Here is a 228498-nt window from a genome sequence, read left to right as displayed (position 1 = left end):
GCTGAAAGCCATCTACCAGGCCGTGACCCGCAAGGGCGAGGAAGGCGTACTCAACGCCGCCGAGCGCGTGGACCGCCAGACCATGTTCTACGCCTACACCCGCAATGCCGCGCAGACGATCGGCCTGAGCGACAAGATCGGCACCCTGGCGGCCGGCAAGCAGGCCGACATGGTGGTGCTCGACCGTGACGTGTTCACCGTTCCGGACCAGCAACTGGACGAAGCCCGCGTGCTGCACACCCTGTTCGAAGGCCGCGAAGTCTACCGCGCCGACGATCAACCGGCTCTCTGAGCCGGGCTCCTGCGCCGGGGTCTGAACAGCCCCGGCGCCTTGCCCGCCAGCCCTGCCCTCCCTTCACGCTACCCGGCATAGCCGGGAAGGCGGGTGCTGCGCGGGATTTTTCATCTGCCCACAGACAATCACAACAAAGGGACTTCCCGCATGAATCGCCCCCATTGGCTGGCCGGCGCGCTGCTCGCCTGCGCGCCGCTCACCTCCGCCCTGGCCGTCGAGCTGGGCCACGACTTCAACCTGCAGATCGACACCGCGCTGGTCAGCGACTACCGCACCCGTGGCATCTCGCAGACCCAGGGCGACCCGGCCCTGCAGGTCGGCGCCACCCTGCAGCATGCCTCCGGCGCCTACCTGGGCGTATGGAGTTCCAACGTCGATTTCGGCGGTGGCCTGAAGACCCGTCAGGAAATCGACTACTACGGTGGCTGGTACTGGCAGGCCGACGAAAACATCGCCCTGGACCTGGGCTATATCAAATACGCCTACCCCAAGGAAAGCCAGTTCAACCAGAGCGATACCTACGCCATCCTCCACGCCTACGGCATCGAGCTCGGCGCCTACTACGGCAACGATTACCCGACCTACTTCGGCGAGGACCAGGCCAACCTCTACACCTACCTGGCCTACAACGCCGAGCTGCCGGAGGAGTTCAAGCTGCGCGTGCGCTACGGCCGCAACGACGCCAAGGACCCGCTCTATCTTTCCGGCGACGGCAGTACCCGCGACACCTACCACGAGTGGGAAGCCAAGTTGAGCCATGAATGGGTGGGCTTCGACTGGGCGGTGAGCTACATCGACACCGACCTGTCGCAGAACGAATGCCGGACCCAGTTCGGCTTCGGCGACGCCTGCACCGCAACGGTAGTGGCCAGCGTTTCCCGAAGCTTCTAACGCAGCGGTGGCGGACGGGGCGGCGTGGCGTCCCGTTCGCCCAGCAGGGCGATGGCGCACAAGGCCAGCGCGGCGACGTTGGTAGAGACCGGATTGAAGGCGCCCAGCAGCAGTTCCGGGGCGAACAGCGCCACATCCACCAGCAGGCCCAGCAGCGCAGCAGCCGCCAGCCATAGCGGCCAGCGGCTGCGGCGCAGCAGCAGGATGGCCAGGGCCAGGACGATCTCGGCGGCGCCCGCGACCTCGGCAATACGCTGGGTGGAGAGCGGCCAGCCGTGGGCCTCGATCATCCGCACTTCGTCCGGGCTGAGGAACAGCAGCTTGGGCACCAGGCCGTGGTAGAGGAACACCAGGCCCAGCGCCAGGCGCGCGATGGCCGCGCTAGTCATTGCCGAGGAAGCGCCCGCGGTACTGCGGCGAGGGCACCAGGCACTGCTCTTCGCGGCCAAACAGGCGATAGCGGTTGAGGGCGATACGGTCGTAGCACCAGTCGCGCAGTGGCCGTGGAATCAGCCAGAGCACCCGCAGCCAGTTCCACGGCGCCGGCAGTTGGCCGATCACCCGCAGGAAGGCGTCGCTGCGCTCGAAGCCTTCGCGTCCCTCGACGTAGAGCATGGTGTCGAAGTACTCGGTGGGCAGGCCGAACCAGTCGAGGATCGCCTGCCCCTCGGCGGACTGCACGCTGCACAGCTTTACCCGGCGCTCGCGGTCGTGCTGCAGGAGGAAGCGGCTCCAGCCGTTGCACAGGCGGCAGGTACCGTCGAACAGCACCACTTTATCGTCGGGCTGCATGTTGGGAGGCAGAGCCATGGGGTCGTCTCCAGATCCCTGATGCCTCAACTGTGCCCTCCGCGTGTGACAAGTCCTGCTCTTCATCGCTCATCCATTGGCGAGGGAGTACAAACGGTATTCGACCCAGCCCGGCCCCAGCCGGCCCTCACCCACCGCCAACTGGTGGTTGAGCCAGCGGTAGCGGTCGTCGCCGACCTCGAAACGCGGCTGGATCATGAAATAGGTGTCGCCGAACTCGGTACTGTCGCCCCGCGAGACTGCGTGGATGATCTTCGGGTTGGCCACCAGCAGTCCGTTGTGCTGCATCAGGATACGCGCGCCGTCGTCGGTGCGCAGCACCAGGCGCACTTCCAGGTGCCAGCCGCCATCGCCATCCACCAGGATCCAGTCGCCGCCACCGGGCAGCACTTCGCCGCTCAGGCGCTGGCCCTTGAAAGTGCCGCCGCCGGCCGCCGAGATCAGCCGCTGGCCCTGGGGCACGCGGCCGATTTCCAGCGGCACGCTGGCCTTCACGTTCATCTCCATCAACGGCTCAAGCTTCATCGCAGCGCTCCTGCGCAAGGTCGTCGTAGACGCATCAGTAAAGCAGCCGCAAGCCCGCGCGGCCATCCGCCTAGGACGGCGTGGCGAAGCGATAGCGCAGCAGCCGGCCCATGCGACGCATCGCCGGAATGGCCAGGGTGATCTCGTAGAGCAGGCGCATGCCCAGGGGCAGCCGGGCAATCTGCTCGCGGTCGTAGGCGGCGATGGCATCGGCGAACTGCAGGGCCGGGACCTGCTGCTCCAGCTCCCGGGGCTCGTCGATCCCCCAGTGCAGCACGGCGCCGGTACGGCGGATCATCGGGTTCCACTGCAGCAGGCGAATGCCCAGGCGGCTGTAGCCATCGAGTACCAGTTCGCCCTGATGGAAGTGCGCTACCAGGGCGCGCAGCAGCCAGGGAACCTTGTCCGCCTCCACGTAGGGCAGCGCGCCTTCGGAAAGCATCAGCACCGGCCGCCCTGTCGGAATCAGGCGCCACCAGTCCGGTGTGGTCAGCGCGCTGGCCAGCAGGTGGCAGTTCTCCCGCGCGGGGTACAGGCGCTCGCGCAGCGCGATCACTTCAGGGAAGTCCAGCTCGAACCATTGCACGGTGGACGACGGGTCGATGCGGAAGATCCGACTGTCCAGCCCGCACCCCAGCTGCAGCACCACGCAGGCCGGATGCCGCGCCAGGAAGTCGCGTACCCAGTCGTCGAACAGCTTGGCCCGCAGGGCAATCCCCACCTGCTCCGCGCGGCCGATGCGCAGGCGGGCGAAGTCATAGTCGATCTGCTCCACGGCGCGGCACGAGAAGTGGTCCCGCAGCAGGCTGTCGGGCAGCTCGCTCTCCTTCGCCTTGGCGTAGAGGGTGATCAGCAAAGTTTCCGGCGTACCGCGCAGGCCGATGCGTTCCACGTCACTCGTGCAGGTAGTAAAGCTTGTTGACGATCTGCCAGCCGTTGCCGACCTGCAGCAGCGACAGGTAGTCGGTGAAGTGCATGCCCATGAACTCGTCGGTGACCTTGGCCACTGCGCTATCACCGGTGATGTCCAGGGACTTCAGCTCCCACGCCGGCGGCGCACCTTCGGCAGGCGGCGATTCGGCCTTGATGGCGCCGATGAACTCGTCCAGCGAGGCCCACTCCAACGCGCCGTGGTAGTTGCCGATGATCTTGCAGGAAGGATGGAAGGCCTGGCGCAGCCGGGCCTCGTCACCGAAAGTCATGCCCTCGACGTAATCGGTCAGTACCCGATTGATGGCGGCGCCGTCCGCCGTGTAGTTGCTCATCGCTGTTGCCCTCCCAGGCCATCTTGGCCATGGAGGAAGGCTAGCACCCTGCCCCGGCCGCGCCCTGGGGGGCGACGATCGGGGCCGGTGCGTGGTGCGGAGTCAGACCACCGCGAGGTGCTGCTTGCGGTTCGGCGGCGGGAAGGCGGCGTCGAGGGCGTCGAGGTCTTCGGGCGTCAGCCGCAATTGCAGCGCGGCGGCATTGTCGCGCACGTGCAGCGGCTCGACCGCCTTGGGAATGGCGATCACTCCCGGCTGCTGGATCAGCCAGGCCAGGGCGACGCGGGCCGGGGTGGCGTCGTGGCGGCCGGCGATATCCGCCAGTACCCGATCGCGCAGCAGGCGACCGCCCTGGCCAACCGGGCAGTAAGCCATCAGCGGCATGCGTTCTTCCTGGCACCAGGGCAGCAGGTCCCACTCGATACCGCGCTCCTCCAGGCTGAACTGCACCTGGTTGGTGGCGCAGGCCGGTTCGTTCAGCTCCTGCATATCGTCGAGGTCGAAATTGGAGACGCCCCAGCGCTTGATCTTGCCCGCCTCGCGCAACCGCTCGAAGGCATCCACGGTTTCATCCAGCGGGTACTGACCGCGCCAGTGCAACAGGTAGAGGTCCAGGCAATCGGTACCCAGGCGCCGCAGGCTGCGTTCGCAGGCCTCGGGGATGCCACGCCGGCTGGCGTTGTGCGGGTAGACCTTGCTGACCAGGAAGACCTGCTCGCGCAGCCCGGCAATAGCCTCGCCAACCACCTCCTCCGAACCGCCCTCGGCGTACATCTCGGCGGTGTCGATCAGGGTCAGGCCCCGCTCGATACCTTCGCGCAGGGCGGCGACCTCGCGCTTGCGCTGGAAGCTGTCCTCGCCCATGCGCCAGGTACCCTGGCCGATGGCGGGTACGGCGGTGCCGTCGGCGAATACCACAGTGTTCATCTCGTGCTCCTTCTGACTGTTCGTTACGGGACACGGGGCCGGCCGCCCGAAACCGGGCGACGGGCACTCAGGGTAGCGCAGAAGCAGCTGGCGGGGCGTGGATCAGCGATTGGTCTGCAGGTTGCGCCGGGCGGCGTGGCGCTCGATGGCCAGGTCGATCAGGCGGCTGACCAGCTCGCTGTAGGTCATCCCGGCGGCCTGCCAGAGCTTGGGATACATGCTGATGCGGGTGAAACCGGGCAGCGAGTTGAGCTCGTTGACCAGCACCTCGCCACTGTCGGTGAGGAACACGTCGACCCGTGCCAGCCCGGAGCATTCCAGGGCGATAAAGGCGTCTACCGCGAGCTGGCGGATACGCTCGCCGGCCTCGGCCGGAATATCCGCCGGCACCACGACCTTGGCCGCATCCTCGTCGATGTACTTGCTGTCGTAGGAGTAGAAGCCGCTGCCGACGACGATCTCGCCGCAGCCGCTGGCGATCGGCTGATCGTTGCCCAGCACCGCGCACTCGATCTCGCGGCCCTTGACGGCGGCCTCAACCAGCACCTTGTCATCGAAGGCCAGCGCCAGGCGCACGGCTTCGTCGTACGCGGCCTCGTCCTCGACCTTGCTGACGCCCACCGACGAGCCCATGTTCGCCGGCTTGATGAACAGCGGCAGGCCGAGCTTGCGCTGCGCCTCGGCAAACGGCGTGCGGGCGGCACTCGCGCGGGTCAGCGTGAGGAACGGCGTGATGGCGATGCCGGCGTCGCGCAGCAGGCGCTTGCTCACGTCCTTGTCCATGCAGATGGCCGAGCCGAGCACGTCGGAGCCGACGAAGGGAATATCGGCCATGCGCAGCAGGCCCTGCAGGCAGCCGTCCTCGCCCAGGGTGCCGTGAACGATGGGGAAGATCACGTCGACGTGATCGAGCAGTTGGCGGCTGCCGGTTTCCACCAGTTGCCGCTCGGCCTTGCCCGGCACCACGGCCAGCTCGCGATTGGAACGGTTCAGCGCAATGAGGGCCGGGTTTTCCTGGTTGAGCAGGTAGTCGGAGGCATCGTTGAGGTGCCAGCGGCCTTCCTTGTCGATACCGATCAGCACCGGTTCGAAGCGCTCGCGGTCCAGCGCGTCGACGATGTTCTTCGCCGATTGCAGCGACACCTCGTGCTCCGCCGAACGCCCACCGAAAATCACTCCAACGCGCAACTTGCCCATGACAACCTCCCAAGGATCGATGGGCGCTTTCTAACACGGGCTCCCGCGCTTGGGTAGGAACAGTGAGCGGCGAACAGACAGGACGCTTGCGTTCAAAACCGGCGCAGCGCCTGCGCCAGTTCGCGAGCCGCCTGGCCGCTGTGCACGCCAGGGAACAGATGAGTGAACGGCAAGGCCACGAAGCGCCCTTCGCGCACGGCGCGCAGTCGCGACAGCACCGGGTCGGCACGCAGCGTTTTCTTTTTCTGCTCGGCCGTGGACCACAGCGCATCGGCCAGCAGGATCACGTCCGGATCGCGTGCCAGCAGTTGTTCGGTGTTGGCGGTGAAGCTGCCCAGGTCGACATCCTCGAACAGGTTGTGCGCACCGGCGGCATGCAGCAGCTGTGTAATGACTCCGCGCCGGCCCTGGCTCTCCAGTCCGTTGCTGGCGCTGTCGAGATAGAAGACGTCCAGCGGCTTGTGGTGGGCAAAGAGGCGGCGGGCTTCGGCCAGCTCGGCGCGTTGCTGGCGAATCAGTTCCTGCGCCCGCTCCTGCTCGCCAAGAATTTCGCCCAAGGTCGTCAGGTCCGTCTCGACACCGACGAACAGATCATCCGTCCACACCCCGCACCCAGCATCCAACAGGTAGCTCCCGACACCCTGGCCGGCCAGTTCTGCGCGGGACAGGTTGCCCAACCGGAAGGCCGAGTCGAAGCCGGCCACCACCAGGTCCGGCTTCAGCGCGTAGACCGCTTCCGCCGCCGGGTACTGGCGCGCCAGCAGCGGCACGCCGCGATAGCGGCCGCCACTCAGGTTGAGGTCGTCATCGATGTAGGCCACGCCGATCAATCGCGACCCGGCGCCCAGCGCCAGCAGCAGGTCGGCAGCGTGCTGGTTGAGGGCGAGGATGCGTTGCGGAGGGTGATCGATGTGCCAGTCCTGCGCGCAGTTGCGGTAGTCCTGGGCAGTGGCCGTCGCCATGCCCTGCAGCAACGCCACCCCGAGCGCCAATGCCAATGTGTAGGAGCGAGCTTGCTCGCGAACCAAACCGGGCACCGATGGCATCAAGCGCTTCGCGAGCAAGCTCGCCCCCACAAAGAGCCATGCCGGCCTCATGCTTCGTCATCCACGCGCAAATCCGCCACCGGCACGCCATCGCGCAGGTGCTCGGTCACCACCCGACAAACCTGCTCATCACTGCGCAAGCCGTACCAGACGCGCTCGGGGTAGACCGTCAGCACCGGCCCGCGATTGCAGGGGAACTGGCAACCGGTGCGGGTCAGCAAGGCGCCCTTGGCGTTCTCGTAGAGGTCGTGGCGAATCAGTTCGCGACGCAGGGTCTTCCACAACGGCAACGCGCCCCGGCGCACGCAGCGCGGCCCCACGCAGAGGAACAGGTGATGACGATGCGGCGGCGGCGCGGACCAGTCGGGCTGCGACGGCACCGCACCGACACCCCGGCATTCCAGCTGCTGCGCCGGATCGTCGATCGCCGCCAGCACCGCACCGACGTCGAGCCCATGCCGGCCCAGCGCCGATGCCGTGATGCTCGGCACCGGCGCCTGCGGAAACTCATCCGCCAGTACCGCCAGTTCGGCGCGCAGCCAGTCGAGGTAGGCGCCGTCGGCGGCGGGCTCCAGGTCGACCAGCAACAACGACGCGGCATCGGCAAGCTGCGCGCGCGCTCGGGCCCAGAGCAGGTCGAAGCCCTCGCTGGTGTCGATGCTCTCGACACCCGCCAGACGCGCCGACACCTCGCGGTACAGGCGCTCGCCCTGGGCGCCGGCCAGCGGGCCGACCAGCAGGATGGCCCTCATCAGAAGCTGAAGGTGTAGCGCAGCTCGGCGGTGCGCGGCCGGCCGAGGTTGTCCACCTGGCGGATGCCGTTGCTGGTGCGGCCGGTGGCGTAGTCGCGGTCGAGCAGGTTATCCAGCAGCACGCTCAGACGATGCGCGCGGGCCGCGTCGAGGTAGCGATAGGCATCGCCGTCGAGCACGGTGTAGTGGCCGTAGTCGTCTTCCTGGGCGCTGACGATGGAGCCCACGTAGCGTGTGGCGAGGCCAGCGCCCCAGAGGTTGTCGTCATAGCCGGCTCGCACGCGGGCGAAGAAGTGCGGGATGTTGTTCACCGTCACGCCCTTGCGGCTGTCCACCAGGTTGCGCGTGGCGTCGGCGGAGAGCTGCCAATGGCGGCCGAACTGCCACTGGCCGTTGGCTTCCACGCCGCGCACTTCGATCTCGCCGTTGCCGTTCACCCATTGATCGCCCGCGAGGGTGATCAGGTCGGTGATCTCGCGGCGGAACAGGGTGACGCTGCCGCTCCACAGCTGGTCGAACAGCTCGCCGGTGTAATCCAGGCCCAGTTCGGCGTTGCGACTGCGCTCGGGCTTGAGGTCACGGTTGCCGACTTCGTCGCCCGGCTCGTTGACGAACAGTTGCTCGGCGGTGGGCAACTTGAAGGCCGTGCCGAACTGGCCGCGCAGCTTGAGTTGCTGGGTTAGGTCATAGAGCGAGGTCAGCATCCACACCGTGGCGCCTTCGCCGCCGGAGATTTCCTCGCGGCGCACGCCCAGGCTCGGGTGCCAGTCGGGCAGCGCGTCGATGCGCGGGCGCAGCTGGGCGTACAGCGCATGGGACTCGGCCTTGTCGTTGTCGATGATCAGCACATCGTCCTGGCCCTTGTACCACTGGTTGTCGCTCCCGAAGACCAGCTCGTGACCGCCACCGAACCTGGCCTTGCCTTCGAGCTGCGCCCCCCAGTCGGTAAAGCCCCAGTAGTCATTGTGATTGAGCACCTGGGTGCCGCCGCCCTGCAGGTTGTAGACGCGGTCGTAGCGGGTATCCCAGTCGTTGATGTGGGTCTTGGCGAACCAGCTGAAGTCGTCGTTGACGCTCTGCTGGAAGGTCGCCGTGGCGATCTGTTGCACGCGGTTGTTGCTGGTGTGATGGTTCGATGTCGGTCGGGCGAAGTCCAGCTCGGCGTCGGCGTACTGGTAGAACAGCTCCAGCCGCGAGGCATCGCCGATGGCCTGGATGGCCTTGGCGCCGAACACGTTGACGTCGTAGGAGCGGCGCTTGTCGCTGACGGTGTCGGTCATGTCGCGGTCGCGGTACGGCTGGTAGCCGTCGGAGCGGTTGTGGCTGACGTAGGCCATCAGGCCGAGGTCGCCCAGGCCGTTCTGCACGACTTTCTCCGCGCGGGCATCGCCGCTGCGGCCCTTGAACGTATCCAGGCCCAGGTTGACCTCGCCGGACGTCTCGCGCGAACGCGCGCTGCGGGTGACGATATTGATCACCCCGGACACCGCCTGGGTGCCGAACAGCAGGCCCTGGCCGCCCTTGAGCACCTCGATGCGCTCCACCGCGGTGGTCGGCAGGGTATCGATGTAGATGCCGCCGTAGAGGCGATTGTTCAGGCGCACGCCGTCCAGCAGGATCAGCGTGTCGTCGTTGCGCCCGCCCAGCAGCGAGTAGGTGCCGTAGTCGAACGGGCCGTTCTTCGGCGCGACGAACAGGCCGGGCACGTACATCTGCAGCACGCGGGTGATGTCGGCGCTGGGGCCGGCGCGCTCGATCTGCTCGCGGTCGATGACCTCCAGCTTGCTGCCGTAGCGCGCCATGTCGGCCACCGTGGTGGACTCCACGGAAGGCGCACTGACGATTTCATCGGCCAGGTCGAGGGGCGCTGCCACAAGCTGCGAACTCAGGGCGCAGAGGGAGAGAACGGGAGTCCAGCGCAGGGCGCGCCGGGAGATGGAAGCAGGAGAATGCAAGGTGATCGCCTCGAAATCGGGATTTCGCAGGCGGCGCAGCGACACCCGGAACGAGCGCGCCCCGGGAACCGGCTCACGCCCGCCCACCGCGGGTTTGCCAAACAGGTTCCAGGCCGGTCTCCGGGCTTGCGAGGGTCCTGGGGCATCCGCCTTCCCATGCTTGCGCACAGTGGCTTAGTGGATGCTCCGCTCGCTTACCGTTGCGGGGGCAGCGCCGGACTGATCGCACGAAGGCGACGCACCGGCTTCCCGTTTCACCCCACGCACGGCGGCGGGGGGCACCTGAAACGGGGCGCATATCAACACTTGCGATGGGAAAGCGTCAAGCTCGGGGCTTGCGCAGGATGTTGCAGGGCGAAGTCAGTGCCAGGGATCGTAGGTGCCGAAGCTCCAGATATGCCCTTCCGGATCACGGCAGGTGAAGCCCTGGCCGCCGTAGTCTTCGTCCTTGATGTCGATGACGATCTGCGCGCCGCCATCCACCGCTGCGCGGTACAGCGCTTCGGCGTCCTTCACCACCACGTAGATGCTCTGGGTACAGCCGCCGATCTCGTCGGGCTGGCGCATCAGGCGGCCGTACTCGTTGTCGTGCAACGAGCCGAGCATCACCAGGCCGCTGCCGTCGGCCAGCGCCAGCTGCGCGTGGGCGATTCCGCCGTGGTCATCGGCAACGACCAGTTGCCGCTGGAAGCCGAAGGTGGCGCACAGCCAGTCGATGGCCTGGGGGGCATCGCGGTAGCGCAGGCAGGGAATGACACTGGGGCGGGCGACGGAGGCGGGCTGGGACATGGCGATCTCCGGGGCAGGACGGGCGCAATGCTCTGAGCATAGTCGCCCGTTTTTCGCTCTTCAGCGCTGCGCGGCGACCAGCAGCAACATCGGCCGCTCGCGTTCTTCGGCCAGTGCCGGATTGGCCTGCACCTGCCCGGCGCTCGGGCCCCAGTCCTCGACGTGGCGCAACGTCAGCCCCGCGCCGATGACCGCATTCAGGATGCTGCCCAGGGTGCGGTGCTGCTTGATCACTCCCTTAGCGAGCCAGTCGGTGCGGCGCTCGCCTTCGTCCTGGTAGTGATCCACCGGCCAGCAGCGGCGGCCATCGCCATCGACGACCCAGCCCGGCTTGAGCGAGGCCATGTAGATCGGGTGTTCGATGGAGAACACCAGGCTGCCGCCGGGGCGCAGCGCATCGTGTACGTTGCGGAAGAAATGCGGCAGGTCTGCGAGGTAATGCAGGGTCAGCGAGCTGTAGGCGAGGTCGAAGGCCGCGGTGGGCAGTTCGAGTTGGTCGAGGTCGGCATGGAAGTAGCTCACCTGCGCGGCGTCGGTGTTCGCCCGTGCGTGGTCGAGCATTTTCTGCGACACGTCCAACCCGCTCACCGTGCGCGCGCCCTGCTCCGCGGCGTAACGGCTGAACCAGCCATAACCGCAACCGAGGTCGACCACGTCCAAGCCTTCCAGCGGCGGCAACAGCGAACGCAGCGAAGCCCACTCCGGCGCGCCGTCCAGGCCATGCTGCGAACGTGGCAGCTGGGCGTAGCCCGCGAAGAATTCGGGATTGTCGTAGATGTTCTGCGCCATGGATCGGCACTCCTTTCTGACGGACCAAGGATCGATTGTCTGCGCCAGGGACGGGGCCGGCAACCCGATGAGGTCAATGCAGGGGTGATCGAAGCGCAATTTCCTGCAAGACCGCCCGCCGGGCCCGCCGTAGTTTCGGGAGAAAGATCCCCAGGAGGAAACACCGTGACCCAACGCCAACCGATCAACCTGCAGGACAAGCTCGGCCGCATTACCGAAACCTGGCAACCGCGGGTGATCGCCGAGATGAACGACTACCAGTTCAAGGTGGTGAAGTTGCACGGCGACTTCGTCTGGCACAGCCACGCAGACACCGACGAAACCTTCATCGTGCTCGACGGCGAACTGCGCATCGACTTCCGCGACGGCCCGCTGACCCTGCGCGCCGGCGAGCTTTACGTGGTATCGCGCGGCGTGGAGCACAAGCCGTATGCCGAGCGGGAAGTGCAGGTGATGCTGATCGAGCCGCGCGGCGTGCTGAATACCGGGGATCAGGGCGGCGAGCGGACGGCGGAGAATGATCGGTGGATCTGATCAGCTCTTGACGGGCACTTCCGCCGCTTTTGCCCCAAAGCGCTTGCGGTAATCACTCGGCGCCATCCCGGTGATTTTGCGGAAGGTGCTGCGGAACGAACCCGGATCGAGGTAGCCGACCGTATAGGCGATGTGCTCCACCGTGCCGTTGGTGAACTCCAGCAGCTCCCGCGCCTTGCCCACGCGCAGGTGCTGGCAGTACTCGGTGGGCTTGAGCCCGGTGGCGGCGCGGAAGCGGCGCAGGAAGGTGCGCTCCTCCAGCCCGGCCTGGGCGGCCATGGCGGCGAGGCTGACGTCCACCGCGCCATTGCCCTGCAGCCAGTGCTGGACCTTGAGGATCGCGGCGTCGCCATGCCCCAGCAGCGGCGCGAAGTTGCTGCCGCACTGCTGGGCGCTGTCGCTGTGCTCCACCACCATGAAGCGTGCGGTGCGGCTGGCGATGCTCGGGCCGAGCAGGCGGTCGACGATGCGCAGGCCCAGCTCCGACCAGGCCATCAGCCCGGCGGAGGTGATCAGGTCGCCATCGTCGACCATGGGCTTGTGCGGCTCCAGGCGTACGCGCGGGAAACGCTTGGCAAAGGCTTCGGCACCGCTCCAGTGAGCGGTGGCGCTGCGGCCGTCGAGCAGCCCGGCTTCGGCTACCAGCAGCCCGCCGATGCAAACCGAGCCTACGATGGCGCCCTCGCCATGGCGCGCAGCAAGCCAGTCGGTGAGGTTGCGCAGCGGCGCGACGTCGGGCAGGCCGAACAGTGACGGCGGCACCAGCACCGCGACCAGGCGACTGTCAGCGCCGGGATGCGTATCGAAGACACGATGCGGTTCGCTGCCGGCCTCCCCGCACCAATGGCTGACGCGCAGTGCCGGCAGCTGAGCGCCGGCCTCGTCGCCGGCGATGCGCTCCGCCACCGCGAAGAGATCGGTCAACCCGTGCAGCGCCGCCGTCTGCACGCCGGGATAGAGCAGCAACCCGATCTCGACGACGCTCCGTTCCACAGCCATTGTCAGTTTTCCCCTGGTTATTGTCGTTCCACCTGATCCCCGCTCGGCGAGCGGCGAACCATACTGGTCCCACTTCCTCACCACTCAAAAGGAATTCGGAAATGGCCAAGCAAGCGCTCATCCTAGTGGATATCCAGAACGACTACTTCCCCTCCGGCAAGTGGCCGCTGGTCGGCATCGAGCCGGCCGCCGACCAGGCCGCCAAGGTACTCGCCGCCTTCCGCGAGCGCGGTGACCTGGTGGTGCACGTACGCCACGAGTTCGAAAGCGCCGACGCCCCGTTCTTCGCCCCCGGCAGCGACGGCGCGAAAATCCACCGCAAGGTCGCCAACCTGCCCGGCGAGCCGGTGGTCCTGAAGCACTTCGTCAACTCGTTCCGCGACACCGACCTCAAGGCCATCCTCGACCAGCACGGCGTCGACTCCGTGGTCGTTGTCGGTCACATGAGCCACATGTGCGTGGACGGCGTGGTGCGTGCCGCCGCCGATTTCGGCTACACGGTAACCGTGCTGCACGACGCCTGCGCCACGCTGGACCTGGAGTTCAACGGCGTGAAGGTGCCGGCCGCCCAGGTCCATGCCGCCTACATGGCCTCGTTTGCCTTCGCCTACGCCGAAGTGCTGTCCGTCGCCGAGTATCTGAACCGCTGATTTACAGGGCTCGGCAAAAGGGCCTCCATGGAGGCCCTTTTTTCGTTTCGCAACACGCCGCAATACGGCCGATGCACTGCCGAAGCAAGACGTGAGAAGTTGCCCAACATTCAGTTGGCTTTCCGCTATTATCGACGCTCGATCGCCTGCCGATAAGGACATCCCATGAGCGTTTCCTCGATCATTACCCTCGCCATCATCGCTGGCGTGATCTTCCTGCTGATCAGTGTGTTCAACCGTCTGGTGGCGCTGCGCAACCGCTACCAGAACGCCTTCGCGCAGATCGAGGTGCAACTCAAGCGCCGCTACGACCTGATCCCCAACCTGGTGGAAACCGCCAAGGCCTACCTCAAGCACGAGCGCGAAACCCTCGAAGCTGTGATCGCTGCGCGCAACGCTGCCGTGGCCGGCCTGAAGGCCGCGTCCGAGCAACCGGGCGACGCCGGCCGCATGGCGCAACTGGCCGCCGCCGAGAATGCCCTGGGTGGCGCGATGGGTCGCCTGAACGTGACCCTGGAAGCCTACCCGGACCTCAAGGCCTCGCAGAACCTGCAGCAGGTCAGCGAGGAACTGTCGAGCACCGAGAACAAGGTCGCCTTCGCCCGCCAGGCCTACAACGACTCGGTGATGGAGTACAACACCTACCGCCAGTCCTTCCCCGCCAATGTCCTGGCCGCCACCTACGGCCACAGCAAGGACGCCAGCCTGCTCGAGTTCGAGGACAGCAAGGCAATCCAGGCCGCGCCGAAAGTCGCCTTCTAAAACCTCGGCGCAGGACGCGCGATGAACTTCTTCGAACACCAGGACCGCGCCCGCAAGCAGACCGGGCGCCTGGTCCTGCTGCTGACTATCGCCGTGGTGTGCCTGGTGACCATCACCAGCCTGGCGCTGGGCTGGCTCTGGCGTCACCTCGGCGAGCCTGCTCTGCACCTGACCTCGCGCGCCTCCCTGCCCGATCCGGAGCTGTACCTGTCGGTGGCCGCCGTGATCGTCGGCGTGGTCGTCCTCGGCGCGCTGTACAAGCAGGTGCAGTTGAGTGCGGGCGGCAAGGTCGTGGCCGAGAGCCTCGGCGGCCGCCTGCTCAACCTCAGCGCCAGCAATGCTGACGAGCGTCGGTTGCTGAACGTGGTCGAGGAAATGGCCCTGGCCTCCGGCTCGCCGGTGCCGCCGGTGTATGTGCTGGAAGACGGCTCGATCAACGCCTTCGCCGCCGGCCTGACACCCCGCGACGCGGTGATCGGCATTACCCGCGGCGCCATCGAGCAGCTCGACCGCAATGAACTGCAGGGCGTGATCGCCCACGAGTTCAGCCACATCCACCACGGCGACATGTTGCTCAACACCCGGCTGACCGCCCTGCTCCACGGCATGCTCCTGCTTGGCCTGATCGGCGGCATGCTGCTGCGCGGCTGGAGCGAGACCAGCACTGGCGTGCGCATCAGCAGCCGGAGCAGCAGCAACGACAAGAACGGCGGCGGCAGCGTGGTGCTGCTGGTGATCGGCGCCGGCGTGGTGCTTTACGTACTCGGCTATGTCGGCACCTTCTTCGGGCAGTTGATCAAGGCCTCGGTCAGCCGCCAGCGCGAGTTCCTGGCCGACGCCTCAGCCGTGCAGTTCACCCGTGATCCCTCGACTATCGCCGGTGCGCTCAAGAAGATCGGTGGCAACCCGCTGGGCGCCCTGCTCAGCGCCCCGCGCGCGGCAGAATTCAGCCATATGTACTTCGGCGATGGCGTGGGCAGCAGCTGGTTCGACACCCACCCGCCGCTGAAGGACCGTATTCGCCGCGTCGATCCGGGCTGGGACGGAAACTACCCGAAATTCGAACCACGCCTGGACGTGGCGCTGATGAACAAGCAAGCCTGGACCTCCGCCGTCACCGGCCAGCCGTACCAGCCCAGCGCCGTGGACGTGGCAGTGGCCGCCGTCGGCGCACCCACCATCGCGCACCTGCAGGAAGCCCGCAGCACCCTGCAACGCCTGGACGAGCGCCTGCAGCGCGCCGCCCATGACAGCGAAGGCGCCGAAGCACTGGTCTACGGCCTGCTGCTGGATAGCGACCCCGGCCTGCGGGCGCGCCAGCTGGAAGCGATCAAGCAGCGCCTCAACCTCAGCCTGGCGCTGCAACTGGACCTGCTGGAGGAGTCGCTGCTTCGACTCGATCCGGGCCAGCGCCTGCCCCTGCTCGACCTGGCCATGCCGGCGCTCAAGCAACTGGACGCCAAGGCCTTCCTCGCCCTGCGCGAGAACATGGCGCTACTGATCAAGCTGGACGGCAAGGTCAAGCTGCTGGAATGGACGCTGCTGCGCATCATCGAGCGCAACCTGCGGCCGGGCAGCGGCAAGATCGGCAACGTGGCACTGGCGGACCTGTCCGAAGCCTGCGCAACGCTGCTGGCCTTCCTCGCCCGCGTTGGCGAAACCAGCGACCTGCAGACCGAGCAGGCGTTCGCCGATGCCTGGAGCGGCCTGCCCTTCGCCCCCCGGCCGCTGCCGGGCGCCGCCAGCCTGCGCGAGCTGGAGACCGCACTGAAGCAGCTGGAACATCTGCGCCCGCTGCAGAAGCCGCAACTGCTCAAGGCGCTGGCGCGCTGCATCGAGCACGACGGGCGCATCACCGCTGGCGAAGCGGAGCTGATGCGCGCGGTGGCGGATATCCTGGATTGCCCGATGCCGCCGTTGCTGGCGACCTGAAGCGCCCTCAATCCAATCTGTAGGAACGAGCTTGCTCGCGAAACCGATTCCGCAGCGAAGTCCGTTCGCGAGCAAGCTCGCTCCTACAAAAGCCCCATGCTCTGGCTTTAAAGGATTTCCAGAGAAACATCCGCACGCTCCGGAATGCCCCTTTCAGGAGGCCTCGTTGAAGCGGAGTTTCAGGGGTTGAGCGACATGGATGTCGCGAGAGCCACGATGGGCCAGGGATGGCCCGTCGTGGCGTGCCCCTGAAACTTCGCTTCAACGAGGGAATTTTTCGCCCCAAGCGAAAAACCGGATGGAGGGGCAAGCCTTCTTGGTTACTTCTTCGGCGTTTGGAAGAAGTAACTCGCCCGAGGGGGCGAAACAGAATCTCTCGGCGCACACCAAAGCGGCGCAATAACACCCAATCCCAACTAAGTAATCACCCGTATGTCCCGCACAGGAGTGCCGTCCTAGGATGGCCAAAACCATACCTGGACAGACAACTCAATGCCCCACATCGCCATCGACTACACCGCCAACCTCACCAACGACCTGCTGCCTCTGGAACTGCCTGAAAAACTCCATGAAGCCGCAAAAGGCCTGGGCGTGTTCCCCAGCAACGGCCTGCGCACCTTCGCCCGCGCCATCGACCAGTTCCACGTTGGCGCCAACACCCGGGACGAAGCCTTCATCAACATCCAGATCCGCATCGCCCCTGGCCGCCCCGAGGAGTTGCGCCAGCGCATCGTCGACACCCTGTTCGCCACCGCCGAACAGACCCTCGCCGAACTCATCGAAAAACGCCCCATCGGCCTGCAACTGGAAATCACCGAACTCGACCGCAGCCTGACGCGCATGGCCGGCAGCCTGCCCACGGCGTAATCACCCAGCAAAAGAAAAGGGCCTCCGAAGAGGCCCTTTTTTCAATCGTTCAACCGCACATCAGGCGCGACTGGCGACGCTGCCCTGCTCCTTGGGAGCAAGGTTGAGCGCAAAGTACAGCACCGTCAGCAGCACCAGGAAGGCCGGGCCGATATACAGCGCGATGCGCGTATCTTCGAAGAACGCCATCAGCACCACTACCAGCACCAGGAAGGCCATGGCCAGGTAAGAGCTGATCGGGTACAGCCACATCCTGAACTGCAGCTTGCCGGCTTCGGCAGCGCTCAGCCCGCGGCGGAATTTCAACTGCGCCAGCAGGATCATCGCCCAGGTCCAGATGGCACCGAAGGTGGCGATGGAGGTCACCCAGGTGAACACCTTCTCGGGCACCAGATAGTTCAGCAGCACGCCCAGCAGCAGCGCGAAGATCGACAGCAGCAGCGCATTGCGCGGCACGCCGCCGCCGGAGGTCCTGGCGAACACAGCCGGGGCCTGGCCATGCTGGGCGAGGCTGTAGAGCATGCGGCCGGTGCTGAAGATGCCACCGTTGCACGACGACAGCGCGGCGGTGATCACCACGAAGTTGATGATGCCGGCGGCGGTCTTGATGCCCATGCGCTCGAAGGTCATGACGAAGGGGCTGCCCTGGGTGCCGATCTCGTTCCACGGGTAGATCGACATGATCACGAACAGCGCGCCCACGTAGAACAGCAGGATGCGCCAGAACACCGAGTTGATCGCGCCCGGGATTGTCTTCTGCGGGTTCTTCGCTTCGCCGGCGGTGAGGCCGATCATCTCCACGCCCAGGTAGGCGAACATCACCATCTGCAGCGACATCAGCACGCCGGTGATGCCGTGGGGCATGAAGCCGCCGTTGCTCCAGAGGTTGGAGATGCCGGTGGCGATACCGCCGTTGCCCAGGCCGAAGAAGATCATGCCGGCGCCGGCCAGGATCATGGCGACGATGGTGACGATCTTGATCAGGGCGAACCAGAACTCGAACTCACCGAAGGCACGCACGGCGATGAGGTTGATGGTACCCATGCTCGCCAGCGCGGCCAGCGCCCAGATCCAGCGCGGCACGTCGGGGAACCAGATGCCCATGTAGATGGCCACCGCGGTGATCTCCGCGACGCAGGTCACCAGCCAGAGGAACCAGTAGTTCCAGCCGGTCAGGTAACCGGCCAGCGGGCCGAGGTAGTCCTGGGCGTAGCGGGCGAACGAGCCGGCCACGGGATTGTGCACGGCCATCTCGCCGAGGGCGCGCATGATCACGAGGATGGCGAGACCGCCAATGATGTAGGAAAGCATGATGGCCGGGCCGGCCATCTGGATGGCCTTGGCGGAGCCGAGGAACAGACCGACGCCGATGCAGGCGCCCAGGGCCATGAGACGGATGTGCCGCTCGTTGAGATCCCTTTGGAGATCGTGGGACGACATGGTGATGCAACCTCATTTTGTTCTTGGGAAATATCAGCCGAGGACTCTAAGTGCAGTCGGGATGCGGAACCGCCGAAAAGGCTTCGCCACCGCGCCGGGCGGCACGGAGGGAGAAGTGTCTGGCAGTTCCAGGACGGCACACCGGAAGAGGCTGCCCGCTCTTGTGAAGCGGACGTGGGCATTGCGGGAGGACCACGGCTGAGGTCGCGGGCGAGTGTTACACAAGTAGGAGGGAATCGTCTGCACCACCAAGGTGCAATGTGACCAAAGGGATAGCGGCGTATCGCCACATCTTCCCGCGCCACCAGGGCCGGTGTAGAGCGGTTCAGCCGCCCAGCGGCTGAAACTCCAGCAGCAGCGAGCAGGGCTTGCCGGTGTCCGGATGACGAGGCTCGCGCAGTTGCCGCAGGCGCCAGCCGCTGGCGGCCAGCAGCGCCAGCCAGGACTCCAGGGTGCGGAAGAACCAGGGCATCGGTGCGCTGAACTCACCGCCGAAGGCAGCGAAGTCTTCCAGGCGCCAGCCGTCCACATAGGGCGCGTCACCGCAGGCGGCCCACGGATGCACGGTCTGGATCAGCAGCCGCCCGCCGGGATTGAGCCGCTCGCGAAGTACGCCGAGCAATGGTGCGATGTACTCGTCGAGCAAGGCGAAATTGCACACCAGGGCGTCGAACTGGCCGAGTGAATCTCCGGCTTCGATGAGTCCCGCGTAATCCATCACTTCATAGCGCCCACCGCCCGCCATCTGCGCGGCTTCAATGAGCGGTGCGCAAGCATCCACGCCGACACACTCGCTGCCCTTCTCGGCCAGCGCACGACACAACCAGCCTTCGCCGCAACCGATATCCAGCACACGGCGTGCCGGACCTTCGGCAATCGCGGCGAGGATCGCCGCGTCGGTGACCAGCCGTCGGCTCTCGATGCGCTGCTCGCGCACCGCGCGGGTCCAGGCATCGGCGTTGGCCTGCCAGCTCTGGCGGATTCGGGCGTCGTGGTCGGTCATGGCGATATCCGTGAGTGGGGAGAGGCGATCGCGGATCAATCCGCTCCTGTGCCGGTGACGGGCTACGGCGTCCTCAACGACTTGGGCACCGCCAGCCCCTTGGGCGGCGGCGTCTGCGGCAACGCCTTGCGGCACCCGGCATCACTGAACGGTCCGCCGATCTTCTGCCAGCCACTGCCCGGTGATGTCTGCTGGCAGGTATAGGCGCCATCGAGCTTGCTCTGCCATTTATAGAAGGGCATCGGCGCGGCGGCGAGGTTCAACGAAACGCCCAGCAGCGCGATCAGGGGCAAAAAGTACGAACGCATCGGCGGCCATTCCTGTCCAAATAATCACATTCCACCTGCTGGCCGTCGGCAAATCAATCCGGCGAGCCACGAACGGCACCTGGCGGCGCGCAGATTTTTCGCCGCCAACTACGCTGGAACTTAGGAAAGCCGCAGGTTAGGGGCTTTCGCGGCGCCGGGAGGGGCGTCGGCCATCACGTGGGCGGAGTTCGCTACCTGGGCTGTCGTACAAGCATGGGCGGGGCGTGAATATGGGCAACTCGAAGCATTCCGGTACGCAAGTGGCAGGCCAACCGGGAAGTCCGGGGCCCGGCCTTTCCCCACAGAAAGTGCATCACCACCGCTTCCTTCTTCTCTTCCTGTTTCTCCTGCCTTTGCTTGCCGCCATGGGTGCGGCGCTGCTGTATGAGGCGCGCACCTCCAAGCTGCAGGCGCGCGAGCTGGCACGCTACGCCACCGGCCTGACCTGGCGCCTGGAACAGGGCAGCACCGACGATGTGGTTTATCCACAAGGCGGCCCCTTCGATCGGCGCCTGGGCTATCAGCAGTTGCCGACCTTCCTGGGCCGCCTGCACGAGCGCAACTTCGTCACCCTGAGCCAGGCGCGCTTCTCCGATCCGCTGATGCAGTACACCGGCCACGGGATGTTCCCGCCCTACCCGGAGAAGGCCCAGGCCGGCGTCGATATCGCCGACTGTCGCGGCCTGCCGATCTACAACTTCCGCTACCCGCAGCGGCTCTACGCCAACTTCGAGAGCATCTCCCCGGCCATCGTCAACAGCCTGCTGTACATCGAGAACCGCGACCTGCTCGATCCCGACCGCCCCTACCTGAACCCCGCCATCGACTGGAGCCGCTTCACCCAGGCCTCCGTGGCGCAGGTGGGCAAGCTGGTCGGGCTGGGCAACCACGCCCCCGGCGGCAGCACCCTGGCCACGCAGATCGAGAAGTACCGCCATTCCGAGGATGGCCGCACCAACTCCATCACCGACAAGCTGCGGCAGATGGCTTCGGCCAGCGTGCGCACCTACCAGAACGGCGCCCAGAACATGGCCGCACGGCGCAACGTCGCCCTCACCTACCTCAACTCCGTACCGCTCTCGGCGCAGCCGGGTTACGGCGAAGTGAGCGGCCTGCCCGATGGCCTGTGGATCTGGTACGGCGCCGACTACCAGCAGGTCAACAAGCTGCTCAACGCCCCGCCCGGCTCCGGTGCGGAGCTTGCCGCGCAGGGCAAGGCGCTGCGCCAGGTCGTTTCGCTGATGATTGCCCACCGCCGGCCTTCCTGGTACCTCGCCCGTGGCCGCGACCAGTTGGCCGGGCTGACCGACAGCTACCTGCGCCTGCTCGCGCAGAACAACGTGATCGCCCCGAAACTTCGCGACGCGGCGCTCAAGCAGAAGCTGGTATTCCGCGATCCGCGCAGCGAGCCCAGCTTCACCCCGCTGGAAAACAACAAGGGCATCGGCCTTGCGCGCACCCGCCTGGCCGGCATGCTCGACGTGCCGCTGTACGACCTCGATCGCTTCGACATGAGCTTCACCACGACCCTGCAGCATGAACTGCAGGAGCAGGTCACCGGCTACCTGCGGCACCTGTCCGACCCGGACTTCGCCGAGCAGATCGGCCTGTTCGGCGAGCACCTGCTGTCCAAGGACAAGACCAGGGACGTGCGCTACAGCTTCACCCTGTTCGAGCGCACCCCCAGCGGCAACCGCGTGCGCGTGCAGACCGACAGCACCGAGCAGCCCTTCGACATCAACGAAGGCAGCAAGCTGGAGCTGGGCTCGACCGCCAAGCTGCGCGTGCTCGCCACCTACCTGGAAACCATCGCCGACCTGCACCAGCAGTACGCGCCGATGACGGTCGCCGAGCTGAAGAAGGTGGACATCGAACCGCTGGACATCCTCAGTCGCTGGTCCATCGATTACCTGATCGCCGCCAAGGACCGCAACCTGCCGGACATGCTCGCCGCCGCACTGCAGCGCAAGTACTCCGCCAGCCCCTATGAAAGCTTCTTCACCGGCGGCGGCGTGCACACCTTCAGCAACTTCCGCAAGGAGGACAACGGTCGCATTCCGACCCTGCAGGACGCGCTGCGCGAATCCATCAACCTGCCCTTCGTGCGCCTGCTGCGCGATCTGGTGCGCCACGACATCTACGCCAACGAAGGCAGCAAGGTTGCGGTGCTGGCCGACGACAAGGACCCGCGCCGGCAGGACTACCTGGACCGCTTCGTCGACAAGGAAAGCCAGGTCTACCTGCTGCGCTTCTGGCAGAAATACAAGGGCAAGGACAACGACGACCGCCTGAATACCTTCCTCGATGGCCTGCGCGCCTGGCCGGTGCGGCTGGCGGCGATCCATCGCTACCTGCAACCACAGGCCGATCTGCCGACCTTCACCGCCTTCCTGCAGGACCGCCTGAAGCAGGGCAAATACGCTGGCGACAAGCTCACCGACAAGCGCATCGAGGACCTCTACACCCGCTATGGACCGGGCGCCTTCGACCTCAATGACCAGGGCTACGTCGCCCGCGTGCACCCGCTGGAACTGTGGCTGCTGGGCTACCTGCAACGCCAGCCGGCGGCGACCTTCGCCGATGCCGTGGCCGCCAGCGGCGCCGAGCGCAAGCAGGTCTACGGCTGGCTGTTCAAGTCGCGGCACAAGTACGCCCGCGACAAGCGCATCCGCATCATGCTGGAGGTGGAAGCCTTCCTCGACCTGCATGAACAGTGGAAGCGCCTGGGCTACCCGTTCGACCACCTGGTGCCATCGCTGGCCACCGCGCTGGGCAGCTCCGGGGACCGCCCCGCCGCGCTGGCGGAGCTGATGGGGATCATCCTCAACGATGGTGTGCGCCAGCCGACCCTGCGCATCGATAGCCTGCACTTCGCCGCCGCCACGCCCTATGAGGTCACCCTCGGCCCGGAATCCAACAATGGCCGCCAGGTGATGCGTTCGGAGGTCGCCCAGGCTCTGCGCACTGCGCTGTCGCAGGTGGTGGACGCGGGTACCGCACGGCGCTTGTCAGGCACCTTCAAGCTGGCCAATGGCAACGCACTGGTGATGGGCGGCAAGACCGGCACCGGCGACAACCGCATCGAGAGCGTGACCCGCAGCGGCTGGGTGAAGAGTTCCAAGGCGATGAACCGCACGGCGACCTTCGTCTTCTACATCGGCCCACGCCACTTCGGCACGCTGACCGCCTACGTGGCCGGCAGCGAGTCGGACAACTTCAAGTTCACCTCGGCACTGCCGGTACAGGTGCTCAAGGGCATGGCGCCGATGTTGTCGAGCTACCTGGAGCCCGGGATCAGCACCGGCTGCCAGGAGCGCCTGGATAACCTGCGGGTGAGCTGGCGGTAAACCTGTAGGAGCAACTGTCTTCTCTGGATCGTCCGTCGCTGCGTCTTCCCCCTCACCCCAACCCTCTCCCTCAGGGAGAGGGGGCAGTCCGAGCCGACTGACGTGAAGGTTTGATCCTGCACCGAACGGTCCCCTCTCCCCTTGGGAGAGGGCTAGGGTGAGGGATGGCCCAAGCGCAGAGGTATCTCGTAGGAGCGGACTCCGTCCGCGATCGCCTCCAGTGCGCTGCGGACCCATCGCGGACGAAGACCGCTCCTACGAAAGTCCGACCTCACTTGCCCTGGACGCTCTTCACGTACAACGCCTCGACCTGCTCCCGCGCCCATGGGGTGCGACGCAGGAAGGTCAGGCTGGACTTGATGCTCGGGTCGTTCTTGAAGCAGCGCACGTCGATGCGCTTGGCCAACCCGTCCCAGCCGTACTGCGCCACCAGTTGGTTGAGGATGGCTTCCAGGGTCACGCCATGCAGCGGGTTCTTCGGTTTGTCGTTCATGCTCGGTGCCGTCGGGGAGAATGCGCGGCACCTTACCATCAAGCATCAGCCACCGGCGATCAGGCCCGCAGCCCGGCCACGCCGGCGATGATCAGGGCGACCGACGCCAGCTTGGTCAGCGTCAGCGCCTCGCCCAGCAGGAGGAAGCCGAAGAACACCGTGCCCAGGGTACCGATGGCGGTCCAGATCGGGTAGGCGATGCTCACCGGCAACTGGCGCATCGCCAGGGTGAGGAAGAAGATCCCGCCGATCACCGCGAACACCGTCACCACGGTCGGCAGCGGCCGGGTGAAGCCCTCGGCGTACTTCATCGACACCGCGAACATCACCTCGAACACCGCCGCCACCATCAGCATCGCCCAGGCCATCACGCACGCGCCCACTCGCTCTCGGCGAGGTCGGCCAGGGTTTGTTCAGCCTGTTGATAGGCAGCGCGGAAGGCCTCGGGATTGCCCTCCTCGCCCTCGGCGGCGATCACCTGTACGTCCTCGATACCAAGGAACCCCAGCGCCACACGCAGCCACGCGTCGGCATGGTTCATCCACTCCAGCTCACCGCCCGGCCCCATGCCGGCGCCACCGCGGCTGGTGATGATCAGCGCCTTGCGGCCCTTGAGCAGCGGCTCGTATTCGGCCTCGCCATCCTTGATGTGCAGGTCGAAGGTGCGGCCGATACGGACGATCTGGTCGACCCAGGCTTTCAGGCCGCTGGGCACGCTGAAGTTGTACATGGGCGTGGAAATCACCAGCAGTTCGTGGGCAAGCAGCTCGTCCACCAGCTCATCGCTCAACGTCAGCTCCGCCTGAAGTTCGGCCGGACGATGCTCGCCCTGCGGATGGAAGGCCGCGGCGATGAAGCCTTCGCTGACGTGGGGCAGATTGGCTCGGCCCACTTCGCGGTGAGTAATGTCCGCGGACGGCAGGGCAGCGAGGAAGCCCTCGGCCAGGCGACGGGAATGGGAACGCTCGGCACGCGGACTGGCGTGAATGGCAAGAATACGGCTCATCTGTGACTCCTTCGGTTCGACTTGTTCCAGGTGATTCATCCGTTACACTGGATTGCCACCCTGCTTGCCATCCACGGTATTTTCCGGCGGCTCCCCGGACAACTGAGGGAAACTGCACCCAGATGAGTTCAACTCATCCATGGAGATTTCGATGTTCGCCAACCTGCCCCTGCCCGCCCTGCGTACCTTCGAATCCGCTGCGCGCCAGCTGAGTTTCAAGGGCGCCGCCGAGGAACTGGCGGTGACGCCCACGGCGGTATCCCACCAGGTCCGCGCGCTGGAGGAATGGCTGGGCCTGCCGCTGTTCGAGCGCCTGCCACGCCAGGTGCGCCTGACCGAGGCCGGCGAGCGGTTGTTCCGCAGCCTGCACGGCGCGCTGCTGGAGGTCTCGCAGTCAGTGGACAGCCTGCGTCCGCAGCGCAACGCCAGCAGCCTGACGATCTCCACCACCCCCGCGTTCGCGGCGCTCTGGCTGGTGCCGCGCCTGGGGCGCTTCTATGCGCGCCATCCGCACATCCGCCTGCGCCTGGACAGCCAGTGCGAACTGCTCGACCTGCAACAGGACGCCAGCGTCGATCTCGCGATCCGCTACGGTTTCGGCGAGTACCCGCGCATGCACAGCCAGTTCCTCTTGGCCGAACGCTTCGCCGTGTATGGCGCGCCGGCACTGGTGGCGACCGCCGACGTGGACGTGCCGGAGATGATCAGCGTGCGCTGGTACAACTCCGAGCTCTACGAGCGCGGCTGGAAGGCCTGGTGCGCGGCAGCCGGTGAAGAATGCCTGCTGACCCAGGCGGTACAGCGCGAGTACGAGGAGGAGTTCTACGCCCTGCAGGCGGCCATCGCCGGCCAGGGGCTGGTGCTGGCCAGTTCGCTGCTGGTCTCGGAGAGCGTGGAGAAGGGGCTGCTGGTGCCCTATCGCCCGGAGATCAACGTCCCTGGTGCCAACTACACCGCGCTCTGCGTGCCCGGCCGCGAGCGCCATCCACCAGTGCGCGCGTTCCTCGACTGGCTGGCCGAGGAAGTGGCGCAGGCGGCCGATCCGCTGATCGACAACGCCGCCTGAGCCTGCCGCTGCGCCCGCGCAAGCGTCCCTTTGCCGTGCGCGGGCCGGGATGCGTGGTTAGAATTGCACTCCGCCGCAACAACAATTCTTCTTTGCCAGGGACGCGCTACAAGCGTGATCCCAAGGCACGGCCTGAGCCCCCTCTCACCTCAGGATTCCCATGACAACCGCGCAAGACCCCCGTACCGGCAGCTGGCTGAACGTCATCGCCCTGGCCATCGCCGCCTTCATCTTCAACACCACCGAGTTCGTCCCCGTGGGCCTTCTCAGCGATATCGGGCGCAGTTTCGACATGCGTCCGGAACAGACCGGCCTGATGCTCACGCTCTACGCCTGGGTGGTGTCGCTGGCCTCGCTGCCGCTGATGCAGCTGACCCGCAACATGGAACGCCGCCGCCTGCTGGTGGTGATCTTCTGCCTGTTCATCGTCAGCCATGTGCTCTCCGGCTTTGCCTGGAACTTCACGGTGCTGATGATCAGCCGTTTCGGCATCGCCTTCGCCCACGCGGTGTTCTGGTCGATCACCGCCTCGCTCGCGGTGCGCGTGGCACCACCGGGCCAGCAGGCGAAGGCCCTCGGCCTGCTGGCCAGCGGGACCATCCTGGCGATGGTGCTGGGCATTCCGCTGGGCCGCGTGCTGGGTGAAGCGATGGGCTGGCGCACCACCTTCCTGGCGATTGCCGGCGTCTCGGTGGTCGTGGTGCTCTGGCTGGCCCGCGCGCTGCCGCTGCTGCCCAGCCAGAACTCCGGGTCGCTGCGCAGCCTGCCGCTGCTGCTGCGCCGCCCGGCGCTGGTGTCGATGTATGTGCTCACCGTGCTGGTGATCACCGCGCAGTTCACCGCCTACAGCTACATCGAACCCTTCGCACGGGAGATCGCCGCACTGGACAGCCAGAAGACCACGCTGCTCCTGCTGCTGTTCGGCGGCGCCGGGATGTTCGGTTCGATCCTCTTCAGCCGCTACAGCGAGCGCTTCCCGCGCGCCTTTCCGTGCATGGCCATCGCCGTGCTCGGCAGCTCGCTCCTGCTGCTGATGCCGCTTTCCCATTCGCCCACGGCACTGCTGGGCCTGAGCCTGTTCTGGGGCGCGGCGATCCTCTGCTTCGGCCTGGCGCTGCAGGCCAAGGTCCTGCAACTGGCCCACGACGCCACCGACGTGGCCATGGCGATGTTCTCCGGCCTGTACAACGTCGGTATCGGCGGCGGCGCGCTGCTGGGCAGCCGCGTCGCGGTGGGCATGGGGCTGGAGTGGATCGGCTATGTCGGCGGTGCGCTGGCGGTGGTCGGCCTGCTGCTCTGCCTGTTCGCCTGCTGGCGCTATGCGGCGGCGATGAGTGGCAACACCTCGCTCTGATCGCCCCACGCCGGATTTGCCAACCAGCGTAGGAGCGGACTCCGTCCGCGATAGGTTCCGGGAGCATCGCGGACAAAGTCCACTCCTACGCACAGGTCAGCACGGAGCCATGACCTGTAGGAGCGAGCTTGCTCGCGAACCTGCCCGACACCCACGGCATCAAGGGGGTTCGCGAGCAAGCTCGCTCCTACAGAAAAGCCAATCCTGACGCCACAAAAAAGGCCGCGCCCCTTGCGGGAGCGCGGCCTTTTTCATTCAGCTCAGGATCAGCGGCTGGTCACGGCAGCACCGGCCGGCTGAGTCGCCTCGGCGTATTCCGCCTCGGCTTCCTCGAAGCGCTGGATCATCGCCTTCGACGGTGCCGAGCCGATCAGGCTGAACACCACGATGGAGAGGCTGGAGAGAATGAAGCCAGGAATGATCTCGTACAGGCCGAGCCAGCCGAACTGCTTCCAGACGATCACGGTGACCGCACCGACGATGATGCCGGCCAGCGCGCCGTTGCGGGTCATGCCCTTCCAGAGCACAGAGAACAGCACCAGCGGACCGAAGGCGGCACCGAAGCCGGCCCAGGCGTAGGACACCAGGCCCAGGACGCGGTTTTCCGGGTTGGCAGCCAGTGCGATGGACACCAGCGCCACCAGCAGCACCATGGCGCGACCGACCCAGACCAGCTCGAGCTGGCTGGCGTTCTTGCGCAGGAAGGCCTTGTAGAAGTCTTCGGTCAGCGCCGAGGAGCACACCAGCAGTTGGCAGCTCAGGGTGCTCATTACCGCGGCGAGGATGGCGGACAGCAGCACGCCGGCGATCCACGGGTTGAACAGGATCTTCGCCAGTTCGATGAACACACGCTCGTGGTTTTCACCCACCGCGCCAGCCTGCTCCGGGTGCGCCTGGAAGTAGGCGATGCCGAAGAAGCCCACGGCGACGGCGCCACCCAGGCAGAGGATCATCCAGGTCATGGAGATGCGGCGGGCAGCCGGGATCGACTTCACCGAATCGGCAGCCATGAAGCGCGCCAGGATATGCGGCTGGCCGAAGTAGCCCAGGCCCCAGGCCATCAGCGACAGCACGCCGACGAAGGAAGCGCCCTTGAACATGTCGAAGTTGGCGGCGTCCTTGAGCTCGATGGCAGCGAAGGTCGGTTCCACGCCTCCGGTGGCGAACAGCACGATCACCGGGGTGAGGATCAGCGCGAAGATCATCAGCGAGGCCTGCACGGTGTCGGTCCAGCTCACCGCCAGGAAGCCCCCGACGAAGGTGTAGGCGATGGTCGCGGCGGCACCGGCCCACAGCGCAGTCTCGTAGGACATGCCGAAGGTGCTTTCGAACAGGCGGGCGCCGGCGACGATGCCGGAGGCGCAGTAGATGGTGAAGAACACCAGGATCACCAGCGCCGAGATCACCCGCAGGATGCGGCTGTTGTCCTCGAAGCGGGTGCTGAAGTAATCCGGCAGGGTCAGCGCGTTGCCGTTGTGCTCGGTGTGCACGCGCAGGCGCCCGGCGACGAACAGCCAGTTCAGGTAGGCGCCGCAGATCAGGCCGATGGCGATCCAGCTTTCCGAGATGCCCGACAGGTAGATGGCACCGGGCAGGCCCATCAGCAGCCAGCCGCTCATGTCCGAAGCACCGGCCGACAGCGCGGTGACGAAACTGCCGAGGCTGCGGCCACCGAGGATGTAGTCGGAGAAGTTGTTGGTCGAACGATAGGCGGCCAAGCCGATCAGAACCATGGCCGCGATGTAGATCACGAAGGTGATCAGTGTTGGCGTGTTGACGCTCATGGGGGCTCCCCTACAGCTTGTTTTTATCCAGGTTCGCGGGGTATCGCGGACCCTTGACTGGCAGCCGGCGTGGTTGACGCCGACCGGTTAGCGCTTGCTCACAGGCAAACCGGGTTGCGCGTGATGCCAAACAGGCACCGAACCTCTACGCGTCCCGACGCAGGCACGCCCTCATCCTTGCTGGCGTTATCCTGCAGCCGCCGTCTCACCACGGCGACTTCCGCCCCGCTTTCGCCGGTAGGCGAGGTGCGGGGCGTTTTCCGGGCGTTGCCCGGTCATCCCTCAGGCGCCGGAGTCGGCGTCCTGCTCCCGTCGAGTTATCTCCAGCCGCACAATACGGGGCCGGCGACGAAGCTCATCGGCAGTGACTGAAATTGAGCACACGCACGCATGAAGAAGCGGCAGGGAGTGGCCGGCGCGCGAGGGCGCGGATTGTACAGAAAGCAGGCGATGCGGTTGCACCGGTCCGACCGGTGACGGCGCGAGGCCACGGGCAGGCGCTGCAGGCCGGGCCGTGAAGGAAGTGGCGCGGCCAGGTGCAGGCGCGCGACAGGCAAAGACAGAACCGGTGATGGGCATGGCGCCCCTCCCGCGTATCGAGCTGGCTGTTGTTCTTGGTCTGACCGGGTTGCACCTTGGAACACCAGCAACGCGGTGGGCGGACTCTATGGGTTGCACCCAAAGGAATTCTTGCTGAAAGCTCTGGAGTTCTTGCAAAAGACTCCGGCGCCCGAAGGGCAATACCTGTCCATTCGATCAGTAATTCACGGCGCGCAGGCCCGCAATTCAGCAGCGGCGCAGGTTGCCGGGGGTCAAACCCAGGTAACGACGCATCGCGGTGGTCAATGCGCTCTGGCTGGAGAACCCACATTCCCCGGCTACGCCGACCAATGGCAGCTCGGTTTCCCGCAGCAGGCGCGCGGCGCGGTCGAGGCGCTGGCGCAGCAGGTACTGGTGCGGCGTGAGGCCGACACGGTCCTTGAACTGCGCATGGAAATGGCTCGGACTCAGGCAGGCGACCTGCGCCAGCTCCGCCACGGTAATGCGCCGGGAAAGGTGCTCGGCGATATAGCCGTCCAGCCGCTCCAGGTCCAGCGGCCCGTTGCGCGGCGCACGGTCTTCGCCGAACAGCCGCAGGTGCAATGCTCGCAGCAACACGCCGCCCAGGGCACGGGCGAGCAGCGGGTCATCGCCGTAGCGGGCGATTTCCGCCCCGGCGTAGCTGAGCAGGTTCTGGAAGTCCGCATCCAGCGTCGGGTAGCGCGGCATTTCGAACAGCCTCGCCAGCAATTCGCGGTCCTGCTCGCCGGTACCTGCCTCGGTCAGATCGACGATCAGCATCCGGTTGTCGCCCAGCCCGGCGAACTGGTGCCCGACATCTCCTGGCACCAGGCATGCGCGCATACGGCAGACCTCGCCGGCGGTACCGCCTATCTCGAACTCCGCACGGCCGCTCAGGGACATCACCACCTGGTGATGGTCATGGGCGTGCTGGTCAGCCTGGTCGGGCAACGTGGCGAGACGGGTATCGAACATGGCGCGATCTGATCAAATTTTGAGCATGGTACGAAAATTCCATCGACCTGCCCAGCCAGCAGGTGCAACCCGGCGCAACTCGGCACCGGACTCCGCACGAAATCATCTAAGCAGGAAAGTCTTGCTAACCGATGAATATGTTATGTTATAACAAATAACACTTCCCCATTTTCCTCTTCCCGCCGCCTGGCACATCCCTGACCACGAGGGAGGGGTTCGCTTTGCCAGAAGAAAAACCAGGAGTTCGTCATGTCCCCATCCCTTCCCCGTCCACGCTGGCGTTTCGCACCGCTGGGCATCGCCCTCTGCGCCGGTGCGCCTTCGCTGGCCGATGCCGCCCCCACCGAACTGGAGCCGCAGGTGATTACCGCCAACCCGCTGGGCGATTCCTCCCCCGCGGCGCCCAGCAGCGTGCTGCAGGGCGACGAACTGACCCTGCGCCAGAAAGGCAGCCTGGGCGAAACGCTCAATGGCACGCCGGGCATGTCCTCCACCTGGTTCGGCCCCGGCGCCAGCCGCCCGGTGATCCGCGGCATGGACGGCGACCGCATCCGCATCCTGCGCAATGGCGTCGGCGCGCTGGACGCCTCGTCGCTGTCCTACGACCACGCCGTGCCGGAAGACCCCAACGTGGTCGAGCGCATCGAGGTCGTGCGCGGCCCGGCCGCCCTGCTCTACGGCGGCAACGCCATCGGCGGCGTGGTCAACAGTTTCGACAACCGCATTCCCAGCGAAGCGGTGGACGGCATCCACGGCCAGGGCGAGCTGCGCTACGGCGGCTCGGACACCACCCGCAGCGCTGCCGGCGCGCTCGAAGCCGGCGACGGCAACTTCGCCCTGCACCTCGACGCCGGCTCCCGCGAGTTCAACGACTTGCGTATCCCCGGCTACGCCCACTCGGCGCGCCAACGCCAAGTGGACGGCGACGACTCGAAGCACCGCGTCAACAATAGCGACGGCCGCCAGGACAGCGGCGCCATCGGTGGCAGCTACCACTGGGATCACGGCTATGCGGGCCTGTCCTACAGCGGCTACGACAGCAACTACGGCTCGCCCGCCGAGGACGACGTACGCCTGAAGATGCAACAGGATCGTTACGCCTTCGCCTCGGAAATCCGCGACCTCGACGGCCCCTTCAGCTCGGTGAAGCTGGACGCGGCCTACACCGAGTACCAGCACAAGGAAATCGAAGACGGCGAGACTGGCACCACCTTCAAGAACGACGGCTACGAGGCGCGTATCGAAGCCCGGCATAAACCGATCGGACCAGTGGAAGGCATCGTCGGCGCGCAGGTCGCCAACAGCCGCTTCTCCGCGCTGGGCGAAGAGGCCTTCGTGCCGCATACCGAGACCGACAGTGCAGCGCTGTTCTTCCTGGAGAACTGGCAGGCCACCGAGCGCCTGGCGCTGAACCTGGGCGGTCGCGCCGAGCACACGCGCATCGACCCCAATGCCAAGGACAACGAGCGTTTCGCCGAAAACGACGGTTCACGCAGCTTCACTGCCGGCAGCCTGTCAAGCGGCGCGGTGTACAAGCTGACGCCGATCTGGTCGCTGGCCGCCACCCTCGCCTACACCGAACGCGCACCGACCTTCTACGAGCTCTACGCCAACGGCGCTCACGCGGCGACCGGCACCTATGAAGTGGGCGACGCGGACGCGAGCAAGGAAAAAGCCGTTTCCACCGACCTCGCCCTGCGCTTCGACAGCGGCGGGCACAAGGGCAGCGTCGGCGTGTTCTACAGCCGCTTCTCCAACTACATCGGCCTGCTGGCCAGCGGTCGCTACCGCGACGAGGAAGGTGCGGTGGTGGATGCCGGTGACGACGAAGCGCTGCCCGAATATCTCTACAGCGGCGTGAAGGCCGACTTCTACGGCGTCGAGGCGCAGGACCGCATCCACCTGCTGGACAGCCCCTACGGCCGCTTCGATCTGGAACTGTCCGGCGACTACACCCGCGCCAAGAACAAGGACACCGGCGAAGCGCTGCCGCGCATCGCCCCGCTGCGCCTGAACAGCGCACTGCTGTGGGAATTGCAGCAGTGGCAGGCGCGGGTCGACGTGGAATACGCCGCCGACCAGAACCGCGTGCCGGAGAACGAGCTGCGCACCGACGGCTATACCACCCTCGGCGCCAGCCTCGGCTACCGCTTCGACCTGGGCGACAGCCGCTGGCTGGCCTTCGTCAAGGGCGAGAACCTGACCAACCAGACCGTGCGCTACGCCAGCTCCATCCTGCGCGACAGCGTGCCGGCTGGCGGGCGTGGCATCCAGGCGGGGGTAAAAGTGGCGTTCTAAAGGCTAAGGCCGACGCCCGGCGAAATCCCGGGCGAACTGCGCGGCGATCCGCCCGGACCGCGACCCGCGATGGGTCGCCCAGCGGATCGCCGCCTGTTCCCACTCCTCCTGCGCAACGCCGCCCAGGCCGTGGTATTCCAGCCAGCGCGCGACCGCCTCCAGGTACTGCTCCTGGCTGAAGGCATAGAAAGATATCCACAGGCCGAATCGCTCGGAGAGCGAGATTTTCTCCTCCACCGCCTCGCCCGGGTGCAACTCGCCGCTCTCGCTGCGCTGGAAGGCCAGGTTGTCCTCGGCACGCTCGGCGAGCAGATGGCGGCGGTTGGAGGTCGCGTAGATCAGCACGTTGCCGGACTGCCCGGACACCGAGCCGTCGAGCACGGTCTTCAGGCCCTTGTAGCCGGTCTCGCCATCCTCGAAGGAGAGGTCATCGCAGAACAGGATGAAGCGCTCCTGGCGATGGCGCAGCAGGTCGATGATCTGCGGCAGGTCGGCCAGGTGTTCCTTGTCCACCTCGATCAGGCGCAGGCCTTCGGCATGAAAGGCGTGCAGGCAGGCCTTCACCAGCGAACTCTTGCCGGTGCCGCGCGCGCCGGTCAGCAGCACATTGTTGGCCGGGCGACCGGAGACGAACTGGCGGGTGTTCTGCTCGATCAGCGCCTTCTGCCGGTCGACATTGCGCAAGTCGTCAAAGGCGATCAGCGCCGGCTCGATCACCGGCGTCAGGCGCGGCCGGCCCTGGCGGTATTCCCAGAGATGGGCGATAGCGCCCTCTTCCAGCGCCAGCTCGGCGCGCGCCGGCAGGGATTGTTCGAGCAGACTGGCGATACGAGCCAGTTGCTCGGCGATTACGGACAGGTCGGTCATGGCGGGATCATCGAAGCAGATGGGGACTGTTCATCAGCCTAACGATGGAGGAAAGTGGTCGTCTAACGACAAACAGGCATCCAGATGCTTAAAAAGGACATTCCACCTCAAGCCGTGGAAAACCACGGCGACGAACGGGCCGCCAGTCCGGTGGCCGCTGTCGCCCTGGATTTCCCCGACGGCCATCAGGTGCCCGCGCACAGCCATCACCGCGCGCAGCTGCTCTACGCCGTGCGCGGCGTGCTGGTAGTGGGTAGCGCCAGCGGTCAGTGGGTAGTGCCGGATAACCGTGGCCTGTGGATACCCGCCGGCGTGGAGCACTGGACGCGCATGGTCGGCGACGTGCGGGTACGCACGCTCTACGTGGAGCCGGGCAGCGCCCCGCACCTGCCGCCGGATTGCTGCGTGCTGGCGGTCTCGCCGTTGCTGCGCGAACTGATCCTGGCGGCGCTGTCGATCAGTGGCGAGGTGCTCCCCGACTCCCGTGACGGTCGCATCCTCGGCCTGATGCTGGACGAGCTGCGTGAAGACCCCATGCTGCCCTTGCACCTGCCACTGCCCGCGCATCCGCGGCTGCGCGCGCTCTGCCAGGCCATCCAGGCGCAGCCCGGCGACAACGCCAGCCTTGCCGACTGGGCGGCCCGGATGAGCGTCGACAGCAAGACGGTACAACGCTGGTTCTTCGCCGAAACCGGGCTGACCTTCGGCCAATGGCGGCAGCAGGCACGCCTGCTGACTGCGCTGGAGCGGCTGGCGCAGGGCGAGAGCGTGCTCAGGGTGGCACTGGAAGTGGGCTACAGCACACCCAGCGCTTTCAGCGCGATGTTCAGCCGCCAGTTCGGCCGCCCGCCCAGCGACTTCCTGCGGTCGCGCCGCTAATCCGCTCCTAAGCTCCGCTCTCACACAATGGGTTGTAACACCTTCGGATACATCCATCGAAGCAATGGGATTGAAACCCTGGGTCGGTTTCCCCATCTAGACTGTCATGTTCAATCAGTCAGGTGCCTCATGAGCGACCACGACGAGATTCACGATATTCACAGCGCCGAAGAGGTCAGCAACACCGGGCTGGTGTTGCCGGGGCAGAACCTGCCGACCACGGTGTACGTCATCCCGATCCACAACCGCCCGTTCTTCCCGGCGCAGGTGCTGCCGGTGATCGTCAACGAGGAGCCGTGGGCGGAGACGCTGGAACTGGTCGCCAAGACCGAGCACCACAGCCTGGCGCTGTTCTTCATGGAGAACCCGCCCGACGACCCGCGCCACTTCGATCCGGACAGCCTCCCCGAGCACGGCACGCTGGTGCGCGTGCACCATGCGAGCCGCGAAGGCGGCAAGCTGCAGTTCGTCGCCCAGGGCCTGTCGCGCGTGCGCATCCGCGGCTGGATCAAGCGCCACCGGCCGCCCTTCCTGGTGGAGGTGGAGTATCCGCACACTCCCAGTGACCCCAGCGATGAGGTGAAGGCCTACGGCATGGCCTTGATCAATGCGATCAAGGAACTGCTGCCGCTCAACCCGTTGTACAGCGAAGAGCTGAAGAATTATCTCAACCGCTTCAACCCCAACGACCCGTCGCCGCTGACCGACTTCGCTGCTGCGCTGACCACGGCGCCGGGGTCCGAACTGCAAGGCGTGCTGGACACCGTGCCCATGCTCAAGCGCATGGAGAAGGTCCTGCCGCTGCTGCGCAAGGAAGTGGAAGTCGCGCGCTTGCAGAAGGAGCTGTCCGCCGAGGTCAACCGCAAGATCGGCGAGCGCCAGCGCGAGTTCTTCCTGCAGGAACAGCTGAAGATCATCCAGCAGGAACTGGGCATCACCAAGGACGACAAGAGCGCCGACTCCGACGAATTCCGCGCGCGCCTGGAAGGCAAGACCCTGCCCGAGCAGGCGAAGAAGCGCATCGACGAGGAACTGAACAAGCTGTCGATCCTGGAAACCGGTTCGCCGGAATATGCTGTCACGCGCAATTACCTCGACTGGGCGACCTCGGTGCCATGGGGCCTGATGGGTGTCGACAAGCTCGACCTCAAGCACGCGCGCAAGGTGCTGGACCGGCACCATTCGGGGCTGGAAGACGTGAAGGACCGAATCCTCGAGTTCCTCGCGGTGGGCACCTTCAAGGGCGAGATCGCCGGTTCCATCGTGCTATTGGTGGGCCCGCCCGGCGTGGGCAAGACCAGCATCGGCAAGTCCATCGCCGAGAGCCTGGGGCGGCCGTTCTATCGCTTCAGCGTCGGCGGCATGCGCGACGAGGCCGAGATCAAGGGCCACCGCCGCACCTACATCGGCGCCCTGCCCGGCAAGCTGGTGCAGGCGCTCAAGGACGTCGAGGTGATGAACCCGGTGATCATGCTCGACGAGATCGACAAGCTCGGCAGCAGCTACCAGGGCGACCCCGCCTCGGCGCTGCTGGAGACGCTCGATCCGGAGCAGAACGTGGAGTTCCTCGACCACTACCTGGACCTGCGCCTGGACCTGTCCAAGGTGCTTTTCGTCTGCACCGCCAACACCCTGGACTCCATCCCCGGCCCGCTGCTGGACCGCATGGAAGTCATTCGCCTGTCCGGCTACATCGCCGAGGAGAAGCTGGCCATCGCCAAGCGTCACCTGTGGCCCAAGCAGCTGGAAAAGGCCGGCGTGCCGAAGAATCGCCTGTCGATCAACGACGCCGCCCTGCGCGCAGTGATCGAGGGCTATGCCCGCGAGGCCGGCGTGCGCCAGCTGGAGAAAGTGCTCGGCAAGCTGGTACGCAAGTCGGTGATGAAGCTGCTGGAAGACCCGGACTCGGTGGTGAAGATCGGCGCCAAGGACCTGGAGGAGTACCTGGGCAAACCGGTGTTCCGCACCGAGCAGGTGCTCTCCGGCGTCGGCGTGATCACCGGCCTGGCCTGGACCAGCATGGGCGGCGCGACTCTGCCCATCGAGGCGACGCGCATCCATACGCTGAACCGCGGCTTCAAACTCACCGGCCAATTGGGCGACGTGATGAAGGAATCGGCGGAAATCGCCTATAGCTACATCAGCTCGAACCTGAAGAAGTACGGCGGCGAATCGACTTTCTTCGACCAGGCCTTCGTCCATGTGCACGTGCCGGAAGGCGCCACGCCCAAGGACGGCCCCAGCGCTGGAGTGACCATGGCCAGCGCCCTGCTGTCCCTGGCGCGCAGCCAGGCGCCGAAGAAAGGCGTGGCCATGACCGGCGAGCTGACCCTCACCGGGCAGGTGCTGCCGATTGGCGGTGTGCGCGAGAAGGTGATCGCGGCGCGCCGGCAGAAGATCTTCGAGCTGATCCTGCCCGAGCCCAACCGCGGGGACTTCGAGGAGCTGCCGGAGTATCTGAAGGAAGGGCTGACGGTGCACTTCGCCAAGCGCTATGGGGACGTGGCGAAGGTGTTGTTCCCGGGCTGACGTTCTATCGCTGATCGGCATAGTCCGCTCCCGCACGGGCTTCGACCTGTAGGAGCGAGGGGGACGCCCAGTTCTTGCTCGCGAACCCGGCGCCGCTGCGATGCGGTTCGCGAGCAAGCTCGCTCCTACACGAAAGCATGCCCTGCCCGCTGGCTTTGGCTTTGGCTTGAGTGGACTTCCAGAGAAACCACCACACACTCCGAACTGCCCCTTTCAGGGGGCCTCGTTGAAGCAGTTTCAGGGGTTGAGCGACATGGATGTCGCGAGAGCCACGATGGGCCGGGGATGGCCCGTCGTGGCGGGCCCCTGAAACTTCGGTTCAACGAGGGTATTTTTCGCCCCAAGCGAAAAACCGGATGGAGGGGCAAGACCTTTTGGTTCCTTTTGGGGCGTTTGCCAAAAGGGACTCGCCCGAGGGGGCGAAACAAAATCTTGCAGCGCACACCGAGGCGACGCTGAAACACATCCCCACAAGGCGAACACAGTCCGCTTGAAACACCGATTGCGTTATCCTGCGGCCCAACCTGTCCCCTCCCAGGAGCCGTCATGCCGTCGTACCGCACATTGCTGCCCCTCTCCCTGGTCCTGCTCGCCGGCTGCGCCGGACAGACCAAACCCGTGGTCACCCTGGAAGACGCCAGTGACTGCAAGCCACTGAAACTGCACACCGGCCAGGAACTCGTGCTGATCCTGCCGAGCAACCCCACCACCGGCTTCCGCTGGGAACTGCGCAATGCCGCCAACGGCCTGCTGCGCGCCCTCGGCCCCGAGGTCTACAGCAACCCCGAAGACGCCGGCCTGGTCGGCAGCGCCGGCGAATCCACCTGGCGCTTTCGCGTGACCGCCGCCGGCGAGGACAAGCTGGAACTGGCATACCGCCGCCCGTGGGAAGCCGAAGTCGCCCCCGCACAGACCTTCGTCTGCCCCATCGCCGTGAAGTAACGCTGCGATACCCGGCGCCATAAGCCGCTCGCGCTGACGCCTTCGGCCTGTCGGCCAGGCACCGCGCTGCGGCACAGTGGGCGCTCATTTCCTCGGGAGGGAAGCCCATGCGCTGGGCACTCTTGGCACTGATCGGCGGTGCCGCCTACCTGTTCGCCGTGACCTTCGACCTGCCCACCCTGCGCATGCTGTGCAAACCGCTGCCGGTCCTCGCCATGCTCTTCTGGATTCTCGGTACACCTGCAGACGGCTATCGCCGCTGGGTTACCGTCGGCCTGGTGCTGTCGATGCTCGGCGACATCCTGCTGGAATGGCCGATCAACGCCTTCGTGCCTGGCCTGGCCGCCTTCCTGCTTGCGCATCTCGCCTACCTGGCCGCCTACCTGGGCGACACCCGCCGCCTAGCCCCGCTAGGCCTGCTGATCGCAGGTGGCGTGGGCGGCGCCCTGTTCGCCCTGCTCTACAGCCGCGGACTCGGCCCACTGCTGTTGCCGATCGCGCTGTATAGCCTGACCATCAGTGCCATGCTCTGGCGCGCCATCGCTCGTCTCGGCGTGCCGTCGATTGCCGGTGCCAGCCGGGTGTTCGCCGCCCTGGGCGCGCTGCTGTTCGTCAGCTCCGACTCGATGATCGGCATCAACCGCTTCGTCGCCGCCTTCGACGGTTCGTCCTACGCCATCATGCTCACTTACTGGCTCGGCCAACTTGGCATCGCCGCGTCGGTCACATCCCGTCATTTCGCTCTGCCATACTCGGAAGGACAAACCGCTTCCCGGGCCTGACATGCTGCGAATCGCTTCACCGCTGCTACTCCTCTGCTCGGCGCTGGCCAGCGCCGAACCCCTGCGCCTGGCCGGTGACGACTGGTGTCCCTACCTCTGCCCGGACGACCCGGACAAGCCCGGCTACCTGCTCGAAGCCCTCGGTCAGGTCCTGCCGCAGCCGCCGTTGTTCGAACCCCTGCCCTGGCCGCGCGCCCTGCAGATGGCCCGCGAGGGGCTGGTGGATGGCGTGGTCGGCGCCTACAGCGAAGAGTCAGAAGAACTGCTGATCGGCGAGGAGCCCATCGGCTGGGTGACCATGCGCTTCTACGTGCGCAACGACAACCCCTGGACCTGGCAAGGTCCGACCTCGCTGGGCAACCAGTCCATCGGTCTGGCCCAGGGCTACTCCTACGGCCGGGAGCTGGATGCCTGGCGCGACGAACACCTTTCCAACCATGAGCAGGTTCAGGTGCTCAGCGGCGAGAAAGTCCTCGAACGCAATATCCAGAAGCTGCTGCTGGGACGCATCACGGTACTGCTGGAGGACAGCCAGATCGTCGAGCATTACCTGCATCGCCACGGCCTGTCGGAGAGCATTCAAGCCGCCGGTGAACTCGCCGATAAACGTCCCATGTACGTCGCCTTGAATCCGCGCCTGGATGGCGTGCAGGATCGCCTGGCCGACCTCGACGAAGGCCTGCGTAAACTGCGTCGCACTGACCAGTGGAAACCCCTGATGCAGGGTTATGGCATCGCCGTTGACTAGTCCCACGAAGGCATGAGAAAAGTCCGGCAGAGCCCTCTGTCATCGGCTATAGATCAATTATAAGAGACTGGGAAAAAGGGGAGCTCCATGCGTGCAGTAGTTCGCTCGATGTTGTTGCTGGGAGCCTGCCTGACTCTCTCGGCCTGTGGCAGCCTGCTGCCCAGCGAACGCGCGGAAGTGCAGTCACCATTCCTGGATTACCAGGATGCACAGAGCCGCTACAACCAGGTCGATCCTGGCAAGACCACCAAGTCGCAGCTCTATGCGCTGGGCTTCGATCCGCTGTCCCAGGGCAACGCCAAGATGCTCTCGTTCATCGACGTGCGCCTGCTCTTCGTGCAACCCAACATCCCCATCGACTACCTGCCTGACGGTCTGGTCACCTGCCTGCAGGCCAAGGACCGCTGCATCGGCTACGCCTTCGACTTCAATAAGACCGACAGCCAGCGCGTCGGCAGTTTCTGGGCCGACATCTTCAACTTCCGCAAGCGCCGCCAGGTGCAGGGCTGGTCGTTCCGCCCGGTGTTCGTGCTGATCGACGACGTGGTCGTGCACAAGACCAGCAATGGCGAGCCGAACATCCGCCGCATGGAAGACAAGAAGAACCCGCTCGGCCCGCTGCAGGGTGCCGGCGAATACTTCTCCGACCAGCTCAAGTGACCCTGATCGGCTGACGCTTGGGCGCACTTCGCGCCTCGGCTACAATGCGCGCCCCGGCAAACCGGGCGCGCCGCGCCCCGTCGCCAGTCCAGCGTAACGAGGCCCCATCCAGCGTGAGCGAATCCGACCGCATCTTCGCCCAGCCGCAAGCCCAGGTTCCCGACTTCACCTTCAACGAAGACGTGGTGCGCGTCTTCCCGGACATGATCAAACGATCGGTGCCGGGCTACCCCACCATCGTCGAGAACATCGGCGTGCTCGGCGCGCGCTTCGCTACCCCGAACAGCGTGCTCTACGATCTCGGCTGCTCGCTGGGCGCCGTGACCCAGGCGTTGCGCCGCCACGTGAAGACCGACGGCTGCTGCGTCATCGGCGTCGACAATTCCGCGCCGATGATCGAACGCTGCGGCGAATACCTGCGCGCCCAGGACGCCATGCACCAGGAACTGCTGCCGGTCGAACTGATCGAGGCGGACATCCTCAAACTGGACCTCGAGCCCTGCTCGCTGATCGCGCTGAACTTCACCCTGCAGTTCATCGCCCCCGAACAACGCCTGGAACTGCTCACCCGCTTGCATGGCGCCCTGCTGCCCGGCGGCGCGCTGATCCTCTCGGAGAAGCTGCGCTTCGCCGACGAGCAGGAGCACGAGCTGCTCACCGACCTGCACATCGACTTCAAGCGCGCCAATGGCTACAGCGAACTGGAAATCGCCCAGAAGCGCACCGCCATCGAGAACGTCATGCGCCCCGACACCTTGGAAACCCACCGAGAGCGCCTGCTGGCCGCCGGTTTCTCCAAGGTCGTGCCCTGGTTCCAATGCCTCAACTTCGCATCCCTGATTGCCCTGCCATGATCGAACGCTTCGACCTCGACCGCCTCGGCCTTGAACTGGCCGGCACACCGCTGGAATCCTGGGCGGCCACGCTGCCCGCGCAACTGGCCGCCAAGGTCGACGACGGCCATGGCGACCTGGAACGTTGGCTGGCCGCGGTGGATCATCTGCCCGAACTGCAGCCTGCCGCCGTCGAGCTGCGCGAGCGTTTCAATCTGGAAGGCACCTGCGACGAGGCCACCCGCGACCAGCTCAAGCTCGCCCTGCAAGGGCTGATCCCATGGCGCAAGGGACCGTTCCACCTGTTCGGCGTGCACATCGATACCGAATGGCGCTCGGATTGGAAATGGGAGCGTGTCTCGCCGTACCTCGACCTGACCGGCAAGCGCGTGCTGGATGTCGGCTGCGGCAACGGTTACTACCAGTGGCGCATGCTCGGCGCGGGCGCGCGCAGCGTGGTGGGCGTCGATCCGAACTGGCTGTTCTTCTGCCAGTTCCTCGCCATGAAGCGTTACCTGCCAGACCTACCGACGTGGCACCTGCCCTTCGCCCTGGAAGACCTGCCCGAAAAGCTGGAAGGCTTCGATACCGTGTTCTCCATGGGCGTGCTCTACCATCGCCGCTCCCCCATCGACCACCTGCTCGCGCTCAAGGATTGCCTGCGCAAGGGGGGCGAACTGGTGCTGGAGACCCTGGTGGTGGAAGGCGACGTGAACACCGTGCTGGTGCCCGAGGACCGCTACGCGCAGATGCGCAACGTGTGGTTCCTGCCGTCGGTGCCGGCGTTGGAGCTGTGGCTGCGCCGCGCGGGCTTCACTGACGTGCGCAGCGTGGACATCAGCCGCACCTCGGTGGACGAACAGCGGGCGACCGAGTGGATGCGCTACCAGTCGCTACCGGATTTCCTCGATCCGGAAGATCACGGCCGCACCATCGAAGGCCTGCCGGCGCCGCTGCGCGCCACGCTGGTGGCACGCAAGCCCTAAATCTCGACAGGTTCGCGAGCAAGCTCGATCCTACGAAGAGCAGTGCTCCTTGTAGGACCGAAGGAGGCGTCTAGCCCTTGCTCGCGAACCACCCCAATCAGCGATTGGCCGCCGCCACGATCAGCGCCTTCATCTCGGCAACTGCCTGCTTGAAGCCCACGAACAGCGCGTGAGCGACGATGGCGTGGCCGATGTTCAGTTCGTTGATCCCGGCAATCGCCGCCACCGGCTCGGCGTTGTGGTAATGCAGGCCGTGGCCGGCGTTGACGATCAGGCCATGGGACAGGCCGAATTCCACGCCATCGCGAATGCGCGCCAGTTCATGGGCTGCTTCGGCCGGGTTGTGCGCGTCGGCGTAACGACCGGTGTGCAGTTCGACGGCCGGCGCACCGATGCGTGCCGAGGCCTCGATCTGAAGCGGGTCAGGGTCGATGAACAGCGACACTTCGCAACCAGCGGCCGCGAGGCGCTGCACCGCTTCGCGGATGCGCGCTTCCTGGCCGGCGACGTCCAGGCCGCCCTCGGTGGTCAGTTCCTGGCGGGTTTCCGGGACCAGGCATACATGGGCCGGACGGATGATCTCGGCGAACTTCATCATCTCCTCGGTCACACCCATCTCGAAGTTCATGCGCGTCTGCAGCACTTCGGCTAGCACGCGCACATCGCGGTCCTGGATGTGCCGGCGATCTTCGCGCAGGTGCACGGTGATGCCGTCGGCGCCGGCTTCCTCGGCGTCCAGCGCGGCTTTCACCGGGTCGGGATAACGGGTGCCGCGGGCCTGGCGCAGGGTGGCGACGTGGTCGATGTTCACGCCGAGCAGGATACGGTTGGCTTCAGTCACGGGAGTTGTCCTTGCGATTCATGAAGAGCTCGCGGCTGACCAGCGGTCGGCCGCCAAGATGGGGTGCCAGCGCCTGGCGCATCAGGCGCTTGGCCGCCGCCAGGGCGCCCGGCGCGCTCCAGTCGGCTTCGGCCATGGCCAGCAGGTCGGCGCCGTGGAACAGGCCCGGCTGCAGGCTGCCGACCGGCTCGAGGCCCGAGTCGGGCAACAGGCGATAGAGACCGTCCGGCGCAACGCTCTGGCCGACGATATCGGTGTCCAGGGAAAAACCATAGCCCAGGTCGTCCAGCAGCCGCCATTCGAAGGAGCGCAGCAACGGCTCCAGCGGATTGCCGGCGGCCAGCAGCGGCAGGGTCGCGAGGTAGTGATCGAACAATGCGGGATGCGGATCCTCCGCCGGCAGCAGGCGGATCATCAGCTCGTTCAGGTACAGGCCGCTGAACAGCGCCTCGCCACTGAGCAGGTTGGGGATGCCGTTGGGTTCCAGGCGCACGACGTTCTTCAGCTCACTGCGTCCGCGGAACTCGACCTCCAGCGGCACGAACGGCCGCGCCAGCGCACCGGCCCTGCCCCGCGCGCCGCGCAGCACAGCACGCAGACGCCCCAGCGGGGTGAAGAAATCCACCAGCGCGCTGGTTTCCTTGTAGGGACGGCTGTGCAGGACGAAGGCGGCTTGGGCAGTGGAAGCGAGGCTCATGGCGCTACGCCTGGAGTGGAAGTCGGGAGGTGAGCGCCCTCAGGCGCCCGAAGGGTGCGCCCCGCAAAAGGTCGCGGGGCGCCGAGGGTCAGAGGTCGCCGTAGCCCAGCGAACGCAGTGCGCGCTCGTCGTCGGACCAGCCGCCTTTCACCTTCACCCAGAGATTGAGCATGACCTTGGAATCGAACAGCACTTCCATGTCCTTGCGCGCGTTCTGGCCGATGCTTTTGATGCGCTCGCCCTTCTCGCCGATGATGATCTTCTTCTGGCCGTCACGCTCGACCAGGATCAGCGCATGGATATGCAGGATAGGACCGTCCTGCTTGAATTCCTCGATCTCCACGGTGACCTGGTACGGCAGCTCCGCGCCCAGCTGGCGCATGATCTTCTCGCGCACCAGCTCGGCAGCGAGGAAACGGCTGCTGCGGTCGGTGATCTGGTCTTCCGGGAAGAAGTGCTCGCTCTCCGGCAGGCGCTCGGCCACCAGGGATTCCAGCACATCGAGATTCTGCCCGTGCTGGGCGGAGATCGGCACGACTTCGGCATTGGGCAGCTGTTCGGCCAGCCACTTCAGGTGCGGCAGCAACTCGCCCTTGTCTTCCATGCGGTCGACCTTGTTCACCGCCAGCAGGACCGGGCAACTCACGTATTTGACCTTGTCGTAGACCATCTGGTCTTCGTCGGTCCAGCGATTGCGATCGACGACGAAGATCACCACGTCGACGTCCTTCAGCGCGGCGCTGGCCGAACGGTTCATGTAGCGGTTGAGGGCCTTGTCGTTGTCCTTGTGCAGGCCGGGGGTGTCGACATACACCGCCTGCACGTCACCCTCGGTCTTGATACCCAACAGGGTGTGGCGGGTGGTCTGCGGCTTGCGCGAGGTGATCGCCAGCTTCTGCCCGAGGATATGGTTGAGCAGGGTCGACTTGCCGACGTTGGGGCGGCCGACGATGGCCACATAGCCGCAACGAACGACTCCTGCTTCATCGTGCTCGGATGGGTCGTGCTGGTCTTGCTCGTGCTCACTCATGGCCATTCTCCACGCCCAGGGCTGCCAGCGCGGCGGCGGCGGCCACCTGCTCGGCGATACGGCGGCTGCCGCCGTGCCCGTGGGTCTTGTCATTCAGCAGGGCCACCTCGCACTCGACGAAGAAGGTGCGGCAGTGCGGCTCGCCCTGGATATCCACCACGTCGTAGCGCGGCAGTTCGCACCCGCGGGACTGCAGGAACTCCTGCAGGCGGGTCTTGGGGTCCTTGTTGGTATCCACCGGGGTCAGCTCACGCAACTGCGGGCCGAGCCAGGCCATGATCCGCTCACGGGCAGAATCCATGCCGGTGTCCAGATAGATGGCGCCGATCAGCGCCTCCATGGCGTCAGCCAGAATCGACTCACGGCGATACCCGCCGCTCTTCAGCTCGCCCGAGCCCAGTCGCAGGTAATCCCCGATTTCGAAACCGCGGGCCAGCAGGGCCAGGGTCTCGCCTTTCACCAGGCGCGCACGCAAGCGCGACAGCTGGCCTTCACGGGCCTGGGGGAAATGGGTGAACAGGGCTTCGCCAATGACGAAGTTGAGGATGGCGTCACCGAGGAACTCCAGGCGCTCGTTATTGCGCCCGGCGAAACTGCGATGGGTCAGCGCCAGGACCATCAGGTCCTGGTCGCGGAAGGTGTAGCCAAGCTTGCGCTCAAGTCGATCCAGGCTGTTGTTGCTCACGGCACTCGTACACGGAATTCTTTGTCAAATTTGACCACCAGGTCAATGTTCTGCACCAGTGGCTCGCGTTTTTCATACTTCAGGTGGGCAAGGAACTCATTGTTCTCTTGCTTGATATCCAGCGCTTCATCCAGCTTTAGGTCGCGGATGCCGTTAAGCATCAGCGCCCTTTCCATATAAGCGTAGAAGGAATGCACATCACTGACTTCAGCGCTCTTGTCGGTCTCAACGGCTTTGATCGCTTTTTCTACGGCGTAGTAGTCCAGGTAATGCGGAATGACCTTGAACGCGGCGCTGGCAATGAATGCCACGAAGGCAAGCACTACCAGCCAACTCAGCAACGACATCCCCTTCTGCGAACGTGCGTACGTCATATCGACCTCATGTCGGTATCTTTCTTATTTGCCCGCCAACCGCAGCGGGTCCAAGTGAAGCGGGGCTGCCTCGCTCCCCGCGTGCAGCCCCGCCTTTTTTAGCATCGCTCCAACCTTGCCGGCCCGAAGCGTCTCACAAGTTTAGTGAATCACGCCGACTCGCGAGAAATTCGGCAGATTGCGCATCTTCGGATCCGGCCAGCTCATCCAGACTGCGAACGCCTTGCCGACGATATTGCGATCCGGAACCATGCCCAACAGGTCCTTCGGAATCTTCGGATCGTTCCAGTAGCGGCTGTCGTTGGAGTTGTCGCGGTTGTCGCCCATCATGAAGTAGTGCTCGGCCGGCACCTTCCACTGCTTGCCGGGCTCGATGCGGAAGCGGGTCATTTCCTTGCGGATCATGTGCTCCACGGCGCCCAGCTTCTCTCGGTACAGGGTCACACTGCCCAGCGTGCCCGGCTCCTCGCCCACCAGGGACTCGGCCACCAGTTGGTCGTTGATGTACAGGCGCTTGTCGCTGGTGTAGCGAATGGTGTCGCCCGGCACGCCAATGACACGCTTGATGTAGTTGATGTTCGGATCGCTGGGGTAGCGGAAGACCATGACATCGCCGCGCTGCGGGTCACCCACCGGGATCACCTTGGTATCCAGTACCGGAAGGCGGATGCCATAGGCGAACTTGTTCACCAGGATGAAATCGCCCACTTCCAGGGTCGGCTTCATCGAACCCGACGGAATCTGGAACGGTTCCACCAGGAACGAACGCAGCACCAGCACGATGAACAGCACCGGGAAGAACGACTTGCCGTATTCGACCAGCACCGGTTCCTTGTTCAGCTTCTCCAGCACCGCCGGATCGGCTTCGCTGACGGAGCCTTCATAGGCGGAAATGGCCGCCCGGCGACGCGGTGCGAACAGCACCAGGTCCACCAGGGCAAGAACGCCGCACACTGCGACGGCAATCACCAGCAACAGCGGGAAATTCAGGGTCATAGGGTTCAACTGTCCACTTTGAGCACAGCGAGGAAGGCTTCCTGCGGAATCTCCACGCTACCGACCTGCTTCATCCTTTTCTTACCGGCCTTCTGCTTTTCCAGCAGCTTGCGCTTACGACTCACGTCACCACCGTAGCATTTGGCCAGCACGTTCTTCCTGAGCGCCTTGACCGTCGAGCGGGCGATGATCTGCCCGCCGATGGCCGCCTGGATCGCGACGTCGAACATCTGCCGCGGAATCAATTCCTTCATCTTCTCCACCAGCTGACGGCCCTTGTACGGGGCATTGTCGCGGTGGACGATCAGGGCAAGGGCGTCGACCTTCTCGCCGTTGATCAGTACATCGAGACGAACCAGGTTGGCCGGCTCGAAGCGATCGAAGCTGTAGTCCAGCGAAGCATAGCCACGGCTGGTGGACTTCAGGCGGTCGAAGAAGTCCAGCACCACTTCGTTCATCGGCAGGTCATAGATCACCTGGACCTGGCCGCTGAGGAAGTGCATGTCACGCTGGACACCGCGCTTCTCGATGCACAGGGTAATGACGTTGCCCAGGTGCTCCTGAGGCACAAGAATCGTCGCGCGGCAAATCGGCTCACGCATCTCGTCGATGGAGGAAAGATCGGGCAGCTTGGATGGGTTGTCGACATAGAGGATGTCGCCATTCTTCTGCACGATCTCGAAGATCACGGTCGGCGCGGTGGTGATCAGGTCCAGGTCGTATTCGCGCTCCAGGCGCTCCTGGATGATCTCCATGTGCAGCATGCCGAGGAAGCCGATGCGGAAGCCGAAGCCCAGGGCCTCGGAGCTTTCCGGCTCGTACTGCAGGGCGGCATCGTTCAGGGTCAGCTTCTGCAACGCTTCGCGGAAGTCCTCGAAGTCATCGGAGCTGACCGGGAACAGGCCGGCGTAGACCTGCGGCTTGATGCGCTTGAAGCCTGGCAGCACGTCCACATCGGGTGTGTTGTTCAGAGTCAGGGTGTCGCCCACCGGGGCACCGAGGATGTCCTTGATGCCGGCGATGATGAAGCCTACTTCACCAGCCTTGAGGTCCGGGGTCTCGGTGTGCTTGGGGGTGAACACGCCGACGCTGTCCACCTGGTGGACCTTGCCGGTGGACTTCACCAGGATCTTGTCGCCCTTCTTGACGCGGCCGTGCTTCACGCGCACCAGCGAGACCACGCCCAGGTAATTGTCGAACCAGGAGTCGATGATCAGTGCCTGTAGCGGCGCATCAATCTCGCCTTCGGGCGCAGGAATGGCAGTGACCAGGCGCTCCAGCACATCTTCCACGCCCATGCCGCTCTTGGCCGAACAGGCCACGGCGTCGGTGGCGTCGATGCCGATGATGCTTTCGATCTCGTCCTTCACGCGGTCCGGGTCAGCCTGCGGCAGGTCCATCTTGTTCAGCACGGGCATGACTTCCAGCCCCTGCTCGATGGCGGTGTAGCAGTTGGCGACCGACTGCGCTTCCACGCCCTGGCCTGCGTCCACCACCAGCAGCGCGCCTTCGCAGGCGGCCAGCGAGCGGCTGACTTCGTAAGTGAAGTCGACGTGGCCGGGGGTATCGATGAAGTTCAGCTGGTAGGTCTTGCCATCCTTCGCCTTGTAGTGAAGGGTGACGCTGTGCGCTTTGATGGTGATGCCGCGCTCACGCTCCAGGTCCATGGAGTCCAGCACCTGGGCCTCCATCTCGCGGTCGGACAGGCCGCCGCACATCTGTATGAAGCGGTCTGCCAGCGTCGACTTGCCATGGTCGATGTGGGCGATGATGGAGAAATTGCGGATATGACTAAGGTCACTCACGGCTGAACACACTCGGAAGGCTGAAGGCGGCGGTCCGCCGAAAAATAGCCGGGAAGTTTACCTGAATACAGCCAGGGGCGTCACGCCGAGCCGGACGGTCAGGCATGAAAAAGGGCGGTCGAAACCGCCCTTTTCTGGTGCGCCGGCCTTACTCGGTCAGCTTGAACGTGATGAAGCTCGCACGCCCCTGGCGCAGCACGCGCATGGAAATCGAACGATCCTTCGGCAACGCCTTGGCGATTTCGCTGAAGGTTTTCGAGGAATCCACTGCGCGGTTGTTCAGGTGTGTGATGACATCTCCCGGACGCAGGCCGATCATGGCCGCCGGACCGCCCTGCACTTCCTTGATGACCACGCCGCCCTTGATATCCAGGGACTTGCGCTGCTCAGAGGTCAGTTCCGCCACGGTCACGCCCATGCGGTTGCTGCTGCGCTCGGCACCTTTGCCTTCGACGGCGGCGATTGCGTCGTCATCCTCGGGCAAGCTGCCAATGGTCAGACTCAGGGTCTGGCGCTTGTTGTCACGAATGACCTCCAGGGACGCCTTGTCGCCCGGCTTCATGTTGCCCACCAGGTGCGGCAGGTCGGCGGACTCATTGATGGTCTGGCCATTCAGGCTCAGGATCACGTCACCCACCTGCAGGCCGCCCTTGGCTGCCGGACCATCTTCCACCAGCTGCGCGACCAGCGCGCCGGCCGGCTTGTCGAGGCCGAAGGACTCGGCCAGATCCTTGTTCACTTCCTGGATCACCACACCCAGCCAGCCGCGATTGACCTTGCCGCCAGCCTTGAGCTGATCGGCGACGTTCAGCGCCACATCGATAGGGATCGCGAACGAAAGCCCCATGAAGCCACCGGAGCGAGTGAAAATCTGCGAGTTGATGCCTACCACTTCACCCTGCAGGTTCAGCAGCGGGCCACCGGAGTTACCCGGGTTGATCGCCACGTCGGTCTGGATGAACGGCACATAGTTCTCGTTCGGCAGGCTGCGGCCCTTGGCACTGACGATGCCGGCCGTCACCGAGTGATCGAAGCCGAACGGCGAGCCGATGGCCAGCACCCACTCGCCGACCTTCAGCTTGTCGGAATCGCCCAGCTTGAGCGTCGGCAGGCCCTTGGCGTCGATCTTCAGCACGGCCACGTCGCTGCGCGGATCGGCACCGACCAGCTTGGCCTTGTGCTCGCTGCGATCGGACAGGCGCACGAGAATCTCGTCGGCGTCGGCGACCACATGGTTGTTGGTCAGGATGTAGCCATCATCGGAAATGATGAAGCCCGAACCCAGGGACTGAGCCTCGCGCTGCTGGCCACGGGGAGCCTGCCCCTGACCGCCCTGGCCACGAGGAATGCTGCGCTCGAAGAATTCGCGCAGGCCCGGCGGCAGGCCGTCGAGGTCCGGAATGCCCATCTGTGCGCTGGAGCGATCAGGAAGCTTCTGGGTGGTACTGATGTTGACCACCGCCGGCGAGGCTTTCTCGACCAGCGGCGTAAAATCCGGTAGTTCAGCTCGCGCGGTAACCGACAGGCTAAGGGCCAGCAAGGCGACCAGCGCAGCCATGCTGCGTTTCAGGGTTTGCATTGACTACAGCTCCCGTGATGTTGATTGGGAAGATCACTAAATTGGGCCGGGCGGCCCACCGACCAGCGCACGCAGCACAACCGGTTGCATCGCCGGATCATCCGTATGGCGTCGCGTGTAGTGACGCACCAGCAGCCAGGCCAGCAGGAAACCCGCCAGCCCGGCCACGATGATGAGAGGCTCCCCCAGATCGAGGCCCGCCGCCAGGAGCGCCAGCGTGAACAGCCCGATCAGAGGAGACAGATAGAAAAGCAGGGCACTCTTGAGCAGCAGGCCTTCATCCATACCCAGCACGACTTCGTCGCCGGGCGCCAGCGCCAATGAAGACATGACCCGCATTGCGCCGCGCCGACGCACAACACCCAACTGACGCAAGAGTCCCTGGCCGCAACCAGCACTGACCGAGCACCCCGAGCAGGTGGAGTGGCGCAGCGTTTCGACCTGGACGGATCCAGAATCGACCGCAATCACCCTCCCCCGCTCTTGGATCACTGTGGCTGGGCTCCAGTTGGCCGCATGGACAACGCCACGCGCTCGGCCGTGCCACTGGGGATTTCACCGACCACGGTCACCATGGTGCCGCCATCGTCACCGGCGTACCGCCTCGACACCACCGTGGTCGGGCCCAGCTGGGTGCGGGCATCGTCGACCTTGGCGCCGTGCAGCGGTTCAAGAAACACCGAGAAGCGCGCCAGCCCATCGCCATAGGCGAGACACAGGACCTGGTCATTGGAGACCGGGCTGCGCTCCTGCAGCGTGCTATTCAGGGTAAAGCCCGGCGGCACCCATTCCGAATGCCAGGTGGTCTTCACTTCAGCGACCTTGGTTTCCTTCACCGGCTTGCAGGCCGCGCTCGGCTGGAGCGCTCCGTCGTCCGGCGCCTCCATGTCGATACGGGTGAACTGCAGGCGCTCGATGATCTGGCCCTTGTCGTTGAGCAGCAGGGACTTGAGCGGCAGCCCTGTTTCCTTGTCCAGGTGCAACTCGAACCCGTAGCGATGCTGATCTCGCGGAATGACCGCCAGCACCACCGCCGGGCGGTCGGCGATACGCGACTCGCCGGCGACGCGAACATCATAGTAAGCGGACAGATCCGTCGGATTGAGCTTGCGGGCCGGCCACAGCTCGCCGGTCGACACCTGTCCGGACATGCCGCCACCTACACACTGGGTGGCACCATCGACACGCACCACTTCCTGGCGCGGCCCATCGACCTGGACAAGATGCTCGCGAACCGAGCCATCACTCTCCACCCGATGCCAGACATCGTGGGTGGTGAAGGCTCCACTGCGTTCGTAGATGAATGTACCCTGGAAGTTCTGTTGCTGATCAGCCTCGGAAAGGCGCTTGATCCAGTCCAACGCATCAGCGGCCTGGACTGGCAATGCCAGCAGACCGCCGAGGAAGAACAACAGTGCTGTCGTAGCGCGCATGTCGCTCCTTAAGGTCGCAAATCAGCGGCTTTCCAGGCTCGCGGCGCGTGCGTAGGGCAGGGCGCTGTCGGTGCCGCTGACGGCGGACTGCTGCGCATGCTGACGCAGGTAACCCGGAAGACGCTGCTCGTGCCAGGTGGTCTGCCCGCCCTGGGCATTGGTGATCACCTGCGGCGCCTCGTCCTGAGTGTAGCCTGCCAGTACCGCCGGGCCTTGCACTTGCGGCAGGGCAATCTGCGGAGTGGCGCCTTGCTGGGCAAGGCCGTTGGCAACACTGTCATCCTGGTGGTACATGCGCACACCGGCCAGCACAGCCAGGGTCACCGAGGCGGCGACTGCCAGGCGGCCGACATTGCGCCAGGGATTACGACTGCGCGGGGCCGGCACGGCCTCGTCGGCCAATGCGGCGGATACGGCAGCCGCAATGTCCAGCTTGGGCATGGCCGGCTCGCGGTGCATCACCGCACGGGCCAGTTGGTAACGGGACCAGGTGGCCCGCAATTCGGCGTCCTCGCCGCAGGCTGCAAGCACACGCCGCAGCTCCAGCTCATCCGCTTCGTTATCCATAACAGCGGACAGCGATTCCTGCAGGGCTTCACGACTCATAGCGGTACCTCTCTTGGCTTCTGCCGCTGTATCAGACTTCATCATGCAACAAAGGCTGCAAAGCTTTGTCGATCGCTTCCCGCGCACGGAAGATCCGTGAGCGGACGGTTCCCACCGGACACTGCATCACGGTGGCGATATCTTCGTAACTCAGGCCTTCGAACTCGCGCAGGGTCAACGCCGTGCGCAGATCATCGGGCAACTGCTGGATGGTGCGATGGACCGTTTCCTCGATCTCATCCCGCAGCATGGCTCTTTCCGGCGACTCGATGTCCTTCAGGGCGTGATCGCCATCGAAGAACTCCGCGTCCTCTGCCGTGACATCGCTGTCCGGCGGCCGCCGACCGCGCGCAACCAGATGGTTCTTCGCGGTGTTGATGGCGATACGGTACAGCCAGGTATAAAAGGCACTGTCACCGCGGAAGTTACCCAAGGCGCGATACGCCTTGATGAATGCTTCCTGCGCGACGTCCTGGGCTTCCTGGGCGTCGTGCACGAATCGCACGATCAGCCCCAGAATCTTGTGCTGGTACTTCAGCACCAGCAGGTCGAATGCCCGTTTATCTCCGCGCTGTACCCGTTCAACCAGTTGCTGATCCGTTTCCTGGGTTAGCATGAATGCTCCTCTGAAAACCTGGAGGAGCTTCGAGCACCCTGGTGAATCGTCCTGCCAAGATAGACTCGGGTCTTTTGCAAAAGTTCTCCCCTCCAAGCATACGCCGCACAGTTTTTTCACATTGGCGGCAACCGGACCCCGACATGCGTCCGGAGCCCGTCAAATTCAACTGTACCGGGCGGAACACCCGCTCCCCTTCCGCGCAATGTCAATCTGCGCGCAAAGCTGATTGGGTATTCCGCGTTCGAACCGGAACGCCTGAAAAAGTTCCGGTGAATTGCTGTGATCCTGCAATGACCTCGACGCCGCCTCTGACGTCCGCCAGGCTGGCTTCAGCGGTGAGGAATGCCTCCGGCCCTGCGACTGCCGCCCACCGCACGCGCATTCGGTGTCATCGGTTCGCCAGTATTGTGCCGTGGCCCCCTTCTATATACTAGGGCGCCATTTTGTGGAGCCGGGTATGAGTCAGCATTTCCAGCACGATGTCCTAGTGATCGGCAGCGGGGCCGCCGGCCTGACGCTGGCTTTGACGCTGCCCTCGCACCTGAAGATCGCCGTACTGAGCAAGGGCGAGCTTTCCCAGGGTTCCACCTTCTGGGCCCAGGGCGGCGTCGCTGCCGTGCTGGATGACACCGATACCGTGGAGTCCCATGTCGAGGACACCCTGGTCGCTGGCGCCGGCCTGTGCCGCGAAGACGCGGTAAAGTTCACTGTCGAGCATAGCCGCGAAGCCATCCAGTGGCTGATCGAGCAGGGCGTACCCTTCACCCGCGACCATGAGCCGGGGCGCGAGGATGGCGGCTTCGAATTTCACCTGACGCGAGAGGGCGGCCACAGCCACCGTCGCATTATCCATGCCGCCGACGCCACCGGTGCGGCGATCTTCAATACGCTGCTGGAGCAGGCGCGCCAGCGGCCGAATATCGAGCTGCTGTCGCAGCGGGTCGCCGTCGACCTGATCACCGAGCGAAAACTGGGGATGAACGGCCAGCGCTGCCTGGGGGCCTACGTGCTGGATCGCGCCACCGGCGAAGTCGACACCTTCAGCGCGCGCTTCACCGTCCTTGCCTCCGGCGGCGCCAGCAAGGTCTATCTCTATACCAGCAACCCGGACGGCAATTCCGGCGACGGCATCGCCATGGCCTGGCGCGCCGGCTGCCGGGTCGGCAACCTGGAGTTCAACCAGTTCCACCCGACCTGCCTGTACCACCCGCAGGCCAAGAGTTTCCTGATCACCGAGGCGTTGCGTGGCGAAGGCGCCCTGCTCCGCCTGCCCAACGGCGAACGCTTCATGCCGCGCTTCCATGCCCTGGGCGAACTCGCCCCGCGCGACGTGGTGGCCCGCGCCATCGACCATGAGATGAAGCGCCTGGGTATCGACTACGTCTATCTGGACATCAGCCACAAGCCGGCCGAGTTCATTCGCGAGCACTTCCCCACCGTCTACGAACGCTGCCTGGACTTCGGCATCGACATCACCCGCGAGCCCATCCCGGTCGTGCCTGCGGCGCACTACACCTGCGGCGGCGTACTGGTGGACGAGCATGGCCATACCGATGTGCCGAACCTCTACGCCATCGGCGAAACCACCTTTACCGGCCTGCACGGCGCCAACCGCATGGCCAGCAACTCGCTGCTGGAGTGCTTCGTCTACGCCCGTTCCGCCGCCGCCGAGATCCTCGCCAAGCTGCCCAAGGAGCAGGCCCCGGTCGCGCTGCCCTGCTGGGATGCCAGCCAGGTGACCGACTCGGACGAAGACGTGATCATCGCGCACAACTGGGACGAACTGCGGCGCTTCATGTGGGACTACGTGGGCATCGTGCGCACCAACAAGCGCCTGGCCCGCGCCCAGCACCGCGTGCGCCTGCTGCTGGACGAGATCGACGAGTTCTACTCCAACTACAAGGTCAGCCGCGACCTGATCGAACTGCGCAACCTGGCCCAGGTGGCCGAGCTGATCATCCTCTCCGCCATGCAGCGCCGCGAGAGCCGCGGCCTGCACTACACGCTGGACTATCCGGACCTGCTGCCCGAGGCCCGCGACACTATCCTGGCGCCGTCCACCTATTGCGGCTGAACCTCAGCCGCACCCGCAGACGCCGGTGCAACTCCGGCGCCAGGGCATCGGCGGGGACGCAGACGCTGCGAGCCAGCCAATCGCCGGGGCGGCGGAAACGCAGGACGATCAACCTGGGCAGCGCCAGGCTGTCCGGCATCAGCTGCACCGGCTGGAAGCCTTCCCGCTCGCTCCACAGCTGCCAGCCCTCGGCGTTGTGGCGCAGTGCACGCACCGAATCCGGCGCGCGCAATAGAATCTGCCGCGGCACAACCCAGCAGGCATGCAGCAGGCCGAGACTCAGGCCGAGCGTTTTCCAGTGAAGGGGAATGTCCGCGAGCAGCAGCGCCAGGACGGCACCGAACTGCGCGGCGAGATAGGCCGCCAGCAAACCGATGGACGGTTGCCAGCGGCACTCGAAGGGGTCACTTCGGCTGGACACGGTCCAGGATCATGCGAACGATGATGCGCAGGTCGACATCTTCCGGTTCGCCGCGCTGCATGAACCAGCCGAACATGTCCTGGTCCTCGCACTCCAGCAGCTTGCGGAAGCGCGCCTGATCATCGGCGGGCAGGCCCGGGTAGACTTCCTGGACAAAGGGCACCAGCAGGACGTCCAGTTCCAGCATGCCGCGGCGGCTGTGCCAGAAAAGGCGTTTGAGTTCGGTTTCGTCGGTCATCTGCGGGCACCTCGATTAACAGCGGGCGAATACGTGTTGTCGCTCGCGAAGTCGACGGACGGCGCGAGCCGAGCGGCATTATACGCATGCTCGACTCCCCCGGCACCCGCTGACAAGGCGGGGCCTGAGCTCTATCATGAGGCCCCTAACTTTCTTCCAGCGAATCGTGATGACCGACTCTGCTTTCTACACCGAACTCAATCACGAAGGGATTCTCGCCGTCCGTGGCGCGGACGCCGCCAAATTCCTCCAGGGCCAGCTGACCTGCAATCTCAATTACCTCAACGCCGAGTATTCCAGCCTCGGCGCCCGTTGCACGCCCAAGGGCCGGATGACCTCCAGTTTCCGCATCCTCGCCGAGGGCGAAGGCTTCCTGCTGGCCATGGCCAGGGACCTGCTGGACAGCCAGTTGGCGGACCTGAAGAAGTACGCCGTGTTCTCCAAGGCCACCCTCTCCGATGACAGCAGCCAGTGGGCGCGCTTCGGCCTGAGCGCTGCGGACGCCGTTCTGGCCGAACTGAAGCTGCCGCTCTCCGGTGAAGCCGACCAGGTAGCGCGGGCCGACGGCCTGATCGCCATCGGCCTCGGCCAGGGCCGCGTCGAACTCTGGGTGCCGGCCGAGCGTGCCGCTGCCATTGCCGAGCTGCTGCAGGCCCACCTGCCCCACGCCGAACTCAACGACTGGCTGCTCGGCCAGGTGCGTGCCGGCGTCGGCCAGGTGTTCGGCGCCACCCGCGAACTGTTCATCCCGCAGATGATCAACCTGCAGGCCGTGGGCGGCGTGAGCTTCAAGAAGGGCTGCTACACCGGCCAGGAAATCGTTGCGCGCATGCAGTACCTGGGCCGCCTCAAGCGCCGCCTGCACCGTCTGAAACTCAACAGCGGCGAACTGCCGGAGCCGGGCCGCGAGCTGTTCTCGCCGGTGCACTCCACCAGCGTCGGCGAGGTGGTACTGGCCGCCCGCGCGGCCGATGGCGTGGAGCTGCTCGCCGTGCTGCAGGACGACGCCGCTGCCGACGGCAATGTGCGTCTGGGCGAGGATCAGCCCCTGCGCCTGCTGGATCTGCCTTACGTTCTGGACAGCGATCGCGAGATCCAGCGCTGAATTCCGTGCCGGGCGGGGAGCCCGGCTTTCCCTGAAGGACACTTCATGAGCAAGCTTGCCGAAAAAGTACAACAGGAACTGCTACGGGCCATCGACAACGATGAGCTGGTGCTGCCGACGCTGCCCGAAGTCGCCCTGCGCGTGCGCGAAGCGGCCGAAGACCCGGACATCAGCATCCAGGATCTGGCCAAGGTGATCGGCAACGACGCCGCCCTGACCGCGCGCATTATCAAGGTGGTGAACAGCCCCCTGCTGCGCACCAACAAGGAAATCAACGATCTGCAGATGGCGATCAGCCGACTGGGGATCAACTACACCTGCAACCTGGCCACCGGCCTGGCCATGGAGCAGATGTTCCAGGCCACCTCCGACGTGGTAGACCGCAAGATGCGCGAGGTGTGGACCAAGAGCACCGAGATCGCTGGCATCTGCCACGCCCTGTGCCGCCACTACACTCGCCTCGCGCCGGACCAGGCGACCCTCGCCGGCCTGGTGCACCAGATCGGCGTGCTGCCGATCCTCACCTACGCCGAGGAGCACAGCGAGCTGCTGGCCGACTCCATCAGCCTCAACCACGTGATCGAGCGCATCCACCCGATCATCGGCGACCGCATCCTCAAGGCCTGGGACTTCCCGGCGCCGATCGCCGCCGTGCCGGGCCAGCACCTGGACTTCAGCCGCGACTCGGCCAAGGTCGATTACGTCGACATCGTCCAGGTCGCCACCCTGCAAAGCTACCTCGGCAGCCAGCATCCCTACACCGAGCTGGACTGGGCAATCATCCCGGCGTTCGCCAAGCTGGGCCTGGACCCGAAGGCGGACGTGAAGGAAGACGAAGACCTCTCCGCCGCCATGGAAGCGGCCATGAGCATGTTGCAATAACGGCATTGAGCTTGGCAGGGCTGCTCCTGCCCAGCGCTGAAACCCGCCCTTGCCGGCGGGTTTCGTGTTTCTGGCTCAGGCGTTTTCCGCCGGGAAGGTCACCCGCACCAGCAGCCCGCCCAGCTCGCCCTGGCCCAACTCGATGCGGGCACGATGCGCGCTGCAGATCTCGCCGACGATGGCCAGGCCCAGGCCGGTGCCCTGCTGGCGGCGGCGGTAGAAGCGGCGGAAGACCTTGTCGTGCTCTTCCGCCGGGATGCCGGGGCCATCGTCCTCGACCTCCAGTTCTGCCGGCGAACGCACGCGGATGATCACGTTGCCATCTGCCGGAGCGTGGGCGATGGCGTTATCCACCAGGTTGCTGAGCAGTTCGTTGAGCAGCGTCGGGTCGCCCTTCACCCAGGCCGGTTCATCCGCTTCCAGCGCCAGCGCCACGCCGCGCGAATAAGCCAGGGGCGCCAGCGCCAGGCCAAGTTCGCGGGCCAGTTGGCCCAGTTCGATGCGCTCTCCTGCTCCTTCGGCAATGGCGCGGGCACCACTTTCGACGCGAGCCAGCGACAGCAGCTGATTGGCCAGCCCGGTCACCCGGTCGGTGTTCTGCACGGCCTCGACCAGCGTCGTGCGCCATCGCTGCGGGTCTTCCTCGCGCAGGCCCAGCTCCAACCGCGCCTTGAGCGCGGCCAGTGGCGTACGCAGTTCGTGGGACGCCTCGGCGATGAACTGCGACTGCCGGTCGAACAGCCCGCGCAGACGCACGGTGAAGTGGTTGAGCGCCGCCACCAATGGGCGCAGTTCCTTCTGCACACGGACTTCCGGCAGCGGGCGCAGGTCGTCCGGCTGGCGCTCCTCCACCGCTTCGCGCAGGCGATCCAGGGGGCGAAGGCCGGCGCTCACCGCGTACCAGACCATCATCAGCGCGGCAATGGCCGACAGCGCCAGGTTGAGCAAGGTGTCGGCGAGCAGGTTGCGCGCCAGCCGCTCCCGCGCGCCCATGGTTTCGGCGACGCGGATTTCCGCCATGCCGTTGACCGTCGGCTGGCTCACCGGCTGCAACAGGCTGACCACCCGCACGCCCTGCCCCTCGTAGGTGGCGTCATAGAACTTGGCCAGCGCCGGGTAATCGTCGGTGCGCGGGGTGGTCGGCAGCGGTGCCGGCAGGTTCTCGTAGCCGGAGATCATTTTCCCCTGGGGATCGATCACCTGGTAGAAGATCCGCCCGGCGCTGTCGTACTCGAAGCTGTCCAGCGCCACGTAGGGCACGTTGGCGCGCAGGGTGCCGTCGCTGGCGTAGAGGCCGTCGGCGATGTCCCGCGCGGACGCCAGCAGCGTTCGGTCATAGGCTATGTCGGCGGCGTGGCGGGCACGCCAGTACGTGGCCGCGCTGCCGATCAGCAGCAGCACCAGCAGCAGGCCGCCAAGGCGCCAGAGCAGCCGCCCGCGCAGGCTTCCCGTGCCGGGAAAGCGCCAGCGCCGTTCAGCCATCCTGGGCTTCCAGCAGGTAGCCCAGGCCACGGAAGGTGACGATACGCACCGAGCTGCCCTCGAGCTTCTTGCGCAGGCGATGCACGTAGATCTCGATGGCATCGGCGCTGGCATCCTGGTCCAGGCCGAACACCTGCGCCGCCAGTTGTTCCTTGCTCATCACCCGCCCCGGTCGCGCGATCAGCGCCTCCAGCACGGCCTGCTCGCGGGAAGTGAGGTTCATCGCCTGCTCGGCGAGAGTGAAGCGCCGCGCGCCGAGGTCGTAGACCAGTTCGCCGCAGCGCTGCTGCTGTTCACCGCCGAGCACACTGCGGCGCAGCAGGGCCTTCACCCGCGCTTCCAGCTCGGTGAGTTCGAAGGGTTTGGCCAGGTAATCGTCGGCGCCCAGGTTCAGGCCGTGCACACGGTCACGCACCTCGCCACGGGCGGTAAGCATCAGCACGGGCAGCGTCTTGCCGCGCTCGCGCAGGCGCGCCAGCACCTGGAAACCGTCCAGCCGCGGCAGGCCGACATCGAGGATGGCCAGGGCGTAGTCCTCGCTGGCCAGGGCCAGGTCGGCGGCCACGCCGTCCTGCAGCAGGTCCACCGTCCAACCCGCGCCCTTGAGCGCCTGGGCGACGCTCTCGCCAAGCTGCGGATGGTCTTCAACCAAGAGGATTCGCACGTGGGACTACCCCTTCGGACTACAGGTTCGGGCCGGCAGTTTACCCATCCGCGAGCCGCTGTGAATGGGGGAAATTCGCTGAAATCACTGTGAAAGGAGACTGAAAGCCTGGCGAAAGCTTAGCCCGTTAGCATCGCCGACGAGCCGCCTCCCAACCCCGTTCTTTTCAGCGCCGACTGCCCAGGCGCAACGGCGGGAGCAGCGGACTCGGCGACGGCAAAGACCGTCAACAGAGCGGAAGGCGGCGTGGTGCCCTTTCGCGACAACAACAAGAACGGAGACCACAGATGCCCACCGCCCAGCCTTTGGCTGCACCGGCTTTTGCCAAGCCCAACTCCCGCTGCCTGACACCCGCCCTGCTGGCTTTCGCCGGGGTCGCGCCGCTGTGCGATGCCGCCGGCTTTGTCGAAGACAGCAGCGCCACGCTCAGCACCCAGAACATCTATTTCAACCGCGATTTTCGCGACGGCGCCGGCCAGTCCAAGCGCGAAGAATGGGCGCAGGGTTTCATCCTCGACTTCCAGTCCGGCTATACCCCCGGCACCATCGGCGTCGGCCTCGACGCCATGGGCATGCTCGGCCTGAAGCTCGACTCCTCGCCGGACCGCACCGGCACCGGCCTGCTGCCCACCCATGACGACGGCCGCGCCGCCGACGAATACAGCAAGCTGGGCCTGACGGCCAAGTTCAAGGCATCCGAGACCGAGCTGAAGATCGGCAGCCTGATTCCCGACCTGCCCACCCTGCAGCCCAACGACAGCCGCCTGTTCCCGCAGACCTTCGAGGGCGGCCTGCTCAACTCCACCGACCTGCCGGGCCTGAACTTCACCGGCGGGCGTCTGGAGAAAGTGAAGGACCGCGACTCCACCGACTACACCGACCTTGCGCTGAACAACAAGAACCGCCGCTTCTCCGGCGGCAGCGCCGAAGGCAAGCACTACGACCTGGCCGGCGGCGACTACAAGTTCACCGACCACCTCACCGGCCGCTACCACTACGCGCAGCTGGACGAGGTCTACCGCCAGCACTTCGTCGGCCTGCTCGCCGCCTATCCGCTGGGCCCAGGCAAGTTCAGCGCGGATGTGCGCCTGGCCATCAGCGACGACCAGGGCGAGGCGCGCGGCGGCGAAATCGACAACCGCGCCTTCAACGGCATGCTCGGCTACGCCCTGGGCGCCAACAAGTTCAGCCTCGGCTGGCAGCAGATGAGCGGCGATAGCGCCTTCCCCTACATCGATGGCAGCAACCCCTATCTCGTCAACTTCGTCCAGGTCGGCGACTTCGCCGAGACCGACGAGCGCTCCTGGCAAGTGCGCCACGACTACGACTTCGCCGGCCTCGGCATCCCCGGCCTGACCCTGATGAATCGCTACATCAGCGGCGACAATGCCAAAATCAACGGCATGGACGGTCACGGCAAGGAATGGGAGCGCAACACCGACATCAAGTACGTGATCCAGAGCGGCCCGCTCAAGGACGTGGCAGTGCGCGTGCGCAACGCCACCTACCGTTCGAGCTTCGCGCGGGACGCCGACGAGACGCGTATCTACCTCAGCTACTCCCTGGCGATCTGGTAAACCGACAACAACAAGAGAGGCATCGCACCATGTCCACCGTCCTGCGCAACCTGACCCTGGCCGGCGCCACCCTGCTCGCCGCCAGCCAACTGATGGCCGAGCCCAAGCGCCCGGAATGCATCGCCCCGGCCTCTCCCGGCGGCGGCTTCGATCTCACCTGCAAGCTGGCGCAGAGCGCCCTGGTGGACGAGAAGCTGCTGACCAAGCCGATGCGTGTCACCTACATGCCCGGCGGTGTCGGCGCCGTGGCCTACAACGCGGTGGTCGCCCAGCGTCCGGCCGACGGCAACACCATCACCGCCTTCTCCAGCGGCTCGTTGCTGAACCTGGCCCAGGGCAAGTTCGGCCGCTTCGACGAAAACGCCGTGAAATGGCTGGCCGCCGTGGGCACCAGCTACGGCGCCATCGCGGTGCCCAGCGACTCGCCGTACCAGAACCTCGGCGACCTGGTCGCTGCGCTCAAGGCCGACCCGGGCAAGGTAGTGATCGGCTCCGGCGGCACCGTCGGCAGCCAGGACTGGATGCAGACCGCGCTGATCGCAAAGGCCGCCGGCATCGATCCGAAGCAGCTGCGTTACGTCGCCCTGGAGGGCGGCGGCGAGATCGCCACGGCGCTGCTGGGCGGGCATATCCAGGTGGGCAGCACGGATATCTCCGACTCCATGCCGCACATCCGCGCCGGCAAGATGCGCATCCTCGCGGTGTTCGCCGAGGAGCGCCTGAAGGATGAAGGCATGGCCGACATCCCCACCGCCAAGGAGCAGGGCTTCGACATCGTCTGGCCGGTGGTGCGCGGTTTCTACGTCGGGCCGAAGGTGAGCGATGAGGACTACCAGTTCTGGAAGGCCTCCTTCGACAAGCTGCTGGCTTCCGAAGACTTCGCCAAGCTGCGCGACCAGCGCGAACTGTTCCCCTTCGCCATGACCGGCCCGGAGCTGGACGCCTACGTGAAGCAGCAGGTCGCCCAGTACAAGCAGCTCGCCCGCGAGTTCGGCCTCATCCAGTAACGCCCCGTGCGGCGCCGCCTTCAACGAAGGCGGCGCCAGGAGACTCCCCATGTCCCGTACCAGCCTCTTCCAGCGGCTGTTCGCCGGCGCCTGGCTGTTCGCCTGCGTCGCCTTCGCCCTGATCGCCTGGCAACTGCAGGCGCCCTTCTCCTACGAACCGGTCGGCCCGCGCGCCTATCCGCTGCTCTGCCTGGGCTTGATGGCTGCCGGCCTCGCCTGGCTGATCGTGCGGCCCACACCGATCAAGCGCGAGGACGACGAGCCCGCGCTGGAAGGCGCGCTGCTGGCCAAGGTGGTGCTCTGCGTCGCGCTGCTCGCGGTCTACGCCGGGCTGTTCGAGCCGCTGGGCTTCATCCCCGCCAGTGCCCTGGTCGGCACCTTCATCGCGCTGATCTACGGCGGCCGCCCGGTGGCCAGCGTGGTCACTGCCACGCTGCTCGCCATCGGCCTCTACGTGCTGTTCGACCGCACCCTGGACGTCCCGCTACCGCTGGGCATCCTCGATCCCCTGCTCTGAGGACTGAATCATGGATACGTTGAGCTACCTCGGCCAGGGCTTCGGTGTTGCCCTGACCCCCTACAACCTGATCACCGCGCTGATCGGCACCCTGATCGGCACCGTCGTCGGCCTGCTGCCGGGCCTGGGCCCGATCAACGGCGTGGCCCTGCTGATCCCGGTGGCCTTCGCCCTCGGCCTGCCGCCGGAGTCGGCGCTGATCCTGCTGGCCGCCGTGTACCTGGGTTGCGAATACGGCGGACGGATTTCCTCGATCCTGCTGAACATCCCCGGCGAAGCCTCCACCGTGATGACCACCCTCGACGGCTACCCCATGGCACGCAACGGCCTGGCCGGCGTGGCCCTGTCGCTGTCGGCCTGGAGCTCCTTCATTGGCGCCTTCATCGCCACCTGCGGCATGGTGCTGTTCGCCCCGCTGCTGGCGAAATGGGCGATCGCCTTCGGCCCGGCGGAATACTTCGTGCTGATGGTCTTCGCCATCGTCGCCCTGGGCGGGCTGGCCGGCGACCGGCCGCTGAAGACGCTGCTGGCAGCGCTGCTCGGGCTGTTCCTGTCCAGCATCGGGATCGACGCCAACAGCGGCGTGTACCGCTTCACCTTCGACAATATCCACGTCTCCGACGGCATCCAGTTCGTGGTGCTGGTACTGGGTCTGTTCTCGGTCAGCGAAATCCTCCTGCTGCTGGAGAAGACCCACCACGGCCACAAGATGGTCGAGGCCAGCGGACGCATGCTGTTCAACGCGAAGGAAGCGGCCTCGGTGGCAGTGGTCAACCTGCGCTGCGGCCTGCTCGGCTTCATCATGGGCGTGCTGCCCGGCGCCGGCGCAACCCTCGCCAGCGCCGTGGCCTACATGACCGAGAAGAAGATGGCGGGCGAGTCGGGCAAGTTCGGCAAGGGCGACCTGCGCGGCCTGGCCGCCCCGGAAACCGCCATCGGCGCCTCCGCCTGCGGCGCCCTGGTGCCGATGCTGACCCTCGGCGTCCCCGGCTCGGGCACCACGGCGGTGATGATCGGCGCGCTCAGCCTGTACAACATCACCCCCGGCCCGCTGCTGTTCCAGGAACAGCCGAACATCGTCTGGGGCCTGATCGCCTCGCTGTTCATCGCCAACGTCATGCTGATCATCCTCAACGTGCCGATGGTCCGGGTGTTCACCCGCATCCTCTCGGTGCCGAACTGGGCGCTGGTGCCGGGCATCGCGATCATCACCGCCATCGGCGTGTACGCCGTGCACGCCACCACCTTCGACCTGTTCCTGATGGTCGCCATCGGCATCCTCGGCTACATCCTGCGCAAGCTGGACTTCCCACTCTCACCGCTGCTGCTGGGCTTCATCCTCGGCGGGCTGATGGAGCAGAACCTGCGCCGCGCGCTGTCCATCTCCAACGGTGAACTGGGCATTCTCTGGTCCAGCCCCATCGCCATCGGCACCTGGGCACTGGTCGCGCTGATGCTCGGCCTGCCGCTGGTCCGCGCCTGGCGCAAACGCGCCCGCCGCTCCCGCGAGGCGCTGGCTGACGCCGCGTAAAAGCAACCACGCTCGCCGCGTCGAGACGCGCGGCGATTTTCAAGGCCCGCCGTCGTGCGGGCCTCTTTTTGGGTAAGCGATCAAACCGGCGGCAGCGACCAGTCGATGGGCGGAAGGCCGTGCTGTTCGAGGAACTTGTTGGTGCGGCTGAAGTGGCCGTTGCCAAGGAAACCACGGTAGGCCGACAGCGGGGATGGGTGCGCGGACTTGAGCACCAGATGCTTCTGCGCGTCGATCAGCTTCTGCTTGCTCTGGGCATGGGAGCCCCAGAGCAGAAATACCAGGTTCTCGCAGCGTTGGCTGACCACTTCTATCACCTTATCGGTGAACGGGCCCCAGCCCGACTGGGCGTGGGAGCCGGCGCGAGCCTGCTCCACGGTCAGCGAAGTATTGAGCAGCAGCACGCCCTGCTCGGCCCAGTGCTGCAGACAACCATGATTGGGAATCGGAATGTTCAGATCGCGATGCAGCTCTTTATAGATGTTCTGCAGCGACGGCGGCGTCGGCACTCCCGGCTGCACCGAGAAGCACAGGCCATGGGCCTGGCCGGGGCCGTGGTACGGGTCCTGGCCGATGATCACCACCTTGATGCGCGCAAGCGGCGTGGTGTTCAGCGCGTTGAAGATCAGCGGGCCGGGCGGGAAGATCACCTTGCCGGCGGCCTTCTCCGCGCGGAGGAATTCGCCCAACTGCTTCATGTAGGGCTTCTCGAATTCCTCGTGGAGGGCTTCTTTCCAGCTGGGTTCCAGCTTGATCCGATCTTCGTTGGTCATGGTGCGTCTGCCTGGTGAAACGAACCGGCACGCTAAGCAAGCGCCCCGGCCAAGTCAAGGCGCCTTGCGCCGCACCGCCCACCAGCCCGGCAAACGCGGCACACCGCTGCCCAGGCCGGCGAGCATCCACACCACCACGGCAAGGGTCAGACCCAGGTGAAACAGCTCACGGCGTGGCACACCGGCCAGTTCACCGCGGGTACCGATCAGCAGGCCGCTGCCGATGAACAGCAGCGCGCCGAGCAGGGCCAGCAGATGTCGCCGCGAGCGCCCCGGCCAGGCGATGACCAGAAGTGCAACGAGGTTGGTCAGCAGCGTGGCCTGGGACGGCAGCATCACCAGCGCCATGCACGCCAGCAACACCAGCGCGCGCTGCAAGGGCGAACCGGAGAGCCGCCCCAGCGCGATCAGCGGCAAGCCGACCGCACCGGAGAGCACGCTCGCCAGATGATGGGGTTCGGCCAGCACCGTGGCGCCACCGTACTCCAGCGCCCCGAGAAACGCCGCAGCGCCCATCGACACGAAGCCCAACGCCCGCCAACCCTGTTGCTCGCGCAGGGCGAGCCAGGCGGCGATGCAGCAGGCCAGGGTCAGCAGCAGTTCGGCGATCACGGGCAGCATGGGGCATTCCTTTATTGTCGTCGCCGCAGACTAGCGAGCCTCGACTCGATCTGCACGGTGTCACACGCCATCCCGGTAGACGCCGCGCGTCAGGCTCAACCGGTATGCAGCGCCCGGTAGTGACTGGGCGCCATGCCTACCACGCTCTTGAACAGCCGCGAGAAGTAGTACGGATCGGCGTAGCCCAGCTGCTCGGCGACCTGGCGCACTTCCAGGTTGCCCTGGTCGAGCAGGCGACAGGCGTGGGTCATCTTCAGCCGGATGAAATCCTGGATCGGCGCCTGGCCGGTCAGCGCGCGGTAGGTCTTGGCGAAGTGGAAGCGCGACAGGCGGAACTGCGCGGCCAGCTCGTCGAGGTTCAGCGCGTCGTGCAGATGCTCGCGCATCATCGCCTGCACTGCCTCCACGTCCAGCACCCGGCCGGACTTCAGCCGCGCCCGCGCCGGGCGCAGGGCCAGGGAAGTCAGCAGGCTCTGCAGCAGATGGGCGGCATGGATGAAGTGCGGCAGGCTCAGGCCCTGGCGGCGCAGGGCCAACAGTGCGTCGAACTCGCCCAGAAGGCGTGGCTGCACACCCACGCGCAGGCGCGGCGACTTGCCCAGCGGGCGGAGGAAATCCTCCGCCAGCCGGCCTTCCAGGTGCACCCAGAAGATCGACCAGGGCCGCTGCGGATCGGCGCCATAGGCATGGGCACGGCCCTTGGGCAGCACCAGCAGGTCACCGCTGGAGACCTCGAATCGTCCATCTGCTGTTTCCAGCCAGCCTTGCCCGGCGCTGCAGTAGATCAGCAGGTGATCGTCCGGGCTGTCCCGCTCCATGCGGTGCCCCACGGCTGCCGGGTAGTAGCCCAGGGCCAGTGGATAGCAGGCCTGCCCCAGCGGATGGCGGTCCAGCGCGCGGCGCAGGCGTGGCGGAGTGATGAAGCGCACGCCCTGCTGTGGCAGCGGCCAGGTGGAAATGAGCGGGCGGGACACGGCTGGCCTCCGGAATCGGCAATGCCAAGATCGTCCATCCATTGCCCAAGATCGTCAATCCACAGCCGCGGGCGAAACCGCTATAACCGGAAGTCTCCAAGCGAAAAGAACGCGTGCCGCCACGCACGCCGCTGTAGCCGACAAGAATAAACAGAGGTAGCTGCATGCATTTCGATCTGTCCGAAGAACAACGCCTGCTGGTGGACAGCGCCCGCGCCTTCGCCAGCCGCGAACTGGCGCCCCACGCCGCCGACTGGGACCGCCAGCACCACTTCCCGGTGGAGGTCATCCGTCGCGCTGCCGAACAGGGCTACCTGGGCCTGTACATCGCCGAAGAGGACGGCGGCCTGGGCTTGTCGCGGCTGTCCGCCTCGCTGATCTTCGAGCAACTGGCCGCCGGCTGCGTCGCCACCACCGCCTATATGACCATCCACAACATGGCCAGCTGGATGCTCGCCAGCTTCGGCGACGCCGCGCTCAAGGAGCAATGGCTGCCGGGGCTGATCGGCGGCGAGTTGCTGGCCTCCTATTGCCTTACCGAACCCGACGCCGGCTCCGACGCCGCGCGCCTGCGCACCCGCGCCAGGCGGGATGGCGACGACTACGTGCTCGACGGCGCCAAGACCTTCATCTCCGGCGCCGGCAGCACCGACGTGCTGATCGTCATGGCGCGCACTGGCGAGGAAGGCGCGAAGGGCATTTCCTGCTTCCTGGTGCCGGCCAACGCCGAGGGCATCCGCTACGGCCGCAACGAGGACAAGATGGGCTGGAAGGCCCAGCCGACCCGCACCATCACCTTCGAAGGCGTGCGCATTCCCGCCGGCAACCGCATCGGGCCGGAAGGCCAGGGCTTCGTCTATGCCATGAAGGGCCTGGACGGCGGCCGCCTGAACATCGCCAGTTGTTCCCTCGGCGCGGCCCAGGCGGCGCTGGAGCAGTCGCTGCGCTACGTCGAGGAACGCAAGCAGTTCGGCAAGGCGCTGGCCGAATTCCAGGCATTGCAGTTCAAGCTCGCCGACATGCTCACCGACCTCACCGCCAGCCGGCAGATGGTGCGCCTGGCCGCGCACAAGCTGGACCACAAGAACGGCGAGGCGACGCTGTATTGCGCCATGGCCAAGCGCTTCGCCACCGACCGCTGCTTTGTGTTGTGCAACGAGGCGCTGCAACTGCACGGCGGCTACGGCTACCTCAACGACTACCCGCTGGAGCGCTGGGTGCGCGACAGCCGCGTGCACCAGATCCTGGAAGGCACCAACGAGATCATGCGGGTGATCGTTGCCCGCCGGCTGCTGGAGCAGGGTGGGATGCTGGATCGTCTGCTCTGATCCGCCCCCCACCAATCACTGGAAAAACCGCCCGCCTGCGCGGGCGCAATCGAACAGATCGGACATGGACGCGCCCTGCCGCGCGCACCTAGAGTCCATGCCCAAGACCGCCAAGGAGATGCCCATGAGCAACGCCCTCGAGCCCTACAAGCCCGGAGTCTTCGACCTGACCCACAAGCTGACGGTGGAAAAGCACGGCCACACCGCACTGATCACCATCAACCACCCGCCGGCCAACACCTGGGACCGCGACTCGCTGATCGGCCTGCGCCAGGTGATCGAACACCTGAACCGCGACGACGAGATCTACGCCCTGGTGGTGACTGGGCAGGGGCCGAAATTCTTCTCCGCCGGCGCCGACCTGAACATGTTCGCCGACGGCGACAAGGCCCGCGCCCGCGAGATGGCCCGCCGCTTCGGCGAAGCCTTCGAGGCGCTGCGCGACTTCCGTGGCGTCTCCATCGCCGCAATCAACGGCTACGCCATGGGCGGCGGCCTGGAGTGCGCGCTGGCCTGCGACATCCGCATCGCCGAGCGCCAGGCACAGATGGCCCTGCCCGAAGCTGCCGTGGGCCTGCTGCCCTGCGCCGGCGGCACCCAGGCGCTGCCGTGGCTGGTGGGCGAAGGCTGGGCCAAGCGCATGATCCTCTGCGGCGAGCGCGTGGATGCCGAGACGGCGCTGCGCATCGGCCTGGTCGAGCAGGTCGTCGACACCGGCGAGGCACGTGGCACGGCCCTGCTGCTGGCGGCCAAGGTCGCGCGCCAGAGCCCGGTGGCCGTGCGCACCATCAAGCCGCTGATCCAGGGCGCCCGCGAACGCGGCCCGACCACCTGGCTGCCGGAGGAGCGCGAGCGCTTCGTCGACCTGTTCGACGCCGATGACACCCGCGAAGGCGTGAACGCCTTCCTGGAGAAACGCGATCCGCACTGGCGCAACCAATAAGGCCCCGACCATGAATGTGATGTTCGAAGAACGCCCCGGCTTGCACGGCTTCCGCATTGGCGTGGTGACGCTGGACGCGGAGAAGAGCCTGAACGCCCTGAGCCTGCCGATGATCGAGGCGATGAACCATCAACTGCGCGCGTGGAAGGACGACCCGCAGATCGCCTGCGTGGTGTTGCGCGGCAACGGCGGCAAGGCCTTCTGCGCCGGCGGCGACGTGCGCAAGCTGGTGGACGCCTGCCGCGAGCAGCCCGGCGAGGTTCCCGCCCTCGCCCGCCGCTTCTTCGCCGACGAATACCGCCTGGACTACCTCATCCACACCTACGGCAAACCGCTGATCTGCTGGGCCCACGGCTACGTGATGGGCGGCGGCATGGGCCTGATGCAGGGCGCCAGCGTGCGCATCGTCACGCCCAGCAGCCGCCTGGCCATGCCGGAAGTGAATATCGGCCTGTACCCGGATGTCGGCGCGAGCTGGTTCCTCGCCCGCCTGCCCGGCCGCCTCGGCCTGTTCCTCGGCCTGACCGCCACGCAGATGAACGCCCGCGACGCACTGGACCTGGACCTCGCCGACCGCTTCCTGCTCGATACCCAGCAGGAAGACCTGATCGAAGGCCTGGTGCAACTGAACTGGCGCGAACAGGCCGACGTGCAACTGCACAGCCTGTTGCAAGCGCTGGAAAACGAAGCCCGCGGTGAATTGCCGGATGCCCAGTTGCTGCCACGCCGCGAGCGCCTGGATGCGGTGCTGGACAGCGCCAACATCGCCGAGGCCTGGCACGCTCTAACCGCACTGGCCGATGACGAGGACACGCTGATCGCGCGGGGAGCGAAGACCCTCGCCTCGGGCTGCCCGCTGACCGCTCATCTGGTCTGGGAACAGATCCGCCGCGCACGCCATCTGTCGACTGCCGAGGTGTTCCGCATGGAGTACGCGATGAGCCTGAACTGCTGCCGCCACCCGGAGTTCCCGGAAGGCGTGCGGGCCCGGCTGATCGACAAGGACAACACCCCGCACTGGCACTGGCCGGATATCGCTGCCATACCTGATGCTGTGGTGAATGCGCACTTCGACGCCACCTGGGAGGGCGAGCATCCGCTGGCGGATCTTTAGCCGCCGCTGCCGTCCTCTGTAGGAGCGAGCTTGCTCGCGAACCAGCCCAGCAGCGAATCCGTTCGCGAGCAAGCTCGCTCCTACAAAGAGCAAAAGCGCTGGAGTGCCCTGCGGTCCAACAGGAGGAAACCAGCATGCAAACCATCGCCTTCATCGGCCTCGGCCACATGGGCGCCCCCATGGCCGCCAACCTGATCAAGGCAGGCTACCTGCTGCGCGTGTTCGACCTGGTGCAGAGCGCCATCGACGGCCTGGTCGTCCAGGGTGCCAGCGCCGCCCGCAGCGCCCATGACGCGGTAGACGGCGCCGACGTGGTGGTCACCATGCTGCCGGCCAGCGGGCACGTCGAGGGGCTGTACCTGGGCAACGAGGGCCTGCTGGCGCACATTGCCCCCGGCACCCTGGTGCTGGAGTGTTCCACCATCGCCCCCGCCTCGGCACGCAAGGTCCACCAGGCTGCGGCCGAGCGCGGTATTCCCATGCTCGATGCACCGGTCTCCGGCGGCACCGGCGGCGCCATCGCCGGCACCCTGACCTTCATGGTCGGTGGCGACGCCGAGGTGCTCGAACGCGCCCGCCCGGTGTTCTCCGCCATGGGCCGGAACATCTTCCACGCCGGCGGCGACGGAGCCGGGCAGGTCGCCAAGGTGTGCAACAACCAATTGCTCGCTGTGCTGATGATCGGCACCGCCGAATCCCTGGCCCTCGGTGCCGCCAATGGGCTTAACCCTGCCGTGCTGTCGGAGATCATGCGCCGCAGCTCCGGCGGCAACTGGGCGTTGGAGGTGTACAACCCCTGGCCCGGTGTCATGGAGAATGCCCCCGCCTCACGCGGCTACACCGGCGGCTTCATGACGTCGCTGATGACCAAGGACCTGGGTCTGGCGCTGGAAACGGCGCAGGTCAGCGGCAACAGCACGCCCATGGGCAGCCTGGCACTGGCGCTGTATCGCCTGCTGGTGAAACAGGGCCATGGCGAGCAGGACTTCTCGGTGGTGCAGAAACTCTTCGATAACTGACCTTATTGTGAAGCCACGCTTACGAGTGCATGGCGTAAGGGTGGCTTTATCCACAAGCGCGGCGGGTCGAAGATGAATCACCTGCCGCCAGCGCGCGGCGATTTCTCCCACAAAGGTGATTCCATGAACATTGCCCTGATCGGCGCGACCGGCCACGTTGGCCACTACTTCCTCGAAGAAGCCCTGCGCCGCGGCCATAGCGTGACCGCGCTGGTGCGCGACCCGGCGAAGCTGCCGGCGCGCGAAAACCTCAAGGTGGTCCAGGCCGACGTCTACGACCCGGCCCAGGTCGCCCGCGCCGTGGCCGGGCAGGACGTCGTGGTCAGCGCATTCAATGCCGGCTGGGGCAACCCGGATATCCGTGGCGCCCACGCCAAGGGCAGCCGCGCCATTCTTGACGGCGTGAAGGCGTCCGGTGTGAAGCGCCTGCTGGTACTCGGCGGTGCCGGCAGCCTGGAGATCGCCCCCGGCCAACGTCTGGTGGACAGCCCGGAATTCCCCGAGCAATGGAAACAGGGTGCACTGGGCGCCGCCGACGCGCTGGACCAGTTGCGTGCCGAGAAGGAACTCGACTGGGCTTTCCTCAGCCCGGCGATGCTGCTCGACGGCGAAACCCGCACCGGCAGCTTCCGCATCGGCGGCGACCAGGTGTTGTTCGACGGCAACGGCGAGAGCCGCATTTCCCTGCCGGACCTGGCGGTGGCGATGATCGATGAGGCCGAGCAGGCCAATCATCATCAGCAGCGGTTTACCGTGGCGTATTGATTCGCTTCGGCTGGTTCGCGAGCAAGCTCGCTCCTACAGACATGGGTTACCGCATGGCGTTCTTGTAGGAGCGAGCTTGCTCGCGAACCGTGTTCCAGCCAACGCGCAGGGGTTGAGCTGATCGCGGACGAAGTCCCGTGAACCCACAAAAAAGGGCCATCCCATGGGATGGCCCTTTTGCGCAGGCCTTCTCGGCTCACCGCTCGCGCAGCGCCTCCGCCTTGGCCCGCAGAATCGGCTTGAGCAGGTAGCTGAGGATGCTCTTCTTGCCAGTCATGATGTCCACGGTGGCGATCATGCCGGGGATGATCAGCAACGGTTTGTCGTCGCTGCCCAGGTGGCTTTTGCGGGTGCGCAGCTTGATCAGGTAGAAGCTGTTGCCATCCTCGTCGGTGACGGTGTCGGCGCCAATCTGCTCCAGGTCCGCCGGCAGGCCACCGTAGATGGTGTAGTCGTAGGCGGTGAACTTGACCATGGCGTGCTGGCCGGGGCGCAGGAAGGCGATGTCCTGCGGACGGATGCGCGCTTCCACCAGCAGGGTGTCGTCCAGCGGGACGATCTCGATCAGGTCGCTGCCCGGCTGGATCACACCGCCGATGGTGTTCACCAGCAGCTGCTTGACGATGCCGCGCACCGGCGAAGTGACCAGGGTGCGGCTGACGCGATCCTCCAGCGCCTTACCGGTGGCGGTGGCCTTGCTCAGTTCGGTGCGGGCTTCGTTGAGTTCCTTCAGCGCATCGCTGCGGAAGCGCGAACGGGTTTCGGCAACCTTGCGCTCCACTTCCTTCACCGCTGCCTCGGCCCGCGGGATCGCCAGGGTGGTGGCATCGAGCTGGCCACGGTTTTCCACTTCACCGCGTTTCAGGCGCAGCAGCTCTACCTGGGACATCGCGCCCTGCGCCACCAGCGGCTCGGACATGGAAATCTCCTGGCGCAGCAGGTTCAGGCTGTTGCGGTACTGCGCCTGCTTGGAGACGAACTCGCGCAGTTCCTGCTGCTTCTGCACCAGCTGTTGCTGCAGGCCGTCGGTTTCGTCCTTGAGCTGCTGCTGGCGGCTGTGGAACAGCGCCTCTTCACTGCTGGCCTGGCCGGGCACCTTGGCGCGCACATCGTCGGGGATGTTCAGCGCGCGCTCTTCCACCTCGGCAGACAGCCGCTCCACCCGCAGGAACATCGCCAGGCGGTCGGCCTCGGTCTCGCCGACGTTGGACTGGAAGCGCGTCGGGTCCAGGCGCATCAGTTGCTCGCCGGCCTGCACCACCTGCCCTTCGTGGACGAATATCTGCGAGACGATGCCGCCTTCCAGGTTCTGGATCTTCTGCACCTTGGACGAAGGGATCGCCTTGCCCTCGCCGCGGGTGACCTCGTCGATCTGCGCGAAATGTGCCCAGAGCAGCAGGAAGGCGACGAAGCCGATGAGGATCCAGATGGTCAGCCGCACCACGCGCGGCGCGTCCTCGATCAGCGCCTTGCTGACCTCCGGAAGCGGCTGGCCGGAGAGGTTGTCGCCGCCCTTGAAATAGCCACGGACAGCGTGGCGGATACTGCCCAGAGGATTAAGCGACACTGATCTGCCCCTTCTTCAGTGCATCCATGACCACGTCCTTCGGACCGTCGGCAATGATGCGTCCCTTGTCGACGATCACCAGGCGGTCCACCAGGCTGAGCATGGAGGCGCGGTGGGTGACCAGCAGCAGTGTCTTCTCGCCCATGATCGATTGCAGGCGCTGTTTCAGGCGCTCCTCGCCGGCGTTGTCCATGGCGCTGGTGGGTTCGTCCAGCAGCAGGATCGGCGGGTCGAGCAGCAATGCGCGGGCCAGGGCGACGTTCTGCCGCTGGCCGCCGGAGAGGTTGTGGCCACGCTCGCCGACCTGCAGTTCATAGCCCTGCGGGTGCAGGCGGACGAACTCGTTCACGCCGGTCAGCTCGGCCACTTCCAGCACGCGTTCGTCATCGATGTAGCGCGCGCCGCTGACCAGGTTGTCGCGCAGGGTGCCACTGAACAGGCTGATGTCCTGCGGCACGTAGCCGATGTTGTGGCGCAGCTCGCTGATGTCCAGTTGGCGCACGTCGGCGCCGTCCACCAGCAGGTTGCCGTTCTCAGGCTGGTGCAGGCCGACGATCAGCTTGGCCAGGGAGCTCTTGCCCGAGCCGCTGCGGCCGATGATGCCGACCTTCTCGCCGGCGCGGATCTGCAGGTTGATGCCGTGCAGCGCCGCGACCTGCTGGTTCGGGTAGGCGAAGTCGAGGCCGCGCATCTCGATACCGCCGCGCAGTTGCGAGCGGGTCAGCGGACGTTCGTCGGCGTTGCGCTCCTGCGGCAGCTCCATCATCTGGTTGGTGGTGGCCATGGACAGGCGCGCCTGCTGGTAGCGCTGGATCAGCCCGGAGAGCTGGGTCAGCGGGCCGAGCGCGCGGCCATTGAGCATGTAGCAGGCGATCAGACCGCCCATGGACAGGTCGCCGGCGATGATCAGGTAGACACCGCCGATGATCATGACGACCCCGGCCAGCGCCTGGATCAGCACGGTGATGTTCATCGCCAGGGTCGACAGCAGCTTGACCCGCAGTTCCAGGCGGCTGAGGGTGCCGATGGTCTGCTCCCAGAGGTACTGGCGCTCGCTCTCGGCGTTGTTGACCTTCACCGCGTCGAGGCTGGCGAGGGTCTCGATCAGGCTCGACTGGCGTTCGGCGGCCAGCGCCATGGTGCGGTTCATGGTCTCCACCAGCGGCTTCTGCAGCAGCCAGCCCAGGCCCGCGGCCAGCGGGAAGGCAACCAGCGGGACGAACACCAGCGGCCCGCCGATGATGCCGATCACCAGCAGGATCAGCAGGGTGAAGGGCATGTCGATCAGGGTGGTCAGCGTGAGCGAGTTGAGGAAATCGCGCAGCGTCTGGAATTCGTGGATGTTCTGGGCGAACGAGCCGACCCGCGCCGGGCGGTACTTCATGCTCATGCCGACAATGCGCTCGAACAGCGTCGCCGAGATGATCAGGTCGGTCTTCTTGCCGGCCAGGTCCAGGCACAGGCCGCGCATGGTCTTGAGCAGCAGGTCGAACAGGTAGGCGCCGCTGATGCCGATGGCCAGCACCCAGAGGGTGGCGGCGGCCTGGTTGGGCACCACGCGGTCGTAGACGTTCATGACGAACAGCGGCGCGGCCAGGGCGATCAGGTTGATCAGCAGGCTCGCAGCGACGGCGTCGACGTAGAGCCAGCGCGAGCGCTTCAGGGTGTCGCGGAACCAGCTCTTGGCGCGCGGGATCAGCTCGCCATGCTGCAGGTCGAACTTGTGCTGCGGCTGGGCAAAGAAGGCCTGGCCGGCGTAGTCCTCGCTCAGCAGCTCGCGGGAAACGCGCACTTCACCGCCGTCGCTTTCCGACAGCAGCAGGCGCGCATCGCCATTGCTTTCCCAGCCCAGCAGCACCGCGCAGCGCCCTTCGCGCAGCAGCAGCATCGCCGGCATGGCAAGGGCCGGAATCTGCCCGAGCTTGCGCTGCAACAGGCGCCCTTGCAGGCCGGCGCGAGCCGCCGCACGGGGCAGCAGCTCGGCGGACAGGCGCTGCTCGGGCAGCGGCAGGCCGCTGGTGAGCATGGCGCGGCTGGCCGGCTTCTGGTGCAGCTGACAGAGCGTCAGCAGGCTGTCCAGCAGCGGATCGTCGAGCAGACCGCGCGGATCGTGGCTTAGGGGTACTGCGCTGACTTCTTGATCCACGCGGATGCTCTCTCGGGCAGGTTAGTTGAGGCCGGGCAGCTGGACTCGCGGCTTGATGTCTTCGGAAGCCACTGCAGCCATCGGTGCTACCACGCCCTGGCTCTTGAGCAGTTCGCCCAGGGTCGCCTTGATGCGGTACTGGGTGAACAGCTCGGTGTACTTCAGGTCGACCAGACGGCGCGAAGCGTTGAACAGTTCGTTCTCGCTGTCCAGCAGATCGAGCAGGGTGCGCTCGCCGATGGTGAACTGCTTCTGGTACGCCTCGCGCACGCGGGTGCTGTAGTCCACGTACTGGCGGGCGATCGGCAGCTGGTCGCGGGCGTTGTTCAGGGCGTTCCAGGACAATCCGAGTTCCTCGTTCAACTGGCGCAGGGCGTTGTTGCGGATATCCAGGGCCTGGTTCGCCTCATAGGACTTGGCTTCCAGCTCGGCCTTGTTGCTGCCACCGGCGAACAGGTTGTAGCGCATGCGCAGCATGGCCTGCCATTCGTTGTTGTGGCCTTCTTCTCCGTCGAGGTTGTTATCGGCACCACGGGAAAGTTCTGCATCGAATCTCGGATAGAAGGTCGATTTCGCTGCGTCGTACTGTTTCTCGGCGGCGGCCACGTCGGATTCTGCGGAGCGCAGGATCGGGCTGTTCTCCACCAGCTGACGACGGGCGGCCTGCAGATCTTCCGGCAGCTGGCCGGCAAGACCGGCCGGGTCGCTCAGGTCCACCGGATCGCTGCCCACCACGCTGTAGTAGTTGGTGCGGGCGTCGGCCAGGTTGGTCTTCTCGGTCATCAGGTTGTTCTGCGCCTGGGCCAGGCGGGCCTCGGCCTGGTCCTGGTCGGCGAGGCGACCAACGCCGCGGGCACTGCGCAGGCTGATCTGGTCGTAGACGCGCTGGTGGTTCTTCAGGTTTTCCTCGGCCAGACGAACCATTTCCTGACGACGCAGCACATCGGTGTAGACCTGGGCGACATCCAGCGCGGTGCGCTCGGAGGTTCCCAGCAACGCGTAGGCGCGGGAGTTCACGTTGGCCTGCTGGCGGCCGACTTCGCTGGAGGTGGCGAAACCGTCGAACACCATCTGGCGCAGGGCGAGGTTGGATTCGCCACGGTTCAGGGTTTCCCAGTGGTCGCCTTGGCCACGGGTGGTGGTGTTGTCGGAGCCTTCACGGCCATAACCGGCGGTCAGGTCGACGGACGGCAGGTAGCCACCCTTCGCTGCACGCAGCTGCTTGTCCGCGGCGAGTCGGGAGTTCACCCCGGCCTGGATTTCCGGGTGGTACTCCAGGGCCTTCTGCATGGCCTGGTTGAGCGAGTCGGCGTGGGCGGGCAGGACGAATGAAAGGGCGAAGGGCACTACAGCAGCGAATCGCATACGCATGAGGAAAACATCCTTATCAATGGGATAGCCGCAGCGATTCGATTGCCGCCAATAGCGTCAAAAGACCGGCGAATGCGCTGCAAGGAAGCATCGAAAAGCGTGATGTATTTCACGCTAAATTTTTTTACGCGAGCACCCGATATCAAAGTGACATCGATTTGCCAATTGTTTAGGATGGCAATCGAATGGTCAATACATTGGCATATACGTAATTTCCATCCGCTATAAGCCATGTTTTTGACGCCAAGTTTTTGCTCTTACAGACAAGGGAATGCCCCTGGCGCCGACCTCCGTGCGGCCCGGTCGGCAACCAGGCAAGCCTCACCAGGAGAAGTGCATGAGCAGCGTCGTCGCCGTCGTGAAAAGCATCATCGGCCAAGTGATTGCGGTATCCCCCGAGGGCGTCCAGCGCGTCCTGGTCGAAGGTGACCGCATCTACCAGGGCGAACAGCTGCTCACCGGCGCCGCAGGAGCGGTGACGCTCGACGTCGGCAAGGGCAAGCTGGTGGACCTGGGCCGGGACAGCCAGTGGAGCAGCGCCGACCTGCCGCAGGCCGAGACGCACCACGCAGCCGCGCAGCCGGCCAACGCTCCGAGCACCGAGGACCTGCAGAAGGCCATCGCCGCTGGCCTCGACCCGACCCAGGCCCTCGCACCTACCGCGGCGGGCCCCAGTGCCGCTCCGTCGGCAGGTGGCAATGGCGGCGTCGGTGGCGGCCACAGCTTCGTGATGCTCGATGCCACCGCCGGGCACGTCGACCCGAACATCGGCTACACCACCGCCGGCCTGGACAACGGTGGCTCCGCCGGCGACGAGCGCCAGGGCGACCTGCCGCCCAACCTCGCGCCCGAATTCAGCGAAGGCAGCAACGGTGTACTGAACCTCACCACCGCCGAGGACACCCTGCTCACGGGCACCTTCGCCGCCCGCGATCCGAATGGCGACACCATCAGCTACAGCGTCGGCCAGGCCCCGGCCAATGGCCTGCTGGTGCTCAATCCCAACGGCACCTGGCAGTACAACCCGAACGGCGACTACAACGGCGCCGACAGTTTCACCGTGATCGTCACCGACGCCCGTGGCGCTACCAGCACCCTGGTGGTGAACGTCGGCATCACCCCGGTGAACGACGCTCCGGTGGCTACTGGCACCTATACCAGCACCGTCACCGACACCGCCGCCAACGACAGCTTCGCCGACATCAAGGGTCAACTGACCGCCACCGACGTCGACGACACCAACCTGACCTGGAGCGGCAGCGCCAAGGGCGCCTACGGTGAACTGACCGTCAACGCCGACGGCAGCTACACCTATGTGGTCGACGCCAATGCGGTGAACGCCCTGCCCCAGGGGCAGAACCCGAGCGAAAGCTTCACCGTCACCGTGACCGACCCGTCCGGCGCTACCGACACCCGCGTCATCACCATCAACGTGCAGGGCGCCAACGACACGCCGGTCGCCCAGGATGGCCAGGCCAGCGTCACCGAGGACAGCGTGATCGGCGGCCAACTGGTGGCCACCGACCGCGACACCGGCAGCACCCTCACCTTCACCACCAACGGCAACCCGCCGGCGGGCTTCACCCTGAAGCCGGACGGCAGCTGGACCTTCGATGGCAAGGACCCGGCCTACCAGCACCTGGCCGAGGGCGAGACCCAGGTGGTGCAGGTGCCCTACACCGTCACCGACGAGCACGGCGCCACCAGCACCGCCACGCTTACCGTGACCCTGACCGGCACCAACGACGCGCCGGTCGCCCTGCCGGGCGCTGCCACCACCGAAGAGAACACCGTGCTCAACGGCCAGGTTCCGGCCGCCAGCGACGTGGACGGCAGCGTCACCGGCTACCAGCTGACCACTGGCGTCGGCCAGGGCAACGGCAGCCTGAGCTTCAATCCGGACGGCAGCTACAGCTTCAATCCCGGCAAGGACTTCGACAGCCTCGCCCAGGGCGAGACCCGCGACGTGACCTTCACCTACCAGGCGAAGGACAACAACGGTGCGCTGAGTGACCCGCAGACCATCACCATCACCGTCACCGGCACCAACGATGCGCCGGTTGCCCAGCCGGGCACCGCCTCCACCGAGGAGAACACCGTTCTCAATGGCCAGGTTCCGGCCGCCAGCGACGTGGACGGCAGCGTCACCGGCTACCAACTGACCACTGACGTCGGCCAGGGCAACGGCAGCCTGAGCTTCAATCCGGACGGCAGCTACAGCTTCAACCCCGGCAAGGACTTCGACAGCCTCGCCGAGGGCGAGACCCGCGACGTGACCTTCACCTACCAGGCGAAGGACAACAACGGCGCGCTGAGCGACCCGCAGACCATCACCATCACCGTCACCGGCACCAACGACGCGGCGGTAATCACCGGCCAGACCAGCGGCAGCGCCGATGAAACCGACGCCCCGCTGACCCTCGGCGGCAAGCTCGATATCACCGACGTCGACAGCCCGGCCACATTCCAGGCCCAGAACAACGTCGCCGGCCTGCACGGCACCTTCAATCTCGGCACCGACGGCACCTGGACCTACACCGCCAACAGCGCCTACAACGAGCTGAATGTCGGCGACAAGCTCACCGACACCTTCACCGTCAAGGCCGCCGACGGCACCAGCAGCACCGTGACCGTGACCATCAACGGCACCAACGATGCACCGGTGGCCAGCGCCACCAGCGGCGCCGTGAAGGAAGACGCGCAGATCAGCGGCCAACTCGCCGCCACCGACGCCGACGATGGCGCCAAGCTCACCTACACCCTGGACAAGACTGCCCCGGCCGGCTTCAGCGTCGATGCCGACGGCAAGTGGTCCTTCGATGCCAGCGTCAGCGAATACCAGCACCTGAAAGCCGGTGCCACCCAGACCATCCAGGTGCCGTTCACCGTCACCGATGAGCACGGCGCCACCAGCTCCAGCAGCCTGACCATCACCATCACCGGCACCAACGATGCGCCGGTGGCCCAGGCTGCCAGCGCAGCGGGCACTGAAGACAAGCTCAGCTTCGGCAAACTGGTCGCCACCGACGTGGACGATGGCGCCAAGCTCAGCTTCAGCCTCAACGACAAGGCACCGGCCGGCTTCACCCTGCTCAAGGACGGCACCTGGGCCTTCAACGGCCTGAACCCGGCCTACCAGAGCCTCGCCGCCGGCGAGACCAAGGTCCTGTCGATCGACTACACCGTCACCGACGAACACGGCGCCACCAGCACCAACACCCTGACCCTGACCGTTACCGGCACCAACGACACGCCGATCGCCCTGCCCTCGCTGACCTTCGTCCGCGAAGACGCGCAGATCAGCGGCGAGCTCAAGGCCATCGACGTCGACAACGGCGCCCAGCTGACCTTCAGCCTCAACCAGGCCGCCCCGGCCGGCCTGACCCTGGGCAGCGACGGCAAGTGGAGCTTCGACGCCAGCGATGCCGCCTACCAGCACCTGAAAGCCGGTGCGGTGCAGGTCATCAACGTTCCCTACACCGTCACCGACGAACACGGCGCGAGCACCCAGAGTTTCCTGGTGATCACCGTCACCGGCACCAACGATGCTCCGCGCGCTGATGCCGCCACCGCTGCGGCAGTGGAAGACCAGGTCAGCAAGGGCCAGCTCACCGCCACCGACGTGGACGATGGCGCCAAGCTGAGCTTCAGCGTCTCCGGCAACCCGCCGGCCGGCTTCACCCTGAAGACCGACGGCAGCTGGACCTTCGACGGCAAGAACCCGGCCTACCAGTCCCTTGCCGAAGGCGAGACCAAGGACATCGTGGTCAAGTACATCGTCACCGACGAACACGGTGCGACCGATACCCAGACCCTGACCATCACCGTCACCGGGACCAACGACCCGGCCGTCATCGGCGGCGTGGCCAGCGTGAGCGTCAATGAGACCGATGCACCGATCACCACCGGCGGCCAACTGACTGTCACCGACGTCGACGGCGCGGCCAGCTTCCAGGCGCAGAGCAACGTCGCCGGCCTGCATGGCACCTTCAACCTCGGCACCGACGGCAGCTGGACCTACACCGCCAACAGCGCCTACAACGAGCTGGGCGTCGGCGACAAGCTCACCGACACCTTCACCGTGAAGGCCGCCGACGGCACCAGCAGCACCGTGACCGTCACCATCAACGGCACCAACGATGCCCCGGTCGCCTCGGCCGATGTCGCCAGCACCGAAGAGAACACCGTGCTCAACGGTCAGGTTCCGGCCGCCAGCGATGTCGACGGCACCGTCGTCAGCTACCAGCTGGCCACCGACGTGGCGCAAGGCAAAGGCACGCTGACCTTCAATGCCAACGGCAGCTACACCTTCAATCCGGGTACCGCCTTCGACCACCTGGCCGCTGGCGCCAGCGAGAACGTCACCTTCACCTACCAGGCGAAGGACAACAACGGCGCCCTGAGCGACCCGCAGACCATCACCATCACCGTGACCGGCACCAACGACAAGCCGGTGGCCTTCGCCGATGCCCAGACCACCGAGGAGAACACCGTTCTCGATGGCCAGGTTCCGGTCGCCACCGATGTCGATGGCACCATCGCGGGTTATCTACTGGCCACCGATGTGGCACAGGGCAAAGGTTCGCTGACCTTCAACAGCGATGGCAGCTACACCTTCAATCCGGGCAGCGACTTCGACCACCTGGCCGCCGGCCAGAGCGAGAACGTTACCTTCACCTACCAGGCGAAGGACAACAACGGCGCCCTGAGCGACCCGCAGACCATCACCATTACCGTCACCGGCACCAATGACGCGGCGGTGATCACCGGCCAGACCAGCGGCAGCGCCAACGAGACCGACGCCCCGGTCACCCTCGGCGGCAAGCTCGATGTCACCGACATCGACGGCGCGGCCAGCTTCCAGGCGCAGAGCAACGTCGTCGGCCTGCACGGCACCTTCAACCTCGGCACCGACGGCACCTGGACCTATGTCGCCAACTCTGCCTTCAACGAACTGAAAGTCGGCGATCAACTCACCGACACCTTCACCGTGAAGGCCGCCGACGGTACCAGCAGCACCGTGACCGTGACCATCAACGGCACCAACGATGCACCGGTCGCCTCGGCCGACGTCGCCAGCACCGAAGAGAACACCGTGCTCAACGGTCAGGTTCCGGCCGCCAGCGATGTCGACGGCACCGTCGTCAGCTACCAGCTGGCCACCGACGTGGCGCAAGGCAAAGGCACGCTGACCTTCAATGCCAACGGCAGCTACACCTTCAATCCGGGTACCGCCTTCGACCACCTGGCCGCTGGCACCAGCGAGAACGTCACCTTCACCTACCAGGCGAAGGACAATAACGGCGCCCTGAGCGACCCGCAGACCATCACCATCACCGTGACCGGTACCAACGACAAGCCGGTGGCCTTCGCCGATGCCCAGACCACCGAGGAGAACACCGTTCTCGATGGCCAGGTTCCGGTCGCCACCGATGTCGATGGCACCATCGCGGGTTATCAACTGGCCACCGACGTGGCACAGGGCAAAGGTTCGCTGACCTTCAACAGCGATGGCAGCTACACCTTCAATCCGGGCAGCGACTTCGACCACCTGGCCGCCGGCCAGAGCGAGAACGTTACCTTCACCTACCAGGCGAAGGACAACAACGGCGCCCTGAGCGACCCGCAGACCATCACCATTACCGTCACCGGCACCAATGACGCGGCGGTGATCACCGGCCAGACCAGCGGCAGCGCCAACGAGACCGACGCCCCGGTCACCCTCGGCGGCAAGCTCGATGTCACCGACATCGACGGCGCGGCCAGCTTCCAGGCGCAGAGCAACGTCGTCGGCCTGCACGGCACCTTCAACCTCGGCACCGACGGCACCTGGACCTATGTCGCCAACTCTGCCTTCAACGAACTGAAAGTCGGCGATCAACTCACCGACACCTTCACCGTGAAGGCCGCCGACGGTACCAGCAGCACCGTGACCGTGACCATCAACGGCACCAACGATGCCCCGGTCGCCTCGGCCGACGTCGCCAACACCGAAGAGAACACCGTGCTCAACGGTCAGGTTCCGGCCGCCAGCGATGTTGACGGCACCGTCGTCAGCTACCAGCTGGCCACCGACGTGGCGCAAGGCAAAGGCACGCTGACCTTCAATGCCAACGGCAGCTACACCTTCAATCCGGGTACCGCCTTCGACCACCTGGCCGCTGGCGCCAGCGAGAATGTCACCTTCACCTACCAGGCGAAGGACAATAACGGCGCCCTGAGCGACCCGCAGACCATCACCATCACCGTGACCGGCACCAACGACAAGCCGGTGGCCTTCGCCGATGCCCAGACCACCGAGGAGAACACCGTTCTCGATGGCCAGGTTCCGGTCGCCACCGATGTCGATGGCACCATCGCGGGTTATCAACTGGCCACCGACGTGGCACAGGGCAAAGGTTCGCTGACCTTCAACAGCGATGGCAGCTACACCTTCAATCCGGGCAGCGACTTCGACCACCTGGCCGCCGGCCAGAGCGAGAACGTCACCTTCACCTACCAGGCAAAGGACAACAACGGCGCGCTGAGCGACCCGCAGACCATCACCATTACCGTCACCGGCACCAATGACGCGGCGGTGATCACCGGCCAGACCAGCGGCAGCGCCAACGAGACCGACGCCCCGGTTACCCTCGGCGGCAAGCTCGATGTCACCGACGTCGACGGCCCGGCCAGCTTCCAGGCGCAGAGCAACGTCGCCGGCCTGCACGGCACCTTCAACCTCGGCACCGACGGCAGCTGGACCTACGTCGCCAACTCGGCCTTCAACGAACTGAAAGTCGGCGATCAACTCACCGACACCTTCACCGTGAAGGCCGCCGACGGTACCAGCGCCAGCGTGACCGTCACCATCAACGGCACCAACGACAAGCCGGTCGCCTACGCCGACACCCAGACCACCGAAGAGAACACCGTTCTCCACGGCCAGGTTCCGGTCGCCACCGACATCGACGGCACCATAGCCAGCTACCAGCTGACCACCGGCATCGCCCAGGGCAAAGGCAACCTCGCCTTCAACACTGACGGCAGCTACACCTTCACCCCCGGCACCGCGTTCGACCACCTGGCCGCCGGCCAGAGCGAGAACATCACCTTCACCTACCAGGCGAAGGACAACAACGGTGCGCTGAGCGACCCGCAGACCGTCACCATCACCGTTACCGGCAGCAACGATGCGGCCATCATTGGCGGGCAGACCAGCGGCAGCGCCAACGAAACCGATGCCCCGGTCACCATCGGCGGCAAGCTCGACATCAGCGACGTCGACGGCCCGGCCAGCTTCCAGCCCCAGGCCAGCACCGCCGGCAGCTATGGCACGTTCAGCCTGGCTGCCGATGGCACCTGGAGCTTCGTCGCCAACTCCGCCTTCAACGAACTGAAAGTCGGCGACAAGCTCACCGAGACCTTCACCGTGAAGGCCGCCGACGGCACCAGCGCCAGCGTCACCGTGACCATCAACGGCACCAACGACAAGCCGGTGGCCTTCGCCGATACCCAGACCACCGAAGAGAACACCGTTCTCCACGGCCAGGTCCCGGTCGCCACCGATGTCGACGGCACCATCGTCCGCTACGAGGTGGTCAATAATCTCGCCCAGGGCAAGGGCACCCTGGCCTTCAACGAGGACGGCAGCTACAGCTTTAACCCGGGCACCGCCTTCGACCACCTGGCCGCCGGCCAGAGCGAGAACGTCACCTTCACCTACCAGGCGAAGGACAACAACGGTGCCGTGAGCGGTCCGCAGACCATCACCATCGTCGTTACCGGCAGCAACGACGCCGCCGTCATCAGCGGTGTCAGCTCACGCGACGTGAATGAAACCGACGCGCCGATCAGCACCGGCGGCAAGCTGAACATCACCGACGTCGACGGCCCGGCCAGCTTCCAGGCCCAGAGCAACGTCGCCGGCAAGTACGGCACCTTCAATCTCGGTACCGATGGCAACTGGACCTACGTCGCCAGCAGCGCCTACAACGAGCTGAAGCAGGGCCAGACCCTGACCGACACCTTCACCGTCAAGGCTGCCGATGGCACCAGCGCCACGGTGACCGTGAACATCATCGGTACCAACGACAAGCCGGCCGCCTTCGGCGATACCGTCACCACCGACGAAAACGCCGTGCTGAACGGCCATGTACCGGCTGCGACCGACATCGACGGCACCATCGCGAGCTACCAGCTGGCGACCAACGTCGCCGCCGGCAAGGGCACACTGACCTTCAACGCCAACGGCAGCTACAGCTTCAACCCGGGCACCGCCTTCGATCACCTGGCCCAGGGCCAGAGCGAGAACGTCACCTTCACCTACCAGGCGAAGGACAACAACGGTGCGCTGAGCGACCCGCAGACCATCACCATCACCGTCACCGGCACCAACGACAAGCCGGTCGCCTACGCCGACACCCAGACCACCGAAGAGAACACTGTTCTGCACGGCCAGGTCCCGGTTGCCACCGACGTCGACGGCACCATCGCGGGTTATCAACTGGCCACCGACGTGGCACAGGGCAAAGGTTCGCTGACCTTCAACACCGATGGCAGCTACACCTTCACCCCCGGTACCGCCTTCGATCACCTGGCCGCCGGCCAGAGCGAGAGCGTCACCTTCACCTACCAGGCGAAGGACAACAATGGCGCGCTGAGCGATCCGCAGACCATCACCATCACCGTCACCGGCACCAACGACAACCCGGTTGCCGTGCCAGACATCGCGCACACCAACGAAGACACCGCGATCCGCATCGACGTTCTGGGCAACGACACCGATGCCGAACACGACGCCCTGATCGTCACCGGCGCCAGTGCCGGCAACGGCACCGTGGAGATCAACCAGGACGGCAGCCTGAGCTACACGCCGAAGGAGAACTTCAGCGGCTCCGACACCATCACCTACACCATCAGCGATGGCAAAGGCGGCACGTCCACCTCAACCGTGGCGGTGAGCATCGAGGCCGTGGCGGACAAGCCGAACCTGAGCCTGGACGGCAGCAGCAGCCACCCGAAAGCCACCGGCCTGACCGTGGACACCTGGACCGGCCTGGCCCTGGGCAATGGCGGCAACGGCGCATCGCCGGCCGACCTGCAGGCGAAGATCGACGCAGCCGGCACCCCGACCACCCACGGCTCCACCGACAGCGTGCGCAACACCGACGTCACCGCCGGCACCGCCACCAAGGTCAGTGGCCTGATCTTCCTCGAAGCCGGCCACACCTACACCTTCACCGGCGTGGGCGATGACAGCGTGCGCCTGGTGATCGGCGGCAGCACCGTCGCCGAGGCCACCTGGGGCGGCAGCAGCGGCAAATTCAGCGGCACCTTCACCCCGACCGAGAGCGGCTACTACCCTATCGCGCTCTACCAGCACAACCAGAGTGGCCCGGGCAACTACACCCTGAGCATCTCCGACAATGGCAGCGCCGCGCAGGTACTGGGCACCGGCAGCGCGCAGGTCTACCACGACACCAGTGAGCTGACCGCGGGCGGCGAGCGCCTGACCGACCTGACCGGCAGCAGCGGCCAGAGCCACTACAAGGTGTTCGGCCTCAACGAAGGCAACGAAGACAGCGCGATCAACCTGTCGAAGATCAAGGCTTCGCTGGTCGATACCGACGGCTCCGAGACCCTGTCGATCAGCATCGGCAAGATCCCGGTCGGCGCCACCCTGAGCGACGGCAAGAACAGCTTCACCGCCGACGCTACCCACAGCAGCGTCGACCTCAAGGGCTGGAACCTCGACACCCTGACCCTGACTCCGCCGGCCGACTTCAACGGCACCATCAAGCTGGAAGTCAGCGCCACGGCGACCGAAAGCAGCAACAACGATGCGGCGACCCGCACCGTCGACCTCAACGTCACCGTGTACCCGGTGAACGATGCGCCGACCAGTGCCAACCAGAACCAGAGCACTGCCGAAGACACCCCGCTGACCGGCAAGATCGTCGCCAGCGACGTCGATGGCGACACCCTCAGCTACGCCGTGAAAGCCGGTGCCACACCGGCCCACGGCAGCGTGACGGTGAATGCCGCCACCGGTGACTACACCTACACGCCGGCCAAGGACTACAACGGCCCGGACAGCTTCACCGTCCGTGTCAGCGACGGTAAAGGCGGCTTCGCCGACTCCGTGGTGAACGTCAACGTCACCCCGGTCAACGACGCGCCGACTACCACCGACCAGTCCAAGACCACCGCCGAAGACACCGCGCTGACCGGCAAGATCGTCGCCACCGATGTCGATGGCGACACCCTGAGCTATGCCGTCCAGAGCGGCACAGCCCATGGCACGCTGGTGCTCAACACCGCCACCGGCGACTACACCTATACCCCGAGCAAGGACTACAACGGCCCGGACAGCTTCACCGTCCGCGTCAGCGACGGTAAAGGCGGCTTCGTCGACTCCGTGGTGAACGTCAACGTCGCCCCGGTCAACGACGCACCGACCACCGCCGACCAGTCCAAGACCACCGCCGAGGACACCGCCCTTGCCGGCAAGATCGTCGCCAGCGACGTCGATGGCGACCCCCTGAGCTATGCCGTAAAAACCGGCGTGGCCCATGGCACACTGACGCTCAACACAGCCACCGGCGACTACACCTACACGCCGGCCAAGGACTACAACGGCCCGGACAGCTTCACCGTCCGCGTCAGCGACGGTAAAGGCGGCTTCGCCGACTCCGTGGTGAGCGTCAACGTCACCCCGGTCAACGATGCCCCCGAAGCCAAGAACGACACCAAGTCCACCGGCGAGAACACCACCCTCAGCAGCCAGGTACCGGTGGCGACCGATATCGACAGCTCGGTCAACCCCAATGGCTACGCGCTGGTACAAGGGGTGGGCAGCGGCAACGGCAGCCTGACCTTCAACGCCAACGGCAGCTACGTGTTCAACCCCGGTACCGACTTCGACTCGCTCGCTCCGGGCGAGAGCCGCCAGGTGACCTTCACCTACACGGCGAAGGACGCCGAGGGCGCGGTCAGCGCACCGGCCACCGTGACCATCACCGTCAATGGCGCCAACGACGCGCCCAACGGCGCCGACAAGACCATCACCCTCGACGAAGACAGCAGCCGCAGCTTCAGCGCGACCGACTTCGGCTTCAGCGACGTCGACCACAACGACGCCCTCAGCGCCGTGCGCATCGACAGCCTGCCCGCCAACGGCAGCCTGAAGCTCAACGGCACCGCCGTGACTGCCGGCCAGGTGATCGACGCCGCCGACCTCGGCAAGCTGGTCTTCACCCCGGCGGCCAACGCCAACGGCAACAACTACGCCAACTTCACCTTCTCGGTGAAGGACAGCAACGGCGCCTTCGACGCTACGCCGAACAAGATCACCCTCAACGTCACCCCGGTGAACGACAATCCGGTGGCCGTGAACGACAACTTCACCCTCAGCGGTCTGCAAGGCAACTACTGGGGCTACCGCGAAGGCACCGATGGCGCCAACCTCACCAGCCTCAGCCAGGTAGCAGCCTTTATCGCCGGCAAGGCCGCCGCCGCGACCTTTACCGCCACTTCGCTGAGCTACAACCTCAGCGGCGGCGACCTGGGCGGCGACGGCAACCTGCAGAAATTCCTGGGCAATGACGCCGGCTCGCTGAACACCGACCCGGCGAACACCTCCGACGCGATCATCCAGCTGACCGGCGCAATCAACCTCAACGCCGGCAACTACCAGCTGCGGGTCAACGCCGACGATGGCTTCAGCATCAAGATCGACGGCGTGGAAGTCTTCCGCTACGACGCGAACCAGAGCCCGACAGGCCGCGAATCGGCGGTGTTCACCATCGCCCAGAGCGGTAACCACAGCATCGAGATCGTCTACTGGGATCAAGGCGGCCAGGCCCAACTGCAGGTCGAGATGCGTCCGCAGGGCGGTACCTACGCAACCGTCGGCGGCACCGCGCTGACCCACGCCGTGGGCGAGTTGGTGACCAATGAAGACACCCCGCTGACCATCGCGCCGAAAACCCTGCTGGGTAACGACAGTGATGTAGACGGCGACAGCCTGTCGATCCTCAGCGTCCAGGGCGCGGTGAACGGCACCGTCAAGCTGGACGGCGGCAACGTCGTGTTCACGCCGAACAAGGACTTCAACGGTACCGGCAGCTTCACCTACACCATCAGCGACGGCCACGGCGGCACCAGCACCGCGACCGTCACCGTGGGCGTCACCGCGGTGAACGACGCGCCAACCCTGGTGGCCGACACCGCCACCACCAAGGAAGACACGTCGGTCAAGATCGACGTACTGGCCAATGACACCGACGTGGACGGCGACAAACTCACCGTCAGCGCCGCCAGCGCCAGCAACGGGAGCGTAGTGATCAACACCGACGGTACTCTCAGCTACACGCCCAAGACCAACTTCAGCGGCAACGACACCATCAGCTACACCGTCAGTGACGGCCATGGCGGCACCGCCACCAGCACCGTCGCGGTCAGTGTCAGCCCGGTGGCCGATGCACCGCAGCTGATCAGCGGCAGCATCTTCCAGCTCAACCCGGGTGCGGTAACCATCAGCACCACCCAGGAAGTCACCCGCGCCGTGCTGGAGCAGGAAACCGGCCTGTCCAACAACGCCCTCAACGCCATCGACCCGCCCAAGGGCGCGCTGAACGATCCGGGCAACGTCACGGTGATCGACGGCGCTCTGACCAGCTCGGACTACAGCCTCACCGCTGGCAGCAAGATCAACTTCACCTGGGCCTTCACCAACGGCGAGAACACAGTCAGCGAAATCCAGGACGGCTTCAACGACATCGTTGCCCTGGTCGTCACTGACCCCACCGGCGCCAGGCAGGTCATCCAGGTGACCTCCTCGGAACAGCTGGGCGCCAGCGTGAACGGCAACGGCATCCAGAGCTTCACCGCGACCCAGAGCGGCAACTACCACTTCGACTGGCTGGTGCTCAACGGTGGTGACAATGGCAAGGACTCCAGCCTGGCCATCAGCAACACCACCGTGACCTTCGGCGGCAAGACCTACGGCTCGGCCGTGGACATCGCCCTGACCACCGGCCTGACCGACACCGATGGCTCCGAGAGCCTGAGCGTGAAGATCAGCGGTGTGCCGACCGATGCAGCATTCACGGCGGGGACCAAGACCGGCGCCGACACCTGGACCTTCACCGAGGCGCAACTGCACGACCTGCAGCTGCTCACTGCGGTGAACTACACCGGCACGCTGAACCTGAACGTCACCGCCATCGCCACCGAGTCCGACGGCAGCACTGCCAGCACCAGCGGCACCCTCTCCGTCACCGTCGCCACCACCACCAGCACCACGGCCAGCAACAACAACGACCTGCTGCACGGCCTGGATGGCAGCGACACCCTCAGCGGCGGCAACGGCCACGACATCATCTACGGCGGTACCGGCAACGACACCCTCAACGGTGGCAACGGCAATGACTCGCTGTATGGCGGCGCAGGCAACGACACCCTCAACGGTGATGCCGGCAACGACCTGCTGGTGGGCAACGAGGGCAACGACATCCTCAACGGCGGCGCGGGTGACGACATCCTGATCGGCGGCAAGGGCAGCGATACCCTCACCGGTGGCTCGGGTGCCGATACCTTCCTGTGGCGTGCGGGGGATACCGGCAGTGCGACCATCACCGACTTCAAGGCCAGCGAGGGTGACCGCATCGACCTTAGCGACCTGCTGCCCGATGCCGCGCACAACGACATCCTCAGCTACCTGAAGGTGGACACCACGACCTCGACCCTGCAGGTGAGCACCACCGGGCAGATCAACAATGGCGGTGCCGCGGACGTCACCATCAAGCTGAGCGGCGTCGACCTCTCCGCCTACGGCTCGACCTCCACCGAGATCGTCAACAAGCTGGTGGCGGGTTCCGACCCGGTGGTCAAGACTGAGCATCACTGATCCGCGGTTGCCGCAAGGCTGCCAAACGGTCAGGCTCTGACACGGCGACAGCGGGGCCACCCTTCGGGGTGGTTCCGCTGTCGCTCCTTCACATCACGATAAATGGGGACGGGTCGATGCTGTACATCCAGCGCAACGCCGAGGGAAAAGTGGCGCGCGTCGAGGACGCCGAATTCGAAGGCGCCACCGGCACGCTGCCGGCGGACCATCCGGACATCCAGGCCTGGGCGGCCGAAAGCAGCCTGCTGCAGCTCAAGCAGAGCGATCTGGACATGATCCGGGTACTGGAAGACCTGATCTCGGTGCTGATCACCAAGGGCGTGATCCGCATCACCGACCTGCCGCCGGCGGCGCGCTCGAAACTGCTCAACCGGACCCAGGCGCGGGAAGCCCTGGGCGGGCTGACGCGGCTGATCAACGACGACGAGGAAACGGGGCTGATCTGAGCCCCGTTTTCCTTTGCGCGACGGCCCCGCGGCATCCCCTGTAGGAGCGAGCTTGCTCGCGAACAAGCTCCGCTGCGAGGCCAGGTTCGCGAGCAAGCTCGCTCCTACATGAAAAGCATGCCCCGCACTTGGGATTTAGCTCTCAAGAGACTTCCAGAGAAACATCAGCGCACTCCGGACTGCCCCTTTCAGGAGGCCTCGTTGAAGCGCAGTTTCAGGGGTTGAGCGACATGGATGTCGCGAGAGCCACGATGGGCCAGGGATGGCCCGTCGTGGCGTGCCCCTGAAACTTCGGTTCAACGAGGGTATTTTTCGCCTAAGCGAAAAACCGGATGGAGGGGCAAGACCTTTGCCTCCTTTGGGTGGGGCGGCCATCCGTCGTTTGCCAAAGGAGGTCGCCCGAGGGGGCGAAACAGAAAGTCCACGCGTACGCCGAAGCGGCGCAGAAACAACGAAGCTCGGGCAACAGCATCGCGGACAAAGTCCGCTCCTACGAAAAGCCCCCCGCCCCGCCGTCGATCACCAGGGCGCCGGCCCACCGAACAACTGCCCCTGCACGCCCTGAATCCCCATCTCTTTCAACACCCGGAATTCCCCGGCCGTCTCCACGCGCTCGGCGATCAGCGGCAGGTCGATGCTGTGCGCGGCCCGCTGCATCGCCTCGATGAACAGGCGCTTGTCGTTCTCCTGGTCGATGTGGCGGATGTGGCTGCCGTCCACCTTGAGATAAGCCAGGCCCAGACGAGCCAGGTTGCCGATCATGCTGAAGCGCCCACCGAAGTGCTGCAGGCTCAGGCGATAACCCAGCTCGCCAAGGCGACGGGTCAGCACCTCCAGCACCGCTTGTGCCGGCAACTGGTCTTCCTCCAGCTCCAGGGTCAGGCGCCCGGCGAACTGCGGATGCTGCTTCAGTAGGTCGAATACCCGGGTGGTCGCCCACTCGTCACGCAGCAACGCGGCGGACAGGTTCAGCGCCAGCGGGCGATTGTGCCTGGCCATGTCGGCCAGCACGCTTTCGAGCATCAGCAGGTCCAGCCGCGCGGTCCAGCCGAAGCGGTCCAGCCAGGGCAGGAAGCGCCCGGCGGCGATGCTGCCGCCCTGCCCGTCCGGCAGGCGCGAGAGCACCTTGTAGTGCAGCACGACCTGCGGATCGGCGCAGGACACCACCGCCTGGAAATGCAGCTGGAAGCGCTTGTGCACCAGCGCTTCGTCCAGCAACTGGTGCCAGGTGTGGCGCTCCTCCGCGACCGGTTTCGCCCCGCCCTGGAGGAAGGCCCAGCAGCTGTCGTTCTGTCGTTCGGCCTGCACCAGCGCCTCATCGGCGCGCTGCAACAATGCCTGCGCCGATTCGCCGGAAACGAAAGGCACCAGCCCTAGGCACGCCACCGGGCTCACATCGCTGGCGCCGGTGGAGACCAGCGCGGCCAGCATGCCTTCCAGGCGCATCGCCAGCGCCGGTGCGTCCTCGGGCATCAGCCCTGGCGCCAGCATGACGAACTCGCCGCCGCGGCTGCGCGCCAGGGTCAGGCCGGCACCCAGGCCCTGCCCGGCCAGGCGCAGCTGGTCCGCCACGGCCTTGAGCAACTGGTCGACACGCTGGCCGCCCAGGCGCTGGTTGAGTCCGGCGAGGTCGTTGACCCGCAGCACCAGCAGCACGCCGCTGCTGACCTGATCCTCGGCGCTCAGTCGGTTGTGCAGTTGCATGTCGAAGAAGCGCCGATTGCCCAGCCCGGTCAGGCTGTCCTGGTAGGCCTCGTCGCGCAGGCGTTCGCTGCGCTGGGCCTGTTCCTGGAACAGCGCCTTGAGCTTCTCCACCATCTGGTTCATCGCCTGCACCACACGGCGCAGTTCAGGAGTGCGCGGCAGCTCCGGCAGGCTGAGGAACTCGCGGCGGGCGATGGCGTGCGACTGCTCCACCATGTAGTCCAGCGGCTTCAGCTGGCGGCGCAGCAGGATGGCGCCGAGCACGGCGCTGGCGATGCCGCACAGTACCAGCCAGAGCAGGCTGCCCAGGGCGCTCTGCCAGAGCTTGGCGATGGCGAACATCGGGTGGCTGAGCACCTCGACCCGTGCTGCCTGGGTCCAGCCGCGGCTGACGATGGCATCGCCGCCGGCCGAGTGCAGGTCGATCAGAGAAATGAACCACTGCGGCACCTTGGCCGCCACCGCGTCGGGCACCCCGGTACGCTCGACCATGACCTTGCCGGAGGCCAGGTCGATCACACGGATACTCTCGAAGTAGCCACTGTCGAAGATCGAGCTGACCATCAGCTCGACCATCGCCGGGTCGTCGATGTTCGGCGTCAGCGACAGGCCCAGCGCGGTGGCCGCGTCCTGGGCGTGGGAGCGCAGCTGGTTGCCGTACTGCTCGCGCGAGCTTTCCAGGCTGACCATGAAGCTGCCGCTGAAAGCGACCACCAGGAACAGGCAGATGGCGATCAACAACTGTTTGAACAGGGACATCGTGTCTCCAGGCTCCCCCCAGAGGAGCTATTCGTTCGAAGGGAATCCTTCGGCCTTCATCTTCTTCAACAGGTCCTGCCAGCGCGACAGCCGCTTGCTGTCGCCCACCTGCTTGCCGCCACCCGCGCCGCTGCCGGCGAGCCACAGGCCCTCGCCGTTGAAGGCGTACACCGGCTGCAGGTCGCTGCGCTGGCTGGCCGGCAGGATGCTGCCGATCAGGTTGTCCAGCACCAGTGGCACGGCATCGGGCCTCGGGTAGTAAGTCAGCACCATATGCGCCTGGTTCAAACGCAATGCCTTGACGTAGGTAATGCGCAGCTTCTGCGCCGGCACGCCCAGATGTCGCAGGCTGATGTACTTGGCGATGGCGAAGTCCTCGCAATCGCCGGCGCCCTTGAGCAGCGCCTCGACCGGCGTGGCCCAGTAGTCCACCTCGTGCCAGAGGCTGAGGTCGTCGGTAAAGCGCAGCTGGTCGTTGAAGAAGCGATTGACCGCCTGCAGCTGGTCGCGTTCTGCAGCAGTGGACTGCTCCGCGAGCATTTTCTGCCAGGCATCGATACGCACCTGGCCATCGCCCAGCGGACCGTATAGGCGCGCGGACTGCTCGCTGATCAGCTTGAAATCCCACTCGACCTGCTGTGCGCCCGCCAGGACGAACGATGCGGCCAGCACCAGGGCCAACGACCCTGGCCAGCAACGGCGCAACATCCTCGAACAACGGCTGAACACGATCGCGACTACTCGACTGCGAGCGCCGGCAACCAGCTGCAGGCGCAGGGGTCGCATGGTGCAGACTGGGCGCGAAAAAAACAATGGCACAATGCAATCACTGCATTGTGCCATCACCGGATGACGCGGCCTGGAGGGATGTCAGCCGCGCCGGAGAGGGGAGCGCGTTCAGCTCTTTTCGGGCGGGGTCACGATGTCGAACCAGAAGTCGAAGTCATCGAGCAGGCCGAACAACTTCGCCAGCAACAGCGGGTTGCCCGAGCTCTTGAGCTTGCCCTCGAACACCAGGCGCACCGGCGAAACCTCCTTGAGCATCAGGCGGTTGAGGTCGGCGCGGTCGATGGTGACTGTCTGCCCGGCGTTTTCGCTCTGCACGCCCTTGATGTTGTTCAGGTGCGAGTTCTTCAGCTCCAGCAGGTACTGCTCGTTCTTGTCCGGCAGCACCAGGTTGATGCTGAAGTCCTCGCCTTCGGCCTTCTGCGCATTCATCCGCACGCCGAGGTAGTCGAACAGCAGGCCGGTATCCATGGCCGCCAGCGCATCGGGATTGCTGACGCGCAGCGATGGCAGGTTCCGCGGTACGCCGTTGCGCAGCTCCTGCGCGGCGACCAGGTAGCTGTTGCGCCAGCCGGCGTTCTCCGCCTGGTAGCCGAGCTGCTCCAGGGCGTCCGCCTGCAGGTTGCGCGCGGCCTGGTTGGTCGGGTCGGCGAAGACCAGCTTGTTCACCACCTCCACCACCCAGCGGTATTCACCCTTGTCGAACGAGGCCTTGGCCATCTGCAAAAGGTGATCGGCACCGCCCATGAACTCGACGTATTTCTTCGCCGAATCCTCCGGCGCCAGCGGGTTCAGGGTCGCCGGGTTGCTGTCGTAGTAGCCCAGGTACTTGTTCACCACCGCACGCACGTTGTGGCTGACGCTGCCGTGGTAGCCACGGTTGAACCACTCGTTGGCCAGCTCCGGCGGCACCTTCAGGCGCTCGTGGATCTGGTTGATGGTCACCCCGTTGTTGGCCAGGTGCAGCGTCTGGTCGTTCAGGTAGCCGTACATGTCACGCTGCTTCTCCAGCGTGCGGACGATGTCCTCGTGGCCCCAGCGCGGCCAGTTGTGCACGGCGAACATCACCTCGGCCTTGTCGCCGAAACGGTGCAGCGCCTCGTTGATGTACTTGCTCCACCCCAGCGGGTCGCGCGTCTCGGCACCGCGCAGGGTATAGAGGTTGTGCAGGGTGGCGGTGACGTTCTCGGCCATCAGCAACGCCTTCTGCTGCGGCAGCCAGACGTTCATTTCCGCCGGCGATTCGGTGCCCGGGGTGTTCTGGAAGGTGAAGGGCACGCCGTCGATTTCCAGGTCCTGCAGCTCGCCATCGATCAGTTTCGTCGGCGCGATGATGCTCAGCGGGCCGTGTGCCACGCCCTTGCCGATGGCCATGTCGACCTGCCCCTGCGGGCCCTTGGGCAGAACGGTGCCGTACTGGTAGGTGGCACGGCGGATCATGGCGTTGCCGGCCATGACGTTTTCCTTGATCGCCGCCTCCATGAAGCCCTTGGGCGCGATGATCTGCACCTCGCCCTTGTCCACCTGCTCCTGGCTGACCAGGCCCTTCACCCCGCCGAAGTGGTCGACATGGGCATGGCTGTAGATGATCGCGCGGATCGGCTTCTGCCCCAGCTCCTGGCTCACCAGGGCGTAGGCAGCCTTGGAGGTCGCCGGAGTGGTCAGGGTGTCGATGACGATCCAGCCGGTCTTACCCTCGATGAAGGTGGTGTTGGCCAGGTCGTAGCCGCGCACCTGGTAGATGCCGTCGGTGACCTTGAACAGCCCGTAGGACAGGTTCAGCTGCGCCTGGCGCATCAGGCTGGGGTTGACGCTGCCCAGGTCTTTCGCGGCCTTGATGAAGTCGTAGTCGCCCAGTTGCCAGGCGACGCTGCCGTCATCGTTCTTGATCACCAGGTTGTCGGGGCGCTTGATCAGGCCCTTCTCCACCCGGTCGAAGTCGGCGCGATCGCTGAACGGCAGCGACTGGCGCACCTGTTCCTGGGCGGCTTCGGTGAAGGAGGTCGGCGGTTTGGGCTGCTCGGCGGCGATCAGCAGGCCGGGGCAGAGACCGGCCAGCAGGACGGCAGCGGAAAGACGGGACATTCGGAAGGCTCCGGTATTTGTTGTTGTGCTCGCACTATGCCGGCCGTCGCGCTAATAATTCCAATGCATTCCAATTTCAATATCGATGCAGGAAGCGCATGAGCGATCTCCGTCAGCTACGCCACTTCGTCGCCCTCGCCGAGCACGGCCACTTCGCCCGTGCCGCCGATGCGGTGAATCTTAGCCAACCCGCCCTGTCGCGCAGTATCCAGGCGCTGGAGGGCCAGCTGAACTGCCAGCTGGTGGACCGCAACCCGCGCGGCGTCACCCTCACCGCCCACGGCCGGCTGGTACTGGAGCATGCCCGCCGACTGCTGGCTGGCGATCGCGCGCTGAAGAACGCGGTGCTGCAACTGGCGGACCTGGAAACCGGCGAGCTGCGCCTGGGCGCCGGCCCCTTCCCCGGCGCGCGACTGCTGCCCCAGGTACTGGCGCGCTACAGCAGCGCCCACCCGAAGGTGTCGATCCTGCTGTCCATCGAAAACTGGGGCGAATTGCAGCAGCGCCTGCTGGATGACGAGCTGGAGCTGTTCGTCGCCGACTACCGCGAACTGGAGGGCGACAGTCGCCTCGAGATTCTGCCGCTGCGCGAGCACCGCGGCGTGCTGTTCTGCCGGCCAGGGCATCCGCTGATGGCCGGCCAACCCTCGCTCGACAGCGTGCTCAGCTATCCGCTGGCGGGGCCGCGCCTGCCCCGCGACGCCCACGAGGGACTCTCGCGCATCCTGGGCCGCGCACAACCGTTGAGCGTGCAATGCGATGACGTGCTGATGCTCAAGGAGTTGGTGAAGGGCAGCGACGTGCTCTGCCTCGCGACCTGGGACGTGGTCGCCGCCGACGTCCAGGCTGGCAGGCTCGCCGTGCTGCCCTGGCCCAATGGCGAAGTGGCCGGGCGCGGCTCAGCCTACGCGCTGGTGCGGCACGCCGGCCGCAGCCTGTCGCCGGCGGCCAGCCAGTTCGTCGAGCTGTTGCTGGAGGAAGACGCGGCATTCAATACCGCGTCATGAGTGATTCCGCAGGAGGGCGTGGAGCGCAGCGATAGCCATCGGCCCCACGCTCCGATCGAACCGGCAACTCACCGGTGCCAGCCCTGGTAGGGGCCACCGTAGTACGCCGGCGGTGGCGGCGCAGGGCGATAATAGTGCGGGCGATCACGCCAGCCTCCACGGTCGTGGTCATGCTCGTAGACCACGCAGCCGGTCAACGGAAGGATCATCAGTACAGCAGCGAAGAAACGACGCATGGCGCCTCCATCAAGCGAGCCGGCCGCCCCGCCGGGATGCGGGGCGTACATTCTTCCGGTCTCGCAAGATCAGACATTCCGCTCAGAACACGGTGCCGCGTCGAAAGGTAAAGCTTGGGTAAATCAGCCGTTTACAGTTTCCAGACGGCGAACCTTGCGGCTTTGCAGATGCAGCACGCCAAACAGCAGCACCTGCACCTTCTCGGTGACCGAACGCCGACGCGCCAGCAACAGCACCTCGCCCACATGCACCACCAGCAGGATCGCGGAGAGCCACAGCAGCGGGCGATGCAACTCGCCGAACGGATAGATCAGGTTGAGCACGGCAGCGAGCCAGAACATGGTCAGCGCGCCCTTGGCAAAGCTCAGCAACTCGGACATGGCGATGGATTCCTCAAGGTGAAGGTCGCAGCAGTCTGCCGCCGGCCACGCCCGCCACGCTCCTGCCTTTCGACTGGCCCGCGCACCAGGAAGCGGCGCCACGCTTCATTTGAGGGCAGGCGAACGCCCTCGCGTGCACCGAAAAACATCCACCACTCCACCGTAGCCCTTCTGCCCCGGCACTTTCGCCGACTTGGCACGCCGCTCGCTCGGCTGTGCAGGAACGATCCGAAGCACTCGGACAGCGGCACCACAATCTGAAATGGATGACTAGGGTTCCGGCTCGCCAAGCGAGTGACTGGTCCGAGAGTCATCGACCTCCAGCGAGGTTACACGGCGGGACAAAAGCCCGGGAGACGAGAGCGACACGTGCCGCCCGACTCCTGCCTGCCCGACAATCGACTGGAGATGCTCCATGCGCAAGCCCCTTCTGACCGCCCTGCTCGCTGCCGGCCTCGCCGCCTTCAGCCTCTCAGCCTCCGCCGCCGCGAAGAACAGCTTCAACCTCTGCTGGACCATCTACGCCGGCTGGATGCCCTGGGAATACGCGGCCAGCCACGGCATCGTCGACAAGTGGGCGAAGAAGTACGGCATCGAGATCAAGGTCACCCAGCTCAACGACTACATCGAGTCGATCAACCAGTACACCGCGGGCCAGTTCGACGGCTGCACCATGACCAACATGGACGCCCTGACCATTCCCGCCGCCGGCGGCGTCGACTCCACCGCGCTGATCGTCAGCGACTTCTCCAACGGCAACGACGGCATCGTCCTCAAGGGCGAAGGCAAGACCCTGGCCGACCTCAAGGGGCAGAACGTCAACCTCGTGGAGCTCTCGGTCTCCCACTACCTGCTCGCCCGCGCGCTGGAAAGCGCCCGCCTGAGCGAGAAGGACGTGAAGACGGTGAACACCTCCGACGCCGACATCGCCGCCGCCTTCAACACCGACGAGGTGCAGGCCGTGACCACCTGGAACCCGATGCTCGCCGAGGCCCGCGCCAAGCCGGGCACTACCGAGGTGTTCAACTCCAGCCAGATCCCCGGCGAGATCATGGACATGATGGTGGTCAACAGCGCCGTCCTGAAGGACAACCCGGCGCTGGGCAAGGCCCTGACCGGCGCCTGGTTCGAGACCGTCGCGCTGATGCAGGGCGACAGCGCCGACACCCGCGCCGCGCTGGAACACATGGCCAAGGCCTCGGGCACCGACCTCGCCGGCTACCAGAGCCAGCTCGCCACCACCAAGCTGTTTGCCACGCCGCAGGAGGCGCTGGCCTTTGCCACCAGCCCGAAACTGCCGGCGACCATGGACAAGGTCGCGGCCTTCTCCTTCGCCCACGGCCTGCTCGGCGAAGGCGCGAAAAGCGCCGACGCGGTGGGCATGAGCTTCGCCGGCGGGCTTTCCACCGGCGACGCGAAGAATCTCAAGCTGCGCTTCGACCCGACCTACGTGCAGATGGCGGCTGAGGGAAAGCTCTGACACCGGAGCCTGCAAGAGCCCCTCACCCTAACCCTCTCCCAGAGGGAGAGGGAACTGGTTGGTGCAGGTTGAAACCCTGGCATCCGCCGGCACGGACAACCCCCTCTCCCTCCGGGAGAGGGCTGGGGTGAGGGAAAAGCATCGGCACGAACTCACGCAAAGCAGTAAACGGCCCCAAAGGCCCGCAATAAACAGGTACGACGCATGCGCCTGATCAACCGAACCCCCGACCGCAGCGGCCGTCTGTTCCTGGTGCTGCTGCCCTTCGCCCTGCTGCTGTTCGCCTACTTCGCGGGCTCCACCTCGCGGCTGGCGGAGAACCCCAACGACAAGCTGCTGCCCAGCGCCGCGCAGATGGCCGACGCGGTGAACCGCCTGGCTTTCAGCGAAGACAAGCGCACCGGCGACGTGCTGTTCTGGCAGGACACCGGCGCCAGCCTGCAACGCCTCGGCATGGGACTGGGCATCGCCGCCCTGCTCGGCCTGGTGCTGGGCATTGCCGCCGGCAGCGTGCCGCTGTTCGGTGCGCCGCTATCGCCGCTGCTCACCGTGCTGTCGATGATCCCGCCGCTGGCGATCCTGCCGGTGCTGTTCATCGTCTTCGGCCTCGGCGAGCTGTCCAAGGTGGTGCTGATCGTCATCGGCGTCGCCCCCTGCATCGCCCGTGACATCGAACAGCGCGCGAGGGAAATCCCCCGCGAACTGCTGATCAAGGCGCAGACCCTGGGCGCCAGCACCTGGACGCTGATCCTGCGCGTGGTGCTGCCGCAACTGATGCCGCGCCTGCTCATTTCCCTGCGCCTGATGCTCGGCTCGGCCTGGCTGTTCCTCATCGCCGCCGAAGCCATCGCCTCTACCGACGGCCTGGGCTACCGCATCTTCCTCGTGCGCCGCTACCTGGCCATGGACGTGATCCTGCCCTACGTGGTGTGGATCACTGCGCTGGCCTGGCTGATGGACTACGGCCTGCGCCTGCTCACCCGGCGTGCCTTCCCCTGGTACGAAGGAGGCAAGGCATGAGCGATAAACAGACAAGCAGCGTAGCGAGCGCTGCGAGTGCCAGTTGCCCGGAGCGCAGCAACCGGAGTGGAAACGTAGTCCATGAGGATTGCGAGCACCGCGCAACGCAGCAATCGCAACGCGCAGTAGCTGCCACTCCTTTCATCAACGTGAAGAACGTCTGGCAGGAGTACGCCGGCAACGTAGTGCTGGAGCGCCTCAACCTGGAGGTAAAGGAAGGCGAGTTCTGCACCCTGGTCGGCGCCTCCGGCTGCGGCAAGTCCACCTTCCTGCGCCTGCTGCTCGGCCAGGAGCGCCCCAGCCGTGGCGAGCTGCTGCTCGAAGGCCAACCGCTGCCGGGCGAGCCCGACCCGAGCCGTGGCGTGGTGTTCCAGCGCTACTCGGTGTTCCCGCATCTGTCCGTGCTCGACAACGTCGCCCTTGGCCTGGAACTGCCGCGCTCGCCGCTGCTCGGCCGGCTGCTGGGCAACGCCAAGCGCGAGGCCCGCGAGCAGGCCGCCGCCCTGCTCGAACGGGTCGGTCTCGGCCATGCGCTGCAGCAATATCCGACCGCTCTCTCCGGCGGCATGCAGCAACGTCTGGCGATTGCCCAGGCGCTGATCATGAAGCCCCGCGTGCTGCTGCTCGACGAACCCTTCGGCGCGCTCGACCCTGGTATCCGCAAGGACATGCACGCCCTGCTGCTGGAGCTGTGGCAGGAAACCCGGCTCACCGTGTTCATGGTCACCCACGACCTCGCCGAGGGCTTCAGCCTGGGCACCCGCCTGCTGGTCTTCGACAAGGTCCGCCATGACCCGCAGGCACCCACCGCCTACGGCGCCCGCATCACCTACGACATCCCGCTCAACGCCGACCGCAAGGCCGCCCGCGCCGCCCTGCCCGAACCGCTCGCCGCGCGCCTGGAAACGGCCGCCGCCCCGCTGATCACGCCGGCCTACTAAGGAGCCCGCCATGAACGAATTGCGCACCACCCTCTACGAAGAAACCGTCCCCGGCGGCGGCCATACCTCCTTCGTCCTCAAGCGCGGCCAGGTGCTGCGCCTGACCGACATCGAAGGCGGCGGCAACGTCAGCCTGCTGCTGTTCAACGCCGCCGAGAAAAGCGAGCGGCTGAACCTGCCCGACAGCCTCAAATGCCAGCACACCGCCAAGCTCACCGCCGGCCACTGCCTGTACTCGGACATGGGCCGCGTGCTGGCCGCCATCACCGCCGACAGCTGCGGCTGGCACGACAGCTTCGGCGGCGTGCTGAACGCCGCCGAAGTGCAGGAGAAATACGGCCAGGGGCGCTACCAGGAACTGCGCAACGGCTTCCACCGCAACGGCGTGGACAACCTGCTGGTGGAGATGGGCAAGTGGGACATGCGCCTGCAGGACCTGCTGATGTGCCTGAACCTGTTCAGCCGCGTGGACGTCGATGCCGACGGCTGCTTGCGCTTCGCCCAGGGCAACTCCAAGGCCGGCGACTACGTCGAGCTCTACGCACCGATGGACACGCTGGTGGTGCTAACCGCCCTGCAACACCCCCTGGACCCGAACCCGCAGTACGCACCCAAGCCCATCGGCCTGACCTGGCAGCAGGTCGCCGCCGACGGCATCAGCGTGCTCTGCCGCACGTCCCGCCCGGAGAATGGCCGCGGCTTCCACAACACCGAACGCCAGTACCTGTAAGGAGCGCGAGCATGCCCATCGTCCCCAGCGCCAAACACCCCGAAGCCTGCGTCTCGCGCACCCTGATCCCGGCCGGCGAACCCAGCCTCACCGAACTCAAGGCCGGTCAGACCCTGCGCATCCTCGACCTGGAAGGCAACCAGGCGGTGGACACCCTGTTCTTCAGCGCCGCCAATCCGCGCGAGCGCTACGACGTACAGCGCACCCTGCGCAAACAGGGGCAGGTCTACCTCAGCGCCGGCAGCGTGCTCTGGTCTAATCTCGGCAACCCGATGCTGAGCATCACCGCCGACACCTGCGGCCGCCACGACACCCTCGGCGGTGCCTGCGCCCAGGAGAGCAACACCGTGCGCTACGCCCTGGACAAGCGCTACATGCACAGCTGTCGCGACAACTTCCTGCGCGCCAGCCTGCACGACGGCCGCCTGAGCAAGGCCGACATCAGCCACAACATCAACTTCTTCATGAACGTGCCGGTCACCGCCGAAGGCGGCCTGACCTTCGAGGACGGCATCTCCGCTGCCGGCAAGTACGTCGAGCTGCTCGCACACATGGATGTCATCGTCCTGATCTCCAACTGCCCACAGCTCAACAACCCCTGCAACGGCTGGAACCCGACGCCGGCGGAGCTGCTGGTATGGAACTGACCGCGCGCCTGCGCCAGTGGCTGTTCGCGCTCTGCCAGAGCCGCAGCGCCCAGTGCAGCGCGACGCTGCGCCAGCCCGCGAACCGGGACGAATCCGCCCCGTAGAACCACTCCAGCACCACGGACGACCGTGGCGCACACCGAATCATGGCGGGACGGCCCGCCACCCCATGGGGATGCCCTCATGTTCGACAAGCTTCTGATCGCCAACCGCGGCGCCATTGCCTGCCGCATCCTGCGCACGCTCAATGAACTGAACGTGGGCGGCGTCGCCGTGTACTCCGAAGCCGACGCCGCCAGCCTGCACCTCCAGCAGGCCGCCCAGGCCATCAGCCTCGGCGAAGGCCCGGCCTCCAGCACCTATCTGGTCGTGGAGAAAATCCTCGCCGCCGCCCGCGCCAGCGGCGCCCAGGCGATCCACCCCGGCTACGGCTTCCTCTCGGAAAACGCTGCCTTCGCCGAAGCCTGCGAAGCCGCCGGCATCGCCTTCGTCGGCCCGACGCCGGAGCAACTGCGCGTATTCGGCCTCAAGCACACCGCCCGAGCACTGGCCCGCGAACAGAGCGTGCCAATGCTCGAAGGCACCGACCTGCTGCCCGACCTCGAAGCCGCGTTGCTCGCCGGTGAAGAAGTCGGCTACCCGGTGATGCTGAAAAGCACCGCCGGCGGTGGCGGCATCGGCATGCGCGTGTGCCGCTCGGCGGACGAACTGCGCGATGCCTTCGATGCGGTGAAGCGCCTGGGGCAGAACAACTTCAGCGACTCGGGCGTGTTCATCGAGAAGTACATCCAGCGCGCCCGCCACCTGGAAGTGCAGGTGTTCGGCGACGGCCAGGGCGAGGTGATCGCCCTCGGCGTGCGCGACTGCTCGGTGCAGCGGCGCAACCAGAAGGTGCTGGAGGAAACCCCGGCGCCCAACCTGCCCTCTGGCATGGCCGATGCCCTCTGCGCGGCGGCGATCCAGTTGGCGAAAGCCGTCAGCTACCGCAGCGCCGGCACCGTGGAGTTCGTCTACGACAGCGAGGCGCAACGCTTCTACTTCCTCGAAGTGAACACCCGCCTGCAAGTCGAGCATGGCGTCACTGAACAGGTCTGGGGCGTCGACCTCGTGCGCTGGATGATCGAACTCGCCGCCGGCGACTTGCCGCCGCTGGCCGAACTGGCGACCACGCTGAAACCCTCCGGCCACGCCATCCAGGCAAGGTTGTACGCGGAAGACCCCGGCCGCGATTTCCAGCCCTGCCCCGGCCTGCTCACCGCCGTGCAGTTCCCGCCGGCGGACGGCAAGGCGCTGCGCATCGACACCTGGGTCGAGGCCGGCTGCGAGATTCCGCCTTACTTCGACCCGATGATCGCCAAACTCATCGCCTGGGCGCCGACCCGCGAGCAGGCCAGCGCCGGCCTCGACCGCGCGCTGGCCGAGAGCGTGCTCTACGGCGTGGAATGCAACCGCGACTACCTGCGGCAGATCATCAAGGACGCACCCTTCGCCAGCGGCTCGCCCTGGACTCGCTGCCTGGAAGGTCTGCAATACCGCGCGCAGACCTTCGAAGTGATCAGCGCCGGCACCCAGACCAGCGTGCAGGACTACCCCGGCCGCCTCGGCTACTGGGCCGTGGGCGTACCACCGTCCGGGCCGATGGACGACCGCGCACTGCGCCTGGGCAATCAATTGCTGGGCAACCCCGAAGGCGCCGCTGCGCTGGAAATCACCATGAGCGGCCCGACCCTGCGCTTCAATACCGATGCCGTCGTGGCCATCACCGGCGCGACATTGCCGATCAGCCTGGATGGCGTCGAGCAGCCGATGGACACGTCGCTGTTCGTCGCCGCCGGCTCCACGCTCAGCCTCGGCACGGTCGGCGGCGCCGGCGCGCGCAGCTACCTGTGCCTGCGTGGTGGCCTGCAAGTGCCGGATTATCTGGGCAGCAAGAGCACCTTCACCCTCGGCCAGTTCGGCGGCCACGGCGGCCGCGCGCTGCGCGCCGGCGACGTGCTGCACCTGGCAGAGCTGGCCGACAACAGCCACGGCACCAGCCTGCCGCCGGAACTGCGCACCGACCTCCCGGCCGTGCGCAGCATCCGCGTGATCTACGGTCCCCACGGCGCGCCGGAATACTTCACCCCGGCCTACATCGACACCTTCTTCGCCACCGACTGGGAAGTGCACTTCAACTCCAGCCGCACCGGCGTACGGCTGATCGGGCCGAAACCGGAATGGGTGCGCGAGAGCGGCGGCGAGGCCGGCCTGCACCCGTCGAACATCCACGACAACCCCTACGCCATCGGCGCGGTGGACTTCACCGGCGACATGCCGGTGATCCTAGGCCCGGACGGCCCGAGCCTGGGCGGCTTCGTCTGCCCGGTGACGGTGATCGAGGCCGACCTGTGGCAGCTTGGGCAGCTCAAGGCGGGGGACAGGGTGCGTTTCCTGCCGGTGGATATCGCCGCCGCCCGCGACCTGGCCGCCTTTCGTCGGAGCGAGTTTGCTCGCGAACCCGCAAAACGCCGAGATCACCAGCAGGAAGCATTCGCGAGCAAGCCCGCTCCTACCGGTATGCAACTCACCTCTAGCGCAGACGGCCTTCCCTCACCCCAACCCTCTCCCAGAGGGAGAGGGGGCTATTCGGAGCAGCCGGAAAGTACGGCACCTATCGACCGCTCGGACAGCCCCCTCTCCCGCTTGCGGGAGAGGGCGGGGGGTGAGGGCAGTCCAAGCATCGCGCTCACCTCCCCCATCGTCCTCGACCTCGGCCAGGACGATACCCGCCTGGTCGCCCGCCTCTCCGGCGACACCCACCTGCTGCTGGAAATCGGCCAGCCCGAACTGGACCTCGTGCTGCGCTTCCGCGGTCACGCATTGATGCAGGCGCTGGAAGCGAAGCACCTCGCCGGAGTGATCGATCTCACCCCCGGCATCCGCTCGCTGCAGGTGCACTACCAGCCGGAAACCCTGCCGCTGCAAAGCCTGCTGGAAACCGTCGCCGGACTCTGGGACGCCGTCTGCGCCGCGCAGGACCTCAAGGTACCGTCGCGCATCGTGCACCTGCCGCTGTCCTGGGACGACCCGGCCTGCCAGCTGGCCATCGAGAAATACATGACCACGGTGCGCAAGGACGCGCCCTGGTGCCCGAGCAACCTGGAGTTCATCCGCCGCATCAACGAGCTGCCGGACCTGGAGGCGGTGTACCGCACCGTGTTCGAGGCCAGCTACCTGGTGATGGGCCTCGGTGACGTCTACCTCGGCGCACCGGTGGCCACGCCGCTGGACCCGCGCCACCGCCTGGTGACCACCAAGTACAACCCGGCGCGCACCTGGACCGCGGAAAACTCCGTGGGCATCGGCGGCGCCTATCTGTGCGTCTACGGCATGGAAGGCCCCGGCGGCTACCAGTTCGTCGGCCGCACCCTGCAGATGTGGAACCGCTACCGCGAGGTCGCGGCGTTCGACGGCAAGCCCTGGCTGCTGCGCTTCTTCGACCAGATCCGCTTCTACCCGGTGTCGGCGGACGAACTGCTACGCATCCGCCGCGACTTCCCGTTGGGCCGCTACCCGCTGCGCATCGAAGAAAGCGAACTGCGCCTGGCCGACTACCAGGCCTTCCTCGCCGAGGAAGCCGACAGCATCGATGCCTTCCGCCGCCACCAGCGCGCTGCCTTCGATGCCGAGCGCGAACGCTGGATCGCCTCCGGTCAGGCCCACTTCGAGAGCGACGAAGCCGCCATCGACACCGGCGACGAAGCCCCGCTCGGCGCCGGCCAGCATGCCGTGGAAAGCCACATCGCCGGCAACCTCTGGCAGGTGCAGGTGGAAGCCGGCGCCAGCGTGAAGGCCGGCGACATCCTGGTGATCCTCGAATCCATGAAGATGGAAATCCCCCTGACTGCCCCGCGTGACGGCGTGGTGCGCGAGGTCCGCGTGCAGCCCGGCTCGCCGGTGCGCGCCGGGCAGCGGGTGGTGGTGATGGAGGAGGCTTGAGCTGACGTTATCGATCTGGCCAGGAGCCCCTCCCCCTAACCCTCTCCCAGAGGGAGAGGGAACTGTTCGGAGTGGGCCTCAGCGCTGGATCCAACCTGAACCACAGTTCGCGCCACCAGGCCGACCATGGTTCGAACCCAACACCGAGCCGGACTGCTCTTCCCCCCCTCTCCGGGAGAGGACCGGGGTGAGGGCAGCCCAGCCAGAGAACTGATCGGCCCAAGGAAACACGACCATGCCCACCACCTTCGACCTCCGCCTTGCCACCCTGCGCGCCGCCTACCGTGAAGGCCGCGCCACGCCGCGCCAACTGATCGCCGAACTGCGCGACAAGGCCGCCGCGCTGACCCCGGACTACCACCTGTTCATCCACCTGCTGACGCTGGAGGAACTGGAGCCCTACCTGGCCGCGCTGGATGAAAAATCGCCGGACAACCTGCCGCTCTACGGCATCCCCTTCGCCATCAAGGACAACATCGACCTCGCCGGTATCCCCACCACCGCCGCCTGCCCGGCGTTCGCCTACACGCCGGAAACATCCGCGACGCTGGTGCGGCAACTGATCGAGCTGGGCGCCATCCCGCTGGGCAAGACCAACCTCGACCAGTTCGCCACTGGCCTCAATGGTACCCGCTCGCCCTATGGCGAATGCCGCAACAGCGTGCTGCCCGAGTACCCGTCGGGCGGCTCCAGCGCCGGCTCCTCGCTGGCCGTGGCGCTGGGCGTGGCGAGCTTCGCCCTGGGCACCGACACCGCTGGCTCCGGCCGTGTGCCGGCGGCGCTCAACGGCCTGCTGGGGCTGAAACCGAGCAAGGGGCTGCTGTCCAACCACGGCCTGGTGCCGGCCTGCCGCACCCTGGACTGCATCACCTACTTCACCGCCAGTGCCGCCGAAGCCAGCGAGCTGCTCGCTCTCACGGCAAAGCTCGATCCACGGGACGGCTACAGCCGCGCCAATCCGGCATGGAACGACGCCAGCGCCTTCGGTGCACCCAAGCCTTTCCGCTTCGGTGTTCCCCGCGCCGATCAACTGGAATTCTTCGGCTGCCACGAAGGCCCGGTGCTGTTCACCGACGCCCTGGACCAGCTCAAGGCCATGGGCGGCGAGGCGCAGGAAATCGACTTCGCGCCCTTTCTCGAAGCCGCGCGCCTGCTCTACGAAGGCCCCTGGGTCGCCGAGCGCTACAGCGTGGCAGGCGAGCTGATCGAGCGTGACCCGCAAGCGGTGCTGCCAGTGATCCGCGACGTACTGGCGAAGGCTCCCGACGCAACCGCCGTGCAGACGTTCCGCGCGCAATACCGCCTGCAGGAACTCAAGACCCAGTGCGATGCGATCCTCGCCGACCTCGACTGCGTGCTCACCCCCACCATCGGCCGCCCGGTGACGCTGGACGAGCTGCACGCCGAACCGGTCAAGCGCAATTCCGACCTGGGCTACTACACCAACTTCATGAACCTGCTGGACTACGCCGCCGTCGCCGTGCCCAGTGCAATCATGGGCAACGGCCTGCCCTGGGGTGTGACCCTGTTCGGCCGCGCCTTCACCGATCAGTACCTGCTCGGCGTGGCCGATGCGCTGCAGCGCCGGCACAACCTGCCGCTTACCGGCGGCAACGCCATCGCACCGAGCGCCTCAGCCAACGCCGCGCGCCACGACCGTACGCGCCTGGTGGTCTGCGGGGCGCACCTCGACGGCCTGGCACTGAACGGGCAATTGCGCCAGCGCGGCGCCCGCCTGTTGCGCGCCACCCGCAGCGCGCCGGCCTACAAGCTCTACGCGCTGGCTGGCGGCCCACCGCTGCGCCCCGGCATGCTGCGCGTAGCCGAAGACGGCGTGGCCATCGAAGTGGAGGTCTGGGAACTGCCCAGCGCCGAACTGGGCTCCTTCCTCACCGGCATCCCGGCACCGCTGGGGCTGGGCAAGGTGCAACTGGAGGATGGCAGTTGGGAGACCGGTTTCATCTGCGACGCCTGGGGCCTGGACGGCGCCGAGGACATCAGCCGCTTCGGCGGCTGGCGGGCGTGGCTGGCCGGCCGCGCCTGACTCGCCCTTACGTTCAGGGCTGCATCATCGGCATTTTGCCGAAGCTCCCTGCGAGAGCGGACCACGCCCGCAATGGCTTAGAGCGCGATGCGCTCTAAGCCTCTCCCACGCAGCGATGGAACCCCTTCGCGCCACCAGCTAGAGTCGAGGTATCACCCGCCGCAAGGACCGGCCATGCCCGACCTCAGCCACCAGCAGGCGCAGCAGCGCGTCAACGATATCCAGGCCTTCGACCGCGAACTGCGTCGCCTGCGCGAGGAAGGCGCCCTCATTCTCGACAACACCCAGCACGAACGCCTGCACGAACACCAGCAACGCCTGCTCACCGACTACCGCGCACGTTTCGACATCGACCGCGACAGCCAGGACCATCGCCTGTCGCTGGGCATGCGCATCGCCTCCTTCCTCGGCGCGCTGGCCCTGGCCGCCAGCCTGTTCTTCCTCTTCTACCAGTTCTGGGGTCTGTTCGGAGAAAGCGTGCAAGTCATCATCCTCATCGCGGCCTCGCTGATCAGCCTGCTGCTGACCCTCGTACTGCAACGCCGCGACGCCTCCGGCTACTTCGCCAAGCTCGGCGCCATGCTGGCCTTCGCCTGCTTCGTGCTGAACGTCGTGATGCTCGGGCAGATATTCAATATCACCCCGTCCGACAAGGCCCTGCTGCCCTGGGCCGCCTATGCGCTGCTGCTGGCCTACACCTGCAACACACGCCTGCTGCTGGCCGCCGCGCTGATCTGCGTGATGGGTTACGTCGCCGCGCGGGTCGGCACCTGGAGCGGTGCCTACTGGCTGGACGTCGGCGAACGCCCGGAAAACTTCTTCCCCGCCGCGTTGCTGATCTTCCTCGTGCCGTCGTTCATTTCCCAGCATCGTTTCGACGGTTTCGCCACGATCTACCGGGTATTCGGTCTGCTCGGGCTGTTCCTGCCCATGCTGGTACTGGCCAATTGGGGCGGCAGCAGTTACCTGCCACTGCGTTATGCGACGGTGGAAAGCCTCTACCAGGTGCTCGGCTTCGTCGCCTCTGCACTGGTGATCTGGCTCGGCGCGCGACGCGAGTGGCCGGAAGTGGTCAATACCGGGCTGACCTTCTTCGTGATCTTCCTCTACACCAAGTTCTTCGACTGGTGGTGGGAGGTCATGCCCAAGTACCTGTTCTTCCTCGTGCTGGGTCTGTGCGCGGTGCTGATCCTGCTGATCCTGCGCCGCCTGCGCCGCGCCCATGGCCTGCTGGGAGCCCGCCCATGAACTGGACACGTACTCACGCACTGGCCAGCGGCGTCGGCCTCACCCTGCTGGTGAACGCCGTCGCCCTGGGTGGCGTTGCCTGGAACCGCTCCGGCGAGCCGGACAGCGTGCTGTCGCTCAGCCAGCGCGAGCTGCTGCGCAACAACGACTGGTACAAGGAGAACAGCGGCCTGAGCCTGCGCCTGCACTGGCGCACGCCCAGCCGCGACGATGAGGCACGGCAACACAACCGGGGCTGGCAGCCCGCCCTCGACAGCCAGAAGATGGCCGAACTCGGCTTCGCCATGCCCGAGCAGGTCGACGACGACAGCGCCCGGCGGTTCGGCCGCCAGCAATCGCGCGCGGCCCTGCTGGTGCTGGAGCTCAACGGCCCGCTTCACGAGCGCGAAGTGCAGCTGACCCGCAAGCGTCTCGACGAAGCCCGCCAGGCCGCCGATGCCGCACCGCAGAATGCCCGCCTGGCGGACGAGCGCGACTTCATCCGCCGCGAACTGGATAGCGAGGAAAAGACCGACACCCGCCTGCTGCTCAAGGACGTCGGCCTGGACCTGCAGGCGTTGCGGGCCCGTTACCCCGATCGCCAGCGCTACCTGATCGTCCACGGCCAGGTACGCCCCGTTTCCAACTACTACCAGCACATCTGGACCCTCGGCGGCACCGCCAGCTCCATCGGCACCGACAGCCTCAACGTGCCGTACCAGTGGCGCGAGCGGCTGGACCAGATCACCGCGCAGCCTCACCGGGCAGCGGACGGCCGCGCCCAGCCCTTCGTCGCCGAAGTCGCCTTCGGCCAGCGCCTGGAACCCTGGATCCAGCGCATCGACATGCCCTGACCGGCACCCGCCGCGCCGATCCGAATCCGCTTGCGCGATGCGGGTCGGCGCTGCAACCTGTGCCCCCCGCCTCACCGCCATTTCCTGCCCTGACCGGCCATGAACGACGTCACTCCCGATCCCAGCCGCTGCCCGCTCTGCGGCCAGTCCAACCGCTGCACCCAGGCCGACCCGGCGCTGGAAGGCCAGCCGTGCTGGTGCTTCAGCACGCGCATCGACCGCAACGCACTGGAGCGCATCCCGCCCGAGCTGGTCGACCGTGCCTGCTTTTGCCCGCGCTGCGCGGCCGGGCTGAAGGACGATGAGACCGCCTGATGCGTCTGGACCGTTTCATCGCCAACCTGCCCCACCTGAACCGCCAGCAAGCCCGCCAATTGCTCGCCGAAGGCCGCCTGCGCGTCGACGGCCTGGTGGTGCGCGACGGTCGCCATGAAGTGCGCGAATTCTCCCGCGTGGAGCTGGACGATGACCTGCTGCAGGCCGGCAAGCCAGCGCGCTACTTCATGCTGCACAAGCCCGCCGGCTGCGTCAGCGCCACCCGCGATGCCGAGCACCGCACCGTGCTCGACCTGCTCGACGAACCGGACAAACATGAACTGCATATCGGCGGCCGCCTGGACTACAACACCACCGGCCTGCTGCTCATCACCAACGACGGGCAATGGTCGCGGCGCATGACGCTGCCGGGGCGCAAGCTGCCCAAGGTCTATTACGTCGAGACCGAGGACCCGATCGAGGAACGCTACATCGAGACCTTCGAGCGGGGCCTGTACTTCGCCTTCGAAGACCTCACCACCCTGCCCGCCCAGTTGGAAATCCTCGATACTCGCACCGCGCGCCTGACCCTGCACGAAGGCCGCTACCACCAGGTCAAGCGCATGTTCGGCCATTTCCAGAACAAGGTGACGCGCCTGCACCGCGAGCGCATGGGCAGCCTGGCGCTGGACCCGGCCTTGCAACCCGGGGAATACCGCGCGCTGACTGTGCAGGAAGTCGCCGAATTGGATCGGTAGCGGACTCCGTCAGCTCCTACAGATCATGTCCCTCTAAACATTCAGAAGAGTCCCACGCAAACCATTCAGCCCGGCAGTTTGCAGCCTTCGCCGCCGCTTGGCTAAGCTCCCTGCCATGCCCGCGCCGTAAGGAAAGGTGATGAAGAAACTGTCGGTTGCCCTGCTGATCGCCCTGAGCGCCAGCGTCGCCTTCGCCAATCCGAGCAAGCCCTCGCCGCTTTCGGACCTGCAGGCAGCGCTGAAGACGCTCAAGCCCGGCCAATTCCTCTGGTACCCGGAGATATCGCCGGCCGGTCCGGTCACCCTGGTGGTCAGCCTCACCGAGCAGCGCGCCTACGTGTACCGCAATGGCATCGCCATTGGCGTAGCCACCGTCAGCACCGGCAAGAAGGGCAAGGAGACCCCTACCGGCGTGTTCTCCATCCTGCAGAAGAAGGTCGAGTACCACTCCGACCTCTACAACAGTGCACCGATGCCCTACATGCAGCGCCTGACCTGGGACGGTATCGCCCTGCACGCCGGCAACCTGCCGGGCTACCCGGCCTCCCACGGCTGCATCCGCCTGCCGATGGCGTTCGCCAAGAAGCTGTACGAAGTCACCGGCTTCACCTCCACCACCGTGATCATCTCCGACGCCAAGAGCTCGCCCGTGGAGGTTTACCACCCCGGCCTGCTCGCGCCCATCGTCAGTGATGGCCGCGCCGCCGGCCCGCACGACGACAGTGGCATGGTGGTGCCGTTCTGGAGCGATCCCGGCGCGGAGAAGGGGCCGGTCTCCGTGCTGGTCAGCCGCGCCGACCGCCGCCTCTACGTCTACCGCGGGGGCCTGCAGATCGGCACCGCACCGGTAGCCTTCGAGCACCCGGAAGAACGGACCGGCGTCGCCGCCTTCTCCCTCATGGAAAAGCCCTCGCAAACCGAAATCGACAGCGAGAACCCCAACCTGCGCTGGACCAGCGTGCAGGTCAGCGACCCGCAGCGAGGCCTGTCGCCTGCCGAGCAACTGGGCAAGTTCAGCCTCGACCGCGAATTCCTGCGCAACCTGCTGGCCAGCATGGATGTGGGCAGCACCCTGGTAATCACTGACCTGCCATCCACCCGCGACATGCGCAGCAACCCGGACTTCACCGTGATCACTACCAACGACCGCAAGGCCGAGCAGAAACCGATAAAGAACCAGAGCGTGGAGTAACAGGATGAACCGGAGCGACGTCGAAGCGCTCCGGATTTCTCCTACAACCTCTTCATCGTTACCCTGCCCCCATTGCCAACCGCCCACGCCAAACTGCCAGCCCTCACCTGCGGACAGACGGCCTCAAGTCGGCCGTGCAAGCAGCCGAAGAATCTCGAAACACAAAGAGTCAAGGCGCCTGTCCGAGGTGGGTTCCTTTCGTCTTACGTCCCGCATACCGGCGCTCCGCGGCGATTTCTTGCCCTGGAAAGTTCGTAATTACCGACGGGCGGAACCATACTTGATTAAAAAACAAACACATCACTGGTCAAAAATCACGCACAATGCGGCGTTTCCCAGAAAAAACCATATCGATTCAACGGGAATGTTGTATTCATGCTGACTTTCTTGAAGTTACGGGGGTTCTTCCGGATTTCGCTCGCCAGTGCCGCGCTCTTCGCGATCGGTAGCTGGCAGACCGCGTCCGCTGCTGCCCTGCCCACGGCCGAGGACCTGCACCGCCTCGCGCCGGCGACCAATACCGAGACCCTGCGCCTGGCGCTCAGTGCGCTGCAGTGCGCCAGTACCCAGTTGGGCGGCCAGAACCGCCTGCTGACGGTGATCGATTACTCCAAGCCATCCCGCGACAAGCGCCTCTGGGTCTTCGACCTGAAGCAGCGCAAACTGCTCTTCGAGGAGTGGGTCGCCCATGGCAAGAAGAGTGGCGACGACATGGCCACCTCCTTCTCCAATCGCCCGGAGAGCTTCCAGTCCTCCATCGGCCTGTACCAGACCGGTCAGACCTACAGCGGCAAGCACGGTCGATCCCTGCGCCTGTTGGGCCTGGAGCCGGGCTTCAACGACAACAGCGAAGAACGCGCCATCGTCATGCATGCCGCCGCCTACGCCGACCCGAAGGTCGTCCCCGGCCTCGGCCGCCTGGGCCGCAGCCTCGGCTGCCCGGCTGTGCGCCCGCAGGTGGCGCAGCAGCTCATCGATACGGTGAAGAACGGCAGCTACGTGTTCGCCTATTACCCGCAGCAGCAATACCTGAAAACCTCGCAGTTCCTCGCCGGGCAGAGCTGCACCGTGGCGAAGAACCCGCAGATCAATCGCTACGCCACCAACCTCGCCCGGCGTTGATCGCTGCCTGCCCCTGAAACGAAAACCGCCGGCTGATGCCGGCGGTTTGCATTTGGATTGCCACCTTCCAGTCTCTGGGCTAGCATCGCACCAGGTTAGTTCACCAAGTTGGCTAACCTGACGATCATCGAGGCTAAGCCATGACTACCGATATTGATATCGTGAACATTCACGATGCCAAGACCAACCTTTCTCGCTTGGTCGACCTTGCCAGCAAGGGGCATCCCTTCATCATCGCTAAAGCTGGCAAACCATTGGTGAAAGTCGAGGCCATCGGCGACAAACCGAAGAAAGTCATCGGCGCGCTCAAGGGCATCTACCCCGCCGTAGATGACATCGACGCCTCTTTTGCTGACGACATCGCCAACCTATTCAGCGGCGACTCCTGTTGATGCGCCTGTTGCTGGATACCCACATCCTGCTCTGGGTACTGACCGATGACCCGCGGCTGCCCGCCGAGGTCAGATCGCTCATCCTTTCTGAAACAGCCGATCTGTTCTTCAGCGCCGCCAGCATCTGGGAAATATCGATCAAGAGCACGCTGAAACGCGCGGACTTTCCCTACGATCCCAGCATCGTGCGCAAAGCACTGCTGGATAATGGTTACGCCGAGCTACCGATCACCGGAGAGCATTCGATCTTCGTCGGTTCGCTGCCCATGCTGCATGCCGATCCTTTCGATCGCATGCTGGTCGCTCAGGCCAACGTGGAGGGCATGCTGCTGATCACCCACGACAGCAAGCTCATCGCCTATCCGGGGCCGATCCGCAAGATCTGACTCCCAACCCACTAAGCCTTCACCCCCTCCAGGATTTCCAGGATCGCGCGCACGTCCACGGCATCCATCTGCTCGGGCTGGAGGAAGCGCTCGCCGTACTCCCGGTAGACCCCCTGGCTGATGAACAGGCGGAACAGGTCGGCGTCGATGTGCTGGTCGCGGGCCATGAAGGCGAGGATCTTCAGTGACTCGGACAATGTCTTCGGCGCCTTGTAGGGACGGTCGGCGGCAGTCAGCGCCTCGAAGATATCGGCAATCGCCATCACCCGCTCCGGAATGCTCATCTGCTCCCGGGACAGTTTGCGCGGATAGCCGGTGCCATCCATCTTCTCGTGGTGGTTGGCGGCAATGGTCGGCACACGGCGCAAATGACGCGGCAGCGGCAGGGTGGTGAGCATCATCAGGGTCTGGACGATGTGTTCGTTGATCTTGAAACGCTCCTCCTCGGTCAGCGTGCCACGGCGAATACCCAGGTTGTACAGCTCACCGTAGTTGCTCGCGTAAGGCGGCAGGCGCATGTCGAAGCCCCAGATATTTCGCGGGTCGTCCTTCACCACCGGCGGCTTGCGCTCGCCCCAGGGCACGCGGTGTTCGGGCTTGTCGGCGAGGAGGAACTCCTCCGCCGGCAGCGGCCGTTCGGGCCGCCCCTGCAGCCGCTCGGCCTCGTCGTGGGAGATGCCCAGGCGGTCATCGAAGTAGCGCAACCAACGACGCTCGCCGATCTGCCTGAGCCGCTCGATATCCTCGTCCTTCATGAACTCGCCGCCGACGTTGGCCTGGGCGACGAAGGCGTAGTCCTCGCGCAAGGCCTCATGCAGCGCGTCGCGGCGCGCGGCCAGCAGACCAATGTCGTTGCCTGCGGCTATGCCACGCCAGTAGTCCAGCTCGATGTCGCGCCAGACCACTTCGAAACGCGTGCGCACCTCGTGCAGGCGGTTGTACAGCGTTTCCAGCTTGGTCGCCTTGTCCACCACATATTCGGGACTGGTGACCTTGCCGCAGTCGTGCAGCCAGGCGGCGATCTGGAATTCATAGCGTTCCGCATCGCTCATGGTGAAGCCGGCATACTCGCCATCGTGCGAGTCGATGACCTTCTGCAGCAGCAGGTCGGCCAGCTGCGGTACGCGCTCGCAGTGGCCGCCGGTATAGGGGCTCTTGGCGTCGATGGCGTCGGCGAGGAGCTTGATGATCGCATCCAGCAGGCGCTGTTGGGCCTCGATCAATTGGCGGGTCTCGATGGCCACGGCGGCGGCGCCGGAAAGCTCCTCGACGAAGCGTTTGAATGGTTTGCGTGGCTGCAGGCTGTGGGCGCCCTCCTCCGCCAGCTGCAGGACCAGGATACCCAGCAGCTCGTCCGAACGATTGCGCAGCGAAACCTCCAGGAACTGCCCGCGATTGGCCAATGCCAGGTCCACCCGCTGGGCCAGCTCCGCCTCGGTAAAGCCCTCGATCAGCATGGACTGCGGATACTGCTCGCCGTTGACCGTGCAGGCCAGCCGCAGGCGACACTCTTCGTCCTCCAGCAGGTAGACAGCGCCGCCCATCACGCCGGTGGCCTCCACCAGGCGCGAGAGCACGCCCTCGAGCATGCTTTCCAGACGTGTCTCGCGGCTCAAGGTCAGGGTGATGGCCTGGAAGTTGTGGATGGTGCGCGACATGCTGCCCATGACGCTGCTCAAGTCGCGGACCTCGGCGATCTTTGACTCCACCCCCACCGGCCGGGCGAAATCGAACGCCGCCAAAGCGCCGACCTGATCAGCCAATGCCGTCAGCGGCCGGGCGATACGCCGGCCGATGTACCAGCCGATCAGCAGCAGAACCAGCAGCAAGGTGCCGCTCCACAACGCCTGGTTGAACAGCAACTGGCGGGCGCCGGCCAGCAACTCCACGGCGGGAATCGCGATGAGCACCCGCACTTCGTTGCTGGTGAAGTTCGACAGCGGCACCCAGATGCCATACCAGTCCTCGCCGTTCACCTTGTACGACTGCGGTGTACCGGAGGGCACGGAATTGGCGTTCAGTTCGCTCAGGCTGGGCACCTTCAGCTCGTCCAGCGTGGCCAGGCGCAGTTGGTCGCCTTCACGGACCATCAGCTTGGAGAGGTCCGGATAGGCGATCACCGTGCCCTTGCCGTCCACGACCGCCAACTCGGTGTGGGCAGTCTGGCGCAGGTCGCCCATCTCGCCGCCCAGATCGTTCACCGAAGCGTCCATGCCGATCACTGCCGCGCCGTCGACGCTGCGGTGGGCCAGGGTCAGGCCGATCTCGCGAGTGGTGAAGAAGACGTAGGGCTGGGTGAGTACGGTCTTGCTCGTCGCACGCGCCTCCGTGTACCAGGGGCGTTGTCGAGGGTCGTACTGGTAATCCGGCCGCTCCTGTACACGCAGCAGCCGCAGCTCGCTGTCGTAGAAACGCCACTCGCCGAGCAGCCCGCCCTGGCCGTTGAGCGTCTGGCTCTGTACCAGGTACTTGGCCGCGTCGGGTGCCTGGAGTGCACGGCGCACCTCGGGTACGCGCAAGGCGCGGATCAGCAGGAACTCGCCATTCGGGTAACCGATGTACACCGCGCTCAGGGTGCGGTTGGCACGCAGGTTCTCCACCAGCATCGGCAGGCGATCGAGGCGCGCCGGCAGGTTGTCCGTCTGTGAGATGGGGTCGTGGGTGAGCAGCCGCAGTGCGCTTTCCGCCGGGTCGATCAGGCGCCGGATACGCTCGTTGATGGTCGCGCCCAGCTGGCTGGCCGACTCCCCGGCCGCCGTCACCAGCGCGCCTTCTACCCCTCGGTAGCCCTGGATCAGCAGAGCCCCCGCCAGCACCAGCATGCTGGCGATGATGGCGCCAGCCACCAGCAGCTGCAGCGGAATACCCCGTTCGAATGCCTTCATCCTTTACCAGCCTCTGTCCGTGGAGCTGTAGCGATAGCCACTGTCGAGCAGTTCTTCCGCCACGGGTGGCGGCGCATTGTTACGCATGATCCGGGCCAGAGTTCCGTCCAGCCACAGTGTTTCCATCAAGCGCATCCATTCGGCGCTTTGCGCCGGCGTGAAGCGCTTGCGCGAAAGCATCAGGTTATGGGGAGTCGCCGGCCCTGGGATCACATCTACCACATGGAATCGCTCCCGTTGGCGACGGTCCTTCACCGCGCCTTCGAGGTTCATCTCATGGCCTATCACGCCTTCCACATTGCCGTTGAGCAACGCGGTGAAGCGGCTGGCGTCGTCCTTGTATTCCACTACCCGACCTTCCGAGCGGAGGATACGCAGCATACCGTCGATGTAAGGCCCATGGCGGTAGCCGGCAATTACTCCCAGGCGCGCACCGGGCATGTCATGGAAGGCGTCCAGGCTGTTCATGTCCCCCAGATCGTCGCGCACGATCAACTTGTTGCGCATATAGAGATATGGCAGCAGGTAGGTGTAGGCGCGCCGCTGCGGCGTGGCAACGCCACTGGTGCCCATCTGCAGGTCGCCACTCTCCAGCAATCGCCAGATTTCATCGCGCGGGCGAATCGAGGTCTCGAACTGGCAGCCGGTGCGCCGGGACAGCTCGGCGATCAGGTCGGGATCGATGCCGACATCGTCATGGAAGAACACCACGTTGCGGGTATAAGCGATGGCGATCGGCTGCTCACAGCCGTAGCGATCCTCGGCCACGGCTTCCGCACACAGCCATACGGCCGGGGCCAGGACCAGCAGTTTGCGCAACCGTGGATGAAGTGCCATTGAACCGCTCCGCACGCGGTATCGGCCTCAGGGGGGAGCACGGCGAGATCGCTCGTCTTCGGCGGGGGAGTTACAGCCATCACATGAGTGTAATCCGGCTTCACCAAAGCGCTGGAGAATCGCGCAGAGAAATGTCATTTCGTCGGATTTCGGCAGAACGATGTGACTCAGCCGCCCACTGGCAGTTGCAGGCGCCGGACCACCCTGCTTAACTCTGGCCCAAGCGTGACCAATGAGTCACGCAGCGCAACCAACAATGATTCCCGCGGCAGCTGTTCCCCGAGCCGCACCTTCCCCCGCCTGATCAGAAGCCAATCTTCCGCGCCCCCACGGGCTTCGGAACGCTGTCTTTTGGTGTCGTAAGCATTTGAAAATCAAGAGATTGTTAACTTTCGTCGAGTGACATGAAGCTGTCACGTCAAGACGCTTTCCTCTGCCTGGGTACTTTCTTCGCATCCGATGGTGGATGCGCACCATGACCTGCGTCTGGAGGAATACGACATGAGGCCGGAAACCGCCGTCGTCGAGATTCAGCAACACCGGGTACACACGGAGTTTCACGCCAACAGGGAAGCGCGGCAGACCATCATCCTGGTCAACGGCTCGCTGGCAACCACCGCCTCCTTCGCGCAAACGGTGAAATACCTGCAACCCCACTTCAACGTCGTCTGCTACGACCAGCCGTACGCGGGCCGTTCGCGGGCCCACAACGACTGCCGCGAGCTCATCACCAAGGAGTACGAGGCGCAGCTGCTGCTCGGCCTGATCGAGCACTACCACGCGGACGTCGTCATGTCCTTCTCCTGGGGCGGCGTCGCCACCCTGCTGGCCCTGGCCGAACGCCCCGCGCGAATCCAGAAGGCGGTGATCAATTCCTTCTCGCCGCTGCTCAACGCCTCGATGCTCGACTACCTGCACCGCGGCCTGGACTACCTCTCCGCGTGCGATCGCACCAACCTCGGCAACCTGGTCAACGACACCATCGGTCGCTACCTGCCGCAACTGTTCAAGCGCTACAACTTCCGCCACGTCGCCGGTCTCGACGAGCACGAATACCAGCAGATGCACTTCCACGTCTGCCAGGTACTCAAGCTCAGTGCCGAGAGCTACATGGAGAAGTTTGCCGCCATCGACATCCCGCTGCTGTTCATGAACGGCGAGCTGGACATCTACACCACCCCGGCCGAGGCCAAGCTGTTCCAGCAACTGATCCGCGACTGCGAGTTCCGCACCATCCGCAACGCCGGCCACTTCATCGACGTGGAACACAAGAAGGCCTGGCAGGAAACCCAGGACGCTCTCCTGACCTTCCTCCAGCCGCAGCGCCACCCGGTCCTGGCCAACCCCTACCTGCCCAGCAGCCAGGGCGTGCCAATCGCCGCCATGGTGGGCTGATGCAGCCAGCGCACACAGCCGGGGGCCGGCCCCAGACCTTCCGCCCCCGGTTTTTCATTGCGCCACCGTGTTCACGAATACCATCCACTCGGCACGCCCGACCGCCCAAGGCTTCACTAAGCCTCGCCCTTCTGGTAAAAAGGCACCCCCAAGCGGGCGTCGTATAATGGCATTACCTGAGCTTCCCAAGCTCATGACGAGGGTTCGATTCCCTTCGCCCGCTCCACTTCGACTTTCCAGGGACTTCCACCGAACGCCAGGGAACGTCGTAAGTCATTGTCAGGATTGAGATTTTTACCTGATCTCAATCCACCGACATCCAGCGAAATCCACTCCCAGCCGGTTCTAACTGGTACGTTGAGCGGTACACTGGCAATACGGAGGTCCCCAAAACCGTATTGTTGCTGGAGGAGCCGGGGTTCCGTCGGGAACATGGCATCCAACTCGCTTCGCAGGAGTTGGACTCATGCTTTCAGACCTCCAGGTTCGACAGGCCAAGGTGACCGGCAAGGCGTATTCGCTTGTCGATTTCGACGGTCTCTACTTTTACATCTCCGCCACCGGCTTCAAGGCCTGGCACTTCCGCTTCACTTGGGGCGGCAAGCGCGAGCGCATGTCCTTCGGTGGCTATCCCGCGCTTTCCCTGAAAGACGCTCGCAATCTGCGCGACGAGGCCCGGGCCATGCTGGCCAAGGGCATCAACCCGCATTCGGAGCGCAAGCGCAAGCGCCACGCCATCGTCCTGGCGGGCGAGCACACCTTCCAGGCCATCTACGACAAATGGCTGGCCCACCGCAGCCTCTCTCTGGAAAATGAGGGTCGCCAGAGCACGCCCAAACAGATCGGACGCGTCTTCGCCAAGGATGTGTTTCCCGTATTGCGCCACCTGACCGTCTACGACGTCACCCGCGCCCACCTGCTGGACATCATCGGCAGAGTGGAAAAGCGTGGCTCGCTGTCGGTCGCCGAGAAGCTGCGCACCTGGTTCAGCCAGCTATTCACCTACGCCTCGGTGGTGGTGTCCAACATGGGCGACAACCCGGCCAAGGATTTGGATGTGGTGGCGATGCCGCTGCCGCCGGTGGAGAACAACCCCTTTTTGCGCATGCCCGAACTGCCGGCAATGCTGCAGACGTTGCGCAAGTACAGCGGCCGCCTGAATACGCAACTGGGTCTACGTCTGCTGCTGCTCACGGGCGTGCGCACCGGTGAATTGCGCTACGCCACGCCCGATCAGTTCGATCTGGAGCGCGGTCTGTGGATCATCCCGGTTGTCAGGCTCAAGCAACGCAAGCAGCTCACCAAGAAGAAGCGCCAGCGTTTCGCCGACATCCCGCCGTACATCGTGCCACTGTCATTGCAGGCACAAGAAGTCGTTCGTCATCTGCTGGGAAATCTGAAGCCAGCGCAGGTCTATCTCATTCCCGGTGATTGGTGCCTGAAAAAACCTCTCAGCGAGAACACGCTCAATGGCGCGCTCAAGCGCATGGGCTATGAAGACCAGCTCACTGGGCACGGCGTTCGCGCCACCATCTCGACCGCGCTCAATGAATTGGGCTATCCGCCCAAGTGGGTAGACGCCCAACTTTCGCATGCCGATCCGGATCGGATCAGCGCGACCTACAACCACGCCGAGTACGTCGAGCAGCGCCGCGTCATGATGCAAGACTGGGCCGACCGCCTGGACTTGTTCGAGCAGAATCAGGTCGAAGTTGCCAGCACGCACCTGACCATCACGCTGCAGGGTCTGCCCACGATTGCCGGACAGGCGGCAGCGCAGCCGCCCGCCATGAATCCAAACGCCCCTCAGTTGATCGTTGCGCCTGCACCGGATGCGCCAGCGGTTCCAGCTTCCGTCTATCGACTTTCGGCGGTGCATCTGCCCGAGTACGCGCGACCCACGCTGTCAGAGGTGCAGCGCGAGCGCTTGCAATTGCTGGAGATGTTCGAGGCATCCCACAACCTGTCGGTGGCCGACTACGCCAAGCTGGTTGGCAAGTCCCGCCGCTGGATCACTTACGAGATTCAGGCTGGCAATCTCCTGTCGATCCATCTGGGTCACCGTGGACAGCGCGTCCCGGACTGGCAACTCAACCCCATCAAACGCAAGCTGATTCAGGCTGTCCTGAAGCTGGTGCCGCGCGGCATCGACACCTGGCACATCTATCACGCACTGCTGCGGCCATACGATGCCCTGGGCAAGTGTCCAGTCATCGAGGCAGTCGATCCGACCAACCTGCATCTTGCAGCTCGACTGGTCGCCGCACATGCCATAGAAACCGATGAGCTTGCAGAGCAATCGGAAGTATCTCCGGTGCTGGCCAGGCAGACTGCAGAGCGCCTGGTAAAAACGGCAATGTTGGTTGATACGCCCGAAGATCTGGTCGCCCGTTGAGCTGAGGCCGGACGGCAGCCCGTCCGGTCAAGGTCCAAGCAGGGAACCAATAGGTCGATCGTTGCATGACCACCCGCCAACTCGCACTTTCCAAGTGTTGGTAGGCCGTGTTTAGCGTCGAATCTGCGCTTGGCAGTCACCATAGGTGACTTCTCTGTGATGCTATCTCGCTATATCAGTATCCCCATCGGATATGACGCCAGCGGATTTCCGCAGCCAATCCCAAGCCCGGATCAATAGATTCCGACCGCTCGCAGCTTTTTCAAACCGCTGCCGTATCAGACCATACCGATACGGTTTTGCGTGAGCCGCCACTTCTCACGATCCTGATAGCGCAAGCGTCACTGTCGAGCCGCGACTGACGCTCGCTTTTCTTGTGCTCAATGGATTTTTGTACATCGAGCACACAACGCCTACTCGTTGCGCGAACTGATCAGAAGTAATCAAAAGCGGGCGTCATCACTCGCGTCTTGCGCGGACAACAGGCCGACCATGAGGACGGCTGCAAAAGCAGTCGGCCCTGTAGTTCTTCTCCTGGAAGGAGACGGAGCATGCACGAGAACAAAAATGATGCACCAACATCAAAGGTGTTCTACCGCCCGCTCGAAGCGTCCATCCGCTGGGCCGGACTGCTGCGATACGAGCAGGCGATCCTGGCTTCGGTCTCGTCGCCGATGAATCTGCCGCAGTCGCTGGACTGTCCACGTTTGGGCGAACTGCGGCTGTACACCGACCGCATCTATGACGGCATCCTCAACGGGGAACTGCCCTTCGGGCAGCACGGCATCACGACGCGCGACACCGCGTTGATTGAATCGCCTGATCTGACGGTACGCCATGTCGATCTGAAGTGCTGGATGCGCCAGCACTACCCCGAGCAGCGGCCCGGCTTTCTCTTCTCCCGCAGCGAGCGCATCACCCATCCCTTCATCTCTCTGGAAACAGGGCAAGCCATGCTGGTCGAACGCCAGGCTTTGAAATCCGTCCTGGAACAGACCAAACGTCAGCTTCGCGAGTTGCAGGACAAGCATGACGCGCTGCTCAAGCAGCCCACGGTGATTCCGGCATGCGCGCAGTCTCCGATCAGTGATCGAGCCGAGGCCACCTACCTGAACATCGTTGGCGGCCTGTTGGAGCTGATGCTCGGCCAGTCGCCATCGGGCACGCCGTACTCCAGCTTCAAGACGCAGGAGGCCGTGGTCAGCGCGCTGGTCGCCCATCACAGCGGCGCCATGGGCATCGCGGAGCGGACATTGAACGGTAAGTTCGCCACCGCCAGGCGCCGGCTGCGTAGCGCCTCCCGCTGAGATTTGCCAGCTTGTATGTGCAGTCGCGGAGATTGCATTTGCAATGTCTTTTCGCAGCCGTGTCTATTGAATAGAGGTCACGCCAACAAACGCCACTGAGCGTTCAGGAGTGACTGCCATGTCGCAAACATCTGTACTGCAGCCAAACGAGCGCCGCATCCTGCGCCTGGAAGAAGTCGAAGCGAAATCCGGTTTCAAACGCGCCCACATCTACAACCTGATGAAGAAGCGCCAGTTCCCGCAGGCGCTGCGTCTGGGCGTGCGCGCTGTGGGCTGGGACTCTATCGAAATCGATCAGTGGATCGACGAGCGCGTCAACAGCCGGGCCTGACCCGTTCTCCCGCGGACTTTTCATCTTGACACGGAGAACGCCATGCAGGTCGTATCCATCATTTCAACCAAAGGTGGGGTCGGCAAGACCACCACCGCTGCGAACCTCGGCGGTCTCGCTGCGGACGCCGGACTGCGCGTGTTGTTGCTCGACCTCGATGTGCAGCCCACCTTGTCCTCATACTATGAGCTGGCTCACCGCGCGCCGGGCGGCATCTATGAATTGCTGGCCTTCAACGAGCGCGACCTCGACCAGCTTGTGTCCCGCACGATCATCGCGGGCCTGGACTTGGTGCTCTCCAACGACCACCGAGGCGAACTGAACACTTTGCTGCTGCACGCGCCGGACGGGCGCTTGCGGCTGCGGCATCTGCTTCCGGCGCTCAATCCCCTCTACGACCTGGTGCTGATCGACACCCAGGGCGCGCGCTCGGTGCTGCTGGAGATGGCGGTGCTGGCCTCCGACCTCGCACTGTCACCCGTGACCCCAGAAATTCTCGCCGCCCGCGAGCTGCGGCGCGGCACCATGCAGTTGCTGGAGGACATTGCACCGTACCGGCAGCTGGGCATCGAGCCACCGCAGCTGCACCTGCTCATCAACCGCGTCCATCCGGTGTCCGCCAACGCCCGCCTGATCCAGCAGGCGCTGCGCGATCTGTTCCAGAACCATGCCGACATCCGTGTGTTGGCTACCGACGTGCCGGCCATTGAGGCTTATCCGCGTGCCGCGACGCGCGGCCTGCCGGTGCATCGGCTCGAGTACCGTCAGCCAGTGGGCAGAGTCGCTCCCGCCGCGCTCGCCACCATGCGCGATCTTGCCGGCGAATTGCTCCCACAGTGGCAGGATCGATTTACCGCAGTGTCCGGCCGTCCGCCACAGCCTCTTGATACCAGGAGGCCCCATGGCCAACGCACATGAACTGGCCCGAGGTCACAGCCGGCTGCGCGCCCTGATCGAGTTCGCCGTCGGCGAAGGCTGGCACGTCAAGCGCACGGCGGGCGGTCACCTCAAGTTCACCAAGGCAGGCTGCGCCGCGATCTACACCAGTTCGACGGCCAGCGATCACCGGGCAGCCCTCAACGCCCGTGCGCAGATCCGTCGTGCCGAGCGCGAGACCCGATCCCAAGCGCAGGGGGGCGGCCATGACTGAGATCACCTCCCAGCAGATGGCCGGCAAACTGCTTGCGTCCGGGTTCGAGCGCAGCGGCCCGTCAGCAACGACCTTGAGCGACCCGATCGCCGACACGCCCATGGTCGTGACGCTCGACCAATTGCGCCCCTACGACCACGACCCGCGCAAGAAGCGCAATCCGGTGTACGAGGAAATCAAGGCATCCATCCGCGAACGTGGCCTGGACGCGGCTCCGGCCATCACCCGGCGGCCCGGCGACGATCACTACATCATCCGCAATGGCGGCAACACGCGACTGGCAATCCTGCGCGAACTTTGGTCGGAGACCAGGGACGAACGTTTTTTTCGGGTCTCATGCCTGTTCCGCCCATGGCCCGAGCGTGGCGAGATCGTCGCGCTCACCGGGCATCTTGCGGAAAACGAACTGCGCGGTGGCCTCACCTTCATCGAGCGCGCTTTGGGCGTCGAGAAAGCGCGCGAGTTCTACGAACTGGAAAGCGGCTCCACCCTGAGCCAGTCCGAGCTGGCCCGCCGCCTGGCCGCCGACGGATACCCCGTGCAGCAGTCGCACATCAGCCGGATGGCCGACGCGGTACGCTACCTGCTGCCCGCAATCCCGACCGTGCTCTACGCCGGCCTGGGGCGTCACCAGGTCGAGCGGTTGTCGGTCATGCGCAAGGCCTGCGAGCGCACCTGGGAGCACTACGCCAAAGGCCGCTCACTGGTTCAGGACTTCGACGAGTTCTTTCAGGAAGTGCTGTCGCAATTCGATGTCCAGGCTGACGAGTTCTCTGCGCAGCGCGTACAGGACGAGCTGATCGGCCAGATGACCGAATTGCTGAACGTCGATTACGACGTGCTCGCTCTGGACATGACCGAATCCGAGAGCCGCCAGCGTGCCTTGGTCAGCGAGCCGACGCCGCCCTCGACACCGCCTGCCTTGCCAGAGCCAGAGGCCATCGCGCGCCCACCTGCCAATACCGCGCCACCTGCCACGAGGCCGACGGCAACGCCCTCGACGGGCGAGAGCGACGCGGATGACAGTCATTCGGGCGCGGTCAGTCCGGCGGCAGATGGCGACCTGCTTCAGAAGCACATTGTCTCCCCGGCGCCGACAACCGAACGGCTTGAGTTCATCCAGCGCATGGTCGCCAACCAGTTGGGCGATGCACTGCCGCACGACTTCTCGGCGAATGTCTTGCAGTCCATCCCGGTGCAGGCTGGCGGGCTCTATCCGATCTCGGATGTCTGGTACATCGCCCCCGGCCTGGACACACCCGAACACCTGCGCATCCACGTCGCGCAGTTTGCCCGCGAGATTGCGGTCGAGGTAGACCTGGGCGAGTGCATCGATGACCGCCCAGACGGCATCGGCTTCGCCTGCCGTGTTCGCACCACCAACCCAGCGCCGCTGGGCCGTGCCGTCCATGCGTTGTTGGCTTGCCTGGCCGGTCAGCAGCCCGCCGACGTCGGTCTGGACAACGGGCAACTCGTCATCGACCTGCCAGCGCTGCTGCACGGCCAGGGTGACGTAACCCGACGATTGAGCGACGCCGCGCTGGTCAAGCTGTTCCGCCTGCTGCGACTGGCCCGCCGCCTGCTCGATCTCGAAGCCGGCGCTGCGGACTCTGGAACCTGAGCGAGGGAGGCCAGCATGTCCACAGCACACCCACTCAACCAGGCTGTCATTGCCCAGGCCCTCTATGACCTGCGCAATGGGCAACTGCGCCGCTGCAAACTAATGGGGTTTGGCGAGGCAGAGCTGGACGCCCTCAAGCATCCCGCGCTAATCAGCGTGCTGGCCAACGCCAACGTCTCGTGGTGCTCAGTGACGGTCAACCGCGAAGTGCTGCGGCGGCTGCTCCAGCAGGCACAAGACGTGGAGAAGGAAATCGCCACAGTCGATCGCATGCTCAGACTGGGCGCGAGCACCGAGATGGTCAGCAAGTTCTATGGCTTGACGCATCAGGAAGTAGCGCTTCGCCGTGAAATCCTCGGTCTGCCCAAGCGCAAGGGGCGGCACCCCGTGCTGGACGAGGAGCAGGACACGGAGCTGTGGCGGCGATGGAAGGCCGTGACCAACAGCAGAACCGTCGATCTCGAAGACGAAACCTCCATCCTCGATGCCGCCATGGACTTGGCCGAAGGCATGTCGCTGCCTCTGTCGGTGGTCTGGGCCTCGATCAAAGGCTGGGTCGATCAGGGATTGGCTTGAGTCATGGCCATGGACGAACCCGCATCACGAGTCCGACGCCAAGGTCCCATCGCACTGGCAGAACTGTTCGATGCTGCGCTGAAAGACCTTGCCCCCAAGCCCGCCCCCAGCGCACCTGCGTCTACACCTGCACAGTCGCCCACGCCCACCTCCGGCGATGCTTTTCTGTTCAGTGGCAACCGGCACGAGACGGTGCCACGCAAGTTGTTCCTTGACCGCCGCTTGACACCGCTGGAACGAAACGCCTGGCAAGTGTTCCGGCTGATGCTCAACGACGATGGCGTGACTGCATTTCCCACCTACGAGCAGTTGCGGCCCTGGCTGGCGTCCATGCCCTGCGCGGGCCAAGCCTCGCATGAAACCGTAGCACGGGCGCTGACACTGATGCGCCTGACCCGCTGGCTGAGCCTGGTTCAGCGACGGCGTGACCCCAAGACCGGCCGCATCCTCGGCAATCTGTACGTGCTGCACGACGAGTCCCTGACACCGTTCGAGGCCATGCAGCTCGACCCCGACTACCTGCAACTCGTCAGCCAGGCGCTCGGCCATTCTGCCAAGGCCGTGCAGATCGTGGGCCTGCACACGCTCAAGGAAATCGGTGAAGACCCATTGCTGGCCGGACGCACCCTCCCGTCACGGTTGCAGGTGATGGCCGAACGTCTCGCCAACCAGGACTTTACGGCCAGCGATAGTTATCCACAGGAAGACGCCAGTCACGATTCCGAAGAAGGGGTTCCGAGCTTTCTTCGGAATGGCGAACGCCCCTCTACGGATTCCGAAGCAGAGCCGAAACCCGCGCCAGACGTCTCTCTTCGGAATCCGAAGCAGGCCCGTACAGTACGTAGTAGTTGTATTAATGAAATACGTACTACTGCGCAGGCGCGCGCGCTGGACGATCTGCAATGGCCCAAGCGCTTTGCGCAACTGAAGGCGGAACAGCAGGCGGGTGCCAAGGTGGCATTGCAGCAGGTTGATGCCTCGCTGAGGCAGGATGTGCTGGACGAATGGGCCGCGCGTTGTAGCAACCACGGCATCCGCAATCCCGCTGGGTATCTATTCGGCATCATCCAGCGAGCCATCCACGGCGAGTTCAATGCCTGGGCCAAGAAAGACCCGCCACCGGCACCCGCTCCGCCAAACGAACGGCCACCACCCACATCGTCGGTCCAAACGCAGGGTAAGCCGGTACCACCAGAAGTCGCCAGGCAGCACATCGAGCGGCTGCGAGACCTGCTCGCCAGCAAGTGAGCCGGCTGACAAGGCCGTGAAGTGGACGCCCATGGATGCCAATAGAGCTATCCCCTGGGGATAGTTTCACCGTTGGGGCGGATGCCGTGCAGTCGCAAGCCTGGCCTCGAACATCTGCAGCAGCATCTGCGTTGTCCGCCCTGATCCCGACGTGCAGCGTTCGTTGGCGCTCCATGGAGCTATCCCCAGGGGATAGCTCGCGCCGCAGGCGGCCACCACGCGCTGAACCGGGGTCTGGCAGGTTTCGGTTTGTTGACTGACGGCCTTCCGCTTCCTGCCGAAGCTGACCGCTCCTTTCCACACAACGAGCGGACACCATGGCAACCAATGAACCACTGCAACTGAATCTCGGCTCCCTGCGCAGCGCGATGTCGCTGACGCTTCACACGCACCACGCTTCGCGCATCTGGCATGGCCGGGCCGCCGCCGAGGGGCGACCGGGCATCGTTGGCCTGAACGGCTACATCGCCCAAATGAACAAGATGCGGCGCGGTTCGGAACAGGACGACCCGTACTCGGATTGGTGGATGCTGCGCATCGAGGTCAAGCTCGACCAGACCAAGACCACGCTGCAATCGCTGCGCGAGCAGGTGGATCAGGCACTGGCGAGCGTGCCGCCGGCACTCAGCCTGGGCGAAAACCTCAACGTTCAGCCCGTCAAGTTGCCGCTGTTCGTCAATGCGCAGCTCGGCTTTGCCGCCGTCTATCTGCTGGCCGAATACGACGACATCGCCCGCAAACTGATCCTCGCCCACCACACGGCACTCATCGACCGCAGCACCTTGGAGCGTTGGCTCAACGAGGGCGCCCATGCACTGCGCAGCCTGTTCTCGCTGGCCCAGCAATACCGCTATTCGGGCTGTACGCGCGACGATTTCGTATCAAAGAACGCCGCAGCTCGGGCGGCGCTGGAGAAATTCGGCGAACTGCCGCAGGACGTGCTGGAAGGCACGCGCCGCTCGAAGTTCGCGCCGCCCATCGTGCGCCGTGGCCTGCAACAGCGTGCCGAGAGTCCTGCTGCAGCGCCCGCCCCCAACGACGAGGCCGCCACCGACGAGCTGGCCACTGACACAGCACCCGAAGTCAGCGCCGGCGAGATCGAGGGCGAGCAGGCATGAGCGATCCGAACCGCGAACCCCGCTACTTCCTGGGCCTGCAACAGGCAGCCTTCATGAAGCTGGAACACGCTGCCTCTCTAAAAGGCCTTTTGAAGCCTTTTAAGGGTAAGGGGGATCTTGAGGCCTGGGCCAGCCAGTGCTTCGCCATGCGCGACGAGTTGATTGGCTTGACGCAGCGGCAGGTGCTGCAACAGGCAGTCGGGCATCCCTTCCACCTGCTGCCCGTGGAGTTGGTCCAGCAAACCACTGGCGCAGGCACGGCGTTTTTGCGCTGGCGCAAACACGACCGCTCAGCCATGGGTGTGGCCCTGTGGGAGGAATTGATGGCGAGCACCGGCACGCCGGTCAATCTGCTGGCCGAGCTGCACGCGATCGAGCTTCAGCGCATCACGTTGAACATGCAGATCAGTCTGCTGCACACCCTGGGCAGGCAGGCACAGGAATGCGCCAGCAAGGCGGCCGAGGCGGAAGACGCCTACCTGCGCAGGCTCAAGTCCATCCCATCTGGAATGCGTGACCGGTGATGGCACCGGACTCCCCAGTACGCGCCCGAAGCCGACGCGGCACGAGTATTTCAACCACCATGGAGATTGCAACATGAGCACGCACTTTTGGGGCGAAGGCAACATTGGCTCCCCGCCCGAGTACCGGGAGTTCCCCAACGGCAACGACGAGCCGCGGCGCTTACTGCGGCTGAACGTGTATTTCGACAACCCCGTTCCCACCAAAGGCGGCGACTTCGAGGATCGCGGCGGCTTCTGGGCACCGGTGGAAATCTGGCACCGTGACGTCGCGCACTGGAAGGATCTGTACCAGAAAGGCATGCGCGTGCTGGTCGTCGGCCGCATGGAGCGCGAGCCCTGGACGGACAACGAAGATCAGCCGCGCGAGACCTGGCAGATCAACGCACGCAGCGTCGGCATCCTGCCGTTCCGCGTCGAGTCCGTGACCCTCAGCCCCAAAACCGCGCAGGACGCGCAGCCGAAGCCCCAAGCAGCCCAGGAACCGACTGCGCCGAAGGAGGTCAAGCGCAGGAAGTGATCCGGCATGGAGGCGGTTGCGGTGCTTCGCTGCTGTCCATGCACCTGCGAGCTATCCCCAGGGGATAGCTCCATCAACGTCCACCGGCTTCCACGCGCTCCCGAAAATCGCGGCTCCCGCCCCGCACACCCCGGCTGCACGTTATCTCCGCCCGAGCCATTCCATCCCGTGAAAGTGGTCGCCACCGCTTGCGACTTGTTTGCTGCTGCCCCTGGCGGTGCCCGGCATCCTCGATTCCAGCAACTCAATGAACCACGGAAATCGGATGGACGGATATGCGGCTGTTCTTGTGCGAGAAGCCCTCCCAGGGCAAGGATATTGGCCGGATTCTCGGCGCGACGCAGCGTGGTGAAGGCTGCCTCAACGGCTCCGGCGTCACCGTCACCTGGTGCATCGGCCATCTCGTAGAAGCGGCAGCCCCCGAGGTCTATGACGCGGCGCTCAAGCGCTGGTCGCTGGAGCAGTTGCCCATCATTCCCCAGCAGTGGCGGGTCGAGGTCAAACCGAAGACCGCCACGCAATTCAAGGTCGTCAAGGCGCTTCTGGCGAAGGCGACCCATCTCGTCATCGCCACCGATGCCGACCGCGAGGGCGAGCTGATTGCCCGCGAGATCATCGACCTGTGCGGCTACCGTGGTCCCATCGAGCGTTTGTGGCTATCGGCACTCAACGATGCGTCGATCCGCACCGCGCTCGGCAAGCTGCGACCGTCGTCCGATACGCTGCCGATGTATTACTCGGCGCTGGCGCGTTCGCGGGCAGACTGGCTCGTCGGCATGAACCTCAGCCGACTTTTCACTGTGCTCGGGCGGCAAGCAGGCTACGACGGCGTGCTGTCGGTCGGACGTGTCCAGACCCCGACCCTGAAGCTGGTCGTGGACCGCGACCGCGAAATCGCGGCTTTCAAGTCGGTGCCGTTCTGGGGCATCGACGTGTCTCTGTCCGTAGAGGGTCAGGCTTTCGCCGCGCTGTGGGTTGCGCCCGATGGCTGCACCGACGACGCCGGTCGTTGCCTGCAACAGCCGGTCGCCCAGCAGGCGGCGCAGCAGATTCGCGCTGCGGGCAGCGTCCAGGTGGTATCGATCGAGACCGAGCGCGTGCGCGAAGGCCCGCCGCTGCTGTTCGATCTGGGGGCGCTTCAGGAGGTCTGTTCCAGGCAGCTCGGGCTGGACGTACAGGAAACGCTGGAGATCGCCCAGGCGCTGTACGAAACCTACAAGGCCACGACCTACCCACGCTCGGACTCCGGCTACCTGCCCGAAAGCATGTTTGCCGAGGTGCCCGCCGTCCTGGACAGCCTGCTCAAGACCGACCCGTCGCTGCGCCCGATCATGGGTCAGCTCGACCGCTCCCAGCGTTCGCGCGCCTGGAACGACGGCAAGGTCACGGCGCACCATGGCATCATTCCGACGCTCGAACCCGCGAACCTCTCTGCTCTGAGCGAGAAGGAACTGGCGGTGTACCGGCTGATCCGGGCGCATTACCTGGCGCAGTTCCTACCGCACCACGAGTTCGACCGTACCGTGGCTGAGTTTTCCTGCGGGCAGCAGATGCTGGCGGCCACCGGTAAACAGGTGGTCATCAAGGGTTGGCGTTTGGTGCTGGCCGAGCCGCAAGCGGATGAGGACGGCGACGCCGCAGCGCGCAGCCAGGTGCTGCCCCCGCTGCGTGAGGGCCTGGCGTGCCAGGTGGCCGAGGTCGAGATCAAGGCGCTCAAGACGATGCCGCCCAAGCCCTATACCCAGGGCGAACTGGTCAAATCGATGAAGGGCGTTTCGCGTTTCGTAACCGACCCGCGTCTGAAACAGAAGCTCAAAGACACAACGGGCATCGGCACCGAGGCGACGCGGGCCAACATCATCAGCGTGCTGATCGCCCGTGGCTACATCGTGAAGAAGGGCCGCTCCATTCGCGCATCGGATGCGGCGTTCACGCTGATCGACGCCGTGCCCGCAGCGATTGCAGACCCCGGCACCACAGCGGTGTGGGAGCAGGCGCTCGACATGATCGAGGCCGGACAGCTCACCCTGGACGTATTCCTCAGCAAGCAGACCACCTGGATTTCGCAGTTGATCGCGCAGTACGGCAGCATGTCCCTGTCCATCAAGCTTCCCCATGGGCCAGCATGCCCGCAGTGCGGCGCACCGACGCGCCAACGCACCGGCAAGAGCGGTCCATTCTGGTCGTGCAGTCGCTACCCTGACTGCAATGGCACGCTGCCGGTCGAATCCGGTCCGCCCAAGCGTGGCGCTTCGCGCTCGCGTAGCAGCAGCCGCAAAGGCGCCTGACCGACTCCGTTTCCCGTGGGCCGCACCCTGTTTCAAAGGCGTGGCCCGTGTCCCGCACGCCCCTGCGGGTCGCCCAGCGCGCAACGCCTTCTTGTTCGTGTGCGCGTCCCGTCCAGCCGTCCCCGGCTGCGGGACCTGAAGGTAGCTTTTCCGCGAACCGTCTCCCGCGTGTTCTGCTGGTCTGTGTTTCTCTCGCCTACTGCGAAGGGTCCCCCGATGGCTTGCCTGGCAGCGCGAGCCACCCGGAGACCCTTTGTGGTCAGCGGTATTCAGTGCCGGTGCCCACCGGCGCAAAAACGGGCTCCCTTTGTGCGCGGATGTGCGCCAGACGATGCCGGCCCCAACCACGACATGGGCCGGGTGTGATTGCTGATGAGCAGACGGTTCGAGCGACGACCGGGCCTGCAACAGCCCACGGGTGGTTATTCCCTCCCGAGCCGAAGGTCAGCGAGCCTTCGGCACCTTTATCTCGCCGATCAACGTTCCGACCCAATGGCCGGCCACAGCAACAGGAAACCGACGCATGCAACAACCGGAGAAAGTACGAGCCGCGTTCGAGCGCGACCTTGGCAACAAGGTGCTGTTCATCAAGGGTGGCAAGCTGCTGTTTATCGATGGCATCAATCTCAAGTCCATCGCCGACCGTAAGGCGTATTTCGCTTCGCTGCGTGCGCGGCAGGCGCAACCCATTGTGGTCCTGGCCGAACTGGGACAGGACGAGGCATTCGCCCTGTGGAAGCAGTATGTCCTGGGCGAAACGCCCGAGTGAGCCAACGCACCCACGCACCCCTGACAGCCCGCACTCGATGCGGGTTTTCTGTCTCCGCGCCCATCAATCCGGGCTGGGCCGAATGCCGTTTTCCAACTGACGCAGCACGGCCCCCCGGACGAAGCTGCCCGCATGTTCGCTGATTCGTCAGCACATGCCCGCAGCCATGGGTTTCAGGCTGCCGCGGGTTCTCCCCGCGTAACCCGCCAGTCCGTATCGCATCAAGTCTGCGGACGTGCGTCCCCGTGACGCCGATGCTTTTTATCCACCGCGTGCGGGAGCTGCCATCCCGTGAGGGACAAGGCCTCGCTTTTTCAAGGAGCCTACCCATGTCCCACAAAGCCTCTTTCGGCCAGTTGGCCTTGACCTATTGCGGCAAGTTCCTGCCGCTCGAAGTCCTGCAAAGCGCCGCCGGCCACTACATCGGCACGCGCGATACCGAAGGTCCCGTTTCGCGGGAATCGCACGAATACTTCCGCAGCCATGCGGCGGCTCAACGTGCCCTCGAAAGAGGCGGCTGGTCCCAGCTCGCCATTCCCTGATCCAACTGGAGGAATCACGCCATGAATCAACTGCTGCCGCAGGACGTCGTCGATCAGATCATGCGGGAAGAGCAGCATTTCGCTGCCGCGCCCCAAGCCTTCTTCGAGGCCTGGAAGCGTGGTGCCGAGATTGCTGGTCCCGAGTGGTTCGGCGACGGCACCCGTGAAGGTCTGAACCAGGCCAAGAGCAAGTGGGATCTGCGTCCCAACATGCTGCTGCTCAATGATGCCCTCGGCGTCCTGAGCAGCGGCGAACGCATGTTCCTGTCCGCCATGGTCAGCTTCTACAACGCGCGCGAGGGCGGTGCCATGCTCAAGCGCTGCCACTTCGACGGGCTGTCGGACTTCGACGGCCTCGATCTGCAACGCCGCAAGGTCATCGCCGACTTGATGGTGAACTACAGCGGCTGGTGAGCCCGTTTCGGGCACACCCCCGTCTTTTCGTTCCCCACGAGGGACATGCGCCCACACGGCCATGTCCCTCGATTTCCTTTCCGTAGCCCAGCGTAAAGCGGCTGAATCAAAGCCAACGATCAGCGCCGACTGACGAATTTTCCCTTTTCAACCCACCGGGTCCAATTCCCGGTGGCGGGAATTGGCTCCATTATTCAATCTGGAGCGTTCCCATGTCTCAGAATCCCAATCCCTTTGTTCGCGGCTACTGGAACTTGAAAATCGTCCGCACGCTGTCCATCAGCTACGAGGACGGAAGCCCGCATGTCTGGCGAAATATCCACCCGAGCCAGCAACATCTTTCCGACCAGGAACTGATTTCATCTTCCTGCATCGTCACCAGCGATTTCGCGGTGGTCACGAACGGCTCTGAACCTATAAGCGCCGAGGTGCTGGCCGAATGCGATGCCGATGAGGGCGTTAACGGCGAAGGCGTGATCGGTGCCGTGGTCTATGCCATTCATGGCGAGGACTTCGACGGTCGCCTGATCCACGTCGGTGACAGCTATTCGGTCGAGGCCGCGCGGGAAATCGTGCAGCGCCTGAGTTTCGAGACCGGCTACTACAGCCGCTGCTGGGAAATCAGCAGCGCGCACATCAGCCAGGAAACCGGCCAGTACCTCGCCAATCTGGCGGACCTCGCCACGCCGGAGGCCTTTTTGTTCATCGCCTTTCGGGTTCCGTACAGCCCGGCGATCGGCGTCAAGCTGATCTCAACGCCCTGGACGGACCAGAACCTGGAGCACGCCGATGGCATCACCGCCGAGCAGCTTCGGCAGGAGCACCGCAGCAAGGGCATGCCAGACGACCTCGCGAACATCCTGGAACTGGCTGGCCAGGCCGATGTGCGCATCCTCATCCTCGACGCCGACGCGCCCGTGTTGCCGGGCTTGCCGCTGGCCGAGTCCTAGCAAACACACCACGAGCCCACCTTCCTCTTTGCCCTCCATGCCAGCCCGTCTCCTTTCTAGGAGCCGGGTTGGTCCAATTTCATAGGAGCACTTTATGTTCCCCGACCTCATCTCGCCCGCACGCGACTTCGAGCATCAGCTTGGAGCCTGCGTCAACGCCATGGGCCAGGACGACGCCATCGGCCAGATCTTGGTATTCGAGCGCTTGAGTGGCACGCTGCACATGCGCCATATCGCCAGCGCCGATCTGGCCGACACCGACATTGACGACTACGAAATGGTCGTTTTCGACGGTGGCAACACCGGCGGCGACACGTGGAAGCACGTGTTCTTTCCACGTCAGCGCGAACACTACTTCGTGTACCAAGCCTGACCACCCAGCCCCTTTCGAGGGGCCTTTTCTTGTCCCGGCGCAGGAAAGCGGGTGCGGCGCGGTGCGGTTTGCTGAGCGCAGGCCGCTCACTCAAGGGCCATCCTTACCCCATGTCCGTCGGCGTTGCCGACACATGCCCAGGCAGCCAAGACCTTCAAGGCTGCAAGCGCGGGAAACCGTGCTGGTTGTTTCTTCCTACGGACGCATCGCGCCCATTCACCCACAAGGGATCTCTCCCTTGCGGGCGGGAATCCCTTGTTCTTCCTCAAGGAGATTCACATGGATCGCTCTCTCATCAAGACCCTGATGCCTTCGCTGGTCGCAGGCCATGTGCCGCGCAACGTGCGGTCGTTCAAGTATCGCGTGTTCGATGATCAACCACAGTCCTCGACACTGGGCTTCGTCATTGATCCCCAGCCTTTCGACGGCAAGGTGGTAGCAGCCAGCGAAGACGCCATCGTCGTCAAGCTCAAGCCCAGCGAGTTCGCGGTACTCGATCCCAGCCTGGTGACCACCGTTCCCAGCGAGGGCACCAAGGTGCATGTCCAACCCTATGCCCGTCGCCGTTTCGACGGCCTGCGTGCGGACACGCCAGAAGAGCGCACCGAGATGATGTCCGACGGCACTCCCTACACCGTCAAGACACACATCCTCGGCTCCGCGCCGGCCAAGCTGCCCATTCCCGAGCCGCAGTGCTTGGAACTGGGTCAGCTCATCGAGCAGTTGGAGGAAATGCCGGCGCCCGACGGGTTCCGGCGCATCACCCACATGCTGGTCGATGCGGGCGCCCACGACTTCACCTGGGTCGATCCGAAGCCGTCCAGGATCATCGAAACGCCCCCGGCGATCAGTTTCACGGTTTCGACCGCGAAGTTCGCCGGCCAGGTGACGATCCTCTACCAGCGCGGCAGCGATACCTATGCGGTGGAGCTGCGCCGCGACGGCGAGTTGGTCGATCGGCACGACGAGGTGTACTTCGACATGCTCGGCGAAGTGCTGGAGCGGCTCATCGACGACGGACGCTGGCGTCTGATCGATGTGAGCGTGATCGGCGCGGAGACGTCCCGACGGCGCCGCGCTGTACCTGCGTGACACCACGAAAAAAACCAGGCGACATGCCCCCACAGGCTCTCCCTCCATTCGGAAGGAGGGCCTTTTTTCTGCCTGGGAGATTCATCAAAGGGAATCGCCCGGATGCCGATTGATGGCTGCCTCGCGCGCGAGGCGAGGCCATGCTGAGCCCATGCCTGCTGACGTTGTCAGCGACATGCCAGGCAACCATCGGTCTTCGAGGTTGCGGCGCAGCTCCCACTGCGTGACCGAGCCAGCTCGCACCGCATCCATCCGCGAGCGGCCACCAGTCTCTGGTGGTGGATGCTTTCGCCTTATCAACCCATCGCGGGGTTACGCACCTTTCCCCGCAGCGTGGGACTGGTGTGTCTCCGCTTCATCCCTATGGAGATTCACCATGAGCACCACGTCCAACGAGAAATCGTATTTCGACCTCCACACCTCGGGCATCGGTTACATCCAGCGTGTCCGTGAAGTGCCTGTTCGGGGCGGCCGCCGTGCGCAGCCTTTTCTGGCATGCACCATCGCCGCGCTGGTCGGTTCCGCAAAGGACCCCAGCTATCGCTATTTCGACGTCAAGGTCTCGGGTGCCGAGGCCAAGAAGCTGGTCGAGCGCTGCATCGGCGTTGACGATCCCAAGCAGCGCCCGCTGGTGCGCTTTCGCCTCGGCGACCTGTGGGGCGATGCGTACATCCGCGACAAGGGCGAGCAGAAAGGCCAAGCCGCCGCGTCCCTCAAGGCGCGACTGCTCAAGGCCGAGCCACTTGACCGAGCCGAACTGGCTTCGATCAGGCATCACGAGCTGATCACCCGCGGCATCGGCTACCTCAGCCGTCCGAAGGACGTCACGCCCAAAGATGGCGACCCGTTCCTCTCTTGCACCGTCGCCGCGCTGGCCGGGCCTGTCGATGAACCGGAGTATCGGTACTTCGACACCATCGTTACCACCCCTGAAGCCGAGCATCTGGTTCGCCGGTGCGTGCAGGCCATCGAAGGGGACTGCAAGGTGCTGATCGCCTTCCGTCTCAACGACATGAAGATCGATCCGTACATCCGCACCAAGGGTGAACGCGCTGGGGAACCGGCCGCAAGCCTGGAATCGACGCTGATCCACATCGGCCTGATCAAGATCGACGGCACCAAGGTCTATCCGACGAGCCCCGCGCAAGCCGAGACGCCGCCAGCCCAGGACGCATCCGCGTCCGAAGCCGAGGACGCCGGCCCCGCTGCCGATCAGCCTGCCGAGCCCGCCGAGCGCGAGCCCGAAGGTGAAGTGGAGAAGCAGGAGCCGGCATTGGCTGCTTCGTTCTGATCGGCAAGGCCCTCGCGGGCCTTGTCGTTTTCCCAATCGCTAAGGAGAACCATCATGGCAGCCACATCGGCATCCGATAAATCGGTTTCGCCCATTGTCGTCCCCGGCCAACTCACGCTGCGCACCATTCGCGGCAAGAACGGCCCCTTCACCGTCGGTCGCCTCGCCACGCACCTCGGTACGTTCGAGGTCAAGGACCCGGAGCTGGAGCAATACCCCGAAGGCAAGTACGACGGGGAATTCATCATCAGGTACATCTTCCCGAAGTCCTACCCGGTCGGTGGTGGCATGCGTTTCGAAATCCGCGCCAGTCTGGACGGAATGACGCTCTACGACATCGACAAACTGAGCCGTGACGAGGCACGCAGCTTCGCCACTCAGGACCTCGATCCACTTGACGAAGAGCTGGGCGCACAGCCTGCGGTAACGCCGGCAATACCGGCCAAACCAGCCAAATCGTCCAGGCCCGCCAAGCCCGCACCTGTGCAGGCATCCGCAGACCCGCTGGTCGATACCACCCCCTTTGGTGTGGATGCGCCGACGCCCGCTACGGCGACTGCCTCCGGCAGTACCGAAGAGGGCGATGCCGCGCTGTTCGGCCTGCTGTGGCCACTGGATGAGTCCGTGAAACTGGATTCGACCATCGACCGCCGCACCCTGCGCGCGCAGATCGCTCGCTTGAGCGAACTGGGTTATGCGCTGGACTTCAAGACGCAAGAGTGGAGCCGCCAGGCCGAACTGCAACCCGCGTAGTACGGAACGCTGCATCTGCGGTGTTCCTCACCCACCCGCCGGGGGCCTTCCCCTCGGGGGAAGCCTCCGGCTTCATTTCTCCCGGAGGCCTCTCATGGGCTGGTATTTCTCCCCCCAATCGCGGTCTGAACTGATCGCGGAACTGATCACACCGCAAGAGACCGAGCGCACCAGCGTGAAGGTCATCGCCCACGCACTGCGTGGCAACGTCCTCTGGTCTGTTACGCAAGTGACGGCCAAAGCCGACGGCGTACATCGTGATCTCGCGCCAGGTCAGTCCCTGCGCTATATCCGCTGCGATCTGCTGCAACGCAGCGGCGGCCAGTGGGGCTACAAGCCGCTGGACGAATCCATGCACCCGTACTACTACTCGTGCCCGCTGTCCTATCTGGATCTCGCACCGGAGCAATCCGCCGACTGGCGTGCAGGCGTTCGCGCCTACCACGCGCAGAGGCGCATACCCAAAGCAGCCCCGGCTACGACGCTGACGGCCTGAACCAGGGCGTTTGCCCTACCACCCCAAGGGGCAGCAATTGCCCCAGCGGCGCTGCTGTTCCCGCTTATCCGAGGACACCACCATGCCCGCAAACCCTTCTTCCACCACGCTGTATCGCATCGACGAATGCCCGGACGTGATGGCCGACGCTTGCGTCGGCGATGACCAGGGCAATCTGATCTTCCTGTCGATCTGGGCGCGGGACACCGCCGTCCAGCAGTTCCTTGCTCGCCTGACCCTCGGGCGTGACGAGCAAGGCCTGGAGCAGTTCCACGTCATCACCGACCAGGGCGGCAGCGTCCCGGTGTTCGTCGGCAACGTCGATCGCCTGGAAAAGCGCATGACCCGCGCCTACCGGCGAACGCTGTTCGGTTCGCTGTCCAACGTGTGGCTGTTCGATCGGCGCTGCGTCAAGCCCGACAAGGCCAACGCCAGCGCACTGGCATTGCTGCCCCGCGATAGCGACCACCGGCTTGACCGCCTGTGGACGTTGGTGCAGGACACCTGCCCACTGCCATTGCTCGACCACTGGCGCGAAACCGTGCTGGAACTGCTGCAAAGCCGCGAGATGCTGACCCGCCTGCCGTTCGCCCTCGGGCCTTTGGTGGGCCATCGGCTCGCCATCGACGTGCCGGCGCTGACCCAGGCGCTCGGCTCGCTGATCCGCAGTGACGTGCTCACCGCCTATCCCTATCCGGCCAAGATTTGGACGCCGGAAACGGTAGCGGCTTGACCCACCTGCGCAGGCACGCCAAGGCGTGCCTGCGCCAATCATCCCCGCCAACCAGGAGACTTCCATGGCTCTCATGTTCCCGCGGCTCGCCCGCAATTTCGTGAAAAACGGGTACTTCCCGACCGACGAACCCACGCTCGAAAGAGCGCTCAACGCATTGATGCCCAGTAACTCTGAATCCAATGGGCCGATGTGCATCCTCGATCCCTGCGCCGGCGAAGGCGTGGCAATCGCTGAAGCGGCTCATGCCCTGGGGCGCGAGCATGCCAAGGCGTTCGCCGTCGAGTTCGACGCAGAGCGGGCGCGCCATGCCCGTGGTCTGGTCGATCACTGTCTGCACGCGGACCTGATGGACACGATGATCTCCAAGCAGTCCTTCGGTCTGCTCTGGCTCAATCCGCCGTATGGCGACCTGTCCAAGGACGTCAACGGCAACATTGGCTATCAAGGTCAGGGCCGAGCCCGCCTCGAAAAGCTGTTCTACCAGCGCACGCTGCCCCTGTTGCAGTACGGCGGCGTGCTGGTCTTCATCGTCCCCGGCTACGTGCTCGATGCCGAGCTGGTCGGCTGGCTGACACGCCACTACACCGACCTGCGGATCTATCGAGCGGTGGAAACGCAGTTCAAGCAGGTGGTGATCTTCGGGCGACGGGTGCGTCAGCGTGAGCAGACACCCGATGCCGTCAAGGCCGTGCGCAGTCTGTTGCTGCAGATTGGGCTTGGCGAAATCGAAGCCGAGGAGCTGCCGAGCGAATGGCCGTTCCTGCCGTACATCGTCCCCGCCAGCCCGGCGGAGCCGGGGCATTTCTTCCGCGTGACGATGGAGCCGGAGCAGTTCGCCGATGAGGTTGGCAGACTGCAAGGCCTCTGGCCGTCGCGGGATACGCAGTTGGGGGCCGCGCAGCAGACGCTACGTCCACCGGCGCGGGCCTTGTCCCACTGGCATCTCGCCCTGGCTCTGGCCGCAGGCGCGATCTCGGGAGTCGTGCAATCCAAGACGGGGCGCGTGCTCGTCGTCAAAGGTGATACCCACAAGGACAAGACGCTCCAGCGGGAATTCACCGAGCGCGAAGACGGCTCGATCGCCGAGACGCGCATCCTCACCGACAAGTTTGTTCCCGTCATCCGCGCGTGGGACATGACGCCTGATTCCCCGACACGGGGCGAGGTGTTGACCATTCGCTGATTGTTTTTCACCGCCGACGGTTCGCCGTCGATTTTTCCACCCACCGGGGTCCAGTCGCCCCGATGGGGTGCCGTGGCCCCTCCATATCCAGGAGCCTTCCATGGCAGCCCAAGCACTTTCCATCAGCCAGACACCGAGCCTGCGCTTCTCGCCAGGCCAGGTGGTCATGACCTGCGGCGTCGATGACCTGGTCCGACAGGGCCGGCTCAACCCGACTCCCTACCTGCGTCGCCACCTCGGCGGCGATTGGGGCGACCTCGACGACAGCGACAGGCGGCAGAACGATGCCGCGCTGAAGTCCGGCGAGGATCGTCTGTTTTCTTCTTACCAGGTCACACCCGGCCTGAAGATTTGGATCATCACCGAATGGGATCGCAGCGTCACCACGCTGTTGCTGCCCAACGAGTACTGACCGCGAGTTGTCACCGCAGGCCAAGGAGCGCCTGTACTGTCCAACCACCGACGGTTCGCCGTCTCTCTTCCCACCACGGGGCATGTCATCGCCCCGCTGGGGTGGTGCATGCCCCATTTTTCTTGGAGCATCACCATGTCCATCGATCTCGAAGCCACCGCCGCTGAAGCCACGTCCGTCCAGGGCGAGCTGCTCGAAGCGGAATCATCCCCTCTGACCCTGAGCCTTCAGGATTTTGTCGGCGAGTTCGGCGACGAACTGCTCGACTCTCTCAACCGCGCCAACCCGCCGGTCTATACCGGCCAAGCGCAAGCACAGCGGCAACTTGTCGTTGCCAGCCTCAAGCGCAAGCTGTTCCAGGCCCAGGCCGACGTTGTCCATGCTGCCGCCGAGCTGCTGGTCGATCAAGGCGAACGCGCTGCGATCGTCAATGGCGAAATGGGCTGCGGCAAGACGACCGTCGGCATCGCCACGGCCGCGGTGCTCAACGCCGAAGGCTACCGCCGCACGCTGGTACTTTCGCCTCCCCACTTGGTCTACAAGTGGCGGCGCGAGATCCAGGAGACGGTGGCCGGCGCCAAGGTCTGGGTGCTCAATGGCCCGGATACGCTGGTCAAGCTCATCAAGCTGCGCGAGCAGTTGGGTGTGCAGCCCACGGGCCAGGAGTTTTTCATCCTGGGCCGCGTCAGGATGCGGATGGGGTTCCACTGGAAGCCGGTCTTCACCCAGCGGCGCACCCGCCACGGCGACGTGGCAGCGTGCCCGAACTGCGGCACGGTCATCACGGACCTCGACGGCGAACCGGTCAACCCGATCTCGCTCGAAGCCGAGGAGTCCCGCAGGAAGTGCAGCCACTGCGCCGCGCCCCTGTGGACGCTGATCCGCCCGCGTAGTCTGTCCGGCAGCGACCAGTCCTCGGTCGTCCTCAAAGCCTTGAAGCGTATCCCGACCATCGGGGAAGTCACCGCGCAGAAGTTGATGCAGAAATTTGGTGACGGCTTCCTGGCCTCGATGCTGGGTGACAACATTCATGAGTTCATCAACCTCATGGATGGCAACGGCGAGCTGGTGTTTTCCGACCGTCAGGCCACGCGCATGGAACGTGCGATGGCCAACATGGAGTTTGGCTTTGGCGAGGGCGGCTACCAACCGTCCGAGTTCATCAAACGCTACCTGCCGCAAGGCACGTTCGACCTGCTCATCGCCGACGAGGCGCACGAGTACAAGAACGGTGGCAGTGCCCAGGGCCAGGCCATGGGCGTGCTGGCGGCGAAGGCTCGCAAGACCTTGCTGCTGACCGGCACGCTGATGGGCGGCTACGGCGATGATCTGTTCTACCTGCTGTTCCGGGCACTGCCAGGGCGGATGATCGAAGACGGCTACCGCCCGACCACGAGCGGCAGCATGACCTCGGCTGCGATGGCGTTCATGCGCGATCACGGCGTCCTCAAGGACATCTACTCCGAGAGCGCCGGCACGGCGCACAAGACGGCCAAGGGCACCAAGGTATCGGTGCGCACGGTCAAGGCTCCCGGCTTCGGCCCGAAAGGGGTCTTGCGTTGCATCCTGCCGTTCACCATATTCCTCAAGCTCAAGGACATCGGTGGCAACGTCCTGCCACCGTATGACGAGGAGTTTCGTGAAGTCCAGATGGACGTGGCGCAAGCTGCGGCCTACCGCGATTTGGCGGGTCGGCTGACCGCAGAGCTGAAACAGGCTCTGGCGCGACGCGATACGACCTTGCTGGGGGTGGTGCTCAACGTGCTGCTGGCCTGGCCGGATTGCTGCTTCCGGTCGGAGACCGTGGTGCATCCACGCACGCGCAACACCTTGGCGTTTGTCCCGGCTCAGTTCAATGAGTTCGAGATCAGCCCCAAGGAGCGTGAGCTGATCGAGATCTGCAGGCAGGAGAAGACACAGGGCCGCAAGGTTCTGGCCTACACGGTCTATACCGGCACGCGCGATACCACGTCGCGCCTGAAGGGGCTGCTGGAGCAGGAAGGCTTCAAGGTGGCGGTGCTGCGCGCAAGCGTGGATGCCAGCCGCAGAGAAGACTGGATCGCCGAGCAACTGGACCGTGGCATCGACGTGCTCGTCACCAATCCCGAGCTGGTCAAGACGGGGCTGGACCTGCTGGAGTTCCCGACGATTGTGTTCATGCAAAGTGGCTACAACGTGTACTCGCTCCAACAGGCAGCACGCCGCTCCTGGCGCATCGGGCAGAAGCAACCCGTGCGCGTGATCTACCTCGGCTATGCCGGTTCCTCGCAGATGACCTGCCTGGAACTGATGGCCAAGAAGATCATGGTCTCGCAGTCCACCTCGGGCGATGTGCCCGAATCGGGGCTGGATGTCCTGAACCAGGACGGTGATTCCGTCGAAGTGGCGCTGGCCCGGCAATTGGTCACCGCCTGATTTCCACGCCACAAGCCGGCCTAGCGCCGCCGGCTTTCTGTTCTTCCCACCTTGCAGCCCCGTCCGCGTTCTTCGTGGGCGGGGCTGCGTTTTTCTCTCATTCCAAAGTGTTCCCGTGAAGGCCGAGCGCTTGCCCAAGGCAGCAAACCGGGCACCACCCAGTTCGCATTCCTGGCTGACCGCACGGCATCGCGCCGCCAATGTATCGGCATCGCAACAGAAGAGCCGATGCCATGCCCGCCATCCATGTATCCCGGCGTCTGGTCGGCGCTGGTCTCCTGGCCGCTGCCCTGGCCAGCGGCTGCGCCACCACGACCGCGCCACTGGCACCAGACGCCATAGAGGAAATCGCCTCCGTTCCCCAACCCGAGGCACCCGAGTTCATTCCCGTCGTGCGCTATGGCCGCTACACGCTGGTTGAGCTGGCACCCTCGGCAGCGCAGCGTGACTTGCTGTTGCAGACCATCGATGTGTCCATGCCGGAGGATGCCCGTGCCACGGTGGGCGATGGCCTGCGGCATGTGCTCAAACGCAGTGGTTACCAGCTTTGCGAGATGGCCCACGCCGTGACCGAGTTGTATGCGCTGCCGCTGCCGGCGGCGCACCTGCATCTTGGCCCCATGACCTTGCGCGATGCGCTGCTTACCCTGGCTGGCCCGGCCTGGGAACTGCACGCGAATGACCGGGCACGGCAGATTTGCTTTGAGCAGGCTGGAGGCAGTGCGACCGCCGAGCACGCACACGAACCGCCTGCTGCCGAGGCGGTGCAGACGTTTCCGCTGATGCCTTCGGTTTCGGGAGGCCAGCCATGAATGCCGCGCAGTCTCCCCGTCGCCCGATCACCGCCATGATGTTGCAGAGCCTGATGTGGCTCTGGCTGATCGGCCTCAGCGTTTTCGTCGCTCTCGGCTACCAGGCGGTGAACGAGCAGGTCGACCAGGAGCTGCTTAATTCCCGCCTGCAACGTCTCGAAGCGCAGGCGGTAGGTCTGGCCGAGGCCATTGAGGCCATCCAGCAGCGTCCAACCGTCGCAACGGCGGCAGACCTTAAAGACACCCGCGAACTCCTGGAAGCACGCGCTGCCCAGGTCGAGACAACGCTGAGCGGCTATGCCGCTGCTGACGACCTTCAGGCGCTGCGCACGGAGGTCGAGCAAATCAAGACGCGCCAGACCGTTGCGCGCACCGCAGCACCCGCTCAGCCGCGCACACCGCGCAGGCCCAACGCCAAGCCGGAACCGCTGCCACTGCCGTTCCGCATAGTCGGCGCCGAACTTCGCGCCGGCCAGCGCAGCCTGTCCGTCGCGCCGAGCAACGGGGACTTCACGCCCGACCAGCTTGAGGTGCTGCTGCCCGGCGATTCGCTCGGCCCATGGCGCTTACAGGCGGTCGAGGGCAATACCGCCGTGTTTCAGGCCGGCGACCAGACCCGTCGCGTGGCGATCCCTTGAGCTTAGGACACGACATGAAGCCAGCCATGATCTTTTCCGCGCTTCTGCTCGCGTCTGCCCAGTTGCCCACCTGGGCGCAGCAGCCGGCCACGGCCACCGCCGGCAATGCCCAGAGCCAGGAGCGTCCGCTGGTCACTCGCACCTTGACCGACAGGGTGGCAAGCGACTGGGGCCTGCAGCCGCAGGAGTGGACGCGCTATCGCGAACTGATGGATGGGCCGCTGGGCATCTACTCGCCCAACCTGGACCCGCTGTCCGCCCTGGGCATCGAGGCGCGCACCGACGATGAACGGCGCCGCTACGCCAAACTGCAGGTGCAGATCGAGGCGCGCCGTGTCGAGAAGCTGCTTGCCTACCAGCGCGCCTACGACGAGGCCTGGCAGCGCCTGAATCCCGGCATGCAGCGCGTGAACCTGCCTGACGACAAGCCCGGCGCCGGCACAAGCGCCAACCCCTTGCGCGGTTCAGGCCGCACGGCCGTGTTCGTCAAGGACGGCTGCGCGGCCTGCGGGCAGCTTGTGCAGCGCCTGCAATCCTCCGGCACCGAGTTCGACCTGTACATGGTCGGCAGCCGCCAGGACGACAGGCGCATCCGCGACTGGGCCAAGCGTGCGAACGTCGATCCGGCGCGCGTGCGCAGCGGTGGCATCACGCTCAACCATGATGGCGGGCGGTGGCTGTCGCTGAGCTTGCCCGGCGACCTGCCGGCGGTCGTGCGCGAGGTGAACGGCCAATGGCAGCGCCAGCCGTAACGGCCACCTCCGTTTCGCAGTGCTTGCGCGCACTGGCGCTCGTGGCGGGCCTGTGCGCCTGCGCCGCCCATGCCCAGGAGCTTCCGCCACCGGCTTACCAGCTTGCCGCACAGCGCGCAGGCATCCCCTCGACGGTGCTCTACGCCGTAGCCTTGCAAGAGAGCGGCATCCGACGCAATGGACGCATCGTCCCGTGGCCGTGGTCGCTCAACGTCGCTGGCCAGTCGCGTCGTTACGCAACACGCGCCGACGCCTGCGCCGGTTTGCAGCAGGCGATGCGCGCCACGCCGCACACGCGCATCGACGCGGGCCTTGGCCAGATCAACCTCGGCTACCACCAACAGCGCTACGCCAGCGCGTGCGACCTGCTCGACCCGTACCGCAATCTTTCCATCGCCGCTGAAATCCTGAAAGAGCAGCACACCACTGGCGAGGACTGGTTGCTGGCAATCGGTCGCTACCACCGTCCTGCGGGCGGAGAACCTGCCGCCCGTTACAGGCGGAGCGTGTCGCGCCACCTTGCCCGTGTGCAGGGCACGCACCCAACCACCGCGGCCCTCGCTGCGCGCCTGGAGACATCCCCATGACGAACCTCCCTCTGAGCAACTTCACGCTGAAGGGTCTGCTCATGCTGCTGGCGGCTCTGCCGCTGGCCTCGCGTGCCGGCGAGCCGCTGATCGTGGTCGAAGACCGTGGCGGCGCGTCGGCGCTGCCGTACTACGAGGCTCTGAACCTTCAGCCGCGCGCCGATGGTCCGGCCCGACCGCCCATCCCAATGCTCCCGGTGCCCGCCACGCCCATGGACGAGGCCGCGATGTTGCCGGTGCGCAGTGCCAAGCTCACGCCCGGCACCGTCGCGCGGCGGGTGATCGAAGCACCGGGCCTGCGGCCTTTCGTGGTCATCGGCGACGATGAGGCTTCGCAAGCCTGGCTGCGCCGCCATGCTACCTCGCTGCGCGAGCGCGGCGCGGTCGGCCTGGTGGTCAACCTCGAGACCGTGCAGGGCCTGGCACGGCTGCGCGCCCTGGTGCCGGGCGTACCCCTCGCGCCTGTGGCCGGTGACGAGCTGGCCGAGCGCCTGGCTCTGCGACATTACCCGGTGCTGATCACAGCCACCGGCATCGAGCAATGAAGCCATGTCGGGGAAACAGCCGGTCGAGGTTTTGCTGCGCCCAGCGGTGGAGTTCTATACCGTCGCGGCGTGTGCAGGCGCCGCGTTTCTGTCCCTGGTGGCCCCGTGGTCGCTCGCGCTGAGTCCGGCCATGGGCGTCGGCAGTGCGCTGGCGTTCTGCGCCTACGGTGCCATCCGCTACCGCGATGCCCGCGTCATCCTGCGCTACCGGCGCAACATTCGCCGCTTGCCGCACTACGTGATGACCAGCAAGGACGTACCGGTCAGCCAGCAGCGTCTATTCGTGGGGCGCGGGTTTCTGTGGGAGCAGAAACACACTCATCGGCTCATGCAGACGTACCGACCGGAGTTTCGCCTCTACGTCGAGTTGACGCCGGCCTACCGGCTGGCGCGCAGGCTGGAGGAACGGCTGGAGTTCGCGCCGTTCCCGCTGTCTCGGCTGCCCGCGCTCACGGGCTGGGATGTGTCTTTCAACCCGGTGCGCCCGCTGCCGCCTGTGGGCGGCCTGCCGCGCCTGCACGGCATCGAACCCGATGAGGTGGACGTCAGCCTGCCGCTGGGTGAGCGCGTCGGGCATTCGCTGGTGCTGGGCACCACGCGCGTGGGCAAGACGCGGTTGGCCGAGTTGTTCGTGACCCAGGACATTCGGCGCAAGAACGCCGACGGCGAACACGAGGTCGTCATCGTCATAGACCCCAAGGGCGATGCCGATCTTTTGAAGCGGGTGTACGTCGAGGCCAAACGCGCGGGCCGTGAGGGCGAGTTCTATGTCTTCCATTTGGGCTGGCCCGACATTTCCGCGCGCTACAACGCTGTGGGCCGCTTTGGGCGCATCAGCGAGGTGGCCACCCGTGTTGCAGGGCAGCTCTCCGGGGAAGGCAACAGCGCGGCATTTCGCGAGTTTGCGTGGCGCTTCGTCAACATCATCGCCCGCGCCCTGGTGGAACTGGGCCAGCGCCCGGACTACATGCTGATCCAGCGCCACGTCATCAACATCGACGCGCTGTTCATCGAGTACGCCCAGCACTACTTCGCCAAGACCGAGCCCAAGGCCTGGGAGGTGATCGTCCAGATCGAGGCCAAGCTCAACGAGAAGAACATCCCGCGCAACATGATCGGGCGCGAAAAGCGCGTGGTGGCGCTGGAGCAGTACCTCTCGCAGGCGCGCAACTATGATCCGGTGCTCGATGGCCTGCGCTCGGCAGTACGCTACGACAAGACCTACTTCGACAAGATCGTCGCATCGCTGCTGCCGCTGCTGGAGAAGCTCACCAGCGGCAAGATCGCCCAGCTTCTGGCCCCGAACTACTCCGACCTGGCCGACCCACGCCCGATCTTCGATTGGATGCAGGTGATCCGAAAGCGCGCCGTGGTCTATGTCGGCCTGGATGCGCTGTCCGACGCCGAGGTCGCCGCAGCGGTCGGTAATTCCATGTTCTCCGACCTGGTTTCGGTCGCAGGCCACATCTACAAGCACGGGATCGACGACGGCCTGCCGGGCGCATCGGCTGGCTCGCGCGTGCCGATCAACGTCCACGCCGACGAGTTCAACGAATTGATGGGCGACGAGTTCGTGCCGCTGATCAACAAGGGCGGCGGCGCTGGACTGCAAGTCACCGCGTACACGCAGACCCTCTCGGACATCGAAGCCCGCATCGGCAACCGGGCGAAGGCCGGTCAGGTGATCGGCAACTTCAACAACCTGTTCATGCTGCGCGTGCGCGAGACGGCTACCGCTGAATTGCTGACCCGGCAATTGCCGAAGGTCGAGGTCTATACGGCCACCATCGTCAGCGGCGCGACCGACAGCTCGGACATTCGCGGCGCGACAGACTTTACGTCGAACACCCAAGACCGCATCAGCATGTCCAGCGTGCCGATGATCGAGCCATCGCACGTCGTCGGCCTGCCCAAGGGCCAGTGCTTCGCGCTGCTGCAGGGCGGTCAGCTTTGGAAAGTGCGCATGCCACTGCCGGCGCCGGACCCGGACGAGGTGATGCCGGCGGACTTGCAGCAACTGGCAGGGTATATGCGTCAGAGCTACAGCGAAGCGACGCAGTGGTGGGAGTTCACCAGCTCCCCGGTCTTGCAGGACGCGGCCTTGCCGGACGACCTGCTCGATGAGGCGGCCAACGCCACACCCATCACCGACACGGGCGGCACGGCCAACGAAGAGACCGCGCCATGAGCGATGCCGCAGCCACTGCGCAGCGCGAGCAGAACCGCCGCCAGGGCCTGATCGTCGGCACCATCACCTTGCCGTTCCGGCTGCTCGGGGTGCTGATCGGCTCGCTGCTGTTCTCGATCGTCGTGGAGTGCGTCGGCATGCACCTGTTCTGGAAAGACCAGGGCTGGCAGCACTCCCAGCAGATGTTGCAGTACGAGTTGGGGCACCTGTCCGAGCACTTCACGCGCAGCTTGGTCGTGCAGGAGCCGGGGCGCACGGCGCATGCGCTGGTGGATACCGGTTATGAATGGGTATTCGTGCGATCAGGGCTGCTGGAGCGCATGAGCCAGACCGCAGAGCGCGCCCGTGCGCTCAGCCAAGGACAGGCGCGGAACTTCCGTTACTTCATCAGCCAGGTCTATGTCTGGACCGAGAGCTACCTGATCGCCGCTGCCTTCACCACACTCACTTTTTTGGTGCGCTTGTTGGTCCTGGCGCTCACGCTGCCGCTGATTTTCACGGCGGCATTTGTCGGTTTGATCGACGGTTTGGTGCGCCGCGATGTACGCCGGTTCGGGGCGGGCCGCGAATCCGGCTTTATCTACCACCGAGCAAAAGCCAGTCTGATGCCGCTGGCCGTGCTGCCCTGGGTCACGTACCTGGCCTTGCCGATCTCGGTACATCCGCTGCTGATCCTGCTGCCGAGCGCGGCCTTGCTGGGACTGGCCGTGAGCCTGACTGCAGGGAGCTTCAAGAAGTACCTGTAATCGAATCCCCATACGAAAACGCCCAGCTTCAACGGTCGGGTATTCTCGCGATCACCTCATGCTATTGTATCTTTCCCGTTTCTATGCTCATTTATTGAGCGGAGTCCGTTGCATAAGGGAACAATCCGTACCGTCCATGATACGGGTTCTTGCCGAACATAAGGGACTGCTCGCGCTGCATAATTGCAGCAGGCGGATCCGTGTTCTCAACAACGATGACTTGTGTGTCGCTAGGCAACGCTTCAAGATATGCATAGAACTGTTCTTGAAGGTCAGTACCAGTCAAATCATCTTCCGCTCCGTCTGGCTCTCGGTATGCAAGCAAAGGAGAATCGAGCACGACGAATCCCATGTGCGGCGTCTGGCGAGCACGACAGAAAGCAAGCAGTCCGAGGGTAAAGGCTGCATGCGTGATGGCGCGAAGGCCCTTACCAAAAGCACTACGCGACTTTCCAGCAATGACAAGATCCCGAGTCTTGGAATCGAAGTAAACATCCCCAGCCTCTGGGAAGTGCCAACCAGTCAGTATGCCCTCGACAGTCTTGGCAAAACTGTGGGTCACCGTGGTTGAGAGGTCTGCGTTTGCAACCGCGCCAGCCTTCTCCTCTTCGGTGCCTTTTTCAAGGTCGGCGCGACGGCGCTCCATGTCTTGCACAGTGGCGTAGAGTGCCAGTGCTTCGCGCACCTGGGCCCGCTTGTCGGCAAAATCTGAATAGGACTTGCGAAGGGTCGAAAGCTTAGGTGCGATCAATTCTTCAACCGACTCTGAGATTGACTCCAACTCTCGAACCACAGTAGGCATCCTGCGATCAAAGTTGGCACCTTCGCGCTCAAGGCTTTGGACAGTCGTTACAAGTTCAGCGCGCAAAACTTCGATCTTGGCGATCTCCATTCGTGCAGCCTGAACGACGGCATCAGTGTCTCCATTGCACCCAGCATCGGCGCGATGATGATCGGGGTTCGCGCCGCAGAGAGGGCAATGCCCGGCGCCAAGTACGCTAAACAGCGTCCCGCCTTCCTCAATGGCACGCAACCTTTCAATATCGGACACGTAATGTCTGTCGAGCAGTCTGAATCGTTCAAGCATCGCGCCGACCTCTGCACGCCGCTCTCGGCTTTCCTCCAGTTTCTTGCGCAGTTCTCGCCGCTTCCCGGCAGCCTCCTGAAATTCAGCTTCCGTGGTGTTTACCTGAGCCGCCTGTTGGTGAAGCGAGGTGTCGATCTTCTCTAGCTGCTCCTCCAACTCCTTCGGACTCTTGGTCAACTCTTTGAGCCGATCGCGATAGTCGTCAAGAAGCTGATCGAGAAGATGCAATTGCGCCTCACGCGACAACTCCTCCGGCTCACTCTTATTACTGGCGACTAATGCGGAGTCGTCCGCTCCGGTTAGAAGTAACTTGAACGTCGCCAAGTTCGGCGTATTGGCGGTGGGATTGCCATCAACGAGCGGAGAGCTTTGTTGTGTGATCTCCGTCTCATCGACGATCATCAAGCGCGCAATGTTGCGAAAGCTCAGGCTGATGGTTTCGTTCCGGGAGTTTTTTCGGACACGCTTGCTTCCAAGGCCACATAGATTCAGCAAGAATGAGGAAAGATTCGCACTGTTCCTATCGCTGTGCTTCTCGTCAAGTTGCGTGTACGGGATGTCGGGCGTCGGCGGTGTCTGGTGCAAGTCTTCGTAGAGCCGGAAACCACCACCATCCACGCTGCGCCAGAGCGTAAATGACTTCCCATCAAGGGTCTCAATTCCCAAGAGAACGAGGTCGTAGCCGACGCGCTCAGGGATATCTCGCAGGGGTGGTTTGCCACCGAGCATGAAGTCGATGGCTTCGACAATGAAAGACTTTCCAGTATTCGACGCGCCGTAAATAACGTTGAGACCGGCGCCGAAGGTCACTGTTGCGGGCGGCTTCTGTGGGCCGAAAAAACCGAGGAAGCGCAAGCGAAAGCCGGGAGTTACTGACGTCATGCTTCGCCTCCCAGGCTTTGCTCGACGCGCTGGAATTCCTCGACCCATTTATCGAAGAAGCGGCGCATCATACCTTTGAACTGTTCGTCCGTTAGGTCACCAATGGTTTCGACAAGCCATACAGCGCGATCCTTTAGAGACAGCAGATAGTTGGAAGATACTGACGACAGGAACGTCGCAGCATTCTCGCCTGCACCATACTTGATTCCCTCGGGTGTAACTTCACGCTCCACAAGGTCGCGGGTCATCATTAGAAGCAGCGATTGCTCGATCAATTTCCGGCGCACGAGCAATTCAGCCGAGTGCATTGGTGTCGGTGGGTGCAAATTGTCGGGGCCGTCGATATCGCCGGTATGAACAAGAAGGTAGTCAAGGGCGACAAGCCGCTGGAGGTCGTAGGTTTGCGGATAGGCGGCACCCAGAATCGAGACCGCACGAATACCGGCCTCAAGTGGACCATTGAAGGTGATCGGCTTATGTTCTTGGCTCATGATCGTGTCCACCGAAGGCGCTCTTCATTCACGAGTTGATGGCAGATCCCATCCCGGTCTTTGGGGTTCGTACAAGTGATGAGAGCGTTTGCCGTAATCTGCATGTCGCGGGCCGCCTTGGTGACGGCGCAGACTTTTTCGTAGCCATCGGCGTGGTTCCCGTCATGTGTGTCGATAACGCCATCGTGGATGTCGTCTAGCAAGGACTCGAATGTGCCGGGCGGTACACTGTCGCGTGCGAAGACGCGCAGCGACTCCGCCTCATAGAACGCTTCGCGCTGACGGCGGAAATGATCCTTGAGCTTCGGTACGGACAAGGTCGAGGGGTCAGTCACAATTGTTTTTGTGTGCTCGCTGTATGCGCCAAACAACTGCGTCACATAGCGACTCTCGGTGACAGCGACTTCCTGGGGAGGTTTTTCGGATGCAGGCCGCGTTGGCAGTCCACCACCGAAACGCGCTGTGTGGACCGGTGTGGCACGATGATCATCAACAAGCTGAAGCGCAGTCTTGGCGTCGAAGATGGAGAAGTCGAAGGTGTCCACATAGGCCCGGAGTTCCGCATCGAGCAGCACTTCTTGCGTGCTAGTGATCGCACCTTTCACATGCTTATCCCAGTTCGCAAACAGTTCCTCGCGTAACTTCGTTGCATTCGAGAATAGGCGGCTAAGCGACGTGCCAGCACCGAGCGGCGAAACAAAATAGTAGCGACGGGGGGCCGCGTATTCACCTTTGTACGAGTACCAGATGACCTTACCGAACTCAGTCCATACATCGCTGGGCCTGATGGCATGGTCGTAGTGCTTACACTGGAAGTTTTCCCATATACCCTGAAGGCGTTCTCCGTCAGCGAACCCAGCGACGTCGATACCCATATCACCAGCACCTGAGAAGCGCTGAACGTGTTCGTACTTCGTCGTGAGGCAGTAATAAGCCCACTCCTCGACGAACCCCTCCCACTCTCCTGGCGAGTAGGTCAGTAGCCTTTGCTGCGGCGGCATCACAGGGCCGTTCGCCACCTGTGCGGCCGTAACAACGGTCGCGGGGATCGGCGGCTTATTGATATCCTTCCAACTTGCTGTCATGACGCACCTTGTCCCTGGTTACCATGAGGGCAGAAGTACGGGTTTTTGTGTATCTGTGCTGCCTGGACTTTTTTTGTGAAAAAATCCGTGAGGTCGTCCTGTCGCTCAAGCAGGCGTACGACCTCCTGAAGCGTCGAGAGAACCAGAACTTTGTGTTGCAGGAACTCTCGTACCGTGTGAATCGCAGGTTCCGTGTAATCACTGGCAGAGATGAAGATACCTCGAACTTCGGCCCTCGACATGAGACGTACAAGATGCTCTGCAATCTCTGGTTTTCCCACCGGATTGCGATACCACTTCATTTCCACGAAGTACAGAACACCGCCGAGTTCAATGACCCCATCAATCTGCTCGACAATCCCTGCGCCAGCCTCACCAACCAAGTGGAAGGCTTTATGGATGAGAACGCCGTAGGCTTGGAATAGATTATTGAGGGCCGTTTCCAGCAATTTCCCGCGTTCCTGCGCCGTCGCGGCGGTGCCAAACAATGCATACAAACCCTGCTTGGCATTCTCGATCCTGGAACTGCGCTCGCGATTTTCTGCTGCGATCCGCTTCGACTCGGCGAGGCGAGCTTGTCGTTCTTCTTCGCGGGCATTGTTCATGCGCGTGAAAGCGTCTTTCTGGTTAACGACTTCGCGGATACTAGCGACAAGGCCCTTGGCCTTGAGCTGGTCGGCGGGCCAGCACGAATCGAAGTTCGCAAAGTCCACCACGCGCCGCAGTACTTCCCGCCGTTCACGGAGAGCGTGTTCCCCCTTTGCGTTGAGGCGGTCAAGCACCGTGCGAACCATCTGGTACTTGTTGACGTCCTTCGGTGCAGCCCTCAAGTGAGCGGCAATGTCAGAAGTCATGTTGTCAGGCACTCCTGCGCCCCGGAAGAACACCAGCACATCCTGCTTCGAGCGATTGAGCAGCGGCACGACATCCACCAGTAGATTGAACAGCTCTGGTGGATAGTGGAATGTGATGTCTGTCGGTGCATCAGTCATGCGCCGCTCCTCCTCCAAACGCCCTCACCAACGTAAGAAAAGTCTTTGCTCCCTTTTGTCATAAAAGACCTTCCCTACGTAGCTTTCACATGCTTGTTAGTCTTATGGCCGCGAACGACTGGGCCGGTAGGGAGCGACCTGATAGATCGTCCCGATTCAACCTCTGCAAGTTCCAAGTCGTACCGTGCTTGCAAGTTCATCCAGAACTCTGGGGCGTCACCGAACCAATGAGCAAACCGCAGCGCAGAGTCACCAGTGATCCCACGTTTGCCGTTGATTATCTGAGTGACCCTATTAGCAGGGACGGCAAGCTGACGCGCCAACTCAGTCGGCGACACACCAACAGCTTCAAGACGCTGGGCGAGAACTCCTCCCGGATGATGGACTGCTGCGGTCATATTGCGCCTCGGAATGGCCAGGCTATTCCCACCGACGATAAGGTTCTTGACGATGTACGTCAATCGTACATCAATTGACCTTGTTCATTTCTGGGAAGTACCTCTCCGATCAATCGGGTAGTGGTTGGGTTCCTATTGTTTGCGGCCTGAAACGCCTCTGATCGCCACGATCAAGCCATTGCTGATCACACAGGAATGGCGCGATGTTGGCTCCGATCTGGCTGCGCGCCGCGCATCGCGGCGTGCCCACTTTTCTCGTGACGGCCCTACTGATGGGGCAGTCTTCGATGGCGTTGGCCGAATCCCCGATGCAGCGTCAGGAGCTGGTTGCCGCGCTGCGTCAGCTCGACGCGCTGGAGCGCACCGTCGCAGATAGCGCGACGCATACCCCCATCACACCGGGCGAGCGCTACCACTTCGATTACCCGCGACTACTGGCTGACCTTGAGCGTGTGCGCGCTGGCATCCTGGCCCATCTCACACCGTCGCGCGCCCAGCCGCGCGACCTCTCCGAACTGACTGGCGAGTACCGCACTGAGCGGGCTGCCCCGCCATCGCTGCCGACGACTGCGCAGGGCAGACCATGAACGGCGCCCAGGTCTCGGCATTTCAAGCCAACAGCGGCATCGCACCATCCGCGATGGCGACCGTCCTGGTCGGCGTCGTGTTCGCGGTTCTGCTCGTCTGGGGCGTCTGGGCCATCCGAACGGCCTACGTGGGGTGGGCCGAGAACCGCCTCAACCAGCGCCAGTTCCTCGGCGTCTGCATCCGCTTCGTCGCGATGTACCTCGTGCTGACGTTCTTCCTCCTCTCCTGACCTGAAGGGATTGACCATGCAAAACCGCATCCTCACTACTCGTTTTGTCCAACGCGCCGCCGTCGTCCTGGGTGCCGCCGCATTGCCCGCGCTGACGTTCGCGCAAGGCCTGCCGCAGTTGGAAAACCCGACCCGCGGCGCTGGCAGCGGCATCATGGACACGATCAGGAACTACGGCTACGACATCATCATGCTCGTGGCCCTGCTGGTGGTGGCGTCGATGTTTATCGGCGTGTGCTATCACGCCTACGGCACCTACGCGGAAATCCACACTGGCCGCAAGACGTGGGGCCAGTTCGGCCTCACGGTCGCCATCGGCGCTGTCCTGCTCGTGATCGGCATCTGGCTGCTCACCGAAGCCACCGGCATCCTGTAAGCGAGGACGGGCCATGTCCGAGCAACAGCATGTCCGTGCCGATGGGACAGTCACGTTCCTTCCACACCGGCTCAACAGGCACCCGGTGGTCGTGCGCGGCCTCACCGCCGACGAGTTGTGGATTTGCTGCGGCCTGTCTGGCGCCGCCGGCCTGGTGGTCGGCGCTCCGTTGTCCTGGGTGTTCCGCACGATTGCCATCGCGCCGACCTTCGTTGTCCTGGGCGTGGCGCTGGGCGTGTTCATCGGCGGCGGCATTCTGCGCCGCCTCAAGCGTGGGCGTCCCGACACTTGGCTGTACCGGCAGTTGCAATGGCGGATTGCCACGCGCCATCCGCTGATGGCCGGTTGGGTGGGCGACGATGTGCTGATCTCGCGCTCTGGCTTCTGGACTACCCGCAGGGGCAGGCATGGGGGCGCACGATGAGCCGTTTCAAGAACAAGATCACCCACCTGCAGGCGCACATCAGGACGCTGCGCCTCGGCGCGGGTGCGCTGGTCGTCGTCGCCCTGGTCATGGGCGGAGGATGGTGGAGCGCACCGCGCGACCTGACCATCCACGTCCCGCCTGACCTGCGCTCCGGCAGTACCCGCAAGTGGTGGGAAGTACCGCCTGAATCGGTCTATGCGTTCACGTTCTACGTGTTCCAGACCCTCAACCGCTGGCCGACGAATGGCGAAGAAGACTACCCGCGCAATCTCCACACGCTCTCGCCGTACCTCACCCCGTCCTGCCAGGCCTTCCTGCGCGCGGACTACGACTACCGCCGCAGCACCGGCGAACTGCGCCAGCGCGTGCGCGGCATCTATGAAATCCCCGGTCGCAGCTATGGCGACAACCCCACGGCGCGCGTGCGTGTGATTTCCGACCGCGACTGGGTGGTGACATTGGACATCAGCGCCGACGAGTACTACGGCGCCGAGCAGGTCAAACGCGCCTTGGTGCGCTACCCCGTAAAGGTCGCGCGGGTGGACGTCGATCCCGCCCGCAACCCCTTCGGCCTGGTGCTCGACTGCTACGAAGGCACGCCCCAGCGCATCAGCGCACCGGAGCCGACGCGCCCAGTGCCTGGTGGAATGACGCCGCAAGCGCCTCAAGGAGGTAATTCCCCATGAAGCATCCTGTACTCGCGCTGCTGGGGCTGCTGGCCGTGGCCGCCACAGTGGTCGCGCCCCCCGCCGTCCAGGCGGTGGAAATCCTACGTTGGGAGCGCATGCCGCTGGCGGTGCCGTTGAAGGTCGGCCAGGAGCGCATCGTGTTCATCGACCGAAACGTCCGCGTGGGCGTGCCTGCGGGCGTCGGTGAGCGGCTGCGCGTGCAGAGCGCGGGCGGCGCGGTGTACCTGCGTGCCAGCGAGCCAATTGAGCCAACACGGCTGCAATTGCAGGACGCCGACACGGGCGCGCTGATCCTGCTCGACATTGCGGCGGAACTGCCCAAGGACAGCGAAACTGAGCTGGAGCCGGTGCGCATCGTTGAAGGCGACAGCAACCCGGCGCGCTATGGCGGTCAGCCTGACGGACCCGATACACCCCAGACGCGCGTCCAGAATCAGGCGGACACCCGGACGACGCGGCGCGAAACGCCAATCCCTGTCGTGTTGACACGCTTTGCGGCACAGAACCTCTACGCGCCGCTGCGCACCGTGGAACCCTTGCCAGGCGTTATTCGGGTCAACCTGCGCCGCGACCTCGACCTCGGCACGCTGATGCCGACCTTGCCGGCACGCGCGGTCGCGGTCGCCTCGTGGCGACTGGAAGACCAGTGGGTCACTGCCGTGCGCTTGACCAACAGCAGCAACGACTGGATCAACCTCGATCCGCGCATGCTGCACGGCGATTTCCTCACCGCCACCTTCCAGCATGAGGCGCTCGGCCCACGCGGAACATCTGAGGACACGACCGTCCTGTACCTGGTGACGCGCGGGCACGGCCTCGCGCAGTCGCTGCTGCCGGCGATCCATCGCTTCGACCCCGCAGTGCATCTTCCGCAGCCCAAAGCAGCCGCCAGCGACGACAGGGAGGCCCGCCATGCGCAGTAACGGACTCCTGAAGTGGCTACTGATCCCCGTGGCCCTGCTGGTGCTGTTTGTCGCCATCCGGCTGTTCTCTGGAGGCGGTGCGTCGGCGCCGCCCAGCGCAGATGGCGGCGGCAGGCTCACGCCGGAGGAAATGAAGGCGCTGGGCATCGAGGGCGATACCCCGCGCGACACCGTGGCGACGCTGGTTGCCCAGGTGAAGCAGTTGCGCACCGAGCTTCAGACCGCGCTGTCCGACAACAGGTCGCAGCGCGAGGAGAATCAGCGACTGCGCCAGCGCGAGAGCGCCATCGACCAGCGTATCAGTTCGGCCCTCGAATCCGAACGCTCCGACCTGCGCCGTGACCAACAGCAGGCGGACAGCGCGCGCCAGCAGACCGAGGGGCTGCTCGCCGACCTGCAGCAGCGCCTGGACAGCATCGGCGGGCGTGGCGGCAGCCATGCCGATTTGCCGGTGGGGCTGGGCCTGCGTGACGGCGACGAGGCCGGCATGGAAGGCGGTATGCGCTGGGTGGAGCCTGATGACGCGAAACAAAGCGATGGACGAGGCAGGTCGAATGGCGGCATAAATTTTCCCACCAGTTTCGGTTCCGCACAGAGCACGCTGGAAACCACAGCGCAAACCGTGGCGAACGCGGGCGCACGCGCCGCTGGCGTCAAGACCGCGACGCCCGTCTACACCGTGCCGACCAACTCAACGCTGATGGGGTCGGTGGCAATGACAGCGCTGATTGGCCGCGTGCCGATCGACGGCACGGTGAACGATCCGTACCCCTTCAAGGTCTTGGTCGGGCCGGACAATTTGACCGCGAACGGTATCGACATTCCCGATGTGGCCGGAGCCGTGTTCTCCGGCACCGCATCAGGCGACTGGACGCTCTCGTGCGTGCGCGGCCAGGTGCGCAGCATCACCTTCGTGTTCCATGACGGGACCATCCGCACCATTCCCGAGGATCGCGAGGGCAACCAGCAAAACAACCAACAACGCGACGGCCTGGGCTGGATCAGCGACCCGCACGGCATTCCCTGTGTCAGCGGCGAGCGGCGCAGCAATGCGCAGCAGTACCTCGGCACCCAGGCGCTGATCACGGCGGCTGGCGCTGGCGTGGCCTCACTGATCGAATCCGACAGTGGCAGGGCGTCCTATGTCGGTGCCGACGGCTCCATCGGCAGCGTGGGCATCAGCGGCCAGGAAGCCGTGGGCCGGATTCTCGCCAGTGGCGTTCAGGACATGTCGAGCTGGGTCAACAAGCTCTACGGCCAGGCCTTCGCTGCCGTTTATGTGCAGCCCGGTGCCAAGGTCGCCGTCCACCTCGAAAAGCCGCTCGCCATCGACTTCGACCCAGAAGGCCGGAAGGTCGATCACCGCGCAGGAGAAAGCCATGCTCTCGAACTTGAATAGCTGGGCTCAAGGCCTGGCGCTGGCCTTGACCGTCGCGCTGCTCGGCGGCTGCGCCACCAGCAAGGAAAAGCTGCTGACCCACGGCGACAGCACGATGATGGACATCTGGCAACAGAACGCCGGTGATGGCAGCGGTGGCGCCGGCCAGGTGGCGCGCAGACAGTTGCTTGATGCGCGCCAGAGCCTTCGCCGTCCGCTGACCGAGGCCGACGTGCAAGCCGTACCTGCCGAGCAGATGCGCTACACGCGCACCGCGCGCAATGAGGTCTATCGCCAGTTCCAGCGCCTGCCCAACCCCGACCTCGTTATGTACGTGTATCCCCATTTGGCGGGCACCGACCCGGTGCCGATTCCGGGCTATACGACTGTGTTCCCGCTGTACCAGCGCGTGCAGTACGCCATGCCAGGCGAGCGCGTGGAGGACTACTGATGCGTTGGAAACTCCCCTGGCCGAAGCTGGCCGCACCGAAGCTGGCCGCGTCCGGCGCTGGCGATGACGAGCAGCCGGACGGCTGGCAGCGCCACGTCGAGGCACTGCACCAGGCCGGCATCCCCGAACCCGGCACGGCGGTGCAAGGTCACAGGCCGGCGACCATGGCAGACGAGCAGACGCTGTATGAGGTCGCGCCGTCGTTCGTGGAACTACTGCCCTGGGTGGAGTTCCTGCCGCAGTCGAAGGCCATGTTGCTGGAGGACGGGCAATCGGTGGCGGCCTTTTACGAGCTGGTGCCGCTGGGCACCGAAGGCCGGGAACCCGGCTGGCTCGCGCAGGCCCGCGATGCCTTGGAGAACGCGCTGCAGGACAGTTTCGATGAACTGGACGAAACTCCCTGGGTGTTGCAGCTCTACGCCCAGGACGAGCCCAGTTTTGACCAGTACATGCAGACCCTGCGCGACTATGTGCAGCCGCGCGCCCGTGATACAGCGTTCAGCGAGTTCTACCTGCGCTTCTTCGGCCACCACCTGCGCGCGGTGGCCAAGCCGGGCGGCCTGTTCGAGGACACTGTGGTCACACGGCTGCGCTGGCGCGGCCAGACCCGGCGCGTGCGCATGGTGGTCTACCGCCGCGTGACCGGGCAAGGGCAAAACAGCCGTCGCGGGCAGACGCCCGAGCAGATGCTCAATATCGTCTGCGACCGCCTGTGCGGCGGACTGGCGAACGCCGGCATTCAGGCCCGGCGCATGGTCGCGGCAGATGTTCATGACTGGTTGCTGCGCTGGTTCAACCCGCGCCCCACGTTGCTCGGGCCTGGGGCCGAAGACCGGGAGCGCTTCTATACATTGGCGCGCTATCCCGACAGTGCGGAGGAAGGCGAGGACGGCGAGATCGAGCTGGCGAGCGGACGGGATTTCAGCCAACGGCTGTTCTTCGGCCAGCCGCGTTCCGACGTGGCGCACGGCACCTGGCATTTCGACGGCATGCCGCACCGCGTGCTGATCACCGACCGCCTGCGCATGCCGCCAGGCACGGGACACCTGACCGGCGAGACGCGCAAGGGCGACGCCATCAACACGTTGTTCGACCAGATGCCCGAGGACACCATCCTTTGCCTGACGCTGGTCGCCACGCCGCAGGATGTTCTCGAAGCGGATCTCAATCATCTGGCGAAGAAGGCCGTGGGCGAAACCCTGGCATCCGAGCAGACGCTCAAGGACGTGCATGAAGCCCGCTCCCTGATCGGCAGCGCGCACAAGCTCTATCGTGGCACGCTGGCGTTCTACCTGCGCGGGCGCGACGAGGCGGAACTGGATCGGCGCGGCCTCGACCTGGCGAACGTCATGCTCAACGCCGGTTTGCAGCCGGTTCGCGAAGACGACGAGGTGGCACCGCTGAACAGCTACTTGCGCTGGCTGCCGTGCTGCTACAACCCCGGCCAGGATCGGCGCAAGTGGTACACCCAACTGATGTTCGCCCAGCACGCGGCGAACCTCTCGCCCGTGTGGGGCCGCGCCCAAGGTACGGGGCACCCCGGCATCACGATGTTCAACCGCGGCGGCGGGCCGATCACCTTCGACCCGCTCAACCGCCTGGATCGGCAGATGAATGCCCACCTGTTTCTGTTCGGCCCGACAGGTTCAGGCAAGTCGGCGACCCTCAACAACCTCTTGAATCAGGTCACGGCGATCTACCGTCCCCGCCTGTTCATTGTCGAGGCCGGCAACAGCTTCGGCTTGTTCAGCGACTTTGCCCGGCGCCTGGGCCTGACCGTGAATCGGGTCAAGCTCGCTCCGGGCTCGGGCGTTACCCTGGCGCCGTTCGCGGATGCGCGCCGGCTGATCGAGACGCCCAGCGACGTGCAGACGCTCGACGCCGATGCGCTGGATGAAGACCTGCCTCCCGATGCTGTGGCCATGGAGGCAGATGAGCAGCGCGACGTACTGGGTGAACTGGAGATCACCGCGAGGCTGATGATCACCGGCGGCGAAGATAAAGAAGAAGCCCGGATGACGCGAGCCGACCGCTCACTGATCCGTCAGTGCATCCTCGATGCCGCCGAGCACTGCCACAGCAAGGATGGCGAGAAGCGAACCGTTCTCACGCGCGATGTGCGCAACGCGCTGCGCACGCGCAGCCAGGACCCGACGCTGCCGGAAATGCGGCGTGTGCGACTGCTGGAGATGGCCGACGCCATGGACATGTTCTGCCAAGGCACGGACGGCGAAATGTTCGACCGCGACGGTTCGCCGTGGCCCGAAGCCGACATCACCCTGGTGGATCTGGCGACCTATGCCCGCGAAGGCTACAACGCGCAGCTCTCTATTGCCTACATCAGCCTGATCAGCACGGTGAACAACATTGCCGAGCGCGATCAGTACCTGGGCCGCCCGATCATCAACGTCACCGACGAAGGACACATCATCACCAAGAACCCGCTGCTCGCACCCTACGTGGTGAAGATCACCAAGATGTGGCGCAAGCTGGGGGCCTGGTTCTGGCTCGCCACACAAAACATCGACGACTTGCCGCGCGCTGCAGAGCCCATGCTCAACATGATCGAGTGGTGGATCTGCCTGTCGATGCCGCCCGATGAGGTGGAGAAGATCGCGCGGTTCCGCGAACTCTCGCCTGCGCAGAAGGCGCTGATGCTTTCCGCGCGCAAGGAAGCCGGGAAGTTCACCGAGGGCGTCATCCTCTCCAAGAGCCTGGAAGTGCTGTTTCGGGCCGTGCCACCGAGCCTCTATCTCGCGCTCGCGCAGACGGAACCCGAGGAGAAGGCCGAGCGTTACCAGCTCATGCAGCAACACGGCATCAGCGAACTCGATGCGGCCTTCAAAGTGGCCGAGAGAATCGACCAGGCGCGCGGCATCAAGTCGCCAGCCGTGGGCCTGCCGCAATAGCCGCCGGAGACTGCCGTGAAACCGAAACGTCCTTCCATTCCTATGCCGGTGCAGGCGTTCCGCCGTCGGCGCTCGCACAAGCGCTGGCCCTGGTTCTTGGCCGCTGGATTGATCGCGCTGCTGTTGATATGGATCGTGTCCCGCATTCCCAGCGAACCCGCGTCGCTGCCTCCCGCGCCGGTCAGTGCTGCGCAGGTAGCCGGGCCTCCCTGGCAGATGGGCAACCCCGAGGGCCGATTCACGCTGACGCTCTATGCCGACCTCGAATGTCCGTTCTGTCGAGCGTACTTCCCGCAGCTCAAGCGCTGGGTGGATGCCAACGCGGACGTAGCCCTGCAATGGCACCACCAGCCGCTGGCCGCGCACGAACCGGCCGCCTCCGCCGAGGCACGCCTGGCCGAGTGCGCCGCCGAGACAGGTGGGCATGCGGCCTTTTGGCAGGCCATTGAATGGATCTATGCGCACACACGTAGCGACGGCTTGGGCTTGCCCGAGGGTCTGCGCTATCCCGGCCTCAACCCAGCCGTCGAGCAGTGTTTGGCCAGCGAGCGACCGGATAGGGTGATTCGCGCTCAGGCCGAGGAAGCCACCAAGGGCGGCGTGACCGCGACGCCTTCGATTCGTCTGCAGGATCGCCAAACCGGTCAGGCAATCGTGCTGCCGGGGCCGATCGAAGGCGATGCACTGCTGTCGGCCATGGACATGCTGGTGGCTGAGGATGCCGCCGCTCCACCGACCACCGAAATGCCTGCCGACGTTGTCGGCGACATGCCCAGGTAGCCTGCGGTCATTGAGGCTACGGCGCAGCACGCTGCGCTGACCGCGACCCGTTCGCCTCGCATCCTGGCCGCGAACGATCACCGCAGCAGCGGTGATGGATGCACCCTGTTCCCTTATTTTTTTTTCCTATCCCAGGAGGGCTTGCCCTCCTGGGGCATGTGCGCCCTTCGATTTCCCTGTCTGGAGGTTCGCCATGTCTGTCGTCATCAATGACTCCTGCCTGGAGTCACTTTCCGATATTGCCGCTCAGCACGAAGACTGGATCGTTCAGCAAGCCATCGTGCTGCTGGAGCGACGGGTTTTCAAAGCCGGGCCACGTCTTGAACGGCCCGCTGCGGTCAGGGACTACCTTCGCTTGAAGCTGGTCGCCGAGCCCAACGAGATCTTCGTCGTTGTATTCATGAACAGCATGCACGACGTGCTGGCCGTGGAGCCGATGTTCCATGGAACGATCAATGCGACCTCGGTTTATCCACGGGTCGTGCTGCAGCGCGCTTTGCAACTGAACGCCGCTGCGGTCATCTTCGCCCATCAGCACCCCTCGGGTTCCACCGAGCCATCCAATGCGGATCGCGTGCTGACCGAGCAGTTGAAGACCGCCTTGGCGCTTATCGACGTGCGCGTACTCGACCATTTCGTGATTGGTCAGGGCACGCCGTACTCGTTCGCCGAGTCGGGTCTTTTGTAGGAAAGCACGTGGTTCACTGATCACAACGGGGGCTTCGGCCTCCGCTTTTTTCCATACGGCAGCACCGAACAGGTATGCGGGGTGCCCGCGATGCGCATTGTTTGTTGGGGCGGCAGCGGGTTCGCGTTCGACTATGGCTCTGATCAACTTCCAGGGCACGCGACATGCCAGCATCTTTACTCCGCTTCACAGCAGGCTGGCGAACCCTTGGCCTGGCCGTTGCACTACCGGCGTCCTTGGCTGTTTTCAGCCCAGCCACCTTCGCCGCCGATGTGGTGGTCATTACCGATAGCCGCCACCCGGTCAAGACCATGGGTGGCGAGCGGCTGATTGAGATGGATGAAGGCCCGCGCATCGAAGCCGAGCTTTCCGCACAACTGCCCATCGATCCCGAGCAGGCCACGGCCATCGTCAAGCGCCAACTGAATCAAGGTGGCGCCGACCTTCAGCGCCGCATCGCTTCCGCCTACCAGGGCGTCACCGACGCTTGGAGTTTGGGCGTCATCAGTATTCCGGCGGTCGTGGTGGATCAGCGTTACGTGGTCTATGGCGAGCCGGATGTGGCCCGTGCCGTCGCGCACATCGAACAACATCGGAGGTCGCAGCCATGACCCGAGCCTTCGAGCGGATGCGCCGCCTGCGCGCGGGCGTGGCCTCAGTGCTGCTGCTCAGCGCCACGGGCAGCTACGCACTCAACACCGCCTCCATCGTTGGCTCAGTGGCATCACCAGATTGCCTCGAATACCGCGTCGTCGGCATCTGCTACTGGCTCTACTGCACCTGGACGGGCTGCACGGTGCGCACGTCCACCAAGGTTCGCCACTACGTTCCCGATGCAGTCGTCTCCAGCTACAGCAACACCGGCGAGAACCCCTGGGTCGAAGTCCGGGCGATGAGCACGCCCAACCCGTCCGCCCAAGCGGGCGGCGACGGAACCACGAACGAGGATCACGAAAACAACCTCGCCAAGTTCAAGAACGCCGACGTGATCGGCCACCCTGGCGTCGAGGTGTTCAACCAGTTCGTCTCGTCGTCGGGCTACTTCTGTGAGGGCGCGGGCACGGCGTTCATGCCGTACTTGCTCAGCACCCTGGATACGCTGGCCTGGCGCTACAACGTGCCCGAGATGGCCTACCCGGAAGCGCTGATTCCGGGCCGGCGCGAAGTCGGCGCCCGTACCACGATGAATCTCTGGGGCAACGTGTATCCCCGTGGCGGCTTCCTGCACCAGACCGACGACTTCAAGGCCGGCGCAGTGGTAGCCCAGCGTGCGGGCGATGTGGTCACTCGCCGGGGGCAGATCCACGTCTATCAGCCGTTGCTTGCCAACTCCCGCGACGGCTACTGGCCGGCCGGCGCGCTGATGGAGGGCGATGCCTCCACCGGCAAGTGGCAAGAACTCACCCCCGTCTTGTCGTCGTCCTGCACGGTCTTTCCGCGCAGCGGCTTCCTTACCCAGGCGCAGCAAGGCGACTACGCATGGGCGCTGTGGCGGCCGTATGCCTGCTGCGAACGCCGGGGCCAGGTGTTCCTCGGCAGCGTCGATTTCCAATGAGGGTGCGGCGATGAAGCGTCCTGAACTGACAAACCTCTCCACCAAGGCGTGCCGCCTGCTGCGTCCCACGGTATTGACTGGGGTATTGACCGGGGTGCTGTCTGGCGCGCTCGTTCTTGGCAGCGGCCTGGCGTGGGCGCAGACCGGCTTTCAAACCGGCGGCTCCGTGATCGGCGACGAGGTGATGTATTCGATTGGCGGCGGTAGCGCAGTGTCCATGGGGCGTGCGGCCGGCATGCGCTCGATCGGCGTCGGCGTGGGCTGGAACAGCAACCTGATCTGCGGCGACATGAGCATCCAAACCACGCTGCGCAACCAGCTCAACGGCGTCACCAACGGCTTTCAGCAGATCATGAGCAACGTGATCCAGAGCGCCACCAGCGCGGTGGCATCGCTGCCTGCGCTGATCATCCAGCGCGCCGATCCGGGCCTGTACAACCTGCTGACCAACGGCGTGCTGCAGGCACGGATGGATTTCGACCGTTCCAAGCTGACCTGCCGTGCCATGGCCGAGAAGATGGCCGACACGGCGGGCGGACAGCTTGGCTGGAGCCAGATGGCCGAAGGCATGGCACTGCGCGATGCGGTGTCGAGCACCGATGCCGTGTCGGCGATCGAGCAGGCAGAGACGCGCCGTGGCAACGACGGCGTGCCCTGGGTAGGCGGCAACAACGCGGGCGGTGCAGGTCAGTCGGCCATCCGCGTGGTCGGCGACGTCACCCGTGCGGGCTACAACCTGGTCAACGGTCGCAGCGTAACCGACACGTCGTCCATCGCTTCCGCCAGTTGCGCGAGCCTGTCCTGCCAGACCTGGACTTCGCCGCAGCAGGCGACCGAATGGGCCACGCGGGTTCTTGGGGAACAGGTGCAGCGCACCTGCGATGCCTGCACCAAGACCGAAACGGTGCCCGGCGTCGGGCTGACGCCGCTGATCCAGGAGGAGTACGAGGCCAAGCTGGAGGCCTTGCAGGAACTGGTCTCGGGAACGCGCAATACCACCTTCGAGAACCTGCGCGCGGCCGGCAGCACCTCGCTGCCCATCACCCGCGGCGTCATCGAGGCGCTGCGCGACGAGCCTGACCAAGACTTGCTGGCGCGGCGCCTGGCCTCGGAGGTCGCGCTGGCGTCGGTGCTGGAGAAGGCACTGCTGCTCCAGCGTACCCTGCTGACCGGCAAGAAGGAGCCCAACGTCGCGGCGAACCAGTTGGCGGTCGAGGCCGTGAACCACGAAAGCGACACGCTCGACCAAGAGATCCGCAACCTCAAGACCGAGCTGGAGCTGCGCCGTGAGCTGGCGAACAACTCGCCCATGGCCATCATCCAGCGCCACGGCACGCGCGCGGCTGGCTCGCGTGGCATCTACGAAGGCGATCCCATTCCCGACCGCCTCGACCGGCTCCAGAAGGGCAATCCGGGAGGCAACCCATGAACCTGCCGCGCGCCAGTTGGCTGCGCCCACGCTGGCTGCTCAACCGACGCGCGGCGAAAGCGCTGCTGTGGACGGTGGTGCTCGTTGCCGTCGCGGTGGGCACCAACATCGTCGGCATTTATCTCGTTGGCAGTGTGGCCGGTTGGGAGCGGTGGCTGACGGCCACGGCGGGCTACTTCCTGGTGTGGCGACTGTGCCTGTACGGCGCAACCGCCTACGGCTGGGTCTGGATGCGTCGCCGCCTGCTGGCGCGCGAGGCCCAACGCGGGGCGGATAGGCTGGCGCGGCGGCGACTGCTGCGCAGCGAGATCGCTGGCGCCGCCGCCATTGTGGCGCTGGAAGCCAGCCTGTTGATGCAGGCCGCTTGAGGGGAGATCGGGGTCATGACGCTTTTTACGACCGACTACCTGGAGTACTACCTGACGCTGGTGTCGTGGATTGTCCATAACGGCATCTGGGCGGTACTGGTGGCAAGCGGTGTCTTCGCGCTGCCTTTCATTGCCATCATCGTGCAGGAATGGCTGAAGGCCCGTGCGGAGGGTGCCGACGAAGGCAACAAGGGCGTGCTCTCAGCTGCGCGCATCGAGAACCGGGTGTTCGTCGCCATCGTGGTGGTGATGTTCGCCGGCATCCCCTTTATCGACGTGGATCTCAACACCATCCGCTACGACAGCGCGCGCTCGGCGCAGTGCCAGGTCAGCGTGCCACAACCCTCGGCGACCGGCTGGTCGCAGTCTTTCAGCACGCTCAACAACCAATCGGCGAAGGTGCCGGTCTGGTGGGCCTTCATGCACGCGCTCTCGCGCGCCGTCACAGGGGCCTCGGTGGCAGCGATCCCATGCGGCACAGACCTGCGGCAAATGAGGATGGAGATCGACGCGACGCGCATCGACGACCCGGTGCTGGCTCAGGAAGTGGCGGATTTCTCGCGAGACTGCTACGGGCCGGCGCGCGCCAAGCTGTTCATGCAGCGCCCAAACCTCGATGAGGCGCAGATGCACGACGTGACCTGGATCGGGTCGAGGTTTTTCACGGACACCGGCGGCTACTACGATAGCTACCGCTCCAGCACACCACGCGATGACTGGCCCTACGACAGCACCCGCGACGCGGGGCTTGCGCAGGTGGCCAGTGGTGGCGGTTATCCGTCCTGCAGGCAGTGGTGGGCCGATGGCAGCAATGGCCTGCGCGCACGCCTGCTGGGGCAGGTAGACCCAAGCCTGCTGAATCGCTTGGCGGGCTGGGCCGGCTTTCTGAGCCGAGCCGAGGTGGACGACTCGGTGATCCGCACCATCGCCTCGCCGAGGCAGCAGAAACTGAACCAGGGCAGCGTCTATACCGACTACGGCGGCCAGATCGACAAGACCCTGCCGAACATCGTAACGCGGGCCACTGGCGACGTCGGCATGGCCGTCGGGGCGATTGCCGCGTTTCCGGCCATGGACGTGGTGCGCCAGGCGTTACCCATGGTGCTCGCCTTGCTCAAGATGGCGCTGGTCATCTGCATCCCGCTGGTGCTGGTTGTGGGCACCTACGACCTGAAGACCGTCGTTACTGTGAGCGTCGTGCAGTTCGCGCTGTTCTTCGTCGATTTCTGGTTCCAGCTCGCACGCTGGATCGACAGCACCATCCTCGATGCGCTCTATGGCTGGGGCTTCGGTTGGAACCGGCCACACGCCAACTTCGATCCACTGGTGGGGCTGAACAACGCCTTTGGGGATCTGCTGTTGAACTTCGTCACGGGGACGATGTTCCTTGTACTGCCGGGATTCTGGCTCGCGAGTCTTACCTGGGTTGGAATTCGAGCCGGGCACGCCATCCAGGGGCTTTCAGACGGCAGCAAGAGCGCTGGCCAAGCGGGCGGTAAGGGTGCAGGGGCGCTTGCCGGAGGTAAGCTGAAGTAGCGCAAGGCCGGTCAGTCGTCGGTGTATAGCTCGTGGGACGTGTCGTTGTACAGATTCGGATCGTAGCCCGGCGTCTTGCGCAATTCTGTGAGATCGGTGAAAGACCACTCGTCGTCATCCGAGGTATTGGCAGCAGCAGCCCATCCTGCCGCCACAACGCCCAGCAACACGAGGGCGAACCAGAACGCAACGTATAGCAGCAGCCCCAGCACAGCCAGCTTGACCGCCCACAGCAGCACGGTGGCGCCGGCCACCGGCACTCCCTTGGATACCAACCAGCTCGATGTGCGCCGCTCGCCCCGCGCATAAGCGCGCCATCCACGGCCAAGGGTACGTCCGAGGCGTTCTGCGGTGCTGGTGCGAGAAGTGGTGTTCACGGTCGTCTCCTGCTACATGAGGAATGCCTATTCCAGTTTGCTCCAATCCTGCTTGCTTGACTCTACCAATGCGCTCCAGTCGTCCGGCGGGTTCCCGCGCCCGAGCATCTTCTCGAACACGGCATAGGGGTCTGATTTGCTCCCCGAAGACCGCAGGGTCTGCTCATCGTTGACCCAGGCGTACACGATGATCTTGGCCTTCGAGTCGTAGCGGAAGAACAGCCTGTATCGCCTTCCGAGCTTGGCTCGCCGCCAGTGGCGATAGACCGGCCCCATGGTATTGCCTTGACGGTACTCGTCGCGTGCTGGATCACTCGGCACCACATCCTGTATCAACTGAACCAAGGCCCGGAAGAACTTGACGTTGGCGTTCGATCCAAACCCTTCCGGGTCGTTCTCCTGGGCGCGCAGCACAGCCGCACGCAGCTTCATCATCTGCTCGATCAGGTTGTCGTGGAACAGCAGTGTCCAGCCATGCTGTCGCATCAGATTTCCACGTCCTCATTGAAATCATCGCCCAGCTCCACCTTGTGGCCCGCGTGCTCCAGCATGGTGCGAGCCAAATCCTCGGGCAGGCCGCGCACATTCCGGCCCGCTTCAATGTCGTGGGCCAGCAGGGTCAGGAACGCGGCAATGGCAGGGTCCTCGTGCTCGGCATCGGCGCGGGTCACGATGACTTCACTGCCACGAAGCTCGAACGCGAGCTTGCTGCCGGTATCGGCACCCAGCGCCTGCCGGATGGATTTGGGCAGCGTGATCTGACCTTTGGAGGTCAGCGTGGCAACTTCGTGAATGGCAGGCATGGCGGCTCTCCTGATCGCAATGCCTGTATTGTAAGGAAATATCCTTACTTCGTCAATCTGTGGTCTCACCGCGGCTCTCCAGCATCCAACAATGGATCGCATCGTAGAGCGGGAACAGCCAGCCTTCCCGCATCAATCCGGCCCCGCCATACCCGCATTGACGATGGACGACACATGCTCACCGCTCTATATCCAAAGGCTTCTAAAGGCCAAAAGGTCAAGGGGGCAAGGGAATGGGGTGCAAGGGGAAAGGCCCTACCCGAAAAGGCGAAAAGGCCTCCCGCTTGGCCAGCCACCAGGAAATCCATATGCTCTCTCTGTTCCAGCGGAAACGGCCTGCGGTCGCTGCCGCTCCATCGCCAGCACCCACCACCGACCTCCCGAAAGGGCTGATCTGGCCGGAATCGGCCGCATCGCTGCTGGCGACACCGCGCCGGCAGAAGCTGCTGGAACACATCTGGCAGCGCACCTCGCTCTCGCGCAAGCAGTTCGCCGCGCTGTACCGTGCGCCGCTGGAACGTTATGCCGAGCTGGTCCAGGCTTTCCCTGCCTCCGAAGCGCATCACCATGCCTACCCAGGCGGCATGCTCGACCACGGTCTGGAAATCGTTGCCTACAGCCTGAAGCTGCGCCAGTCTCATCTGCTGCCCATCGGCGCCAGCCCGGAAGACCAAGCTGCGCAAGCCGAAGCGTGGACTGCTGCCATCGCCTACGCCGCCCTGCTGCACGACATCGGCAAGATCGCCGTCGATCTGCACGTCGAGTTGGCCGACGGCAATACCTGGCATCCGTGGCACGGCCCGCTACACCAGCCATACCGCTTCCGCTACCGTGACGATCGCGAGTACCGCCTGCACAGCGCCGCAAGCGGTTTGCTCTACCACCAACTGCTTGACCGAGAAGTCCTGGACTGGCTCAGCAGCTACCCATCACTGTGGGCGCCGCTGCTTTATGTCCTGGCCGGGCAGTACGAGCATGCAGGGGTGCTGGGCGAACTGGTGGTGCAGGCCGACCGGGCTTCCGTGGCCCAGGAACTGGGTGGCGACCCCACACGTGCCATGGCCGCACCCAAGCACGCGCTGCAACGCAAGCTGCTCGATGGCTTGCGCTACCTGCTCAAGGAACAGTTGAAGCTGAACCAGCCGGAAGCCTCCGATGGCTGGCTCACCGAAGATGGCTTGTGGCTGGTCAGCAAAACGGTCTCGGACAAGCTGCGGGCGCACTTGCTATCCCAGGGTATCGACGGCATCCCTGCGAACAACACCGCCGTGTTCAACGTGCTGCAGGACCACGGCATGTTGCAGTCCACGCCGGACGGCAAAGCGATCTGGCGCGCTACCGTGACCAGTTCCACCGGCTGGACTCACTCGTTCACCCTGTTGCGCCTCGCGCCCGCGCTGATCTGGGAATCTGGTGAGCGACCAGCACCCTTTGCAGGGATGGTGACGATCGACGCGGCACTGGCAGGCGAAGCTGCCGAGGCAGCAGCCCCCCTTTCTGCGGACGGCGCGGCGTCAGCCTTGGAAAACCAAAACGCTCCGCCAGTGGAAGGTCGTGGAATCGCATCGGCCCTTCCGCCCAAGGCCCTGGCCATCCCTGACGCCATGGAGGACATGTTGGCGATGGTAGGAATAGGAAACTCGCCAACCAACGATCAGGATGTGGAAACCACCCCGGACGAAGCACCCATCGTTCTCTCGGATGCGCCACTGCCGACCCTGGCCGCCGCTGCGCCTTCGCCGCCGACCTCCACATCCTCGACGGCACAGCCATCCGGCGAACACTTCATGGCGTGGCTGAAACAGGGCATCGCCACGCGGCGACTCATCATCAATGATGCGAAAGCGCTGGTGCATACCGTGAGCGACACCGCCTACCTAGTCAGCCCCGGCGTATTTCAGCGCTATGCCCAAGAACACCCGCAGGTAGGCAAACTGGCCAAACAGGAGAACCTGCAGGATTGGCAGTGGGTGCAGAAGCGCTTCGAGCGACTGCAATTACATCGCAAGCAGCCGAGTGGTTTGAACATCTGGACGTGCGAAGTCACAGGCCCCAGAAAATCGAGGAAGCTACATGGCTATTTACTTATCAAACCACAAATGGTTTTCGATCTTCCGGCCTCAAATAATCCATATCTATTTTTGATTAAATCAAAAACCATCAATTAGTCAAATAACCCATGAGGCTTAAATTTCAATCAGAATTTCCATCAGAAACACTGGAGATGTGAATCGCGTCCGCTCCGTCATCCCCGCCGAGGTAAAGTCGCAGTGCATAAAGTAAATCGGGCGCGCGATCGCTCTTCGGCTTCTGGAGATTGAGTTGCACACGGGAAAAAAGAGGAATATCCGACTGCAAGATGATTTCAGTTACATGCTCAATTTGCTTCGCAAATTCTTTAGTTATTTTTTGATGCGGTTGAAGGAGCATTTTGATTTCAGGGTTGGACGATGCCCGGGTGCGCAGCAGGCCTAGCAAAAGTTCAAGTGGCTCCGTTGTAGAACGAATCCAATTACGCGCAGTCCATTCGTCTTTCTCGTATTTCCGTGGCGGACACTGCTTTATGTTACCAAGCATGATGCTCAGAGTATTCAGAATGCTACGCATGTCCGCGAGGCATATTTTATCAACGAAATTCTGCTCTCGCCAGATGGCGTAAGAAAAAATGCGAAGCACATCGCCTGTCAGATTCTCAACAAGTTTTGATAGCAAATCATATTGCCATTGCTTTGAAACATCACCAAGCGCGAAACCGACCAGGCTCTTTTCAAGAATATTACCATCTCTGATCTTATCGAAGATCAACTGAATGCAGTCGTCAGGCACATCTTTATGCATACAGAAAAGCAGAAATATAATTTCTGCCCTCACTGATTCAGGAAGCTCATCTTCTGACAATAGGGCAACGAGATACTCACAATTAATTTTCATTGCGGCGCTAAAATCTTGCGGGCATTCCGGATCACTGATCGAGCGACCATCACGCCAAACCTGAATGACTGGAAAATAAAGGCTCTTGCGAATATTGGCGACTAAGTCTTTTTCTGATTCCTTATCAAAAAACTTTAAATGCACCGCATCCTTATATGTCGGGCCAGCCACTTTCCAGCCAGAGTATTTCCCTTCGCGCTCTCGAAGCTCGAATGAGATTTCCTGCCCCTCTGAAAAGTCAACGAAATTCAATTCATGAATAAAGCTATTCTGATGGATGAAAACGGAGTCCTCCACTGCATCGCAAGCCGCAAAGGTAAATTTCCCTCCTTTTTTATCAATCTTCCATGCGCTGCTTATTTCACCTGTTATCCGTGGCTTGGGACGGATATAAAGATGGCGGTCAAGCTGTGCAATTCCCCTCTGCATCCAGTCGAGCAAGTCGGTAGTTTCATTACTGCCGGATTTCGGGAAAATCCGCAAATCTGACCACGTTATCGGCGTTGGATATTCTGGCGCGGGGGCATCGCTGATGACGATTTCGTCCATGCGCTGCCACGTTGCCCGCATGGGTCGAATTGATTCTGCGCGTGGAGTGAACACAAGCTTATAAGGGGTGTCTGCGCCGTATTCAAAGGTCAAGTTTAAATCACACAGGACATCACCTTTTAGCGGAAAATCGGGTGAATCGAGACGAGCGGAAAAGCCAAGGTCGTCAGCATTGCTGCCGATGTAGAGTGGGAACGAGTAATGCTGTTTTCCTGCTAGAAGTGTGAATTCTTCAGCAATGGGAATGAACACGGGTTTTCCGCGAACAGGCTTGATAGTTGTCCCACGTGAAACCAAGTGAAAGCGTTGGTAGTGGCCATCTTTCATCACCTTGATTGAAAGTTCTGGGATTTGATCACGCCATAGCGGAATGTCACCTGCTTGTTGCTGGAGGGTATGTAGGCGGACGCCACCTGCAACGGGGCTTCCCGTTAGATTGATGCAGAACGCGAAGCCTCCGATACGCCGATCGCGCTTGAGGTGCTCGGGATCGATGTATCCGCTCCTGCTAGCGGGAATTGCATCGTGCCACCGTTCTTGGGCATCAACCACGCTAATATCGTAGCCTTGAAATTCGGTTCTATTATCATCCGCGTTAGCAATGATAACTGGTGGACAGCGCTCCCAATAAAATCCGCGAGTTATGGGAAGACGTTTTTTCAGGTTCTCGTCGAATTTGGCAAGTAGCTTGACTGCACAGGTCTTGTTGCCAATGGTATCTACAACAACGACGGCATAACCCTCACCCTTTATTTTTTCTGGATCAGCCAGCGCGAAAACTGCTGCCACGCTGCGCGGTAACGGTTCAGCGTTGGAGAAACGAGCATTGAGATTGCGACGGATAAGCTCAAGTTCAAAGTCGTTGAGAAAATCCGGAACCAGCCAGTAGAGTGTGTCATTCCTGAAAATCTCGTGCAGCCGAATAGTGAATGCGCGAGCGGCACGGTCGCAGTTCTCTGATGTGTTGCCTTTGGCAAATAAGAGGTCTGGCCCGGATATGGTTATCGATTGCGGATGAAGCCAAACTGCATCGGAGTGGAAGAGTTCGATGTCGATGCTCTCATCATCGCGCCTCCATTGCTGCCACAGAAACGTATCAGGCAAAGACTGTGCGAATGCACCGTCGCCGCAGTCGTAACTCGGGCGCAAGGACGTGAAATCAACACAAACTGGATCGGTGATTTCACATTGCAGGCTATGCCGCGAAATATTCTTCCTTGATGTATTGAACAAGGGCGGTTTTGAAGACCAGGGAAGTATCTCAAACTTCTCGTAGTCAAAAATAAGCGGCATCTCAGAAAATAGATGTTTTCCGGAAGACCACATTTGCGCGCATTGTCTCCATAAGCGCATCGTTTTGTCACGTGCCTCAACCTGGACAAAGTCGCCAGCGACATCATCATCCAAGGTCTGTAGCCACCGCCATGAATCCCAAATGCGTCGATAATCACGGTGCGAGAGTAGCGTATTATTGGGTGGCAGATTGTCCCAGTTGCCAATCGCTTGGGCTTCTTCGGAGTGCAGCCAAGATTGTATTTTTGGCAGAATCTCGTCTTCATGGCCGAGGTAATCTAGGCGAAATTCAAGCAGTTCAACAAGATGGCGAACAAATGCCTTCAATAGACGATTTTCGGGCAGATCGACAGATTGAAAACGACGCACAGCCTGCATATGAGGCTTACCAGCAAGTTTTTCTCGAATGGTACGCCCTGGGCGATTGCTGAGTTTTATAAAACTGTTAGCGTCGAGCTCGCGCACAGCATGAATGGGCATCAACGCTTGCTCACGACGCGGGCTCTCGTTGAGTGATCTCATTAGATGTTCGAGTGCAGCACGGCTGTGCTCTGTGATACGCCAAAGCCGATCATGGATTATGCTGTTATTTACAGGCTGCGCAATTTTCTTCAAAAAAGAAGACAATGCCTGCGGCAACGCCAAACCTGTTTTCGGATCGAAATCTGCAGCCCGATAAAACCAATCTAATTGTTCAAGTAAGGCGCTAGAAATTTTCTCCTTAGCGCGATAACCCACATAGATTTTTTTTAGATTGACTGTCATGAGTTATGTGGAACCCTTCCGGCATTCGCTTCTAGCTTTTCACTAAGCTCTTTTCGTTGCTCAGGTGTCTTTGCGCTCCAGAGTTTACGGCGTTTGGCTGCATCTGATTCTTTCATAAAAAGTGGATGTGGCTCTTCGCTCCCGTCCGGCGCCAGAGCAGCCGTAGGTTTTTTATCAGAGATAGTATCGCCGGCGTTTAGGTAGTTTGCTGATTGCCAGATAAACTGACCATATCCAAGATCGCAGGCGAGATCGAAATCCTCGGCCAGATTGAATGAGTTACTCCCGATTCCTGTAACGAGCTGTCCACGAATCCTGTCCAGGCACTCCGTCTTGCTCTTGCCGCGTGTATCTATACCCCGCAACTTGGGCATGACCTTCTGCACGAGTTGATCCTCGAAGGCGACATGCATAGCCCTGGCAAGCGCATCTTTATCGGGTGCAGCACGAACATCCGGGTAATTGGCCATGTAGTATTCAATGGATTGCCAAACGCGGTGACCGAGAGCACGGCCTGTGACCGCGAGAGAGGCATTGATTCCTTCAATGAATTTCTTGAACGGGCTGACCTGATCGTCGGAGAAGTTGCTGCCTTGCGCTAGCCAACTCTGCCACGACGTTTTGTGTAGCGCTGGGCCTCGATTTTTGTCATCAAGTGGAGCAAGCTTCAGGCGGCGTTTGAGCTCCGTCGGGCGCGGAAAGTTGATGATGATGGATCGATCAAGCACCTTGTCTGAAAGTGACTTGGTGGTTTCATCTTGGTTCATCGTCCCTGTCCAAAGCACATTGCGACCGAGGGGAAGTTTATAGGGCTCCATGCCTGCGCCGATTTTCACCGGGATGAACGGGACGTCATTACCCTTTCTGCCACGCCGCAGTTCTAGCTTGCTCAAGAAATCCGCAAAATAAAGCTCGGGGTGTGCTAGATTCATCTCATCAAGCAGAACCAGACACACTGCGTCCTGCAATCCTGGATAATCTGCTTGTTTCAACGCTTCAATTAGATTTTTGTCCTTCTCAGGGTCAAGTGCCATTTGCTGATCCGGCGACATACTCTGCCAACGTTTAATACGCTGTTCATATCGTTCGTGGCCTGATATCTGACTTTGCGCGAGAAAGCGCAGCACCGGCTGCGCATCGAACTTGTTGTCTATGGAATTGAAAAAACCCAGCATGGATTCCTGCGAATCCCAATTCGGTTGGACAGACAGCGGCTCGAAATAAATGCCGCCAAAGTGCGAGTAGAGGCGCGGGAGTTCTGATTTTCCGGTTCCAGAAACCCCCGCCAGGACAGTGAGCGGCGACCATTCAGCTGTTTTGAGCGCTGTATGAAAAGCTTTCAAAATACGCGGATTGAAATGTAGCCCATATGTGTCGCAAGCATTGCCAATCCCAGTGAGCCAAGTTAGCTCATCGATCTCGTGCTGCACCGGCTGCTTGACCTTATCCACACTGATGTGCGGCATCTCAATTTCTTTGTAGCGAGCGGCAACTTCAGCGGGGCGCTCATAAGCTGCACGCAAACGGTTGAGTTCGGCTTGTGCTTCGTTGGCTGCTCCCTCGAAGATAGATGCCCTTTGCGCCAGAGATTTGTTCTCGGCGTTGAGCTCCGAGCCTTGACGGCGCAGCTCGCCAATTTCAGCGACCGCAGCCTCATTAGTGGCAAGTTGACGCCGTGCTGTGTGGTGCGGTCTGCTAGGTGAGCACATATGGCTGACAACGGTATGAGCTGTGTGGCATAGGGCAGGCTGCGGCCATCGAAGATTTTTTCTTCTGCAAGCAACTCTGCCGCGCGCTTGAACCCTTGCTCCAGCGCGGGTTCGAACGCCTTGAAATCCGCCAACGGCAGCCGCAGCACGTCGGCACGCTTGCAACTGACGGGCGTGCCCTGTGCCTTGTGCCTTTGATAATTGGCCAGCAGGGTCACGGCAGTGAGAAAGCTGGTGCCGTCCACTGCCGTGAGCACGTCATGCTTGACGGTCAACCGCTCCCGCCGGGCCTCCCAGTCGTCACGCAGATTGAATTCATCGGCTGCGAAGGTGGCCGTCATCAGCTCGAAAACGGTGAGCGTCACGCCGCCGGTATTGACCTTCTCGAACACCTGGCACACGGCTTCGCGTGGCGTGTCCTGAGTCAGCTCGATGGCGGGAACCTTGAACTGCTGGAAGCGTAGCCAGATGTCGTTGCGGAATCGTTGCATGAACTGCATCGCTTCCGCTGCGAACTGGTGATGGGCGCTGAAGCCGCTTTCCCAAGCCATGAAACCCTGAATATCGAAAAGCAATGTCACAGGGAAGAGGCGTTGGCTGTATTGCAAGTCTGGCGTGCTGACGTCCAGCTCAACCTTGCGACCGAAATCGGACGTGACTTGCAGCGTCTCCGGCACCGAGAGAACGGCTTCTTCGCGGTCTGCCGATTCGTCCAGGCATTGGGCCATGTCAAGGAAATACAGGCGGCGAATGTTCGCGCCTTTCTCCGTGCGCGTCGGCACGGGCTGGCCGCTGCGCAGCGCCAGGTACATCGAGGTCAGGCGTTGCTGACCATCAAGTACGAGGGTCTTTGGAGTAGGCGCAGGCTGCAGGTTGACGCCGGCAAACAGCCGGGGCTTGAACGGTACCCCACCTGCTTCCAGAAACATGACCGCGCCGATCGGGTAGGACAGCGAGAGGCTCGCGATCAACGACCGAATATGGTTGTCATCCCACACCCAGCCGCGTTGGAAGTCAGGAAGCTGGATTTGCCCCGATGCGATTCCATCGAGGACATCTTTCAATGCGGGTTCGGCGGTGCGAAAGCTCATGCGGGTCCTTGTAATCAAATACTTTTTTCATCGGGCAGCACGACGAGAAATGCCACCACCTCGAAGTCGTCACTGCCAGCGAACTCGCCCTTCATGGCGTGCGTGCCGCCAGGTGTGAAGAGGCTGGCAACGGCCCGTTCCTCATGCTTGCCGGCGACGGATGCCACGGCCGCCGCGAGCAGCTTCTGGGCGTGGCGCATGTCCTCACCGCTTTTTGTCGCCTTGTCGAAGCGCGCGCAGGCACTGTCATCCGGCCGTTCTCGCCCCAGCGCCAGGCGCTTGAGGCGATCCAGGATGCGCTTGGCCTGCGGGTAGGGCAGCAATACGTGGCCGTCATCGCCGACATGCACCAGGTAGTGCGGCGCGAGCGGGTAGTCGGACGACGCGGCGGATTTTGCCGTCGGGCCGCAGGCTTGTAGGCAAAAGATCACTCCAGGGGGAATGTCGGCATCCAGCGTGGTGGTGACCGCAAAAGCCCCAAGCGGCTGGGTGTCCAGCTTGCCGGGGTGGCTTTTAAGGAACTGCGCGAGGTCGATGCGGAAGTCGGTCAGGGTGAGGTCGGTGATCGCCACGCCGGTGGACAGATCTTCCATGTCGATCACCGTGTCCTGCAGCTTGAGCAGTTGCTTGCGCCGGTACTCCAGATCGTTCATGGCGTTGCCGGACTGCTGTTCGATCAGGTTTTCTTCGCCGGTGGCCGAGATATCGAGCAGCACCATGCGCCCGCTGACGCGCTGTTCCAGGTTGATGTATTCCTCCAGTTCCATGTTGGGCCAGAAGTTCACGAGCTGGATGCGTTGGTTGGGCGAGCCTATGCGGTCGATACGCCCGAAGCGCTGGATGATGCGCACCGGGTTCCAGTGAATGTCGTAGTTAATCAGCCAGTCGCAGTCTTGCAGGTTCTGCCCTTCAGAGATGCAATCGGTGGCGATCAGCAAGTCGATTTCGCCTTCATCCGCCAGGTCTTGCGGGCGCTCCTTGGCGCGCGGCGCGAAGGCTGAGAGCACGTCTCCCATGTTCTTGCGCAGACCTGGCAAGGTGGACTGGATGCCGGCGCTGCCGGTGACGACCGCTGCGTGCATGCCCTGCTTATCCCTGGCCCAGGGGGCAAGTTGGGCGTAGAGATAGTGCGCCGTGTCCGAGAAGGCGGTGAACACAATGATCTTGCGGTTGGCTTTACCATCGTGGGTGTTGATGGGTTCGGCGCATTTGCGGGCAATCATGTCGCGCAAGGCTGCCAGCTTGGCATCACGGGCGGCATCCACTTGGCGCGCTGCAGCCAGCAGAGTCGCCAGGCGGTTGCGGTCTTCCAGTAGGTCCTGCTTCCAGCGGATCAGATCCACATCGCCCAGCAGCACCTTGACTTTGCGACCGACCAGCAAGGTCTCAAACGCCGGGTCGTCGATATCGACGTCGGCAATGTCGATTGCGGAAGTTGTGCGACTCGTCGATCACCACCAGGTCGTAATTACCCCAGTTCACATGTGACAGGTCGATGTCACCTGAGAGGCCGCCATCGCGCGACAAATCGGTGTGGTTGAGCACGTCGTAGTTAAAGCGATCAGCTGCAAGGATGTTGCGTTTGTCGTTGGCCTTGTAGAGCGTCCAGTTGTCGCGCAGGCGTTTGGGCGCCAGCACCAGAACGCGGTCGTTGCGCAGCTCGTGATATTTGATGATGGCCAGAGCTTCAAAGGTTTTACCCAGCCCTACACTGTCGGCGATGATGCAGCCGCCAAAGCGGTTCAGCTTGTCGATGGCACCCACCACACCATCGCGCTGAAACTTGAACAGCTTCTTCCATACCACGGTATTGCGAATGCCGGTGGCTGACTTGACGATGCGCTCCTCGTCCATCTCGTCACCGCTGTCCTGAAACAAGCGGTGCAGCATCAAGGTGTAGATGGTGAAGGGATCGCGGTGCTCACCCAGGCCTCGCAGCGCCTCAAGTACGGATTCGTGCTCTTCTCCCTGACCCTCGGAGTCGGTTGAAGCAGTAGTTTGCAAGGCTGCCCACTGGTGATCGAACCATTGGGCGAGCTGCGCGGCTTCCTCGGCCGTTTCTGACGCCTGAATCAGGTTCAATGGGTTGCCTGGCGTCAGTCCAAGGCCAGACGTGTTGAAGGCAAACGAGCCCAGGACCACTTGTGCAGGAGCCCCGTCCGGGCCGCGCATGACAGCAGCCCCCTGTGGCACCGACCTCGATGCCCGCCGGAGCGCCACTTTTTCACTGATCCATTTCGCGCACTGATTGGCCAGCCAACGTGCCTGCAGACGATTGCGCGCTGCACGGTCGCCCTCCGTTCCCAAGAATTCAAGTGCCTCGTTATCAGGAGGCACAATCAATTGAACTTGATCCAAAGCGGATAACGCCTCCCGAATTTCCGCAAAGGCGTAAAGCGAGAACGAAGGCGTTACACAGTCGAGTCGGTTGCCGTGTTTTAGATGGGGCCTCATCAAGTCGATGACGCGCTGTGTTCCGGTGTTTTGGATCAGCTTCATAGTCGTTTCCGTTCAGTCAGCAATCGACATTTCTGCACTCGGCGATGCATACCCTGGCGCAAGCACTGCATTGCGCACGCCATAAATGGCGAGATGGTCTTTCAACCAGAGCCGATATTCAGGGCCGCGCAGGCTGTGGTCAGGGGAGCAGTCCACACTCCACTTGCGCAGGATGTAGCCGGCCGTGGCGGCTCGCAGCTTCATGTGCAGCACGCCGCCCTGCATGCCGTAGTCCATTTCAGTGATTTCGGGTCGGGGCTGATCTGGATGGGGCACCAGTTCCAGCTCGACGATCCGGGTCCACTGAATGTCTTGATCGCTCATCTCATGGGGAGCCACTGACTGGTCCTTGAGGATGACGGGACGTTTGATCCGGGTGATGACGAAGTCCCGGAAATCCTGGGACTTGCGATCGAAGGCGCGAACGTGCCAGCGCAGACCGTTGTCGATCAGCGCGAACGGGACGATCTCCCGCGCGGTGCGGCCACTGGAGATGGAGTGGTATTCGATACCCAGGGGGCATTCGTAATGGATGGCCCGAGTGACGCTCGCCAGGATTGCTAGGTCAGGGTGAGTGAGCCGGGACGGGCTCTCGCTGGCCACCCACGCCTTGATGTGCATCGGTTCACCGTCGCCAAACCCCTGCGTCAGCCACGACAACACTCGCTCGGGTGGGAAATCGAAGATCGGCTGGAAGCTCGAACCCAGGACGTAGAACTTGCCTTTGCCGTCGTAGTCGATATTGCCCGGTGCCAAGTCCTTGTACAGCGCCAGATCCCTGGACGCGGCAGCGGACTGGATACCAAAACGCGCGACCAAGTCCTGGCGGCGCATCTCCCCAATGAAGCGCAGACGCAATTCCACGAACGCGAGGCGGTCACGCTGTGGTTGGGTTAGATCGGCAAGCTGTTCGTGGGGCATCCTGGCTGGCTCGTTCGGGTTAGCGAATGCTTATGCAGATTTCTGCCGAAAGTATATGGTCTGTGTGGAAAGACGTCTATAAATCCAAGTTGATTCGCTAGTTAGCTGCATTGTGATAACCATTTTTGAGGCGCAAATGAGCGATCCGGCGTGGACTGGCGTGCATCCAGCAGGTCACTGCGGACGAGAACTGGTGCGAATAGATCGCTGATACGGAACAGGAGCACGGCCCATGGAACTGCGACACCTTCGCTGCTTTGTGGCTCTCGCAGAAGAGCTGCACTTCACACGGGCCGCAGAGCGCCTGCATATCGAACAGCCACCGCTGTCCCGCGCCATCAAGGAGCTTGAGGATGATCTGGGTGTGGTGCTTTTCGAGCGCAACCGCCGAGGCACGGTACTGACCGAGGCGGGTGCAACGTTCCTGAAAGATGTGCGCAGGGTGTTCGCCGTCCTCAAACAGGCTCAGGAGAACGTCCGGGCGGTCGCTGCGGGCTTGAGCGGAAGCCTTCGCATCGCCGTATCCGACGGCGCAATCGATCCCAGGCTGTCGGCCCTCTTGGCCCGCTGCCGCGAGGAAGAGCCGGAGATCGAGATTCGCCTGTCCGAAGTGCCGTTGGCCGATCAGTTGCGTGGTTTGCGCTCAGGCGACTTCTCGATCGGGTTTGCGCACACGGCGGAAGTCGGCGACGGCATCGTTACCGAGCCACTCTGGCACGATCCGCTGGTGGTTGCCGTGCCCGCCCGGCATCCTTTGCTTTCACACAAGGCTGTTCCGCTGCATCAGCTTGCGAGCTACCCACTGGTCTTATGCGATCCGCAAGTATGCGAAGGCTACCATCGTGAACTGGCGCGGCTGCTGCGACCTTTGGAGCGTCCCCCTGACGTCGCCGAGCACGTGTCTTCATTGGACATGATGCTCACCCTGGTCGGTGCCGGCTACGGGGTGGGCTTCATCACCGAAACCAGGATCGCGGCGAGCCTGCGCCCCGATGTGGTGATCCGCCCTCTGGCCATGGATTCCGCAGTCATCACGACCTACTTGCTACGGCCCGCCGGCGAGGACTCGCCGGTGTCGGTGGAGCGGTTCATCGCACGCCTGCGCGCGCATTCGGACGATTGATCGGCAGCGGCCAGGACTGGCTGCCTGAAGCCTGCCAGCGCGGTATCCGGGGGAGAAGTCTCGTCAATGATGTTCACTGGTGGTAAAATTTCAGGGTACTTACGCTCGTCGCAACCCGTGAGAAAGCAAGCGCCATGAATGTTGGACAAGCCATTCGACTGTGCCGAACGCAACGGGGCGTCTCTCAAAGCACCATTGCGAACCGAGCCAATTGCTCCGTGTCGTACTTGTCGATGCTTGAGAACAATAAGCGCGACCCGACACTTTCGACGGTTACAAGAATTGCCGAGGCATTGCATGTGCCTGTCGGCCTGCTGTTCGTTCTGGCTGCCGACCAAAGCGAACTGGGTGCGATAGACGAGCACGTCGCCGATCAGTTAATGCAGTCTGCGCTGGCATCACTGGGAGCATCGGCCAACATGACAGCGCAGGTGGGAGGCCACTATGGCTAATGCCGAACAACTCAAGGCGTTGGTGAAATCCCATATCGAGCGGGATGACCAGCATTTCTATTCTGTTGCCATGCAGGTCGCGGCCCGTGAAGCGAAGGTAGGTCACGGCAAGCTTGCCGAAGAACTCCGCGACATGATCGACGCGGCAAAAGCCCGTGTCGCGCCGGGTGGCCCCGAGGGCAAACTGGTGCCGTTGGCTCGTCCTCGCGGTGAGTTGGCAAACTTGCTGACGGTTTCCTATCCGAAGAATCGTCTGTCGGACATGGTGCTCGATGCGGAGATGGCCGAACAACTTGGTCGCATCATGAAAGAGCAGAGGCATCATTTGCGCATCCGCGAGCATGGCCTGTCGCCAAGACGCAAACTGCTGCTGGTCGGGCCACCGGGCACCGGCAAGACGATGACCGCCTCTGTGTTGGCCGGTGAACTTGGCATTCCGCTGTTCTCCGTTCGACTGGATGCACTGATCACCAAGTTCATGGGGGAGACCGCCGCCAAGCTGCGCCAAATATTCGATGCCATCAATGATGTGCGAGGCGTCTACTTCTTTGACGAGTTCGACGCCATCGGCTCACAAAGAGGGCTGGCTAATGACGTGGGTGAGATTCGGCGGGTACTGAACAGTTTTCTGCAAATGATCGAGAGCGACCAATCCCATAGCTTGATCGTTGCAGCAACGAACCATGTTGAGATCCTTGACTACGCGCTTTTTCGCCGATTTGATGACGTGATCGAGTATCGGCTCCCGAGCGCGCCGCAGGCTACCAAGCTGATCCAGTCGCGGCTTGGGAAGTTCGCGCCCAAGCCCTTTCCGCTCAAGGCCATCACAGCCAAGGCAGAAGGCTTGAGCTACGCGGAGATCAGACGTGCCGTAGATGAATCCATCAAGGAAGCCGTGATGCACGACGAGGAGCGCGTAAAAGCAGATGTGCTGACACGTGCTTTCGATGAGCGCCGCAAATTAAGTCTCAGAATGAACAACAAGAAGGTCGCACCGAGCAATGCCGGATCAACTACAAGCTAAGCGCCCACATTTCATTCTTCGAGACACATCTCAAGCCGTCGAGTTCAAAGCGCACTCTGCTGGCGGTGGATCGACACGCAGCGTGCCGACGTTGCCCCGGCAGCAGCACGGTGCATCCCTTCGCGACCAGGTTGAAAACTTGAAGCCCGCTGCAGCAGAGGCGGTGCAAGGTCAGCGAGACCTGCAACTGGAAAGCGGGTTGGGCTTGCAAATCCAGTTTTCCAGCCAACCTGATGTCGAGTTGGCATTCGAGAGCTTGGCGAACGAAACCAGGAACATTGAACTTCTCAGTGTTCGCCGCGAAGGCAACCAGACCTTCGCCAATGTCTTCGTTCCTGATGGAAAGCTGGCGCACTTCGAGAAATACATATCCGACTATCTGGAGGAGAAGAAGGACAGTCGCGGTCAAGCACGCGATCACCGGAAGTTGTTGGATGCCATCGAATCCATCCGAACTGCAGAAATCAGGGCTCTGTGGACTGACGCTCCCGAACTGCTGCCTGACGATCTTGCGACCGCCTTCTGGTGGGAGGTATGGCTTCCGGTTCGAGGGGCGGGGCAGCGGCAAGTCGTTGTAGAAGACTTCAAGAAGCTTGCTCGATTGGCGGAATGTGTCGTCAGTGACAAGCAGGTCAATTTTCCCGAACGCACGGTGTTGTTGATGTATGGGTCGCAGCAGCAGTTCTCGCGGTCGGTGATGACGCTGAACTGTGTCGCTGAACTTCGCTACGCCAAGGAGACGGCCGAGTTCTTCGACGGCATGGGCATCAGTGAACAACGGGAGTGGGCGGACGACTTGCTGCGTCGCGCCCAGTTGAGGCCATCAGGCGACACCGCTCCGCGAGTCTGCTTATTGGATTCCGGCGTGACGCGCGCGCATCCGCTCTTGGAGCCGTTGATGGATGCGAGCGATTTGCATACCGTGGAGCCAGCCTGGGGCGTGGATGATGAGGCCAATCATGGCACTGGCTTGGCGGGCTTGGCTGCCTATGGCGATCTCACAGACGCCCTGGCGTCTGCGGATTCGATCAACGTCCCTCATCGGCTGGAGTCGGTCAAGCTGATACCGGCGGAAGGTGCGAATGAAGGCGATGCGCGCCACCATGCTTACCTTTTCATGGAAGGCGTTGCGCGGCCTGAAATCTCCGCTCCGAATCGGTCGCGCGTGTTCGCTTCGGCGGTGACAGCCTCGGACTACCGTGATCGTGGTCGTCCTTCCTCGTGGTCTGCTGCCGTCGATAGCCTTGCTGCGGATACCGATGGGGTCGGTGAAAGCCCGCGTCTGTTCGTGCTGTCCGCCGGCAACACGCGCGACCCCAATGCATGGGCGGGGTATCCAGATAGCCTTTCCACCAATCTCGTGCATGACCCTGGCCAGGCATGGAACGCGATCACGGTGGGCGCTTTTACCGACAAGATCGACACGGAAGGTCATCCTTCCTTGAAGCCCGTTGCCGAAGCCGGCGGCCTCAGCCCTTTCACGACAACAACCAGGACGTGGGATCGCGCATGGCCCTTGAAACCCGAAGTGGTGCTGGAAGGAGGCAATGCAGCCAAGGATGAGCTGGGGGCGGTAGGCATGGCCAGCCTGAACTTGTTGACGACCCATAACCAGCCGTTGGATCGCTTGTTCACTACCAGCAATGCCACCAGTGCCGCATCGGCATTGTGCGCGGGAATGGCGGCGCAGATCATGGCGGCCTATCCGCACCTCCGACCTGAAACCGTGCGTGCGTTGCTGGTACATTCGGCGCAATGGAGCGAGGCCATGCGGGGGATGTTCTTGCCCGCAGCGCCCAACAAGGACGACTACGTTCACCTGATTCGCCATTGCGGCTGGGGAACCCCGGACTTGAACCGCGCGCTCTGGAGTGCGGGAGACTCGCTGACCCTACTGGTTGAAGACGTGGTGCATCCTTATGCGAAGGTTCAGGGCAAGGGCATCGTGACGCGCGACATGAATCTGCACTCCTTGCCTTGGCCGAAGGATGAGTTGGAGGCGTTGCAGGACACGCCCGTCGAGATGCGCATCACGCTCTCCTACTTCATCGAACCCAATCCATCAGCGCGTGGTGTTGCATCAAAGTATCACTACCCTTCGCATCGCCTGCGATTTGATGTGCAGCGTCCGCTTGATGCATCCACCGAGAATTTTGTCGCACGGGTGAATGCGGCAGCGCAGCGCGAGGATGAGGGTGACCCTGTGAACCCCTCAGATCCCAATTGGCTGTTGGGCGAACGGCAGCGGCATCGTGGTTCGCTGCATCAGGATGTCTGGAAAGGTACGGCGGCTGACTTGGCCAGCCGTGGCTTCATTGCTGTGTATCCTTCGGCTGGGTGGTGGCGGACACGGCCTGCGCTGGAACGTTATGGCCTGCCGGCGCGATATAGCTTGGTGGTATCCATTCAGACCCAGCAGACGGACGTTGATCTTTACGCTGCTATTTCCCAGAAAATCCCTGTGGCTAATGTTGTGGTTGTCGATACGTAAGAGGCATTCCAGTGTTCCGCTGTCGGGCTAAGCACCCGCCCGGCGCCGTTGGCTGCGACAGCTTGCGCTGCCAATATCCGAAAAGACACTTACGACCGCTATGCCGAATCTTGCGGCTCACTGCCCGCGCTGAGGTTCTTTTCAGTCGCGGCCATCAATTCGCTGGCGCTTATCCCGAGTGCGGTTTTATAGGGGCAAGATCATCAGCATGCGACCACTGGACGACGGCCCCTACGAAATCGTGACGCACCTGCATAGGCCCCAGGGGCAAGCGAACCCTGTTTCCGAACGGTTCGAGCGCAGGGCACTGCAGATCGCAAAAGCGCTCCCTTCCTGATCGCAGTGGCTGTCGGTAGCTGCCAGCAGAGGGCGGTGGATTTATGCCTTTCGCCAAGAGGGGTGATGTGGTACATTCAGAGGCCACTTCTGGTTTTAATAACCAGAAAAAATCTTTATTAATCAATGGGTTGGCTGCTTTGGGTGATTCCCATCGCCCGCTCCAGAATCACCCAGCAAAAGCCCCCGGCAGCGTGAGTTGCCGGGGGCTTTTGTGCTTTTGGCGCCGCCAAACCGGCTCTTGTAGAATCCTCGGCATCCCTACAGCCCGGATCCTGCCGTATGCCCGCCTCCGCCCCGCACCGGCAATCGCTGTCCTGGCTCCTGCTCACCCTACTCCTTCTATTGGTCCGTCCCGCCTGGGCTGCCCAGGTGGTCGATGCCGCGAGCGTCACCACCCGGCCCCTGACGCTGACCGCCTATGTCTCCGTCCTCGAAGACCCGAGCCGCAGTCTGACGCTGGCGGACGTGCAATCCTCTGCGCAGCAAGCCCTTTTCAAGGCCAATCAGCCACCCGGCAGTGCGCTGGCGATGGGTTTTACCCGCTCGGCCTTCTGGCTGAAGTTGCAGCTGAGCAATCCCGGCGATGCCCCGTTGCAGCGCCTGCTGGTGGTGGAGAACCCGCGTATCTCCCATGTGCAGATGAACATCCCGCAGGCAGATGGCAGCGTCAGGACGATCAACACCGGCAGCGACGTCCCGCAGAGCAGCAAGGTCTACCCGAACCGCAACTTCGTCTTTCCGCTGAACCTGCCCGCGCACTCCGAACAGGTGCTGTACCTGCGGGTCGAGTCGAGTATCGGCCTGCTGGTGCCGCTGCAGTTGTGGCCGGTGAAGGCGTTCCACGCCTACGAACGCGATGACTACACCGGCAAGGCCTGGTACTTCGGCATCGCGGTGGCAATGATCCTGTTCAACCTGATGCTGCTGTTCGCCCTGCGCGACCCAATCTACCTGCTGTACGTGGTCTTCGTTAGCTGCACGGCCGGGGCGCTGGCGATCAAGAACGGCCTCGCTCCGGACTGGTCGATCTTCGGCGAGCCGCTCAATTCCAACGTGGTCTACTACTCCGGCGTGTCGATGGCCCTGGCAGCGCTGCTGCTGTTCGCCCGCCGGATGATGCAGTTCGAGCGGATACTGCCGCGCCTGGACCGGGTACTGCGCGGGATGATCCTGGCCTATCTGCTCAGCCCCGTCGCCTATGCGCTGGCGCTGCCGTATTTCTCCCGCGCCGGCATCCTGCTGAACTTCGCCACGGCGGTGATCCTGCTCATCGGTGCCGGCGTTGCCGCCTTCAAGCGCCAGCGCAGCGCGTTCTTCTTCCTCGCGGCCTTCGCGCTGCTGATGCTGGGCGGGGCGATGACCTCGCTGCGCGCCATGGGCATCGTGCCGACCAACCTGTTTACCGTGGACGGCCTGCAACTGGGCTCGGCGATGGAGATGATCGTGCTGGCCTTCGCCCTCGCCGACCGCTTCAACGTCATGCGCCGGGAGAAGGCCAGGGTGCAGGAGGAATTGATCCGTACCCAGCAACAGCTTGTGGATAACCTGCGCAGCTCCGAGCACGAGCTGGAACTGCGCGTCGCCGAGCGCACCGATGAACTGCGCGAGCTGAACAACCAGCTGGAGGCCATGAGCCTGACCGATGCCCTCACCGGCATTGCCAACCGGCGCCGCTTCGACCAGCTACTGGAGCAGGAATGGGACCACGCACGTCGCTCCGGTGAGGCTCTGGCCCTGGCGATCATCGATGTGGACTGGTTCAAGCGCTACAACGACCACTACGGCCACCCTGCCGGCGACGCCTGCCTGCGCGACATTGCCCGGACGCTGGCGGCCACGGTCAACCGCTCCACCGACCTGGTGGCACGCTATGGCGGCGAGGAGTTCGTTTTCCTCGCGCCGATGACCGACCTCGCCGGCGTGCGCGGCATGGCGAACAAGTTGCTGCAAGCGGTGGAAGCACTCGCCCTGCCCCACGAGCTGTCGCCGTTGGGGCGGGTGAGCGTGAGCATCGGCGTCGTAGCTGCGGTACCGAGTTCGGAATGCTCCGCCGAGATGCTGGTGCAGCAGGCGGATGCGGCGTTGTATGAGGCGAAGAAGCAGGGGCGCAATCAGGTAGAGGGCTGACAGGCAGTCGATCGCTCCGCCGTCCTACACCCGGCTCAGCACTTTCATGGTGGTCGGCGAATATTTCAGGTGCGGGCTCGCTGGCACACCAGTATCCTACTGGATACAGGTTCAGCATGACCTATCAGCTAAAGCAAACTGCCCAGTTTGATCACTGGCTTTCTGAGCTCCGCGCCCCCCGCGGGAAAGTCGCAATCCTGCGTCGGCTGGACCGTATCCGGTCCGGTCATTTCGGCGACATCCGCTCGGTGGACATCGGTGTCTCGGAAATCCGACTGGATGTCGGCCCTGGCTATCGCGTCTACTTCACGCGCCGTGGCGACGTGCCGATCCTGTTGCTGTGTGGCGGCGACAAAACATCCCAGCAGCGCGATATCAAGCTGGCGCAGCAACTGGCGGGAGCAATTGAATGGCCATTGAACTGAGCGACTTCGACACTAGCCACCACCTCGACAATGAGGAGGTCATTGCCGAATACCTGTCCCAGGTCCTGTCTGACGGCGATACCGATGAGCTGCTACTCGCCATCGGCAACATTGCCAAGGCGCGCGGCATGACCAAGATCGCCAATGACTCGGGACTGGGCCGGGAGAGCCTGTACAAGGTCTTTGCGCCCGGAGCCAAGCCGCGCTTCGAGACGGTCATGAAGGTCATGCGCGCGCTGGGTGTCGAGTTGCAGGCAATTCCCGCCAGCAGCGGGAAATGAGGGACAGTCCCGTCCCCGCCCCGTCACTTGCTCATGCCCCCGCCTTCACTCTATCCCTCTCCTTCAGCAACGCCTGAATCACCTGCTCCTGTTCCTCATACCCACCCTCCCCGATCGACAGATGGCGCACGCGTCCCTGGGCATCGATGAAATAGTGCGCCGGCCAGTACTGGTTGGCGAAGGCGTTCCAGATCCGGTACTGGTTATCCAGCGCCACGGGGTAGTGGATATCGTGCTGTTTCACCGCTTCGCGAACGTTGGCGGGTACGCGTTCGAAGGGGTACTCCGGGGTATGCACGCCGATCACCATCAGGCCCTGGTCGGCGTACTTCTTCGCCCAGGCGTTCACATACGGCAGGCTGTGCTGGCAGTTGATGCAGTCGTAGGTCCAGAAGTCGATCAGCACCACCTTGCCGCGCAGGTCGCGCAGGCTCAGTTCGGGGCTGTTGATCCACTCCACCGCGCCTTGCAGTTCGGGAGCCGGGCCGAGGTCGGGCAGGCGTTCGGCGCCGTGGGCCAGGTCGCCGGGCATCAGTTGGCTGATCAGCGCGGGCACGCCGTCGATGACCTTGCGTTCCAGGCTGTTCACCAGCCTGGACGAACCGCCGGAAGCCAGTTGTGCGCTGGTGCCGCTGGCGATGCCGACCACGGCCAGCAGGGCGAGCACACCAGTGGCGCGGCGCAGACCCTCGATGACGCCCATGCGCGGCCGCAGCTGCTGCATCAGCCGGCGCCCGGCGAAAAGCACGATACCGAGCACCGTGGCACTGCCCAGACCGTAGGCAAACAGCAGCAAACTGGTCTGCGCGCTCGGGCCTTGCAGCATGGCGCTGGAGAGAATCAGCCCCAGCACCGGGCCGGCGCAGGGCGCCCACAGCAGGCCGGCGGCAAAGCCCATCACCCACGCGGAGAACGTCGGCGGCATGCGCCGGGCTTCACCGTGCAGACGATCGCCGATCCAGGCCCAGGGGCGCGCCAACCAATCGCTGAAGCGCGGCCAGAGCAGCGCCAGTGCAGAGACCGAGAGCAGCACCAGCGCAAACCACCGGCCCCATTCGCTGGCGGCAATCACCCAATTGCTGGAGACGGTCGCCAGGCTCGCCAGCACCGCGAAGCCGCTGGCCAGGCCAAGCAGCGTGACCCACGGCGACCACGCCGGGCCGCCGGCACGCTGCAACAACAATGGAAGCACGGGAAGGATGCAAGGGCTGAGCAGGGTCAGCGCCCCGCCGAGAAAGGCGATGAGCAGCATGGAAACCTCGATGGGCCGCCGGCCCGTGGGCTTTTTCTGGAGTGAACAGCGGGAAAAAACGCCGCGGCCATCCGTGGCTGCGGCTCGGGGGAATCAGCCGCCTTCGTTGCAGTCGGTGGCGAACTTGCGGTAGGCCAGGCTGTGCGGCTGGCCGTGGGAATCCAGGTAATCCATGCGGGCGTTGACGATGCCGCAGTCAAAGGGCGACGCCGCCTCTTCCTGGATAGCAACGACCTTCTTCACGTCCAGTTTCTGGCCGTAGTGATACTGCTCAACGGGCTGCGTGTCGGCAGCCTGGGCGCCGAAGCTGGCGAAAGCGGCGAGGGAAGCGAAGAGGCAAGCGTTGGCGATATGAAAGGCTTTCATGGGGGTTCTCCTGTCCTGTGTCGGGTTTGGCCGGCGAGGGCTGTGTGCCTCGCCGTTGGTGCCCATTTCACGTTCAGGAGGTATCGGGCTTGTGTCGCGCAGGCCCTTGGTTTGCTGCGCCGGGTATCGGAGGCCGGCCTGGATACAGTGGAATACAAAGCACGGCAGGCAAGCGTGGCGCTGCGCTATAAACTCGCCTCAACCCACTGTGAATGAGGCACCGGCATGGACCATGTCGATCACGTACTGATCGTCGACGACGACCGCGAGATCCGCGAGTTGGTCGGCAACTACCTGAAGAAGAACGGCCTGCGCGTGAGCCTGGCGGCGGATGGCCGGCAGATGCGCGCCTTCCTCGACGCCAACTCGGTCGACCTGATCGTGCTCGACATCATGATGCCCGGCGACGACGGCCTGAAGCTGTGCCGCGAGCTGCGCGTGGGCAAGCACAAGTCCACACCGGTGCTGATGCTCACCGCGCGCAACGACGAGACCGACCGCATCATCGGCCTGGAGATGGGCGCCGACGACTACCTCACCAAGCCCTTCTCCGCCCGTGAACTGCTGGCACGAATCAACGCCGTGCTGCGCCGCACGCGCATGCTGCCGCCGAACCTGCAGGTCAGCGAGGCGAGCCGGCTGATCGGCTTCGGCCGCTGGAAGCTGGACACCACCGCGCGCCACCTGCTCGATGAAGACGGCACCCTGGTCGCCCTGAGCGGCGCCGAGTACCGCCTGCTGCGCGTGTTCGTCGATCATCCGCAGCGTGTGCTCAGCCGCGAGCAATTGCTGAACCTCACGCAAGGCCGCGAGGCGGACATCTTCGATCGCTCCATCGACCTGCTGGTCAGCCGCCTGCGCCAGCGCCTGCTGGATGACGCCCGCGAACCCGCCTACATCAAGACGGTGCGCAGCGAAGGCTACGTCTTCGCCCTGGCCGTCGAACTGCTCGAGCCCAACGCATGAAATCCGTCCTGCACTGGCCACGCACGCTGGCCGCGCGCCTGGCGCTGATCTTCCTCGCCGGGCTGGTGTTCGCCTACAGCCTGTCATTCTGCTCGCAGTTCTACGAGCGCTACCAGAGCGCGCGCAGCATGATGCTGGGCAACCTGGAAACCGACGTCAGCACCGCCGTCGCCCTGCTCGATCGCCTGCCGCTGGACGAGCGCGAGCGCTGGCTGCCCATGGTGCAGCGGCCCAACTACCGCTACCGCCTGGATGGCGGCCAGCCCGGCGAGCCGATGAACATGGCGCAGGCGCCCATGGCGGCGACCTCCATCGCCGACGCCATTGGCCCACGCTACGGGCTGCGCTTCGAGAACATCCCCGGCTCCATCCCGCACTTCCAGGTGCACCTGAAACTGGCCGACGGCATGCCGCTGACCATCGACGTGACGCCCAAGGGCGTGCCCGTGGCGCAATGGCTGCCCTGGGTACTGATCGTCCAGCTGGCATTGCTGCTGTTCTGCACCTGGCTTGCCGTGCGCCTGGCGATTCGCCCGCTGACGCGGCTGGCCCAGGCCGTGGACCACCTCGATCCGGACGCCCCCGCGCCCGAACTGGACGAGCGCGGTCCCAGCGAAGTCGCCTACGCCGCCCGCGCCTTCAACGCGCTGCAAGGTCGTATCAGCGCGTACCTCAAGGAGCGCATGCAACTGCTGGCGGCCATTTCCCATGACCTGCAGACGCCCATCACGCGGATGAAGCTGCGCGTCGAGCAGATGGACGACTCGCCCGAACGCGAGCGCCTGTGGAGCGACCTCGAAGAGATGCAACACCTGGTCCGCGAAGGCGTGGCCTACGCACGCAGCATGGACGGCGCCAGCGAGGCGGCGGTCAAGGTCGACTTCGATTCATTCCTCGACAGCCTCGTCCTCGACTACCAGGACAGCGGCCAGGACGTGGAGCTTCAAGGCAGCAGCAACGTGGTGCTGGAAACCCGCCCCCACGCGCTGCGCCGGGTGCTCACCAACCTGGTGGACAACGCGCTGAAGTTCGGCGGCGCCGCCCAGGTGCAAGTCGAACGCGATGCCCAGGGTGTCGTGTGTATCCGTGTTCTCGACGACGGCCCCGGCATCCCCGAGGAGGAACTCGCCGAGGTGTTGAAACCCTTCTACCGGGTGGAAAGCTCGCGCAACCGCGGCACCGGCGGCACCGGCCTGGGGCTGGCGATTGCCCAGCAACTGAGCCAGGCCCTGGGCGGCACGCTGAGCCTGTCCAACCGCGCCACGGGGGGGCTGTGCGCGCAGCTGGAGTTGCGCCCCGCCAGCTGAGGCTGCGCTTGAGCGAGGTGTACACAGAGATACAAGACGGCCTTCCCCGGACACATCCGGTATAAGGCCCGTCGCCAAGATGGCTCCACGAACAGCGGCGGCAACCCGCCCGCCGCGTTCCCCAAAGGAGCCTGCCATGATCCGTCCCGCCGAAAACGCCAGCCTGCATGGCTGGCGCCTGTTCTCCCTGCTGTCCGCCCTGGTGCTGCTCGCCACCGCATTGGCCCTATGGAGCCAACCGCAATGGGTCGAGGCCCTGCGTAGCGCGATCCGTGTCACCGCCCGCACGTCCTTCGCGCTCTTCCTCGCCACCTTTCTCGCCTCGTCCCTGATGGCAGTGGTACCGAGCGGCTTCACCCGCGGCCTGCTGCGTGAGCGACGCTTCCTCGGGCTGGCCTTCGCCTTCTCCCACTCCGTGCACGCGGTGCTGATCATCCTCTATGTGAAATTCTTCCCCGAGACCTTCTGGCACGGCCGCAGCGCCGCCGCGAACATCCCCGGCTCCGTCGGCTATGTCTTCATCATCCTGCTGACACTCACGTCTTTCTCCTACGCAGTGAGACTGCTCGGCGCCCGTGCCTGGAAACTGCTGCACAGCACCGGCACCTGGGTGATCGCCGGGGTGTTCCTGCTCTCCTTCTACAAACGCCTGCCGATGGGCTCCTGGTACCCGCTGGGCTTCGGCCTGATCTTCAGCGCCATCGCCTTCAAGCTCGTCGCCAAGCTGGCCGTGCACCTGCGCCGTAGCGCGCGCCCCGCGCTGCCGAACGCCTGAGCCTCGACTTCATCGACGACCGGGCTATTGCCGCCCACCCAAGCCTTGCCCACGACCTTGCCCAAGAGGTGCACCATGACCCTGCTGACCCTGAACCCGATCAAGACCGTCCTCGACCAACTCGACCGCCTCGCCGCCTGGGGCTGGGACATTCCCCTGCGGCTGTTCCTGGCCTGGGAGTTCTTCGAATCAGGCCTGGAGAAATGGCATGGCGACAACTGGTTCGAACAGATCCACGCCAGCTTCCCCTTCCCCTTCAACCACTTCTCCGCCGGCTTCGACTGGCAGGTATCGATGTGGGCCGAACTGATCGCGCCGATCCTGCTCCTGCTCGGCGTTGCCACGCGCTTCGCTTCCGCGTCGCTGATCGTCGTCACCCTCGTCGCCATCGCCGCGGTGCACTGGCCGGCGCAGTGGTCGACCTTGTCCGAGCTCGCCCAGGGCTATTCGATCACCGACCACGGCTTCGGCAACTACAAGCTGCCGCTGATCTACCTGGTCGCACTGCTGCCGCTGCTGTTGAAAGGTGCGGGAGCGCTGAGTGTGGATGGAATGATCCGCCGGCTGTATCGCTCGCACAGCTGACCCTGGCTTCGGACAAGGGAAAGGCAGGTTTGCCTTTCCCTTGTCGCTTCCGCAGCAGACGCCCCCATTACTTGCGCGCAAACAGCGACGCCAGAGGCAACTTGGTGATGGCAAAACCCAGCAATAACAGCAGCGAATAGAGCGCCAGGCGGGTGGAAATCGCTTGCCCCTCGTACCAAGCCCCGATGATCACCGCAAAAACAGGGAAAATGATGAACACAAAGGACAGGACCACAGGGCTCAGTCGTTTCAACAAGAAGAAGTAGACGAGGAAACCACCCACCGAGGCGCACAGCCCGAGGTATGTCAGCGCCCACCAGGACCTGGCGGCTATCTGCGAAAACGACGGCTGCTCCACCAGCAATCCGAGGACGAACAGCGCCAACCCGGCAATGCCGATGGGCAGAGTGTTGTAGGTAACGACGCTGATCGCCGAGCCTCTCTGCTTGGTCACCACATAACACAGGGCATGCATCAGCGCGGCGGCAAGGATGGCCAGCACACCAATGAAACCCTGGTGTTCGAAACCCAGGCCCTGCTCACGAAGAATCATGTACAGGCTGGCAAAGCCGATGGCGATGCCGATCACCTGGAGTGTCTGAATCCTTTCCCGCAGGAATATCGCCGAGAAGATCAGGATGAAGACGGGCATGCAACTGAACAGCAGCGCTGTCAGCCCTGAGGAAACCAGGGTCTCGCCGTAGTTGAGGAGGAAGTACGGCACACCGAAGTAGCAAAGCGTGACGAAAATGAAGAAGCCCCGGCTTTGTCGAGGGAAGACAATCGCATCACCGCGCATCCGGGCGAATGCCAGGAACAATGGAAAGGCAATCAGGAAGCGCAGACCGGATGCCGTCAGCGGTGGCACCGTTTCAACGGCGATGCGGATACCCAGCCAGGTCGTGCCCCAACTGAGGCAGACAGTCAGGAACAGCGCGGCCGTCACGGCACCTGCCAGCCAACTCTTCCGGGCAATAGGAGTGAGTTCCTGGGAAGCGGAAATGGTCATGACAGCAGCTCCAGATAGCGCTATGGATGGGTTCTTATTACTACAATGAACCCGTTCAATCCGAAGCTATTGGCCTGTGAAATGACTGTCAAAACCTATATTGACACCGTGTCAATTCTCCGCCACGCACTGGAATCGGGGCGCGGCACAAAATACAAACGCCTCGCGTCAGCCTTGGAGTTATGCATTCTCGATGGCTCCCTCGCAGCCGGCAGCAAGCTCACTCCCCAACGCATTCTGGCCTACAAACTCAATGTCACCGTGGGCACCGTGAGCCGCGCCTACGCCGAACTCGAGCGCATGGGCCTGGTAGTGCCAAGGGTGGGCGATGGGACTTTCGTTCGCCAGCGTGGTCTGGAGCGCAAGCGAGATGAGGGTTACCGCAATGTCGCTGAGTCCCCGGCGTTCTACGACATGAGCCGCAACCTGCACATCCCTGGGGCCGAGACCAGCCTGCTGGCACAGAGCCTGATGGTCCTTGCACAGGATGTGAGCACGCTGGGAGAGCTGATGACCTACACGCCGGAGGTCGGCCTGCCGCGCTTCCGTGCTGCCGGGGCGAAGTGGCTTTCCAGCCATGGTTTCCGCGCTCACCCTGAGCAGGTGCTGTGCACCAACGGCAGCCAGCACGCCTTGCTTTGTACGCTGATGGCGCTGCTGCGGCCCGGCGACACCCTGGTGACCGAACCTCTCACCTACCCTGGCCTGATCAGTGCAGCGCGGCTGCTGGGTATTCGTCTTCTGGCGGCGACGATGGACGACGACGGATTGCTACCGCACTCGCTGGACGAACTCTGCCGACTGCACCGAGTTACTGCCCTGTATTGCACCCCCACTCTGCAGAATCCCACGACCTCCATCCTGCCCACGGAACGTCGGCAGGCCATCGCGACCATCTGCCGGGAGCACAACCTGCTGATCATCGAGGACGAAACCCATGCGGTCCTGCTGGAAGATCGGCCCGCGCCCTTGAGTCACTTCGTCCCCGAGCGAAGCATTCTGATTGGCGGCATGAGCAAGGTGGTCGCCGCCGGCCTTCGCGTTGGCTACCTGCACGCCCCCGTAGCGATGGTGAGCCGGCTGGCAGCAGCGCTGCGAGGCTCCTGCTGGATGGCAACTCCCCTCCCCCTGGAGTTGGCCACCCGCTGGATCGATGACGGCACCGCGCAGATTCTGCTGCAGCAGCAAGCCGCCGAGATCGCTCGCCGCAAGGCACTGGTGACGCAGTTGCTGGAAGGATTGAACTACCGAACTCACTCCAGGAGCCCGCATTTCTGGATCCAGGTGCCCGAGCCATGGCGCGCCTCGGACGTGGAAAGCGACTTGGCGGCCAAGCACTACCGCATCGCGACCGCGGAATCCTTTGCCGTCGGTCACGCTGCAGTTCCGCAGTTCGTCAGGATCAGCATCTGCGACGGAGCGCTGGATGACGTGCAGTTGTGTTTGGGATTCCAGGCGCTCTCGGTCGCTCTGGACAGTGATACCGCGTCCACGGAACGCTCATAGGCGAGAGGGTGCTCGCGAACGGATTTCCCCGGCTGGTCTGCAGCCAGGCCGGTTCGCGAGCAAGCTCGCTCCTACGGAAAAGAAAAAAGCCCGCGCACCGATGACGGTACGCGGGCTGGGCTGTGGATAACAAGCAGATCAGGGAATCACGAACCCAACCTCGATATTGCCGCGAGTCGCCTTGGAGTATGGGCAGATCTGGTGAGCCTCATCGACCAGCTTCGCCTTGTCCTCGGCCTGCAGCCCCGGCAGGTGCACGGTGAGCTGGGCAGCCAGGGCGAAACCGCCGTCGGCGGTGTTGCCCAGGGAGACTTCGGCGTCCACCGCCACATCGGCTGGCAGGCGCACGTTCATTTTCTGCCCGGCGCGGCGCAGGGCACCGATGAAGCAGGCGGACCAGCCAATGGCGAACAGCTGCTCGGGGTTGGTGCCGGGGCGGCCGGAACCAGGCGGGCTCAGGGGCAGATCCAGGTCAGCGTCGACAGTCTGGCCGCGACCGTCGCGACCTCCGGTAGTGTGGGTGTGGGCGGTGTAGATCACGCTTGCCAGGGTATCGGTCATGACGCTTCTCCTTCAGGGCGGGCCAAGTGGGGACGACGCGGTGTGGTGCAGTTGGGGCGGGTGCCGATCACCACGCCTTGCTCTTTCAGGCTGCGCAGCAGGGCGATGCCCTGCTCTTCGATGGCGGCCAGTTCGATGCCGGCGATTTCCGCCAGCGCCTTCAGGTGTTCGCGACCGGTCAGTTGCCATTGCTGCAGCGACACCAGCAGCGCATGGGCCAGCGGGGCCAGGCGCGAGAAGTGCACCTTCAGGTCCGCGCCGCGGCGTGCCAGCAGCAGTGTCGGCTCGGTCGGGGCTTGCAGCGGGATATGCTCCGGGCCGATGTGGCTGACCGGCCAGACGTAGGCCAGCGGCAGCGCGAGGCTGGAGAGCTGCGGTACGCCATCGAGCAGGTCGCCGTCCGGATCGTGGGCCGGTTCGGCCTTGTCGCTGAGCAGCAGCGCGGTCTCGATCCATTCGTAGTGGGCCAGCTCGGCCACCCAGCCGGGCTGCTCGCCGCGGCTTTCGAGGTAGTCGACGAACTCGCCGGCCACCTCCGTGAAGAGCGGCGTCTGGCAACGGAAGCCGGCGTAGAAATCCTCGGTCAGCGCTTGCCAATGCTCGTGCGCGAGGCTGGCCTGCAGCACCGGGAAATTGCCGGCCAGCAGCGATTGCAGGTTGCCGAAGAACAGTTGCCGGTACACCGCCAGGCGCCGCGCCTCGATGCCGGGCGGCGGTTCATTGGCCTGCGGGTCGCGGATGAAGCGGGTCATGCGCAACTGCTGTTCGCGCAGGGACTCAGCCATGGCGCACCTCCGGCTGGCGAACGGTGCTTTGCAGGCGGCGGATGTAGTCCACCTCGCCGAGCAATTCGGCGAGCGGCGGCAGGTTGAAGTCGCGTTCCAGCAGGGTCGGGACGGTGCCCAGATGCTGGTAGGCGCTGGCCAGCAAGGTCCAGACATCGTCCTTCACCGCTGCGCCGTGGGTGTCGACCTTAAGGTCCGGCGCCTCGTCGTAATGCCCGGCGACGTGTAGGCAGACGACACGATCCGCCGGCACGCGGGCCAGGAAGCTGGCGGCGTCGTAGCCGTGGTTGTGGGCATTGACGTAGAGATTGTTGACGTCCAGCAGCAGGTCGCAGTCGGCCTCGCTCAGCACGGCGCGCAGGAAGTCGATTTCGCTCAGCGCCTGGTAGGGCGCGGCGTAGTAGGAGATGTTTTCCACGGCGATGCGGCGGCCAAGGATGTCCTGCACTTCACGGATGCGCCCGGCGATGTGCTGCACCGCTTCGTCGGTGAAGGGCATCGGAATCAGGTCGTAGAGGTGGCCGTCGTCGGAGCAGTAGCTCAGGTGTTCGCTGAACAGCGGAACATGGTGCTGGTCGAGGAACTTGCGGACACGGTGCAGGAACACGTGGTCCAGAGGCTCGGGGCCGCCGAGGGACAGCGACAGGCCGTGGCAGGACAGCGGGAAGCGTTCGGCCAGGCGCGCCAGGCCTTCGCCATAGGTGCCGCCGACACCGATCCAGTTGTCCGGGGCGACTTCGAGGAAATCCACGGCGCGGTCGTCCATTGTCAGCAGGTCGGGCAGCAGGGCGCGGCGCAGGCCTAGGCCGGCTCCATTGAGAGAAGTGGTCATGGCGGTCTCCTGGGCGAAGTGCCCTCCCCGGCCTGGGGCGCGGGGAGGTCTGCGGGAATGTCAGTTCCTGGCCTGGCTCAGCTTGCTGTAAAGGTCGGCCGGGAACGGCTTGCCGTTGGAGTCGAACTGGTTCTTGCGGAACTGGTAGACCTCGGCTTCGGAGAGGTAGCCGTCGTGGTTGGCATCGATGGCATCGAACTCGGCGTTGGCCTTGGGCGCCACGGCCAGCAATTCGGCGCGGGAGACGCGGCCGTCGTGGTCGGCATCGGTACGGGCGAACGAGGCGTCACCACACTTGCCCTCACCGCACTTGCCCTCGGCGCCAGTAGCCTTGGCCTGGGCGCCGTCGGCACCGCATTTGCCTTCGCCGCACTTGCCTTCAGTCTGGCTGGCCTTGGTTTGCTTGGCGGCGCCGCACTTGCCCTCGCCACACTTGCCCTCCCCGGCCTTGGCGGCGGAGGCCAGCTGGTAGCCCTGCGGCAGGGCTTCGACGGCGAAGGCGGAGGACGCCATGTTCAGGCCGCCGGCCAGGGCAACGGCGATCAGGCCAAGCTGGGATTTCGAGAGTCGAGTCATGGTGCTTCTCCAGATGCAATGGCGCGCTGGGCGCCGGGTCATGCCGCAAGGGCGAATCCCTGGAACGATGCTCTGGAGGGTTTTCCCTGCCGTCGCGGTGTGTCGTTCGGGTAGGGCTATTTCGCCGCAACGATGTATCGCGGGCGTATCGGCGACTGGAGGCTTTTGTATGCGTGTGTCCGCTCAGAGAGCGGCAGATACAAAGCAATACAAGCAGCGGGGATCTGGAGCGGGGAACGCTGCCGATGTCACAGCGGCGGGAAAGGGAAAGGGCCGCAAGGCGGCCCATGCCTGGAGAGGCAGGACGATCAGCCCGCGCGCTTTGCAGCGATGGCGGTAACCTCGACCTTCATGCCCTCCACTGCCAGTTCGGCGATACCCACGGCGGCGCGCACCGGGTAGGGTTTGGCGAAGAAGCTGCAGTACACCTCGTTGAACGCGGCGCGATCGGCCATGCTGGTGAGGTAGATGGTCAGGTGCAGTACGTGGTCCAGGCCGCTGCCGGCCTTTTCCAGGGCGAGTTGCAGGCTGCGCAGGGTAGCTTCGCTCTGGGCCTTGATGTCGCCCAGCTCCAGGCTGCCGTCCTCAAGGGTGGGGATCTGCGTGGAAACCAGCAGGCCGCCGAAGCCGGCGACGTCGGAGGAAATGGATTCGGGGTCCGCGTCGGGGATGAAGGTAGGCGTCATGGGACAAATCTCTGCTGTCGATGAATGGGGCACGTCGCCGCACCAGGTGTGGCGGCCGGGTCGCGCAGCTTAGCCGTATCGCCCCGCCACGCGCCATGTCACCGTGCCCGCAGCCCCCGGAAACAGTGAAATGCCCAGTCCCGATAAAACTTGCGAAGCTGTTGTGTCAACTCGACAAAAGTCCTGATTATTACAATTCAGGATATAGACCTTCTCATAATCCGTGATTTAAACGGCGAACTCTTTGGGCATTATGACGTCGGCTCTTCCGCGTCTGGAGCAATTCGCGGGGGAATTAAAAGCCAGCTAACTGCAACAATGCCAACGCAACTTCCTGCGATTTTCCGCCGTGGTTAATCCATGTTCGGACTCATTGTGCCTGCCTATAAAAACGTCCGGCTCTCACGCTATTAATCGAGCCGGTCCTCCAAGACTCTAGGGGCAATATCCATGAAGCACCTTAAACGCAGCGCCATCGTGCTCGCTGTTTCCGCCGCCGCCAGCCAGTTCGCCGCTGCCGAGCCCTTCGTCACCGATCAGGCCGATGCCAAGGGCCTCGTCGAGGACGCCAAGCTCGACGTCCTGCTGCGCAACCAGTACTACGACCACGACGGCAAGAACGGCTTCGCCGACAACCGCGACTGGACCCAGGGCTTCCTGGCCAACTTCTCCTCCGGCTACACCCAGGGTACCGTCGGCTTCGGCGTGGATGCCTTCGGCTACCTGGGCATCAAGCTCGACGCCGGCCGCGGCCGCGCGGGCACCGGTAACCTGCCGGTAGGCAACGACGGCAAGCCGGACGACGACTACGGCAAGGCCGGTGGCGCGCTGAAGGTGCGCATCTCCAAGACCGAGCTGAAATTCGGTGACATGCAGCCGACCGCTCCGGTGTTCGCCGCCGGCGGCACCCGCCTGATCCCGCAGACCGCTTCGGGCTTCAACCTGCTGAGCAGCGAGATCGAAGGCCTGGACCTGGAAGCCGGGCACTTCACCTCTGGCACCAGCCCGGTCACCACTGCCCGCGACGGAGGCCTGTGGGCGGCCTACGCGGTACGTGAAACCAGCGACGTCGACTTCCTCGGCGGCAAGTACGCGATCAACGACAACCTGAGCGTTTCGCTGTACGGCTCCGAGTTCAAGGACATCTGGCGCCAGTACTACGGCAACCTGAACTGGGTGCTGCCGGTCGCCGATGACCAGTCGCTGGCCTTCGACTTCAACATCTACCGCACCAACGACGAAGGCCGGGCAGAGGCCGGCGAGATCAGCAACACCACCTGGTCGCTGGCAGCCGCCTACTCCTTCCTGCAGGCACACACTGTCACCCTGGCTTACCAGAAAGTGCACGGCGATACGCCGTTCGACTACGTGGGCTTCGGCGACGACGGCGCCGGCGCCACCGGTGACTCGGTATTCCTCGCCAACTCCGTGCAGTACTCCGACTTCAACGGTCCGGGCGAGCGCTCCTGGCAGGTTCGCTACGACCTGGCGATGGACACCTACGGCGTGCCGGGCCTGAGCTTCATGGCCCGCTACATCAACGGTACCGGCATCGACGGCAGCCACGCCGACGCGGATGGCGCCTACGCCGGTCTGTACGGTGAGGACGGCAGCCACCACGAGACCGACCTGGAAGCCAAGTACGTGGTCCAGGGCGGCCCGGCGAAGGACCTGTCCTTCCGCCTGCGCCAGGCGTTCCACCGCGCCAATGCCGACCAGGGCGAGGCGGACAACAACGAGATGCGCCTGATCGTCGAATATCCGCTGTCGATCCTGTAATCGACCCGGATATTTTCCACGATAATTGCGCGGGGCAACTTTCGGATTCGTCTGAATGTTCGCCCCGCGTTCGGGTGAGATTATTACGCCCGGACAGAAAGTCTCTTCCCGGAATGACGGTTTATCCCGCGGCTGCAACTTTCTAGAATGACCCCATCTTCCCGCTTCCGCACTTTCCCTGCGGAAGACAACTCCTGACGTTGATATTGTGATTGCTCCTTCGACGTCCTTCGAGCCGCTCCTCTGGAGCGGCTTTTTTTATGCCCGTTACTATCGCTCGGCAAACCGCCTGAACAAAAAATGATCGAATCCAACGGCGCGGCGGTCCAACTCTCCGACAGCGTGGTAATCCTCACGCGAACCCCGGAGGCACCTCACCATGAGCGCAATGACCCTCGAAGGCTGGTGCAAGACCACCGCCGAGCAGAAACCCACGCCGCTGGAAGACATCCGCTTCTACCTGACCGACCAGGACCGCCTGCACCTCGAACAGGCCGAGGTCTACCTGCAGGAGAACGGCCAGCGGGAAATGATGGTCGATGCCGACCTCGACACCCTCGATCTGCACATGCCCGAAGGCTATGGGCCGCTGGCGGACTGCATGTTCCGCGTGTACCTGGGCGGAGTGGAACACCGTGGGCAATTCCACCTGGTGGGCCACCGGGCCAGTGATGGCAGCCTGATCTACACCAACGCCGTGCTGATCGACCAGTTGATCAACTGACACCGCCCCTCGCCCGCCGCAGGCCCGGCGGGCGAGCGCGTTCGTCGCTCTTGTCGCCAGCGGACATTGTGGCCGCTCAACTGCCGTGATTTCATAAAGCCACCTGCGTCCGCGTGCCGCATGTCCGGCACGCGACTCAATCCAGAACCACGCCCATCCTCCGTTGAAGAAGCTGCTATCGGATGCGAACTTCCAGTAAACCTGGGGTAAAGGAGCACGGGCGATACGACGGTCTGCTACGTCTCGCCCGCCACGCGGGTGGCGATTGCGCCGTCCTGCTCATCGACATGCACGGCCAGTTGCTCGGCCACCTCGGCATCGAGAGCGCCGTTGCCCTCTCCCTGACCACCCTGCTTTCCCTCGATGCCGCCGCTACTCCCCTGCACCAGCACGGCCGCGAGCTGCACCTGCTCTCCAGCGAAACACTGCGCGACGAGGAAGGCTTTCCACGGGCCCGACTGCTGCTGCTTGGCAATGGCGACAGAGCGCTCAGCCAGGACCAGCAAGCCCTGCTGGCGGACGTGCTGGAACTGGGCGAAGCCCTGCTCGAGCGTGCCGGCGCGCCGCAGCGGGAAAGCGAGCGGCGCATGGCCCTGGCGGTTGACGGCAGCGGCACCGGGATCTGGGACCGCCACGTAACCACCGGCCAGATACATTACTCCAGCGCCTGGAAATCACTGCTGGGCTACGCCGACGACGAAATCGGCAGTTGCATCGAGGATGCCTATACCCGCATCCACCCGGACGACCTCGACTATGTGCAAACCGCCATGCGCGACCACTTCGAGGGCCGTACCGAATCCTATGAAGTGGAACACCGGCTGCAGCACAAGGACGGCCACTACCTCTGGGTCTGCAGCCGCGGCAAGGTGGTGGAGCGCGATGCCGCCGGCAATGCCCTGCGCATGCTCGGCACCACCACCGACATCACCGCCCTGCGCGAGGTCGCCGAACAACTGCGCGAAAGCGTGCAATTGCTCACCGACCTGACCAACGAAATCCCCGGCATGGTCTTCCAGTTCCGTCGTTTGCCTGACGGCACCGGCACCTTCCCCTACGTCAGCGCCGGCGTGCTGGACATCTATGGTGTATTGCCCGAAGAGGTTCGCAGTGACTCCAGCTTCCTGCGCCAGGTGATCCACCCGGAAGACCTGGACGCCTGCCTGGCATCCCTGGAGACCTCCGCCCTCCAGATGCAGCCCTGGCGCCACGAGTACCGCGTGATGATTCCCGAACGCGGAGTGTTCTGGCGGCAAGGCAATGCACACCCCAAGCGGATAGAGGATGGCAGCCTGATCTGGCACGGCTTCATCACCGACATCACCGAACGCAAGCGCATCGAAGCCGAGCTGCAACTGCTGGCGACGACCGACTACCTCACCCAGTTGCCCAACCGTGGCCACTTCATGCACCTGATCGAGGCCGAACTGGGCCGCGTGCAGCGAAGCGTGGAGCGCAGCGCGGCAATCCTGATGTGCGACATCGACCACTTCAAGGCGATCAACGACCGTTGGGGCCATGCCGTGGGTGATGAAGCGCTGCGCCACTTCGCCGGCATCCTGGCCCGGGCCATCCGTCGCGTCGACTTCGCCGGCCGCATGGGCGGAGAAGAATTCGCCGTGGTGCTGGGCGACGCCGACCTCGGCAGTGCCGAGGTGTTCGCCCAGCGCCTGCAGCAGCAACTCGCCGACCAGCCGCTGATGCACGCAGGCCAGCGCATACCGCTGACCATCAGCATCGGCGTCGCCGTCCTGGAATCCGGCGACAGTTCCGCCGAGGTCGCCCTCTCCCGCAGTGACAGCGCCTTGTACCGGGCCAAGCAGAACGGCCGTAACCGCGTCGAATGCCACTGACGGCAAACCCGCGAGGCAGAGCGCGCCGCCCGGCGCGCCTGTGGATGATCCCGCACAGCGCCATGAAAAAATGTGCAGAATTTTTCACCGTTAGCGCCGAACGTTTTAAATAATGGACTTTTCAGGACGCACAGCTATTTGAAAATATCATTCAAATACAATCACTTAAAATAATTGTCAGACAAGATATCGGCCATTATTTTTGACGCCCTCCGTCGAATTCGTTTGACATATTTAACGGCTCTGGCAGGCTGGTAGGCAGGTTTCGACCGGGAAACTTCGCCTTCTGTGCGCTCCCGGCAGTGCTCGAGGCCTCAGGTAGCGCGCCTTTCCGCTGCGCGCCTGCACAAAAACGATGGGCTGCAGCCCGTCCAAAGGTGACATATGTCCAACAGCAACATTGGCAACAAGAAACAGACTCTCCGAAAACCCGTCGTCCTGATGTCCATGGGCAGCCAAGAGCGCAAAGGCCACGACTATCAGGTAATGACCCACAAATACATCGTGCCCCTGGTCGAACAGTCCGATTGCGTGCCGGTACTGGTACCGACCTGCTGCGGCATCGAAGACCTCGAGCAATACCTGGACATGGCTGACGGCGTGTACCTGACCGGTGCCGGCAGCAACATCGATCCGACCCTGTATGGCCAGGAGAACGAAACTCCCGGCAAGGGCCAGGACAAGGACCGCGACAACTTCGACATCCCGCTGATCAAGGCCGCCATCGCGCGTGGCCTGCCGATCTTCGGCATCTGCCGCGGCATGCAGGAAATCAACGTGGCCCTGGGCGGCGATATCTACCAGAAGGTCTACGCCGAACCCGGCTTCAATGACCATCGCGAGAATCCCGAAGACCCGGTCGACGTGCAGTACAGCCCGGCCCACGGCGTTCGCCCGAAAGCGGGCAGCTGGTTGCAGCAGCTGCTGGGTGACGAGATCCGCGTCAACTCGCTGCATGGCCAGGGCCTGAAGAACCTGGGCAAGGGCATCGAAGCCATCGCCCACGCCGAAGACGGCCTGGTCGAGGCGATCCATGCGCCGACCCTTTCCTCCTTCCTCTTCGCGGTGCAGTGGCACCCGGAATGGCAGGCGGCGAAGAACCCCGACTCGGTGAAGATCTTCCAGGCTTTCGGCGATGCTTGCCGTCAGCAGGTGAAGAAGAAGCAGGCGCGCCAGCTGGCTGCCTGATTCGCTTCCCGCGTCATGAAAGAGCCCGGCCCTGTGCCGGGCTTTTTCTTTGGCGATCCCGACTGCGGCATACCCGCTCATTGATGGGTATCGCGTCGCTCCCCACCATCCTGCGTCCGGTTCCACCGGCCATGATGGAGCGAGGTCGCAGGATGGGTGGAGCCTGGGCGATACCCATGCGGAAAACGTCATCAGCCGCGCGAATGGCGCACCCTGCACGCCCTTGAGGGCGCCTCGGGCTAACCTTGGCGGTCAGCGATTACGCTTGACCGACCAAGGAACAGCCATGAGCAACGACCTTTTCTCCCTCAACGGCAAGACCGTGCTGGTCACCGGCGCCTCCAGCGGTATCGGCGCCCATCTGGCCCGCGTGGCTGCGCAGGCTGGCGCCCGCGTGGTGCTCGCGGCGCGGCGCACCGAGCGGTTGGCGCAGCTTGCACAAGCCATTCAAGCCGAGGGCGGCGAGGCACACGCCGTGGTACTGGACGTGACCGATCGTGCCAGTGTCGAGGCCGCGTTCAACAGCGCCGAGGCGCAGTTCGGCGTGGTCGACGTGGTGCTGAACAATGCCGGCATCGGCAACGGCCAACGCGCTCTGGAAGTCAGCGAGGAAGACTGGCGCGCCATGCTCTCCACCAACCTCGACGGCGTCTGGCGCGTCGCCCAGTGCGCAGCGCAACGCCTGGCCAAGGCCGGGCGCGGCGGCAGCATCGTCAACATCGCCTCGATCCTCGGCCTGCGCGTGGGCGGCGGCTACAGCCACTACTGTGCGGCCAAGGCCGGCGTGGTGCAGCTGAGCAAATCCCTGGCGCTGGAACTGGCGCGCTTCAACGTGCGGGTCAACGCCATCGCACCGGGTTACTTCAAGACCGAGATGAACGACGCCTACTTCGACAGCGACAAGGGCCAGGCGTATATCCGCGACACCGTCCCGATGCGCCGCCTCGGCCAGCTCAAGGAACTGGAAGGCCCCTTCCTGCTGCTGGCCAGCGAGGCCGGCGCCTTCATGACCGGTGCCGTGCTGGCGGTGGACGGCGGGCACCTGGTGAGCAGCCTCTAGCTACTCGCCCAACTCGAGAATCCGCTGTTCGAGGAAGCGCCGTTCCGGCTCCAGCCTGGCCAGCGCCAGTGCGCGCTGATAGGCCTCGCGCGCCTCGGCGCGCCGCTCGAGCCGGCGACAGAAGTCAGCGCGGGCGGCGTAGGCCAGGTGGTAATCCTGCAAATCGCCACGGGCGAGGATCGCATCCACCTGCGCCAGCCCGGCTGCCGGCCCGTCACGCATGGAAAGCGCCACAGCGCGGTTGAGCTCGATCACCGGCGAGGGTTGCATCGCCAACAGGATGTCATAGAGGCCGACGATTTCCGCCCAGTCGGTACTGGCCATGTCCGGCGCGGCGGCATGTACCGCCGAGATCGCCGCCTGCAAGGTGTAAGGGCCGGCGCGCCGGGTCGCCAACGCCGAGCTGATGAGCTGCTGGCCCTCGGCAATCAGCGCACGGTTCCACCCCGTGCGGTCCTGGTTTTCCAGGAGCACCAGCTCACCCTCATCCCCCGTGCGCGTTTCGCGTCGCGATTCATGCAGCAGCATCAGCGCCAGCAAGCCCATCACTTCGGCTTCAGGTAGCAGTTCGAGCAGTTGCCGGCCAAGACGTATGGCTTCAGCCGACAAGTCGGTACGGGTCAACGAGTCGCCGGCGGAGGCCGAGTAACCCTCGTTGAACACCAGGTAAATGACCCGAAGCACGCTGGCAAGACGCTCGGGCAGCTCCGCCGCTTCCGGAACCTGATAAGGAATCTGCGCATCGCGAATCTTCGCCTTGGCGCGCACGATGCGCTGGGCGATGGTCGAGGGCGTCGCGAGGTACGCGCGGGCGATCTCTTCGGTCTTCAGGTCGCAGACCTCGCGCAGGGTCAACGGCACCTGGGCGTTTGCCGGCAAGGCCGGGTGGCAGCAGGTGAAGATCAGGCGCAGACGATCATCCTGAACGCTCTCGTCCGCCCGCTCCTCCACCGATTGAGCGTCGACTTCCAACTGCTCGGCGATCTGCACCAGGGAGGCATCGAAACGCGAGCGCCGACGCAAGCCGTCGATGGCCTTGAAACGCCCGGCGGAGACCAGCCAGGCGCGCGGGTTGGCCGGCACGCCGTCGCGCCGCCACTGGTCCACGGCGGCGACGAAGGCTTCATGCAGGGCTTCCTCGGCCAGGTCGAAATCCCCCAGCAGACGGATCAGCGTCGCTAGCACGCGGCGGGATTCGCGGCGGTAGATATCGTCGACGACATCGCGCAAGGCCTGAGGGGCGTATTCATGCATGGGAAGCGTCGGTCCGTGGGCAGCAAAGGTACGCCTATCCTGCACGGATTTTCGGTCAATCAGGAACAGTTCGGACAGAGAGCTCGTTGCATGGCGTTGGGCCGGACATTGTGCGTTTCACCTTCCCAGGTTCCATTCACCACACCGCGAGGAGAACGCGACGTAGCGTGGCGAATGGCGAGTTTCAGAAACGTCTTAACGCGTGTACCGACAGACGGCGGCTCTAATAACCGAAAGCTCCAGTTCGAGAGCTTTTCAAGATCCAGCGAGTAACGTGCCTTGGCCATCTTTGGAAAACTAGCAGACTTCTCTGTCAGGGAAATCCTCTCCGTCATCGGTGGGCGGTCCGGCAATCTCTTGATCGAAAACGACGGGGGCCATCGCCTGCGCGTGCACCTGTCCGGTGGACGCATCACCCATGTCAGCTTTGAGCGCACGCTCGAGTCTTCCCACGAAATCTCACTGCTGCTCAAGCGCCTGGGCGAAGCCCAGGGCTCCTTCCACTTCGACAACCATCCGGACGATTCCGCCCCCTGCGGTTCGCTGTCACTTAACTGGGAAGAACTGCTGCTGCCCGCGGAAAGCGAGCGGCCGACCGACGAGCTGCCGCATCCGCAGACCCGCTTCATGCTGATCAAGGGGCGAAACGTGAAACTGCCCCACGCCCTCAACGAGTTCCTCGTGCGCAGCAGTCACTTGCTGGAGCGCGGCACCAGCGCCGAGCATCTGAGCGGCAAGCTGGGCATGCCGCTGGAAACCGTGCAGCTGCACCTCAAGCAGTTGCGCGAGGTGAAGAAGATCTGGCCCGTCCGCGCTTACTCGGAACACCAGCATGCCCCTCACACCCAAGAAAAAAACTCCCTCGCCAAACGCCTGCTGGGACGCTTTCTGAAATGAAATCGATCGTGAAAATCCTGGTTTCGGGCCCGGTTGGCGCCGGGAAAACCACCCTGATCCGCACCCTCTCGACCATCCCTGTGGTCAACACCGACGAGCTCAGCAGCGAGCAGATCGGCAAGAGCCAGACGACCGTGGCCCTGGACTTCGGCCAGATGGACCTGGGCGACATCAGCCTGCACCTGTTCGGCACGCCCGGCCAAAGCCGCTTCGACTTCATGTGGGAAGTCCTCAGCGAAGGCGCATTCGGCATGCTCCTGCTGGTCGCCTGCAACCGCCCGGGAGACTTCCCCAACGCCCGGCGCATTCTCGAATTCGTCACCAGCCGCCACCCCATTCCCTTCCTCATTGCCCTGACACACGGCGATGTCGCCACCAACGCATGGATGCCGGAAGACATCGCCGCCTACTTCGGCATACCCGCCGGGCAGGTCGTCTCGATCAATCCCGAAGTCCGGGAGAGTGCCGAACTTGCCCTCATTCAGCTGGTACGCCAGCTGTGCATCTAACGACAGAAAACGCTTCTCGGGAGGAGGTTTCACCATGAGTAAACAATCGGAGTTACTGGCGGCGCTCGATCGCCTGAACAAAGCGATTCCCTCGATCAAGGGCAGCCTGCTGAGCACGCTGGATGGCATTTCCATCGTTCAGGTCATCAATGATCAGGCAGTCGACCCCGCTCGCGTCGCCGCCATGTCCGCCACCGCCATCGGCGTCGGCAAGCGCATCAGCGAATCGCTGAAAGTCGGCAGCACCCGGGAGATCAGCCTGCAGGCCAGCGAAGGCCGAGTGTTCATCTACCTGGTGGGCAACAAGGCCTGCCTGTCGCTGGTCACGCTGCCCGACAGCAATACCGGCCTCATTCAGCTCGAAGTGTCCGACACCATCGAGCAGCTGAACGCAATTCTTTAAAAAGAGCAGACCATGAGCGAAGACCGCAAGAGCTGGGAGACCAAGAACGAGTTCATCGTCAAGGAGCTTCTGCAACTGATCGATATCTCACCGGAAGAGTGCGCCGTGCTGGCCAGCCTGCAGCCCCAGGCGAAAGCAGCTGCCGAGCAGTTGGTGGTGGATTTCTATGACCGCCTGCTCAAGCACGAGGCGACCCGCGAGTTCATCACCGACAGCAAACGACTGGGCACGACGCTGGCGGCCTGGTTCACCGAACTGTTCGGCGGCCAGTACGACGACGCCTACGCACTCAAGCGCCTGAACATCGGCATGGTCCATGTCCGGATCGGCCTGCCGGTGCGCTACCCGCTGGCGATGCTCGACGTCATCGCGCTGCATGGCGAAAAGGTTGCCGCCAGCAAGGGGCCGGGGGCCATCGCCGCCTTCCGCAAGATCCTTGCACTGGACGTGGCCACCTTCAACCAGTCCTACGAAAGCAACCAGCTCAGCCACCTGGCGGAACTGACCGGCAGCGAGCGCCTGGCCCGCCGCCTGCTCGCCGGCATGTAACGAGCCGAGCCGGCCAGCATCGCCGGCGAGGCGGTCGAAGCGATGGATCGCTTCACCCGCAGGAAGAGGAGACCGGGCCAGCACCGCCTCAACCGGCTTGCTCCAAGCCCTCCCCGGGAAGGAGAGGGCTACGGAGAAGGCGCGTTTTTGCAGGAACGCGCCGGCTCCTGCCGATACCGGTTCGGCCAACCTCAAGGCTTGGCATCGAACAACAGTTTCCCCGTCGCTGGGTCGAACGGAATGGAGAAGTGCTCGTGGGCGATCTTCCACTGCCCCGCCTCGCGCCGCAGGCCCACCGTCACCCGCGCCCAGGAGGCGTTGTGCTGGCCCTTGTCGTCGGTGCCGCCACAGTAGGCGAGGTAATGCCCGAAGGCCGTCTCGCTACCCCTCTCGAAGCTCAGCTGGTGAATCTCGAAGGTGGTTTCCTTGCACATCTGCGTGCAGTCGCGCCAGTGGCTGGCATAGGCCTCGACGCCCTGGAATTGCAGTTGCTTCACCGCATCGAAGGCGAGGATGTCACGGGTGTAATGGCGGGTGATGCCTTCCACGTCGCAGGCGCGCACGGCTTTCAGCCAGCTCTCCAGCAGCGCGTGAAGTTCGGCGTGGCCAGCGTTCATTTCAGCGGCAGTCATGGGATCTCTCCTGCTCAGGCTTCAGGAACCGCAGCAGTTGGGCGACTGCGGGGCTTCGTCGTATTCGTCATGGAAGCGCGTCCAGTTCATGCCCTTGCCCTGGTAGTCGGGCATGCCGCCCCAGCCTTCGCCACGCCCCAGCGGGGTGAGGTCGAGCAGGTGGTAGGTGAGCAGCGGCGCTTCCAGCCCGCGACCGTAGGTCGAGTAGCTGTGGAAAACCTGGTCGCCGTCGCGCAGGAACACGCTCATGCCTGGCTGCTCGCCGCGCACATGGTAATCCTGGCCCAGGCTCTCCAGCTCCGCCTTGTCGCGATAGTTGTATTCGACCGGCGCGACGGACTCGTCGACGCTGACGTGGAAGTCATAGTTGAAGTCGCTGCCAAAGGACGAATACCAGGGGAACTGCCAACCCATGCGGGCACGGAATGGCGCTATCTCTTCCAGCGGTGCGCGGGACACCATGGCGAAGGTGGTGCCACGGGCGTGCAGGTGCTCCAGGCGGCCAAGATTGTCGATCAGGTAGGAGCAGCCCTCGCAGCCCAGTCCCGTGTCGCGATGGAACATGAAGTGATAGACGATCAGCTGCGGCCTGCCCTCGAACAGGTCGAGCAGGCGCAGCGGGCCGTGTGCGCCTTCGAAGCGGTAGTCCCTGTCGATACGCACCACCGGCAGCTCGCGGCGCTGAGCGTTGAGCGCGTCGCGGGCCTGAGTGGCGGCCTTTTCCTGTTCCAGCAGGCGAACCCGCGCCTGGCGCCAGGCAGCCTGGGAAACAACGCGGGGAAAATCTTGATTGGCCAGTTTCATGTTGCACGCTCCTGGGGACGCTCCTGAGAAAGCCCCCGTTGCTCGTTGGGCCGGGCGCGGCGCTTGCCGCGCAGACGGGTGACGGCGAAGGCACTGACGCCGCCGGCGGAAAGGACACTGGTCACGGCCAGCGTCAGGGTCGATACGCACAGAGGGCACATGGCTCGCCTCCTTCAGGTTGCCGCTTGCATCAGCCCTTCTCGGCCAGCACCTTGAGGTTGGCCAGGCCCGCCTCGAAGTCCTTGCCGATGCGGTCCACATCGATGAACAGGTGCATGATCTTCGCCACGAAGGGCACCGGGCCGAACATCGCCCAGGTCACCTCGGTGCCGCCCTCGCGCGCTACCAGGGTGAACTCGGCGGTGTTGCTGGCCTTGAATGGTTTGAGGAAATCCAGGGCGATGGTGGTGCGGCGGCCAGGGTCGTTCTCGACGATCTCCATCCGCCCTGAGCCGGCCTTGCCGTTGCCGTCCCAGGCATAGACCGCGCCGCGGCCTTTCTCGGCGCCGGAAAGGGTGCGCTGCATACCCGGATCGAGTGCTTCGTAGGGCGACCATTGCCGCCACCGGTGGAAGTCCTCGATATAACCCTGGACCTTTTCCGGCGGCGCCTGGATGCGCAGGCTGCGCTCCACGCGGAAGGTGTCCGGGCGATTCGCCGCCAGCACCAGGACCGCCGACACGGCCAGTACCACCACCAACGCCATCCACTTGAGCATTCCATTCTCCCGCTGTTGCTTTCATAGGAAACGCCGGGCCTCAGCGCCCGGCGAAGTGACGGTCCCAGTCGCGCACCGGGCGGATTTCCACGGCGCCGAGGCGGCCGCTGGGAATCCTCTGCGCGACCTGCAACGCCTCGTTGAGGTCGCGGGCATCGATCAGCACGAAGCCACCGAGGTACTCGCGGGTCTCGGCGAACGGCCCGTCGGTGATCGACAGCCCCTGATCCCCGTGGCGCAACGTGGTCGCGCGCGCCACCGTCTCCAGCGCCTCGGAGGCGAGCACCCGGCCGGCACGGCGCTGGTATTCGTCATTGGCGAAACACTCGTCCATCAACCGCCGGTATTCGGGGCCGGACAGGCTGGAGAGGCGCTGGTCGTCCACGTAGATCAGGCAGAGGTACTTCATGGTCGTCTCCCCACGCAGTGCGCTGGCTGTTACCCCATAGTCGAAGCGCGCAGGCGGGAATCGACAAGCGGGAAAAAGTTTTTTCGTGCGACAGGTGACCATGCTCCGCTGAACCTCACCCAAGCGCTCTGCCTCGGGCTTGAGCACCGCTCGTCAGGCAACGGACCCACGCCTGCTTGCGCTTTCAGATTCGTCTCAGAGCGTTTCTGACACCGCACAGGGAAGATTGACGCGGGAAAAACCTGACCATGGAGCTCAAGAGAATGAAACTTCACGCAACCGCCCTGGCTATCGCAGCGACCCTCGCTGTGCCGGGACTTGCCTTCGCCGCCAACACCATCAACTTCAGTGGTGAAGTGACCGACCAGACCTGCTCGGCCGTCGTCGATGGCAACACCGATCCCACCGTCATCCTCGACAGCGTGCCGGTCAGCGCCCTGAACGGTGCCGTCGGCCAGACCACCGGCGAGACCAGCTTCACCCTGCAACTGACCGGTTGCGCCGCCCCCAGCGGCGCCGACGAGCACTTCACCACCCTGTTCCAGGCCACCAACGCCACCGCCTCGGGCAACCTGACCAACACCGCTTCCAGCGGTGCGACCGGTGTAGCCCTGCAACTGCTCGACGGCCCGGCCGGCACTCCGGTGAACCTGGCGGGCGGCGCTGCCGTGGCGGCCGGTGACATCGTCCTGGCCGACGGTGAAACCAGCGCCAGCTACGACTATGCGGTGCAGTACATCTCCGAAGCGACCACTGTGACCCCTGGTCCGGTACTCGGCTCGGTGACCTACACCCTGCGCTACGAGTGATACCCCGCGGCACCGCCCCCCGGTGCCGCTTCCCCCCATTGCGCCGCGTCGTTCAGGGGTGACCGCCCGCGGAACGATCCGGCAAGACAGGTGAACCGGATGAACGCCCTCCCACTTCGCGCGGCGACGCTCGCCCTCGCCCTGCTGGCATCCTTCACCGCCACGCTCGCCCAGGCCAGCGTGGTGATCACCGGCACCCGTGTCATCTACCCCGGCGACGCTCGGGAAAAGACCGTGCAGATGACCAACAAGGATGGTTTCCCCAACGTCATCCAGGCCTGGATCGACGTCAACGATCCCGCCTCCACGCCGGACACTGCCAAGGCACCATTCGTGGTGAACCCCTCGGTGTCGCGCCTGGCGCCCGGCAGCGGCCAGTCCCTGCGCATCCTCTACACCGGCTCCGGTCTGCCCCAGGACCGCGAATCGCTGTTCCACCTCAACGTGCTGCAGATTCCGCCGCGCAACGCCGCCAAGGCCGACCAGAACCAGATGCTGCTGATGCTGCGCAACCGCCTGAAACTGTTCTATCGCCCGGCGGGTATCGCCGGCAGCCCGGAGCAGTTGCCCGAGAAGCTGCGATTTTCGCTGGTGCAGAACGCTGGCAACTGGAGCGTGAAGGTCGAGAACCCCACCGGCTACCACGCCTCCTTCGGCGGCGCGACGCTCAGCGTCGGCGAGCGCCAATGGCAGCTGCAACCGAGCATGATCGCTCCCATGGGCCAGGCCCAATGGCAGGCGCAGAAGCCCTCGGCATTGCCCGCCGGCCCTGCTCGACTGTCCGCCCTGCTGATCAACGATTACGGCGCAAGAGTGGAACTTCGCCATGATCTGCCGCGTTGACCTCGGCCTTGGACCGCGGCTGCCCTTCGCCCTCGGATCACTCGCCATGGTGGCCGCAGGCCTGGCCCAGGGCGATGCGGACTACCGCTTCGACGACAACCTGCTGATGGGCTCGGGCCTCGCCGGCGGCAGCCTCGAGCGCTTCAACCGCGCCGACCAGGTGGACCCCGGCACCTATCACGTCGATCTCTACCTCAATGGCCAGTACGCCACCCGTGCCGAAGTGGAAATGCGCCAGCGCGGCGAGCGGACCGAGCCCTGCTTCAGCGAACGCTTCCTGCGCCAGAGCCTGGGTACGCGTCCCGACCCGAAGGCCGGCAAGGACGACCAGGGCATCTGCCTCTGGCTCACCGAGCGCCTGCCCGACTCGACCTGGAACCTCGACACCGCGCGCCTGCGCCTGGACCTCTCGGTGCCCCAGGCGCTGCTCGACATCAAGCCGCGCGGCTACGTCAGCCCGGACGAGTGGGACGCCGGCAGCACCATGGGCTTCATCAACTACGACGCCAACCTCTACCGTTCGAGCTTCGAAGGCTCCAGCAGCGGCGGCGATTCGGACTACGGCTACCTCGGCCTGAACGGCGGTGTGAACCTCGGCCTGTGGCGCCTGCGCCACCAGTCCAACTACACCTACTCCAGCTACGCGGGGAATACCCGCAGCGACTGGAACAGCATTCGCACCTACGCTCAGCGCGCGCTCCCCGGCCTGCGCAGCGAACTGACCCTGGGCGACAGCTACACCGAGGGCAATCTGTTTGGCAGCCTGGGCTACCGCGGCGTACGCGTGGCCACCGACGACCGCATGCTGCCCGACTCGCAGCGCCAGTACGCGCCCCAGGTGCGCGGCACCGCGAACAGCAATGCGCGGGTGGTCATCAGCCAGAACGGCCGGAAGATCCACGAAACCACCGTGGCGCCGGGCCCCTTCGTCATCGACGACCTCTACGGCACCGCCTACGACGGTGATCTGGACGTACAGGTGATCGAGGCCGACGGCAGCGTCTCGCGCTTCTCCGTGCCCTTCTCCGCCGTGCCAGAATCCATGCGCCCCGGCCTCTCGCGCTACAGCGCCACGGTCGGGCAGGCGCGCCAGTATGGCGACGGCAACGACCTGTTCGGCGACCTGACCTACCAGCGCGGCCTGACCAACGCCCTCACCGCCAACCTCGGCGCGCGCGTCGCCGAGGACTACCTGGCGCTGCTCGGCGGCGGCGTGCTGGCGACGCCCTACGGCGCCTTCGGCATGAACACCACCTTCTCCAGCGCCACCGTGGAGAACAACCAGCGCAAGCAGGGCTGGCGCGTCGGCCTGAACTACAGCCGGACCTTCCAGCCGACCCAGACCACCCTGACCCTGGCCGGCTACCGCTACTCCACCGAAGGCTACCGCGACCTCGGCGATGCCCTCTCGGCACGCGATGCCAGCGACCATGGCGACACCTGGGACTCGAGCAGCTACAAGCAGCGCAACCAGTTCACCCTGCTGGTCAACCAGGGCCTGGGGCAGTACGGCAACCTCTACCTGTCCGGCTCCACCGCCGACTACTACGACGGCAAGAGCCGCGACAGCCAGCTGCAGGTCGGCTACTCCAACACCTGGCGGCAGCTCAGCTACAACCTCTCCTATTCGCGCCAGCAGACCACCTGGTACCGCGACGTGAATGACGACTACGACCCGTCGCAGCCGCCGCAGTACAACCTGCAGCACGGCAGCAACCGCAACAACACCCTGACCCTGAGCGTATCGATGCCGCTGGGCTCCACCAGCCGCGCGCCGAACCTCAGCGCCATGGCCTCGCGGCGCTCCGGCGACACCAGCGGCAGCACCTACCAGACCGGCCTCAACGGCACCCTGGGCGAAGACCGTACGCTGAGCTATTCGCTCTCCGCCGGGCGCGACAGCGAAGGCCAGGGCACCGACTTCAACGGCAGCCTGCAGCAGCAGACCTCGGTCGCCACGCTCAACGCCGGCTATGCCGAAAGCGCCAGCTACCGCCAGGTCAACGGCGGCATGCGCGGCGCGGCGGTGCTGCATAGCGGCGGCCTGACCCTGGGCCCCTACGTCGGCGATACCTTCGCCCTGGTGGAAGCCAAGGGCGCCAACGGTGCCGGTGTGCGCGGCGGCCAGGGCGCACGGGTCGACAGCAACGGCTACGCCGTGGTGCCCTCGCTCTCGCCCTATCGCTACAACCCCATCAGCCTCGACCCGCAAGGCATCGACGAGAACGCCGAGCTGGTGGAGACCGAACGCAAGATCGCGCCCTACGCCGGCGCTGCCGTGCGCGTCGAGTTCAAGACCCTGACCGGCCACCCGCTGCTGATCCAGGCCAGGCTGCCCGATGGCCAGCCGCTGCCGCTGGGCGCCGACGTGCTCGACGGCAATGGCGTGAACATCGGCATGGTCGGCCAAGGCGGGCAGGTTTATGCCCGTGCCGAAGGCGAACAGGGCCGGCTGCGCGTGCAATGGGGCGAGCGGGCGGAAGACAGCTGCTTGCTCCCGTACGACTTGAAAGGCGCCAACCTCGACCAGGTGCTGGTGCGCCTGCAGGCAACCTGCCTACCGGAGGCTTCATGAACCCCATCCTGCGCAGCCTGCCGCTGCTCGCCCTGCTGCTTGCGCCAACGGCCTGGGCCACCTGCTACAAGGTCACCAGCGTGGGCACAGCCACTACCACGCTGACCTACCAGATCCGCCCAGGCGAAGGCGTCGCCGGTGCCTGGCCGGGCGACGGCGCCTGCGATACCTGCAATGGCTCCCTCGGCCTGCCCAGCGTGATCAACGTCAGCGATGCCAGCTTCCAGCCCGACGGCACCCTGATCGCCAGCGCCGTGTCACCCATCACCCAGTACGGCAACTCCGCCGGCTACGACGCCGAGCGCGTGTTTTTCCGCTGCGCACCGGGAGACGCGGTCTACGAGATGTTCTCCACCAATGCCGACGACCTCTACAGCGGTTGGTACCAGGGCGGCGACAGCGTGGGCAACTCCATCGGCCTGCAATCCGCCTACCGCACCGCGTGGCCCAATGTGCTGCTGCGCCTGACCCACGTGGAAACCGGCCAGTACTTCACCGATGTCTGGCGCGAGCGTCAGCTCAGCGGGCTGGACATCGACTCGCGCGGTTTCCAGCTGGTCAAGGCGAAGAACCTCAGTGCAGTGCGCGCCGAACTCTTCAGGGCGCCGCTGGAGACCACCCAGGGTTATTCGCCGAATACGAAATCGCAGCTGTATGGCCGCACCCAGCCCGCCGGCTACATCGCCATCAAGGGGCCGGGTCTGAACTACCCCAACGTCGGCCAGACCCACTACGCCAACTACAGCGGCTGGCATTACAACTGGCCGGGGGCCATCGGCCTGTACGGTGACGTGACACTCAAGCGCTACCCGACCTGCGCCGTCACCAATGTCACGCCGCACGTGGTGTTTCCATCGATCTCCATCGGCGAGATCAACGCCGGAGCCAACCGCGAAATGCCCTTCCAGGTCGACTTCAAATGCCAGAGCGGCGTGCTCAGCAGCACCACCCCCAGCACCAGCCAATCGGGCACCAGTGGCACCGCGCTGGGCATCAAGGTCTCCGCCGGCGCGCTGGCCGCCTCCTCCGGGCTCGGGTTGGTCAATGCCAGCGGCGGACTGTCCTATCTGGTTTCCGACCGCTACGGCGAACCGGGCATGGCCCAGGGCGTCGGCATCCGCCTGCTGCGCAACGGCAGCGCGATGAACCTGCTGGCCAGCGAGGATTCCGCCAACGGCAGCAACGCCGAAGCGCGTGGCTGGTACCCGGTAATCGGCAACGCCTCGAACAAGACCGGCGAAGTGGGCGGCATCTCCCAGTACAGCGAAACGTTCCGCGCCCGCCTGGAAAAGCTCAGCCTCGGCAGCAAGCCCACCGTCACCCCTGGCCGCGTGGAGGCCACCGCGCAGGTGGTGATCCGTGTCCAGTAGCTGGCTGCGCGCCGCCCTGCTCGGCCTGGCGATAGTGGCAGGGACCAGTGCCCATGCCGGCGTCACCGCCGAACGCACGCGGGTCATCTTCGAGCAAGGCAAGCGCGAGACCTCGCTGGCACTGGTGAACCAGAACAGCTACCCGGTCATCGTGCAGACCTGGATCGACGACGGCGACCTCGACAGTGCACCGCAGACCGCCCAGGCGCCGATCATGCCGCTGCCGCCGGTGTTCCGCCTGAACCCCGGCCAGCAGCGCAGCCTGCGCCTGCTCCATACCGGGGAAAAACTCCCCACTGACCGCGAATCGCTGTACTGGCTCAACCTCTACGAGATTCCACCGCAGTCCAACGAGCCCCTGGCCGAAGGGCAGTCGCGCCTGACCGTCACGCTGCGCACCCAGATGAAGGTCATCTCCCGGCCGCACTCGCTGGCGAAAGACGCTGAAGAGGCTCCGCGCCAGCTGGTTTTCCGGCGGGCCGGCAATTCCGTGCAGGTGGAAAATCCCACCGCCTACTTCATCACCCTCGCCGGCGCCGAAGTGCGCCAGGGCAACACAGGTTCACTGCTGCCGGCCGAACTGCTCCCGCCGTTTTCGCAGCGCATGTTGACGCCCGCGCAGGGCTTGCCGGCGAACGCTGGAGAGGTGCGTTACCTGTGGATCGACGATGGCGGGAACAGCCAGCAGGGCGAGGCCGAGCTGCGCTGAGAGAGGCACCCGCCCGTGCCGGCTGACGCCATCGTTTGTTTCTGCACCGAACAGTCCCCTCTCCCGCTTGCGGGAGAGGGTTAGGGTGAGGGGCTCTTGATCTGGCAGGTGCGGAGCCTCAGGAAGAGGACAGTTGGCCTACCATGGACTGCAGCATCGGGGCAGTTCGCGAGCAAGCTCGCTCCTACAGGCGCATCCTGGGCCCGGCTTACTGGAACAGATTGGCCATCACGCAGAACGTCAGCAGTGCCTGGTCGGTGTCCACGTCCAGCTTGCGCATGGCGGAGATCTTCTGCGCGCTCACGGTCTTCACGCTGCGGTTGAGGAGCAGGGCGATATCGCGCACGCTCATCCCCGATACGAAATGGCGCAGCACCTCGTACTCCTTCACCGACAGGCTGGCGATGCGTCCCTCCACGTCGTCCCCGCTGGCCATCACGCTGTTCGAGGACTGCATGCCCGGCCCACGATAGATGCGGTCCTGGGTTAACGCCTTGAGCGCCACCAGGATCTCGTTGAGGTCACCGTTCTTCAGGATCACCCCCGAGACCCCCAGGTCGTAGAGGCTGGAGAGGATCAGCGGGTTGGACAGCATGGTGAGAATCAGGATGCGCGTGTCGGGGAAGTTGCGCAGCAGGTACTCGATCAGCTTGATCCCGTCGCCATAGGTCTGGTCGCCCGGCATGTTGTAGTCGGTGATGACGATGGCCGGGCGCTGCTCGCGGTACAGGGCCACCAGCTCGCTGGAGTTGTGCGCCTCGCCGATCACCTCGAAGCGATCATCCCTCTCGATCACCTCGCGAACGCCCATCAGGACGATGGGATGGTCGTCCGCTAGTGCCACTCTGACTTTTTCCATGAGTTTCTTGAGTCCCAACGTTTGCGATCGTCGGTCGGCCACAGGGCACGACCACTATTCCAGAGTAGCCCCGGTTTCCGGACAGGCTCTCAGAGGCTGGCCAGGGCCGCCTCGATTCGTCCCAACAGTATGGTCACCGCCGCGGACAGTTCCGGCCCGGCGGGCTGCGCAATCAGCGCCTCCTCCACCGCACCGCAGGCATCACTGAGACCATGGGCCTGGACCACAGCCAGCGCGCCGCGCAGGCGGTGCACCTGCTGACGGACGGTGGCCAGGTCACCGGCCTGCAAGGCATCGGTTACGCCCTGCATATCCTGGCGCATGGTACGCAGGAACAGCTCGCGCATCTTTGCCGAGACCTGAATGCGGTCCTGTGCCGGCGCCACGGGCGTCTCTTGGCTTTCCGGCGGTTCGACCGCAGCATGGCCGCAAACCTTGAGCAGCCCGTCATGCAGCGTACGCAGGCTCATCGGCTTGACCAGCCAGGCATTCATGCCCACCGCCATGCAGCGCTCGCCCTCCTCGCGCAGGGCGTTGGCAGTGACGCCGATGATCGGCAGCCAGCTATCTTGCCGGCGCAGCTCCCCCACCAGTTCATAGCCATTCATCACCGGCATGTTCACATCGGTCAGCAGCGCATCAAAGGCGCCCGGCGCCCAGCGCTGCAAGGCCTCGCGGCCGTTGCTGGTGAGCGTGACGCGGCACCCCAGCTCTTCCAGCTGTTCCTTGAGCAGCGCCTGGTTGATCGGGTTGTCCTCGGCCACCAGTACCCGCAGGCCCAGCTTGCCCAGCCGGGCAACGCGCGGCGTCTGTCGGACCTCGCCATCCCCTCCCTGTTGCGCCAGGCGCAAGGCCTGGGCAATGCCGGCGAGGTGATAGAGACTGACCTCCCAGCCCTGCGCCGAGGCCTGTGGCTGCGCACCGGCCTCGGTCAGTGCGCAGACCCGCGCCCCGTTCCATAGTGGCTCATCTTCGGCACTCAGCAGGTCCAGCAGCACCGCGCCGGGCGGAACGGCCGGCGGCAGCTCGTCCTGAACCAGCGCAGAGCCTCCCCAGCACTCGATCCACGCCGCCAGACTCTGTGCCAGCTCCTTCACCGGTGCCCGCACGTAGATCGGTTGCGGCAACAGGGATGAGCCATCGACCAGCGGTTGCACGCGCTCCAGAGTCGGCAGGGCGAGGGTGAAGGTGAAGCTGCTGCCCAGCCCGGTTTCGCTCACCACACGCAGTTGGCCGCCCATCAACTGGCTGAGCCGCGCGCAGATCGACAGCCCCAGGCCGGTGCCGCTGACAGTGTGCTCATGGCCATGGGCCTGGTAGAAGGGCTCGAACAAACGCTGCTGCTGGGCGTCGGACATGCCGATGCCGGTATCCGTCACCTGCCACTGCAGGCTTGTTTCGCCAGCCTCACCGATGACGGTACGCAAGCGCAGCACCACACGGCCGATGTCGGTGAACTTCAGCGCATTGCTCAGCAGGTTGGCGAGAATCTGCCGGATGCGCACCGCATCGCCGCGCACCAGCCCCGGGACGTTCGCATCGATGCAGGCATAGAGCTGCAACTGCTTGCCCTCGGCCACCCCAGCGTACCCGGCGACCACTTCCTCGGCCAGCTCCAGCGGGTTGAACTCCACTGCCTCCAGCGCCATCTGTCCGGCCTCGATCTTGGACACGTCGAGGATGTCGCTGATCAACTGCAAGAGGGTCGAGGACGAGCGCTGGATGGTGGCAAGGTAGTCGCGCTGCTGGTGAGTCAACTCGGTCAGCCCGAGCAGTTCCAGCGTGCCCAGCACGCCGTACAGCGGCGTGCGGATTTCATGGCTCATGGTGGCGAGGAACACCGATTTCGCCTCGCTGGCGGCATCCGCCGAGAGCTTGGCATCGGCCAGCATCTGCTGTGCCTGCTTGTGCGCGCTGATGTCGTTGAACGCGCAGAGCACCACGTTCTCGCCGCGATAGCGGGTCGGTGCGAAACTGGCATGCAATGCGCGCCCTTCCACCTCGAAGACCACTTCGCCGCTCATCTCGCCGCTGCGATCATCCAGGTCCCACTCCCGGCTGACGCGGGTAATGGCCTCGGCATCGCCCAGCCAGAGCTTGGCCAGCCGGTTCTGCATCACCACCTCGTGGCTGCCGTGGCGCAGCACGCACAGCGCCACCGGCGCGGTCTGGATCACCGCGCGGCTGAAAGCGTCGCTCTCGACGATTTCCAGGTGCGCGCGGCGCGCCGGCCTGATCACCCGTCGCGAATACCAGCGGATGGCAAACCAGCCGCCGGCCAGGCTGCCGAGAACCAGCAGCAGGCCGCCAAGGAACTGCCACTTGGCGTAGCGGAAGAAACTGGCGTAGCTCAGGCGATAGAGTGCGGTCCAGCCGCCGTCTGCACCGCTGTGCACCTTGAACACCATGCCCCCGGCACTCAGGTTCAAGCCCTCGTCGTAATCCCCCGCCGAGCCCACAGAGTCGATCAATACCCGCCCATTGGGCGAAATCAGCTCCAGTTGGTCGAACACCGGGCGGTCGAGAATCTGCTCGAAGTCGTTGATCCGCTCCAGGTCGAGCAGGGACACCGCCACCACCTGGCGATCCAGGTCCGAATCCCACCAGAGCTTGTCCGGCAGATCGACGCTGACGAACCCGAGCAGCTCACGCCCTGGCCCGCCGGTGTAGGACTCCGCCTGGGCCCAGTGCACTTGCGTGTCGCCGCGCTCCGGCTGGCGGATTTCCAGGCGATGGCGTACCTGGTCGACCACCGTCAGGTAGCTGCGCCGGGTCAGCGGGCGCTGGCCGCGGAAGTTGCCGATGGACGGCACCGCCAGGCTGGTCGGTCCGCGCAGATCGATCACCAGCACCTGCGGAGACGGGAATACCGACGTGCTCCAGTAGCTGCTGTAGAAGTTCGCCAGCATCACACCGAAGGAGAACGGCCCCGGCTTTTCCTGCGGGCCGATGTGGCGCACCTGCTGCGCCAGGGTGAAGGGCATGGCGAAAGAGAATTCGCGTCCCTCATGGATTTCCATGCCCTTCTCTCGGACCAGCATGCGGCGCTGCAGAGGGATGACGTTCAGGTCTTCGCGCTGGGTCGACTCATCGCTCTGCTGGGCGATGCGCGCCAGGAAAGCCTCGTGTTCATGGATATCACCCACCAGGCGGGTGAAATGGAAGTGCACCTTGTCACGCTCTTCCTGCACGACCCGGCCAAGCGCCCAGTAACAGGCGCCCACCAGCATCAGGGCGAGGGAAACGGCACAAAGCAGCACGACATTCAGGCGCAGCGAGGAGCTGGCCAGTTTACGAATCGAGCCGTGGTCATGTTCCTTCATGCAAAGCGTCCGGTATCGCGGAAAGTGGCGGCGGAGGGCCCGCCGGATACCAGCAGACTGTAGATGTGAGTACGGGATAAGGCGACCCGACAGCGCTCGGAAGGCCGACGATCGTTCTTGCATCTGCGATGTATCTGCCGTGGATCAATGAGCCATGGCGGAGCGCTCCTGGAGCAACTGACGGGTGAATACCGCCGGCGGCACTGCTTCGGAGAACAGGAAGCCCTGGGCGCAATCACAGCGCAGCCGGCGCAGCAGCGCCAGCTCGTCGGGGTGTTCGACGCCCTCTGCGATCACCTCCAGCCCCAACTGCCGCCCGAGCTTGACGATGCTTTCCAGCGCCGCTGCCAGTCCGTCGTCATCCAGGCAACCATGGACCAGCGCGCGGTCGATCTTCAGCTCCGTGAACGGCGTCGAGACCAGATTGTACAGCGAGCTGTAGCCCTGGCCGAAATCATCCTGCGCCAGGCCGAAACCCTTCATGCGCAAGCGGCAGGTGCCGGCGTAGTAGTTGGCCGGGGTCGCCGTGCTGCTGCACTCGAGCAGCTCGAAGACGATGTGTGCCGGTACCCCGCCACGGGCGGCAACGAAGGCGGCGAGGCGATCGGGCAGCTCGGGATCGTCCAGCAGATGAGTGGGCAGATTCACCGCCACCGAGAGGTGAAAACCCTGCCGGCCCCAGTCGGCCTGCGCCTGCAACGCCTGTTCGAGCACCGTCCAGAGTAACGGCTCGTCGAGCCCCGCTGCGGTCAGTGCAGCCATGAAGCTGCCCGGCTGCAACACGCCATGGAGCGGATGCTCCCAGCGCACCAGCGCTTCCGCCGCGACGATGCGGCCATCGATCAACGACGCCTTGGGCTGGAACCAGGCGCAGAACTGCCGTTGTGCCAGGGCCTGCTCCAGGTCGCCGCGGGTCGGCGCAGCGATCACCGGCGCACGGTGCTGCTCCGCGCGCACCTGCCGCGAGACGAGCTTCTCCAGCAGCCGGCGAATCACCGGCGCGCGGGCCGGCTTGGCGATCTGCTCGAGCACGGTGATGCCGTGGGCGCGGGCGACCATGCAGGCACTGCCCATCAGCGAGCGCGACGCCGAGCTCATGATCGCCAGTAGCGGGGGATGTCTCAGCGCAGCGAGCCGCTGGATCAGTTGCACGCCATCAAGACCGGGCATCATCAGGTCGCTGACCACCAGATCGAAGCCCTCCTGCTCCAGCCAGCGCAGCGCCTCGGCGCCATCCTCGGCAGCGCGCAGCTCCACGACGCCCTGCTCGCGGAACAGGTTGAGCAGGTACTCGCGCTGGAAGGGTTGGTCTTCGACGATCAGGATTCGCTGATGTCGCATGGCGGCACCTCCGCGGGCAGGCTGGTGAGGCATTGGCGCAAGGTGCGCAGGTCCACCGGCTTGAGCAGGCAGAGGTTCATGCCAGCGGCGAGGCAACGTTCGTTCTCCTCGTGCATGGCGTTGGCAGTGGCGCCGATGATCGGCCCGCGATAGCCGCGCTGACGCAGCGCCCGGGCCAGCTCGTAACCATTGAGATGGGGCATGTTGACGTCGGTGAGCACCACATCGAAGGCATCCGGCTGCCAGCGCGTGAGCGCCTGCCGGCCGTCGACGGCGAGTTCCACCGTACAGCCGAGGGTTTCCAACTGATCACGCAGGATCAGTTGGTTGATCGGGTTGTCCTCCACCAGCAGCACGCGCAGGCCCAGGCCGATATCCGGCAGGGCTTCAGCCAGGCGCGCGGCCTCGCCGCCCAGGCAGCCCTGCGCCACCGCCAGGGCCCGGCGCAGCCCTTCGAAGTTGTAGCGGCCGACATGCCAGTCGCAGCCTTCCTGGCGCGGCTGCTCGCCGCCCAGGTCGGTCACCAGCACCCGGCAGCCCCGCCAGGTGGGCAGCGGCTTGCGGTCATGGGGATTGAAGCGCAGGTCCACCAGTACGCTGGAGGCTTCTTCCTCGACCGGCTGGTCGCAGGCCACCACCTGGGCCCGCGCGCCCCAGCGGGCAATCCAGCCGCAGAGGCTTTCGGCCAGCTCGCGGGTCGGCGCATGCACCCACACCATCGAGTTGTGCAGCCGGGGTTCGCTGAAAAGCTGCCGGTCAACGCATTGCAGGGGCAGGCTGAGGGAAAAGCTGCTGCCCAGCCCGACGTCGCTGACGACCCGCAATTGCCCACCCATCAATTCGGTAAGCCGCTTGCAGATCGACAGGCCCAGGCCGGTACCACCGGCCACGCGGGCGTTGCCGGACACCTGGTAGAAGGCGTCGAAGAGGTGCGTCTGCTGGTCCTCCGGGATGCCGATGCCGGTATCGGCCACTTGCCAGTGCAGCGTGTCATGCCACCCCTCGCCCGGCTCCGAACGCACACGCAGGACGATGCGCCCGCTGTCGGTGAACTTCACCGCGTTGCTCAGCAGGTTGTTGAGGATCTGGCGGATGCGCGTCGCGTCGCCCAGCATTCTTTCGGGCATCTGCGGGTCGCAGCAGGCATAGATCTGCAGGCCCTTGGCGCGGGCGGCGGCGGCGTAGGACTGGACGCTGTCGAGGGTCAGTTCCAGCGGCGAGAACTCCACCGGTTCCAGGCCCAGCTGGCCGACTTCGATCTTCGAGACATCGAGCACATCGCTGATCAGTTGCAGCAAGGTCGAAGACGAGCGCTGGATGGCACGCAGGTAGCCGGACTGCTGGTGGTCCAGCGCCGTACGGCCGAGCAGTTCCAGGGTGCCGAGC

206 protein-coding genes, 1 tRNA gene, 2 pseudogenes and 2 riboswitches (2 of these 211 running past the window's edge) are annotated in these 228498 nt (G+C 64.4%); of the genes and pseudogenes, 127 read left to right on the top strand and 82 right to left on the bottom strand.

Going from position 1 to position 228498, the window contains the following annotated elements; translation table 11 throughout:
- A protein-coding gene (locus LDJ84_RS07410) for an amidohydrolase (RefSeq protein ID WP_024765370.1) crosses the window boundary here: on the top strand, nt 1–292 show its 3' portion. It extends 1466 nt beyond the left edge of the window; the window shows 292 of its 1758 coding nt (coding positions 1467–1758); its start codon lies beyond the left edge, outside the window; its stop codon occupies nt 290–292.
- 150 nt (nt 293–442) lie between these two features.
- A complete protein-coding gene (locus LDJ84_RS07405) occupies nt 443–1186 on the top strand; it encodes a TorF family putative porin (RefSeq protein WP_226046136.1) in 744 nt (247 codons plus the stop codon).
- Here LDJ84_RS07405 and LDJ84_RS07400 read toward each other — a convergent pair.
- The 12 genes from LDJ84_RS07400 to LDJ84_RS07345 form a co-directional block, all read right to left on the bottom strand.
- Entirely contained in the window at nt 1183–1575 is a 393-nt protein-coding gene (locus LDJ84_RS07400; RefSeq protein ID WP_024765368.1) for a DoxX-like family protein, read from the bottom strand. The genes LDJ84_RS07405 and LDJ84_RS07400 overlap by 4 nt on opposite strands.
- On the bottom strand, nt 1568–1996 hold the full coding sequence (locus LDJ84_RS07395) for a thiol-disulfide oxidoreductase DCC family protein (protein WP_024765367.1): 429 nt from the start codon (nt 1994–1996) through the stop codon (nt 1568–1570). Before LDJ84_RS07395 ends, LDJ84_RS07400 begins: the two co-directional genes overlap by 8 nt.
- A 69-nt stretch (nt 1997–2065) precedes the next feature.
- A complete protein-coding gene (locus LDJ84_RS07390) occupies nt 2066–2521 on the bottom strand; it encodes a DUF3237 domain-containing protein (protein WP_024765366.1) in 456 nt (151 codons plus the stop codon).
- A 70-nt stretch (nt 2522–2591) separates the two neighbouring features.
- Nucleotides 2592–3413 (bottom strand): class I SAM-dependent methyltransferase, encoded by an 822-nt coding sequence (locus tag LDJ84_RS07385; RefSeq protein ID WP_226046135.1) that lies wholly within the window; start codon nt 3411–3413, stop codon nt 2592–2594.
- A 1-nt stretch (nt 3414) separates the two neighbouring features.
- Complete coding sequence (locus LDJ84_RS07380; RefSeq protein WP_037011283.1) at nt 3415–3786, bottom strand: nuclear transport factor 2 family protein; 372 nt, start codon at nt 3784–3786, stop codon at nt 3415–3417.
- A 102-nt stretch (nt 3787–3888) separates the two neighbouring features.
- Nucleotides 3889–4713: an aldo/keto reductase gene (locus LDJ84_RS07375; RefSeq protein WP_024765364.1), complete on the bottom strand. Its 825-nt coding sequence runs from the start codon at nt 4711–4713 to the stop codon at nt 3889–3891.
- Between the two features lie 102 nt (nt 4714–4815).
- Nucleotides 4816–5910 (bottom strand): D-alanine--D-alanine ligase, encoded by a 1095-nt coding sequence (gene ddlA / locus LDJ84_RS07370; RefSeq protein ID WP_170859109.1) that lies wholly within the window; start codon nt 5908–5910, stop codon nt 4816–4818.
- 92 nt (nt 5911–6002) lie between these two features.
- Nucleotides 6003–6956: an ABC transporter substrate-binding protein gene (locus tag LDJ84_RS07365; protein WP_226046134.1), complete on the bottom strand. Its 954-nt coding sequence runs from the start codon at nt 6954–6956 to the stop codon at nt 6003–6005.
- A gap of 47 nt (nt 6957–7003) precedes the next feature.
- A complete protein-coding gene (locus LDJ84_RS07360) occupies nt 7004–7708 on the bottom strand; it encodes a (2Fe-2S) ferredoxin domain-containing protein (protein ID WP_226046133.1) in 705 nt (234 codons plus the stop codon).
- Entirely contained in the window at nt 7708–9663 is a 1956-nt protein-coding gene (locus LDJ84_RS07355; RefSeq protein WP_413247445.1) for a TonB-dependent receptor plug domain-containing protein, read from the bottom strand. The genes LDJ84_RS07360 and LDJ84_RS07355 overlap by 1 nt, the downstream gene beginning before the upstream one ends.
- Before the next feature lie 93 nt (nt 9664–9756).
- Nucleotides 9757–9964: riboswitch (cobalamin riboswitch) on the bottom strand.
- Between the two features lie 59 nt (nt 9965–10023).
- Nucleotides 10024–10452: a VOC family protein gene (locus tag LDJ84_RS07350; protein WP_169888013.1), complete on the bottom strand. Its 429-nt coding sequence runs from the start codon at nt 10450–10452 to the stop codon at nt 10024–10026.
- Nucleotides 10453–10512: 60 nt separating this feature from the next.
- Nucleotides 10513–11241 (bottom strand): class I SAM-dependent methyltransferase, encoded by a 729-nt coding sequence (locus LDJ84_RS07345; RefSeq protein WP_024765358.1) that lies wholly within the window; start codon nt 11239–11241, stop codon nt 10513–10515.
- Between the two features lie 165 nt (nt 11242–11406).
- On the opposite strand from LDJ84_RS07345, the gene LDJ84_RS07340 reads away from it, so the two are divergent.
- A complete protein-coding gene (locus LDJ84_RS07340) occupies nt 11407–11775 on the top strand; it encodes a cupin domain-containing protein (RefSeq protein WP_226046131.1) in 369 nt (122 codons plus the stop codon).
- On the opposite strand, the gene LDJ84_RS07335 is transcribed toward LDJ84_RS07340, so the two are convergent.
- Nucleotides 11776–12774 carry a GlxA family transcriptional regulator gene (locus tag LDJ84_RS07335; RefSeq protein WP_226046130.1) on the bottom strand — a complete coding sequence of 333 codons (999 nt, stop codon included), beginning with the start codon at nt 12772–12774 and terminating at the stop codon, nt 11776–11778.
- A 101-nt stretch (nt 12775–12875) separates the two neighbouring features.
- Between LDJ84_RS07335 and LDJ84_RS07330 the strand changes: the two genes are divergently transcribed.
- From LDJ84_RS07330 to LDJ84_RS07315, 4 genes are all read left to right on the top strand, one after another.
- Entirely contained in the window at nt 12876–13424 is a 549-nt protein-coding gene (locus tag LDJ84_RS07330) for a cysteine hydrolase family protein (RefSeq protein ID WP_226046129.1), read from the top strand.
- 165 nt (nt 13425–13589) lie between these two features.
- A complete protein-coding gene (locus tag LDJ84_RS07325) occupies nt 13590–14186 on the top strand; it encodes a LemA family protein (RefSeq protein ID WP_024765354.1) in 597 nt (198 codons plus the stop codon).
- Nucleotides 14187–14207: 21 nt separating this feature from the next.
- Entirely contained in the window at nt 14208–16118 is a 1911-nt protein-coding gene (locus LDJ84_RS07320; RefSeq protein ID WP_226046128.1) for a M48 family metallopeptidase, read from the top strand.
- Nucleotides 16119–16610: 492 nt separating this feature from the next.
- On the top strand, nt 16611–16985 hold the full coding sequence (locus tag LDJ84_RS07315; protein WP_024765563.1) for a 5-carboxymethyl-2-hydroxymuconate Delta-isomerase: 375 nt from the start codon (nt 16611–16613) through the stop codon (nt 16983–16985).
- 60 nt (nt 16986–17045) lie between these two features.
- Here the strand turns inward: LDJ84_RS07315 and LDJ84_RS07310 are convergent, their stop codons facing one another.
- From LDJ84_RS07310 to LDJ84_RS07300, 3 genes are all read right to left on the bottom strand, one after another.
- Complete coding sequence (locus tag LDJ84_RS07310; RefSeq protein ID WP_065084196.1) at nt 17046–18425, bottom strand: amino acid permease; 1380 nt, start codon at nt 18423–18425, stop codon at nt 17046–17048.
- A gap of 325 nt (nt 18426–18750) precedes the next feature.
- Nucleotides 18751–19428, bottom strand: a complete 678-nt coding sequence (locus LDJ84_RS07305) for a class I SAM-dependent methyltransferase (protein WP_226046127.1) — start codon at nt 19426–19428, stop codon at nt 18751–18753.
- A gap of 62 nt (nt 19429–19490) precedes the next feature.
- On the bottom strand, nt 19491–19736 hold the full coding sequence (locus LDJ84_RS07300; RefSeq protein WP_024765560.1) for a hypothetical protein: 246 nt from the start codon (nt 19734–19736) through the stop codon (nt 19491–19493).
- A 230-nt stretch (nt 19737–19966) separates the two neighbouring features.
- Here LDJ84_RS07300 and LDJ84_RS07295 point away from each other — a divergent pair, with 230 nt between their 5' ends.
- Nucleotides 19967–23083, top strand: coding sequence for a transglycosylase domain-containing protein (locus tag LDJ84_RS07295; protein ID WP_413247444.1), 3117 nt, complete (start codon nt 19967–19969; stop codon nt 23081–23083).
- Nucleotides 23084–23354: 271 nt separating this feature from the next.
- Here the strand turns inward: LDJ84_RS07295 and LDJ84_RS07290 are convergent, their stop codons facing one another.
- The 3 genes from LDJ84_RS07290 to LDJ84_RS07280 are packed head-to-tail and all read right to left on the bottom strand — an operon-like array spanning nt 23355 to nt 24582.
- Nucleotides 23355–23576: a VF530 family DNA-binding protein gene (locus LDJ84_RS07290; RefSeq protein ID WP_024765559.1), complete on the bottom strand. Its 222-nt coding sequence runs from the start codon at nt 23574–23576 to the stop codon at nt 23355–23357.
- A gap of 59 nt (nt 23577–23635) precedes the next feature.
- The gene (locus LDJ84_RS07285; protein WP_084359646.1) at nt 23636–23944 is read right to left on the bottom strand and encodes a DMT family transporter; all 309 of its coding nucleotides are present in this window, start codon (nt 23942–23944) and stop codon (nt 23636–23638) included.
- Nucleotides 23944–24582, bottom strand: a complete 639-nt coding sequence (locus LDJ84_RS07280) for an FMN-dependent NADH-azoreductase (RefSeq protein WP_084359647.1) — start codon at nt 24580–24582, stop codon at nt 23944–23946. The genes LDJ84_RS07285 and LDJ84_RS07280 overlap by 1 nt, the downstream gene beginning before the upstream one ends.
- A 151-nt stretch (nt 24583–24733) precedes the next feature.
- On the opposite strand from LDJ84_RS07280, the gene LDJ84_RS07275 reads away from it, so the two are divergent.
- Together LDJ84_RS07275 and LDJ84_RS07270 are read left to right on the top strand one after the other, a co-directional pair.
- Nucleotides 24734–25648: a LysR substrate-binding domain-containing protein gene (locus LDJ84_RS07275; protein ID WP_024765556.1), complete on the top strand. Its 915-nt coding sequence runs from the start codon at nt 24734–24736 to the stop codon at nt 25646–25648.
- A gap of 160 nt (nt 25649–25808) precedes the next feature.
- Nucleotides 25809–27002: a sugar transporter gene (locus tag LDJ84_RS07270; RefSeq protein ID WP_084359648.1), complete on the top strand. Its 1194-nt coding sequence runs from the start codon at nt 25809–25811 to the stop codon at nt 27000–27002.
- A gap of 266 nt (nt 27003–27268) precedes the next feature.
- On the opposite strand, the gene putP is transcribed toward LDJ84_RS07270, so the two are convergent.
- Together putP and LDJ84_RS07260 are read right to left on the bottom strand one after the other, a co-directional pair.
- Complete coding sequence (gene putP / locus LDJ84_RS07265) at nt 27269–28786, bottom strand: sodium/proline symporter PutP (protein WP_024765555.1); 1518 nt, start codon at nt 28784–28786, stop codon at nt 27269–27271.
- A 786-nt stretch (nt 28787–29572) separates the two neighbouring features.
- Entirely contained in the window at nt 29573–30322 is a 750-nt protein-coding gene (locus tag LDJ84_RS07260; protein WP_226046125.1) for an AraC family transcriptional regulator, read from the bottom strand.
- Between the two features lie 249 nt (nt 30323–30571).
- Between LDJ84_RS07260 and LDJ84_RS07255 the strand changes: the two genes are divergently transcribed.
- Nucleotides 30572–32620 (top strand): TonB-dependent receptor, encoded by a 2049-nt coding sequence (locus LDJ84_RS07255; RefSeq protein WP_084359649.1) that lies wholly within the window; start codon nt 30572–30574, stop codon nt 32618–32620.
- Nucleotides 32621–32623: 3 nt separating this feature from the next.
- Here LDJ84_RS07255 and LDJ84_RS07250 read toward each other — a convergent pair whose 3' ends face one another.
- The gene (locus tag LDJ84_RS07250) at nt 32624–33487 is read right to left on the bottom strand and encodes an ATP-binding protein (RefSeq protein WP_084359650.1); all 864 of its coding nucleotides are present in this window, start codon (nt 33485–33487) and stop codon (nt 32624–32626) included.
- 84 nt (nt 33488–33571) lie between these two features.
- Here LDJ84_RS07250 and LDJ84_RS07245 point away from each other — a divergent pair, with 84 nt between their 5' ends.
- The 8 genes from LDJ84_RS07245 (at nt 33572) to cmoB (ending at nt 41846) form a co-directional block, all read left to right on the top strand.
- Nucleotides 33572–34366 (top strand): AraC family transcriptional regulator, encoded by a 795-nt coding sequence (locus LDJ84_RS07245; protein WP_024765552.1) that lies wholly within the window; start codon nt 33572–33574, stop codon nt 34364–34366.
- 129 nt (nt 34367–34495) lie between these two features.
- Nucleotides 34496–36895 carry an endopeptidase La gene (lon, locus tag LDJ84_RS07240; protein ID WP_226046124.1) on the top strand — a complete coding sequence of 800 codons (2400 nt, stop codon included), beginning with the start codon at nt 34496–34498 and terminating at the stop codon, nt 36893–36895.
- A gap of 546 nt (nt 36896–37441) precedes the next feature.
- Nucleotides 37442–37837, top strand: coding sequence for a protease inhibitor I42 family protein (locus LDJ84_RS07235; protein WP_024765550.1), 396 nt, complete (start codon nt 37442–37444; stop codon nt 37835–37837).
- A 107-nt stretch (nt 37838–37944) separates the two neighbouring features.
- Entirely contained in the window at nt 37945–38619 is a 675-nt protein-coding gene (locus LDJ84_RS07230) for a lysoplasmalogenase (RefSeq protein WP_226046123.1), read from the top strand.
- A 1-nt stretch (nt 38620) separates the two neighbouring features.
- A complete protein-coding gene (locus LDJ84_RS07225) occupies nt 38621–39367 on the top strand; it encodes a substrate-binding periplasmic protein (protein WP_226046122.1) in 747 nt (248 codons plus the stop codon).
- Nucleotides 39368–39454: 87 nt separating this feature from the next.
- Complete coding sequence (locus LDJ84_RS07220; RefSeq protein ID WP_026078837.1) at nt 39455–40027, top strand: hypothetical protein; 573 nt, start codon at nt 39455–39457, stop codon at nt 40025–40027.
- Nucleotides 40028–40140: 113 nt separating this feature from the next.
- Complete coding sequence (gene cmoA / locus LDJ84_RS07215; protein ID WP_226046121.1) at nt 40141–40881, top strand: carboxy-S-adenosyl-L-methionine synthase CmoA; 741 nt, start codon at nt 40141–40143, stop codon at nt 40879–40881.
- Nucleotides 40878–41846, top strand: coding sequence for a tRNA 5-methoxyuridine(34)/uridine 5-oxyacetic acid(34) synthase CmoB (gene cmoB, locus LDJ84_RS07210; protein ID WP_226046120.1), 969 nt, complete (start codon nt 40878–40880; stop codon nt 41844–41846). Before cmoA ends, cmoB begins: the two co-directional genes overlap by 4 nt.
- A gap of 97 nt (nt 41847–41943) precedes the next feature.
- Here cmoB and pdxJ read toward each other — a convergent pair whose 3' ends face one another.
- The 12 genes from pdxJ to rpoE all read right to left on the bottom strand — a co-directional run bounded on the left by pdxJ (nt 41944) and on the right by rpoE (nt 52508).
- On the bottom strand, nt 41944–42687 hold the full coding sequence (pdxJ, locus tag LDJ84_RS07205) for a pyridoxine 5'-phosphate synthase (protein WP_024765545.1): 744 nt from the start codon (nt 42685–42687) through the stop codon (nt 41944–41946).
- Entirely contained in the window at nt 42680–43384 is a 705-nt protein-coding gene (gene recO / locus LDJ84_RS07200) for a DNA repair protein RecO (protein ID WP_024765544.1), read from the bottom strand. Before recO ends, pdxJ begins: the two co-directional genes overlap by 8 nt.
- Before the next feature lie 88 nt (nt 43385–43472).
- Nucleotides 43473–44414: a GTPase Era gene (gene era / locus LDJ84_RS07195; protein ID WP_024765543.1), complete on the bottom strand. Its 942-nt coding sequence runs from the start codon at nt 44412–44414 to the stop codon at nt 43473–43475.
- Nucleotides 44407–45033, bottom strand: a complete 627-nt coding sequence (gene rnc / locus LDJ84_RS07190) for a ribonuclease III (RefSeq protein WP_231387805.1) — start codon at nt 45031–45033, stop codon at nt 44407–44409. Before rnc ends, era begins: the two co-directional genes overlap by 8 nt.
- Before the next feature lie 62 nt (nt 45034–45095).
- Nucleotides 45096–45473, bottom strand: coding sequence for a DUF4845 domain-containing protein (locus LDJ84_RS07185; RefSeq protein WP_024765541.1), 378 nt, complete (start codon nt 45471–45473; stop codon nt 45096–45098).
- Nucleotides 45474–45614: 141 nt separating this feature from the next.
- Nucleotides 45615–46469, bottom strand: coding sequence for a signal peptidase I (gene lepB, locus LDJ84_RS07180; RefSeq protein ID WP_024765540.1), 855 nt, complete (start codon nt 46467–46469; stop codon nt 45615–45617).
- Nucleotides 46470–46474: 5 nt separating this feature from the next.
- Entirely contained in the window at nt 46475–48274 is a 1800-nt protein-coding gene (lepA, locus tag LDJ84_RS07175; protein WP_024765539.1) for a translation elongation factor 4, read from the bottom strand.
- 148 nt (nt 48275–48422) lie between these two features.
- Nucleotides 48423–49853: a DegQ family serine endoprotease gene (locus LDJ84_RS07170; RefSeq protein ID WP_038803782.1), complete on the bottom strand. Its 1431-nt coding sequence runs from the start codon at nt 49851–49853 to the stop codon at nt 48423–48425.
- Between the two features lie 36 nt (nt 49854–49889).
- A complete protein-coding gene (locus LDJ84_RS07165; protein ID WP_024765538.1) occupies nt 49890–50345 on the bottom strand; it encodes a SoxR reducing system RseC family protein in 456 nt (151 codons plus the stop codon).
- Nucleotides 50342–51286 (bottom strand): MucB/RseB C-terminal domain-containing protein, encoded by a 945-nt coding sequence (locus LDJ84_RS07160; protein ID WP_024765537.1) that lies wholly within the window; start codon nt 51284–51286, stop codon nt 50342–50344. Before LDJ84_RS07160 ends, LDJ84_RS07165 begins: the two co-directional genes overlap by 4 nt.
- Before the next feature lie 21 nt (nt 51287–51307).
- Nucleotides 51308–51892 (bottom strand): sigma-E factor negative regulatory protein, encoded by a 585-nt coding sequence (locus LDJ84_RS07155; protein WP_024765536.1) that lies wholly within the window; start codon nt 51890–51892, stop codon nt 51308–51310.
- A 31-nt stretch (nt 51893–51923) separates the two neighbouring features.
- Complete coding sequence (rpoE, locus tag LDJ84_RS07150; protein WP_024765535.1) at nt 51924–52508, bottom strand: RNA polymerase sigma factor RpoE; 585 nt, start codon at nt 52506–52508, stop codon at nt 51924–51926.
- A 460-nt stretch (nt 52509–52968) separates the two neighbouring features.
- Here rpoE and nadB point away from each other — a divergent pair, with 460 nt between their 5' ends.
- Complete coding sequence (nadB, locus tag LDJ84_RS07145; protein WP_226046119.1) at nt 52969–54585, top strand: L-aspartate oxidase; 1617 nt, start codon at nt 52969–52971, stop codon at nt 54583–54585.
- Here nadB and LDJ84_RS07140 read toward each other — a convergent pair.
- Both LDJ84_RS07140 and LDJ84_RS07135 read right to left on the bottom strand, forming a co-directional pair.
- Nucleotides 54554–55006, bottom strand: coding sequence for a protein YgfX (locus LDJ84_RS07140; RefSeq protein WP_226046118.1), 453 nt, complete (start codon nt 55004–55006; stop codon nt 54554–54556). The genes nadB and LDJ84_RS07140 overlap by 32 nt on opposite strands.
- Complete coding sequence (locus LDJ84_RS07135; protein ID WP_226046117.1) at nt 54990–55244, bottom strand: succinate dehydrogenase assembly factor 2; 255 nt, start codon at nt 55242–55244, stop codon at nt 54990–54992. Before LDJ84_RS07135 ends, LDJ84_RS07140 begins: the two co-directional genes overlap by 17 nt.
- A gap of 169 nt (nt 55245–55413) precedes the next feature.
- Between LDJ84_RS07135 and LDJ84_RS07130 the strand changes: the two genes are divergently transcribed.
- Both LDJ84_RS07130 and LDJ84_RS07125 read left to right on the top strand, forming a co-directional pair.
- A complete protein-coding gene (locus tag LDJ84_RS07130; RefSeq protein ID WP_024765532.1) occupies nt 55414–56349 on the top strand; it encodes a YgfZ/GcvT domain-containing protein in 936 nt (311 codons plus the stop codon).
- A 45-nt stretch (nt 56350–56394) separates the two neighbouring features.
- The gene (locus LDJ84_RS07125) at nt 56395–57231 is read left to right on the top strand and encodes an HDOD domain-containing protein (protein ID WP_024765531.1); all 837 of its coding nucleotides are present in this window, start codon (nt 56395–56397) and stop codon (nt 57229–57231) included.
- Nucleotides 57232–57306: 75 nt separating this feature from the next.
- On the opposite strand, the gene LDJ84_RS07120 is transcribed toward LDJ84_RS07125, so the two are convergent.
- Together LDJ84_RS07120 and LDJ84_RS07115 are read right to left on the bottom strand one after the other, a co-directional pair.
- Entirely contained in the window at nt 57307–58713 is a 1407-nt protein-coding gene (locus tag LDJ84_RS07120) for a sensor histidine kinase (protein WP_226046116.1), read from the bottom strand.
- On the bottom strand, nt 58706–59377 hold the full coding sequence (locus tag LDJ84_RS07115) for a response regulator (protein WP_024765529.1): 672 nt from the start codon (nt 59375–59377) through the stop codon (nt 58706–58708). Before LDJ84_RS07115 ends, LDJ84_RS07120 begins: the two co-directional genes overlap by 8 nt.
- Before the next feature lie 287 nt (nt 59378–59664).
- Between LDJ84_RS07115 and LDJ84_RS07110 the strand changes: the two genes are divergently transcribed.
- The 4 genes from LDJ84_RS07110 to LDJ84_RS07095 are packed head-to-tail and all read left to right on the top strand — an operon-like array spanning nt 59665 to nt 64009.
- A complete protein-coding gene (locus LDJ84_RS07110; RefSeq protein WP_024765528.1) occupies nt 59665–60954 on the top strand; it encodes an OprD family porin in 1290 nt (429 codons plus the stop codon).
- 29 nt (nt 60955–60983) lie between these two features.
- Nucleotides 60984–61961 carry a Bug family tripartite tricarboxylate transporter substrate binding protein gene (locus LDJ84_RS07105; protein WP_084359661.1) on the top strand — a complete coding sequence of 326 codons (978 nt, stop codon included), beginning with the start codon at nt 60984–60986 and terminating at the stop codon, nt 61959–61961.
- Nucleotides 61962–62010: 49 nt separating this feature from the next.
- Entirely contained in the window at nt 62011–62478 is a 468-nt protein-coding gene (locus LDJ84_RS07100) for a tripartite tricarboxylate transporter TctB family protein (protein WP_038803784.1), read from the top strand.
- 10 nt (nt 62479–62488) lie between these two features.
- Entirely contained in the window at nt 62489–64009 is a 1521-nt protein-coding gene (locus LDJ84_RS07095; protein ID WP_226046115.1) for a tripartite tricarboxylate transporter permease, read from the top strand.
- 80 nt (nt 64010–64089) lie between these two features.
- On the opposite strand, the gene ung is transcribed toward LDJ84_RS07095, so the two are convergent.
- From ung to LDJ84_RS07080, 3 genes are all read right to left on the bottom strand, one after another.
- Nucleotides 64090–64782 (bottom strand): uracil-DNA glycosylase, encoded by a 693-nt coding sequence (gene ung / locus LDJ84_RS07090; protein ID WP_024765525.1) that lies wholly within the window; start codon nt 64780–64782, stop codon nt 64090–64092.
- 54 nt (nt 64783–64836) lie between these two features.
- Complete coding sequence (locus LDJ84_RS07085; protein WP_024765524.1) at nt 64837–65403, bottom strand: hypothetical protein; 567 nt, start codon at nt 65401–65403, stop codon at nt 64837–64839.
- A gap of 95 nt (nt 65404–65498) precedes the next feature.
- On the bottom strand, nt 65499–66419 hold the full coding sequence (locus LDJ84_RS07080; protein ID WP_051445676.1) for an AraC family transcriptional regulator: 921 nt from the start codon (nt 66417–66419) through the stop codon (nt 65499–65501).
- Nucleotides 66420–66541: 122 nt separating this feature from the next.
- On the opposite strand from LDJ84_RS07080, the gene LDJ84_RS07075 reads away from it, so the two are divergent.
- From LDJ84_RS07075 to LDJ84_RS07055, 5 genes are all read left to right on the top strand, one after another.
- Nucleotides 66542–67705: an isobutyryl-CoA dehydrogenase gene (locus LDJ84_RS07075; protein ID WP_024765522.1), complete on the top strand. Its 1164-nt coding sequence runs from the start codon at nt 66542–66544 to the stop codon at nt 67703–67705.
- A 124-nt stretch (nt 67706–67829) separates the two neighbouring features.
- Nucleotides 67830–68648, top strand: coding sequence for an enoyl-CoA hydratase (locus tag LDJ84_RS07070; RefSeq protein WP_024765521.1), 819 nt, complete (start codon nt 67830–67832; stop codon nt 68646–68648).
- A gap of 10 nt (nt 68649–68658) precedes the next feature.
- On the top strand, nt 68659–69762 hold the full coding sequence (locus LDJ84_RS07065) for an enoyl-CoA hydratase/isomerase family protein (RefSeq protein ID WP_024765520.1): 1104 nt from the start codon (nt 68659–68661) through the stop codon (nt 69760–69762).
- Nucleotides 69763–69896: 134 nt separating this feature from the next.
- Entirely contained in the window at nt 69897–70781 is an 885-nt protein-coding gene (gene mmsB / locus LDJ84_RS07060; protein ID WP_226046114.1) for a 3-hydroxyisobutyrate dehydrogenase, read from the top strand.
- A 123-nt stretch (nt 70782–70904) separates the two neighbouring features.
- Entirely contained in the window at nt 70905–71546 is a 642-nt protein-coding gene (locus LDJ84_RS07055; protein ID WP_024765518.1) for an NAD(P)-dependent oxidoreductase, read from the top strand.
- Nucleotides 71547–71742: 196 nt separating this feature from the next.
- Here the strand turns inward: LDJ84_RS07055 and LDJ84_RS07050 are convergent, their stop codons facing one another.
- From LDJ84_RS07050 to LDJ84_RS07040, 3 genes are read right to left on the bottom strand one after another with little or no spacing between them, the layout of a single operon-like run.
- Complete coding sequence (locus LDJ84_RS07050; protein ID WP_226046113.1) at nt 71743–73113, bottom strand: HlyD family type I secretion periplasmic adaptor subunit; 1371 nt, start codon at nt 73111–73113, stop codon at nt 71743–71745.
- Complete coding sequence (locus tag LDJ84_RS07045; RefSeq protein ID WP_037016425.1) at nt 73103–75259, bottom strand: type I secretion system permease/ATPase; 2157 nt, start codon at nt 75257–75259, stop codon at nt 73103–73105. The genes LDJ84_RS07050 and LDJ84_RS07045 overlap by 11 nt, the downstream gene beginning before the upstream one ends.
- Nucleotides 75260–75280: 21 nt before the next feature.
- Nucleotides 75281–76630, bottom strand: a complete 1350-nt coding sequence (locus tag LDJ84_RS07040; protein ID WP_169888058.1) for a TolC family outer membrane protein — start codon at nt 76628–76630, stop codon at nt 75281–75283.
- A 337-nt stretch (nt 76631–76967) separates the two neighbouring features.
- Here LDJ84_RS07040 and LDJ84_RS07035 point away from each other — a divergent pair, with 337 nt between their 5' ends.
- Complete coding sequence (locus LDJ84_RS07035; protein ID WP_226046112.1) at nt 76968–90521, top strand: retention module-containing protein; 13554 nt, start codon at nt 76968–76970, stop codon at nt 90519–90521.
- A gap of 116 nt (nt 90522–90637) precedes the next feature.
- Nucleotides 90638–90967 carry a hypothetical protein gene (locus LDJ84_RS07030; protein WP_024767779.1) on the top strand — a complete coding sequence of 110 codons (330 nt, stop codon included), beginning with the start codon at nt 90638–90640 and terminating at the stop codon, nt 90965–90967.
- A gap of 519 nt (nt 90968–91486) precedes the next feature.
- Here the strand turns inward: LDJ84_RS07030 and lapD are convergent.
- The 3 genes from lapD to LDJ84_RS07015 form a co-directional block, all read right to left on the bottom strand.
- On the bottom strand, nt 91487–93430 hold the full coding sequence (gene lapD / locus LDJ84_RS07025) for a cyclic di-GMP receptor LapD (protein ID WP_038803270.1): 1944 nt from the start codon (nt 93428–93430) through the stop codon (nt 91487–91489).
- 27 nt (nt 93431–93457) lie between these two features.
- Nucleotides 93458–94138: a cysteine protease LapG gene (gene lapG / locus LDJ84_RS07020; protein ID WP_037008283.1), complete on the bottom strand. Its 681-nt coding sequence runs from the start codon at nt 94136–94138 to the stop codon at nt 93458–93460.
- Nucleotides 94139–94327: 189 nt separating this feature from the next.
- Entirely contained in the window at nt 94328–96301 is a 1974-nt protein-coding gene (locus LDJ84_RS07015; RefSeq protein ID WP_065085620.1) for an alkyl/aryl-sulfatase, read from the bottom strand.
- A 98-nt stretch (nt 96302–96399) separates the two neighbouring features.
- Here LDJ84_RS07015 and LDJ84_RS07010 point away from each other — a divergent pair, with 98 nt between their 5' ends.
- Nucleotides 96400–97308 carry a LysR family transcriptional regulator gene (locus tag LDJ84_RS07010; RefSeq protein WP_084358335.1) on the top strand — a complete coding sequence of 303 codons (909 nt, stop codon included), beginning with the start codon at nt 96400–96402 and terminating at the stop codon, nt 97306–97308.
- 68 nt (nt 97309–97376) lie between these two features.
- Here the strand turns inward: LDJ84_RS07010 and LDJ84_RS07005 are convergent, their stop codons facing one another.
- Together LDJ84_RS07005 and LDJ84_RS07000 are read right to left on the bottom strand one after the other, a co-directional pair.
- A complete protein-coding gene (locus LDJ84_RS07005) occupies nt 97377–97544 on the bottom strand; it encodes a hypothetical protein (protein WP_156356647.1) in 168 nt (55 codons plus the stop codon).
- 123 nt (nt 97545–97667) lie between these two features.
- Complete coding sequence (locus tag LDJ84_RS07000; protein ID WP_024767733.1) at nt 97668–97925, bottom strand: DUF1145 domain-containing protein; 258 nt, start codon at nt 97923–97925, stop codon at nt 97668–97670.
- A gap of 259 nt (nt 97926–98184) precedes the next feature.
- Nucleotides 98185–98283: riboswitch (guanidine-I (ykkC/yxkD leader) on the top strand.
- A 57-nt stretch (nt 98284–98340) separates the two neighbouring features.
- Here LDJ84_RS07000 and LDJ84_RS06995 point away from each other — a divergent pair.
- From LDJ84_RS06995 to LDJ84_RS06925, 15 genes are all read left to right on the top strand, one after another.
- Nucleotides 98341–99405, top strand: a complete 1065-nt coding sequence (locus tag LDJ84_RS06995) for a putative urea ABC transporter substrate-binding protein (RefSeq protein ID WP_037018598.1) — start codon at nt 98341–98343, stop codon at nt 99403–99405.
- A 204-nt stretch (nt 99406–99609) separates the two neighbouring features.
- Entirely contained in the window at nt 99610–100425 is an 816-nt protein-coding gene (locus LDJ84_RS06990) for an ABC transporter permease (protein WP_193452746.1), read from the top strand.
- The gene (locus tag LDJ84_RS06985) at nt 100422–101366 is read left to right on the top strand and encodes an ABC transporter ATP-binding protein (RefSeq protein ID WP_226046111.1); all 945 of its coding nucleotides are present in this window, start codon (nt 100422–100424) and stop codon (nt 101364–101366) included. Before LDJ84_RS06990 ends, LDJ84_RS06985 begins: the two co-directional genes overlap by 4 nt.
- A 10-nt stretch (nt 101367–101376) precedes the next feature.
- Nucleotides 101377–102096 (top strand): urea amidolyase associated protein UAAP1, encoded by a 720-nt coding sequence (locus tag LDJ84_RS06980; protein WP_084358332.1) that lies wholly within the window; start codon nt 101377–101379, stop codon nt 102094–102096.
- A gap of 11 nt (nt 102097–102107) precedes the next feature.
- A complete protein-coding gene (locus tag LDJ84_RS06975) occupies nt 102108–102743 on the top strand; it encodes an urea amidolyase associated protein UAAP2 (RefSeq protein WP_024767728.1) in 636 nt (211 codons plus the stop codon).
- A gap of 183 nt (nt 102744–102926) precedes the next feature.
- Nucleotides 102927–106721 carry a 5-oxoprolinase/urea amidolyase family protein gene (locus LDJ84_RS06970; protein ID WP_226046110.1) on the top strand — a complete coding sequence of 1265 codons (3795 nt, stop codon included), beginning with the start codon at nt 102927–102929 and terminating at the stop codon, nt 106719–106721.
- Nucleotides 106722–106956: 235 nt separating this feature from the next.
- On the top strand, nt 106957–108765 hold the full coding sequence (atzF, locus tag LDJ84_RS06965; RefSeq protein WP_226046109.1) for an allophanate hydrolase: 1809 nt from the start codon (nt 106957–106959) through the stop codon (nt 108763–108765).
- A gap of 174 nt (nt 108766–108939) precedes the next feature.
- Nucleotides 108940–110013: a DUF2157 domain-containing protein gene (locus LDJ84_RS06960; RefSeq protein ID WP_226046108.1), complete on the top strand. Its 1074-nt coding sequence runs from the start codon at nt 108940–108942 to the stop codon at nt 110011–110013.
- Entirely contained in the window at nt 110010–110846 is an 837-nt protein-coding gene (locus tag LDJ84_RS06955) for a DUF4824 family protein (protein WP_226046107.1), read from the top strand. Before LDJ84_RS06960 ends, LDJ84_RS06955 begins: the two co-directional genes overlap by 4 nt.
- A 99-nt stretch (nt 110847–110945) precedes the next feature.
- A complete protein-coding gene (locus LDJ84_RS06950) occupies nt 110946–111161 on the top strand; it encodes a cysteine-rich CWC family protein (protein WP_226046106.1) in 216 nt (71 codons plus the stop codon).
- Nucleotides 111161–111859 (top strand): pseudouridine synthase, encoded by a 699-nt coding sequence (locus LDJ84_RS06945; protein ID WP_170859146.1) that lies wholly within the window; start codon nt 111161–111163, stop codon nt 111857–111859. Before LDJ84_RS06950 ends, LDJ84_RS06945 begins: the two co-directional genes overlap by 1 nt.
- Nucleotides 111860–111998: 139 nt before the next feature.
- Nucleotides 111999–113051 carry a L,D-transpeptidase gene (locus tag LDJ84_RS06940; protein WP_024767723.1) on the top strand — a complete coding sequence of 351 codons (1053 nt, stop codon included), beginning with the start codon at nt 111999–112001 and terminating at the stop codon, nt 113049–113051.
- A gap of 375 nt (nt 113052–113426) precedes the next feature.
- Nucleotides 113427–114173, top strand: coding sequence for a murein L,D-transpeptidase catalytic domain family protein (locus LDJ84_RS06935; RefSeq protein WP_024767722.1), 747 nt, complete (start codon nt 113427–113429; stop codon nt 114171–114173).
- Between the two features lie 140 nt (nt 114174–114313).
- Entirely contained in the window at nt 114314–114565 is a 252-nt protein-coding gene (locus LDJ84_RS06930; protein ID WP_037008282.1) for a type II toxin-antitoxin system Phd/YefM family antitoxin, read from the top strand.
- Nucleotides 114565–114951 carry a type II toxin-antitoxin system VapC family toxin gene (locus tag LDJ84_RS06925; protein WP_024767720.1) on the top strand — a complete coding sequence of 129 codons (387 nt, stop codon included), beginning with the start codon at nt 114565–114567 and terminating at the stop codon, nt 114949–114951. The genes LDJ84_RS06930 and LDJ84_RS06925 overlap by 1 nt, the downstream gene beginning before the upstream one ends.
- Before the next feature lie 11 nt (nt 114952–114962).
- Here the strand turns inward: LDJ84_RS06925 and LDJ84_RS06920 are convergent, their stop codons facing one another.
- Both LDJ84_RS06920 and LDJ84_RS06915 read right to left on the bottom strand, forming a co-directional pair.
- Nucleotides 114963–117836 carry an HD domain-containing phosphohydrolase gene (locus tag LDJ84_RS06920; protein WP_024767719.1) on the bottom strand — a complete coding sequence of 958 codons (2874 nt, stop codon included), beginning with the start codon at nt 117834–117836 and terminating at the stop codon, nt 114963–114965.
- A 3-nt stretch (nt 117837–117839) separates the two neighbouring features.
- Entirely contained in the window at nt 117840–118673 is an 834-nt protein-coding gene (locus LDJ84_RS06915) for a substrate-binding periplasmic protein (RefSeq protein ID WP_024767718.1), read from the bottom strand.
- A 501-nt stretch (nt 118674–119174) separates the two neighbouring features.
- Between LDJ84_RS06915 and LDJ84_RS06910 the strand changes: the two genes are divergently transcribed.
- From LDJ84_RS06910 to LDJ84_RS06745, 34 genes are all read left to right on the top strand, one after another.
- Nucleotides 119175–120068 carry an alpha/beta fold hydrolase gene (locus LDJ84_RS06910; protein ID WP_024767717.1) on the top strand — a complete coding sequence of 298 codons (894 nt, stop codon included), beginning with the start codon at nt 119175–119177 and terminating at the stop codon, nt 120066–120068.
- Between the two features lie 152 nt (nt 120069–120220).
- Nucleotides 120221–120294, top strand: a tRNA-Gly gene (locus LDJ84_RS06905).
- Between the two features lie 240 nt (nt 120295–120534).
- Nucleotides 120535–122463, top strand: a complete 1929-nt coding sequence (locus LDJ84_RS06900) for a tyrosine-type recombinase/integrase (protein ID WP_033982376.1) — start codon at nt 120535–120537, stop codon at nt 122461–122463.
- 551 nt (nt 122464–123014) lie between these two features.
- Nucleotides 123015–123770 (top strand): hypothetical protein, encoded by a 756-nt coding sequence (locus tag LDJ84_RS06895; protein WP_033982375.1) that lies wholly within the window; start codon nt 123015–123017, stop codon nt 123768–123770.
- Nucleotides 123771–123888: 118 nt separating this feature from the next.
- Nucleotides 123889–124101 carry an AlpA family transcriptional regulator gene (locus LDJ84_RS06890; RefSeq protein ID WP_033982374.1) on the top strand — a complete coding sequence of 71 codons (213 nt, stop codon included), beginning with the start codon at nt 123889–123891 and terminating at the stop codon, nt 124099–124101.
- Between the two features lie 42 nt (nt 124102–124143).
- A complete protein-coding gene (locus LDJ84_RS06885) occupies nt 124144–125019 on the top strand; it encodes a ParA family protein (RefSeq protein WP_033982372.1) in 876 nt (291 codons plus the stop codon).
- Nucleotides 125003–125251 carry a hypothetical protein gene (locus LDJ84_RS06880; RefSeq protein ID WP_012205954.1) on the top strand — a complete coding sequence of 83 codons (249 nt, stop codon included), beginning with the start codon at nt 125003–125005 and terminating at the stop codon, nt 125249–125251. The genes LDJ84_RS06885 and LDJ84_RS06880 overlap by 17 nt, the downstream gene beginning before the upstream one ends.
- Nucleotides 125244–126872, top strand: a complete 1629-nt coding sequence (locus tag LDJ84_RS06875) for a ParB family protein (protein ID WP_033982370.1) — start codon at nt 125244–125246, stop codon at nt 126870–126872. Before LDJ84_RS06880 ends, LDJ84_RS06875 begins: the two co-directional genes overlap by 8 nt.
- A 15-nt stretch (nt 126873–126887) precedes the next feature.
- Nucleotides 126888–127448, top strand: a complete 561-nt coding sequence (locus LDJ84_RS06870) for a DUF2857 domain-containing protein (RefSeq protein WP_033982368.1) — start codon at nt 126888–126890, stop codon at nt 127446–127448.
- Between the two features lie 3 nt (nt 127449–127451).
- Nucleotides 127452–128696, top strand: coding sequence for an STY4528 family pathogenicity island replication protein (locus LDJ84_RS06865; protein WP_033982366.1), 1245 nt, complete (start codon nt 127452–127454; stop codon nt 128694–128696).
- Nucleotides 128697–129013: 317 nt separating this feature from the next.
- Entirely contained in the window at nt 129014–129814 is an 801-nt protein-coding gene (locus LDJ84_RS06860; RefSeq protein ID WP_033982363.1) for a PFL_4669 family integrating conjugative element protein, read from the top strand.
- On the top strand, nt 129811–130338 hold the full coding sequence (locus tag LDJ84_RS06855; protein ID WP_033982360.1) for a DUF3158 family protein: 528 nt from the start codon (nt 129811–129813) through the stop codon (nt 130336–130338). Before LDJ84_RS06860 ends, LDJ84_RS06855 begins: the two co-directional genes overlap by 4 nt.
- Before the next feature lie 73 nt (nt 130339–130411).
- Complete coding sequence (locus LDJ84_RS06850; protein ID WP_033982358.1) at nt 130412–130855, top strand: single-stranded DNA-binding protein; 444 nt, start codon at nt 130412–130414, stop codon at nt 130853–130855.
- A 275-nt stretch (nt 130856–131130) separates the two neighbouring features.
- Nucleotides 131131–133143, top strand: a complete 2013-nt coding sequence (locus LDJ84_RS06845) for a DNA topoisomerase III (protein WP_226046105.1) — start codon at nt 131131–131133, stop codon at nt 133141–133143.
- A 523-nt stretch (nt 133144–133666) separates the two neighbouring features.
- Nucleotides 133667–133912 carry a hypothetical protein gene (locus LDJ84_RS06840; RefSeq protein WP_033981903.1) on the top strand — a complete coding sequence of 82 codons (246 nt, stop codon included), beginning with the start codon at nt 133667–133669 and terminating at the stop codon, nt 133910–133912.
- Nucleotides 133913–134241: 329 nt separating this feature from the next.
- The gene (locus LDJ84_RS06835; RefSeq protein ID WP_003158617.1) at nt 134242–134454 is read left to right on the top strand and encodes a hypothetical protein; all 213 of its coding nucleotides are present in this window, start codon (nt 134242–134244) and stop codon (nt 134452–134454) included.
- Nucleotides 134455–134475: 21 nt separating this feature from the next.
- Nucleotides 134476–134868, top strand: coding sequence for a hypothetical protein (locus LDJ84_RS06830; RefSeq protein WP_033981906.1), 393 nt, complete (start codon nt 134476–134478; stop codon nt 134866–134868).
- A 212-nt stretch (nt 134869–135080) separates the two neighbouring features.
- On the top strand, nt 135081–135818 hold the full coding sequence (locus tag LDJ84_RS06825; protein WP_033981909.1) for a hypothetical protein: 738 nt from the start codon (nt 135081–135083) through the stop codon (nt 135816–135818).
- Between the two features lie 94 nt (nt 135819–135912).
- Complete coding sequence (locus LDJ84_RS06820; protein ID WP_003158620.1) at nt 135913–136191, top strand: hypothetical protein; 279 nt, start codon at nt 135913–135915, stop codon at nt 136189–136191.
- A gap of 279 nt (nt 136192–136470) precedes the next feature.
- Nucleotides 136471–137283, top strand: a complete 813-nt coding sequence (locus LDJ84_RS06815; RefSeq protein WP_033981911.1) for a hypothetical protein — start codon at nt 136471–136473, stop codon at nt 137281–137283.
- Nucleotides 137284–137659: 376 nt separating this feature from the next.
- The gene (locus LDJ84_RS06810) at nt 137660–138574 is read left to right on the top strand and encodes a DUF3577 domain-containing protein (RefSeq protein WP_033981913.1); all 915 of its coding nucleotides are present in this window, start codon (nt 137660–137662) and stop codon (nt 138572–138574) included.
- A 54-nt stretch (nt 138575–138628) separates the two neighbouring features.
- Nucleotides 138629–139327, top strand: coding sequence for a DUF3275 family protein (locus LDJ84_RS06805; RefSeq protein ID WP_033981914.1), 699 nt, complete (start codon nt 138629–138631; stop codon nt 139325–139327).
- A gap of 94 nt (nt 139328–139421) precedes the next feature.
- A complete protein-coding gene (locus LDJ84_RS06800) occupies nt 139422–139823 on the top strand; it encodes a hypothetical protein (protein WP_003158624.1) in 402 nt (133 codons plus the stop codon).
- A gap of 82 nt (nt 139824–139905) precedes the next feature.
- On the top strand, nt 139906–140556 hold the full coding sequence (locus LDJ84_RS06795) for a hypothetical protein (RefSeq protein ID WP_003158625.1): 651 nt from the start codon (nt 139906–139908) through the stop codon (nt 140554–140556).
- A 64-nt stretch (nt 140557–140620) separates the two neighbouring features.
- A complete protein-coding gene (locus LDJ84_RS06790) occupies nt 140621–141742 on the top strand; it encodes a DUF6094 domain-containing protein (RefSeq protein WP_003158626.1) in 1122 nt (373 codons plus the stop codon).
- A gap of 100 nt (nt 141743–141842) precedes the next feature.
- On the top strand, nt 141843–142154 hold the full coding sequence (locus LDJ84_RS06785; RefSeq protein ID WP_033981916.1) for a hypothetical protein: 312 nt from the start codon (nt 141843–141845) through the stop codon (nt 142152–142154).
- A gap of 135 nt (nt 142155–142289) precedes the next feature.
- Nucleotides 142290–144569, top strand: coding sequence for a helicase-related protein (locus LDJ84_RS06780; protein WP_033981918.1), 2280 nt, complete (start codon nt 142290–142292; stop codon nt 144567–144569).
- 233 nt (nt 144570–144802) lie between these two features.
- Nucleotides 144803–145381, top strand: a complete 579-nt coding sequence (locus tag LDJ84_RS06775) for a PilL N-terminal domain-containing protein (protein ID WP_033981919.1) — start codon at nt 144803–144805, stop codon at nt 145379–145381.
- The gene (locus LDJ84_RS06770; protein ID WP_033981922.1) at nt 145378–146019 is read left to right on the top strand and encodes a hypothetical protein; all 642 of its coding nucleotides are present in this window, start codon (nt 145378–145380) and stop codon (nt 146017–146019) included. The genes LDJ84_RS06775 and LDJ84_RS06770 overlap by 4 nt, the downstream gene beginning before the upstream one ends.
- A 14-nt stretch (nt 146020–146033) precedes the next feature.
- Complete coding sequence (locus tag LDJ84_RS06765) at nt 146034–146771, top strand: TIGR03759 family integrating conjugative element protein (RefSeq protein WP_226046104.1); 738 nt, start codon at nt 146034–146036, stop codon at nt 146769–146771.
- A complete protein-coding gene (locus tag LDJ84_RS06760; protein WP_041025077.1) occupies nt 146753–147358 on the top strand; it encodes a transglycosylase SLT domain-containing protein in 606 nt (201 codons plus the stop codon). The genes LDJ84_RS06765 and LDJ84_RS06760 overlap by 19 nt, the downstream gene beginning before the upstream one ends.
- On the top strand, nt 147355–147903 hold the full coding sequence (locus tag LDJ84_RS06755; RefSeq protein WP_033981931.1) for an integrating conjugative element protein: 549 nt from the start codon (nt 147355–147357) through the stop codon (nt 147901–147903). The genes LDJ84_RS06760 and LDJ84_RS06755 overlap by 4 nt, the downstream gene beginning before the upstream one ends.
- Before the next feature lie 4 nt (nt 147904–147907).
- The gene (gene traD / locus LDJ84_RS06750; RefSeq protein ID WP_033981934.1) at nt 147908–150091 is read left to right on the top strand and encodes a type IV conjugative transfer system coupling protein TraD; all 2184 of its coding nucleotides are present in this window, start codon (nt 147908–147910) and stop codon (nt 150089–150091) included.
- Nucleotides 150088–150837, top strand: coding sequence for a TIGR03747 family integrating conjugative element membrane protein (locus LDJ84_RS06745; RefSeq protein WP_033981937.1), 750 nt, complete (start codon nt 150088–150090; stop codon nt 150835–150837). The genes traD and LDJ84_RS06745 overlap by 4 nt, the downstream gene beginning before the upstream one ends.
- 91 nt (nt 150838–150928) lie before the next feature.
- On the opposite strand, the gene LDJ84_RS06740 is transcribed toward LDJ84_RS06745, so the two are convergent.
- From LDJ84_RS06740 to LDJ84_RS30865, 5 genes are all read right to left on the bottom strand, one after another.
- Nucleotides 150929–152806: an ATP-binding protein gene (locus LDJ84_RS06740; protein WP_033981940.1), complete on the bottom strand. Its 1878-nt coding sequence runs from the start codon at nt 152804–152806 to the stop codon at nt 150929–150931.
- Nucleotides 152803–153297, bottom strand: a complete 495-nt coding sequence (locus tag LDJ84_RS06735) for an ABC-three component system middle component 2 (protein ID WP_033981941.1) — start codon at nt 153295–153297, stop codon at nt 152803–152805. The genes LDJ84_RS06740 and LDJ84_RS06735 overlap by 4 nt, the downstream gene beginning before the upstream one ends.
- Entirely contained in the window at nt 153294–154382 is a 1089-nt protein-coding gene (locus tag LDJ84_RS06730; RefSeq protein ID WP_033981942.1) for an ABC-three component system protein, read from the bottom strand. The genes LDJ84_RS06735 and LDJ84_RS06730 overlap by 4 nt, the downstream gene beginning before the upstream one ends.
- Complete coding sequence (locus LDJ84_RS06725) at nt 154379–155374, bottom strand: restriction endonuclease (RefSeq protein WP_033981944.1); 996 nt, start codon at nt 155372–155374, stop codon at nt 154379–154381. The genes LDJ84_RS06730 and LDJ84_RS06725 overlap by 4 nt, the downstream gene beginning before the upstream one ends.
- Nucleotides 155375–155448: 74 nt before the next feature.
- Nucleotides 155449–155772, bottom strand: coding sequence for a HigA family addiction module antitoxin (locus LDJ84_RS30865; RefSeq protein ID WP_079381333.1), 324 nt, complete (start codon nt 155770–155772; stop codon nt 155449–155451).
- A 203-nt stretch (nt 155773–155975) separates the two neighbouring features.
- On the opposite strand from LDJ84_RS30865, the gene LDJ84_RS06715 reads away from it, so the two are divergent.
- From LDJ84_RS06715 to LDJ84_RS06640, 16 genes are all read left to right on the top strand, one after another.
- The gene (locus LDJ84_RS06715) at nt 155976–156359 is read left to right on the top strand and encodes an RAQPRD family integrative conjugative element protein (protein ID WP_033981946.1); all 384 of its coding nucleotides are present in this window, start codon (nt 155976–155978) and stop codon (nt 156357–156359) included.
- Nucleotides 156356–156589 (top strand): TIGR03758 family integrating conjugative element protein, encoded by a 234-nt coding sequence (locus LDJ84_RS06710; protein ID WP_022579861.1) that lies wholly within the window; start codon nt 156356–156358, stop codon nt 156587–156589. Before LDJ84_RS06715 ends, LDJ84_RS06710 begins: the two co-directional genes overlap by 4 nt.
- Before the next feature lie 16 nt (nt 156590–156605).
- Complete coding sequence (locus LDJ84_RS06705) at nt 156606–156965, top strand: TIGR03745 family integrating conjugative element membrane protein (protein ID WP_033981949.1); 360 nt, start codon at nt 156606–156608, stop codon at nt 156963–156965.
- A gap of 13 nt (nt 156966–156978) precedes the next feature.
- A complete protein-coding gene (locus LDJ84_RS06700; protein WP_033981950.1) occupies nt 156979–157389 on the top strand; it encodes a TIGR03750 family conjugal transfer protein in 411 nt (136 codons plus the stop codon).
- Nucleotides 157386–158078 (top strand): PFL_4703 family integrating conjugative element protein, encoded by a 693-nt coding sequence (locus LDJ84_RS06695; protein ID WP_226046103.1) that lies wholly within the window; start codon nt 157386–157388, stop codon nt 158076–158078. Before LDJ84_RS06700 ends, LDJ84_RS06695 begins: the two co-directional genes overlap by 4 nt.
- Nucleotides 158075–159004 carry a TIGR03749 family integrating conjugative element protein gene (locus LDJ84_RS06690; protein WP_088138681.1) on the top strand — a complete coding sequence of 310 codons (930 nt, stop codon included), beginning with the start codon at nt 158075–158077 and terminating at the stop codon, nt 159002–159004. The genes LDJ84_RS06695 and LDJ84_RS06690 overlap by 4 nt, the downstream gene beginning before the upstream one ends.
- Nucleotides 158994–160403: a TIGR03752 family integrating conjugative element protein gene (locus tag LDJ84_RS06685; RefSeq protein ID WP_088138680.1), complete on the top strand. Its 1410-nt coding sequence runs from the start codon at nt 158994–158996 to the stop codon at nt 160401–160403. Before LDJ84_RS06690 ends, LDJ84_RS06685 begins: the two co-directional genes overlap by 11 nt.
- Nucleotides 160384–160833: a TIGR03751 family conjugal transfer lipoprotein gene (locus tag LDJ84_RS06680; RefSeq protein WP_050159774.1), complete on the top strand. Its 450-nt coding sequence runs from the start codon at nt 160384–160386 to the stop codon at nt 160831–160833. The genes LDJ84_RS06685 and LDJ84_RS06680 overlap by 20 nt, the downstream gene beginning before the upstream one ends.
- Nucleotides 160833–163742 carry a conjugative transfer ATPase gene (locus LDJ84_RS06675; RefSeq protein ID WP_033981955.1) on the top strand — a complete coding sequence of 970 codons (2910 nt, stop codon included), beginning with the start codon at nt 160833–160835 and terminating at the stop codon, nt 163740–163742. The genes LDJ84_RS06680 and LDJ84_RS06675 overlap by 1 nt, the downstream gene beginning before the upstream one ends.
- 15 nt (nt 163743–163757) lie before the next feature.
- Nucleotides 163758–164522, top strand: coding sequence for a DsbA family protein (locus tag LDJ84_RS06670; protein WP_033981956.1), 765 nt, complete (start codon nt 163758–163760; stop codon nt 164520–164522).
- 193 nt (nt 164523–164715) lie between these two features.
- Nucleotides 164716–165210, top strand: coding sequence for a JAB domain-containing protein (locus LDJ84_RS06665; RefSeq protein WP_033981957.1), 495 nt, complete (start codon nt 164716–164718; stop codon nt 165208–165210).
- Nucleotides 165211–165374: 164 nt separating this feature from the next.
- Nucleotides 165375–165821: a TIGR03757 family integrating conjugative element protein gene (locus LDJ84_RS06660; RefSeq protein ID WP_033981958.1), complete on the top strand. Its 447-nt coding sequence runs from the start codon at nt 165375–165377 to the stop codon at nt 165819–165821.
- Nucleotides 165818–166765, top strand: a complete 948-nt coding sequence (locus LDJ84_RS06655; protein ID WP_226046102.1) for a TIGR03756 family integrating conjugative element protein — start codon at nt 165818–165820, stop codon at nt 166763–166765. The genes LDJ84_RS06660 and LDJ84_RS06655 overlap by 4 nt, the downstream gene beginning before the upstream one ends.
- Before the next feature lie 10 nt (nt 166766–166775).
- Nucleotides 166776–168194 (top strand): integrating conjugative element protein, encoded by a 1419-nt coding sequence (locus LDJ84_RS06650; RefSeq protein ID WP_033981960.1) that lies wholly within the window; start codon nt 166776–166778, stop codon nt 168192–168194.
- Complete coding sequence (locus LDJ84_RS06645; RefSeq protein WP_033981961.1) at nt 168191–168562, top strand: hypothetical protein; 372 nt, start codon at nt 168191–168193, stop codon at nt 168560–168562. Before LDJ84_RS06650 ends, LDJ84_RS06645 begins: the two co-directional genes overlap by 4 nt.
- A gap of 15 nt (nt 168563–168577) precedes the next feature.
- Nucleotides 168578–170098, top strand: a complete 1521-nt coding sequence (locus LDJ84_RS06640) for a conjugal transfer protein TraG N-terminal domain-containing protein (RefSeq protein ID WP_033981962.1) — start codon at nt 168578–168580, stop codon at nt 170096–170098.
- Nucleotides 170099–170109: 11 nt separating this feature from the next.
- Here the strand turns inward: LDJ84_RS06640 and LDJ84_RS06635 are convergent, their stop codons facing one another.
- The 3 genes from LDJ84_RS06635 to LDJ84_RS06625 are packed head-to-tail and all read right to left on the bottom strand — an operon-like array spanning nt 170110 to nt 171278.
- Complete coding sequence (locus tag LDJ84_RS06635; protein WP_226046101.1) at nt 170110–170475, bottom strand: DUF3742 family protein; 366 nt, start codon at nt 170473–170475, stop codon at nt 170110–170112.
- A gap of 27 nt (nt 170476–170502) precedes the next feature.
- Nucleotides 170503–170961 carry a type II toxin-antitoxin system YhaV family toxin gene (locus LDJ84_RS06630; RefSeq protein ID WP_033981966.1) on the bottom strand — a complete coding sequence of 153 codons (459 nt, stop codon included), beginning with the start codon at nt 170959–170961 and terminating at the stop codon, nt 170503–170505.
- Nucleotides 170961–171278 carry a type II toxin-antitoxin system PrlF family antitoxin gene (locus tag LDJ84_RS06625; protein ID WP_033981967.1) on the bottom strand — a complete coding sequence of 106 codons (318 nt, stop codon included), beginning with the start codon at nt 171276–171278 and terminating at the stop codon, nt 170961–170963. Before LDJ84_RS06625 ends, LDJ84_RS06630 begins: the two co-directional genes overlap by 1 nt.
- 308 nt (nt 171279–171586) lie before the next feature.
- Between LDJ84_RS06625 and mobH the strand changes: the two genes are divergently transcribed.
- Complete coding sequence (gene mobH / locus LDJ84_RS06620) at nt 171587–173446, top strand: MobH family relaxase (protein WP_033981969.1); 1860 nt, start codon at nt 171587–171589, stop codon at nt 173444–173446.
- A 25-nt stretch (nt 173447–173471) separates the two neighbouring features.
- Here mobH and LDJ84_RS06615 read toward each other — a convergent pair whose 3' ends face one another.
- The 5 genes and pseudogenes from LDJ84_RS06615 to LDJ84_RS06590 form a co-directional block, all read right to left on the bottom strand.
- Entirely contained in the window at nt 173472–176816 is a 3345-nt protein-coding gene (locus LDJ84_RS06615) for a DUF2357 domain-containing protein (RefSeq protein ID WP_033981972.1), read from the bottom strand.
- Nucleotides 176813–178282, bottom strand: coding sequence for an McrB family protein (locus LDJ84_RS06610; protein ID WP_226046100.1), 1470 nt, complete (start codon nt 178280–178282; stop codon nt 176813–176815). Before LDJ84_RS06610 ends, LDJ84_RS06615 begins: the two co-directional genes overlap by 4 nt.
- Entirely contained in the window at nt 178222–179616 is a 1395-nt protein-coding gene (locus LDJ84_RS06605; protein ID WP_226046099.1) for a DUF262 domain-containing protein, read from the bottom strand. Before LDJ84_RS06605 ends, LDJ84_RS06610 begins: the two co-directional genes overlap by 61 nt.
- Before the next feature lie 14 nt (nt 179617–179630).
- Nucleotides 179631–182115 (bottom strand): annotated as a pseudogene (locus tag LDJ84_RS30780) (helicase-related protein).
- A 12-nt stretch (nt 182116–182127) separates the two neighbouring features.
- Nucleotides 182128–183036: a WYL domain-containing protein gene (locus LDJ84_RS06590; protein WP_088142968.1), complete on the bottom strand. Its 909-nt coding sequence runs from the start codon at nt 183034–183036 to the stop codon at nt 182128–182130.
- A gap of 232 nt (nt 183037–183268) precedes the next feature.
- Here LDJ84_RS06590 and LDJ84_RS06585 point away from each other — a divergent pair, with 232 nt between their 5' ends.
- The 8 genes and pseudogenes from LDJ84_RS06585 to LDJ84_RS06550 all read left to right on the top strand — a co-directional run bounded on the left by LDJ84_RS06585 (nt 183269) and on the right by LDJ84_RS06550 (nt 191298).
- Nucleotides 183269–184159 carry a LysR family transcriptional regulator gene (locus tag LDJ84_RS06585; protein ID WP_033982007.1) on the top strand — a complete coding sequence of 297 codons (891 nt, stop codon included), beginning with the start codon at nt 183269–183271 and terminating at the stop codon, nt 184157–184159.
- Between the two features lie 134 nt (nt 184160–184293).
- Nucleotides 184294–184611 (top strand): helix-turn-helix domain-containing protein, encoded by a 318-nt coding sequence (locus tag LDJ84_RS06580; protein ID WP_023464296.1) that lies wholly within the window; start codon nt 184294–184296, stop codon nt 184609–184611.
- Nucleotides 184604–185635: an AAA family ATPase gene (locus LDJ84_RS06575; protein ID WP_033982009.1), complete on the top strand. Its 1032-nt coding sequence runs from the start codon at nt 184604–184606 to the stop codon at nt 185633–185635. The genes LDJ84_RS06580 and LDJ84_RS06575 overlap by 8 nt, the downstream gene beginning before the upstream one ends.
- A complete protein-coding gene (locus LDJ84_RS06570) occupies nt 185613–188126 on the top strand; it encodes a S8 family peptidase (protein ID WP_034004688.1) in 2514 nt (837 codons plus the stop codon). The genes LDJ84_RS06575 and LDJ84_RS06570 overlap by 23 nt, the downstream gene beginning before the upstream one ends.
- A 199-nt stretch (nt 188127–188325) precedes the next feature.
- Nucleotides 188326–188463 (top strand): annotated as a pseudogene (locus LDJ84_RS06565) (LysR family transcriptional regulator); the annotation flags it as partial.
- Nucleotides 188464–188744: 281 nt separating this feature from the next.
- Nucleotides 188745–190592, top strand: a complete 1848-nt coding sequence (locus tag LDJ84_RS06560) for a diguanylate cyclase (RefSeq protein WP_226046096.1) — start codon at nt 188745–188747, stop codon at nt 190590–190592.
- A 116-nt stretch (nt 190593–190708) separates the two neighbouring features.
- A complete protein-coding gene (locus tag LDJ84_RS06555; RefSeq protein ID WP_226046095.1) occupies nt 190709–191017 on the top strand; it encodes a type II toxin-antitoxin system RelE/ParE family toxin in 309 nt (102 codons plus the stop codon).
- Nucleotides 191002–191298, top strand: coding sequence for an addiction module antidote protein (locus LDJ84_RS06550; protein WP_037011255.1), 297 nt, complete (start codon nt 191002–191004; stop codon nt 191296–191298). The genes LDJ84_RS06555 and LDJ84_RS06550 overlap by 16 nt, the downstream gene beginning before the upstream one ends.
- Nucleotides 191299–191329: 31 nt before the next feature.
- Here LDJ84_RS06550 and LDJ84_RS06545 read toward each other — a convergent pair whose 3' ends face one another.
- Nucleotides 191330–192550: a cytochrome c biogenesis protein DipZ gene (locus LDJ84_RS06545; RefSeq protein ID WP_226046094.1), complete on the bottom strand. Its 1221-nt coding sequence runs from the start codon at nt 192548–192550 to the stop codon at nt 191330–191332.
- Between the two features lie 93 nt (nt 192551–192643).
- Nucleotides 192644–192916, bottom strand: coding sequence for a DUF2790 domain-containing protein (locus LDJ84_RS06540; protein WP_226046093.1), 273 nt, complete (start codon nt 192914–192916; stop codon nt 192644–192646).
- Nucleotides 192917–193141: 225 nt separating this feature from the next.
- Between LDJ84_RS06540 and LDJ84_RS06535 the strand changes: the two genes are divergently transcribed.
- The 4 genes from LDJ84_RS06535 to LDJ84_RS06520 all read left to right on the top strand — a co-directional run bounded on the left by LDJ84_RS06535 (nt 193142) and on the right by LDJ84_RS06520 (nt 196549).
- On the top strand, nt 193142–193882 hold the full coding sequence (locus LDJ84_RS06535) for a response regulator (RefSeq protein ID WP_024767564.1): 741 nt from the start codon (nt 193142–193144) through the stop codon (nt 193880–193882).
- Nucleotides 193879–195189 carry an ATP-binding protein gene (locus LDJ84_RS06530; protein ID WP_226046092.1) on the top strand — a complete coding sequence of 437 codons (1311 nt, stop codon included), beginning with the start codon at nt 193879–193881 and terminating at the stop codon, nt 195187–195189. Before LDJ84_RS06535 ends, LDJ84_RS06530 begins: the two co-directional genes overlap by 4 nt.
- Nucleotides 195190–195325: 136 nt before the next feature.
- On the top strand, nt 195326–195964 hold the full coding sequence (locus tag LDJ84_RS06525) for a hypothetical protein (RefSeq protein ID WP_226046091.1): 639 nt from the start codon (nt 195326–195328) through the stop codon (nt 195962–195964).
- Nucleotides 195965–196039: 75 nt separating this feature from the next.
- A complete protein-coding gene (locus LDJ84_RS06520; protein ID WP_084358315.1) occupies nt 196040–196549 on the top strand; it encodes a DoxX family protein in 510 nt (169 codons plus the stop codon).
- Nucleotides 196550–196616: 67 nt separating this feature from the next.
- Here the strand turns inward: LDJ84_RS06520 and LDJ84_RS06515 are convergent, their stop codons facing one another.
- Nucleotides 196617–197558, bottom strand: coding sequence for a DMT family transporter (locus LDJ84_RS06515; RefSeq protein ID WP_226046090.1), 942 nt, complete (start codon nt 197556–197558; stop codon nt 196617–196619).
- 81 nt (nt 197559–197639) lie between these two features.
- On the opposite strand from LDJ84_RS06515, the gene LDJ84_RS06510 reads away from it, so the two are divergent.
- The gene (locus LDJ84_RS06510) at nt 197640–199064 is read left to right on the top strand and encodes a PLP-dependent aminotransferase family protein (RefSeq protein WP_226046562.1); all 1425 of its coding nucleotides are present in this window, start codon (nt 197640–197642) and stop codon (nt 199062–199064) included.
- Nucleotides 199065–199202: 138 nt separating this feature from the next.
- Here LDJ84_RS06510 and LDJ84_RS06505 read toward each other — a convergent pair whose 3' ends face one another.
- The 5 genes from LDJ84_RS06505 to LDJ84_RS06485 all read right to left on the bottom strand — a co-directional run bounded on the left by LDJ84_RS06505 (nt 199203) and on the right by LDJ84_RS06485 (nt 202504).
- Nucleotides 199203–199625: an organic hydroperoxide resistance protein gene (locus LDJ84_RS06505; protein WP_226046089.1), complete on the bottom strand. Its 423-nt coding sequence runs from the start codon at nt 199623–199625 to the stop codon at nt 199203–199205.
- Nucleotides 199622–200410 (bottom strand): DUF2063 domain-containing protein, encoded by a 789-nt coding sequence (locus LDJ84_RS06500; RefSeq protein WP_024767558.1) that lies wholly within the window; start codon nt 200408–200410, stop codon nt 199622–199624. Before LDJ84_RS06500 ends, LDJ84_RS06505 begins: the two co-directional genes overlap by 4 nt.
- Entirely contained in the window at nt 200403–201242 is an 840-nt protein-coding gene (locus LDJ84_RS06495) for a DUF692 domain-containing protein (protein ID WP_226046088.1), read from the bottom strand. Before LDJ84_RS06495 ends, LDJ84_RS06500 begins: the two co-directional genes overlap by 8 nt.
- 60 nt (nt 201243–201302) lie before the next feature.
- A complete protein-coding gene (locus tag LDJ84_RS06490; RefSeq protein ID WP_024767556.1) occupies nt 201303–201818 on the bottom strand; it encodes a hypothetical protein in 516 nt (171 codons plus the stop codon).
- A 308-nt stretch (nt 201819–202126) separates the two neighbouring features.
- On the bottom strand, nt 202127–202504 hold the full coding sequence (locus LDJ84_RS06485; protein ID WP_024767555.1) for a RidA family protein: 378 nt from the start codon (nt 202502–202504) through the stop codon (nt 202127–202129).
- Between the two features lie 450 nt (nt 202505–202954).
- Here LDJ84_RS06485 and LDJ84_RS06480 point away from each other — a divergent pair, with 450 nt between their 5' ends.
- The 5 genes from LDJ84_RS06480 to LDJ84_RS06460 all read left to right on the top strand — a co-directional run bounded on the left by LDJ84_RS06480 (nt 202955) and on the right by LDJ84_RS06460 (nt 209108).
- Nucleotides 202955–204283 (top strand): OprD family porin, encoded by a 1329-nt coding sequence (locus tag LDJ84_RS06480; RefSeq protein WP_038803251.1) that lies wholly within the window; start codon nt 202955–202957, stop codon nt 204281–204283.
- Between the two features lie 379 nt (nt 204284–204662).
- Entirely contained in the window at nt 204663–205007 is a 345-nt protein-coding gene (locus LDJ84_RS06475) for a hypothetical protein (RefSeq protein ID WP_037008260.1), read from the top strand.
- Nucleotides 205008–205189: 182 nt separating this feature from the next.
- Nucleotides 205190–206860, top strand: a complete 1671-nt coding sequence (locus tag LDJ84_RS06470) for a sensor domain-containing diguanylate cyclase (RefSeq protein ID WP_226046087.1) — start codon at nt 205190–205192, stop codon at nt 206858–206860.
- 384 nt (nt 206861–207244) lie between these two features.
- Entirely contained in the window at nt 207245–208048 is an 804-nt protein-coding gene (locus LDJ84_RS06465; RefSeq protein ID WP_024767552.1) for a gamma-glutamyl-gamma-aminobutyrate hydrolase family protein, read from the top strand.
- A gap of 286 nt (nt 208049–208334) precedes the next feature.
- The gene (locus LDJ84_RS06460; protein WP_226046086.1) at nt 208335–209108 is read left to right on the top strand and encodes an SDR family NAD(P)-dependent oxidoreductase; all 774 of its coding nucleotides are present in this window, start codon (nt 208335–208337) and stop codon (nt 209106–209108) included.
- On the opposite strand, the gene LDJ84_RS06455 is transcribed toward LDJ84_RS06460, so the two are convergent.
- Entirely contained in the window at nt 209109–210362 is a 1254-nt protein-coding gene (locus LDJ84_RS06455) for an RNA polymerase sigma factor (protein WP_226046085.1), read from the bottom strand. It lies immediately after the preceding gene.
- Between the two features lie 279 nt (nt 210363–210641).
- On the opposite strand from LDJ84_RS06455, the gene LDJ84_RS06450 reads away from it, so the two are divergent.
- Genes LDJ84_RS06450 through LDJ84_RS06435 form a run of 4 tightly spaced genes read left to right on the top strand, consistent with a single transcriptional unit; the run spans nt 210642 to nt 212720 of the window.
- Complete coding sequence (locus LDJ84_RS06450) at nt 210642–211259, top strand: DUF4388 domain-containing protein (RefSeq protein WP_081754121.1); 618 nt, start codon at nt 210642–210644, stop codon at nt 211257–211259.
- Between the two features lie 8 nt (nt 211260–211267).
- Complete coding sequence (locus tag LDJ84_RS06445; RefSeq protein ID WP_226046084.1) at nt 211268–211768, top strand: GTP-binding protein; 501 nt, start codon at nt 211268–211270, stop codon at nt 211766–211768.
- A gap of 34 nt (nt 211769–211802) precedes the next feature.
- Nucleotides 211803–212171, top strand: a complete 369-nt coding sequence (locus tag LDJ84_RS06440) for a roadblock/LC7 domain-containing protein (RefSeq protein WP_024767548.1) — start codon at nt 211803–211805, stop codon at nt 212169–212171.
- Between the two features lie 12 nt (nt 212172–212183).
- Nucleotides 212184–212720, top strand: coding sequence for a protoglobin domain-containing protein (locus tag LDJ84_RS06435; protein ID WP_024767547.1), 537 nt, complete (start codon nt 212184–212186; stop codon nt 212718–212720).
- Nucleotides 212721–212911: 191 nt separating this feature from the next.
- Here the strand turns inward: LDJ84_RS06435 and LDJ84_RS06430 are convergent, their stop codons facing one another.
- The 5 genes from LDJ84_RS06430 to LDJ84_RS06410 are packed head-to-tail and all read right to left on the bottom strand — an operon-like array spanning nt 212912 to nt 215283.
- Nucleotides 212912–213352 (bottom strand): YybH family protein, encoded by a 441-nt coding sequence (locus tag LDJ84_RS06430; RefSeq protein WP_169888098.1) that lies wholly within the window; start codon nt 213350–213352, stop codon nt 212912–212914.
- Nucleotides 213353–213373: 21 nt separating this feature from the next.
- Nucleotides 213374–214156: a DUF899 domain-containing protein gene (locus tag LDJ84_RS06425; RefSeq protein WP_065086154.1), complete on the bottom strand. Its 783-nt coding sequence runs from the start codon at nt 214154–214156 to the stop codon at nt 213374–213376.
- On the bottom strand, nt 214153–214317 hold the full coding sequence (locus tag LDJ84_RS06420; protein WP_169888104.1) for a hypothetical protein: 165 nt from the start codon (nt 214315–214317) through the stop codon (nt 214153–214155). The genes LDJ84_RS06425 and LDJ84_RS06420 overlap by 4 nt, the downstream gene beginning before the upstream one ends.
- Nucleotides 214318–214346: 29 nt before the next feature.
- Nucleotides 214347–214874, bottom strand: coding sequence for an SRPBCC family protein (locus LDJ84_RS06415; RefSeq protein ID WP_226046083.1), 528 nt, complete (start codon nt 214872–214874; stop codon nt 214347–214349).
- 40 nt (nt 214875–214914) lie between these two features.
- Nucleotides 214915–215283 carry a YciI family protein gene (locus LDJ84_RS06410; RefSeq protein WP_037011118.1) on the bottom strand — a complete coding sequence of 123 codons (369 nt, stop codon included), beginning with the start codon at nt 215281–215283 and terminating at the stop codon, nt 214915–214917.
- 263 nt (nt 215284–215546) lie between these two features.
- Between LDJ84_RS06410 and LDJ84_RS06405 the strand changes: the two genes are divergently transcribed.
- From LDJ84_RS06405 to LDJ84_RS06385, 5 genes are all read left to right on the top strand, one after another.
- Complete coding sequence (locus LDJ84_RS06405) at nt 215547–216092, top strand: fimbrial protein (RefSeq protein WP_024767542.1); 546 nt, start codon at nt 215547–215549, stop codon at nt 216090–216092.
- Between the two features lie 99 nt (nt 216093–216191).
- Complete coding sequence (locus LDJ84_RS06400; protein ID WP_037008249.1) at nt 216192–216935, top strand: molecular chaperone; 744 nt, start codon at nt 216192–216194, stop codon at nt 216933–216935.
- Nucleotides 216919–219510 carry a fimbria/pilus outer membrane usher protein gene (locus LDJ84_RS06395; RefSeq protein WP_226046082.1) on the top strand — a complete coding sequence of 864 codons (2592 nt, stop codon included), beginning with the start codon at nt 216919–216921 and terminating at the stop codon, nt 219508–219510. Before LDJ84_RS06400 ends, LDJ84_RS06395 begins: the two co-directional genes overlap by 17 nt.
- A complete protein-coding gene (locus LDJ84_RS06390) occupies nt 219507–220880 on the top strand; it encodes a fimbrial protein (protein WP_024767539.1) in 1374 nt (457 codons plus the stop codon). The genes LDJ84_RS06395 and LDJ84_RS06390 overlap by 4 nt, the downstream gene beginning before the upstream one ends.
- Nucleotides 220870–221589: a molecular chaperone gene (locus LDJ84_RS06385; protein WP_083196243.1), complete on the top strand. Its 720-nt coding sequence runs from the start codon at nt 220870–220872 to the stop codon at nt 221587–221589. Before LDJ84_RS06390 ends, LDJ84_RS06385 begins: the two co-directional genes overlap by 11 nt.
- A 208-nt stretch (nt 221590–221797) precedes the next feature.
- Here the strand turns inward: LDJ84_RS06385 and LDJ84_RS06380 are convergent, their stop codons facing one another.
- The 4 genes from LDJ84_RS06380 to LDJ84_RS06365 all read right to left on the bottom strand — a co-directional run.
- The gene (locus tag LDJ84_RS06380; RefSeq protein ID WP_024767537.1) at nt 221798–222448 is read right to left on the bottom strand and encodes a response regulator; all 651 of its coding nucleotides are present in this window, start codon (nt 222446–222448) and stop codon (nt 221798–221800) included.
- 89 nt (nt 222449–222537) lie between these two features.
- Entirely contained in the window at nt 222538–225771 is a 3234-nt protein-coding gene (locus LDJ84_RS06375) for a hybrid sensor histidine kinase/response regulator (RefSeq protein WP_169888117.1), read from the bottom strand.
- Nucleotides 225772–225915: 144 nt separating this feature from the next.
- Nucleotides 225916–227112 carry an EAL domain-containing protein gene (locus LDJ84_RS06370; protein ID WP_037008824.1) on the bottom strand — a complete coding sequence of 399 codons (1197 nt, stop codon included), beginning with the start codon at nt 227110–227112 and terminating at the stop codon, nt 225916–225918.
- On the bottom strand, nt 227091–228498 hold the 3' portion of the coding sequence (locus tag LDJ84_RS06365; protein WP_065086150.1) for an ATP-binding protein. 1439 nt of this gene lie beyond the right edge of the window; the window shows 1408 of its 2847 coding nt (coding positions 1440–2847); the start codon falls outside the window, past its right edge; it ends in the stop codon at nt 227091–227093. The genes LDJ84_RS06370 and LDJ84_RS06365 overlap by 22 nt, the downstream gene beginning before the upstream one ends.

Source organism: Pseudomonas sp. HS-18 (genome assembly GCF_020401845.1).
Taxonomy (GTDB): Bacteria; Pseudomonadota; Gammaproteobacteria; order Pseudomonadales; family Pseudomonadaceae; genus Pseudomonas; species Pseudomonas nitroreducens.
Note: the sequence above shows the minus strand (reverse complement) of the source record. Positions and strands in the feature narration are given on the sequence as shown.

Bases quoted from the DNA above. Each gene is read 5' to 3' on its own strand.
- LDJ84_RS07405 (WP_226046136.1), top strand. From the start codon at position 443: ATGAATCGCCCCCATTGGCTGGCCGGCGCGCTGCTCGCCTGCGCGCCG.
- LDJ84_RS07400 (WP_024765368.1), bottom strand. From the start codon at position 1,575: ATGACTAGCGCGGCCATCGCGCGCCTGGCGCTGGGCCTGGTGTTCCTC.
- LDJ84_RS07395 (WP_024765367.1), bottom strand. From the start codon at position 1,996: ATGGCTCTGCCTCCCAACATGCAGCCCGACGATAAAGTGGTGCTGTTC.
- LDJ84_RS07390 (WP_024765366.1), bottom strand. From the start codon at position 2,521: ATGAAGCTTGAGCCGTTGATGGAGATGAACGTGAAGGCCAGCGTGCCG.
- LDJ84_RS07380 (WP_037011283.1), bottom strand. From the start codon at position 3,786: ATGAGCAACTACACGGCGGACGGCGCCGCCATCAATCGGGTACTGACC.
- LDJ84_RS07375 (WP_024765364.1), bottom strand. From the start codon at position 4,713: ATGAACACTGTGGTATTCGCCGACGGCACCGCCGTACCCGCCATCGGC.
- ddlA (WP_170859109.1), bottom strand. From the start codon at position 5,910: ATGGGCAAGTTGCGCGTTGGAGTGATTTTCGGTGGGCGTTCGGCGGAG.
- LDJ84_RS07365 (WP_226046134.1), bottom strand. From the start codon at position 6,956: ATGCCATCGGTGCCCGGTTTGGTTCGCGAGCAAGCTCGCTCCTACACA.
- LDJ84_RS07360 (WP_226046133.1), bottom strand. From the start codon at position 7,708: ATGAGGGCCATCCTGCTGGTCGGCCCGCTGGCCGGCGCCCAGGGCGAG.
- LDJ84_RS07350 (WP_169888013.1), bottom strand. From the start codon at position 10,452: ATGTCCCAGCCCGCCTCCGTCGCCCGCCCCAGTGTCATTCCCTGCCTG.
- LDJ84_RS07345 (WP_024765358.1), bottom strand. From the start codon at position 11,241: ATGGCGCAGAACATCTACGACAATCCCGAATTCTTCGCGGGCTACGCC.
- LDJ84_RS07335 (WP_226046130.1), bottom strand. From the start codon at position 12,774: ATGGCTGTGGAACGGAGCGTCGTCGAGATCGGGTTGCTGCTCTATCCC.
- LDJ84_RS07330 (WP_226046129.1), top strand. From the start codon at position 12,876: ATGGCCAAGCAAGCGCTCATCCTAGTGGATATCCAGAACGACTACTTC.
- LDJ84_RS07325 (WP_024765354.1), top strand. From the start codon at position 13,590: ATGAGCGTTTCCTCGATCATTACCCTCGCCATCATCGCTGGCGTGATC.
- LDJ84_RS07320 (WP_226046128.1), top strand. From the start codon at position 14,208: ATGAACTTCTTCGAACACCAGGACCGCGCCCGCAAGCAGACCGGGCGC.
- LDJ84_RS07315 (WP_024765563.1), top strand. From the start codon at position 16,611: ATGCCCCACATCGCCATCGACTACACCGCCAACCTCACCAACGACCTG.
- LDJ84_RS07310 (WP_065084196.1), bottom strand. From the start codon at position 18,425: ATGTCGTCCCACGATCTCCAAAGGGATCTCAACGAGCGGCACATCCGT.
- LDJ84_RS07305 (WP_226046127.1), bottom strand. From the start codon at position 19,428: ATGACCGACCACGACGCCCGAATCCGCCAGAGCTGGCAGGCCAACGCC.
- LDJ84_RS07300 (WP_024765560.1), bottom strand. From the start codon at position 19,736: ATGCGTTCGTACTTTTTGCCCCTGATCGCGCTGCTGGGCGTTTCGTTG.
- LDJ84_RS07295 (WP_413247444.1), top strand. From the start codon at position 19,967: ATGGGCAACTCGAAGCATTCCGGTACGCAAGTGGCAGGCCAACCGGGA.
- LDJ84_RS07290 (WP_024765559.1), bottom strand. From the start codon at position 23,576: ATGAACGACAAACCGAAGAACCCGCTGCATGGCGTGACCCTGGAAGCC.
- LDJ84_RS07285 (WP_084359646.1), bottom strand. From the start codon at position 23,944: ATGGCCTGGGCGATGCTGATGGTGGCGGCGGTGTTCGAGGTGATGTTC.
- LDJ84_RS07280 (WP_084359647.1), bottom strand. From the start codon at position 24,582: ATGAGCCGTATTCTTGCCATTCACGCCAGTCCGCGTGCCGAGCGTTCC.
- LDJ84_RS07275 (WP_024765556.1), top strand. From the start codon at position 24,734: ATGTTCGCCAACCTGCCCCTGCCCGCCCTGCGTACCTTCGAATCCGCT.
- LDJ84_RS07270 (WP_084359648.1), top strand. From the start codon at position 25,809: ATGACAACCGCGCAAGACCCCCGTACCGGCAGCTGGCTGAACGTCATC.
- putP (WP_024765555.1), bottom strand. From the start codon at position 28,786: ATGAGCGTCAACACGCCAACACTGATCACCTTCGTGATCTACATCGCG.
- LDJ84_RS07260 (WP_226046125.1), bottom strand. From the start codon at position 30,322: ATGTTCGATACCCGTCTCGCCACGTTGCCCGACCAGGCTGACCAGCAC.
- LDJ84_RS07255 (WP_084359649.1), top strand. From the start codon at position 30,572: ATGTCCCCATCCCTTCCCCGTCCACGCTGGCGTTTCGCACCGCTGGGC.
- LDJ84_RS07250 (WP_084359650.1), bottom strand. From the start codon at position 33,487: ATGACCGACCTGTCCGTAATCGCCGAGCAACTGGCTCGTATCGCCAGT.
- LDJ84_RS07245 (WP_024765552.1), top strand. From the start codon at position 33,572: ATGCTTAAAAAGGACATTCCACCTCAAGCCGTGGAAAACCACGGCGAC.
- lon (WP_226046124.1), top strand. From the start codon at position 34,496: ATGAGCGACCACGACGAGATTCACGATATTCACAGCGCCGAAGAGGTC.
- LDJ84_RS07235 (WP_024765550.1), top strand. From the start codon at position 37,442: ATGCCGTCGTACCGCACATTGCTGCCCCTCTCCCTGGTCCTGCTCGCC.
- LDJ84_RS07230 (WP_226046123.1), top strand. From the start codon at position 37,945: ATGCGCTGGGCACTCTTGGCACTGATCGGCGGTGCCGCCTACCTGTTC.
- LDJ84_RS07225 (WP_226046122.1), top strand. From the start codon at position 38,621: ATGCTGCGAATCGCTTCACCGCTGCTACTCCTCTGCTCGGCGCTGGCC.
- LDJ84_RS07220 (WP_026078837.1), top strand. From the start codon at position 39,455: ATGCGTGCAGTAGTTCGCTCGATGTTGTTGCTGGGAGCCTGCCTGACT.
- cmoB (WP_226046120.1), top strand. From the start codon at position 40,878: ATGATCGAACGCTTCGACCTCGACCGCCTCGGCCTTGAACTGGCCGGC.
- recO (WP_024765544.1), bottom strand. From the start codon at position 43,384: ATGAGCCTCGCTTCCACTGCCCAAGCCGCCTTCGTCCTGCACAGCCGT.
- era (WP_024765543.1), bottom strand. From the start codon at position 44,414: ATGAGTGAGCACGAGCAAGACCAGCACGACCCATCCGAGCACGATGAA.
- rnc (WP_231387805.1), bottom strand. From the start codon at position 45,033: ATGGTCCTGGCGCTGACCCATCGCAGTTTCGCCGGGCGCAATAACGAG.
- LDJ84_RS07185 (WP_024765541.1), bottom strand. From the start codon at position 45,473: ATGACGTACGCACGTTCGCAGAAGGGGATGTCGTTGCTGAGTTGGCTG.
- lepB (WP_024765540.1), bottom strand. From the start codon at position 46,469: ATGACCCTGAATTTCCCGCTGTTGCTGGTGATTGCCGTCGCAGTGTGC.
- LDJ84_RS07170 (WP_038803782.1), bottom strand. From the start codon at position 49,853: ATGCAAACCCTGAAACGCAGCATGGCTGCGCTGGTCGCCTTGCTGGCC.
- LDJ84_RS07160 (WP_024765537.1), bottom strand. From the start codon at position 51,286: ATGCGCGCTACGACAGCACTGTTGTTCTTCCTCGGCGGTCTGCTGGCA.
- LDJ84_RS07155 (WP_024765536.1), bottom strand. From the start codon at position 51,892: ATGAGTCGTGAAGCCCTGCAGGAATCGCTGTCCGCTGTTATGGATAAC.
- rpoE (WP_024765535.1), bottom strand. From the start codon at position 52,508: ATGCTAACCCAGGAAACGGATCAGCAACTGGTTGAACGGGTACAGCGC.
- nadB (WP_226046119.1), top strand. From the start codon at position 52,969: ATGAGTCAGCATTTCCAGCACGATGTCCTAGTGATCGGCAGCGGGGCC.
- LDJ84_RS07135 (WP_226046117.1), bottom strand. From the start codon at position 55,244: ATGACCGACGAAACCGAACTCAAACGCCTTTTCTGGCACAGCCGCCGC.
- LDJ84_RS07130 (WP_024765532.1), top strand. From the start codon at position 55,414: ATGACCGACTCTGCTTTCTACACCGAACTCAATCACGAAGGGATTCTC.
- LDJ84_RS07125 (WP_024765531.1), top strand. From the start codon at position 56,395: ATGAGCAAGCTTGCCGAAAAAGTACAACAGGAACTGCTACGGGCCATC.
- LDJ84_RS07120 (WP_226046116.1), bottom strand. From the start codon at position 58,713: ATGGCTGAACGGCGCTGGCGCTTTCCCGGCACGGGAAGCCTGCGCGGG.
- LDJ84_RS07110 (WP_024765528.1), top strand. From the start codon at position 59,665: ATGCCCACCGCCCAGCCTTTGGCTGCACCGGCTTTTGCCAAGCCCAAC.
- LDJ84_RS07105 (WP_084359661.1), top strand. From the start codon at position 60,984: ATGTCCACCGTCCTGCGCAACCTGACCCTGGCCGGCGCCACCCTGCTC.
- LDJ84_RS07100 (WP_038803784.1), top strand. From the start codon at position 62,011: ATGTCCCGTACCAGCCTCTTCCAGCGGCTGTTCGCCGGCGCCTGGCTG.
- LDJ84_RS07095 (WP_226046115.1), top strand. From the start codon at position 62,489: ATGGATACGTTGAGCTACCTCGGCCAGGGCTTCGGTGTTGCCCTGACC.
- ung (WP_024765525.1), bottom strand. From the start codon at position 64,782: ATGACCAACGAAGATCGGATCAAGCTGGAACCCAGCTGGAAAGAAGCC.
- LDJ84_RS07085 (WP_024765524.1), bottom strand. From the start codon at position 65,403: ATGCTGCCCGTGATCGCCGAACTGCTGCTGACCCTGGCCTGCTGCATC.
- LDJ84_RS07080 (WP_051445676.1), bottom strand. From the start codon at position 66,419: ATGGATGGACGATCTTGGCATTGCCGATTCCGGAGGCCAGCCGTGTCC.
- LDJ84_RS07075 (WP_024765522.1), top strand. From the start codon at position 66,542: ATGCATTTCGATCTGTCCGAAGAACAACGCCTGCTGGTGGACAGCGCC.
- LDJ84_RS07070 (WP_024765521.1), top strand. From the start codon at position 67,830: ATGAGCAACGCCCTCGAGCCCTACAAGCCCGGAGTCTTCGACCTGACC.
- LDJ84_RS07065 (WP_024765520.1), top strand. From the start codon at position 68,659: ATGAATGTGATGTTCGAAGAACGCCCCGGCTTGCACGGCTTCCGCATT.
- mmsB (WP_226046114.1), top strand. From the start codon at position 69,897: ATGCAAACCATCGCCTTCATCGGCCTCGGCCACATGGGCGCCCCCATG.
- LDJ84_RS07055 (WP_024765518.1), top strand. From the start codon at position 70,905: ATGAACATTGCCCTGATCGGCGCGACCGGCCACGTTGGCCACTACTTC.
- LDJ84_RS07040 (WP_169888058.1), bottom strand. From the start codon at position 76,630: ATGCGTATGCGATTCGCTGCTGTAGTGCCCTTCGCCCTTTCATTCGTC.
- LDJ84_RS07035 (WP_226046112.1), top strand. From the start codon at position 76,968: ATGAGCAGCGTCGTCGCCGTCGTGAAAAGCATCATCGGCCAAGTGATT.
- LDJ84_RS07030 (WP_024767779.1), top strand. From the start codon at position 90,638: ATGCTGTACATCCAGCGCAACGCCGAGGGAAAAGTGGCGCGCGTCGAG.
- lapD (WP_038803270.1), bottom strand. From the start codon at position 93,430: ATGTCCCTGTTCAAACAGTTGTTGATCGCCATCTGCCTGTTCCTGGTG.
- lapG (WP_037008283.1), bottom strand. From the start codon at position 94,138: ATGTTGCGCCGTTGCTGGCCAGGGTCGTTGGCCCTGGTGCTGGCCGCA.
- LDJ84_RS07015 (WP_065085620.1), bottom strand. From the start codon at position 96,301: ATGTCCCGTCTTTCCGCTGCCGTCCTGCTGGCCGGTCTCTGCCCCGGC.
- LDJ84_RS07010 (WP_084358335.1), top strand. From the start codon at position 96,400: ATGAGCGATCTCCGTCAGCTACGCCACTTCGTCGCCCTCGCCGAGCAC.
- LDJ84_RS07005 (WP_156356647.1), bottom strand. From the start codon at position 97,544: ATGCGTCGTTTCTTCGCTGCTGTACTGATGATCCTTCCGTTGACCGGC.
- LDJ84_RS07000 (WP_024767733.1), bottom strand. From the start codon at position 97,925: ATGTCCGAGTTGCTGAGCTTTGCCAAGGGCGCGCTGACCATGTTCTGG.
- LDJ84_RS06995 (WP_037018598.1), top strand. From the start codon at position 98,341: ATGCGCAAGCCCCTTCTGACCGCCCTGCTCGCTGCCGGCCTCGCCGCC.
- LDJ84_RS06990 (WP_193452746.1), top strand. From the start codon at position 99,610: ATGCGCCTGATCAACCGAACCCCCGACCGCAGCGGCCGTCTGTTCCTG.
- LDJ84_RS06985 (WP_226046111.1), top strand. From the start codon at position 100,422: ATGAGCGATAAACAGACAAGCAGCGTAGCGAGCGCTGCGAGTGCCAGT.
- LDJ84_RS06980 (WP_084358332.1), top strand. From the start codon at position 101,377: ATGAACGAATTGCGCACCACCCTCTACGAAGAAACCGTCCCCGGCGGC.
- LDJ84_RS06975 (WP_024767728.1), top strand. From the start codon at position 102,108: ATGCCCATCGTCCCCAGCGCCAAACACCCCGAAGCCTGCGTCTCGCGC.
- LDJ84_RS06970 (WP_226046110.1), top strand. From the start codon at position 102,927: ATGTTCGACAAGCTTCTGATCGCCAACCGCGGCGCCATTGCCTGCCGC.
- atzF (WP_226046109.1), top strand. From the start codon at position 106,957: ATGCCCACCACCTTCGACCTCCGCCTTGCCACCCTGCGCGCCGCCTAC.
- LDJ84_RS06960 (WP_226046108.1), top strand. From the start codon at position 108,940: ATGCCCGACCTCAGCCACCAGCAGGCGCAGCAGCGCGTCAACGATATC.
- LDJ84_RS06955 (WP_226046107.1), top strand. From the start codon at position 110,010: ATGAACTGGACACGTACTCACGCACTGGCCAGCGGCGTCGGCCTCACC.
- LDJ84_RS06950 (WP_226046106.1), top strand. From the start codon at position 110,946: ATGAACGACGTCACTCCCGATCCCAGCCGCTGCCCGCTCTGCGGCCAG.
- LDJ84_RS06945 (WP_170859146.1), top strand. From the start codon at position 111,161: ATGCGTCTGGACCGTTTCATCGCCAACCTGCCCCACCTGAACCGCCAG.
- LDJ84_RS06940 (WP_024767723.1), top strand. From the start codon at position 111,999: ATGAAGAAACTGTCGGTTGCCCTGCTGATCGCCCTGAGCGCCAGCGTC.
- LDJ84_RS06935 (WP_024767722.1), top strand. From the start codon at position 113,427: ATGCTGACTTTCTTGAAGTTACGGGGGTTCTTCCGGATTTCGCTCGCC.
- LDJ84_RS06930 (WP_037008282.1), top strand. From the start codon at position 114,314: ATGACTACCGATATTGATATCGTGAACATTCACGATGCCAAGACCAAC.
- LDJ84_RS06925 (WP_024767720.1), top strand. From the start codon at position 114,565: ATGCGCCTGTTGCTGGATACCCACATCCTGCTCTGGGTACTGACCGAT.
- LDJ84_RS06920 (WP_024767719.1), bottom strand. From the start codon at position 117,836: ATGAAGGCATTCGAACGGGGTATTCCGCTGCAGCTGCTGGTGGCTGGC.
- LDJ84_RS06915 (WP_024767718.1), bottom strand. From the start codon at position 118,673: ATGGCACTTCATCCACGGTTGCGCAAACTGCTGGTCCTGGCCCCGGCC.
- LDJ84_RS06910 (WP_024767717.1), top strand. From the start codon at position 119,175: ATGAGGCCGGAAACCGCCGTCGTCGAGATTCAGCAACACCGGGTACAC.
- LDJ84_RS06900 (WP_033982376.1), top strand. From the start codon at position 120,535: ATGCTTTCAGACCTCCAGGTTCGACAGGCCAAGGTGACCGGCAAGGCG.
- LDJ84_RS06895 (WP_033982375.1), top strand. From the start codon at position 123,015: ATGCACGAGAACAAAAATGATGCACCAACATCAAAGGTGTTCTACCGC.
- LDJ84_RS06890 (WP_033982374.1), top strand. From the start codon at position 123,889: ATGTCGCAAACATCTGTACTGCAGCCAAACGAGCGCCGCATCCTGCGC.
- LDJ84_RS06885 (WP_033982372.1), top strand. From the start codon at position 124,144: ATGCAGGTCGTATCCATCATTTCAACCAAAGGTGGGGTCGGCAAGACC.
- LDJ84_RS06880 (WP_012205954.1), top strand. From the start codon at position 125,003: ATGGCCAACGCACATGAACTGGCCCGAGGTCACAGCCGGCTGCGCGCC.
- LDJ84_RS06875 (WP_033982370.1), top strand. From the start codon at position 125,244: ATGACTGAGATCACCTCCCAGCAGATGGCCGGCAAACTGCTTGCGTCC.
- LDJ84_RS06870 (WP_033982368.1), top strand. From the start codon at position 126,888: ATGTCCACAGCACACCCACTCAACCAGGCTGTCATTGCCCAGGCCCTC.
- LDJ84_RS06865 (WP_033982366.1), top strand. From the start codon at position 127,452: ATGGCCATGGACGAACCCGCATCACGAGTCCGACGCCAAGGTCCCATC.
- LDJ84_RS06860 (WP_033982363.1), top strand. From the start codon at position 129,014: ATGGCAACCAATGAACCACTGCAACTGAATCTCGGCTCCCTGCGCAGC.
- LDJ84_RS06855 (WP_033982360.1), top strand. From the start codon at position 129,811: ATGAGCGATCCGAACCGCGAACCCCGCTACTTCCTGGGCCTGCAACAG.
- LDJ84_RS06850 (WP_033982358.1), top strand. From the start codon at position 130,412: ATGAGCACGCACTTTTGGGGCGAAGGCAACATTGGCTCCCCGCCCGAG.
- LDJ84_RS06845 (WP_226046105.1), top strand. From the start codon at position 131,131: ATGCGGCTGTTCTTGTGCGAGAAGCCCTCCCAGGGCAAGGATATTGGC.
- LDJ84_RS06840 (WP_033981903.1), top strand. From the start codon at position 133,667: ATGCAACAACCGGAGAAAGTACGAGCCGCGTTCGAGCGCGACCTTGGC.
- LDJ84_RS06835 (WP_003158617.1), top strand. From the start codon at position 134,242: ATGTCCCACAAAGCCTCTTTCGGCCAGTTGGCCTTGACCTATTGCGGC.
- LDJ84_RS06830 (WP_033981906.1), top strand. From the start codon at position 134,476: ATGAATCAACTGCTGCCGCAGGACGTCGTCGATCAGATCATGCGGGAA.
- LDJ84_RS06825 (WP_033981909.1), top strand. From the start codon at position 135,081: ATGTCTCAGAATCCCAATCCCTTTGTTCGCGGCTACTGGAACTTGAAA.
- LDJ84_RS06820 (WP_003158620.1), top strand. From the start codon at position 135,913: ATGTTCCCCGACCTCATCTCGCCCGCACGCGACTTCGAGCATCAGCTT.
- LDJ84_RS06815 (WP_033981911.1), top strand. From the start codon at position 136,471: ATGGATCGCTCTCTCATCAAGACCCTGATGCCTTCGCTGGTCGCAGGC.
- LDJ84_RS06810 (WP_033981913.1), top strand. From the start codon at position 137,660: ATGAGCACCACGTCCAACGAGAAATCGTATTTCGACCTCCACACCTCG.
- LDJ84_RS06805 (WP_033981914.1), top strand. From the start codon at position 138,629: ATGGCAGCCACATCGGCATCCGATAAATCGGTTTCGCCCATTGTCGTC.
- LDJ84_RS06800 (WP_003158624.1), top strand. From the start codon at position 139,422: ATGGGCTGGTATTTCTCCCCCCAATCGCGGTCTGAACTGATCGCGGAA.
- LDJ84_RS06795 (WP_003158625.1), top strand. From the start codon at position 139,906: ATGCCCGCAAACCCTTCTTCCACCACGCTGTATCGCATCGACGAATGC.
- LDJ84_RS06790 (WP_003158626.1), top strand. From the start codon at position 140,621: ATGGCTCTCATGTTCCCGCGGCTCGCCCGCAATTTCGTGAAAAACGGG.
- LDJ84_RS06785 (WP_033981916.1), top strand. From the start codon at position 141,843: ATGGCAGCCCAAGCACTTTCCATCAGCCAGACACCGAGCCTGCGCTTC.
- LDJ84_RS06780 (WP_033981918.1), top strand. From the start codon at position 142,290: ATGTCCATCGATCTCGAAGCCACCGCCGCTGAAGCCACGTCCGTCCAG.
- LDJ84_RS06775 (WP_033981919.1), top strand. From the start codon at position 144,803: ATGCCCGCCATCCATGTATCCCGGCGTCTGGTCGGCGCTGGTCTCCTG.
- LDJ84_RS06770 (WP_033981922.1), top strand. From the start codon at position 145,378: ATGAATGCCGCGCAGTCTCCCCGTCGCCCGATCACCGCCATGATGTTG.
- LDJ84_RS06765 (WP_226046104.1), top strand. From the start codon at position 146,034: ATGAAGCCAGCCATGATCTTTTCCGCGCTTCTGCTCGCGTCTGCCCAG.
- LDJ84_RS06760 (WP_041025077.1), top strand. From the start codon at position 146,753: ATGGCAGCGCCAGCCGTAACGGCCACCTCCGTTTCGCAGTGCTTGCGC.
- LDJ84_RS06755 (WP_033981931.1), top strand. From the start codon at position 147,355: ATGACGAACCTCCCTCTGAGCAACTTCACGCTGAAGGGTCTGCTCATG.
- traD (WP_033981934.1), top strand. From the start codon at position 147,908: ATGTCGGGGAAACAGCCGGTCGAGGTTTTGCTGCGCCCAGCGGTGGAG.
- LDJ84_RS06745 (WP_033981937.1), top strand. From the start codon at position 150,088: ATGAGCGATGCCGCAGCCACTGCGCAGCGCGAGCAGAACCGCCGCCAG.
- LDJ84_RS06740 (WP_033981940.1), bottom strand. From the start codon at position 152,806: ATGACGTCAGTAACTCCCGGCTTTCGCTTGCGCTTCCTCGGTTTTTTC.
- LDJ84_RS06735 (WP_033981941.1), bottom strand. From the start codon at position 153,297: ATGAGCCAAGAACATAAGCCGATCACCTTCAATGGTCCACTTGAGGCC.
- LDJ84_RS06730 (WP_033981942.1), bottom strand. From the start codon at position 154,382: ATGACAGCAAGTTGGAAGGATATCAATAAGCCGCCGATCCCCGCGACC.
- LDJ84_RS06725 (WP_033981944.1), bottom strand. From the start codon at position 155,374: ATGACTGATGCACCGACAGACATCACATTCCACTATCCACCAGAGCTG.
- LDJ84_RS30865 (WP_079381333.1), bottom strand. From the start codon at position 155,772: ATGACCGCAGCAGTCCATCATCCGGGAGGAGTTCTCGCCCAGCGTCTT.
- LDJ84_RS06715 (WP_033981946.1), top strand. From the start codon at position 155,976: ATGTTGGCTCCGATCTGGCTGCGCGCCGCGCATCGCGGCGTGCCCACT.
- LDJ84_RS06710 (WP_022579861.1), top strand. From the start codon at position 156,356: ATGAACGGCGCCCAGGTCTCGGCATTTCAAGCCAACAGCGGCATCGCA.
- LDJ84_RS06705 (WP_033981949.1), top strand. From the start codon at position 156,606: ATGCAAAACCGCATCCTCACTACTCGTTTTGTCCAACGCGCCGCCGTC.
- LDJ84_RS06700 (WP_033981950.1), top strand. From the start codon at position 156,979: ATGTCCGAGCAACAGCATGTCCGTGCCGATGGGACAGTCACGTTCCTT.
- LDJ84_RS06695 (WP_226046103.1), top strand. From the start codon at position 157,386: ATGAGCCGTTTCAAGAACAAGATCACCCACCTGCAGGCGCACATCAGG.
- LDJ84_RS06690 (WP_088138681.1), top strand. From the start codon at position 158,075: ATGAAGCATCCTGTACTCGCGCTGCTGGGGCTGCTGGCCGTGGCCGCC.
- LDJ84_RS06685 (WP_088138680.1), top strand. From the start codon at position 158,994: ATGCGCAGTAACGGACTCCTGAAGTGGCTACTGATCCCCGTGGCCCTG.
- LDJ84_RS06680 (WP_050159774.1), top strand. From the start codon at position 160,384: ATGCTCTCGAACTTGAATAGCTGGGCTCAAGGCCTGGCGCTGGCCTTG.
- LDJ84_RS06675 (WP_033981955.1), top strand. From the start codon at position 160,833: ATGCGTTGGAAACTCCCCTGGCCGAAGCTGGCCGCACCGAAGCTGGCC.
- LDJ84_RS06665 (WP_033981957.1), top strand. From the start codon at position 164,716: ATGTCTGTCGTCATCAATGACTCCTGCCTGGAGTCACTTTCCGATATT.
- LDJ84_RS06660 (WP_033981958.1), top strand. From the start codon at position 165,375: ATGCCAGCATCTTTACTCCGCTTCACAGCAGGCTGGCGAACCCTTGGC.
- LDJ84_RS06655 (WP_226046102.1), top strand. From the start codon at position 165,818: ATGACCCGAGCCTTCGAGCGGATGCGCCGCCTGCGCGCGGGCGTGGCC.
- LDJ84_RS06650 (WP_033981960.1), top strand. From the start codon at position 166,776: ATGAAGCGTCCTGAACTGACAAACCTCTCCACCAAGGCGTGCCGCCTG.
- LDJ84_RS06645 (WP_033981961.1), top strand. From the start codon at position 168,191: ATGAACCTGCCGCGCGCCAGTTGGCTGCGCCCACGCTGGCTGCTCAAC.
- LDJ84_RS06640 (WP_033981962.1), top strand. From the start codon at position 168,578: ATGACGCTTTTTACGACCGACTACCTGGAGTACTACCTGACGCTGGTG.
- LDJ84_RS06630 (WP_033981966.1), bottom strand. From the start codon at position 170,961: ATGCGACAGCATGGCTGGACACTGCTGTTCCACGACAACCTGATCGAG.
- LDJ84_RS06625 (WP_033981967.1), bottom strand. From the start codon at position 171,278: ATGCCTGCCATTCACGAAGTTGCCACGCTGACCTCCAAAGGTCAGATC.
- mobH (WP_033981969.1), top strand. From the start codon at position 171,587: ATGCTCTCTCTGTTCCAGCGGAAACGGCCTGCGGTCGCTGCCGCTCCA.
- LDJ84_RS06615 (WP_033981972.1), bottom strand. From the start codon at position 176,816: ATGACAGTCAATCTAAAAAAAATCTATGTGGGTTATCGCGCTAAGGAG.
- LDJ84_RS06610 (WP_226046100.1), bottom strand. From the start codon at position 178,282: ATGCCGCACATCAGTGTGGATAAGGTCAAGCAGCCGGTGCAGCACGAG.
- LDJ84_RS06605 (WP_226046099.1), bottom strand. From the start codon at position 179,616: ATGAGCTTTCGCACCGCCGAACCCGCATTGAAAGATGTCCTCGATGGA.
- LDJ84_RS06590 (WP_088142968.1), bottom strand. From the start codon at position 183,036: ATGCCCCACGAACAGCTTGCCGATCTAACCCAACCACAGCGTGACCGC.
- LDJ84_RS06585 (WP_033982007.1), top strand. From the start codon at position 183,269: ATGGAACTGCGACACCTTCGCTGCTTTGTGGCTCTCGCAGAAGAGCTG.
- LDJ84_RS06580 (WP_023464296.1), top strand. From the start codon at position 184,294: ATGAATGTTGGACAAGCCATTCGACTGTGCCGAACGCAACGGGGCGTC.
- LDJ84_RS06575 (WP_033982009.1), top strand. From the start codon at position 184,604: ATGGCTAATGCCGAACAACTCAAGGCGTTGGTGAAATCCCATATCGAG.
- LDJ84_RS06570 (WP_034004688.1), top strand. From the start codon at position 185,613: ATGCCGGATCAACTACAAGCTAAGCGCCCACATTTCATTCTTCGAGAC.
- LDJ84_RS06560 (WP_226046096.1), top strand. From the start codon at position 188,745: ATGCCCGCCTCCGCCCCGCACCGGCAATCGCTGTCCTGGCTCCTGCTC.
- LDJ84_RS06555 (WP_226046095.1), top strand. From the start codon at position 190,709: ATGACCTATCAGCTAAAGCAAACTGCCCAGTTTGATCACTGGCTTTCT.
- LDJ84_RS06550 (WP_037011255.1), top strand. From the start codon at position 191,002: ATGGCCATTGAACTGAGCGACTTCGACACTAGCCACCACCTCGACAAT.
- LDJ84_RS06545 (WP_226046094.1), bottom strand. From the start codon at position 192,550: ATGCTGCTCATCGCCTTTCTCGGCGGGGCGCTGACCCTGCTCAGCCCT.
- LDJ84_RS06540 (WP_226046093.1), bottom strand. From the start codon at position 192,916: ATGAAAGCCTTTCATATCGCCAACGCTTGCCTCTTCGCTTCCCTCGCC.
- LDJ84_RS06535 (WP_024767564.1), top strand. From the start codon at position 193,142: ATGGACCATGTCGATCACGTACTGATCGTCGACGACGACCGCGAGATC.
- LDJ84_RS06530 (WP_226046092.1), top strand. From the start codon at position 193,879: ATGAAATCCGTCCTGCACTGGCCACGCACGCTGGCCGCGCGCCTGGCG.
- LDJ84_RS06525 (WP_226046091.1), top strand. From the start codon at position 195,326: ATGATCCGTCCCGCCGAAAACGCCAGCCTGCATGGCTGGCGCCTGTTC.
- LDJ84_RS06520 (WP_084358315.1), top strand. From the start codon at position 196,040: ATGACCCTGCTGACCCTGAACCCGATCAAGACCGTCCTCGACCAACTC.
- LDJ84_RS06515 (WP_226046090.1), bottom strand. From the start codon at position 197,558: ATGACCATTTCCGCTTCCCAGGAACTCACTCCTATTGCCCGGAAGAGT.
- LDJ84_RS06510 (WP_226046562.1), top strand. From the start codon at position 197,640: ATGACTGTCAAAACCTATATTGACACCGTGTCAATTCTCCGCCACGCA.
- LDJ84_RS06505 (WP_226046089.1), bottom strand. From the start codon at position 199,625: ATGACCGATACCCTGGCAAGCGTGATCTACACCGCCCACACCCACACT.
- LDJ84_RS06500 (WP_024767558.1), bottom strand. From the start codon at position 200,410: ATGGCTGAGTCCCTGCGCGAACAGCAGTTGCGCATGACCCGCTTCATC.
- LDJ84_RS06495 (WP_226046088.1), bottom strand. From the start codon at position 201,242: ATGACCACTTCTCTCAATGGAGCCGGCCTAGGCCTGCGCCGCGCCCTG.
- LDJ84_RS06490 (WP_024767556.1), bottom strand. From the start codon at position 201,818: ATGACTCGACTCTCGAAATCCCAGCTTGGCCTGATCGCCGTTGCCCTG.
- LDJ84_RS06485 (WP_024767555.1), bottom strand. From the start codon at position 202,504: ATGACGCCTACCTTCATCCCCGACGCGGACCCCGAATCCATTTCCTCC.
- LDJ84_RS06480 (WP_038803251.1), top strand. From the start codon at position 202,955: ATGAAGCACCTTAAACGCAGCGCCATCGTGCTCGCTGTTTCCGCCGCC.
- LDJ84_RS06475 (WP_037008260.1), top strand. From the start codon at position 204,663: ATGAGCGCAATGACCCTCGAAGGCTGGTGCAAGACCACCGCCGAGCAG.
- LDJ84_RS06470 (WP_226046087.1), top strand. From the start codon at position 205,190: ATGCGAACTTCCAGTAAACCTGGGGTAAAGGAGCACGGGCGATACGAC.
- LDJ84_RS06465 (WP_024767552.1), top strand. From the start codon at position 207,245: ATGTCCAACAGCAACATTGGCAACAAGAAACAGACTCTCCGAAAACCC.
- LDJ84_RS06460 (WP_226046086.1), top strand. From the start codon at position 208,335: ATGAGCAACGACCTTTTCTCCCTCAACGGCAAGACCGTGCTGGTCACC.
- LDJ84_RS06455 (WP_226046085.1), bottom strand. From the start codon at position 210,362: ATGCATGAATACGCCCCTCAGGCCTTGCGCGATGTCGTCGACGATATC.
- LDJ84_RS06440 (WP_024767548.1), top strand. From the start codon at position 211,803: ATGAGTAAACAATCGGAGTTACTGGCGGCGCTCGATCGCCTGAACAAA.
- LDJ84_RS06435 (WP_024767547.1), top strand. From the start codon at position 212,184: ATGAGCGAAGACCGCAAGAGCTGGGAGACCAAGAACGAGTTCATCGTC.
- LDJ84_RS06430 (WP_169888098.1), bottom strand. From the start codon at position 213,352: ATGACTGCCGCTGAAATGAACGCTGGCCACGCCGAACTTCACGCGCTG.
- LDJ84_RS06425 (WP_065086154.1), bottom strand. From the start codon at position 214,156: ATGAAACTGGCCAATCAAGATTTTCCCCGCGTTGTTTCCCAGGCTGCC.
- LDJ84_RS06420 (WP_169888104.1), bottom strand. From the start codon at position 214,317: ATGTGCCCTCTGTGCGTATCGACCCTGACGCTGGCCGTGACCAGTGTC.
- LDJ84_RS06415 (WP_226046083.1), bottom strand. From the start codon at position 214,874: ATGCTCAAGTGGATGGCGTTGGTGGTGGTACTGGCCGTGTCGGCGGTC.
- LDJ84_RS06410 (WP_037011118.1), bottom strand. From the start codon at position 215,283: ATGAAGTACCTCTGCCTGATCTACGTGGACGACCAGCGCCTCTCCAGC.
- LDJ84_RS06405 (WP_024767542.1), top strand. From the start codon at position 215,547: ATGAAACTTCACGCAACCGCCCTGGCTATCGCAGCGACCCTCGCTGTG.
- LDJ84_RS06400 (WP_037008249.1), top strand. From the start codon at position 216,192: ATGAACGCCCTCCCACTTCGCGCGGCGACGCTCGCCCTCGCCCTGCTG.
- LDJ84_RS06395 (WP_226046082.1), top strand. From the start codon at position 216,919: ATGATCTGCCGCGTTGACCTCGGCCTTGGACCGCGGCTGCCCTTCGCC.
- LDJ84_RS06390 (WP_024767539.1), top strand. From the start codon at position 219,507: ATGAACCCCATCCTGCGCAGCCTGCCGCTGCTCGCCCTGCTGCTTGCG.
- LDJ84_RS06380 (WP_024767537.1), bottom strand. From the start codon at position 222,448: ATGGAAAAAGTCAGAGTGGCACTAGCGGACGACCATCCCATCGTCCTG.
- LDJ84_RS06375 (WP_169888117.1), bottom strand. From the start codon at position 225,771: ATGAAGGAACATGACCACGGCTCGATTCGTAAACTGGCCAGCTCCTCG.
- LDJ84_RS06370 (WP_037008824.1), bottom strand. From the start codon at position 227,112: ATGCGACATCAGCGAATCCTGATCGTCGAAGACCAACCCTTCCAGCGC.